We start from the raw sequence: 223489 nt of genomic DNA, 5'->3' as shown, positions 1-223489 counted from the left end.
GGCTCCTCAGGATGAGCGAGAAGAATGCGGGACCGATCGCATCGAATCGCATAAAAGCAAGGGCCGGCCGCCCGAAAGGCGACCGGCCCGTCCTCGACACTCCTTCGAGGCGTTCGGGATTTAGTAGCGGCAGTTGTAGCCGTTGCCGCTGCTGCGATCGATCTCGCGGCCGGCGAGGGCGCCGGCGGCGCCGCCGACGATCGCGCCGATCGCGCGGTCGCCGCGGCCGGCGACCTGGCTGCCGAGCAGACCGCCGGCGATGGCGCCGATGATCGTTCCGGTCGAGCCGTTGTTGCAGCGATAGCCGTAATTGTAGTTGTAGCGGCCCTGGTAGTAGGTCCGGCCGTTATAGGAATTGTAGGGGTTGTAGCCGTTGTAATAACGCTGGTTGTAGCGCTGGGCGTAGCGCGGATCGACGTAGCGCCCATTGTAGCCATAGCCCTGGTTGTAATAGCCGTAGCTCTGGGCTTCGGCAGCGGCGGGCATCACCGTCAGGGCCGAGGCGGCGACGGCGGCGGAAATGGCGATCTTCTTGAACATGGTTCCAACTCCTCTGTCTTTGCGGCCGGCAGGCAGAAAAAAACCAATCCGGCCAGCGACATGACGCTCTTATGCAGCGATTCGCTTGAGCCTCGACTGAATGCGCCCGTCAGGAATCGTTCATGATTCTTCGGAGTTTTCCTGAACAGATCTGGCTGTCGCGGCCGAAGCGGATCGCGTTCGTGCTCGCCGCCTTCCTGATGCTCGCGACGTTCATCGCCCGGCCGCCTCCCGCACCTCCGCCCGGCCCGGCGCTCGCCGAGCTCACGGCCATGCCCGTCCCGCTCGACGCCGGCGATCCCGCCCGCCGCCGCGTCGGGGCGCTCGACTATCTGGGGGGGTGGGCGCTGACCAGCGATTCGCCGCGCTTCGGCTCGATCTCGGCGATGCAGGTGTCGAGCGGGCGAGTGACCGCGCTCGGCGACGCCGGGACGATCATGCTGTTCGCAGTGCCCAGCGGCGCCGTCCGCGAGCCCGTCCGCCTGCTTCCGCTTCCAAGCGGCCCGGGGCCCGCGACGCGCAAATCCAACCGCGACACCGAATCGCTGGTCCTCCATGGACCCTGGCTGTGGGTTGGGTTCGAGAAGCACAACATGATCTGGCGCTACCGGCGATCGGACCTTCGGGCAGCGAGCGCGGCGCGCCCGCCACCGATGCGCCGCTGGCTGGCCAATGCCGGCCCTGAGGCGATGGTGCGCCTCGCCGGCGGGCGATTCCTCGTCTTCGCGGAAGGATCCAGCGGAGCGGAGAGGACCAGCGAGGCGGTGCTGTTCGAGGGCGATCCGTCCGACCCCGCGACCCGCTCAGCCCGGCTCCGCTACGTCCGCGTGCCCGGCTACCGGATCACCGACGCCGCCCTGCTGCCCGACGGGCGCCTGCTGCTGCTCAACCGGCGATTCGCCTTGTTCGAGGGCGTTTCGGCGGTGCTCAGCGTTGCCGACCTGACGGGCCTTCGCGCCGGAGGGACCATAGAGGGGCGCGAGATCGCGACGCTTCGCCCGCCCTTGACGGTCGACAATATGGAGGCGCTCAGCGTGACGGTCGAGAACGGCCGGACGATCCTGTGGATCGCCTCCGACGACAATTTCTTCCCGCTGCAGCAGACGCTGCTGCTGAAGTTCGCCCTAGTCGAATGAGCGCAATGAGGAGTCATCCCCGACTTTCGTCGGGATGACTCGGGAAGTGTTAGGCCGCCGCGGCTTCCGACTGCTTCTTGACGATCTCGCGCTTCAGACGGCGGACGTTCAGGCTGAGCTTGTCGTCGTTCGTCTTGAGCAGCCAATTGTCGAGGCCGCCGACATGCTCGACCGAGCGGAGGCCGCTCATCGAGACGCGCAGCTTGACGCCGCGCTCGAGCGTGTCGGAGATCAACGTCACGTTCTGCAGATTGGGCAGGAACGTGCGCTTGGTCTTGTTGTTGGCGTGGGAAACGTTGTTACCCACCAGCCGGCCCTTGCCGGTCAGTTCGCAAATACGCGACATTTCAATCTCTTCCTGGAATGGGCGGCCTTCGAGGCCAACCGGAAACCGGGCGCGGATAGCCGCACCGGGGCCGTTCGTCAACCGCGAGCGCCCCCGCCGGGCTCCGGGGATCGTTGCGGGAAGGCAACCAATCTGCCATCCCCTCGTTCACCTGGAAACGTCGAACCCCGCGAGGTCCCCTATGCTGCGCACGCTCCTTCTGCTCATCGCCTTCGTCGTCGTGCTCGTCATGGCGCTGATCTGGACCGGCTATATCAATCTCAATCGCCACGCGGACGGCTCCGTGTCGATCGACGCCAAGTCGGTCGCGGTCGGAACGACCACCACCAACGTGCAGGTTCCTGTGGTCCGCACCGAGACGCGCCAGGTCGAAGTGCCGAACGTCGCCGTGACCAACGGACAGGAAAACGCGCAATAACGGCCTTCCCACTGCCCGATGGAATGCGCCTCGCGCTCGGCGAGGCGAGGGCGGCGGCCCAGGACGGCGAGGTTCCGGTCGGCGCGGTGGTGATTCGCGCCGGCGAAGTGCTCGCCGTCGGCCGCAACCGAATGCGCGATTCGAACGACCCCACGGCTCATGCCGAGATCGTCGCGATCCGCGCGGCGGCGCAGGCGATCGGCGACTGCCGGCTCGACGGCTGCGACCTGTGGGTAACACTGGAGCCCTGCGCGATGTGCGCGGGGGCGATCGCTTTGGCGCGAATCTCGCGCCTCTATTTCGGCGCCGCCGATCCCAAGGGCGGCGGCGTGCTCCACGGAGCCCGGTTCTTTTCCCAGCCGACCTGTCACCATGTTCCGGAAGTCTATCCCGGCATCGGCGAAGACGAGGCCGCCGGCCTGTTGCGCGATTTCTTCAAGGGCCGGCGATGACGCGGTCCGCGCCGCCGAACTTGTCGGGACCGGAGCTTCGCGGCTAGGAGGGCCGCAACGCCATGCCGCCTTCCCCTCCGCTCGCACCCTATCCCTGGCTGGACGTGGTCATCATCCTCGTCCTGGTGGCTCTCAACGGCGTCTTCGCCATGTCCGAGCTGGCGATCGTTTCGTCGCGCAAGACACGGCTGAAGGCGATGGCGCGCGCGGGACGGCGCGGCGCGCAGACCGCGCTCGATCTCGCCGCCGACCCGGGACGCTTCCTGTCCACCGTCCAGATCGGAATCACCCTGATCGGGATCCTCGCCGGCGCTTATTCGGGCGCCAGCCTCGGCGGGCCCACGGGCGATCGCCTGGCCATGCTCGGGATCAGGCCCGACACGGCTCAGACGCTGGGTTTCGCGCTGGTCATCTTCGTCACCACCTACGCTTCGCTGGTGATCGGAGAGTTGGTGCCCAAGCAATTCGCCCTTCGCTCGCCCGAGCCGATCGCCGTCACCGTCGCACTTCCGATGCGCTGGCTGAGCCGTGCGACCGCGCCCTTCGTGTGGCTGCTCGACAAGACCAGCAGCCTGATCTTCCGCCTCCTTCGGATGAACCGCGAATCGGAGGATCACGTCACCGCCGAGGACCTCCAGCTGGTCGTGGCCGAGGCGGCGACGGCGGGCGTGCTCGAGGAAAGCGAGCGGGCCTTGATCTCGAGCGTCGTGCGCCTCGCCGACCGGCCGACTCGCGAGGTGATGACCCCGCGCACCGAAGTCTCATGGATCGACGCCGACGCGGGGCAGGAGACCATCCGGCAGAAGCTGATCGAGGCGCCGCACAACCGAATCCCGGTGGCCGAGGGGTCGGTCGACCGGCTGATCGGAGTCGTCCAGGCGCGCGACGTCGTGTCGTGCCTGCTCAAGGACCAGGCGATCGACCTTCGCGCGCTGATGAAGACGGCGCCGATCGTTCCCGACCAGATCGACGCGATGGACGCGATGACCGTGCTTCGCGACAGCGAGGTGCCGATGGCCTTCGTCCATGACGAATACGGCCATTTCGAAGGGATCGTGACTCCGGGCAACCTGCTCAACGCGCTCGCCGGCAAGTTCCTTTCGGCGACCGACTTCGACACCGATCCGCCGCTCGTCGAGCGCGAGGACGGCAGCTGGTGGGTGTCGGGCTCGGTCTCGGCCGATGCGATGGCCGACGCCTTGTGCCTCAACCTGCCCGACGACCGCGACTATGCCACCGCCGCGGGCTTTGCTCTGTCGGTGCTCAAGCACCTGCCCGAGGTGGGCGAGCGCTTCACCTACCGCGGCTGGCAGTTCGAGATATCGGACATGGACGGGCGCAAGATCGACAAATTGCTGGCGAGCGAGGCGAAACGGGGGCGGCGGGGGTAGGGTGCAATGGAACCGGCCTTACACGCTCATCCTGAGGAAGGACCGAACTCGGCGATGAGGGCTCACTTTGAGATTACAGCGGTCTAGCCGCCCAGCTTGCCGAACCTCTCCTCGAAGCGGTCCGTGTCGCCGCGCGCAAGCAGATCGGCCTGCTCGATCACGCGGTCGCGCGCGAGGCGGCCCTGGAACGGTCCGAGCCGCTCTTCCAGATGCGCGGCCTCGTTGGCGTTCAGGCCGGCGAGCTGGTCGTAACGGGTGATTCCGAGTTCACCCAAGCGCGCGACGAACTTGGGGCCGACGCCCTTGAGGCGGGTGAGATCGTCGGCCGGACCGTCGTTCTGCGGGCGGGTGTGGACTCCGAGCACCTCGTCGGCGACGTCGGTGGCGGCGGCGGCGACCTCGTCGGCGACCCCGGCGCCCTCCTTCGCGGGCGGCTTCATATAGGGCCGCTCCGTGCTTGCGACATAAGGCTCGCCTTCGCGCTTGCGCTCGATCTTCGGCGCGCGGCGCGGGCGCATGACCAGAAAGGAGAGGATCAGCACCGCCAGGATTGCGACGGCGACGATGATCGTGGTGTTTGAGGTCATGACGGGTTCGAATCCTCAGGTCTGGCTTCGGGGGCGGCGCGGCGCGCGAACATCCAGCGGCCGGTGGCGATTCCGATCACCAGCGCGACGGCAAGGGTGACGAGGTTGAACTGGGCGAGAGCGAGCATGAGCCTAGTCTCCCAGGAACGAATTTTTCTTGGCCCGGCCGAACAGCAGCCGGCCGATGCCGACGCCGATCAGATAGGCGATCGCCACGAGGATCAGGGTTTCAGCGAGCAACGGCATTGGCGGCCTCCGGATTCGCGCAACAGTCGCTTTCGTCCCAATGCACTCCGGACACGCCGGGGATCGCTCGAATGCGGTCGTTGAGGCCGGGGAACTGGCCTTGCCCCTCGCGCTGAAATTCGTTCGCCTCGCCGCTCAGGATTGCCTGGCGGGTAAGCGGATCGTGCGGGAATCGGGCCCGAACGTTGGGCAGCTCCGCCTGACGGATGACCTGCTGGGCTTGCGCGTCCAGGGCGCCGACGAAGGCTTCGCCCTGGCCGAGCGGGCCGTGGCCGATCCATCCGGCGAGCAGGGCGGCGGCGAGGCCGATCAGGAATTTGGCGTAGCGCGGCATGTCGGCCGTCAATAGCCCGCCGTCCCGCCCGCGTCAGCCCTTGTTGCGCGCGATTTCGCGCCAGCCGATGTCGCGGCGGCAAAAGCCGGTGGGAAAATCGATTCCGTCCACCGCTTCATAGGCGGCGCGCTGCGCCTCGGCGACCGTCGGCCCCCGCGCTGCGACGCCGAGCACGCGTCCGCCAGCGGCGACCAGCTTGCCCTTGTCGAGCGCCGTTCCGGCATGGAAGATCCTGGCCGCCGGCTGATCGAGCCCGGCGATCCTTCCGCCGGTGCGCGGCGCTTCGGGATAGCCCTTGGCGGCCATCACCACGACCAGCGCGGCGTCATCCGAGAAACGTGGCGGCTCGGCCCCGGCCAGCTCGCCCTTCGCGCAGGCGAGCATCAATTCGAGCAGGTCGTTTTCGAGCCTGAGCATCAGCGCCTGGCATTCCGGATCGCCGAAGCGGACATTGTATTCGACCAGCTTCGGCCCTCCTTCGGTCAGCATCAGCCCGGCGTAAAGGATTCCCGAGAAGGGCGTGCCGGCCTCGGCCAGCGCTCGGATGGTCGGGCGGACGATCTCCTCCATCACTTGCCGCTCGAGCGCCGGCGTGAGGATCGAGGCCGGGCTGTAGGCGCCCATGCCGCCCGTATTGGGGCCGGTGTCGCCGTCGCCGACGCGCTTGTGGTCCTGGGCCGATCCGAACGGAAGCACGGTCTCGCCGTCGACCAGCGCGAAGAAGCTCGCCTCCTCGCCGGTCATGAACTCTTCGACCACCACCGCTTCGCCGGCGCCGCCGAAGCCGCCTTCGAACATCGTCGAGAGCGCGGCAAGCGCCTCGTCAGCGCTTTCGGCGATGATCACGCCCTTGCCCGCGGCGAGGCCGTCGGCCTTGATCACCACCGGCATTCCGAAATCCTCGAGCGCCGCCTCCGCGGCCAGCCGGTCGGACGCGCGGGCATAGCGGGCGGTCGGGATATGGTGCTTCGCGCAAAGATCCTTGGTGAAGCCCTTGGAGCCTTCGAGCTGGGCCGGGATCCTGTTCGGGCCGAAGACCGGGACGCCCATCGCGCGCAGATTGTCGGCGAGCCCGTCGACCAATGGCGCCTCGGGTCCGATCACCGCGAGGCCGATCGCATGGCGGCGGCAGAAATCGACCACCGCCCGGTGATCGGCGGCATCGAGCGCGACGAGCTCGGCGACTTCCGCGATTCCGGGATTGCCGGGGGCCGCGTAGAGCGTTCCCATCAGCGGCGATTGCGCGAGCTTCCACGCCAAGGCATGCTCGCGCCCGCCCGAACCGATGATGAGCACATTCATGAGCGACGATCCCTTCACCGACGCGGCGCTCCTAGCAACCGAGGCGCCCGGCGACAACGCGCCGGCCCAGTCGGTCTCCGAGCTGTCGGCCTCGCTCAAGCGCACCGTCGAAGGGGCGTTCGACCATGTCCGGGTGCGCGGAGAGATTTCGGGGTTCAAGCGGGTCGCTTCGGGCCATTGCTATTTCACCCTGAAGGACGATTCGGCTTGCATGGACGCAGTGATCTGGCGCGGCCAGGCGGGCGCTCTTCGCTTCCAGCCGGAGGACGGGATCGAGGTCGTCGCGACCGGAAAGCTCACCACCTATCCGGCGCGCTCGCGCTACCAGATCGTCGTCGAGCGGCTCGAGCTGGCCGGGCAGGGCGCCCTGATGGCTTTGCTCGACAAGCGCCGCCGAGCGCTCGCCGCCGAGGGGCTGTTCGACGAGGCGCGCAAGAAGAAGCTTCCCTTCGCTCCGCGCCTGATCGGCGTGGTCAGCTCGCCGACCGGGGCGGTGATCCGCGACATTCTCCACCGGCTCGAGGACCGTTTCCCGACCCATGTCGTGCTCTGGCCGGTGCCGGTCCAGGGCGACGGCGCGGCGGAGAAGGTCGCAGCGGCGATCGCCGGGTTCAACGCGCTTCCCGAGCGGCCGGACCTGCTCATCGTCGCCCGCGGCGGCGGCTCGATCGAGGACCTCTGGGCATTCAACGAGGAGGTCGTCGTCCGCGCGGTCGCCGGCTCCGAAATCCCGGTCATCTCGGCCGTGGGGCACGAGACCGACACCACCTTGTGCGACTTCGCCGCCGACCGGCGGGCGCCGACCCCCACCGCCGCGGCGGAGATGGCGGTGCCGGTGCGCGCCGAATTGCTCGCTTCGGTGCGCGAACTCGGCGCCCGCAGCGAGCGCTGCGCGCGGCGGACGGTGGAGCGGGGCGGCGAGCAGCTCCAGGCGCTCCTGCGTCACTGGCCAGAGCGCTCGGGCCTGCTCGCGCCGCAGCAGCAGCGGCTCGACGAGCTGGCCGAGCGGCTTCCGCGCGGCCTTCAGGGACGGATCGACCGCGCGCGCGGCGAGCTCGGCCGCGCCGGCGGGGCGCTTCGGCCAGCCTTGCTCGAGGCCGCCCATCGCCGCGCCCGGGAAAGGCTCGCCTCGCTTTGGCGGGTGGCCCAGCTCGCCCATCCCGAAAAGCCGCTCGAGCGCGGCTACGCGCGGGTCACCGACCGCTCCGGGCACACCCTCGTCAATGCAGCGGCTGCACGCGAGGCGAGGGCGCTGAAGCTTCACTTCAAGGACGGCGCGGTGGAGGTGGAGACCGGGACGGTTGAGCGGCCGAGGCGCGCGCCTTATCTAAAGGGCAAGGCCGACCAGCCCAAGCTGCTGTAACGGAACGCAAGCCATGTTGATGCAAAACGCCCGCCTCGCCCGGCTCCACTATCTTTCCGGCACCTTCCGGGTGCTGAGCCCTGGCGATCACGTGCTCTGCGCGGTCACGCGCCAGCCGATCCCGCTCGCCGACCTCAAATATTGGAGCGTCGAGCGGCAGGAGGCCTATGCCTCGGCCCAGGCCTCGCTCGAGGCGGAAGGCAAGAGGTGAGAGCGGGGCGGCGCTTCGTGCGGCCGCTGATCGCCCTCCTCGCCGCGCTTGCGCTATCCGCTCAGGCCGCCCCCCAACAGCTGCGGATCGACGGGGCGCCCGTCCAGGGCGGCTTGCTTCACGGCGTGGCGCCCCAGGGCGCGGCGTCGCTCACGCTCGACGGACGCGATGTGCCGCTCGCCCCGGATGGCCGCTTCCTGCTCGGCTTCGACCGCGACGCGCCGCCCTCCGCGCTGCTTGAGGCGCGCCTTGCCAATGGCCAGCGGATCGAGCGGCGGCTTGCGGTCGCGCCGCGGGCATGGCCGATCCAGCATGTCGCCATGGCCCGGCCGGCCGGCGGTCCGACTCCGGAATTTCAGCGCATGAGGGAAGGAGAGCTGCGGCGGATCGGCGCGGCGCGCGAGCGCCGCTCGGCGAGCATGGGCTGGTCCCAGGCGTTCGTCTGGCCCGCGCGCGGGCGCCTCAGCGGGCGCTTCGGGTCGCAGCGAATCTATTCGGGCGGGGTTCCGGCGGCCTATCATAGCGGCGCCGACATCGCAGCGGGCGCGGGAGCCGAGGTGGTGGCGCCGGCGGACGGGATCGTCACCCTTGCCCCGCCGCCGGGCTTCAGCCTCGAAGGCAATCTGGTAATCGTCGATCACGGAATGGGGCTGAGCAGCGCCTTTCTCCATCTGTCCAGCGCGAGCGTGCGCGTCGGCCAGGCGGTTCGGCGGGGCGAGCGGATCGGCACGGTCGGGGCGACCGGCCGGGCGACGGGGCCGCACCTCCACTGGAGCCTGGTCTGGAACGGGGCCCGGATCGATCCGGCCGCAGCGGTCGGGGGAGCACCGCGCTAGGGCCGGATCCGCTTAATCGCCCTCAGCGTTCCCCGGCGAAGGCCGGGGCCCAGGCCCGGCGATCGCCGGGTTTCGGACGAAGGCCTTGCGGAAAGCCTCCGGCTCCTGGACCCCGGCCTTCGCCGGGGAACAGGTGCAGGCCCGCTCGAATTCCGCGCTAGAGCTGGCGGCGCACCCTGACGCCCGGCTGGTTGTTGACCCGCATCATGTAGGAGCCGAGCGCGGCGCGGTTGATCACCACGGGCTGGCCGTTTCGCGGGCGAAGCGCAAGCTGGCGGTTGTCGGTCTGCACCCACAGGCTGCCGTCGGCGAGGCGGACCATCCAGTGGCCGAGGCTGTCCTGGCTGGCCGAGGCCACGGTCCCCTCGAGCGAGGTCACCTCGTCCTCCGCCGCCTGGCTGTCGTCGCCGCCGCCGAAGATCGGCAGGCTCGGCAAAGCGAGGCCGAACAGCCGGCGCCGGCTTTCGCGGACCTGGGCGCGATCGACGACGACCAGCTCGCGCCGTTCCGCCGCCTGCTCGAGCGCTGCGGAGGCCGTGTCGAAGCAGCGCAGCCGCTCGGCGTCCCCGGAAATCGCACGGCATCGGACGAGCGCCTCGAACAGCTCGGGCCGCGCCTGATTCTGCTTAGCCTGCGGCGCGGGATCGCCGCCCTGCGCGTAAGCGGCGGATACGAGGCCGAGCATGACGGCGGCGAGCAAGAGCGGCTTGCGTGACATGATGGCGGTCCCATTCCCAGGTCTGTTAGGCTGTCGAAAGCAGGGTATGGCGGACGGCGCCGGGGTTGCGCAAGCCTCGCGGAGCCGCGTTTCGCATTGTGGCAATTTTGCCACGCCGGGCAAAAATGGCGGGACGCCGAGCCCGTCCCGATTGCGTCGGATTCGTTTCATCCCCTAAACGCAGTCTGCACCACCGGATTCTGTCCGGTGCACGAATCACGGCCGCGGCCGATCTAAGGGGACCGACATGAGGTACAAGAATCAGTTTCTGAGCAACCTGCTCGCCACGACGATCATCTGTGGCACGGCGGGCGTTGCAACGCCCGCGTTCGCGCAGAACGATCAGCAGCCCCAGGCCGGCCCCGTCGAAGCCGTGGCTCAGGAAGAGCCGGCGATCACCATCACCGGTTCGCGCATCCGCCAGCCGAACCTCACCTCGGTCAGCCCCGTCACCGCCGTCAACAGCGAAGAGGTCCGCGCGACCGGCACGGTCCGCGCCGAGGATCTCGTCAACTCGCTGCCGCAGGTCTTCGCCGGCCAGAGCAGCACCGTTTCGAACGGCGCTTCGGGCACCGCGACCCTCGATCTTCGCAACCTCGGCCCGGCCCGCACCCTCGTCCTGATCAACGGCCGCCGCCTCGTCCCGGGCGATCCGTCGGTTCCGTTCGCGGACATCAACTTCATCCCCGCGATGATGATCCAGCGCGTCGACGTGCTGACCGGCGGCGCCTCCTCGGTCTACGGCTCGGACGCCGTCTCCGGCGTCGTCAACTTCGTCATGGACACCGATTTCACCGGCGTCCGCGTCGATTCGCAGTACAGCTTCTTCCAGCATGAGAACAGCGCGCGGACTTCGGTCCTCGCCGCTCTCGACGCTCCGAACAGGCGGTTCGGCTATCCGACGGGCAACGTCGCCGACGGCGGCACCTGGGATGCCAATCTCGCGATCGGCGCGGCCTTCGACGACGGCCGCGGCCACGTCCTCGCTTATGCCGGCTACCGTCACACCGACCAGATCACCCAGGGCCGGCGCGACTACAGCTCCTGCGCCCTCACGTCGCGCACGGCCGGCCAGATCGCCGCCGGCGTCGGCACCGGCGGCGCAGCGGGCACCACGGACTTCACCTGCGGCGGCTCCGGCACCTCGGCGAACGGCACGTTCTTCACGAACACCGGAACGTTCCAGGTCGGGCCGAACCGGACCTTCATCCCCGGCTCGACGCCCTACAACTTCGCGCCGACCAACTTTTATCAGCGCCCCGACGAGCGCTACGTGCTCGGCGCCTTCGCCAGCTATGAGATCAGCGAAGCGCTGAAGCCCTACATGGAAGTGATGTTCATGGACGACCGCACGGTCGCCCAGATCGCTCCGTCGGGCAACTTCGGCAACACGCTGAACATCAACTGCGACAACCCGCTGATGTCCGCTCAGGAGCGCGCCATCGTCTGCGCTCCGGGCAACCTGCTCGCCGCCGACGGCCTGTCGGTCAATGCCAACCGCGGCCCGGGCGCGCCCGTGCCGCCTCCGGCCGTGTTCATCGATCCGACCACCGGCACGCCCTATAACCGCGCTGTGCTCCAGCCGCTGCGCCGCAACGTCGAAGGCGGCGGCCGCCGCGACGACCTGCAGCACACCAGCTACCGCATCGTCGCCGGCATGCGCGGCGATCTGGACGATGTCTGGTCGTACGACATGTACTACCAGTTCGGTCAAACGAACTTCGCCGAGACCTACTCGAACGACTTCTCGGTCCGCCGTCTCGGCCTCGCGCTCGACGTCATCGACGATCCGCGCGTGGCCGGCGTCCAGCCGATCTGCCGCGCGGTCCTGGACGGATCGGATCCGAGCTGCGTTCCCTGGGACATTTTCGCTCTCAACGCCGTCAATCCCGCGGCTCTCACCTACCTGCAGACCCCGGGCCTGCAGCGCGGCGTGAACCAGGAGACCGTCGCCAACGCGTCGATCACGGGCAACCTCGGCGGCTGGGGCATCCAGCTTCCCTGGGCGCAGTCCGGCGTCGGCGTCGCCTTCGGCCTCGAGTATCGCAAGGAATCGCTGGAGCTTCTCGTCGACCAGGCCTTCTCGACGCTTCCGTCGAGCGACCTCGCCGGCCAGGGCGCCCCGACGCTTCCGGTCAACGGCAGCTTCGACGTCAAGGAAGCCTTCGCCGAGGTCCGCATCCCGATCGTCGAGGAGGGGTTCCTGTACAACTTCTCGCTCGAGGCCGGCTATCGCTACTCTGATTACGGCCTTGGTGCCCGCAGCGTGAGCACGGATGCCTACAAGATCGGCCTCGACCTGGCGCCGATCCGCGACATCCGTTTCCGCGCCGCCTACAACCGCGCCGTTCGCGCTCCGAACATCCAGGAGCTGTTCGCTCCCCAGCGCGTCGTTCTCGACGGCAGCACCGATCCCTGCGCGGGCATCGGCGTAGTCGGCGGCGTGGTGGCCGGCGGTGCCAACCTGGCCGCCTGCCAGGCGATGGGCGTCACCGCGGCCCAGTTCGGCGCCATCCAGCCGAACCAGGCGTCGCAGTATAACGGCCTGATCGGCGGCAACCCGAACCTCGATCCGGAAGTCGCGGATACCTGGACCGTCGGATTCGTGTTCCAGCCGACCTTCCTGCCGCGCTTCGCTCTGTCGGTCGACTGGTTCGACATTCAGGTCGACTCGTTCATCCAGGGCGTCGGCGCCGACACGATCCTCGCGACCTGCGCCGCCACACTCGATCCGACCTTCTGCGGCCTCGTTCACCGCGACCAGTTCGGCTCGCTGTGGAGGACGTCGAATGGCTATGTCAGCGATCTTTCGATCAACATCGGTGAGAAGAAGACCCGCGGCATCGACATCCAGGCGAGCTACAGCATGGAGATCAGCGAAGGATGGGGCGGTCTCGGCTTCAACTTCGTCGGCACCTGGCTGGATCGCCTGATCACCGACAACGGCGTGTCGACTCCCTACGACTGCACGGGCTATTTCGGCACGCAGTGCGGCACTCCGAGCCCCGAGTGGAGGCACCAGTTCCGCGTGACCTGGAACCTGCCTGACGGCATCGGGCTGAGCGCCCGCTGGCGGTATTTCTCGGGGGTCGATCTGGACCTGCTGAGCCCGAACGACTCGCTGAACTTCGCCGGCGGCGCCACGCCGACCACGGCGCAGCTCAACGGTCTCCGTCCGGCCGATGCCAGGATCCCGTCGCAGTCCTACATCGATCTGACCCTGACGGCCCGGATCGGCGACCACTACAACTTCCGCCTGGGCGTCAATAACCTGTTCGACCGCGATCCGCCGCTCGTCGGCAGCAACGCCTGCCCGGCGGGCATCTGTAACGGCAACGCCTACACCCAGGTGTACGACGCGCTCGGCCGCTACATCTTCGCCGGCGTGTCTCTCGACTTCTAAGGCGAGACACTTCCAAAAACTCGACGGCGGGCTTCGGCCCGCCGTTTTCTTTTGCGGGCCAGCCGCGCTAGAAAGCGCCCCGTGAACCAAGGCCTGAATTCACAAGCATCCGCCGCCGCTCTCGAGGCGCAGGCCGATCGCGCCGCCCAGGGGGGCGATGCGCCCGGCGCCCGGCGCCTGCTCGAGCAAGCGGTCACGGTCGAGGCCGGCCGGATCGACCTTTGGATGAAGCTCGCCGCGATGTGCCGCGCGACACAGGATCTGGGGGGAGCGTTGGACGCGGTGTCGGGCGCCCTACGCGTCGATCCGCTCGGTTTCATGCCGTTGCTGCTCAAGGCGAATCTGCTGGATCGAATGGGCCGGAGCGGCGCGGCCGGAGAGACGTACGGCCATGCGCTGGCCCAGGCCCCCGATCCGGTGCCCGCGCCGCTTGCGGCCCTGACGGCCGAAGCGCGGCGGCGGCACGAGGAATATCTCGCCGAAACCGCCGGGCGCTTTCGCGCCGCGAGCGCGGGTGCCGAGGCGGCGCTGGACGAGGACGAGCGGGCGCGGTTCGAGCGCTTTCAAACCAACGTGCTGCGAAAGACCCGCCCGTTTCACAGCGAGCCCAGCCATTTTCACTATCCGGGCCTTCGGGAGCGCGAATTTCATGAAAGACGGCTCTTCCCGTGGCTCCGCCAGCTCGAGGAGGCGACCCAGTCCATTCGAGGCGATTTCGAACGGGTGATGGCCGCCGAGCTCGCTGAGCTGGTCCCCTATGTTCAATATCCGGACGATGTCCCGCTAAGACAGTGGGCGGAACTCAACCGCAACCGGGCCTGGACCGCGATCCACCTCGTCCAGAACGGCGTGACGATCGAAGCGAACGCGCGCCATTGCCCGGCGACGATGGCGCTGCTCGGCGGTCTCGCCCAGCCGAACGTAGCGCGGCGCGGCCCGAATGCGATGTTCTCCCTGCTGGCGCCAGGGGCGCATATCCCGCCCCACACGGGAGTCGCCAATACCAGGCTCGTCTGCCACCTGCCGCTCATCGTCCCGGCGGGGTGCTGGTTCAGGGTCGGGGCGGAGACGCGCGAGTGGGAAGCCGGAAAGGCATGGGTGTTCGACGACACGATCGAGCATGAAGCGATGAACCCGAGCAATTCCCTTAGAGTGATCCTCATCGTCGACACGTGGCACCCGGATCTTTCGTCGGCCGAGCGCGAGGCGGTTGCAACGATCCTCGCCGAGTCGGATCCCGCCGATGCGCTGGAGGGCCTGTGAAAAGGACCTGCACTCATGCCCGGAGGCGGTCGTGACGGGCGGGCCCGGCCTTCACCGCCCTCCTTGCCAGCCGGCTTCTCCGGCCGATCACGGCCACCTCCGGGCATGAGTGCAGGTCCCGGCCAGGTGGTGGCGATGCTGAGCCGCGTCAGTCCAGAAGATGCCGACGCCGTTTTCGCCGTCGGGGCCAAGGCGGTGAAATCGGGCCTGGAGGCAAAGGCGCTGCCGCTGCTCGAACTGGCGCGGGAGCGTCATCCCGGCGACGCACGAATCTGGCAGGTGCTCGGCCTCGCCCATCGCAAACTCGAGGACATGGGACCGGCCGTCGCGGCGTTCGAAAGGGCAGCGGCGCTCGCGCCTGCGGACGCGCTGATAGCCCACAGCCTGGCGCGCTGCACGCTCGAAGCCGGCCTGCCGTCGCGGATGCTGTTCGATCGCGCTCTCGCGCTCGCCCCCAATGACGGCTCGGTGATGCTCGGCCGCGCCGCGGCCCAGCTCGCCGAAGGGGAAATCGACCCAGCGATAGGCGATCTGGACGCACAGCTAAGGCTTCATCCAGGATGGTTGCCCGGCCATCAGACCCTCTGCCGACTGCGCTGGCTGCGAGGCGAAGCGGAGGCCTTCACGGCGAGCTTCGCGACCGCCGTGGCAAAGGCGCCGCGGGAGGTTGCCATCTGGCGCGAGTGGGTCGAGACGCTCATGCAGCAGGGCGATTACGACGCGGCGCGCGCCCTGGTCGTCCGCGCCCGGACGGCAGCCGGCTCCGATCCGGCGTTCGATGCGCTGGAGACGGTCATCGCGTCCGAAACCGGGGACATCGAGCAGGCCGATGTCCTGTTCGCAGCTCTGGGCCCGATCCAGCACGTGGCCATGGCAACGCGTTACGCGCGGCATCTGCTTCGGGCGGGCCGCCCGGAACAGGTGGCCGATTTCGCCCGGCCCTGGCTCGGGGTTCCCGAGGCGGATTTCCTCTGGCCCTATGTCGCAGCTGCCTGGCGGCTCACCGGCGATCCGCGCTGGCAATGGCTGGAAGGGGACGAGCGCCTGGTCGGCGTCTACGATCTCGCCGATCGGATTCCGTCGCTCGATGCGCTGGCCGAGAGGCTGCGTGGCCTTCACCACAATCTGCACCAGCCGCTCGAGCAATCGGTGCGCGGCGGCACCCAGACCGACGGCCCTCTTTTCGCCCGGATCGAGCCCGAGATACGCGCGCTGCGCGCGGTGATCGTTTCGGCGGTGGAGCGGCACGTCGCCCAGTTGCCCGCCCCGATCGGGGGGCACCCGACCCTGATCGCCAGGCGGGCGCCGGTTCGCTTCTCCGGCTCCTGGTCGGTGCGGCTGCCGGGCGCCGGCTTTCATTCCAACCACATCCACCCGGCCGGTTGGCTTAGCTCGGCCTTCTACGTCGCCCTGCCGCCCACCGGCGACGGCCATGCCGGCTGGCTGAAGCTCGGCGAGCCTCAAGCCGAGCTCGGGCTGGGCCTCGAGCCGTTCCGTTACGTGGAGCCGAAGCCGGGGCGGCTGGTCCTCTTTCCATCGACCATGTGGCACGGGACGGTGCCGTTCGAGGCCGGCGAGCGGATGACGGTGGCGTTCGACGTCGCGAGGCCGGCATGAGCCCGCCACCGCCAAGCCTCGCCCCGGCGCTCGAGCGCTACCGCCGCGGCGACCTCGCAGGGGCGCGCGCGGCGGCAGAGGCCGCGCTCGCCGTCGATCCGGGCAATGTCGAGCTCAGCGCCTTCGCCGGCCTCGCCGCCGCCCAGGCAGGAGATCCGAAAGGCGCAATCCCGCATTTCCGCCGCGCCCTGGACGCTCGGCCCGGGGATTCCGCCGCGCGCTGCAATCTCGCGGCGGCCGTGCTCGATTCGGGCGATGCGCCGGAGGCGGCGCGGATCTGCGAGGCGGGCGGGGCGGACCCGCGCCTTCGCCGGATCGCCGCTTATGCCTGGCAGCAGCAGGGCCGGCACGCCGAAGCCGCCGCCGCCTACGAGGATGTGGTCCGCGCCACGCCCGGCGATTGGGAGAGCTGGAACAACCTCGGCAATGTTCGCTCGGCGCTCGGCGACACGGGGCGCGCGGCCGCGGCGCTGAGGCAAGCGATCCGGCTTCGGCCCGACATGATCGAGATGGTGCTCAATCTTTCGGGCGTGCTCGACCGCGGCGAGCGCGTCGACGAGCGGCGGGCGCTGATGCGCGAAGCGGCGCGCCTTTCCCCCGAAATCCCCCGCGTGCAGAGCGAGCTCGGCCTCGCCGAAGCGGCGGCGGGCGATTTCGCGGCGGCGGAAGCCGCTTTCCGCCAGGCGATCCGCCTCGATCCCAAAGACATCGGCCCCTATCTCGAGCTCGGCATCCTCCTCGAAAGCCTCAACCGCACGGACGATCTGGCCGCGCTCGCCGATCTCGCCGGGAAGCAGGGGCCGGGAGGCGCGGAGGCCGGGTTCCTTCGCGCCTGGGCGCTGCGCCGGCAAGGCCGCTTCGCCGAGGCGCTGCCGCTGGCCGAGGCGACCCCCCTTTCGATCGATCCGATGCGCAAGGCGCAGCTGATTGGCGAGATCGCCGACCGGCTGGGAGACAGCGCGCGCGCCTTCGAGTCCTTCGCGGAGATGAACCGGGCTGCGCTCGCCGCCAAGGCCGGGATGGATTTCGGCCCCGATTATGCCGCCGAAGTGGGCGCCAACGCCGCTCTGCTGACGCCCGAGTGGGTCGCCTCCTGGCCGGCGCTGGCGCTGGACCGCGATCCGCCGCCGCCGATCTTCGTCCTGGGCTTCCCGCGCTCGGGAACGACCCTTCTCGACACGCTGCTGATGAACCTCCCCCAGCTGCACGTGCTGGAAGAGATGCCGCCGCTCGCCGAGGTCGAGGCGGCGCTTGGCGGGCACGCGCGGCTCGCCTCGCTCACCGACGCCGAGGCGAACGGCCTCCGCTCGCTCTACTTCCAGCGCCTGCGCGCCCTTTCCCCTCCGGCCCCGGGCCAGACGATCGTCGACAAATTCCCGCTTCACATGGCGCGCGTGGCGCTGATCCACCGCCTGTTCCCCGAGGCCAGGATCGTCTTCGTCGAGCGCCATCCGTGCGACGCGGTGCTGAGCTGCTTCACGTCCAATTTCACCCTCAACCGGGCGATGCGCTGCTTCACCACGCTGGAAGGGGCGGCCCGGCTCTACGACATCGTCCTCGACTCCTGGACCCGGGCGAGCAGCCTGCTTCCGATCCACGTCCATAGCCTGCGCTACGAAAGGCTGATCGCCGATCCGGAAACGGAGATGCGTGCGCTGCTCGATTTCCTCGGCCTTCCCTGGGACGAACGCGTGCTAGACAACCAGGCCGCCGCCGCCAAGCGGACGCATATCGCCACCGCCAGCTACAAGCAGGTGACCGAGCCGCTCTACGCCCGCTCGGTCGGTCGCTGGGAGCGCTACCGCGCGCAGATGGCCCCGGTGCTGCCGATCCTCGCCCCCTGGGCCGAGCGGCTCGGCTATAGGCTGTGACGGACATCGGTCGGTTGCGCGCCGAGGGCTATCGGCTGCAGGCGCTCGGCCGCCATGCCGAGGCGGCGGAGCGCTACGAGGCGGTGGTCGCGGCGGCGCCGGACGACTGGGAAATCTGGAACAATCTCGGCAATGCGCGCCGTTCCGCCGGGGATGTCGAAGGAGCGCTGGCGGCGCTGTCCAGGGCGGCGGCTCTGAGGCCCGGCGAGATCGGCGTTCGATTCAACTTCGCCGGGGCGCTGGCCCAGGTTGGACGCGCCGACGAAGCGGCGGCCGCCTTGCTGTCCGCGGCCGGCCATCTTCCGGGCGATTCGCCGGTCCTGCTCGATCTCGCACGGGCCCTTTCCGCTCTGGTGCGCTACGACGAGGCGGAAAGCCTCTATCGCCGGGCGCCCTCGCACGAAGCCTCCTGGCTGGAGCGCGGGCAGATGCTCGAGCGCGGCAACCGGCTCGATCGCCTGCCCGCATTGATCGCCGAGGCGACGGAGAGGGGGCTGGACCTGCCCTATCTCAACGCCCTTGCGCTCGACCGCGAGGGCCGCGCGGGCGAAGCGCTGGCGGCGGCGCTGGCGATTCCGACGGACGAGGTTCCGGCGCGGCGCTTGGCGTTGATCGGGCGGCTGGCCGACAAGGCGGGCGATCCAGCACGCGCCTTCGCGGCCTATGCCGAGATGAACGCGCTTGCGGGCGCGGCCGATCCGGCGGTGCGGAGCCAGGCGGCCGCCTATCGCGCCCATGTCGCGGCGCTGGCCGAGATGATGACGCCGGATTACGCCGCGCGCTGGACTCCCGTCGCGCCGGGGGAGCGGCCGGCGCCGGTCTTTCTCGTCGGCTTTCCGCGCTCCGGAACGACCTTGCTCGACACGCTGCTGATGGGCCATCCGGCGCTGAACGTGCTCGAGGAGGTGCCGCTTCTGGAGCGTTCGGCAGCGGCGCTCGGCGACTTCGCCCGCTTGCCCGGGCTGGACGAGGCCGAGACTCGGCGGCTGCGCGACCTTTATTTCGAGGCGCTGGGCCCCGCGGACGGGCGGACGGTGGTCGACAAGCTGCCGCTCAACCTGCTCGGCGCGCCGCTCATCCACCGCCTCTTTCCCGACGCGAAGTTCATCTTCGCCGCGCGACACCCCTGCGACGTCGTTCTTTCGTGCTTCATGCAGCCCTTCGACCTCAATCCGGCGATGGCCAACTTCCTCGACCTCGCCGATTCGGCGCGGCTCTACGCGCTCGCCCTCGCCTTCTGGGAACGCGCCTGCGAAATCCTGCCGCTCGACGTTCACACGCTCCGCTACGAGAATCTGGTCGAGGACAAGGGGGCGGAAATGCGCTCGCTCCTCGGGTTCCTCGGCCTGCCCTGGAACGACCGGGTGCTTGACAACGAAGCGACCGCGGCCGAGCGCGGGCCGATCGTCACGCCGAGCTACGCGCAGGTCGCGCAGCCGATCTACAAACGGGCGCGCGGGCGCTGGGAACGGTATCGGGCGCAGATGGCGCCGGTGCTTCCGATCCTGGCGTTCTGGGCCGAGAAAATGGGTTATTCCACATGATCGTCGATCCGGCCGATGCCGATGCCGCCTACCAGGCCGGGATGGCCGCGCTCGGCACCGGGCGGGAGGGCTCGGCGCTCGAAGCGCTCGACGCGGCGCGCGCCCTCAACCCGGGCGACCCGCGCCTCTGGCACGTCAGCGGGCTGCTCCAGCGCGCCGAGGGCGATCTGGCGAGCGCCGTCGCGTCGTGCCGCCAGGCCGCTTCGCTCTGGCCCGACGATTTCGGAGTCGCCCATCTTTACGCCCGGGTGGCGCTGGAGGCCGGGCTTCCCGCGCTCGCGCTTTACGAGGGGGCTGTCGCTATCGAGCCGCGCGATACGGCGCGGCTGGGGATGATCGAGGCGCTCCAGCAGGAGCAGGGGCCGGCGGCGGCGGCGGTCCGGCTCGATTCCATGCTGGCGGCCGATCCGGGCTGGCTCGAGGGTCATGCCTATCGCGTGCAACTGGTCTGCACCGCCGGCGAGACCAAGCGGATCACCGAATCGTTCGATCGCGCCCTTCGGCTTCGTCCGCGCGACGTCTTCCTTTGGCGCGAGCTGATCATCAGCCTGATCCGGGCTCTGCGCTTCGGCGATGCGCTCGAAGCGATCGCCCGCGCCCGCGCGGCGGCCGGCGCCCATCCGACCTTCGACGCCAACGAGGCGATCTGCATCGACGAGCTCGGCGATCACGCGCGGGCCGAGCTATTGTTCGCGCCGCTCGCCCATTTCGACGAGGTCGACCTGATCGTCCGCCGCGCCCGCAACGCGCTTCGGCGAGGGCGGCCGGAGCAGGCCGCGGCCTTGCTCGAGCCGAAGCTGGCGACCGACGCGCCCGAGGTGACGCCCTATCTGTCCGCGGCCTGGCGCCTCAGCGATCCCGCGCGCGCCGCCTGGCTCGAAGGCGACGACCGGCTCGTCTCGGTCCTCGATCTGGAGCTTCCGGACGGTCTCGCGCAACGCGCCCGAGCGCTCCACACGGCGGTCGCCGAGCCCCTTCACCAGTCGGTCCGCGGCGGCACCCAGACCGAGGGTCACTTGCTGAACCGCATCGAGCCGGAGCTGGAGGCGGCCCGGCGCCTGCTCAAAGGCGCCGTCGAGCGCCATATCGCGCAGCTCCCGCCGGTCGATCCCGATCATCCGACGCTCAAGGCGCGCCGCGACCGGCCGGTGCGCTTCTCCGGCTCGTGGTCGGTGCGGCTGACGGACGCCGGCCACCACGATCCGCATTTCCACCCGGAAGGCTGGCTGAGCTCGGCCTTCTACCTCGCGGTGCCGGAAAAGGCGCAGGGGCAGGAGGGCTGGCTGACGCTCGGCCAGCCGCACCACGATCTCGGCCTCGATCTGCCGCCGCTTCGGTCGGTCGAGCCGAAGCCCGGACGGCTGGTGCTGTTCCCCTCGACCATGTGGCACGCGACCTTGCCGTTCCCGGCGGGCGAGCGGCTGAGCATCGCCTTCGACGTGGCGCAGCCGCGCTAGCTATGTTCCCCGGCGAAGGCCGGGGCCCAGGAGCCGAAGGCTTTTCTGAAGGTGGGCTGACCGGCTTGCCGGCCTGGGCCCCGGCCTTCGCCGGGGAACGCAGGCGGCCTATGTCAGCTTCAGAGCCCCGTCGCCCTCGTCAACGCGTACGATCTGTCCGTCCTTGACCTCGCCGCGCAGGATCGCGTCGGCGAGTGGGTCCTGCAGGTATTTCTGGACCGCGCGCTTCAGCGGGCGGGCGCCGTAGACCGGATCGTAGCCGACCCGGCCGAGCCAGGCGCGGGCGCCGTCGGTGAGGTCGAGGACGATCTTGCGGTCCTTCAGCAATTGCTGGACCCGGGCCACCTGGATGTCGACGATCGGCCCCATATGGTCCGCCGCGAGCCGGTGGAAGAGGATGATCTCGTCGAGCCGGTTGAGGAATTCCGGGCGGAAATGGGCGCGGACCACCTCCATCACCTGCGGCTCGACCTCCTCGACACCTTGCCCGTCGGCGAGACTGGTGAGGAACTGGCTGCCGAGGTTCGACGTCAGGATGATGATCGTGTTGGTGAAATCGACCGTTCGGCCCTGGCCGTCGGTCAGCCGCCCGTCGTCGAGCACTTGGAGCAGGATGTTGAAAACGTCGCCATGCGCTTTTTCGACCTCGTCGAACAGAACGACCTGATAGGGCCGCCGCCGAACCGCCTCGGTCAGGACGCCGCCTTCCTCATAGCCGACATAGCCCGGAGGGGCCCCGATCAGCCGGGCGACGCTGTGCTTCTCCATGAACTCTGACATATCGATCCGGACCATCGCGTGGGCGTCGTCGAACAGGAATTCGGCGAGCGCTCGGGTGAGCTCGGTCTTGCCGACGCCGGTGGGGCCGAGGAACAGGAATGAGCCGAGCGGCCGGTTGGGATCCTGGAGCCCCGCGCGGGCGCGGCGGACGGCGCGGCTGACCGCGGCGACCGCCTCGGCCTGGCCGATCACCCGCTTGCCGATCTGCTCTTCCATCGCCAGCAATTTCGAGCGCTCGCCCTCGAGCATCCGCTCCATCGGGATTCCGGTCCAGCGGGCGACGACCGCGGCGATGTCCTCGCTCGTCACCTCCTCGCGAAGCATGGCGCTGCCCGAGGCGACGGCGGCTTCGGAAAGCTGCTTCTCGAGCGCCGGGATTCGGCCGTATTGGAGCTCGCCGGCCTTGGCGAGGTCGCCGGATCGCTGCGCCTGCTCGAGCTCGAGCCGGGCCGCGTCGAGCTGCTCCTTGATCTTGGCCTCGCCGGCGATCTTGTCCTTCTCGGCCTGCCAGCGCTGGGTCAGCTCGGACGACTGCTGCTCGAGATTTGCGAGCTCCTCCTCGAGCGCCTTGAGCCGCTCCTTGGACGCCGAGTCCTTCTCCTTCTTCAGCGCCTCGCGCTCGATCTTGAGCTGGATGATGCGCCGGTCGAGAGTCTCGATCTCCTCCGGCTTGGATTCGACCTCCATCCGGATACGCGACGCCGCCTCGTCCATCAGGTCGATCGCCTTGTCGGGCAGGAAGCGGTCGGTGATGTAGCGGTTGGAGAGCGTGGCCGCGGAAACGAGGGCCGCGTCGGTGATCCGGACGCCGTGGTGAAGCTCGTACTTCTCCTTGAGGCCCCTCAGGATCGAGATCGTGTCCTCGACCGTCGGCTCGCCGATGAACACCGGCTGGAAGCGCCGCTGAAGCGCGGGGTCCTTCTCGACATGCTTGCGATATTCGTCGAGCGTCGTCGCCCCGATGCAGTGAAGCTCGCCGCGGGCCAAAGCGGGCTTGAGCAGGTTCGAGGCGTCCATCGAGCCTTCGCTGGCGCCGGCGCCGATCAATGTGTGCATCTCGTCGATGAACAGGATGACGTCGCCCTCGGCGCCCTTCACCTCGTCGAGCACCCCCTTCAGCCGCTCCTCGAACTCGCCGCGATATTTGGCGCCGGCGATGAGTGAGCCCATGTCGAGCGCCATCAGGCGCCGGTCCTTCAAGGAGTCGGGCACGTCGCCATTGGCGATTCGAAGCGCCAGCCCCTCGGCGATCGCCGTCTTGCCGACCCCCGGATCGCCGATCAGCACCGGATTGTTCTTGGTCCGGCGGGCGAGGATCTGGACGGTTCGGCGGATCTCCTCGTCGCGGCCGATCACCGGATCGAGCTTGCCGTCGCGCGCGGCCTGGGTGAGGTCGCGGGCGAACTTCTTCAGCGCGTCGTAGCGGTCCTCGGCGCCGGCCGTGTCGGCGGCCCGCCCGCCGCGAAGCTCGTTGATCGCGGCGTTCAGAGCTTCGGGCTTTAATCCCGCGTCGCGCAGCGCCTTGCCGGCGTCGGTCTGTGATAAAGCGAGCGCGGTCAGCAGCCGCTCGACCGCGACGTAGGAATCGCCGGCCTTCTGCGCGATTTCCTGCGCCTGGTCGAGCAGCCGCATCGTATCCCCGTCGAGCGCCGGGGCCGCGCTCGCGCCGCTGCCGGAGACGACCGGTACCTTCGCCAGCGCCTCGTCGGTCTCGCGCCGCGCCGCCTCGGCGCTTCCGCCGGCCTTGGCGATCAGCCCCGCGGCCATGCCCTGCTCGTCCTCCAGCAGCGCCTTAAGCACGTGGATCGGGCTGATCCGCTGATGGTTCATCCGCGTCGCCACGGTCTGCGCCGATTGCAGGAAGCCGCGCGCGCGGTCGGTGAATTTCTCGAGGTTCATGGCAGCTGCCCCGTTTCGGTTTCGCAGAAGATGTAGTGCGGGCCTCCTCTCGCACAATGAGGCAGCGAATTCTTGGCCTTGCTCTTCGAAGCGTATTGCCTAAACGGCACACCGCGCTAGTGTCCGCCCCCTGCACATCACGGGGATTCTCATGCGCAAGATTCTTACCGCGTTCGCTATTGCGGCCACCCTCACCGTCGCCGGCTCGGCCGCCACCGCCCAGCGCCGCTCGCCCGCCGCGAGCGCCGGGGCCAGCCCGGCCGCCCTCCTTGCCCGGGTCAACATCCCCTACCAGACCTTCACGCTCGCCAACGGGCTTCGAGTCATCGTCCACGAGGACCACAAGGCCCCGGTGGTCGCGGTCAGCGTCTGGTACAATGTCGGATCGAAGGACGAGCCCGCCGGCCGCACCGGCTTCGCCCACCTGTTCGAGCACATCATGTTCAACGGCTCCGAGAACGCTCCGGGCGATTACTTCACCTACACCCGCGCGATGGGCGCGACCGATCTCAACGGCACGACCTGGTTCGACCGCACCAATTATTTCGAGACCGTGCCGAAGGCGGCGCTCGAGCAGACGCTCTATCTTGAGAGCGACCGGATGGGCCACCTGCTCGGCGCACTGACGATGGAAACGCTGAACAACCAGCGCGGAGTCGTCCAGAACGAGAAGCGCCAGGGCGACAACGAGCCCTACGGAATGGTCGAATATGCCCAGCTCGAGGGCCTTTTCCCCGAAGGCCATCCCTACCGGCACTCGACGATCGGCTCGATGCGCGATCTTGACGCCGCCTCGCTGGAGACGGTGCAGGGCTGGTTCCGCGAGCGCTACGGCCCCAACAACGCGATCCTGGTCCTCGCCGGCGACATCAACGTCGCCGAGGCCCGTCCGCTGGTCGAGCGCTATTTCGGCGATATCCCGCGCGGACCGGTCAACACCCCGGCCTCGGCCCCGGTGCCCACGCTTCCCGCCCGGGTCGACCGGGTCATGCACGACCGCGTCGCCAACACGCGCCTCTATCGCGACTGGGCGGTGCCGGGGCTGACCGAGGCGGACATCGTTCCCCTCTCCGTCGGAGCGACCATCCTCGGCGGCCTGTCGAGCTCGCGGCTCGACAACGCGCTGGTGCGCGGCGAGCAGAGCGCGGTGCGGGTCACCGGCGGAGTCCAGCCGTTCCACCGGATCAGCATGTTCGAGCTGACCGTCGACGTTAAGCCGGGCCAGGACGCCGACGCCGTTTCGCGCCGGCTCGACGCTCTCGTCGCCGACTTCATCCGCACCGGGCCGACCGCCGACGAAGTCCGCCGAGCGGTCATGACCGCCATGTCGTCGCGCGTTCAGGGCCTGGAGCAGGTCGGCGGCTTCGGCGGCAAGGCCGTCGCTCTGGCCGAGGGCATGCTCTACGCCAACGATCCCAATTTCTACCGCACCCGGCTCGAGCGGCTCGCCCGAGTCACTCCGGAGCAGGTCCGCGCGGCGATGCAGCGCTGGCTAACCCGTCCGGTGCTCGCCATCCGGGTCGATCCGGGCGCGCGCGAGGCCTATGAGGAGTCCACGGGCGTCTCCGGCCAGCGCAACGCCGCGGGCGGCACCGGCGCCAACACGCCGAACCAGCGTCCGCGCTACTACACGCCGCCGCAGCCGGGCGACCGGCCGCTCGCGCCGTCGCGCTTCGACGGGTCCGAGCAGGCCGCCGGCGCGGCCTCGGCTCCGGCCCCGGCCCGCACCCGCGCTCCGATGCCGCCGGTCGGCGCCGACGTCCGGCTCGATTTCCCGGCGACCGAGCGGGCCCGCCTCTCGAACGGCATCCAGGTGGTCTATGTCCGCCGCAACGTCGTTCCGGTGACCCGAATCGCGGTCGAGTTCAACGCCGGCATCGCCGCCGATCCGGCCAGCCGGCTCGGCACTCAGGCGATGATGCTGAACCTGCTCGAGGAAGGCACCACCCATCTCAATTCGATCCAGCTCGCCGAGGCGCAGGAGCGGCTCGGAGCGACCATCACGACCGGCGCCAGCCTGGACCGGACGACGGTCTCGCTGACCGCCCTCACGCCCAATCTCGGGCCGTCGCTGGACCTGTTCGCGGACATCATCCGCAACCCGGCCTTCGCTCCGGCCGAGGTCGAGCGGATCCGCGCGCAGCAACTCGCCGGAATCGCCGCCGAGATGACCCAGCCGCAGGGCCTCGCGGGCCGGGCGCTTCCCGGGCTGCTCTACGGGGCCGGCCATCCTTACGCGAAGCCCTCGTCGGGCAGCGGGGATCCCGCCGCGGTGAGGACTCTGACTCGCGATGAGCTGATCGCCTTCCACCAGAGCTGGATCCGTCCGGACAATGCGACGATCTTCGCGGTCGGCGATCTTCCGCTGAACCAGTTCGTCGGCCAGCTCGAGCGGCGCTTCGGAAACTGGGCTCCGCCGGCCGCGCCGCGCGGGACCAAGGCCTTCCCGGCCCACCTGCCCGCTTCGGGGCCGCGGATCGTCCTCATCGACCGTCCGCAATCGCCGCAGAGCTTCATCCTCGCCGGCCAGCTGCTGGGCGCCAACGGCACCGAGGATCTGCTCCACCTGCAGGCCGCGAACGAGGTGCTCGGCGGAAACTTCCTCTCGCGCCTAAACATGGACCTTCGCGAGCGCCGCGGCTGGTCCTACGGCGTCGGCGGCGGCCCGAGCCTTCGCGAGCATCAGGTGCCCTACGTCATCCAGATGCCGGTCCAGGCGGACCGGACCGGGGACTCGATCGCCGCGGCGATGGAGGACGTCCAGGGCTTCCTGACCCGCAACGGCGTAACGGCTGAGGAGATGCAGCGGGTGATCAACGGCAACACCCGCCAGCTTCCGGGGCAGTACGAGACGTCGCCGGCGGTGCTCGGCGCGCTGCGCAGCAACGCGCTCTACCACCGGCCCGACGATTACCAGGTCAAGCTGGCGGACCGCTATCGCGGGATGACCTCGCAGGTGCTCGACACGACGGCGCGGCGCTATATCGATCCGCGCAACTTCGTCTGGGTCGTGGTCGGCGACGCGAGCCGGGTGCGCCCGCAGCTCGAGCAGCTCCACCTGCCGGTCGAGGTGATTCCCGCACCGGCCCCGGCGGCGCCCGCCGCGCACTAACGCTGCAATTGGGGACAGTTACTAGTAACTGTCCCCGGCATCCGAATTGGGCCCTCCGCCGCGCCAGCGGCGGGGGGCTCAGTCGTTCAGGAGCCGGGTGACGTGACCCATCTTGCGGCCGGGGCGCGCCTCGCCCTTGCCGTAGAGGTGTAGGTGCGCGGCGGGATCGGCGAGAATCTCGCTCCACTCGTCCGCCTGTTCCCCGACGAGATTGGCCATCTCCACCCGCGGCGCGGCAAGGTCGGTCGCGCCCAGCGGAAGACCGCAGATCGCCCGGATGTGGTTTTCGAACTGGGAGGTGCGCGCGCCCTCGATCGTCCAGTGGCCGCTATTGTGGACCCGCGGCGCCATCTCGTTGAAGATCGCCTCGCCTCGACAAGCGAAAAACTCGACCGCCATCACCCCGGCATAATCCAGCCCCTCGGCGATCCTTGCGGCCAGCGAGCGCCCCGCGGCGATCGCGCCGGCCAGCTCCGCCCCGGCGGGCACGCTCGAGGACACCAGGATGCCGCCCTCGTGGCGATTGCGCGGGCAGTCCCAAAGCATGGTTTCGCCGCCGGTCCCGCGGCAGAGCAGGACCGAGAATTCGGCATCGAAGGCGACGAAACCTTCGAGGATCGAGGGCGCGCCGCCCAGGGCCTCCCAGGCGCGCGCGGCGTCGGCCCGGCCGTCGATCCGCGCCTGGCCCTTGCCGTCATAGCCGAAGCGCCGAGTCTTGAGGATCGCCGGCGCGCCGATCTCGGCCAGCGCGCGCTCCAGTCCCGGCAGGTCGTCCACCGCGGCGAACGGCGCCGGCCGGCCGCCCAGCGAGACGACGAAATTCTTCTCGGCCAGCCGGTCCTGCGACGTCTCCAGCGCGCGGATCGGCGGGCGGACGCAGGGCAGCGCGGCGAGCGGCCGGGTCGGGATGTTCTCGAACTCGTACGTCACCACGTCGACGTCGGCGGCGAAGCGGGCGAGCGCTGCCTCGTCGTCGAAGGCGGCCCGCGTGAAGCGGCCCGAAACTTCGGCCGCGACGCTGTCCGCGTCGGGCGCGTAGACATGGCATTTGTAGCCGAGCTGCGCGGCCGCCATCGCCAGCATCCGCCCGAGCTGTCCGCCGCCGACGATTCCGATGGTCGAGCCGGGCGCCAATATCATTCGGCCGCCGTCATTCGGGCCGTTCGGCGACGCCGTCGGTCTGCGCCTTGCGCCAGGCGTCGATTCGGGCCGCCAAAGCCTCGTCCGAGGTGGCGAGGATCGCGGCTGCGAGGAGGCCCGCATTGGTCGCGCCCGGCCGGCCGATCGCCAGCGTTCCGACGGGGATCCCGGCCGGCATCTGGACGATCGACAGCAGGCTGTCCATGCCCTTCAGCGCTTTGGATTCGACCGGCACGCCGAGCACCGGAAGGCGGGTCATCGAGGCGGCCATGCCGGGCAGATGCGCCGCCCCGCCGGCGCCGGCGACGATCACCTTGAGCCCGCGCTCCGCAGCGCTCCGCGCATAGTCGTAGAGCCGTTCCGGCGTCCGGTGCGCGGAAACCACGCGTGTCTCGTAGGCGATGCCGAGCGAGTCCAAAGTCTCGGCCGCGTGGCGCATCGTCTCCCAATCGGAGCGGCTGCCCATGATGATCCCGACGAGAGGCGCGTCTGCCATGAGCCCCTCTAGATTGCACGCGGCGGCACCGCAATCGGCGCGCGCTAAGCGATGCGTTAACCTTCACGGCCTAATTTGCGACTCATGGCACGGCGAAAGGCCAATGTCGCAACCGTGAACGCGCCCGATCCCGAAGCGCGCGCGGAACTGGCGCGTCTCAACGACGAGAATGCGTTGCTTCGCGCCGCGCTCGCCGAGGCGCGCGCCCGGCTGGGCGAGGCGGAAGAGGCCTCGGGCCGCGATCCGCTGACGGCCCTGCTCGATCCCCGCCAGTTCCGCATCGAGCTCGAGCGCGTGCTCAGCCAGTCCTCGCGCCACGGCACGCCGGCCGCGCTGATCTCGGTCGACGTCAGCGATCTCAAGGCGATCAACGACGGCCACGGCCGGGTCGCCGGAGACGCCGCGCTTCGCCAGATCGCCCGCCAGCTCAAGAGCCTCATTCGCGCGAGCGACGTTGCCGCCAGGGGCGGCGGCGGCGCCTTCTCGCTGCTGCTCGATCATCTCGACGCCGATTCCGCGCTCGACACGGCGGAGCGTATCGCCCGCTGCGTGGCCGCCCACCCGCTCGACATCGGCCACGCCGTCGTTCCGCTCGACGTTACCGTCAGCGTGGCGACGATCATGCCCGGCGACACGGTCGAGGAGGTTCTCCGCCGCTCGGCGCGTAACCGCGAGCGCGTCAAGGAGTTCTGACGAAAGCCCCTCTCCCTGGGGGGAGGGTTTCAGGCTCGCGCGACGAAAGAGGGCTCAGCGGTCCTTCAAATAGTAGCGGTCGGTCGGGGCCAATGCGTCGTCGAGCGCATAGACGATCGGCTGGCCGGTCGGGATTTCGAGCGCGGTGATCTCGTCGTCGGGGATTTGCGAGAGGTGCTTCACCAGCGCCCTCAGCGAATTGCCGTGGGCGGAGATCAGCACCCGCTGCCCGTCGCGCAGCGCCGGCGCGATCCGCTCCTCCCAATAAGGCAGGACCCGCGCGATCGTGTCCTTGAGGCTCTCCGTCGCCGGCACCTCGACGCCGGCGTAGCGCCGGTCGCCGCTGAGGTCGTAGGGACTCCCCGCCTCCAGCGGCGGCGGCGGAACGTCGAACGAGCGCCGCCAGACGTGCACCTGCTCCGCGCCGTGCTTGGCCGCCGTCTCCGCCTTGTCCAGGCCGGTGAGGCCGCCATAATGCCGCTCGTTCAGCCGCCAGTTCTTCTCCACCGGCAGCCACAGCCGCCCCATCGCCTCCAACGCGATGTTCAGAGTCTTGATCGCCCGCGTCTGAAGGCTGGTGAAGCACAGGTCGAAATCGAGCGCCCGCGCGGCCATCAACTCGCCCGCCGCCTTGGCCTCGGCCTCGCCTTGGGGCGTCAGGCCGACGTCCCACCAGCCGGTGAAGCGGTTTTCGAGGTTCCAGGCCGACTGGCCGTGCCGAATCAGAACGAGCTTGGGCATCAGCCCTTCCGGTAGTCCCCGATCCGGTCGATCACCGCGTGCAGCGAATCGAGGCAGGCGCGGGCGAGCAGCCGGCAGCGGTCGGGGGACCAGCCGTAGACCGGATCGGGAAGGTCGGCATTGTCCTTGAACGGCATCTCCAGCGTCATCGACACCGCGCCGAAGCGCTCGGCGAGCTGGGCGGTGGACATCGAAAGGTTCGCCTGGCCCGGGGCGGGGATCTCATAGCCCCGGTCGGTCTGGAAATCGGGCGTCGTCGCGACCAGCGCCTGGCTGAAGGCGTCGAACAGATCCTGCTGCGCCTGCTTCCACGAAGGGATGCCTTCGAATCCCGCGAGGAAATTGGCGGCGATCGCCTCGTCGCCGTGAACGTCCATGGCGAAGTCGACTCCGGTCCTGTCCATCTCCTCGCGGACGTAGAGCACTTCCGGGCTCTTCTCGGCGCTCGGCGCGTGCCATTCGCGGTTGAGGTTCACCCCGGCCGCGTTGGTGCGCAGATGGCCGCGGAAGGAGCCGTCCGGATTCATGTTCGGAACGACGTGGAAGGTGGCCTTGTCGCGCAGCCGGCGGATCACCGGGTCGGAATCGTCGAGCAGCCGCTCGAGCGCGCCCTCCATCCACCATTCGGCCATCGTCTCGCCCGGATGCTGGCGGGCGTAGAGCCAAACCTGCAACGAGCCGCCGTCTAACCTGAAATAATCGAGCTCGCGCCCGTCGAGGGTCTGGCCGAGCGAGCGATAATGCACGCCCGGAACCGCCGCGACGGACGCGACGAGATCGTGGTGCCGCTCCATCGTATAAGGCGCGAAATAGGCGACCCACAGGCTGTCGGTGGACGGTGTCAAGGCGATCGTCAGAACGCCGTCGCGATAGGTCGACGGCGTGCGGCGCCAATCCTCGCGGTCCTCGGAAATGCAGGCATTGTAGCCGTCCCAGCCCATTGGGTAGGCGGCGCCGGCGCAATTGGTGATTCGCAGCGTCAGCGAGCGCCCGGCGCCGCCGGTCAGCCGGAAGTAGAACCACTGGTAGAAATCGGACTGGTGGTCCTTGACGATTTCGAGGTCGATGCGGTCGCCCTCGATGGCGACCAGGCGAATGTTGCCGCCGTCGAAGGCGCTGGAAACTGAGAGAGTCATCTTATCCTTGGGAAAAGCTACGGGGCGTCAGCGGACCCTGATAGTGCGACCAGACTCTCCGGGGAAGTCCTGAAACAGAGCCGCCGCGAGCCGGTCCGCGGCGCCTGCCCGGCTGGCCAGCGGAGTGCCGCCGAGGGCCTCCATTTCGGCATGGCCTTCCCAGGCCACGGTCGCGTCGGAGCGGCGCTGGATTCGCACCGCGAGCTGCGTCGCGACGACTTGGTTGGGCTGGCCGGTGATCGGGATCGTCGCGCCTACGCCGCCGGCGACTCCGCCCCCGTGGCCGTAGCGGCCGTAATCGGCCCCGCCGACTCCGACGCCGATGCTGAAGCCCGATCCCTGGACGAGGTGCGCGGACTGGTCGACGCGAATCACCGCGACCTGCTCGGAACGCGCATTGCCGTGGACGACGTTCCAGCCGAGCCGGGCCAGCTCGCGCTCGACCGAGGCGGCGATCTGGCCGAATTCGAGGCTTCCCGAATCGCCGGCTGCGGCCGGCTCGATCGCGATCTCTCCGCGCGCGATCAGCTGGCCGAGGTGGAAGCTGGTCGCCGTCGCATAGCGCTGGACGCCCTGATCGGCGGCGCAGCCCCCAAGGGCGGCAAGGGCAAGCAACGCGGCACAGCGGGATGCGAATTTGCTCATATGTCCACCTCGTTCTTAACCAGCGAGACTGTATGGAGGTGTAACGAGTTTAGCCCGATTTTGCTGCATCGGACAAACAGGGACGCGAATGGCTGAAGGAAAGACGGCGGTGCTGGTGACCGGGGGCGCCGGCTATATCGGCAGCCATGCCGTTCTGGCGCTGCTCGACGCCGGCTGGCCGGTGGTCGTGCTCGACGATCTTTCGACCGGCTTCGCCTGGGCCGTTCCCGAGGGCGCGGCCTTCGCCAAGGGCGACATCGCCGACCGCGCGCTGGTCGCGCGCCTGATCGAGGAGCACCGGATCGGTGCGATCATGCACTTCGCGGGGTCGGTCGTGGTCCCCGAATCCGTCGCCGACCCGCTCAAATATTACGAGAACAACACGGTGAAGAGCCGCGCCTTGATCGCCGGGGCCATCGAAGGCGGGGTCCGCCGCTTCATCTTCTCCTCGACCGCCGCGGTCTACGGCATCCCCAACACGATGCCGGTGGCCGAGGACTCGCCCACGGCGCCGATCAACCCCTATGGCGCCTCGAAGCTGATGACCGAGCGTATGCTTGCCGACGCGGCCGCGGCCCATCCCTTGAGCGTCGGCATCCTGCGCTATTTCAACGTCGCCGGCGCCGACCCGCGCGGCCGCGCCGGGCTCTCCACCGAGGGCGCGACCCATCTGGTCAAGGTCGCGGTCGAGGCGGCGGCCGGCAAGCGCGGACACGTCGACATTTACGGCACCGATTTCGATACGCCCGACGGCACCGGCGTACGCGACTATATCCACGTGACCGACCTCGCGGAGGCCCATGTGCGCACGCTCGAGCGGCTGATCGCCAGGCCGGACGAGAATCTGCTGCTCAACTGCGGCTATGGCCACGGTTTTTCGGTGCTGGAGGTGTTCGAGAGCGTCGACCGGGTCGCCGGTCGGGCGATCGAACGCCGAGCCGCGCCGCGCCGGGCGGGCGATCCGCCCTCGGTCGTCGCCGACAATCGCCGAATCCTTGAAACGCTCGATTGGCGCCCCGAGCGCGACGATCTCGACACCATCGTCGCCGACGCTTTGGCCTGGGAGCGCAAGCTGGCCTCGCGCTTGACTTGAAACGCCTCCGCCACTAGGTGGGCGCCTCGCAATTCTCCGCACAACAGCATCGATAGAAGACAGGCAGGCGTTCCAGGCCATGAAGATCCGCAACTCCTTGAAGTCCCTCAAGTCGCGCCACCGCGACTGCCGCGTGATCCGCCGCCGGGGCCGCACCTACGTCATCAACAAGACCAACCGCCGTTTCAAGGCGCGCCAGGGCTAAGCCTCAGGTGGCTATTTCCGCCGTCGTCTTCGACGTCGGCAACGTCCTCTACGGCTGGGATCCCGATTCCTTCCTCGTCCGCCAGATCGCGGACGACGAGGCGCGGCTGCGGTTCATCGAGGACACGGCGCTCTTCGCCTGGCACGAGACGCTCGATGGCGGCCGGCCCTATACCGAGGCCGCGGCCGAGCTCAACGAGCGCTTCCCCGAATATGCCCACTTGATCGCCGCCTGGAGCGAGCGCTTCGGCGAGACGATCACCGGCCCGGTGCCGGGCACGCACGAGATCGTCGAGGCGCTCGACGCCAGGGGCGTGCCGCTCTTCGCGATCACCAATTTCTCGGCCGATTTCTGGCCGCCTTTCCACGCGCGCGAGCAGGCCTTCTTCGCGCGCTTCCGCGACATCCTCGTCTCCGGCGAGGTCAAGCTGCTCAAGCCCGATCCCGCCATCTACTGGCTGGCGCTCGACCGCTTCCGGCTGAGGCCCGCCGAGGCGCTGCTGGTCGACGACCGTGCGGTCAACGTCGAGGGCGCGCTGGCGATCGGCATGCAGGCCCACCTCTTCACCGGCGCGGACGACCTGCGCGCGAGGCTCGAGGCCGAAGGCCTGCTCTGAACCTTTGCCCGCCGGGCGCATTATCCGGCGTGTGAGACAAAGGTGGCCCGAGAAACTGTGGATCGTCCGCCACGGGCAGAGCGCCGGCAACGTCGCGAGCGAGGCGGCGCAGGCTGCCAATCTCGGAATGATCGACATCGATACGCGCGACGTCGACGTTCCGCTCTCCGAGCTCGGCCACGAGCAGGCCCGGGCGCTGGGCCGCTGGTTCGCCGCTTTGCCGGAAGAGCAGAAGCCCGAGATCGTCCTCTCCTCGCCTTATGTGCGGGCCCGCCAGACGGCGCGGGCGATCTGCGAGGCGGGCGGGGTGGGCGAGAGCGGCCGCCAGCCGATCGTCGACGAGCGCCTGCGCGAGCGCGAGTTCGGCGTCCTCGACCGGCTGACCACGAGCGGCATCCGCCAGCGCCATCCCGACCTCGCCGATCATCGCGCGCGCCTCGGCAAATTCTATTTCCGAGCGCCCGGCGGCGAGAGCTGGGCCGACGTCATCCTGCGCCTCAGGAGCGCGCTCGACACGGTCAGCCTTCATCATGCCGACCGCCGCGTCCTGATCGTCTGCCACCAGGTCGTCGTCCTGTGCCTTCGCTACATCCTCGAGGAGCTCGACGAGGCGCAGATCCTGGCGATCGACAGCCAGGGCGACGTCGTCAATTGCGGCGTATGCGAATATGATTTCGAGCCCGACGACGCCAAGGCCTGCGTGCCAAGGCTCGCCCGCTACAATTTCGCCGCGCCCTTGATCGAGGAGGCGGCCCCGGTCACCTCCGAGCCCGATGCGATGGTGGCGACGCGGTGAGCGATTCATGAGTCATCCCGGCGGAAGCCGGGACCCATGAACGTCGATGGTGCCGAAGAAAGCGACGACGCTTTCGCTTCTCACGGATATCTCGGTGTTCATGGGTCCCGGCTTTCGCCGGGATGACTCAAGGGTTACCCCGCCCGGTGCTTCTCCAGCTCGTCCCCGATCAGCCGGGCGACGTGAACGACATTGGTCGACCCCGGGACGCCGAAGGGCACTCCGGCGGTGACGATGATCCGGTCGCCGCCCTTGGCGAGGCCGTGGCGGATCGCCATGCGCTTCGACTTGCCGACCATTTCTTCGAAGCTGTGGACGTCGCGGGTGCGCACCGCATGAGCCCCCCACAACAGCCCGAGGTGCCGGGCGGTCCTGAGCGAGGGCGTCAGCACCAGCAGCGGCACGGTCGGCCGCTCGCGCGCCACCCGCCGCGCGGTCGAGCCCGAGCTGGTGAAGCAGACGATGGCGTTGGCGGTGACGGTGCGGACGATATCGCTCGCGGCGCGCGCGATGGCGTCGTTGGTGGTCGCGTCGGGCAGGGTCTCGGTGAAGTGGACCCGGGCATAGTGCGTCGGGTCCTGCTCGACGCTGGTCGCGATCTTGTTCATCATCTCGACCGCCTCGCACGGAAACTGGCCGGAGGCGCTCTCCGCCGAAAGCATGATCGCGTCGGCGCCGTCATAGACCGCGGTGGCGACGTCGGAGACCTCGGCCCGGGTCGGCGAGGGCGAGGAGATCATCGATTCGAGCATCTGGGTCGCGACGACCACCGGCCGCCCCATCCGCCGCGCCGCCTCGACGATGCGCTTCTGAAGCGGCGGCACCTCCTCGGGCGGCATCTCGACGCCGAGGTCGCCGCGAGCGACCATCACCGCGTCGGCGAGCTCCAATATGCCCTCCAGCCGCTCGATCGCCGCCGGCTTCTCGATCTTGGCGAGCAGATTGGCCTTGCCGCCGATCAGCCGCCGCGCCTCGGCCACATCCTCGGGCCGCTGGACGAAGGAGAGCGCGATCCAGTCGACATGCTGCTCGAGCGCGAAGGCGAGGTCGGCGCGGTCCTTCTCGGTCAGCGCCGCCAGCGGAAGCACCACGTCGGGCACGTTGAGGCCCTTGTTGTTGGAGATCGTGCCGCCGACCTCGACCCTGGTCTCGATCCTGTCGGCGCCCGCCTCGATCACCCGGAAGACCAGCTTGCCGTCGTCGACCAGCAGCCGGGTCCCGGGTTCGACCGCGGCGAAAATTTCGGGATGGGGCAGGGTGGCGCGCTTGCTATCGCCCGGCGTCTTGTCGCGGTCGAAGGTGAAGAGCTGCCCGTTCTTCAGCACCGCCTTGTCGCCCGCGAACCTGCCGACGCGAAGCTTCGGCCCCTGCAGGTCGGCGACGATCGTCGTCGGCCGGTCGAGCTCGTGCTCGATCTCCCGGATCGCCGCGATCCGCCGGGCGTGATCCGCGTGGGTGCCGTGGCTCATGTTGATTCGAAAGGCGTCGGCGCCGGCCTCGGCGAGCCGGCGGATCATCGCCGGCGTGTCGGAAGCAGGCCCCAAGGTGGCAAGAATGCGCACCTTGCGGCTGCGCGGCACGAAGCGGCTCTGGCTGTTCTGTTTGGTCGGCATCGGACCAAGGGCAATAAAGGGTAGAGGGGCGAGCGCAAGGCGCTTGAGCGCCGCGAGGGGAGCCCGTAGAGCCGCTCCTCAACCCGAATCCGATGGAGCGTGAATTGGCGGAAGGAAGCATCGCGGCTGACGAACTCAGGCTGCTGATCGAGCGGATCGAGCGGCTCGAGGAGGAGAAGAAGGCGATGGCGGACGATATCCGCGACGTCTACGCTGAGGCCAAGGCCCGCGGCTACGATCCAAAGACGATGCGCACCGTGGTGCGCCTGCGCAAGATGGAGAGCCACGTCCGCCAGGAGGCCGAGGCTTTGCTCGACACCTACAAGGCAGCGCTGGGACTCGGCTGATCCGTCAAGGTATCGGGTACGTCTCGCTCACCGAGGGTCTCTGGCGGGCGGTCCGCCGGCTTTGCGCTTAGGCGCGGCGGCTCCACGCCATCGCTCTAATCAGGCTTGGCGCACCGCGGCACAGGGGCTGCTCGCGCCCCGGCCATCCGGCCCCCATTTGCGATACCCGTTCGAATCGACATGAAATCGCCGGCCCGAATAGAAGCCGAGCCCGGCGTCGTAGCTGCGCCCGTCGTGGGCGTGGGCGCGGCAGACGCTTTGGATCATGGCCGATCGGGTCACGGCGGCGTTCACCGGGGTCAGATCGAGCGCGAAGAACTGCCGGTGGGCGCTTCGCGGCGCTCCGGCCGAGCAGGCGTTGAGATGCTCGTTGCGATAGGCGCTGAGCGCCTCGACCTCGCCGACCGCGGGCTTCACCTTGTCGCGCACGAACCGAAGCGTCTCGACGATATGGTCCCACTTATCGGCCGGCGCGACCTCGAACGGCTCCGCCCCGCATTCGCGCCACGACGAGGAGGTGCGCACCAGCTGCCACAGCGGAACGACGCCGGCCACGCCCTCGGCGGTCAGCCGAGCCTGAAAGGCATCGATCGCCGCCCGGTTGGCGCTGGAGCGGCCCAGCCAGGCGCGGAACTGCGCCGCATCCTGTCCCGGCGCGAGGCCGGATTCATGGTCGTGATCGTGGCCGGCGGGAAGCCCGTAAGCCGCGGCCGGCGACACCTCCGGCGTGGGCGCCTGCGCCTGCACGGTTGCGGTCTGCACGGGCTGATCCTGGGTCACACCCAAGGACGCGCCGGGCGCGAGAAAGAGCGTTGCCGCTAGCGCGGCCGCCGTGATAAATTGTCGCATTTCAACAAGATAGGGAGAATATCGCGGTCTTCAAGGCGCTGCGGCCGTGCAGAGGCGACGAGTCGTTCAAACCGCGGGACGGGCTGCGGAACCATGCGGGCGGGCGCCGCGCGTCGCTAGTTGCGAGGCAGGTCGCGGCAATCCAGAAAACCTCGGAGTCAGCTCCTGAACCGTTCCCCGGCGAAGGCCGGGGCCCAGGAGCCGAAGGCTTCTGGAAGGCTGGCAGCGGACTCGCCGCGCTGGGGATTTGCGCGGTGGAGCTTCGTTAGTCCATTCGAACCCGGCTCGCGCCGGCCTGGACCCCGGCCTTCGCCGGGGAACGATCCACTCCATCCCCCTTCCCTGAAGGAAGGGGAGCTAGCGCGGCGGCACCGGCGCCGGGGGCGGGCTGGTCACGTTGGGCTGGAACGGCATCACCGGCGGCTGAGCCACCGGGACGGTCGACGGCCGGACCGGCACCGCCTCCGGGTCGCCGCCGCGCTCGAGTACCGCGCAGGGGCTTTCGTTGCCCGCCGGACCGGCGCTGCCCCAGCGGCGGAAGCTTCGCGTGTCGATGTGGAATCGGGTGAACGTGTAGAAGCCGAGGCCGACGCCGGCCGCCGCTCCGTAGCGCGCGTGGACCGGGCAGATCTCCTCGAACAATTGCCGCCGCGTGGTCGGCCGCTTGGGCACCAGGTCGAGCGCGAAGAAATCGAGGTGGGCGCTTCGCTCGGAGCCGCGGGCGCAATTGTTGAGCGCGGGGTTGCGGTAGCCGGAGACCGCCTCGACCTCGCCGACCGCGGGCTTCACATGGTCGCGGATGAAGCGGAGCGTGTCGACCATTCCGGGCCAGAGCGTGAAGGGCGGCACCTCGAACGGCTGGCCGCCGCATTCGCGCCACATGCTCGCGGTCCGGATCACCTGCCATGTCGGAAGAACGCCGCGAACGCCGGCCACGTCCTGCCAGGATTCGAACGACAGCACCTGGCCCTGACGGCCCGGGCCGCCGGCGGCGAGCCAGGCCTGATACTCGGCCTCGCCCTGACCGACGGGCAGTTCCTGCGCGCGCGCGGGCGTGGGCGCGGCGGTCAGGAAGAGGAGGGCGAAGGCGAGCGTAAGGAGGGTCCGCATCGGCTTTCGATAGCAGCGCGAATGCGCCCGGCATAGCTAATGGGACGGTAACCAGACCCTTTGAGCGGCGATTAGCTTTAATCGGGCAAAAGCACCCTCGCGAAGAGCCCGACAGGGCCTTGGAGGGATAAAGATGCACCAATCCGACGGGCGCGCCCCGGACGCGTCTCCTGCACATGGCAAGGGGTTCCTGACGCGGCTGCGCAGCGATTCGCGCGGCAACACGCTTGCGATTCTGGGCGCCGCTCTGGTGCCGCTGGCGGCGATGATCGGCTCGGGAGTCGACATGAGCCGCGCCTACATGGCCAAGACCCGCCTGCAGAGCGCCTGCGACGCCGCCGCCCTCGCCGGCCGCCGGGTGATGGTCAACGACACGCTCGACACCAACGTGCGCACCGAGGCCACCCGCTTCTTCAACTTCAACTTCCAGCAGGGCCTCTACCAAACTCGCCCGTTCACGCCCAGCATCACCCGGCCGACGTCAGGAACGATCCGAGTGAGCGCCTCGACGCGCATACCGACCTCCATCATGCGCATCCTCGGCTTCGATTCGATGCCGCTCAACGTCACCTGCGACGCATCGTTGAACTTCGTGAATACGGACGTGATGCTGGTCCTCGACGTCACCGGATCGATGGCCGATCCGCTCAACGGCACCAACAAGATCGTTTCGCTGCGCGACGCGGTGATGGCGCTCTACGACGAGCTCGCGCCGATCCAGACTCAGCTCGAAGCGAACGGCATGCGGCTGCGCTACGGAGTCGTGCCTTATTCGAGCACGGTCAACGTCGGGACGCTGATCCGCGGCGTGAATCCCGATTATCTGGTCAACAGCTCGGCCGTGCAGTCGCGCGTCGCCCGCTACGACCAGCTGACCTATGTCGGCGATCCCGATCCGCCCCAGGCGCCGGTGACGCAGGTCTACGGCAGTTCGATTTCGCAGACCGATTGCGACAAATACGGCCGCAACGTCGCGTTCAGCGGCTTCACCCCGAGCGCCAATCAGGGCGGCGGCCCGGCTCCGCAGCCGAGCTGGACGCGCACCTTCTCGAACGACGAAACCAGCGGCGTCGACTGGGGATGGCCCGGCGCGCCGGACACCTCCTCCAACAGCCGTTCCTGCCGTCGCCACTATGTCCAGGTCAACACGCCGACCTACGAGACGCGCTATCGCTGGAGCGCCACCTTGTGGCAGCAGGAGCCGATCGACGTCAGCCAGTACAAGCTCGGCACTCCGATCCAGATCGCGACAGCCGCCACCACCATATCAAACGACAACGACGTCACGAATGACGGCTACGTCACGACGCCCGGAATCTATGACGGAGAAGAGCTCGGTGTCGCCGGCGCTCAGATAACGAAGACGAATATCACCTGGGCCGGCTGCATCGAGGAGAGGCAGACCGCCGCACCGAATCTGATCACGTCGACCACGCCGGCGAACCTGGCGATTCCGGCGACCGCTTACGATCTGGACATCAACCTCATCCCGACCAACGACGCCACGCGCTGGCACCCGGCGCTGCCGCAGCTCGCCTATAGCCGCACCTCTTCGACCAGCGGCGTAAACTCGCCGGTCGGCTCGGCTTGCCCCGCGGCGGCGGTGCGCCTCACCGCGTTCACCCGCAGCGCAATGCAGTCCTATGTCAACGCGCTCACGCCGACCGGAAGTACCTATCACGACATCGGCATGCTGTGGGGCGCTCGGATGCTCTCGAGCGGCGGCATCTTCCACGACAGCCCGGACACGTACAATTCGATGCCCGTCGCGCGGCACATCATCTTCATGACCGACGGCCAGATGGATACCGATCCCGGCATCTACACCTTCATGGGCATCGAAAAGAACGACCAGCGCGTGAGCGGCCAGGCCGCTCCGACCGAAGCCGAGCTCAACGGCCGCCACATGCAGCGGTTCAAGATGATCTGCAACGCGGCCAAGAGCCTGAACATCTCGATCTGGGTGATCGCCTTCGGGACGACTCTGACCAGCGAGATGCAGGGCTGCGCGAGCAATGCCAACCAGGCGTCGACCATCTCGGACCGCAACGCCCTCATCGCCCGCTTCCGCCAGATCGGCAGCAACATCGGCGCTCTGAGGCTGACGCAGTGAGCCGCCGTTCCTTCCTCCGCGCGCTGCGGCGCGACGCCGGCGGAGCGACGATCGTCGAGTTCGCTTTGATCCTGCCGGTGATGTGCGGCCTGCTGGTCGGCGTGGTCGACCTCGGCTACCGCAGCTACGTCTCGTCGATCGTGCAGGGGGCGCTTCACGAGGCGGCGCGGATGGGCACCGTCGGCGGTATTTCGACCGACACGATCGCGGCCCAGGTCCGAACCAGGCTTCGGGACTTCTCGCGCGACGCGACGGTGACCGTCACGACCCGCTCCTATGCGGACTTCACCGGGGTCAGGACGCCCGAGACGATCACCCAGGATACGGTGCCGCTCGGCCAGTATAATGCCGGGGATTGCTACCAGGATTTCAACGGCAACGGCCAATTTGATCTCGATCGGGGCCGCACCGGCATGGGCAATGCCGAGGACGTCGTCTATTTCGAGGTGCGGATGGTCTATCCGCGAATCGTCCCGGTCGGGAATCTCTTCGGCTGGAGCGACAACGTCACGATCAACCAGAATACCGTGCTGCGCAACCAGCCCTTCGCGGCCCGCAACACCGGGGTGTCGATCCGATGCAACTGACCCTTCCCGCCCCGCTGCGGCGCGGCGCGCGCTTCGCTCGGCGCCTGCGCGCTTGCGAAGGCGGCCTCGCCTTCATCGAATTCGCCATGGCTTTGCCGGTGCTCGTCACGCTCGGCCTGGTCGGGCTCGAAACCGCCAACCTCGCCATGGCGCACCTTCGAGTCAGCAACATCGCCATGCTCGCCGCCGACAATGCGGCGCGGGTTCGCGACAGCATCGACGAAGCCAACGTCATCGAGCTTCTGACCGGCGCGAAGATGACCGGCGACAGCATCCGCTTCCGCCAGAACGGGCGGATCATCCTTTCCAGCGTCGAGCCGAACGCGGCCGGCCTGAACGGCGCCAGCACCGGCCAGTGGATCCGATGGCAGCGCTGCGACGGAGCGCGCAACGTCGCCTCCAGTTACGGCCCCCAGGGCACCGGCCAGAACAACGCCAATCTGCAGGCGGTGGGCCCTCCCGGAAACCGGATCGCGGCGACGACGGGGACCGCGATCATGCTCGTCGAGGTGGTCTACAACTACCAGCCGCTCGTCTCGGATACGATCTTCGGGACTCGAATCATCCGCTACGAAAGCGCCTTCAACGTGCGCCAGCGGACCAATCAGGTGATCACCAACGTCGGCAACGCGACGCCGAAGAACTGCAACGTTTTCAACGCCTGAGGGGGGCGTTGCGGCTCGCGCGCCGCGTCCCTAGACTGGGCGCATGAGCGCACCCATCAGCGTCGACCTCCCCCACCGCCTCGGAGCCGAGGAGGCCAAGAGGCGCATCGCCAGCAACGTCGGCGGGCTCACCGCCCATCTGCCCTCGGGCGCGCAGGTGCGCTCGCAATGGGAGGGCGATCTCATGAGGCTCGGCGTCGCCGTCATGGGGCAGGAGATCGACGCCTCGCTCGACGTGCGCGAGAGCCTGGTGCGGGTGACCGTGGTTCTCCCGCCCGCGCTCGCCTTCTTCGGCAAGGCGATCGAGGCGGGCCTCAGGCGCTCCGCCCCCGAGCTGCTCGAGGACCGCACGAAGAAGGCCTAGCGCGCCCCGTCCCCGGCGCGCTACACCCGCCGGGCAAAGCGAACGGGAGGCGGGATGCGGCATGTAGCGGTGATCGGGTCGGGCCCCGCCGGCTATTATTGCGCGGAGGCGCTGCAGAAGAATTTCGGCGACGGCGTCCGGGTCGACATGATCGACCGAATGCCGGTCCCCTACGGCCTGATCCGCTTCGGAGTCGCGCCCGATCACCAGTCGATCAAGGCCGTCGCCAAGCGCTACGAAAAGGTCGCTCTGAGCGAAAATGTGCGCTTCGTCGGCAACGTGCTGGTCGGGCGCGACGTTTCGATCCCCGAATTGCTCGAGCTCTACGATGCGGTCATCCTCGCCACCGGCGCGCCTGACGACCGGACCCTTGAGATACCGGGCGGCGACCTCCCCGGCGTGGTCGGATCGGCGGCGTTCGTCGGCTGGTATAACGGCCATCCCGAATTCGCCGATCTCGATCCGCCGCTGGACGTCGAGGCCGCCGCGGTGATCGGCAACGGCAACGTCGCTCTCGACGTCGCTCGGATCCTTTCCAAGACTCCGGCCGAGTTCGCCGGATCGGACATCGTCGCCCACGCTTTCTCGAAGCTCGGCAATTCGGCGATCCGAAGGATCGACGTGCTCGGCCGGCGCGGGCCTCACCAGATCGCGATGACTCCCAAGGAGCTCGGCGAACTCGGTCATCTGGAGGAAGCCGTCCCGATCGTCGACCTCGCCGATTTTCCGCCTGCGCTCGACGACGCCCTGCTCGAGCCCGGCCAGCGCAAATCGGTGACCCATTTGCGCGACTTCGCGGGGCTCGCGGCGGACAAGCCCAAGCGCATCGTATTCGACTTCTTCGCCAAGCCGGTGGCCGTAGAGGGCGAGGGCAAGGTGGAGCGGCTGATCGTCGAAAGGACTCGGCTCGACGAGAGGGGCGCCGCGGTCGGCACCGGGGAGACGTACGAAATTCCCTGCGGGCTGGTGGTCACCTGCATCGGCTACAAGACGCCGCCGATACCGGGAGTCGCCTATGAGGAGGATCGCGGCCGCTTCGCCAATGCCGACGGAGTGATCGGCGGCGGGCTCTACTGCGTCGGCTGGGCGCGGCGGGGCCCGACGGGCACGATCGGCACCAACCGTCCGGACGGCTACGAGGTGGCCGAGCGAATCGCGGCCGATGTCGGGCAGGGCGGCGGACGCAAGGAAGGGCGGCCCGGGCTCGACCGGCTGCTGGAGAGCCGCGGGGTCGAGATCGTGACCTTTCGCGACTGGCAACGGATCGAGGCGGCGGAGGCGGCCCGCGCGCGCGAAGGGTCCCCACGCGAAAAATTCGTGGCGATCGCCGAGATGCTCGGCGCCCGGGGCGGCTGAGGATCGCGCTAGGGCGAGCGGTTATCGGAAATGCGGCGGGGAGGGGGAGATGGCAGCGAAGGGGAACGAGGCGCTTTCGAACGAGGAGCGGCTGCGCGCCGCGATCGGCCCTCGGGCCGATTATTATCTGCGCCGCTGGCGGGAGATGGACGAGAGGCGCTGCGTGACCAGCTGGAATTGGGCGGCCTGCTTCGCCGGCGCCTATTGGCTGGTCTTCCGCAAGATGTGGCTTGCCCTCGCCTTGTTCATCCTCGCCAATATCGCGGTCAGCGCGCTCGGCGCGGCGGTCCCGGGCCTCGGCCGGTACACGCCGGCGCTGCTGGTCCTGCTCACCTTCTTGACCGGGGGCTACGGAAATTATTTCTACCGGCGGCGGATCGAGAAGCTGGTGGCGAGCGGCGCTGAGCCAGAGCAATTGGCGAAGCGCGGCGGGACGTCTCCGCTCGCGCTGATCGTCGCTCTGGCGCTTAGCGGCGCGCTGGCCGCTGTGGCGGCGAAGCCTCTCCTGCGGCAAATCGAGGCGGAGCGCGCCGCCCGCTTGCACTCGGCATGACCCCTCCCTATAGACGCCCGGCCCCGCCGGCCGCGGAGTTCAATCTCCGGGGCCGAGCGCATCGGTCGGGGAGTAGCTCAGCCTGGTAGAGCACTGTCTTCGGGAGGCAGGGGCCGGAGGTTCGAATCCTCTCTCCCCGACCATGACGCTGTTGCGCGGTGCCCCCGCACTGCGCAGCCCCGTCCGGGGGGACGGGGCGTGCAGCGTCATCGTGACGCCAAAACGGCGAGAATCCGCGCCGCGAGAGTCGCGGAGAGCTTGGTTCAACTCCTGAAGCAGGGTCTTTTACCGTATTGGGTGCATATTGACTCGCGCCGTCGAAGGGCGCCTCTTCATGATCTCTTCAACAAGAGGAGGGACTCATGAAGAAGCTATTGATAGCATTCGGCCTGTCCACGGCCGCGTTGATCGGCGTCTATGCTTTCCCGGCGGAAGCTCAGGTCCAGTGCCAGCCCGGCTATGATCGGATCGTTTATTACATGCCCTACCCCAACGGTCCGGTTTCGGGCACCGAAGTCTTCTACTGCGACGGCCACAGCACGCTGATCGGCCGCCTGGACGCCTATGAGGACATTACGTACTGCAATTGGTGCTGAACGACGGGCGCGGCTTCCTCGTCTTCCGGGAGGGAGCCGGCAGCCCCCTACAGGCCCTGGGCCAGCAGATGCTTTTGAATCTTCCCCGCCGAGGTGCGCGGGAATTCGGCGACGAAATCGAAGCGGCGCGGCACCTTGTAGGGGGCCAGCCGCGCTCGGCAGAAGTCCTGGAGCTCCCCGGGCGCCGGGCGCGAGCCGCCTTGCGCGAGCTGGACGAAAGCGCGGCCGACCTCCCCCCATTTGGGATCCGTCTCCGCCAGAACGGCGGCGTCGACGACCCCCGGATGGGCGGCCAGGACATTCTCCACCTCGGCGGGATAGACGTTCTCGCCGCCCGAGATGAACATCTCCTTGTGCCGGCCGGCGATCCAGAAAACGCCGTCGCCGTCGCACCGGGCGAGGTCGCCGGAAATCAGCCAGCCGTCCGCAGTGAACGCGGCGGCGGTCGCCTCCGGGTTTCGCCAATAGCCGGGCGTGATTGCGGGGCCGGCGAACTGCAGCTCGCCGACCTCTCCGGCTTTCGCCTCCAGCCCGTCCTTGCCCACGATCCTTGCAGAGCAAAGCAGTTGCGGGCGGCCGACCGAACCGATCCGCGTCCAGGCCTCGGCCGGATCGACGAGAAAGGCGGTCGGACCCGTTTCGGTCATCCCCATGCCCGCGCAGAGGCGGATTCCGAGATCGGGGCAGGCGAGCGCGACGGCGTCCGGCAGGGGCGCACCGCCGCAGCCCCAGTGGCGGACATGCTCGAGCGGCGCGGCGGCGAAACGGGGGTGTTCGAGCAGGCCCTGATAGACGGTCGGCACGCCGAAGACCGTATCGAGCCGCCGCCCCTCCAGAAGGGCGACGATGCGGTCCCTATCGAACCCGTCCATCACGATCACCCGGCCGCCGGCGATCAGCGTCGGAAGGGCGTGCAGGTTGATTCCCGCGGTGTGGAAGACGGGCAGGAAGGCGAGAGTCGTGTCCGTGCCGGTCAGGCGAATCGCGCCGCCGATATTGACGTAGTTCGCCAGCGCCATGCGGAAGGTGTAGATCACCCCTTTGGGCTGGCCGGTCGTTCCCGACGTGTAGATCAGGTACCAGATTCCGTCCGCGGGCCAGCGTGCGCGCCAGCGCCGGACCGGAGCCGCGGCGAGCCGCTCCTCATAGTCTCCGTCCAGGTCGACTTTCGCGGGCAGCGCCAGCGCGTCTGCCGCCGCGGCTTCTTCGGCCCCGTGAAAAATCAGGCTCGGCGCTGCGTCGGCGACGAGGCCGTTCAGCTCGGCCGCCGGCATGCGCCAGTTGAGCGGCACGAGGATCGCTCCGAGCTTGGCGCAGGCGAACAGGATCTCGAAGAATTCGGTTCGGTTGCGGCTGAGGATCGCGACCCGGTCGCCTTCGCCGACGCCGAGCGACTCCATCATCCCCGCCGCCCGCCCGGCACGCGAATCGAGCTCCGCATAGGTCAGCGTGCGCCCCGTGGCCGAATCCTCGAGCGCGACCCGGCCGCCCTGAAGCATGGCCCGCTTGGCGATCAGATCGGGCGGGTCGCCGATCATCTTTTGCGCAAGCCCTCGGAAACGAGATCGATGGCGCGGTCGGCGACTTCGGCGGGCTCCATGTCCTGGCGCCAGAGGCCGTAGCGCATGCCGAGGAAGACGCTCATCCCGATCAGCGCCCAGGCGCGCAGCTCGTCGGGGCCTTCGGCGATCTCGCCGCGCCTCCGCGCGGCCCCGAGCCCCTCGCGATAGCCTTCGACGAAGGTCAGGTAATGCTCGCGATAGGCGTCCTCGGCGACGAACTGCGCCTCCTCGATGATCCGGTAGAGCTCCGGATGCCTGCGGGTGAAGGCGATGAAGGCGGCAAGCCCGATGCGCTCGGCCGCGAGCCGGTCCGGCGCCCCGCGCACCGCTTCGGCGACATGGGCGCGGGTGGCGCGGCTCATGTCGCGGACGAGGGCGCGGAACAGCTCCTCCTTGCTCTCGAAATAGGTGTAGAACGTGCCGAGCGCCACACCGGCGCGCGCCGTGATCCCGGTGATCGCCGCCTCATGATAGCCGCGTTCGCCGAACTCCTGGGCGGCGGCCTCCAGCAGCTTGCGCACGGTCTTGCGGCCGCGCTCCGTGCGCGGCGCCTTGTCGGCCGAAACGGCGGTCTGGCCAAGCTCGCTCATGAAATCCTCTCCCCGAACGGAACTTGAACCGCCTTTCATCTTTTCGCAAGCGGCGGGCCCTTCGCCTTCGTCGCGGAAACTGCGGCTTAACAAATGTGTGTTAGGGTCGGACGCTCGTTGGGGAGAATACGTGGCCAAATTTGTCGTGCTCAGAAAGGGCGGCGGGGGGAAGGTCGCCATCAATCCGGACCAGGTCGCCTTCGTGCGCTCCGCGGCCGGAGCCTTTACCGATGTCTTCTTCAACGGCCAGCAAGTCGCGGTGGAAGGGAGCTTCGACGAGATCGTCAAGCTGCTCGGGCTTCCGGACGCGGCCTCCAACGGCGGCGGGGAACAGCCCCGATCCGCCTTTGGCCCTTTCGGCAGATAGGGCCCGCTGCGGGAACCGCTTCTTAACCCAGACACGGTAACCGAACGGATGTTGGGGGGTGGCTCGGCGTAAGGAGTCACGAGTGAAGCGTTTGTCGTTCCGTTTGTCGCAAGCCGTCGCCGGCGGCCGAGCCGCCAAGGCGGCGCCCGAATCGCGCGGGGTGGTCCTCGAGCGGCTGCTGCGCAAGCGTGCGGCCGCCTATCAGGCCGGCCTCGACGACCAGGAGCAGATGCTGCGCGACCAGATCAGATGGTCGCTGCCGATCGAGCGCGATCCGGAGGCGACGCCGGACGATCCCGCCTGAACTTGAATATTGACTCAACTTTCATTTTAGGCCACTGACCGCCCCGGCGGACGCTCCCTTCAGAGGGCGCGCCGGGGAGGGAATGCTGCAGCTTTTCACCGCTTCGGACGGGGCGACGATCGCTTATCGCGACGAGGGCGCGGGCGTTCCGCTCGTGCTGCTCCACGGGCTGATGGCGCATGGCGGCTTCTTTCGCGAGCAGCAGGCGCTGGCCGCCGATTTCCGCCTCATCACGATCGACCTTCGCGGCCACGGCGAATCGCACGGCGCTCCGGCGCCCACGGTCGAGCGAATCGCCGCCGATGTCGCGGGCCTGGCCGAGGCGCTCGACCTGGAGGGCGCGATCGGCATCGGCTGGTCGCTCGGCGCGACCGTCCTCTGGCATGTGCTGAGCGGCCCCGCCGCCGCTCGCTTCGCGGGCGCCGTGGTGATCGACATGACCGCCCGGGTGCGCAACGATTCGCGCTGGGATCTCGGCCTTTCCCCCGAAGCCTGCGACGCGCGCAGCCTCGCCATTCGCGACGATTACGAAAGCTTCGCCTTTTCTGCCGGCCAGGCGATTTTCGCCCAGCCCGTCGCCGCCGGGCGGAGGCAGCTTGCCACCTGGGTATCGGAGGAATTCGCCCGCAACGACGCGGGAGCCATGGCCGCCGTCTGGGAATCGCTCGTCGTCCAGGACGTGCGCGCCCTGCTCGCCTCGATCCGCCACCCGACCCTGATCGTCCACGGCGCTCACAGCTCGCTCTACGGCGACGGGACCGCCGATCATCTCGTGGCCGCGCTGCCTCAGGCACGCGCCGTCCGCTTCGAGCGCTCGGGGCACGCCCCGCATCTCGAAGAGCCGGATTTGTTCAACGACACGCTCAAGGAATTCGCGGGCCGCCTGTCGCGCGCCCGTGCTGCACAAACCACCGAATGACGAGGAGAAGCCCGATGTCCAGCACCACCAGCCTCAAGACCGGCCTCAAGATGGGCGCCGCGTTGATCGCGCTCACCGCCTTCGCCGGCCCCGCCTTCGCTCAGGAGCCGCCGGCCGCGACTACGGCGGAGCCGGTCACCACGCCGGGACCGGATGAGCTGATCACCGTAACGGCGCGCCGCCGCGCGGAACGCCTGATCGACGTCCCGATCGCGATCAGCGCCTATTCGGGCGAGCAGCTGGAAAATGAGGGCGCGCTCGACCTCACCGACATTGCCGACACCACCCCGAACGTGACCATCGAGGCCTCGCGCGGCACCAATTCGACGCTTTCCGTGTTCATCCGCGGCGTCGGCCAGCAGGATCCGGTCGCCGGCTTCGAAGCGGGCGTCGGCCTCTATATCGACGACGTCTATCTCAACCGCCCGCAGGCGGCGCTGCTCGACATCTACGACGTCGAGCGGATCGAGGTTCTGCGCGGGCCGCAGGGCACGCTCTACGGCCGCAACACGATCGGCGGCGCGATCAAATATGTCACTCGCCGTCTGCCCGCCGATGCGGAGCTGCGGATCCGCGGCAATGTCGGCACCGACGAGCAGGCCGATCTGGTGCTCACGGGCTCGACCCCGGTCACCCAGGATCGCCGCCTGCGCGTCGGCGCGTCGATCGCCCGGCTGTCGCGCGGCGGCTTCGGCGACAACCTCACCACCGGCCTCGAAAACTACAACAAGGACGTTTGGGCCGGCCGCCTTTCCGCCGAATATAACAATTCGGGCACCGCCTTCGTTCGTCTCCAGGGCGATTACACCGCCGACGACAGCAACCCGCGCGGCGGCCACCGGCTGATTCCGGGAATCGCCAGCGGCACGCCCGTTCTCGGCAACGTCTTCGACAGCCAGGGCGGCCTGCTCGATCCGACCCAGCGGGTCCGCGCCTGGGGAGTCAGCCTCTACGGCGAGGTTCAGCCGTGGGACGGCTGGACGCTTCGCAGCATCACCGCCTACCGCAAGGACAATTCCAACACCCCGATCGATTTCGACGCCTTGCCCTCGGTCAACGTCGACGTTCCGGCGGTGTACCGCAACGAGCAGACCTCGCAGGAGGTGCAGGTTCTCTACAATCGCGGCGGCTTCAATGCCCTGGTCGGCGGCTATTATCTCGACGCCACCGGCGTGACCATCTTCGACGTGCGCCTGCCCGGCGGAGTCACCGCGCTCACCTTCGGCGACGTCGGCACCGAGACCTACGCTTTGTTCGGCGACTTCAGCTACGATTTCTCGCCGATGTTCAGCGTCTCCCTCGGCGGCCGCTATACCTGGGACCAGCGGACCTCCAACGTCCTTCGGCGGACCTACCTGGGCGGCGGCTCGCCCTTCTTCGGCGGCAACGGCACCCTGTTCCTGACCACGTCGAGCTTCATCGGCACGGCCGATTTCCAGAAGTTCACGCCGCGCGCCTCGGTCAGCTTCCACCCGGCCGAGAACCAGACGCTCTATGCGAGCTGGTCCGAAGGCTTCAAGGGCGGCGGCTTCGATCCGCGCGGGGTCACCACCGCCTGCCGAACGCCGGCCGGCGCGGTCTGCAACGCGCAGGAAATCTACGACTTCATGTCGTTCGAGCCGGAGACGGTGAGGAGCTACGAGCTCGGCTATCGCGCCGAGCTGTTCGACCGGCGCCTGAACATCAGCCTCAACGCCTTCCGCGCCGATTATCACGACGTCCAGGTCCCGGGCTCCGTCGGCGCGGTGGTGGGCGGCACGCAGACCTTCATCGGAATCACCACCAATGCCGGCCGGGCGCGCTTCCAGGGCCTGGAGTTCGAAGGCAATGCGATCCTCCCCGTCAATTTCTCGGGCGAGGACCGGCTGACCTTCTCCTGGGCGCTCGGCTATCTCGACGCCAAATATCTGGAGTTCATCGACGCCCGCGGAATCGACGTCGCCGACCGCCGCGACATCCAGAACACGCCGGAATGGACGGCCAGCGGCACGCTCGGCTACGAAACGCCGGTCGCCGGAGGGAGGCTCAACTGGAGCAGCACCATTTCCTATCGCAGCGGCAGCCAGCAATTCGAGCTGCGCACGCCGATGCTGGACCAGGGCGGCTTCGCCCTGTGGGACATGAACATCGTGTGGCGCTCGGGCGACGACCGCTGGATGGTGGGCCTCCACGGGCGTAACCTGACCAACAAGGAATATATCGTGTCGGGCTACAACTTCCTGTCGCAGAATCCGGATACCGGCGTGTTCAACCGCAACCCGGTGACCGGCAACTACATCCCGACGCTCGGCAACGAAGGCGTTCTGACCGCCTATTACGGGAATCCGCGGCAGGTGTTCCTGTCGGTCGGGTTCAACTTCCGTTGATTCAGGTCGGGAGCAGGATCGAGGGGGCGGCCGTGAGCGGCCGAGTCCTCCTCATCCTGCTCCTCGCCTACATCTTCAACTTCATCGACCGCCAGATCATCGGAGTCCTGGCGGTACCGATCAAGGCGGAGTTTGGGCTCAGCGACAGCGCGCTCGGCAACCTCGGAATTGCCTTCGGAATCTTCTACGCGGCGATCGCTCTGCCGATCGCCTGGCTCGCCGATCGCAAGAGCCGGGTCAACATCATCGCCGCCGCGGTCGCGGTCTGGAGCCTGTTCACCGCCGCCTGCGGCCTCGTCCAGACCTACGGCCAACTCGTCGTCGCCCGAATGGGCGTCGCGGTCGGCGAGGCCGGGGGAATCGCCCCCGCTTATTCGCTCGTCGCCGATTATTATCCGAAGGAAAAGCGCGCCCGGGCGCTCGCTTTCTATTCGCTCGGGATCCCGATCGGATCGGCTTTGGGCGTGTTCTTCGGCGGGTGGCTCTCGTCCCACCTTTCCTGGCGAATGGCCTTCCTGATCGTCGGCCTCGCCGGCCTTCCGGCCGCTTTGCTGATCAAGCTGCTGGTCCCAGAGCCGGCCCGCGGCCGCTTCGATCCGGCGCCGGCCGATGCGTCGTCCTCGGAGGCCCCGCCGGCATCCGCGGTGGCGCGCGTCCTTCTCTTCAATCCCAGCTTCTGGCTGCTCTCCTTCGGCGCCGCCTTCGGCTCGATCCTCGGCTACGGGCTGATCTTCTGGTTGCCGAGCTTCTTCCACCGCAGCTTCGGCCTCTCGCAGGCAGACGTCGGCTGGTATTACGGCTCGATCGTGCTGGTCGGCGGCGTCGCGGGCACCTGGCTCGGCGGCTGGATCGGAGACCGGGTCGGCCCGAGCCGTCCGGGGCGCTATGCGCTGATCCCGGCCATCTGCTTCGTGATCACCGCCCCGACCTTCGCCGCGGGCGCCTTCGCCCCCAACCTCTATGTCGCCTGGCTGCTCTTCACCATCGGCCAAATGCTCGCTCTGGCGTGGCTTGGCCCCGTCATCTCGGCGATCCAGCATATCGTCGCCCCGGCCATGCGCGCGACCGCCTCGGCGAGCTTCCTGTTCGTCAACAATCTGATCGGCATCGCCTTCGGCATCAAGTTCCTCGGCTGGATGTCGACCCGGCTCGGGGCCGCCTATGGCGAGGACTCGCTGCGTTACTCGATCCTGTTCGGGCTCGGCTTCTACCTGCTCAGCGCGGCGATCTACTTCGTCGCCGCGCGCCGGCTCGAGAAGGACTGGATCGGCTAGGTCGCGAAGCTCGGATCGAGCCTGTAGGCCTTCCTCAGCAGCGCCGGCCAGGCGAGCATATTGGCGCTCATCTTGAGCCCGACCTTGCCCATTTCAGCGCTCAGCTCCGGAGTCCCCTGCGGCGGATTGGAGACGTTCTCGTGGCCGGCCGACAGCGCCTTGATCTGCGCCTCGCAGGCGCGCTCGAGGAAGTAGATGCGGATGAAGGCCTCGCCGACATTCTCGCCCACGGCCAGCGTTCCGTGGTTCCTGAGGATCATCGCATTCTTGTCGCCGATATCGGCGATCAGCCGCTCGCGCTCGTCGAGATCGACCGCCACGCCTTCATAGTCGTGATAGGCGATATCGCCCCGGATCAGCATCGCCGTCTGGGTCAGCGGCATCAGCCCGTCGCCATGGGCGGAGACCGCCTGGCCGTTGGGCGTGTGGAGGTGGATCACCGCATGGGCGTCCTCGCGCGCCATGTGCAGCGCGCTGTGGATGGTGAAGCCCGCCGCGTTGGTGATGAACGGAGTCGGCTCGACCGGATTGCCGCTCATGTCGACCTTGACCAGGGACGAGGCCGTGACCTCCTCGAACATCAGATTGTAGGGGTTGAGCAGGAAGTGATGCTCGGGCCCCGGCACGCGCGCCGAAAGGTGGGTGAAGATCAGGTCGTCCCAGCCGTAATAGGCGACCAGCCGGTAGGCGGCGGCGAGCTCGACTCGGACCTTCCACTCTTCCGCGCCGACCCGGTCCTGCATCGGCGGGATCTCCACCGTGGAAAGAACATGGGCCCCGGCCATGCTTTGGGCGATTGCGTCGACGCGTCCCATCAGTCGCTCCCTGGTTCGCGCTCGCTATAACCCGGCGCGGCGCGCTCCGCCATGCTCCGGAGGGCGGCTGCAAAAGGATCGGTTTTCGACAGGATCGCAAAGTCGCGCATCGAATCGCCGCAAAGCGTGCTAAAAACAGGCAAGGACTCGACCGGGGGGGACAGGATTTGGACGAAGAATTCGCGATCAGCTCCGACGTCGTCAATCGGATCCTTTACGGTAATGGCGACCGCCAGCGCTTCACCCAGGACACGCCGATCCTGCCCGACGTATGGCAGCGTTATGCGGCGCGGCCGGGCGAGCGGCAGGATCTACTGATCACCCCGCTCGAATCCACCTCGGCGGTGGCCCTGCTTCGCAACCTGCTCGCGGCCGAGGGCGCCGACAAGCCGGCGTTGCGCCGGAGCGCCAGGTTCGCCCCGCTTCAGACCTTCCTCGCCGCGCAGCTGACGTTCGACGAGGTGATTCATTATCTGCTGCCGCGGACCCAATGGGCGCAGACCGCGTGGAAGGTCTTCACCGAAAATGCGGAGAAGACGGCGTCGGGCTTCGCCGAAACCGCCTTCCGTCAGGCTTTCCAATCCGCCCTGACCCCGGAGGGGCTGAGGGAGGTGCTTGGGGAGCCGGAGGACAAGGCCAAGGCCCGCAAGGACAAGTCGCTGTCCGGCCCGCTGCTCGACATCGCCCGAATCATCACTCTGACGGCGATCATCAGAATCGCCCGGGACAGGGGGCTGCGGAATATCACCCAGGCGCGCAAGCTCGCCGAATATCATGCCGAGATCGTCGCCTGCATCGACGAGCTGCTCGGCATGCTGCCCGCAATGGCCAGGCCCGCGGAAGCGAAGCCGGGGCAGGAGGAGCCGAGAATCTGGCGGATCGCCAGCAACCGGGCGATCCGCCTCGCCGACGAACATGCGCGCTCGACGGTCAAGGCGGACGCCGCCTACCGGTTGTTCGACGTCAAGTGCGAGACGATCACCTGGGCGGTCATCGATTCCGGGGTGGACAAGGATCATCGCGGCTTTTTGCGCGATCCCCGAGACCCGGAATCCAAAAGCCGGGTGATCAAGACCTACGACCTGTCCATCCTGCGCGACCTGCTCGACGCGGCCTATGACGAAAACGACAATCCCGTGCTGGAAACGGCGGCGCAGCGCGCCGGGCTCGGGATCGAAGAGGCCCGCAAATATCTTCGCAACGTCTACCAGAGCATCAGCGACACGGAGACGCTCGATTGGTCGTCGATCGAGCGCCTGATCGCGGTCGAAAATCCGTCGACGCCGACCGACGGCCACGGCACCCATGTCGCCGGCATCATCGGCGCCGACCTGCGCGAGGAGGGCGACCCCGAAAAGGTCGTGCTCCAGGGCATGTGCCCGGACATCCGGATCATGGACCTGCGGATCATTTCGGACACGATCGAGGACACCGAGTTCGCGGTGATCGGCGCGCTTCAGCTGGTCCGCTACCTCAACAGCCACAACCAGTATATCGTCGTCCACGGAGTCAATCTCAGCCTTTCGATCCCGCACGTCGTGGAAAGCTTCGCCTGCGGGCGAACGCCGGTCTGCGACGAATGCGAACGGCTGGTGGGCGCCGGAGTCACCGTCGTCGCCGCCGCCGGCAACAATGGCTATCACAAATACCAGACCGAACGTGGCCTCTTCCCCGGCTACGCCACGCTCAGCATCACCGACCCCGGCAATGCCGACGCGGTGATCACCGTCGGCGCAACCCACCGGCGGGATCCGCACGCCTACGGCATCTCCTATTTCTCCAGCCGCGGCCCGACCGGGGACGGGCGGATGAAGCCGGACCTGGTGGCGCCGGGCGAGCGGATCGAGAGCCTGTTGCCGAACAACGAGACCGGGACGCTCGACGGCACCAGCCAGGCCGCGCCGCATGTCAGCGCCGCCGCCGCGATGCTGATGGCGCGCTATCCCGAGCTCAACCGCAACCCCCGGCGGATCAAGCGCATATTGTGCGAAAACGCGACCGATCTCGGCCGCGAGCGCGCGTTCCAGGGCCATGGCCTGCTCGACATCCTGCGGGCGCTGCAATCGTTCTGAAGGAGGGGAAGATGGCGACGGATTTCTTCACGCTCGAGGCGCTGCCGGCGCGCTACGGCGATTGCCTGCTGCTCCATTACGGCACCGCCGCCGATCCCGGCCTGGTGCTGATCGACGGCGGGCCGTCGCAGGTCTGGAAGCCCTTTCTGGAGCCGCGGCTGAAGGCGCTGCAGGCCAAGCGGGGGGCGGCCTTCCACATCGACATGCTGATGGTCAGCCACATCGACGACGACCATGTGCTCGGAATCACCGATTTCACCAAGGCCTGGCGCGCGGCCAAGACCGCCGGCCAGCAATGGCCCTATCCGGTGCGCACGGCTTGGTTCAACAGCTTCGAGCGCATCTCCAACGCCACCAATATCGGCGCGGTGACCGCCTCGGTTACGGCCTCGGCCGGCGCCACTACGCTCACCGACGTGGATCTCGACAGCCCTGAGATCACCAATCCCAACAAGGACGAGGCGCGCGCCGGCCTGAAGGTGCTGGCCAGCGTCAACAACGGCAGCATCCTGCGCAAGGATCTGGAGGCGCTCGCCATTCCGATCAACAAGGGCTTCGACGGCAAGCTGGTGCGCCCCGGCAAGGGGCCGGCCGTGCCCTTCCAGCTCGGCCCGGAGCTGAGCCTGCGCGTCGCCTCTCCGCTCGCCAAGCAGCTCGACAAGCTGCAGGAGATGTTCGCCAAGCAGCTCAAGCCCGAAGACGCGCTCGCCGCTTACACCGACGGCTCAGTGCCGAACCTGTCGAGCATCGCCGCGGTCGCGACCTACAAGGGCAAGACCGTCCTGCTCACCGGCGACGCGCGCGGCGATTACCTGATCGAGGGGCTGAAGGGGGAGGGGCTGCTCGACGCCGCCGGCAAGCTCCATGTCGACATCCTCAAGATGCCGCATCACGGATCGGACCGGAACGTCGATCCGTCCTTCTTCACCACGATCACCGCCGACCATTATGTCGCGTCCGCGGACGGCACCTTCGGCAATCCCGACCGGCCGACGCTGGAAATGCTGATCGATCAGCGCGGCAAGGCGGCGCAATATGTGATCCACCTGACCTATCCGGTCGCCGACATCGATGCCCGGCGCAAGGGCGAATGGGACAAGGACCGGCAAAGCGAGATCGACAAGGGCAAGGCCCCGCGGAGAGCCTGGGACCCCGACAAGGACGACCTCGGCAAGCTGTTCGCGCAGAAGCAAAGCGAAGGCTATGCCTTCCAGTTTGCGGCGCCCGCCGCCGCCGGCCAGTCGGCCAAGGTCGAGCTGCTGGGCCCGATTCCCTTCTAGGGCGCCACCCTGTCGGGGTGAGCGGCGGCGAAGGGTTCGAGCGCGCAGGCCGCCGCGTCGGCGGCGACCAGCGTCGGAAAAGCGTCGAGCGGCACGTCGAAGCGCCGGGCGTTGAACATCTGCGGCACCAGGCAGGCGTCGGCCAGAGTGACGGCGTCTCCGGCCAGGAAGCGCCCTGCGCGCGCCGCCGCCAGCGCCTCAAGCGCGGCAAAGCCTTCGCTGACCCAGTGCCGATACCAATCGTCGCGCGCCGGCTGGTCGACGCCCAGCCCGGCGAGGTGCTTCAGCACGCGCAGGTTGTTGAGCGGGTGGATGTCGGCGGCGATCGCCAGCGCCAGCGCCAGGACGTGGGGATCGCCCGACCGCAGCGGCGGGTCCGGAAATCGCGCGTCGAGCCAGGCGATGATCGCCAGGCTCTGAGTGAGCCGCTCGCCATCCGCCTCAAGCATCGGCACGAAGCCCTGCGGATTGCGCGCGCGATAGGCTTCGTCCTTCTGCTCGCCCTCCAGCAGGTTGACCGGCACACGCTCGTATTCGAGACCCTTCAGATTGAGCGCGATCCGAACCCGGTAGCTGGCCGAGGAACGGTAGTAATCGTAGAGCGTGAGCGTCATGGCCGCACCATAGCGGCGGGGGAAGGGCAGGCAAATGGCGGGGGCGGGTCTCTGGGCGAAGGTTCACAAATGGCTGGCGTTGCTGATGGCGGTGCAGATCCTGTTCTGGTTCGCCAGCGGCCTGTTCTTCGCCGCCTTTCCGATCGAGCGGGTGCGCAGCGAGCATATGATCGCCGTCCAGCCGGCCGCCCCCCTCGATCTCCAAGCCGCGGCGGCCGGCCTCGCGCGCCTCGGCGGCGAGCCGAGGGCGGAGAAGGTGGAATTGCGCAATCTTTTCGGCCGGCCCGTCGCGCTTCTTTCCGGGCGCGAGGGGCGGCCTCGGCTTTACGACCTCGCCAGCGGCCGCAGGCTCTCGCCCATCCCGATGATTCTGGCCACGCGAATCGCCGAGGCCGATCATGCCGGCGGAGGCCGAGCGGTTCGGGTCGATCGGATCACCGCCAACGATTCCGAATATCGCGGCGCGCTTCCCGCCTGGAGGGTCCGGTTCCCCGAGGACGGCCGGGCGCTCTACGTCGCCGCGGATACCGGAATGGTCACGGCGCGGCGCTCAACCTTGTGGCGGGTCTACGATTTCCTGTGGGGACTGCACATTATGGACTGGCGCGGCCACGAGGATTTCAACACGCCGCTTCTGTTCGTCGCCACCGCTCTGGCCCTCGCCATGTCGATCGCCGGCATCGTCCTGCTCCCGAGCCGGCTCGGCTTCACCGCCTGGCTTCGTCGTCGCCGGCGCGCTCAGGAACGGGCCAGCTGACCGGCGGCGGCGCGCAGACCAGCCTGACTCTGCGCAAGCGCGTCGCTGCGCCCGGCTGTCCAGGCGCCGAGGAAGAGGCAGGTGAAGGCGGCGTAGAGGACCAGGTTGGCGCGCATGTTGCGGTAGAGGTGCGGCAGGATCAGAAGCAGCAGCACGCCGAGCGGCGCGACCAGCATCGCGGTGAGGCAGAGGAGCGCGGTATCGACGCCCGCCGCCGCCCCGATGGTCGCGCGCAGCACGGCGAACGTGACGAGGCCCGCCAGCGCGAGAATTACCCCGAGGCGAATGTAAGGCGCGTCCATGTCGGTCTCCGGGGCATCTGATCTAGGCTGTACCAACATTCAGCAGGGTACTGAAACTCCCTCTCCCATGGGGAGAGGGTTGGGGTGAGGGTTACGGCGTCGGAGGATAACCACGAACGCCGTAAACCCCCACCCTACCCTCCCCCTCAGGGGGAGGGGATCAGAAAGCTGAATGTCGATACAGCTAGTCGATCCTCAGCCGAATGAACGCCATCGCGCCATCGGGGTTGCCCCGGTAAGCGGCCTCGAGCGGCCCCGGGACGAAGTTGACGGCGTAGAGCGCGCCGAAGCCGAGCCGGACGTTCGGCGCGACTCGGAAATCCCGGATAGCGCCCGCCGAGACCTTGCCGACGTCGAACGCCGGGCCGTGATGGCCGAGCGCGGGAAGCAGCTCGTCGGTCTCGATCGTCTCGCCGCGCGCGAACAGGGTCCACGAACCGATTCCCGCCGCGCTTTCGAGAACGAGGGCGTCGAACTGCGAATGCGCGCCCGATCGCCGACCCCAGGCCAAAGTCGTCGACCACCAGCCCTCGGAGCCGAAGCGGCGCGTGTAGATCGCGCTCGCCGACCAGCGGGTCGAATTCTCGCCCGGCTCGAGCTGCTCGGGGCTCACCAGGTGCGCCCAACTCGCCTGCAGCGAGAGGTTGGCCGTCGGGCTCCAGGACAGGCGAAGCGCGGTCGAATCGAGCGGGCCCGTCTCGATGTCCCAGCGCCGCTCGTCGGGCTCGCGGCCGTTGAAGCGCGAGCCTTCGATCTTCACCCCGCCGACGATCAGCCCTGCGGTGACCACGCCGAAGGTGATGTGGGTCGAATCGAGCCAGTGGTGGCTGATCGGCGCCTCGGGCGAATCCATGATCGACATTCGGTGCATGAAGGCCGGCGGTCCGAAGGCCGGCTCGCCGGGCAGGCCGGCGTAGAGGAACAGGCTCGTATCCCCGCCGATCCGGTGGCTGTAGCTCGCCGACAGCTCCATGAAGAAGTCGTGCGGGTGCTGGCGGTCGACCAGCGGCGTGATCCCGTCCGCCGTCTCGCCCGAGGCGAGGTGGAGCGGATAGCCGCGCCGGCCCATCAACGGGTCGGGACTCAGCATCGCCCGCAATTGCAACGTGCCGGCCCCCAAGTCGCGCCGTGCGGAGCCCATCGCCATGCCCGAGACGAACGCCATCTCGTCCCCGCGCGGCCCGCTCTGCCGGTCGTAGACCGCGTTCAGAGAGAGGTGGCCCATCAGCATCCAGTCGCCCGACATGGCATGAAGCCCCCCGTGGATCGACGAATCGGGCTGCCAGGCGGTGCCGGACGCCTCCCGGCTCATCCCGTAGGGGCCGAGCGCGCCGGTCATCCGGTGCTCGGTCTCGCCGGGATGGGCTTCGGGCATCTGATGAGCCGAATGGTCCATCGCCGGCGCCTGCGGTGCTTCGGCAGGGGGTGGCGGCGCGGGCTCATGCCCGGCATGCCCTTGATGCTGCGCCAATGCGGGGCCGGCGAAAAGGACTGCGGACGCGAGCAGCATGGCCCTCATCGCGTGCGCTCCATCAGCTGGATCAGCTCGGCCGCCTTCCGCCGCTGCTCCGCCCTATCGCCGCCGACGATCGCCGCTTCGATGCAGTGGCCGAGATGGCCCTTCAGCATCTCCGTCTCGACCTTGGCCAGGGCGGCGCGCGCGGCCTGCAGCTGGGTGAGCACGTCGATGCAATAACGGTCCTCCTCGACCATCCGCGCGACTCCTCGCACCTGCCCTTCGATCCGGCTGAGCCGGTTGAGCAGCCTCGCCCTATTTTCGCGTTCCATCCTGCAATTCCTCGATCTCGTAACCTTGAACTATGCCCCACCGGGGTATATGTCAACATACCCCATCTGGGTATGGGGGAATATCGTGACGTCTCACGCGCATCATCACCATCATCAGGCACAGGGCGGTGGCCCGTGGCGACTCGCCGCGCAGGCGACGCTTCATTGCCTCACCGGTTGCGTGATCGGCGAGGTCGCCGGTCTCGCGATCGGCGTCACCATCGGCCTCCCGGCCTGGCAGACGATCGTCCTCGCGACCCTTCTATCCTACGCCTCCGGAATCATTCTCGGCCTCCTGCCGGTCATGGGGGACCGCGCGATCGGCGCGCTCGCGGCGCTTCGCATCATCTGGGTGGGCGAGGTCGTTTCGATCGGCGTGATGGAGCTCGCCATGAATTTCGCGGACTATCAGCTGGGCGGGATGGGGGCGCCTTCGATCCTGTCGTGGATGTTCTGGCGCGGGCTCCTGGCCGCGGTTCCTGCGGGCTTCCTCGCCGCCTGGCCGGTCAATTCCTGGCTTCTGCGCCGCGATCTGAAGAGCTGCCATTGAGCTCAGAAATAGGAGCGGATCCCGAACACGATGTTGGTCGCTTCGGTGCCGTCTCCCGCTGCCCGCGCGAGATCGGCGGTTCGGCCGATCAGGCGGGTGTGGCTGATCCCGACATAGGGAGCGAAGGGCTCGGCGATGCGGTAGCGCAGCCGTGCGCTGAGCTCGAAATCCGTGGCGCCGCGGCCGAGGCCGAGCGCAGGCATGTCCTCCGCCGCGAAGCCTAAGCCGGCATAGGGCTGGAAAACCAGGTTCCGCACCGGCTCCCAGTCGTAATAAGCGTAGAGGCTGCCGGTCAGCTCGCTCCTGGTCGAATAATAAGCGAAGGCGCCGACATAGAGCGGCGTGCTGACATTGCCCTGCATTCCGACCACCGCCCAGGTCCGCCGAGGCGCGAGGAAATCGCGCTGGACGCCGGCCTGGAGGGCAAGGCCGGCTGCGGCTATGGGGTGGCTGTAGAGCGCCTGCGCCTCGACATAGCCAAGGCCGCCGCGGAAATCCCCCTCGCCGGCGCTCGCGAGCCAGAGGCGGTGGTTGCCCCTGCCGAGCTCCGCCGACACGTCCCAGGCGAATCCGTTGCCTTCCGGGCTGGCCTCGATGCGGTCGCCGTAGAAGGCGTGGACCGCCTCGCCGTCGACGGGCACGCCGGCATAGGCAAGCGGCGCGGGCGCCGCCGGTCGGTCGGGCGCGGCCGGGAGCAGCACCTCTTCATAGCCGAGCCGCTGCGCCGCCGCGGGCGCAGGCGCGAGCAGGCCCAGGATAAGGAAGGCTGACCGCATCGGGCCGGGCTAAGGAAGCGAGGCGCGCCCCGCCAGCGCGGAATCGGGCCTGCCCCCTATTGGGACATCAGGGGCCGACGTCGCCGTGGCGCGCCGCCGCCGCCCGGCGCGGCCGCGCCGGGAGGCCGAGCGCCTGCGCGACGTCCTCGTCCCAGCCATAGACGTCGGGAGCGAAGACGATCCGGCCGCCGTCGACGAAGGCCGTCTGGTAGAGCAGCCGTACGGGGATCGGATGCGGCAGGGTCACGAACGATTCCTCGTCCTTCTCCCGCGCCTCCTCCCACGCATCGAGCACGCCCTGATCGGCGGCGATCAGCCTGGCGAAGCCGAGCGCGTCCTGGACCCGGACGCAGCCGTGGCTCTCGTGCCGCTCGGCGCGCGAGAAGAGCGCCTTGGCGGGCGTGTCGTGGAGATAGATCTGCTCGTCGTTGCGAAGGTCGAACTTGACCAGGCCGAGCGAATTTTTCGGCCCCGATTTCTGGACGATCTGGCCGTTGCGCCATTCCATGTTGTTGCGCCGCATATAGGCCTCGCCCTTGGGCACGATCTCGGCCTGCTCGATCGAATGCGGCACCGTCCAGGTCGGGTTGGCCGCGAGCCGGAAGAGCGGCGAGCCGAGCTGCGGCGTCTGGTGCTCTGGATCGCCGACCACGGCTCGGCGGACGTCGGCCACCTGCCCGTCGCGCAGATAGGCGAGCGTCGCCGCCGCGGTGTTGACGTCGATCCGCGTCGCCGGCGGAGTCCGCTCGAGCCAGCGCCGCCGCTCGAGATTGACCGCGAGCGCGCGCGCCCGGTCGATCGCCGGCGTCGCGGCGCGCCTTTGCGGCGATCCCTCCGGATGCTGGGTCGCCGCCGTGATCTCGCGGTTCGCGGCCAGATAGGCTTCCGAAAGCGCGCGATATTCGGAGTCCTGCGGGGCGAGGCCGCGCAACCAGTCGCCGACATTGCCGGCCCGAAGCGCTCCGGCGAGGCCTGCGGCGAGGTTCGGATTGGGCCGCGGCACGGTATAGACCTCCTGGAGCCGCGTAGGATCGGTCTTCCCGCGCGCCAGCGCCTCGGCATAGGAAATGGCCGCGAGGCTGAGCGCGGCGTCGTGCGCGGCGCCGCGCGGCGCCTGCTGGATCGGGCGAAGGAAGGCGTCCTTGTCGAGCGCGTGGTGGTCGGCCTCTCCGATCGCCGCGAGCAGCGCCTGCTCGCTCTCGCGGGACCAGGCGCTCTGCCACCCGCGCCCCTCGTAGAAGCGCGCGACTCGCGGATCGGAGACCGCGTGGCGCAGATCGGCGTTCGCCTCGGCCGCCGCCGGGGCGCCCCGCTGGCCCGCCGGCTGTCCGCACCCCGCGAGCGCGATCAGCGCGCCCGCAACCCAGATTTTTGCCTGCACAACGGCTCCACAACAACGCCACATGAGCCCCCACAACGCCGCGCGCGCCCGATACGATCCCTCGGCACGGTAGCGCGGCTTAAGCCTTGCTTAGCCTTATGCCCTTATTCGGGCCGAACCCCATAGGAGTGCAGCCTTTGAGCCGTGGACAATTGGCCATTCTACCGACGCCGGAAGGACGCACGGCGGAGCGCCGGATCGTCAACCTCGCCGCGCGCCTGCGCGAGCCGGGCGCCTCGATCTTCGATGCCGAGGTGATGAACCTTTCGACCGACGGCTTCATGGCCACCGTGCCCAACGCGCTGGAAGCGGGCACGATCGTATGGCTTCGACTGCCCGGCCTCGAGCCGCAGAACAGCCGGGTCGTCTGGTGCGAGGACGGCAAGGCCGGCTTCCAGTTCACCAACCCGATCCACCCGGCGACGATCGACCTGCTCGTCCAGACCAACCGCAAGGCCCCGCCCAAGCGCCATTTCGGCCCACAGGGCTGAGGCGTAGGTTTTCGTCATTGCGAGGAGCGCAGCGACGAAGCAATCCAGGCCGCGCCGGACGCCGCACTGGATTGCCGCGCTTCGCTCGCAATGACGGATGGGCCGCGCTGGAAGCCAACCGGCAACGCGCGGTCCCGCGTTAGCGCCAGGCTGCGCCCGCGCGCCGAATCGAATGGAACGGGGAAAAAGGGGTGGTGCCGCTTAACGGACTCGAACCGTTGACCCCATCATTACGAATGATGTGCTCTACCAGCTGAGCTAAAGCGGCCTGCCCGGGAGCGGGGCCATTATCAGCGCCCCCCCGGCATGGCAAGCGCGGCGCGGGCGGCGCGGAAACCCCGCGAACAAGCTTAACCATATATCAACCACGCCGGGTGCACCTTCCGTGCTCAGTCGTAAGGGCGGCAAGGGACGCGCCGAACATATGGACAATTACCGGGAGTTCGGGGACCAGCCCACCTGCGTCGCGGGCGACGATGAGCCGGCGATGGAGCGGCCGCCCGAAATCGGCGTCGACGAGCGCCGGATGCACGTTCGCGCCTACAATTACTGGGTCTCGCTCCTCTCGGGCCGAGCCTATCCCTCGATCCAGGATCTCGATCCCGCGAATATCGAGGATTTCGGGCCGCACAGCGTGCTGCTCGATTTTTCGCGCGACGCCGAGGATCCGGAGATCGCCTATCTCGGCGGCGCGCTGCGCACCGAATGCGGCCTCGACGCCGGAGTCCGGCGGATCAGCGAGGTGCCAAGCCGCTCCCTCCTGTCCCGGCTCACCGACCACTACCTGCAGATCATCGCCAATTCGGCGCCGATCGGCTTCGAGGCCGAGTTCGTCGGCCAGCGCGGCTATCACACCATGTACCGCGGAATCCTCATGCCGCTGTCGACCGACGGCGAGACGATCGACTTCATCTACGGGGTGATCAACTGGAAGGAGGTCGCCGACGAGGCGACCGCTTCCGCGCTCGCCGGCCAGGTGCGTGGCGCCATCGCCGCCGCGCCGGCCCCGCAGGCGGCCGAATCGCTCGTCTGGGCCGACGGCCCGCACGCCGATTTCGACGCTCCCGAGCCGGCTTCGGCCGAGCCGGACTCCAATCTCAGCCTGTGGCCCGAAAATCCCGGCCTCGGCGATCGCCTCGGCCTCGCCCGAGCCTCCGCGGAGGAAGCGCGCGACAGCGATCGGCGCAGCCGGACGGCGCTCTACCGGGCGATCGGCCTGGCCCACGATTTCGCGCTCGCCGCCGCCGCCGAGCCGGATGATTATGCCGAGCTGCTGGAAGATTCCGGGATCAAGGCCCAGGCGCGGGCTCCGATGACCGCGATCGCCAAGCTCGTCTTCGGCCTCGATTACGACAAGACCCGCTTGACCGAATTCGCCGCCTGCCTTTCCTGGGCGAGCCGCGAAAGTGTCGCCGAAGGATCGCTCGCGGGGCGGATCGAGGCGCACGAAGGTGGCCTCAAGGGCATCGTCGCCGCCGAGCGCGCGCTTCGCCGGCCCGCGCCCAAGCCCGACCGCTGGACCGAGATCCGCGCCGAGCTCCAGGCGGCGCGCCCTCTGGCCCGCGTCGACATTGCCGTGGAGGGCGACGGCGAATTCGTCCTGCTCGTCGCCCGGCGAGAGAGCGACGGGCTGGCGATAGTCGCCCCCGTCTCGGACGCCCGGCTGGTCGACCAGGCGATCCGCAAGAGCGCGGCCTAGGGTACGGGCTCAATCAGAAGTTCACCCTGGAAGGGGAATCAAAGGAGTCATCCCGGCGAAGGCCGGGACCTATGGACACTTTGGGTCCAGAAGAAGCGCAGACCTGCGTCTTTCCACCGAACACCGAGTTCATGGGTCCCGGCCTTCGGGGGCCCCGCAAAGTAGTACTTTGCGGGGTGCCCCTTCGCCGGGATGACTCTGAAATTTCTCGCCAATTCAGGGAAACCAATGGAGCGCCGCCTAGATCTCGGCGGCCGTGTCGCTCAGCCACCACGGCTGCGCGCAGCCCCACCTGAATGTTCCCCGGCGAAGGCCGGGGCCCAGGAGCCGAAGGCTTCTGGGGGCAGGGCCGGCATCCGCATTCGGCGCCGATCTTCGCTGAGACCCTTTCGAACCCGGGCTCGCGCCCGCCTGGGCTCCGGCCTTCGCCGGGGAACGGGCCTTCGCCGGGGAACGATTGAACTCCTTTTCGCACTGGTGGTATGATCCGCCGGCAGGGGCCGCCGGGAGACTCGTCATGCGCAACCTCGTCCTCGCCTCGCTCCTCGCCGCGCCGGCCGCGGCCCAAGCCCAGCAGTCGCCGCGCGTCGTCGAGGTCCGGCTGTCGAGCTTCGCCTACGCGCCCGAGGAGATTCACCTCGCCGCCGGCCAGCCGGTCACCCTGCATCTGGTCAACACGGGCAGCGGCGGCCACAATTTCGCGGCGCCGGAATTCTTCGCCGCCGCCGGCGCCGCCAGCGGCCCGGTCGCCAACGGCAAGGTCGAGGTCGGCTCGCACGGCGCGGTCGACGTCACGCTGACGCCCGCGGCCGGCCGTTACCGCCTGCGCTGCACGCACATGATGCACTCGGCCATGGGCATGTCGGGCGAAATCGTCGTCGAGTGAGGTTGCCGCCAGCGTAAGCCCGGGTCTATAGGCCGCCCCGGGCGCGCGCTCGCGCCGCGGACCGATCCCGGGAGACCTTATGAAAGCGGACAGCATGGTAGCGGGCAATGCCGCTCACCAGGGCTTGATCGGCAACCTCGCCGACGCGTTGTGCGGCGGAGCGCTCCCCGGGGAGCTCAAGGATTTCGGCAAGGAGGATTGCCAGGCCGCCGCCGCCTTCGTCGCGGCCTCGATCGGCCGCCGCCCGCCCGGCACCGCCATCGTCAAGCTCGAATCGACCGGCACCCGGCTCGGCCAGCGGCGCATGCGGATCTGCATCGGCAATGACGACATGCCGTTCCTGGTCGATTCCATTGCCGGCGCGATCGCCGCCCGGGGCCTCATCATCCACCGACTGCTCCACCCGGTGGTCTGCGTCGATCGCGACTCCAAGGGCGCCCTGAAGGGGCTCGAGCCGCTCTGCGACGACCGCTCCCGGCGCGAATCTTTGATGTATATCGAGGTCGACCGGGCCGACGCCAAGGGCCGCTCGGAGCTGGTCGCCGAATTGCAGCGCGTTCTCGCCAACGTGCGCGAGGCGGTCGGCGACTGGCGGGCGATGCAGGAGAATATGCGCGCCCAGGCCGATTCACTCGCCGACGGCGAGGGCAAGGCGCTGCTTCACTGGCTCGCCGACGGCGCGATGACCCTGCTCGGCTACGAGGTCGAGCGGCCGGGCAAGAAGCCGTCGGACCGGCTCGGAATCATGAAGCTCTCCGACGACCCTACGGACGAGGGCGGAAGCGAGGGCGCGATCCGCTATTTCGAGCAGGGCGGGCAGGTGCCGCTGATCGCCAAGGCCGATCTTCGCTCTCCGGTCCACCGCCGGGTGCCGCTCGACCTGATCGTCGTTCCGCTCAAGGGCAAGGGCGGCAAGATCGGCGGCATCGGAGTCCATGCGGGCCTGTGGACCAGCGAGGCGCTGACCCTGCCGATCGAGGAAGTCCCCGTTCTCCGGCGGGTGCTGATCGACCTCGAAAAGGATTTCGGCTTCGAGCCCAGCGGCCACAGCGGAAAGGCGCTTCGCCACGCCATCGCCTGGCTTCCGCGCGACCTGCTCGTCAACCTTCGCTACGCGGAGGTGAAGGAGCTCGCCGCCACCGCCATCTCGCTCGCCGACCGGCCGCGCCCGACCCTCATCCTGGTCCGCTCGATCCTCAAGGGCCACATGTTCGCCTTCGTCTGGCTGCCGCGCGACGAGCTCACCACGCGCCGCCGGATCGCCATCGGCGAGATGATCGAGCAGGCCGCCAAGGGCGAGATCACCAACTGGTCGGTCGATCTCGGCGACGGCGACCTGGCTCTCGTCCGCTACACGCTGAACGTCGATGCCAAGGCGCCGACGCCCGACGTCGCCGCGCTCGACCGCCGGCTCGACGCGATGGTCCGCGGCTGGGTGCCGAGCGTGGAGGAGGCGCTCGGAGGCTTGGTCGGCGAAGCGCGCGCCACCCGGCTGGCGATCACCTTTCTCGACCAGTTTCCCGAAGGCTACCGGATCCGCACCGGCTCCGAGGACGCCGCGCACGACGTCGTCTGCCTCGCCCGCCTCGAAGGTCCGGCCGAGCGCGCCGTCCGCCTGTTCGCCCGCGACGGCGAGAGCGGCGACCGCCTCCACCTGAAGACTTACCGGCTCGCGGAGATCATTCCGCTGTCCGAGGCCGTGCCGGTGTTCGAGAATTTCGGCTTCCGCGTGCTCGACGAGGTGCCGACGCCCGTGGGGCGCGGCGGATCGACCGGCTTCGTCCACGATTTCGACCTCCAGATGCCGCGCGGGGGCAACGCGGCCACGGTGCTCAAGCGCGCCGACCTCGTCGAGCGCGCCGTCGCCGACGTGCTCGAAGGCAAGGCCGAGAACGACCCGTTCAACCAGTTGATCGTCGCCGCCAGCCTCGAGCCGCGCGAGGTCGCCTTGTTCCGCGCCTGGTTCCGCTATCTGCGTCAGACCGGCCTTTCCTATTCGCAGATCACCGTGGTCGACGCCCTTCGCCACGCGCCCGACGTCACCCGCGGCCTGATCTCGCTGTTCGACGCGATGCACGATCCCAGGCAGCGCGGCCGGACCGAGGCGACCGAGGCGGCCGAGCGCAAGATCGAGCGCGGCCTCGCGGGCGTCGCGGCGATCGACGAGGACCGGATCCTGCGCCTGATCCGCGGAGTCATCCGCGCCACCTTGCGCACCAACGCCTTCTCCCCCGCCGGCGCGGAGGCGCTCGCCTTCAAGCTCGATTCCGCGCAGGTGCCGGGCCTTCCGGCGCCGGTGCCGTGGCGCGAGATCTGGGTCTACTCACCCCGGGTCGAGGGCATCCACCTGCGTGGCGGGCCGGTCGCCCGCGGCGGCCTTCGCTGGTCGGACCGGCGCGACGATTTCCGCACCGAGGTGCTCGGGCTGATGAAGGCCCAGGTGGTCAAGAACGCGGTGATCGTTCCGACCGGAGCCAAGGGCGGCTTCTATCCCAAGCAGCTTCCCCCCGCGTCGGACCGCGACTCCTGGCTCGCGGAAGGAACGGAAAGCTACCGCATCTTCATCCGCTCCCTGCTCTCGGTCACCGACAATCTGGTCAAGGACAAGGTGGTCCATCCGGCCAAGGTCGTCATCCGCGACGGCGTCGATCCCTATTTCGTGGTCGCCGCCGACAAGGGCACCGCCAGCTTCTCGGACGTCGCCAACGCGATCGCCATCGATCACGGCTTCTGGCTCGGCGACGCCTTCGCCTCCGGGGGCTCCAACGGCTACGACCACAAGGCGATGGGGATCACCGCCAAGGGCGCCTGGGTCTCGGTCCAGCGCCACTTCCGCGAGCTGGGGATAGACGTCCAGAAGGATCCGATCCGGGTCGCCGGAGTGGGCGACATGTCGGGCGACGTGTTCGGCAACGGCATGCTGCTGTCGAAGGCGATCAAGCTCGTCGCCGCCTTCGATCACCGCCACATCTTCCTCGATCCCGATCCCGATCCGGCGAAGAGCTGGAAGGAGCGCAAGCGGATGTTCAATCTGCCCCGCTCCTCCTGGGCCGATTACGACAAGGCGCTGATCTCCAAGGGCGGCGGAATCTTCCCGCGAAGCCAGAAGTCGATCCCGCTGTCGAAGGAGGTCCGCGCCATGCTCGGCCTCGCCGCCGACAAGGTCGATCCGGCGACTTTGATCAACGCGATCCTCAAGATCGAGGCCGACCTGCTCTGGTTCGGCGGCATCGGCACCTACATCAAGGCCCGCGGCGAAAGCCATTCCGAGGTCGGCGATCCCGGCAACGACGGGGTCCGGGTCAACGCGGCCGAGCTCCGCGTCAAGGCGATCGGCGAGGGCGCGAACCTCGCCATCACCCAGGCCGGCCGGATCGAGTTCAGCCAGTCGGGCGGGCGGATCAACACCGACTTCATCGACAATTCGGCCGGAGTCGATTGCTCGGACAACGAGGTCAACATCAAGATCCCGCTCAACCGCGAGATGGCGGAGGGGCGGCTCGGGCTCGATGAGCGCAACCTGTTGCTAGCGGAGATGACCGACGAGGTCGCCGCGATCGTGCTCGAGGACAACCGCCTTCAGACCCTGGCGCTGTCGATCGCCGAGCAGGGCGGCGCGCGCGATCTCCCGCTGCTGGTCCGGGCGATCGAGATTCTCGAGGAGAGCGGGAAGCTCAACCGCGCCGTCGAGGGGCTCGCCTCGAACGAGGACCTGCTTCGCCGCGCCCAGCAGAATCTCGGCCTCACCCGGCCCGAGCTGGCGGTGCTCCTGTCGACCTCCAAGATGCGGCTCCAGGCCGCGATCGAGGGCGGCACCTTCACCAGCGACCCGACGCTCGAGGCCGAGCTCCTCGCCGCCTTCCCGCCGCAGATGCAAAAAGCGCACAAGCCGGCGATTCTCAACCACCGGCTGAAGAAGGAGATCATCGCCACCAAGGTCGCCAACCGCTTCGTCAACCGGCTCGGAATCATCGCCCCTTTCTCGCTGACCGAGGAGGAGGGCGCCTCGTTCAACCAGGCCGCGGCCGCCTTCCTCGCCGCCGAGCGCCTGTTCGACATGGACAAGCTCTGGGCCGAGCTCGACCAGGCCGCGGTGCCGGAGGATGTGCGCCTCGCTCTGTTCGCCCGCGCGGCCTCGGCGCTTCAGATGCACATCGCGGACCTTCTGCGCGTGACCTCGCCCGACATGACTCCGGGGCAGCTGGTCGAGATGCTGAGGCCCGGCCTCCAGAAGCTCGGCGCGATGGTCGAGGATCTGCTGCGGCCCGAAGCCAAGGCCGAGGCGGGGACGCTCCGCGCCGAGCTCGACGAGATCGGCGCCCCGCGGGGCATCGCCGACCGCATCGTTCGCCTGCTCGAGCTCAACGCGGCGATCGGCCTCGCCATGCTCGGGCGCAAGCTCGGCATCGACGAGGTCCAGCTGACCCGCGCCTACACCAAGCTCGGCGAGGCGCTCGGGCTCGATTGGGCGCAGAACGCGGCCAACCATTTCGAGGCGCGCGACCAGTGGGAGCGGCTGCTGACCGCCGGCCTCGCCCGCGATTTCGAGCAGCTCCGGCTCGAATTCCTCGAGCGGCGCAAGTCGGACGATCCCAAGGGTGTGGTCGACAAATGGGTCGCCAGCCAGGGCCCGCGAATCGAGCAGTTCCGCCGCACCGTCGAGCGCGCGCGCACCGCCTCGGTCACCACCGCCCCGATGCTCGCCCAGATCGCCACCCAGGCGCGGGTGCTGCTGGGGCGCTGAGTCCTTAGGGGGAAACCCTCGCCGCTTACATGCGTTAATACCCTTCTTGAGAGCTCGTGGGGCGCGTGATGAGGAGAGTACCCATGAGGAAGATGCTTTTGTTGGCCGCCGCCGCTTCGGCGCTCGGCGCGGCCGCCCCGGCGGCCGCCCAATATTATTCCGCCCCCTACCGCACCGTCCCCAGCCAATATGGCGTGGACAATTCCTACGACGTCCGCATCAGCCAGCTTCATCAGCGGCTCGACGCCGGAATCCGCGCCGGGACGATCGATTCCCGCGAAGCCTATCGCCTCCGCCGCGAGCTCGACGACCTCGCCCGCGTGGAGCAGCGCCTGTCCTATAACGGCCTGACCGAAAGCGAGCGCTTCGATCTGCAGCGGCGAATCCGGTCGGTCCGGCAGGACATGCGCTACGCCGATGGCGGCGCCTGGGACCGCAACGAGCGCTATGGCTATGACGACCGCGCCTACGGCGCCTATGGCGCCGGCGTGGCCCCCTATGGCGCGGCCCCCGGCTATTACGGCCAGGGCGGACCTTATGAGGAGGTCGTCTGCGAAAGCCGCAGCGGCGTCGGCGCGCTGATCGACAGCGTGTTCGGCCGCGATTGCTTCCGCGTCGGCCAGCGCGTGCCGAGCAACCTCTACGCGGTGCCGAGCGAATATCGCTCCATGTATCGCGACGGCTACGGCACCTATTACCGCTCCGACGGCCGGGCGATCTACGAGATCGACGCCCGCACCAACACGGTGCTCAGCGTCCATCCGCTGAACCGGTAGTCAGGAGCCGCCCGGGCATAGCGCTCTGCGCTATGCCCGGAGACGGCGAACGCCGGCCGACAGGTCCGCGCAGCGGAGCCTGATCGACGTCACGGTACAATGGTACCGTGACGTCGCCACCCAGAGCGGCCGAAGCGCCGCCTCCTTCTCCTCCCCTCCCTGGAAGGGAGGGGTTGGGGGTGGGTGCCGCCGAGGCACTCGGCGGCCTTGAGCAAAATAGCCTCCGCCACGCCCTCCGGATTTTCGTTCACCGCGCTGTTCCAGAAGCGGATCACGGTCCAGCCGGCCGGGGCGCTACTCTCGATTGGGCAGTCTTCCTCCCTCTCCCATAGGGAGAGGGTCGGGGTGAGGGGTTTCGGCGTTCGCGGAAAACTCCGGAGCGGCCTCAATCCGCCTCTTAGCTTTCGCCTCCGCCCGCACCCGCTCCCGGAACGCGGCGAGCCGCCCGGCCAGCGCCTCGCGCACCTCCGCGTTGGTCGCCACCCGCGGCGATTTCGCCGGCTTCACAGCCCCGGCGCCTCCCGTCCGCCCGTATTTCTTCGGATTGGCGCCCTGCAGCAGAAGCCTCAGGATCGCGTCCGAAGGCTTGATCTTGATCCACGCGACCTTGCCGTCGCGGATCACCACCTCCGGCACGCCCTCGACCGCGCGCTTCCAGGCGATGGTCTCGAGCTCGGTCGCCGCCATCGCCAGCGCCGCCTGGACCTTGGCCTCGAAGTCCGGCCATTTAATCCGATGCCGCCGCACCGTGTTGCGCGATATCCCCGCCTTTCGCGCCGCATCGCTGAGGCAGCCCGTCCTGCCCAGCGCCTTGAAGAATCTGCGCTGCTTCTTCGGCGTGAAACCGTCGTGCCGCTGCCGGTGCGGCTTCACCCCCGGAACGCCCTTCTCGTCCATCCCGCTTCTCCGAATCCCATTTGCCCGAGTCGCCAATAGTAACCCATACGGCACCTTGTAGTAAATAGAATTTTCGCTTTTTGTTCTTTGCGACGCGGGCGTCCCTACGCAGCCAGTCGTTTTTCGGCTATGACGAAGCAGGGGAGCGACCCATGCCCGATCCGCAGAAGAAGGACGACACGTCCGCCTCGACCCGCGCGCTGGCGGTCGCCGATTTCACCGTTCCGGTCACGATCGCCTGGCTGCTCGCCGTCGGCGGCATTCTCAGCTGGAACAGGCCCGCTCAGGCGCTGCTCGACAATGCTGGCCAGATCGTCGCTGCGCTAGGCGTCGGCATCGCCTTCGTTACCGTCATTCTCTCGGCTGTTCAGGACGTGATTCCGCTTCAGTTGAAACAGTGGTTGCTGTTTCCCTTCGGGTGGCCGGAAAATGCCCTTCCGAGCCATTGGGCCTTCTCGGATGGGCTGATGAAGAAGGCAAATCTCGACGACTTTGACGGGGTGGCGGTCCTGCGAAAGAATCCGAAGGCCCAGCACAAGCGCTGGAGCGCAAACTATCACGTCTATCGGGATCGGCCGGGCCTCGTCCATTTCAGCACGCGCCATCTCGCCTGGACCGAGATGGTCCCGGTCCTGTTCCTGTTGCTCACGCTGAGCCTGATACTTCTGTGGAACCTGGGCCGGCCCGAGACGATCGGGCTTTGGCATTGCCTGGCTGGAGCTTGCGCCATGATCCTTGTGCTGAGCTGGGTCGCCGGCCGGCACAGCAGCACCGCGCTGATCGTCGCCGTGCTGGAGCAAATCCGTTACGATGGGGACAAGTCGTTGGCCGCTGCGGACGCGCCGGCCCCTGCAATTGCCTAGCGGGCGCTTACCGGCGCCCCCCTCACTGATCGCTGTCGGTGGCGGCGGCCTCCTTGCCTGCCGGGGCGGCAAGGTCGTGATCGTTCTCGATCGAAGGCGGCCCCTTGCCCGCCTGGCCGCCGAAGCCTGTGCGATTGCCGCCGGACACCCGGCTCATGAACGATCCCCGATTGAGCTTGCGGCTTGGCTTCACGAACGGCGCTCCTTGTGGGTTGAGCGCTCAGCCTCACTTCCAGGAGCGCCGGTTGCAAGAGGGAATCTCCCAACGTGTCCGGTGCGCCGTGTGACAGATATCGGCTCTGCTTCTTTTCACTCAGCGGTCGGGGGGCTACGGTCGGCAAATCGTGATCCTCGGGAGGAAAAATGGTGGCGCCGAACATTCTCGTCCTTGGCGCCGCCCTGCTGGCCCAGGCGGCCGACCTTCCGCCGCAGCGCGCTCATGCTCTCGCCAACCTAGCATCCTATGTGAGGAGCGGCGACATGCCGGTGGAGCTCGTCGCGGGCGGGCCTCTGAACGTCAGGGTCCATTTCGAGCTCAGCGTGACTCCGGAGGGAAGGGTTTCCGCCTGCCGGGTAACGCAATCCAGCGGCGTGTCCCAGCTGGACGCCATCACCTGCCGCATCATGCGGTCGCGCGCGCGCTTCGAACCGGCGCGAGACAGCGAGGGCCGCCCCGTGCCGGATATCGTAACGAGCGTCATCGCATGGGTGGCTTCCTGAACTCCATCGAGCGGAGGCGATTCAGGCAATTCGATCAAGCCTGAGGCTCCCCCCACGTGCTGCCCAGAAAGAGCCAAGACCCTGGAGCTTACGGATTCCAGCGAGCGCTAGCCGCTTTCCTTACTGACTTGGCGTCTTGCTCCCGCGCCTCGTTCGATCCGGTGCGATCCCTATCGCAAGGTGATGAAGCGCGCGCCCGCGTCCAATCGTCGCTCGACGGAGACCCACTCCAGTTCGAGCCACGCCGCCAGGCCGCGATTGCTGATGTTGCCGCATCGCAGCCACAGAAAAGCAAAGCGGTCGGGCAGGCGGAGCGTGACGAAATCCTCGTCCTTGCTGAGGAGTATGCTCTGCTCCGCTTCAAGGATTTGCGCGATACGAATGTCGGTGAAGACCTGTTCCCCAAGGTCTCGTACGTGGATCGCTTCGTGGCCCTTCTCCCGCAGCCAGTCGCACAAGCCTGGCGGCAGTTGGGCATCGACGAGGAATTTCATCCGGCGGCGAAGCGGGTCGGCTCTTCGGCTATCGACGCCGCGTAGGCGAGGCAGGCGCGGATGTCTTCGAGCTTCACGTAGGGGAAGTCCTGGACGATCTCCTTCTCGCTCACGCCGGACGCCAGCGCCTCGAGAATGTCCGTTACGCGCATCCGGGTGCCGGCGATCGTTGGGCGGCCGCCGCAGATGGCGGGATCGATGGCGATACGCGGATGGCCGTTGACCGTCATGGCGCTACGGAATGTAGCGTTTCGCGAAGTCTCTCGCTAGGGGAGCGTCAGTTTTTCGCGCGGCTCGCGAACCGTCCACTTAGGGATATGTTAAATGACAGCCACCGGCCACGACACACTCGGAACACGCAGCAGCTTCGACGTCGGCGGCAAATCCTATACCTATTTCTCGCTGGCCAAGGCCGCCGCCACGCTCGGCAATGTCGACAAGCTGCCCTTCTCGATGAAGGTGCTGCTCGAGAACCTGCTTCGCTTCGAGGATGGTAAGACAGTCACCGTCGACGACATCCAAGCGCTTGTGGACTGGCAGAAGACGCGCAGCTCCGAGCGCGAGATCCAGTACCGCCCGGCGCGCGTGCTGATGCAGGATTTCACGGGAGTTCCCGCGGTCGTGGATCTCGCCGCGATGCGCGACGCGATGGCGCGCCTGGGCGGCGATCCGCAGAAGATCAACCCGCTCGTTCCAGTCCACCTGGTCATCGATCACAGCGTGATGGTCGACGAATTCGGCACGCCCAAAGCGTTCGAGGCGAACGTCGCCCTCGAATATCAGCGCAACATCGAGCGCTACGAATTCCTCAAATGGGGCCAGCGGGCGTTCAACAATTTCGAGGTCGTCCCGCCCGGCACCGGCATCTGCCACCAGGTGAATTTGGAATATATCGCCCGCGGAATATGGTCGTCGAAGGGGACGGACGGCGCGGAGATTGCCTATCCCGACACGCTCGTCGGCACCGACAGCCACACGACGATGGTCAACGGCCTCGGCGTGCTCGGCTGGGGAGTCGGCGGGATCGAGGCCGAGGCGGCGATGCTCGGCCAGCCCGTGTCGATGATTATCCCCGAGGTCGTCGGCTTCCACCTCACCGGAGCGCTCAAGGAGGGGATCACCGCCACCGATCTCGTGCTGACCGTGACCCAGATGCTTCGCGCCAAGGGCGTCGTCGGCCGCTTCGTCGAATTCTTCGGCCCGGGAGTCTCCGAGCTTTCGGTCGCCGACCGGGCGACGATCGCCAACATGGCGCCCGAATATGGCGCGACCTGCGGCTTCTTCCCGATCGATTCGAAGACGCTCGACTATATGCGCCTCACCGGCCGGCCCGAGGAGACGATCGCTCTGACCGAAGCCTATGCCAAGGCGCAGGGCATGTGGCTCGAGCCCGAGGCCGACGATCCGGTGTTTACCGAGACCCTGAGGCTCGACATGTCGAGCGTCGAGCCGAGCCTCGCCGGCCCCAAGAGGCCCCAGGACAAGGTGCTGCTCTCGCAGGTCGACGAGGAGTTCCGCGCCAGCTTCACCAGCGAATACGGCCATCCGGAGACCGAGCTGCCCGAGCGGTTCGCCGTCGCCGAGCCCAATGCCGAGGGCACCGCCCACGATATCGGCCACGGCGACGTGGTCATCGCCGCGATCACCTCGTGCACCAACACCTCCAACCCTTCCGTGCTGGTCGCCGCCGGCCTCGTCGCCCGCAAGGCGCGCGCTCTGGGGCTCGATAGCAAGCCCTGGGTCAAGACCAGCCTCGCGCCCGGATCGAAGGTGGTCACCGACTATCTCGACCGCGCCGGGCTTTCGGAGGACCTGAACGCGATCGGCTTCGACCTCGTCGGCTACGGCTGCACCACCTGCATCGGCAATTCGGGGCCGCTCCCTGAGGCGATCAGCGCCTCGATCCACAAGAACGACGTGGTCGCGGCCTCCGTCCTTTCCGGCAACCGCAATTTCGAGGGCCGGGTGTCGCCCGATGTGCGCGCCAACTATCTCGCCTCGCCGCCGCTGGTGGTCGCCTATGCGCTGAAGGGCACGGTCATCCAGGACATGGTCGACACGCCGATCGGCCAGGATCAGAACGGCAAGGACGTGTTCCTCAAGGACATCTGGCCGAGCAACGACGAGGTCCGCTCGCTGATCGACCGGTTCGTCGACGGCGACATGTTCCGCGCCCGCTACGCCGACGTCTACAAAGGCGACGAGCGCTGGCAGGGAATCGCGGTCGCCGGGGGCGACACCTACAGCTGGCCCGCGGGCTCCACCTACATCGCCAATCCGCCCTATTTCGAGGGCATGTCGATGACTCCGGTGCCGCCATCCGACATCATCGGCGCCCGCCCGCTCGCCATATTGGGCGATTCGATCACCACCGACCACATCAGCCCTGCCGGCGCGATCAAGCTCGACAGCCCCGCCGGCGCCTACCTCTCCGAGCACCAGGTCGCCCGCGCCGACTTCAACTCCTACGGCGCCCGCCGCGGCAACCACCAGGTCATGATGCGCGGCACCTTCGCCAACATCCGCATCAAGAACCGGATGGCCCCCGGCACCGAGGGCGGGGTCACCACCTACGTGCCCACCGGCGAGGTCATGCCGATCTACGACGCGGCGATGCGCTACAAGGCGGAAGGCACCCCGCTCGTCATCGTCGCCGGCAAGGAATACGGCACCGGCTCGTCGCGCGACTGGGCGGCCAAGGGCACCAACCTGCTCGGCGTCCGCGCCGTGATCGCCGAGACCTACGAGCGAATCCACCGCTCGAACCTCGTCGGCATGGGCGTGATCCCGCTCCAGTTCGTCGAGGCCCCGCCCGCTTTCGACGGCACGGAGACCTTCGACATTCTGGGCGTCGGCGACCTCGCCCCCCGCAAGGAGATCGCGGTCAAGGTGACAAAGGCGGACGGAACGACTGCCAGCTTCGCGGCGCGGGTGCGAATCGATACCGCCAACGAGCTCGAATATTTCAAGGCCGGGGGCATTCTCCATTACGTCTTGCGGCATCTGGCGCGCGGAGCGGCGGCCTGACTCCGCTAGAGATCGCGATCGAGATCGTGGGCTGGGCCGGCGCCGTACTGATCCTGGTCGCCTACCTGTTGCTCTCGATGGAGCGGCTGACCGGCCAGTCGGCCCTCTACCAGTGGATGAACGTGGTCGGGGCATCGGGGTTCGTGGTCAACGGCTGGTGGCACGGCGCCCTGCCGTCGACGAGCCTCAACGTGGTCTGGCTGTTGATTGGAGCGCTGGCCTTATGGCGAATCCGGATTCGAAGAGGCTCGTCGACCTCAGCCATGTGATCGAGCATGGCATGGTCACCTACAAGGGCCTGCCGGCCCCGCACATCTGCGACTATTGGACGCGCGAGCATAGTGCCGCCTTCTATGACGACGGCTCCACCTTCCAGATCGGGCGGATCGACATGGTCGCCAATACCGGCACCTATCTCGACTCGCCCTTCCACCGCTTCGCGGACGGACAGGACCTGGCCGCGCTCGATCTGGGCCGGCTCGCCGGGTTGCCGGGAATCGTCGTGCGGAGCGACGAGATGGCCGTCGATGCCCGTGCCTTCGAAGGCCGCGATCTTTCGGGCAAGGCGGTGCTGGTCAACACCGGCTGGGACCGACATTGGCGCGCCGACGCTTATTATCACGACCATCCCTTCCTGACCCGGGACGCCGCCCGCCTGCTGGTCGAGAGCGGCGCTGCGCTGGTCGGCATCGACAGCCACAATATCGACGACACGCGCGCGAAGAGCCGTCCGGTCCACACGCTCCTGCTCGGCGCGGGCGTACTGATCTGCGAGCATATGGCCAACCTCGCCGCGCTTCCGGACGAGGGCTTCGCCTTTACCGCGGTACCGCCCAAAATCGCCGGCATGGGCACTTTTCCGGTGCGGGCGTTCGCCGAGGTTGGCGGCCAGACTCAAACTCAATCAGCTTGAATCGTTCCCCGGCGAAGGCCGGGGTCCAGGCCGGCGCTCGCCGGCCTCGACACGACAGCCTTGCGAAAGCCTCCGGCTCCTGGACCCCGGCCTTCGCCGGGGAGCGGCATGTGCAGACCCGGTCGAATTCCCACTCTGGCCGACTTTACTTCCGGCTTTTGCGCGCGGCGTAGCGGGCGTCGCGCATCGCCTTGCGCTCCGCTTCGGTGGCGATTCGCCCGCCTTCATTCTCTTCGGCGCGGACCGCCGCCTCGTCGGCTCTTCTCGCCCCGTGCGCCGCGGCCTCCTCGCGCTCGGCCAGCCGCGCCGCGCGCTTCGCGGCCTGCGCGGCTTGGCGGGCGGACGCGGCCTCGCGGCGGGCGGCGAGCGTCGCTTCGTCCAAGGCAGGCCTCGCCTTGAGCAGGTCCAGCGCCTTCTGCTTCGCTTCGGCCGCGCGCCCGATCCGGTCCTGGTAGGATCCTCCTTGATAGGCTTTCATCGTCGCCAAGCTCCTTCCAGCGCGCGATGGGCGTCCTCGCGCCAGGTTGCAAGCCACGTTCAGCACGACGTAACGTCCCCGGAGCTCTACGACGTGACGGACGCGCTGGGTGAGGGAAGCGGCGGCAGGCTGATCTCGTTGAGCCTGGGCCAGTTCTTGCCGGTGACGAACAGGCGTTCCGCTTTCTCGTCCCAGGCGACCCCGTTCAGCACGTCGCGGATATCGCGCCGGCCCCAGTCCCGGGCGAGGTGCGCGAGGCTTAGCCGTGCCCGGACGATACCCGCCTCGGGGTCGATCCGTGCGATCGTGTCGGTCATGAAGATGTTGGCCAACAGCTCGCCCTTCACGAAGGCGAGGTCGTTGATCAGGCCGAGCGGCCGGCCTCCTTCCGACACTGCCAGGGTACGACGCAAGGCCATGGTCTCGGGATCGAGAATGCGAAGCGTGGGCGTGCCGTCGCTCAGCACGAGTTCGCCCCCCATCCGCGCGAGTCCCCAGCCGGGGGCCGCGCAGGGCAGGGTGCCGCGGGACTCGAGATCCTCGATCCCCCAGCGATGGGCGAGACCGCAATCGAGCGTCAGCCCGATTATCTCGTCGCCCCAATCGGCGATCCCTTCGCCCCACGCCTCCTTGGGGAAGGGCACGCTGCGCAGCACGGCGCCGTCTTCGAGCCGAACCTCGCGCAACTCGGAAGCGCCCTTGAGGCCGGTGCTCTCGAACAGCCGCCCGTCCCGCCAGAGCAGCCCTTGGGTGAAGGCGCCGGGATCGTGCGGATAGCTGGCGACGATTTCGGCGCGCTGTACGGGGATGCTGGGCGCGATCGGGGGCGGCGGGAAGGCGAAGCGGATCGTGTAGCCGGTCACGCCAGTGCCGCCGCCAGCCACTCCGGGACAAGCGCGCCGTCGAGATCGTCGGTCCGCCGATGCTCCACCGCCAGGCCAAGCTCCGGATAGTGGACCCGCGTTCTGGGTCCCGGCGCCTCAGCGGGGACGACGACCAAGCGGCGATTGACCTTTTGCCGCCAGTTCATCCGGGCGGTATTCTCCTGCCCGACATAGCAGCCCTTGCCGAAGCTCACGCCGTTCAGCTCGGCCGCGTTGCATTCGAGCCAGAGAATCTTGTCGGAGCCCAGCTCGGCCGCGCCCTCGGCGACGCCAAGCGTGAGACGGTGTGCCAGCCACCCGGTTGCGGCCTCGCCCGCCGGGGCGAGCCAGCGCCGGCCGAGGGCGGGAAGGCGGGGATCGTCTGATCCGTCCGGGGACCAGTGGACCGCCCGCGACTCGTCACGCGCGATCGTGATCTGTCGTCTCAGACGATACAGCGTCAGCCGCCGGGCGAGCGCTTCGGCCTGCTCCGCCTCGCAGTCGATCAGCACGTCCTCGCCATCGTCCCACAGGATGAAGTCGAACAGGGCCTTGCCCTGTGCGGTCAGCAGCCCGGCCCAGAGCGGGCGATGGGGGGCGAGCAGAGAGACATCGTTGGTCACCAGTCCCTGGAGGAACTCGCGCACGTCCTCGCCGGACAGGCGGAGCAAGGCGCGATCGGTGAGGGTGGTTCCGCTCATCCCGCTTTGATAGGGGGTGGGCGTGCCCGATCCAACCCACCTGACGATCCGCCGCCCCGACGATTGGCACGTGCACCTGCGCGACGGCGAGATGCTCGAGGCGGTTGCCGGCTTCACGGCGCGGCAGTTCTCCCGGGCGATCGTCATGCCGAACCTCGCCGAGCCGGTGATCAGCGTGGCCTGCGCGGAGGCCTATCGCACGCGCATCCTCTCGGCCTTGCCGGACGGGCTCGATTTCACGCCGCTGATGACCTGCTACCTGGTCGACCGCGCCGAGCCGGCCGAACTGGTTCGGGGCTTCGAGGAGGGAGTCTGGGTCGCGGCCAAGCTCTATCCGGCCCACGCCACCACCAACGCGGCCCACGGCGTCACCGACCTCGCCACGCTCCGCCCCGCGCTCGAGGCGATGCAGCGGATCGGCATGCCGCTGTTGGTTCACGGAGAGGTCACCGATCCGGGAGTGGACATCTTCGACCGCGAAGCGGCGTTCATCGATCGGGTCCTCGCCGGACTTATTCGTGATTTTCCGTCGCTGAAGGTCGTGCTCGAGCACATCACCACCGCCGAGGCCGCTGCGTTCGTCGAGCAAGCGGGGCCGACTCTCGCGGCGACGATCACGCCGCACCATCTGGTCATCAACCGCAACGCCATGTTCCAGGGCGGTTTTAGGCCCCATACCTATTGCCTGCCCGTGGCCAAGCGCGAGCGGCACCGGCTGGCGGTGCGGCGGGCGGCCTGCTCGGGCTCATCCAAATTCTTCCTGGGCACCGACAGCGCGCCCCATGCCGTGGCGGCAAAAGAGTCCGCCTGCGGTTGCGCCGGCATCTTCAACGCGCCCTTCGCGCTGGAGACCTATGCGACGGTGTTCGAGGAGGAGGGCGCGCTTGATCGGTTCGAGGCCTTCGCTTCGGAAAACGGACCCCGTTTCTACAACCTGCCGCTCAACGAAGGATCGGTCACGCTCCAGCGCACCCCTGTTGAAGTGCCGTCGGAGGTGGGCCGAATCGTCCCGTTCCTCGCAGGGCAGACGCTCCCCTGGCGGCTCCCGTCAGAACGGTAGCCAGCGGTTGCGCTCCGAGAAGCGCATGTATCCCGCATTCACGCCGAGCCGCATGCCGACGCCGAGACGGATCGGGATCAGCACGATGTCGCCGCGCCGCATATACTGGGCGTTGAAGCCGCCGATGAAGTAGGCGTGGCCTTCGGCGTGCGGATAACGCCGGAACAGATCCTGGCTGTCGTTGAGGTTGTAGACGAGCACGAACACCTTGTTGGCGTCGGCGCCGGCGTCGAAGCCCAGCGAAGGGCCGGTCCAGTAGACTGTGCGGTCGCCCTCGATCTGGTGGTGCATGACGCCCGATCCGTAGCGGACGCCGAAGATGAACGCCCCGCCCGCCTCGGAGCCCGCGATATAGGCGACCGGCTCGCCCTGGTCGCGAAGGATGTTCTCGAGGATATGGGCGAGGCCCTGCGCGCCGCGGCCGAACACGCCTTCGGCCGCGCTGAACACGTCGTCGCGCGCGACGGTGCTCGCGCGCTCCGTTGTCGCGGTGCGGGTCTCGGCCTGCGCCGCCATCGACTGGTCCTGCTCGGGAACCGGCGCGGTCACTGGAGCTACGGCATCCTGCTCGGCGGGCGTCCACTCCGGCGCCTCGGCCGGCGCGGGCTCCGTAGATTGCGGCGCGGGCGCGGTCTGCCAGGCGTCGGGCTGGTTCGGGTCGACCGTCTGGACCTGCGCAAGGACCGGCGTCGCGGCCACCAGGAAGGCCGCCGCAGCGGCGAGATTCATGAACCTTTTCAGCATCGCACTTCCCCCACACCCTCTCGCGGGCAAATCTAGCGCCTCGAAAGCTTGCCCGTCCATGAACCGGCGGCGAGGCGAGTCGATATCGCGCCCAAGCGAGTCGATTTCAGCCGGTTGAACCTTTGAAATCCCGCCTCTATAGGCGCAGCGGGCACTTCCGGAGACGTGGGTGAGTGGCTGAAACCAGCGGTTTGCTAAACCGCCGTAGGGGGATTACTCCTACCGAGGGTTCGAATCCCTCCGTCTCCGCCAGCTTGAGGCTCGTCGGGCAAAAGCCAATGCCCCGCCGCTTCGTTGATCATCCTTCCCTCACAATCACCGCGCCAATGGCGGCGATCCGTTCGACGTCTCGATAGATGTCCCGGTCCAGTTCCTCACCGAAGATATCCGGATCGATCTCGTCGTAACGGAGGGTGAAGTCCCGACGCCGAAGCGAGTCCGCCAACCGGTCGCGGAGCGTGTCGCGCCCGCCCGAAATGGCGCTTCCGGAATAAAGGATCATCCGTCCACCTGGCGCGAGCCGCCCCGCCGCTTCCATCGCCCAATCGAACCCCGCTTCCGCGCCGAGCATGCCGCCGCCATGGCGATAGGAGCGCCGGGCTTCATCGACCAGGAAGGGCGGATTGGCGATGACCAGATCGAAGACGCCATCCACCGCGGCCAGCTTGTCGGCAAGGATCGTCTCCACCGCCACGCCGGCGGCGGCCGCGTTGATCCGCGCGAGGCGCAAGGCCTCGGCGTTGGAGTCGACCAGGACGATGGCAGTGCCGGCAAGTTGTGCGGCTGCGCAAATACCGCCGGCGCCGCAGCCCGCGCCCATGTCGACAAGCCGGGTCGCCGTCGGCGGCAGCTCGGAGCGGACGAGGGCGATGAAGCGGTAGGTGTCCGGCCCGAAGAACACCGAATCGGCCGCCGCTGTCGGATAGGCCGAGTGGAGGAACAGCGTTCCCGCGGCCTTCGATACCCGATAACGAGAGCGGAATCCCGCCTGCGCGGTCACCAGGGCATCGGCCTTCTCCAGCAGGCGCAGGAGCGACGGATCCAGCGCTTCGGACGCGAAGGGGAGGCTCCAGCCGAATATGTCGCGCAAGGTCTGCGCCGGCCGGCCTTCGCGGTTGCGAAGCACGCGCTCGTGGGTGAGCGGGGTAGGCGTGACGAAATCGTAGTCGAGCGCCTCGAGCCGGCGGAGCAGCTCGATCAGCGGTTCGTCTTCTACCACAAATGCCGCCGGTAGCGCTCGAAGCAGCGCGCGCCGCAGCCGAGGCGGATCAGCGCGCCTTCCGCGATCGCCGCGGCGCGGCGCGGATCCTCGGCCACCAGCGGGGCGATCGCCTCGCGGTTCCACGCCGCGCTGTGCTTTACGTCGAGCGTCGCGTGGAGGTCGAAATAGCGCCGCTGCTTCGCGTCGAGGCCCAGCCGGCGAAGGCCGCGCGCGGTCGCTGCGGAGCGACCCGGGGCGGTCAGCTCGATCGCGCCCAGCGCGCCGACCGCGTGCCAGGCGTAGAAGCGGGTCGTCGCCATCGCGGTCATCGCATTGGCGAGCGCGAGGCTCTCCCAGACGGTCGTCTCGATCTGAGGCTCGAGCGCGAGCGAGCGCACCAGATGCTCCAGCATCGGCCCGTGCATTCCCTTGGCGTTGCCGCGGCCCATCTCGTCCCAGTAGTTGCGCGCGAGCTCGAGCTTGGCGCGGGTCGGAAGCTTGACCTGGGTATAGGCGACGAGATCGTCGAAGCCGGCCTCGCCCGCCGCCTCCTGCGTCAGGAACCAGCGCATTTCATCGAGGCTGGCGGCCTCGGCGAGCCAGGGGAAGAGGGGATCATCCTGCCCCGGGCCGGTCTCTTTCAGTCGCTCGAACCAGGCGACGAACCCGTCGGGGTCGGTCGGCGCGGCGGCTGCCTCGGCCTGGATCTGGGCGCGCAGCTCTTCGAGGAAAGCCGTCTGCAAGCGCGCCATCTTGGCGTCGCCGTCGAGGATTAGCGCCCAATCCTCGCCGGGAAGATCGGGCGCCAGCCGCTGCCGGTTCCAGTGCCCCAGCGCGCTCTGGAAATCGTGGCAAAGGAACTGGGACTTCGAATTGTCGTCGGACAAATAAGGGAGGGTGGCCATGGGTTTCCGCTGTAAGAGGATTCAGTATTGGCAAAGGTCGCGCCGCTTATTTGTTCCGGCCGCGACCGGCCAAGTTGCCGTAGGTTAAGTCCTTTTTCCGAGCGCTTGCCCTCCGCCTCCCCTAAGCGCGCACGATGCGCTTCCTGGGCGTCACGGAAACCTGCGATCTCGGCGCCGTCTATCTGCGGCTGGCCGCCGCGGGGCACGAGGTGAAGGTCTTCATCGGCGACGAGAAGGCGCGGGGGACTCTGCAGGGGCTGGTGCCGCGAAGCGATGACTGGCGGCGGGATCTGGATTGGGTCCGCGCGGTCGGCGCCGAGGGCGTGATCCTCTTCGAGGCGGTCTCCGAAGGCTTCGGCGCCTTGCAGGATTCTCTCCGCGGCGACGGTTTCCAGGTAATCGGGGGAAGCGCTTTCGGCGACCGTCTGGAGAACGACCGCGCCTACGCCCAGGCCTTGCTCGAAAGCCTCGGGTTGCAGACCGCCGCCACCCGCGAATTCACCGATGCGCGCGAGGCCGAGGCCTTCATCGCCGCTCGGCCGCGCCGCTACGTTCTCAAGTTCAGCGGACCGGACCACGCCTCGCACGACAATTATGTCGGCCACAGCGCCGATGGCAGCGACGTGCGCGCGATGCTGCGGCTGCGCGGCGAGGGGGCCGGGGCCGCGCGCTTCGTGCTCATGGACCATGTCGAGGGTATCGAAATGGGCGTCGGCGCCTATTTCAACGGCGAGAATTTCCTCACCCCGGCCTGCCTCGATTGGGAGCATAAGCGCTTCTTCGCCGGGGACATGGGCGAGCTGACGGGAGAGATGGGGACGGTCGCGACCTTCGCCCGAAGCGAGGCCTTCTTCGAGCGAACGCTCGCCCGGGTGGCGCCGATGCTCCGCGAGCACGGCCATGTCGGCTATGTGAACCTCAACACGATCGTCAACCGCGACGGGATCTGGCCGCTCGAATTCACCTGCCGCTTCGGCTATCCCGGCTTCGCCATCCTCGATCCGCTGCAGCAGACTTCGTGGGCCGATCTATTCGCGCTGATGCTGTCGCGCCGCTCGGCCCGCTTCGCGGCGCGTGCGGGCTTTTCCGTGGGGGTGGTGATGACCACGCCGCCCTTCCCCTATTCGCGCAAGGAGGTCGACGCCCCGGTCGGCCTTCCCGTGCTTCTGCCGGGTTCGTTCACGCCCGAAGATCTGGCCAATATTCACTATGGAGAGGTCGGCCTCGAGGGGAGCCAATTGGTCACCAGCGGCCTCTACGGCTGGTCGATGGTCGTGACCGGGACCGGGCCGACGATCGCTGCGGCGCAGCGGGCCGCTTACGGCCGCGCCGGGCAAATCCTGATTCCGAACGTCCGCTACCGCCTCGACATCGGCGAACGCCTCATCGCCTCGGACTATGCAGCGCTCGAAGCCATGTCGATCTTCTCCGCGGCCTGAAGCGCCCCGCGATCGAACTCGAACCCCTCGAGCCGGATCGAGTCGCAGATCGTCCGGTAATCTGAGGTGAGCTCGGTGCCGGCGGCCAGGTCGCGGGCGGCGATGTCGTCGCCGAAGGCGATTCCGCGCGAGATCGTGTTGGGCGAGTCCGAATGGTTGAAATGGCGGCCGTTGTCGCCGCACAGGATCCAGACCTTCATCCCCTCGTGGCGGGTGGAATAGGTGCGCAGGAAGCGCCGCATCAGAGGGGGCAGGCTGGCGATCTCGGAGTCGGTGTAGACCCGATCCACGCGCGAATCGAAGCGCCAGATGACGTCGCCCGCCTTGACCGGCTCGAGCAGGAAGACTCCGATTCCGTGGATCGGGCTGGGTCGCAATTCGGTCTCGAACAGCAGCATCGGTCTCTCTTCATCTGGTCATGGTGAGCGGGACGGCCGCAGCGGCGGCGCCCGGAAGCTGGCGCCGCTCCCAGGCGAGAGCGTCGGCGACGATTCCGTCGAGATCGTCGAACCGCGGCGTCCAGCCAAGCTCCGCGAGGATCCTGCGATTGTCGGCGACGAGGATCGGAGGATCGCCGGCGCGGCGTGGCCCGGGCCGGCGCGCGACCGGCCGGCCGGCGACCCGGTCGACCGAATCCAGCACCTCGCGCACCGAATAGCCGCGTCCGTATCCGCAATTGAGAACCCGGCTCGTCCCGGGATCGGCGACCAGCTTTTCCAGCGCCCTCACGTGCGCCGCGGCGAGATCGGCCACATGGATATAGTCCCGGACGGCGGTCCCGTCGGGCGTGGGGTAATCCTCGCCGTAGATTTCGACATGCGCCCGGCGCCCGACCGCCGCCTCGGCCGCGATCTTGATCAGGTGGGTCGCCGAGTCGGTGAGTTGCCCGGACCGCCCTTGCGGATCGGCGCCGGCGACGTTGAAATAGCGAAGCGCGCAATAGTTGAATCCGTGGGCCTTCGCCGCGTCTGCCAGCATCGTCTCGATCATCAGCTTCGATTGCCCGTAGGGATTGATCGGGCTGGTCGGATCCGTCTCCGAGATCGGCACGCGCTCGGGGCTGCCGTAGACCGCAGCGGTCGAGGAGAAGAGGAAATGCGCCATTCCGCTCTCGACCGCCGCCTCGATCAGCGCGCAGCTCCTGGCGGTGTTGTTCTCGTAATAGCGCAATGGGTGCGCGACGGATTCCGAGACCACGATCGAACCGGCGAGGTGAACGATGGCCTCTATCCCATGGTCGCGGAACATGTGGCCGACGAGCTGCCGGTCCCCCACGTCTCCCCTGACGAAGGTCGCCTGCGAAGGAACGAGCGTCTCGAACCCGGTCGAAAGATCGTCCAGAACGACCACCGGCCAGCCGGCATCGAGCAAGGCGAGGGCGACGTGGCTCCCGATATAGCCCGCTCCCGCGGTGACCAGCACGGGCGATTTTTTCTGCATTTGCGCTCCCGAAAAGACTTCCGGCCGGAATGGCCTGAGGCCTGTGCAAACCCGATGCGCACGGCCCTGTTCCAAGACGAAGCGTCACGGTTAATTTGAGTTAGTAAGAAATACCCCCCTGCGTCGGGAACTCCGGCCCGGGCTCGGCCTTTCTCGATTAGTCCTTTTAATACAGGGGTTTCATTTCTTGATCCTATCAGCCGACGTCACCGCGCCGGGCGAGAGCGCCCACGCTCTTTCCACCTCCCCGACCCTCATCTGCTTTTCCCACCTGCGCTGGAATTTCGTGTTTCAGCGGCCGCAGCACTTGATGAGCCGGTTCGCTCGGACCCGGCGCGTCGTCTATTGGGAAGAGCCGGAGCTTGCTTCCGGCGAATACGAGCCCTCGCTCGGCGTCCGGACCTGCGCGGAAACCGGCGTGATCGTGGTCACCCCCTCCTTACCGGAATCGCTGGCCCCGGCGGATCGCAACGGCGTTCTGAGATGCTTGCTGGACGGCTTCCTCGCCGGGGAGCGCGGCCCGTTCATTCGCTGGTACTACACCCCGATGATGCTGCCCATTTCGAGGCAGGTCGAGGCCGCCTGCACCGTCTACGACTGCATGGACGAGCTGGCCAACTTCCGCTTCGCCCCGCCCGAGCTGACCACGCTCGAGGCTGAGCTGTTCGAGGCTGCCGACGTGGTCTTCACCGGGGGCTACAGCCTCTACGAGGCCAAGAAGGACCGCCACGCCAACATCCACCCCTTCCCCTCCAGCGTCGACCGCCCCCATTTCAACCAGGCGAGATCGATCGCCGAACGGCCCGCCGACCAGGCCGGCATCGGCGGGCCGCGGCTCGGCTTCTACGGAGTCGTCGACGAGCGCATGGATCTGGACCTCATCGCGGCTCTCGCGGATGCGAAGCCCGATTGGTCGATCGTCATCCTCGGGCCGGTCGTGAAGATCGATCCGGCCGATCTGCCGCAGCGCCCCAACCTCCATTATCCCGGCGGCCGCGATTACGATTCGCTTCCCGCCTATCTGGCGGATTGGGACGTCGCGCTGATGCCCTTCTCGATCAACGAATCGACGCGCTTCATTTCACCCACCAAGACGCCTGAATATCTCGCCGGCGGCCGCCCGGTGGTCTCGACCCGGATCACCGACGTCGTCCGCCACTATGGCGATCTGGAAGGCGTGTTCATCGCCGACACGCCCGGAGAGTTCGTCGCCGCCTGCGAGCGCGCGCTGGAGCTCAAGCGCGGGCCCGGCGACTGGCTGAGCGCGGTCGATCTCAAGCTCGCCCACTTGAGCTGGGACACGACCGCCGCCCGGATGGCGGGGCTGATCGACGCCGCCGCGGCAAAACACGCCGCCCCCGCGATCGTCGGGAAGCGTGCGCGCAAATATGATTATCTGATCGTCGGCGCGGGCTTCGCCGGCTCGGTTCTCGCCGAGCGGCTGGCGAGCCAGCACGACGCCCACGTCCTGCTGATCGACCGGCGCCCGCACGTCGGCGGCAACGCCTATGACCGCCTCGACGATGCCGGAATCCTCATCCACCAATATGGGCCGCATATCTTCCACACCAACTCGGACGAGATTTTCGCCTATCTTTCCAGGTTCACCCAGTGGCGTCCGTACGAGCATCGGGTGCTCGGCAGCGTCCGGGACCAGCTCGTGCCGATCCCGATCAACCGAACGACGCTCAACCGCCTCTACGGCCTGTCGCTGGAGACGGACGAGCAGGCCGCCGCCTTCCTCGCCTCGCGCGCGGAGCCGGTGGAGACGGTCCGGACTTCGGAGGACGTGGTGGTTTCGGCGGTGGGGCGCGAGCTCTACGAGCTCTTCTTCCGCGGCTATACGCTGAAGCAGTGGGGGATCGATCCGAGCGCTCTCGACAAGAGTGTGACGGCGCGCGTTCCCACCCGCACAAATGTCGACGACCGCTACTTCACCGACACCCATCAGGCGATGCCGCGCGACGGTTACACGGCGATGTTCAACCGGATGCTCGATCATCCGCGGATCGACGTCCTGCTCTCGACCGACTATCGCGACATCGTCGGCGAAGCGGCGGCGGACCATCTGATCTACACCGGCCCGATCGACGAATTTTTCGATCACCGCTACGGCAAGCTGCCGTACCGCAGCCTGCGCTTCGAGCACCGCATCGTGGAGCAGGAGCGGTTCCAGCCGGTGGCGACGGTGAATTATCCGTCCCCCGACGTTCCCTATACTCGGATCACCGAATACAAGCATTTGACCGGCCAGCAGCATCCGCGGACCAGCGTCACCTATGAATATCCGAGCGCGGAGGGCGATCCTTATTATCCGATTCCGCGGGCCGAGAATCAGGCGCTGTTCAAGAAATACGAGGCGCTCGCGCTCGCTCAGCCCGGCGTGACCTTCGTCGGCCGCCTCGCCACCTACCGCTATTACAATATGGATCAGGTGGTCGGCCAGGCGCTGGCGACGTTCAGGCGGATCGACGCCCGCCGGCGCAGCTATTTCGAGGCGCCGACCACGCTCGAAGCCGCCGAATAGGCGGCGGCTTCACGGGGCGGCGGAGCCGTGCGGAGGGGCGCGACGTCGCGAAGATAGTCTTCAACCGCTTCTTCGAGCGGCCTCAGCAAGGCGCCGCGCTCGCTCGCGAGCGCGGTCCGGCGCGGCCGCTCCCCGCTCCGCGCGAAGACCAGATCGGGATCGAAGCCGGCCTTTTGCGCAATATTGCGGGCGAAGGAGCACCAATCGGTTTCCCCCTGGTTGGCGAGGTGCCAGATGCCGGTCTCGCCGTCGATCAGCAGGTCGAGCGCCGCGTGGCAGAGATCCGGAACGAAGGTCGGGCTGACGATGTCGCTGTCCGAAGCGCTGAACGGCTCCCCGCGAGCGAGATGGTCGAGCACGCCCCAGGCGAAATTGTACCGGTCCCACGGCCCGAAGAAGGCGCTGGTGCGGACGATCAGCGCCCGGGCGCCGGCCGCAAGGACCAGCTTTTCGGCCCATTGCTTGCTCTCCCCGTAGACGCAAAGGGCGGAAGGCTCGTCGCACTCGACATAGGCGCGGCCCAGGCGGCCGTCGAAGACGAGGTCGGACGAAAAGGTCACGAACGGAATGTCGAGACCGGCGCAGGCGCGGGCAAGGTTCCCGGCGCCGGCCGCGTTCGCGGCCATGCAAGCCTCCGGCTCGCGCTCGGCGTCGGCGACGCGAACGAAGCCCGCGGCGTTGACGACCGCCCAGGGCTTTACGGTTCGCAGCGCCGCTGCGACCGACTGGGGATCGGCGATGTCCAGCTCCGCCCGGCTCGTGAGGCGCACGGAGAGGCCGCGGTGGCCGGCGATGCGCGCGAGCGCCTGTCCGAGCGTGCCGGTCGCCCCGGTGATGAGCAGCGGCCGGCCTTCGGCATCCCGGCAAGGGGACTCGCTGCACCAGCCGTAAAGCCGCTCCGGGCGCCGCCACCACCCTTTTTCCTTCAGCACGGGATGGTCGAACCGTTCCCCGCGCGCGTAGCTTCGGGCCGCCGCCGCGATCGCCGTCGGCCTCGGCGAAAGCCCGCGCCGATCGTAGGCCCCGACGTCGTAGCGTCCCTCGGCGCGGGTGAGCAGCGAGCGCCAGTCCACCGATCCGAACAGCGACCACAAGGTCACCGCCTCGATCGAGACTCCGTCCGCCCGGAGCGCGCGCGCGGCGGTCCAGACTTCGTCGAGCCAGCGCAGCTGCTCGTCACGCGTGCAGCCGTGATGCACTTCGGTCACCGCGAGCGGGCGCCGGTAACGCTCCCACGCTTCGCCGAGGCGCGGACCGATGCCCGTGGCCAGGCCCGCCACGCGCACGGCTTCGGCATCGACATAGATCTCGCGCCCGTTCCCGCCCGGGTCGAGCGAGGGATAGAGCTGGATGCGGTGATCGAGGAAGCGATCGCTGGTGAGATAGTGGTTGATGCCGAGCAGGTCGGGCGCCGCGATCCCGTCCGCGAACGACTCCAGCTCTTCCTCCCCGATACCCGCATCGAACAGGAACGGGAGGAAGGGGTGGGCGCCGTCGACCCGCCCGAACAAAAGGTCGAGGCTAAGCCATCGCCGCTCGTTTTCGTGGGCGGCCTGGGCGGCGAGCGCGGGAGTCGAAAAGATCTTTCCCAGATCCTCGGTCTGGACCAGCTCCGCCGCGGGATTGACGCTTCGGATCGCTCGCATCGCCTCTCGGATGCCCCGGCACTGGTTGACCACGGCGCGAAGGAAGGAGGGATAGTCCCGCCGGTGCGGATACCAATGGCCGTAGAGACAGGCGAAACGGGCCGTGGTCAGCGGCTCGTTGACCGGCGTCCAGCGCCGGACCTGCGGATAGCGCTCGGCGACCCGCAGCGCATAGTCGCCGAGTTTGGCCGGGAAATCGGGATCGAGAAGGTCGGTGTAGGCCGGTCCCGAACCGTGATGGAGAAGGCCGATGATCGGCTCGATCCCGTGCGCCGCGAGCCCCTCGATCCGCGAATCGGCCCAGGCGAAGTTGCACCTGTCGGGCCGCTTGGGGGCGGTCCGCTCCCACAGGACTGGATAGCGGACGCACGTGATTCCGAGCTCCGCCATGAGGCGGATATCGTCGAAGCGGCGGGCGTGGCCGGTCTCCTCGAGCTGATCGCGCCAGCGCCCGCCGACGCGCGCGACCGTGCATTCAGGTCCGCCCCAAAGCGCGGGCCCGCCCGGGAGCGCGCGGCTAATGGTGGCGGCCGTGATCGGCCTTCTCCCGCTGCCGCGCCTCTGCCCGGTCTTGTTGCTCGCCGGCTTTCTCCGCCGGGCCGCTGACGATGCTGCTCGCGCCGCCGGTGGCGCCGCTTCGCGCATCCGCCCGTTCGCCGGCGTCCTCATGGGGGCCGTCGCACGCGTGAAGCGCGACGGCCGCCAGCAAGATTGCGCTTGTCCGAAGGAGCCTGAACATAGCGTCTCTACTTGTCTGCGGCCGGTGCAGTTCCTGCAATTGTCCTGTTTTTAACGGGGATTAGGACGATTTTTCGAAATCGCGGCCGGTCTTCCCGGCTGCGAAACCGGGTCCGCATACCGTTCGTTGTTCAGGTGCAATCGAGGAATTTCCGATGATGGTAGAGGTGGACTGGTGACGGCGCGCTGGGAGCCCTGGGTGGCGCTTTTCGTGGCCGTCGGTTCGGCGGTCACGATCGCCTGGGCCGTGATCGAGACCTATTGGGGCTAGTCGTCGTCCAGCCGCGGCGCCTGCGCCAGGGTTGGCACATGGTATGCGGCGAGCAGGCGGCTGATCTCCTCCCGGTGGCGATCGAGCGAACTCTCCAGCTCGGCCTTGAGCTGCGGCTCCCGCCGGCGCAATCCCATTGAGACCGCGAACGCCATCGGCTGGTCGCTTCTCTCATCCAGCGGTGCGACGGGCGTGAGGCGGAGCGGAACGGGCTGGCGCTGGGCGAAATATCCGGCGACCGGGCCCCACACGAAGGCGATGTCGATTTCCCCTCTAGCGACGGCACGCACGATGTCGGCCTGGGGCGCGGGCTGGGCGTAGTTGCCGTAGACCATGTAGCCACGCACGTTGCCGACGATTCCGCGCCGGGCGAGCGCGTGGGCCGGCGGCGTGTTGGAAAAGTCGTCGCCGATCATCTGGACGCCGATCCGCAAGGTCCTGAGGCGCGGATCGTCGAATGAACGGATCGCGAGATCGCGGTCGGCGCGGGTCACCGCGACATAGGCCGACCGATAATAAGGCCGGGTGGTGGCGAGCATGTCGACTTCGCTGCCGACCCCGGGGATGACGTCGCAAAGGCCCGCCTTCAGGGTCTCGCGCACGTTGCCGCGGCGTTGCGCCCACCAGGTGTAGCGCACCTCCGCCTTGAGGTCGGCGGCGACGAGCGAAACCAGCCGGTTCTCGAACCCCTGGCCGGCGGCGTTGGAGAAGGGGAGGTTGTTGGGATCGGCGCACACCCGAAGCTCGCGAGGCGCGGCGCCGCAGCCTGCGAGGAGCAACAGGAGCGCTAGGCTAGCGCGGCAGCGCATGGCCGGCCTCCATCCGGTTGAGCCCGCGCATGAGGAACCACAAGGCCGCGGCGAGGTGCCAGGCGCCGCCCGGCACCCACATAATCAGGCCGGCGAGCTGCTGGTCCTCGGCCGGGGTCAGGCCGGCGGGAGTCATTCCGAGCGCCGCGTAGGCCGAATACCAGGGGCTGCTCGCCAGCGCCATCAGAGCGCCGAGCCCGCCGCCGATCATCGAGGTCGCGAACAGGCAAAGCGCGGCGACGAAGGGCCCCGCGCGGCCCTGAAGCATCGCCCACCAGAAGAGGAGCGCGCTGGCGATGAAGCTCAGATGCTGCGCGGCGTGCCAGCCCTCGCCGGTCAGCGCGAGATCGAACAGCCACGGCATGTGCCAGGCGATGATGGCGACCGCCTGGATCGCCGTCGCGACGAACGGGTCGGCAAGGGCGCGCCACAGGCGCCAATGCCCCGCCGGGGCGAGGACGGCCCGGACCGGCTGGGGAAAGGCCCATAGCAAGGCCGCGCCCGGCCGTGCGGCGACCAGCAGCAAGGCGGCGAGGAGCATGAGGATCTCATGCTCGATCATGTGCATGGTGAAGCTCTTTTCCCCCGCTTCGTGCAGCGGCGACACCAAAGCCCCGGCCAGCGCCAGCCAGCCGGCCGCATAGCAAAGAGCGCGGCGAAGGAGCGCCGGCCGGCCGCGGTCGGCTCGGCGCCATAGCCGCGCGAGTCCCAGCGCGTAGAGCAGGGCCGCCAGCACCAGCGGGAGGGTGACCGCGGGCGCCAGCGTCCAGTGGTTCTCGCCGCCATGCGCCAGCGCCGGCGCGGGAAGCAGAAGAAGCGAAAGGGCAAGCGCCCGCTTCATGCCGCGCAGGAGGGGAGGATCAGCGCCGACGCGCTCTGCAGGACGATCGCGAAGGCAGCCAGCGCCGCCAGCATCGCCCCGACGAGGCCGATGAAGCGCCGCCCCTCGCTCTCGTCGCGCCGCCAGACGTCGAGCGAGAACAGGCCCCCGGCGACAACCAGCGCCAGGCAAAGCAGGCCGACGACGACGACGAAGCCCGCTCCGCGGCTGGTGCAATCGTCGAACACCGAGTTGCTGCCGATCTGGTGCGCGAGGCCCCAGCCGAACGCGGCGGCGACGATGCCGAGCCACGGGGTGAGATGCTCGATGCCGGAGCGTCCCGAACTCATGGCCCGAGCCTCGGCAGCCAGTAGATCAGGACATAGATCGGCAGCCAGGCGAGCCAGACGAACCGCCAGTACATCGCATTTTCGGAGCAATCGACGAAGCGGCGCCCCTCGACGCCGTGCGGGCCGTGCATCAGGAACGCCAGCACCAGCGTGTCGACCCAGTCGGTCGCGATATGGGTGGCGTGGAGGAGGAGCAGCATCCAGATCACCGAGCCGTAGGCGTTGTCCGTCCAGCTGACGTTCAACGAGCCGAACTCGAAGCCGCGGATGACGAGCAGCACGGCGCCGATCGCCGCCGCGACGATCAGCATCCAGCGCAGCTTGCGCAGCTCGCCATGCTCGGCGGCGTGCTTGGCGATCGAATTCGGGATCTCGCTCAGCAGCAGGAGGATGGTGAACAGGGTTCCGGCGAGGAGATCGGGCGGCCGGATCGGCGGCGGGGGCCAGGCCTGCTCCTGGTTCATCAGGAAGAAATAGGCGGCGATGGCCAGGACGAAGGCCGTGCCCTCGATCAGGAAGAAGGCGACCACGCCCCACCAGGTCACCGAACGGTTGCCGAAGCCGTGGGTGTGAAGGCCGGAAAGATCGGCGGTGAAGTTGGGCGAGTCCGTCATTCGATCGTCGGCTCCGGGGAGACTTTGGGATTCTTGGGCCAGAACCAGGCGATCAGCGCGGCGGCGATCGGCGGGGTGCCGACGGCGACGGCCCAGGGCGTGAAGATCGACGAGACGAACATCGCGGTCATCGCCAGCGCCGAGATGAGCGGCCAGAGGGTCGGCTCGGCCGAGGGCTCGCGCAAATCGGGCCTGCCCTCGAGCACGGTGGTGAGGACGAGCTCTTTTTCGTCGACCCGAAGGCCGTAGACGACCGGCGGCGGATCGCTCTCCCACAGCGGCGTCCGGCTCGTGGAAACCGGGATGTGAGGGAAATTGTAGGGCGGGGGCGGCGAGGCGGCGGCCCATTCGAGCCCCGGCGCGTCCCACGGATTGGCTCCGGCCACGGCGCCCCGCCGTAGCGACAGCACGGCGTTCAGGACGAAGATCAGCAAAGCCAGCGCGAAGGCGGCGGCCCCGATCGACGAAACCAGGTTGAGAGTCTCCCAGCCGAGCCCGGCGGGATAGGTGTAGACCCGGCGCGGCATGCCGAGGATGCCGAGGAAGTGCATCGGGAAAAAGGCGACCTGGAAGCCGACGAAGGCGAGCCAGAAGCTCAGCTTGCCCCAGCCTTCGGACATCATCCGACCGGTGAACTTGGGGAACCAGTAGGCGATCGCCCCGAGCAGCGGGAAGACCGCGCCGCCGATCAGCACGTAGTGGAAATGGGCGACGACGAAATAGGTGTCGTGGAGCTGGAGGTCGATCGGCACGCTCGCGAGCATCACCCCGGTCAGCCCGCCGATGACGAAGGTGATTATGAAGCCGATCACCCACAGGAGCGGAGTGGCGAAGCGCGGCCGCCCGTCCCAGATCGTCGCGATCCAGCAGAAGATCTGGATTCCGGCCGGGATCGACACCGCCATGCTGGCGGCGGTGTAGAAGGCGTAGCCGAGCCGCGGCAGGCCGGTCGCGAACATGTGGTGCACCCACAGGCCGAAGGCGAGCAGGCCGGTGCCGACGAGGGCGAGGACGATCGCGCTGTAGCCGAAGGTCGGCCGGCGGCTGAACGTCTGGACGATCTCGCTGACGAACCCCGCGGCGGGCAGGAAGATGATGTAGACCTCGGGATGGCCGAAGAACCAGAACAGGTGCTGCCAGAGCAAAGAATCGCCATATTCGAAGCTGTTGAAGAACTGGGTTCCGACGGTCCGGTCGGCGAGCAGCATGCCCGAGGTGAGCGCGACCGAGGGCATCGAGAAGATGACCATCAGCGAGACGACCAGCATCGCCCAGACGAACAGCGGGACCCGGGCGAGGCTCATTCCCGGCGCGCGCTGCTTGAGGATCGTCGCGGTGATCTCGACGGCGACCGCGAGCGCCGCGATCTCGGTGAAGGTCACCATCTGCGCCCAGATGTCGATCCGCTTGCCGGGCGAGAATTCGGGGCCCGCGAGCGGCACGTAGGAGAACCATCCGGCGTCCGGCCCGACGTTGAGCGCGAAGGCGATCCACAGCAGCACGCCTCCTGCGAGATAGGTGAAGTAGGAGAAGGCGTTGAGCCGCGGGAAGGAGATGTTGCGCGTGCCCACCATCAGCGGGACGAGATAGACGGCCATCGCGTCCATCACGGGGACGGCGAAGAGGAACATCATCGTCGTGCCGTGCATGGTGAAGATCTGGTTGTAGCGGTCGGGATCGATGAGGCCGCTGTCGGGCCGGGCGAGCTGGGCGCGCATCAGCAGCGCGAGGATTCCGCCGAGGATCAGGAAGACGAAGGCCGTGACAATGTAGCGGCGGCCGATCTCCTTGTGATCGGTGGACGAGAGCCAGCCGACGAAGCCGGGCTTGCGGCGCCAGGTCTCGTCGAGCCGCGCGTGGAGCGCCTCCCCGGTCAGGCCCGGCCCGTCGCGATCGTGGTCGCGAGGCGACATGCACGCGCTCATCTGAGGGTCTCCAGATAAGCGGTCACCGCCGCCAGCTCTTCGGGGCTAAGGGGCACGTTGGGCATGTTGTTGCCTGGCTTCAGGCGCTGCGGATCGGCGATCCACGCGGCGATGTTGGCGCGGCTCATCGGGAGAGTCCCGGCGGCGATCGACCGGCGGCTGGCGAAATGGCTGAGGTCCGGCGCGACCTGCCCCGACGCGGGCGTCCCGGCGATCGTGTGGCACGAGGCGCATTCGCGGGTCGTGACATAGGCGAAGCCGGCTTGGGCGAGGGCGGCGGCCGGCGCCGGCGGCGGGGCGAGCTGGGCGTTCCACCAGGCGGTGAAGGCGGCGACCGGCTCGACCGTCACGTCGAGCGCCATGTGCGCGTGCTGGATTCCGCAGAATTCGGCGCACTGCCCGCGATAGAAACCGGTACCGATCGGCCGCAGCGAAATGTCGTTGGTCCGGCCCGGGATCAAATCCTGCTTGCCGGCGAGATTGGGGACCCAGAAGCTGTGGATGACGTCGTCCGAGCGAAGCACGATGTGGGCGGTGACTCCCGCCGGCAGGTGAAGCTCGTTCGCCGTGCGCAGGACACGGCTCGGATTCACGTTCAAATAGCGCACGTCCCACCAGAATTGGTGGGCAGTGATCTCGATCTCCAGCGCCTTCGGCTCGGCCGCGCGCGCGAGATCGCGGTCGGTGAACCAGGTGGCGAGAGTCAGCCCGGCGAGGATCGCCGCGGTGCCGCCGATCCAGCCGCCGAGCGCTACCCGCAACGGCCTGTCGCGCGCCCCGTCCCCGCGGCGAAGCAGCGCCCAGCCGAGGAAGAGGAGCACGACGACGTAGACGATCGCCGCGACGGCAAGGAAGGTGGTGAACAAGTTCCACTGCAACAGGCTTTGAGCGGCGTTGACGCCGGCCGCGGACTGGATGGTGTCGAGCAGGTTCGTCATTCCTCGCTCGCATCGTCCTGCTTGGGCGTCGCCCGGTTGACCGGCTTGCGCTCGTCGAGCGTCAGCGGCTCGGTGTTGCTCGGCTCGTCGGCGCGCGAGGGGAGCGCGTCCTGGCGCGGCTGGGCCGAAAGCGCGCGGACGAAGGCGGCGAGCTGCCAGGCCTGGTCCTCCGTGATCCGCCCGCGGAAGGACGGCATCCCGTTCGGCCGCCCATCGAGGATGGTCGCGGCGATCTCGTCCATCGACCCGCCGTAGCGCCACTCGTCGTCCATCAGCGGCGGGCCCATGCCGCCCCCGCCATGGGCGTGGCAGCCGGCGCAGTTCATCCAGGCGTAGAGCCTTTGCCCCTGCGCAATGTGGTAAGCGTTGCCTTCGAAGGCGGCGCCGCGCGGGTTTTCCGCCATCGCGTTGCCGCGATTGTCGCGAGTCTCGCGCGAGCAGCCCGCGAGCGCGAGCAGGGCCATCAGGGCCGCCTCAACGCGGAAGCGCGAAGACATAGAGCCTCCCTCCCGCATCGGTGCGCGCGGGAAGGTCGCGCACCGCGTTGACGAAGCCGAGCGCCGAGGTCGGATCGCCCTTGTCGAGCGCGCCCGAGACGATCGCTCCGGACCAGCCGCCGACTCCGGCGAGAATCGCGATATATTGGCGGCCGTCGGGACCGCGAAAGCTGACCGGCTGGCCGATCGTCCCCGAATTCATCCGGAATTGCCAGAGCAGCCGGCCGCTCCGCGCGTCGACGGCTTTGAACAATCCGTCCATCGTCCCGTAGAAGACGAGGTCCCCGCCGGTCGCCAGAGCACCGCTCCACACCGGCAGATCCTCGCGAATTCGCCAAACCGGTCGGCGGGCGACAGGATCCCAGGCCGTCAGCATGCCGCGATTGCCGCCCGGCCCCGCATACATGCGCGCGTCGGCGCCGAGATAGGGCGTTCCGGCGATGTAATTGGCCTCGCTGTGGCCCTCGTCCATGCACAGGTTGAGATGGGGCACGTAGAGCAGGCCGGTTCGCGGCGAGAAGGTGGAAGGGTTCCAGTCCTTGCCGCCGGGCGCGGCGGGACAGATGTTGCGGGTGACCCGGCCCTGCTGCGGCATCTTGTCGGCGGCGAAGCTGGGCCTTCCCGTGGCGAGGTCGATGCCGCTGATCGAATTGACGAAGGCGTAGGGGTCGGCCGACAGCAGTTCGCCGCTCTCGCGGTCCATCACGTACATGAATCCGGTGCGCCCCGCCCGGACCAGCACGTGCCGAATCCGGCCGCGGACCGGCATGTCGAGCAGCACGCTCTCGTTGACGTCGTCATGGTCGAACAGATCGTGCGGACTCGATTGGTAGAACCAGCGCGCCTCGCCGGTGCGGATGTCGCGGGCGAAGACTCCGGCGGTCCACAGATTGTCGCCGGGCCGCTGGTCGGGATTCCAGGGTCCCGGATTGCCGGTGCCGTAGAAGACCAAATGGGTCTGCGGATCGTAGCTGATCCAGCCCCACGGATTGCCGCCGCCGATCCGCCAGCCTTCCGGCTGCCAGGAGGTGACTCCGAGGTTCCGCCCCCGCGCGGAGGCGTAGAAAGGATGGAAATTGGGGCCGATCAGAACGTCCGTGTCGGGACCGGTGCTCCACGCCTTCCACACCAGGGCGCCGCTTCCCGCGTCGAGCGCGGCCAGCCAGCCGCGTACGCCGAATTCGCCGCCCGAGCTTCCGACCAGGACCCGGCCGTCCGCGACCAGCGGGGCCATGGTGATCGTCTCGCCGATATTGATGTTCGCGAGCCGCGTGCGCCAGATTTCGCGCCCGGTTTCGGCGTCGAGCGCGATGGTCTGCCCGTCGAGCGTGTTGAAGAACAGCCGGCCGCCGGAGAAGACGGCGCCGCGATTGACGACGTCGCAGCAGGCGACGCCCTGGGCGCGCTGGAGCGGCCGCGGGCGGAAGGCCCATTTCACCGGATGATCGGGGCGGGTGAGATCGAGCGCGTAGACGATGTTGGGGAAGGGCGTGACGACGTACATCGTGGTGCCGACGACGATCGGCGCCGCCTCCTGGCCGCGATTGACTCCCGTGTCGAAGGTGAAGACCGGCCGAAGCCGCCCGACATTGGCGACGTTGATCTGATCGAGGGCGCTGAAGCGGGTGGCGGCATAGTCGCCCGGCGGCATCGTCCACTGGCCGTCCTCGGCGCGGCCGGAAGCCGGCGCGACGAGCGCCCGGGCCTGGGGTGCGGGAAGCGGCGCGAGCGTCTCCAGGACGGCCGGGCGCGGCTCGGCCGCGCGGGGCTGGAGCACCCACCAGACGACCAGTGCAACGACGAGGGCCGCGAGCAGGATCGCGACGATCCCCCACGCGCCGATTCGCCTTCCACTGGCTCCTGTCGGGTCGCTCATTCGAGCCGCAAAACCGGGCGTCCGAAACGAAGTTCCGTCGTTTCGCCGGTGTTTTAATCTGAATTAGTGCATTGGCACGACGGCGAGGCCCCAGGGTCGGTCGCCGGCCCGGAAACGGGCCAAGACGCGCAGGCTCGCGGCGTCGACCATGGCGACGTCGTTGGAGGGTCCGTTGGCGGTGAAGACGAAGCGGCCGTCGCCGCTCAGCGCGAGGCCCCAGGGCCGATCGCCGACCTCGACGCTCCCCGTCAGGCGCAGACTCGCCGGGTCGATCCGGAGCAGCCGTCGTCCGCGGCCGGTCGTGACGAACAGCGCTCTTCCGTCGCGGCTCAACGCAACGCCCATCGGACGGACGTTTCCGCCCTCGAGCCGGGCGAGACCGATGCGGCGGTCCGACGCCACGTCGATCGCGGCGATCGTCCCATCGCTCTCGCCGGGGACGAAGGCGCGGCGGCCGTCGGGGGTAAAGACCGCGTTGCGCGGCCGCTCGCCCACTGGAATATGCGCCCGGACGCGCAGCGTCCCGGCATCGACGACCGCGACCTGATTATCCTCCTCCGAGGTGGCGTAGATCAGGCGCCCGTCGGGAGAGACAGCTACTCCTTCGGGCTCGCCGCCGACCGGGATGGCGCCGCGCCGTCCGCCGCTCGCCGCGTCGAAGACGATCAGCTGGCCGCTGTCCTCGCTGGCGACGTAGAGCGTTCGGCCGTCCGGGCTGACCGCGACCGTCTCCGGATCGGAGACTCCGCGGATGATCCGCAAGACTCGCCCTTCCGCGACGTCGAACACGGCGATTCCGTCGGCGGCTCGGTCGGCCGGCGGCAGCGTCGATTCGTCGACTCCCGGCCCGCCGACCGGCGATCCGCTGAGCGCGATGTAGAGCAGCCGGCCGTCCGGGCTGGCGACGATTCCGCGCGGCCTTTTGCCGAGCGCCACCCGGCCGATCACCCTTCGCGCCTCGGGATCGACGATCGTCAGATCGCCGGACATCTCGTTGGTGACGTAAAGCCGCGCACCAAGCGGGGAGGGTGGCTGAGCGCAGCCGAACATCAGCAAAAGGCAAAGGACGATCCCGCTGCGCATCACGAACCGAACGATACCCGAAAGGGCCGGTTCCGGGTCAAGCGGCTCGGCACGGAGGGTCGATATGAGGCGGGAATGAGGAAACGAACCCCGGATCGAGATCGAGCGACCACGGCGGATTCAGCGCCATTCGCTTCGCGTCCCCTTCAGCTAGCTCGCGGAGGGCCGTATCTGGGCGGGACGGGGAACCGTGGCGGTAAGGCTGGTGCCTCGGCCGCTCCCGCCTATCTGGACCGAGCCGCCCAGGCGGGTCATTCGCTCGCGCATGCCTGCCAGGCCGATTCCGGACTGGGCGGCGGCGCTCAGCGTCGACTGGTCGAAGCCGATGCCATTGTCGCGCACGCAGAGGCTGATGGTCGATTGTTCGATCTCCAGCGCGACGGTTACCTGGGTCGCGCGCGCGTGACGGTGAACGTTGGCGAGCGCCTCCTGACAGACCCGGAACAGGGCGATCGAGACGTCGTCGTCGATCAGCTCCGTCCCCTCGCCGATGCGGACCTCGACCTCGAGGCCGGCCCGGTCGCCGAAGCCCAAAGCGAAATTCCGAACGGCCTCCCTCAGCCCGTGGCTTTCGATCACCGGCGGGTGGAGGAGGTAGGAAAGGACCCGGATCTCCTGCTTGGCCTCATGCAGCGAAGCCTCGATGTCCGCGCGCGCCTGGCCGAGCTGCGCGGCTTGCTCGCTACCCGGGTCCATTTCGGGCAGGTTGACCACCAGGCGTGCAAGCGCCAGGCCGGCGGCCGTCAAATGCTGGGCGGTGCTATCGTGCAATTCCTGGGCGATCCGCCGCCGCTCCTCGATCTGCAGGGTGAGCAGCCGCTCGGAAAGCGCGCGGACCTCCTCCTCCATCCGGTCCTGGTCGGTGCTGTCCTCGGCCACTCCGAGCACCAGCTCGGCGTCGCCGGCGGAGTCGCGGCTGAAGACGATGTTTCGGCTCAAATGATGGCGGTAGCGCCCGTTGCGGTGGAGCACGCGGTAGCCGACCGTCGCGATCTCGCCGTCAGGCAGGTTGGCCAGGCCGGCGACATGCTCCTGGACCGTCGCCACGTCGTCGGGATGAATCAGCCGCGGGATCATCTGGTCGCCCATTTCGGCGATTTCCGCCGGATCGTAGCCGAGCGGCATGTTGTGTTGGCCGGTCGAGAAGCGGATTCCCCGGCTCTTGAGGTCGAACAAGTAGATGACGTTGGAGGTGGCGTCGCCGAGGCTCCGGATCAGCGCCTGGCTGTTGTCCGCGATTCCCGCGAGAGTGCGCTCGAACGTGACGTCTCGGGTCACCCCGACGACATGGCGCAGGGGGCCGCCGCCCTCGCTCGCCGGGAGAAGGTTGGTCTTCCACGACAGCCGGCCGTCCGGCATGTCGATGCTCCGCTCGTACACCCGCGGCTCGCCGGTCTCGACGCAAAGGGCGAGGTTCGCCTCGAGGCATTCGGCGATCTCCGGCACCAGGCAATCGCCCGGGCGCGCTCCGATCACCTCGTCGAGCGGCCGGTTGGCGAGCTCGGCGACGGGCTGATTGGCGTCCTCGAACAGGAACGAGCCGTCGGGCAGCACCCGGATGACGTAGACCAGGAAATTGGGATGGCCGAACAGCGCCCTGTAGAAGGCGTCGAGGCTCAGCGCCGTCTCGGCTTGCCTCTTTCCCGCCCCGTTCGACAGATCGTTCATGCCCCACCCTCGCTAACGATAGTCTCGCGTTCCCCCCATTTCGGTCGGTGCGCGGCGATCTTAGCATAAATTAGGTCGTTAAAGCGAATTCGCCCCGGGATCGGTTCCCCATGCACTGCGGAATCCGCCTTTGACAGAGGGAGCGTCGCCCCGGCATTAGGCCACCATGCTCAGCCTTCATTACATTCGCGAGAATCCGGCCGTGGTCGCCAGGGCGATCGCCGACAAGAACGTTGCGCTCGACCTCGATACGCTGCTCGCGCTCGACGGCGAGGTGCGCACGCTGAAGACCCGGGCCGACACCCTCAGGGCCGAGCGCAACGCGATCAGCGACGGCTTCAAGAGCGCCGCGCCCGAGGAGCGCCCCGCGCTCGGCGCCAAGGCCAAGGCGATCGGCGCGGAAATAGCGGAAATCGAAGGCGCGCTCGGCGAGAAGCAGGCCGCGCTCGACGCCTTGCTGCTGCGCGTGCCCAACATCCCCTGGGAGGGCGCCCCGGTCGGGCCCGACGAGAGCTTCAACATCGTCGTCCGCCAGGAGGGGACGATCCCCGCCTTCGATTTCGAGCCGCTCGACCATGTCGCCCTGATCGAAAAGAACGACTGGGCCGATCTCGCGCGGATCACCCAGGTGGCGGGATCGCGCACCTATTGCCTCAAGGGGCGCCTCGCGATGCTCGAGCAGGCGCTGATGCTCTGGGCCCAGCAGCGCCTCGCCGCGGACGGCTTCACCCTGATGACCGTCCCCGCGCTGGCCCGGCCGCAGGCCTTCGTCGCCACCGGCCATTTCCCGGGGCACGAGGAAGAAGCCTATCACATGCCCGCCGACGATCTCTATCTCGCCGGAACGGGGGAGATCGCGCTCACCTCCCTGCACAGCGGCGAGGTGATCGAGGCGGACAAGCTTCCGATCCTCTACGCCGGCTATTCCCCCTGCTTCCGCCGCGAGGCGGGGAGCGCCGGCCGCGACGTTCGCGGCCTGCTTCGGGTCCACCAATTCTACAAGCTGGAGCAATATATCATCTGCCGCGACGACGCGGAGGAGAGCGCGCGCTGGCACCAGCGCCTGCTCGCCAATGCCGAGGGCATGCTGAAGGCGCTCGAAATCCCCTACCAGGTGATCGAGGCCTCGACCGGGGACATGGGCAACGGCAAGTTCCGGATGAACGACATCGAGAGCTGGGTGCCCTCTTTGGGCAAGTATCGCGAGACCCACAGCTGCTCGACGCTTCACGACTGGCAGGCGCGCCGCGCCAACCTTCGCTGGCGCGACGAGGAGCGCAAGGTCCGCTTCTGCCACACGCTCAACAACACCGCGCTCGCCTCCCCGCGGATCCTCGTCCCCCTGCTCGAGAACCACCAGAAAGCCGACGGCCGGGTCAAGCTGCCCGAGCCGCTGAGGGCGCTGATGGGCGGCGATTATCTCTAGGCGCCGCGACGACAAGGCGCCTCCCGGCTGGATGCGTATGCGCGAGGCGGCGGCGCTCGCCGCGCGGATGTACCGCGCCTTCGGGGCGCTGGGCGAGCGCGGCCCCGCCGATGGGCCGAGGGTGATGGTGATCCCCGGCTTCCTCGCCGCCGACCGGACGACGCTCGGGCTCCAGCGCGCGCTTGGGCAGGCGGGCTTCAGGGTCACGGGATGGGGAATGGGGCTCAACCGCGGGGTGACCGAGACCATCGTCGATCGCATCGCGGAGGGGGTCGAGCGGTTCGGCGAAGGCCGAAAGGTGATCCTGGTCGGCTGGAGCCTCGGAGGAATCTACGCCCGGGTCGTCGCCCAGGAGCGGCCGGAGCTGGTCGAGAAGGTGATCACGCTCGGCTCGCCTTTCTCCGGCGACCGGCGCAGGAACAACAATGTCTGGCGGCTCTACGAATGGGTGGCCGGCCATCCGGTCAACCGCCCGCCGATCGACAAGGACCCGGAGACGAAGCCGCCGGTGCCGACTCTCGCCATCTGGTCCCGCCGCGACGGAATCGTCGCCCCGGCGGGAGCGCGCGGCACGCCCGAACAGCGGGACGCCGAGCTCGAGCTGGACTGCAGCCACATGGGCTTCGCCGTCAGCGCAAAGGCCTATCCCGGGATCGTCGCCGCGGTCCGCGATTTCAGCTGAGGAACGGCCTCGATTGGAAGTTCCCCTTTGGAGTGGGAATCCCAATGAGTCATCCCGGCGAAGGCCGGGACCCATGAACACCTTGGATCCAGGAGAAGCGCAAACCTAGGTCTTTTCACCGAACACCGCGTTCATGGGTCCCGGCCTTCGCCGGGATGACTCTGAAATTTCTCGCATGATCGCCTTTGACTGCCCGGCTCCGCAGCATGGCCGATCATGCTCCCAGGAACGGCGCCGCCACCTCGCCCGGCACCCTCAACGGACGCCCGGTCGCCCTGTCGAGCATCGCCCAGGTCGTCCGCGCGCGCACCCGCGGCTTGCCGTCCTCCCCGACGAATTCGACGTGCCGGTCGAAGCGCGCGCCCTTCGGCGCTTCGCCCACCCAGGTGCGCGCCGTCACCGTCTCGCCGGGAAGCACGGCGCGGAGATAATCGATCTCGTGCCGGATCACGACCCAGACATAGGCCTCGACATGGGCCGGGTCCGACACCGCCCGCCAATGGGCGGTCGCCACGTCCTGGATCCAGCGCACCCAGGCGGCATTGTTGACGTGGCCGAGCTCGTCGATGTCCGCTTGCCCCGCGGTGATCCGAAGCTCGAACGGAGTCACCTCACTCCCCCGAGCCCATCTGAGTCAGCATAAAGGCATATTCCTCTGCCGTCTCCTCGAGCGCGGTCCAGCGCCCGGTGCGCCCGCCATGGCCCGCGCCCATGTTGATCTTGAGCAGCTGGAGATTGTCGTCGGTGCGCATGGCCCTCAGGCGCGCCGCCCATTTGGCCGGCTCCCAATAGGTCACGCGCGGATCGTTGAGCCCGCCCGAGATGAGCATCGGCGGATAGGCCTGGGGCCGCACGTTGTCGTAGGGGCTGTAGCTCTGCATGTAGCGGAACACGCCCGCGTCGGCGATCGGATTGCCCCATTCGTTCCACTCGCCCGGGGTCAGCGGAAGGCTTTCGTCCTGCATCGTGTTGAGAACGTCGACGAAGGGCACGTCGGCGATCACAGCCCCCCACAATCCGGGATTGGAATTGACCACCGCGCCCATCAGCTCGCCCCCGGCCGAACGCCCCGCGATGGCGATCCGCCCGGCCCGCGTGTAGCGCTCCGCGATCAGGCCCCGGGCGGCGTCGACGAAATCGTTGAACGTGTTGGTCCGCCGGTCGAGCTTGCCCTGCAAATACCAGTCGTAGCCGAGCTCGTCGCCGCCGCGGATATGGGCGATGGCATAGGCGTAGCCGCGGTCGAGCAGGCTGATCCGGTTGGCGCTGAAGGAGGGCGGAGTGGCATAGCCGTAGGAGCCGTAGGAATAGAGGAAGAGACGGCCCTCGCCGTTCCGCTCGAAGCCGCGGCGATAGACGATCGAGACCGGGATGCGCCGGCCGTCGCGCGACGGGACCATGATACGCTCGGTGACGTACTGGCTGGGATCGTAGCCCGAAGGGATCGCCTGGACCTTCAGCGTCTCCAGCCGGTTCTGGGCCGGATGATAGTCGTAGACGGTCGGCGGCGTGACCATCGAGCTGTAGGACAGGCGATAGGCGCTCGGCGCATATTCCGGATTGCCGGAGAGGCCGGCGCTGTAGGCGGCCTCCGTGAAGGGAATGCGCCGCTCGCTCCCGTCATAGCCGCGCAGGCGAACCTGATCGAGGCCGTCGACCCGCTCGCTGACCACGAGATGGTCGCGGAACGCTGTGAGGCCACGCAGATAGACTCGGTCGGAGCCCGCGATCACCGTCCGCCATTCGCCCGGATTCCCCGGATCGGCCTCGGCGATTCGGAAGTTCACATGGTCGTCGTTGGTCAGGATCCACAGCTTGTCGTGGCTGGAATCGACCGAATATTGGATCAGCGGCCGGCGCGCCGCGATCAGCACCGGCGGCGCCTCGGGATTGTCGGCGGGGACGAAGCGCACCTCGTTCGAGCTGTTCTCCCCGGTGGAAATGAGGATGTAGCGCCGGTCCTGCGTCCGGCCGACGTCCACGGTGAAGGCGACGTTCTGCGTCTCCTCATAGAGCGTCCGGTCTTGCGACGCGGGAGTGCCGAGCCGGTGGAGGCGCGCGCGGTAGGATCGCCACTGGTCGTTGACCTCGGTGAAGACGAGGGCGCGGCTGTCGGCGGTCCAGACCGGCTGGCCGATGCCGACCTCGCTGACCGTCTCGACGTCGCGGCCGGTGGCGATCTCGCGGATGCTCAAGCGGAAGCGCTCGGAGCCGTTGTCGTCGACCAAAGTCGCGGCGTAGCGCCCGTCGGGGCTGACCGAGAGGGCGCCGAGGCGGAAATATTGCTTGCCCGCGGCTTCCGCGACCTCGTCGAACACCACCTGCTCGGCGCCGCCGGCGACAGGCCGGCGATGCCAGGTGCGGTATTGCGCGCTGGGCCGGAAGGCCCACCAGTAGAGCCAGTCGCCGTCGCGCTGCGGCACCGAGCTGTCGTCCTCGGGAATCCGTCCGCGCATCTCGCGAACGAGCGTGTCGATCAGCGGCCGGTGCGGCGCCATCGCCGCCTCGAAATAGGAATTCTCGGCGCGCAGGTAAGCGAGGACGTCCGGATCGTCGACGACCGGATAGGATTCGTCCTTGAGCCAGTGATACGGATCCTCGACGCGGATTCCGTGCCGCTCGTAGCTATAGGGGCGCTGCTCGGCGATCGGCGGCGGCGGAAGCGTGTTCGTCCTGGTCATATCATCCCTTGGCGCGTGGCTTTGCGCGGCGAGCGGCGCGGCGATCAACATCAGGCAGACGGCGATAAGGCGCATCGGTGATCCCCCTCCCGCCGCGGGAAAGCAGGAACGCGGCGGGGCGTCCAGAGGCAAATGCGCCGGACAGCGATCGTGTTGCGCTCCCCGGCGAAGGCCGGGGCCCAGGCCGGCGCCAGCCGGGCTCGATACGGCGCGGGCCGAAAGCCTTCGGCTCCTGGGCCGGGGACCGGCCGCGCCCGAACTCGGCGCGCATTCACCTGGGGGAGAGCGGAACGGTCGGGCTGCCTCGTTCCCCGGCGAAGGCCGGGGTCCAGGCCGGCGCGAGCCGGGTTCAAGGGACGTGGACCCAAAGCCTTCGGCTCCTGGGCCCCGGCCTTCGCCGGGGAACGGCATCGTGCAGACCCCCCTCTGCATTTTCCTACACCCCCGCATTCATGCCATAATCGGCGCATGTCCGATGCCCGATTCGCCGCCGCCTCTTGTTTCCGCCTTCCGCGGGCGAAATCGGCCTCGGAAGGCTCCGCTTTTTCTCTTCCATGGAAGCGGAAACTTCGGAAACTTCCGTTCATGTTCGCCGCGGGCCCGCCATCTTGCTGGCGTCCGCAGCCAAGCTTAGAGGCGCCCCATGTCCAGCTATGAATCCCGCCTCGCCGCCTTGCGCGAGCAATTGAAGGCCGACCGGCTCGACGGCTTCGTCGTCCCGCTGACCGACGAGCATATGAGCGAATATGTCGGCAGCTACGCCCAGCGCCTCGCCTGGCTGACAGGCTTCCAGGGCTCGGCCGGCTCGGCCGTGGTCCTGCCGGAGGAGGCGGCGATCTTCACCGACGGGCGCTACACGCTTCAGGTCCGCGACCAGGTCGACGGCGCTCACTGGTCCTACCAGTCCGTGCCCGAAACCAGCATCGCCGATTGGCTGAAGGCGCACGCGCCGCAGGGCGGGCGGATCGGCTACGATCCCTGGCTTCACACCAAGGATTGGGTGAAGAAGGCGCGCGAGGCGCTTGCCGATACCGGCGCTGAGCTGGTCGCGGTGCGCAAGAACCCGATCGACGCGGTCTGGAACGACCAGCCCGAGCCCTCGCCGGCGCGCCTCATCGTCCATCCGGATTCCCATGCCGGCAAGAATTCGGCGGCGAAGCGGCAGGAAATGGCCGATTGGCTGAAGGAGCAGAAGGCGGACGCCGCCGTCCTCGCCGCTCTGGATTCGATCGCCTGGACGTTCAACGTGCGCGGCAAGGACGTCGATCATACCCCGGTCGCCTTGTCCTTCGCCCTGGTCAACGACGACGGCACGGCCGACCTGTTCGTCGCCTCGGAAAAGCTCGGCGACGACGTTCGCCAGCATCTCGGCAACGGCGTCCGGGTGCACGAGCGGAGCGATTTCGAGCCGATGCTGAAGAGGCTCGCCGGCAAGACCGTGGCCGTCGATCCCGAGCGCTCGGTCGCCGCGATCTTCGAGGCGCTGGAGGAGGCCGGGGCGAAGATCGTCTCGAAGCGCGATCCCTCGATCCTGCCCAAGGCGATCAAGAACGAGACCGAGATCGCCGGCCACCACGCGGCCCAGACGCGCGACGGCGCGGCGCTGTCGCGTTTCTTGCACTGGCTTTCGATCGAAGCGCCGAAGGGCGTCGTCGACGAGCTTTCGGCGGCCGCGAAGCTCCACGACTTCCGCCAGCAGGGCGGCGACCTCAGGGACTTGAGCTTCGATACCATCTCCGGCGCGGGGCCGAACGGGGCCATCGTCCATTACCGGGTCACCGAGGCGACCAACCGGCCGCTGGAGATGGATTCGATCTATCTGGTCGATTCGGGCGGCCAATATCCGGACGGCACGACCGACGTGACCCGAACCGTCGTGATCGGCACGCCGACGGCCGAGATGAAGGACCGCTTCACCCGGGTTCTCCAGGGCCATATCGCGGTCGCGCGAGCGCTCTTCCCCGACGGAACGCGCGGCAGCCAGCTCGACAGCTTCGCCCGCCAGTATCTCTGGCGCGCGGGAGTCGATTACGCCCACGGCACCGGCCACGGCGTCGGCAGCTTCCTGTCGGTCCACGAAGGCCCGCAGCGAATCTCGCCCGCGGGCAGCGCCCAGGCCGGCGGCGACGAGCCGATCCGGGCGGGAATGATCCTTTCCAACGAGCCCGGCTATTACAAGACCGGCGCATACGGAATCCGCATCGAGAACCTCGTTCTGGTCGTGGCCAAAGAGCCGGAAGGCGGCTTCGAGGGCGAGAAGAAGCTGCTCGGCTTCGAAACGCTGACCTTCGCCCCGATCGACCGCAATTTGATCGAGCCGGCGATGCTCAGCGGCGACGAACGGCGCTGGGTGGACGATTATCACGCCGAGGTGCTGCGCGTGGTCGGCCCGCAGCTGGAGGGGGAAGCGAGGGCCTGGCTCGACGCGCAATGCGCGCCTCTGCAATAGGAGACGACATCCCTCCCCGCTCATCCTGAGTAGCCGTTGAGCTTGTCGAAACGGCGTATCGAAGGACCGTCCTTCGATACGGGCCTTCGCCAAGCTCAGTCCCTACTCAGGATGAGCGGGGGGTGGAGGATCCCTCTCCGCTTGGTCCTCAGTCCCCCGCGCCTGGGCCTTGCGCCGCTTGAGGTTCTCGCGAAGCGCGGCGGCGAGGCGCTTCTCCCGTTCTTCGTCCCTGGTGGGCATGGCGCGCCTTGACATCATCCGAAGGGACCGGCCATAGGCCCGCTTCCCCGGAAAGCGATAGGCTGCCGTAGCTCAGTGGTAGAGCGCATCCTTGGTAAGGCTGAGGTCGTGAGTTCAATCCTCACCGGCAGCACCATCGCCCCGGCGCAGGAAGATCACTCGGCCCTGAGCCGGGCGACCGCTTCGTGGCGAATGTGCTCGGCGGCCTTGCCGGCGAACAGGGAAGCGAGCTCGCTGTGGCGTTCGCGGGCTTCCTGCGTGACCGCATAGCTCGCCCTTCGCCGCTCCTCGGCCGCACGTCGCGAATAATATCGGTAATCCGATTCCATGCCGCCGCCTCCCCCTCGACTCGGGTGGCTTAACACAAGAATTTCCAGATTCCGAATCACCCGCCCGAGGAGGGAAACCGGGGTATTCTCCTAGGGTACGGACCGGGGGTCAGCGCCTGCCCGACCGGCGCAGGATCATGTCGAGCACCGCCGGGTGAAGCGGCCGTTCGAAGGCGCAGCCGATGAGGTTTCCCTTCGCCCAGGCGACCTTCGCGTGGCAGGCTTCGAGCCCCGGAAGCCGGAGCCACACGTCGGCGCCCTTCTCAAGCTCGAGATGGGTGCTGGCGCGAAAGCCGTGGGTTGAAAGATCGGTGACCTCGACCGAGACGCCGGAAGCGCCGCGTTGCCGCAGGCCCGCGCCGATCTCGGTCTGGATGCGCTTCGAAACGCGGCTGTTGACCGCCTCTTCGGACCTGTCCCGGCCGAGCGAAATCTCCCCCGAAAGGAAGGCCCCGCCGAACGAGCCGGGGGAAGCTGACTGGCTGCTGCTGCGCCACGCGTCCATCGCCGCCGCCTCTAGCTCTTGTCCTCGGGGAGGGTGAGGCCGACGGCGATGCTCCAGGCTTGGGCGACCTTGCGGTCCTCGACCGACATCCTGCCGATTCCGGGGCGGCGAAAGCTTTGCGGATAGGGCGTCTGGACGCTCGTCTTGGGCGGCTTGCCGATGTGGATCAGAAGCTCGTGCTCGTCGATCATCCGGTCGAACTCGATGCCCACGCGGTTGCCGGCGGCCCAGGCGACGCGGGCATTGACGACGGTCTCGCCCCGGATGAAGACAACGGCGCTGCCGACATTGGGGACCTGCGGGCATTCGAGCAGGGCGCCCTTGCGCGACAGATCGCGAAGCCGCGCCTCGACATCGCCGAACGAGGTCTGCAGCTTCGCCGCGAGCAAAACCCTCGCACGCTTCGCGCCGCGATTGCCGGCGGCCGTCTTCTGGAAATTCTCTGCGCCCATTTCTGTGTCCCGTGAACCTTGCTGTCGCGCATAGCGGGCAGGGGGCTAAATTGTAGTAAACGAGGGCGGCGGAATCTGCGGGCTTGGGGAAAAGGGGCGTTGACGCCGCCAGGCGGGCCTTTCATGGCTTTTGGCATGCGCTTCTTCTCGGACAATGCCGCCGCCGCCTGTCCCGAGGCGCTGGCCGCGATCGGCGAGGCCAATTGGCTGGACACGGCCTATGACGGCGACTCCTGGAGCCGCCGTCTGAACGAAGCATTTTCAGAGCTGTTCGAGCGCGAGGTGGAGGCCTTGTGGGTAGCGACCGGCACCGCTGCCAACGCCCTCGCGCTGGCCGCCCTGTGCCCGCCTTACGGCCGGATCATCTGCCACCGTCACGCCCATATCGAGGTCGACGAGTGCGGCGCGCCGGAATTCTACACGGCCGGGGCTAAGCTCCTTCTGGGGGAAGGGGAGGGAGCCAAGCTCGCGCCCGATACCGTCGCGGCGCTCGCCGAAGGGATCGCCGCCGGCGACGTCCACCGCTCTCAGCCGGCGGCGCTCTCGATCACCAACGCCACCGAATATGGCCTGGTCTACACCCCCGAAGAGACCGCGGCCCTAGGCGAATTGTGCACCGCGCGGGGCCTCAACTTCCATGTCGACGGCGCGCGCTTCGCGAATGCCGTCGCCCGGCTCGGCTGCGTCCCGGCCGATCTCACCTGGCGGGCGGGGGTGGACGCGCTGTCGTTCGGCTTCACCAAGAATGGCGGGCTCTGCGCCGATGCATTGATCCTGTTCGATCCCGCGCTCGCCGAGGCCACCAGCTACCGGCGCAAGCGGGCCGGCCACCTGCTGTCCAAGGGCCGCTATCTCGCCGCCCAGATGCTGGCGATGATCGAAGGCGACGTCTGGTTGCGCAATGCCCGCGCCGCCAATGAAGCGGCGGACCGCCTTGCCGCGGCGGCCGGACCCGACCGGGTGATCCATCCGGCGGAAGCCAACGAGGTGTTCATCCGCCTGTCGGCCGAGGAGGATGAAGCGCTGCGGTCCCAAGGCTTCGACTTCTATCAATGGGGGCCGGGCGAGGCGCGGCTGGTGACGAGTTGGGATAGCGATCCCGCCCATGTCGACGCGCTCGCCGCCGCGATCCGCGCCCTGTGAGCGAAGCGGGCGGCTTTCGCGATCCGAAGATCCTCCTGCCTTTCCTCCTCATCACCCTGATCTGGAGCTCGACCTGGATCGTCATCAAGGGCCAGCTTGGGATCGTCCCGCCGGTCTGGTCGGTCAGCTACCGCTTCTTCATCGCCGGGGCGGTGATGCTGCTGCTCGGAAGGCTGGCCGGCGCGAGCCTTCGGCTCGGGCGCGGCGGCTATGTGCTTGCGGTGCTTCTCGGCACCTTCCAGTTCGTGGTCAATTACAGCTTCGTTTACGCTTCGGAAATCTACATCACCTCGGGCCTTGCCGCTGTCGTCTTCGCATTGCTGGTTGCGCCCAATGCGGCGCTCGCCTGGGCGTTCTTCGGCCAGCGCGTGAGCGGCCGGTTCGTGCTCGGCTCGGCGGTGGCGATGGCCGGAGTCGGGCTTCTGTTCCTCCAGGAGATCCGCGCAGCCGGCACGCCAAGCGCCGACATATTGCGCGGCCTCGCCTTCGTGCTGTGCGCGGTGCTCGCTGCCTCCTTCGCCAACGTCATGCAGCTGATGCCGGCCATGCGCGCACGGCCGGTGACGATCATGCTCGGCTGGGCGATGCTCTACGGCGCCTCGGCCGACGCGCTCTATGCCCTGCTGTTCATCGGCCCGCCGGTCTTCGACGCACGCCCGTCTTACTGGCTGGGGCTCGTCTATCTCAGCATCGTCGCCTCGGCGCTCGCCTTCTGGCTCTATTATCGGATTATCCGCGCCATCGGCCCGGCGCGCGCGGCCTATTCGAGCGTGCTGATCCCGGTCGTGGCGATGGCGCTCTCGACGGCGTTCGAAAACTATCGCTGGTCGCCGCTGGCTACCGCCGGCGGGCTGCTGACCATCGCCGGCCTGCTGCTCGCGCTGCGCCAGGGCCGCCCGGCGGGGCCGGCGCTGGCGGAATAGCCGGGCGCGCTGGCGCTCCGGCGGCGCGGCTCCTAAGGCTCGCTCGCGCGTTTGGCGCGCACAAGGGAGGTTTGCGGGTGCGGCTCAATGTCAACGTAGAGCTCGACTATTATTTTCCGGAAGCCGCCGACGTGCTGCTGGCGATCGAGGTCGCCCAGCTGCCCGACCAGCGCCTGATCGAGGACCTGCTGACCGTCGACGGGGCCGAGCCCTTGCGCCCGGTCGCCGGCGAGGACGGGATCGGCCGGCGCACTTGGATGCGCGGCGAGGGAACGACCCGGGTCCGCTATCGAGCGACGGTCGACGTCGAGCGGCCTTCGATGGCACTGGAGAGCCTGCCGGCGGCACCGCTGCCCAGCCTTCCCCCCGAGGTCGTGCCCTACATCTGGCCCAGCCGCTACTGCGAATCCGATCGGTTCGAGGCCTTCGTCCAAAAGACCTTCGGCAGCCTCGAAGGAGGAGCCAAGCTCGCCGCCATGGCCGACTGGATCAAGGGCAAGATGGATTATGCCGCCGGGTCGAGCGACTCCACGACCACAGCCGTGGATGCCTTCGTTTCCCGCCGCGGCGTCTGCCGGGATTTCGCCCATCTGACGGCCAGCTTCGCGCGCGCGGCAGGCATTCCGGCGCGGCTGGTCTCCGCTTACGCCCTGGACCTCGAGCCGGCCGATTTCCACGCCGTGGTCGAGGCCTGGCTCGACGGCGGCTGGCGGCTGGTCGACGCGACCTGCCTCGCCCCGGTCGAGGGGATGGTCCGCATCGGAGTCGGCCGCGACGCCACCGACATCGCCTTCATGACGATCTTCGGCAGCGCCGAGATGCGGAGCCAGCGCGTCACGGTGACGCGCGCCGGCGAATGAGATAGAGGCCCGCCATGCTTGACGCCCAGAATGCGGTCGCCGCGCCGGCCGCGATCCGCCGCGAAGATTACCGCCCGCCCGAGTGGCTGGTGCCCGAGATCAGCCTGGATTTCGAGCTTGGGGCGGAGCGGACGATCGTGCACGCGATTCTCGAGGTCGAGCGCAATGGAAATCACGCCGCGCCGCTTCGCCTGGAAACCGGGGACGGAACTTTGAGCAGCCTCACGGTCGACGGCAATGAGCGAAGCTGGCGCAGCGAGGATGGCGCGCTGCTCGTCGATCTGGACGGCGATCGTCACACCGTCGAGACGGTCAGCGAAATCAACCCCAGGGCCAACACCAAGTTGATGGGCCTCTACGAATCGGGGGGAATCCTCTGCACGCAGTGCGAGGCCGAGGGTTTCCGGCGGATCACGCCCTTCCCCGACCGGCCCGACGTGCTGACCCGCTACCGGGTGCGGATGACCGCCGACAAGGCACGCTTTCCGATCCTGCTTTCGAACGGCAATCACGAGGGCGGCGGCGATCTTCCCGATGAGCGGCACTTCGCCGAATGGCACGACCCGTTCCCCAAGCCCTCCTACCTGTTCGCGCTCGTCGCCGGCGATCTCGCCTGCAACCGCGACAGCTTCGTCACCCGCTCCGGCCGGACGGTCCAGCTCGGCATCTGGGTGCGCGAGGGCGACGTTGCGCGCACCGGCCACGCCATGGAATCGCTCAAGGCGGCGATGAAGTGGGACGAGGAGGTCTACGGCCGCGAATATGACCTCGACACGTTCAACATCGTCGCCGTCGCCGATTTCAACTTCGGCGCGATGGAGAACAAGGGCCTCAACATCTTCAACTCGCGCTACATCCTGGTCGATCCGGAGACCGCGACCGACATGGATTACGACGCGGTCGCGGCCGTCGTCGCGCATGAATATTTCCACAATTGGTCCGGCGACCGGGTGACCTGCCGCGACTGGTTCCAGCTCTCGCTGAAGGAAGGCTTCACCGTCTTTCGCGACCAGAGCTTTTCGGCGGCCATGGGCTCGCCGGCGGTCAAGAGGATCGAGGACGTGCGCGCGCTGAGGGCCGCGCAATTCCCCGAGGACGCCGGGCCGCTCGCCCACCCGGTGCGGCCGGAATCCTATATCGAGATTTCTAATTTCTACACGGCGACGATCTACACCAAGGGCGCCGAGCTGATCCGAATGATGCACACCCTGCTCGGCCCGGAGAAGTTCCGCGCCGGAAGCGACCTCTATTTCGAGCGCCACGACGGCGAGGCGGCGACCTGCGAGGATTTCGTCCGGGCGATGGAGGATTCGAGCGGGGTCGACCTTTCCCACTTCCGCGCCTGGTACAGCCAGGCGGGAACGCCGCGGGTGAAGGCGAGCATCGCGCACGAGGGCGGGAAAGCGCGAATCCGCCTCGAGCAGAGCACGCCGCCGACGCCGGGCCAGCCGGTCAAGCAGCCGCTGCCGATCCCCCTGCGGCTCGCCTTGTTCGGGGCGGAAAGCGGGACCAAGCATGCCGACCGGCTCGTCCTGCTCGACCAGCCGGCGCAGGAGATCGTCGTCGAGGATGGCGGCGAACGGCCGGTCCTGTCGATCAACCGCGGCTTTTCCGCCCCGATCGTCGTCGAAAGCGACCGCGGGCCGGCAGACCTCGCCTTCCTCTCCGCCCACGACGACGATCCGTTCGCGCGCTACGAGGCGATGCAGCAGCTGATGCTGTGCACGATGCTCGCCTCGATCGGCGGCGAGGCCGAGGATTTCGATCCGGTCGTCGAGGCGGTGCGCGATACGCTCGCCGATCCGGGCCTCGACCAGGCGTTCGTCGCCGAGGCCGTGCTCGCGCCGACCGAAAGCTTCATCGGCGACCAGATGAAGGTCGTCGAGCCGGACGCGATCCACGAAGTTCGCGAACGCTTGCGCGAGCGGCTCAGCCGCGAGCTGGAGCCGCAATGGCGCTCCGCTTATGCCGCGACCGCCGCCAACCGCTTCGAGCTGTCCCCGGCCGCCAAAGGCGCTCGGCGCCTCAAGACCGTCGCGCTCGGGTTCCTGATGGCCTCCGGAGCCTCCGACGCTCCCGCGCTGGCGCTTCGCCAGTTCGAGAGCGCCGACAACATGACCGACCGCCAGGGCGCGCTGACCGTGCTCGCCAACAGCGAGGCGTCCCAGCGCGAGACGGCGCTTCGCGATTTCTACGATCGCTACCGCGGCGACGCGCTGGTGATCGACAAATGGTTCACCGCGCAGGCGCTATCCAGCCGCGACGACACGCTCCGAGCGGTCCAGCGGTTGCTCGCCCACCCGGATTTCAGCCTGGTCAACCCGAACCGGCTGCGGTCCCTGATCGGCGCGTTCGGGGCCAACCAGCGCGCGCTCCACCACGGCTCCGGCGAAGGCTATCGCTTCCTCGCCAATTCGATCCTCGCCGTCGACAAGCTCAACCCGCAGAACGCGGCCAAGCTGGTGCCGCCGCTCGGCCGCTGGCGCAGGTTCGGCGAGGACCGCGCGGCGAGGATGCGCGCCGAGCTCGAGCGGTTGCTGGCCGAGCCCGCCCTGTCGAAGGACGTGTTCGAGCAGGTGAGCAAGAGCCTGGCCTAGAGCTGCTTCATTCCCGCTCATCCTGAGTAGGGACTGAGCTCGGCGAAGGCCCGTATCGAAGGGCCGATCCATAGCGTCCTTCGATACGCCGTTTCGACTTCGCTCAACGGCTACTCAGGACGAGCGAAAATGGAGGGTATTCTCTTTCATCAGCCGCCGATCCACGCGGCCACTTGGTCGGCGACCTGGTTTGCCGCCTGGTTGAGCGCCGGGGCCACCGCCGCCGGCGTGTCCGCGGCCACGGCGACACGGGCCTCGAACCTGTTGGTCGTCACGCCGCCGGCCGCGCGCTGCATCGCGGCGTCGTAGACGACGACCACCTCCATCGCATTCGGATCGAGCCCGAAGCGCTGAAGCTGGCCGGTGATCCGGGTACCCGGATCGTGGCTGTACTGGCTGGGATCGAGCACGACTCGTCCGGTCCTGGCGGAAATCGTTTCCCCGAGCAGGCGGCCGAACAACGGCCCGGGGTTCTCCACCCACACCGCGTCCTTGAGATACTGGACCCGGGTCTCGCTGACATAGACTGGCACCCGGGTCGTGCGCAGCGCCTGGGGCACGGTCGGCACCACGACGGTCACCGCCTCTCCGGGAGCGGCGCTTCGCGGTTGGGCGACCGGGCGGGTCTCCGACGGCGTCAGGGTCAGCAGCGCCTCGGGAGCCCCGCCGCCGAAGCAGGCGGACAAAGCGAGGGTCGCAAAAGCGGCGGCGATGAGCCTTGCGCGCATGGTCAGTTCCTTCTTCCGCCGTGATAATCGGGCAGCTGCTGCCCGCCGATGATTCCACCGACTCCGCGCTGATTCATCCGGTCGGTGATCTCGCGCAGCGATTCGGACGTCGCTCGAAGATCGCGGATGAGCTGCCCGACCTCGGGCAGTGTCTGGTTGGAGAAGGCCTGGATCCCGGGCCTCGCGTCGTGAACCGCGCCCTGCAGCTCCCCGATGCTCTCGTCCGCGGCGCGCAGTGTTCGCCTGAGGTCCGCGATCAGCGGGCGGCCGTCGCGATCGACGAGCGTGTTGGTCGAGGCAGCGAGCTCGCCGATCCGGTCGGCGGCGTTGCCCGCCTGGCGGATGGCGATCCGCGCCTCGGCGATGGTCGCGGCGATCTCCGGGCTGCGCTCGGCGAGCGAGTGGCTCACCTGCTCGAGATTGTCGAGGATTCCGGCGATCGATTCCTGGTTGCGGTCGGAGAGAAGCTCGGTCAGCCGCTCGGTCAGGGTCGAGACGCGCTCGAGCAGCTCCGGCGCGGTGTTGAGCAGCTGGCCGAGAGCGCCCGGCTTGGTCGGAATCACCGGCACGCCATAGGGACATTCGGCCTGCGGATTGGCCTCGGGGCACTGGATCTCGCGGTGCCGGCGGCGCGGCTGGCCCGGCGCGGGATTTTCCGGCGGATCGATCTGGATCTGCGAAACGCCAGTGAAGCCCACGCCGCGGATGGTCGCGGTCGAGCCTTCGAGCACCGGAGTCCGGTCCTTGACCTTGATCCTGACGCGGATGAAGTTCGGGCTTTGCGGCTCCAGGTTGATCGACTGGATCTGGCCGACGGGGACGCCCGAGAAGGTGACCTGGGAGCCCTCGGCGAGGCCCTCCACCGACTGCTGGAAGAAGACGTCGTAGACCTTCTCTCCGCCGTTCGAGAGCTGGCTGAGCCAGACGATGAAGATGACCAGGGCGGCGAGCAGGCCCAAAGTGATGCTGCCGACCAGGATCTGGTTCGATCGAGTCTCCATCAGCCTTTCGCCCCTTCGACGTCATTGTGCAGCGCGGCGGCACGTCCGCGCGGTCCCCTGAAATAATCCTGAATCCATTCGTGATCCAAGGCCAGCAGCTCCGGTATCGTTCCCACCGCGACGACCTTCCGGTCCGCGAGCACCGCGATGCGGTCGCAGATCGCGTAGAGGGTGTCCAGATCGTGGGTGATCAGAAAGACGGTGAGGCCGAGCGCGTCGCGAAGCTCGAGGATCAGCTGATCGAACGCAGCCGCGCCGATCGGATCGAGGCCGGCGGTCGGCTCGTCGAGAAACAACAGCTCCGGGTCGAGCGCGAGCGCGCGGGCGATGCCGGCGCGCTTCTTCATGCCGCCCGAAAGCTCCGAGGGATATTTGGCTCCCGCTTCGCCGGGCAGCCCGCTCATCGCCGTCTTGTAGGCGGAGATTTCGTCGAGCAGATCCTGGTCGAGGCCGGGATAGAATTCCTTGATCGGCACCTGGATGTTCTCGGCGACGGTCAGCGTCGAGAAGAGCGCTCCGCCCTGGAACAGCACGCCCCAGCGGCGGCGGACGTGCTTGGCCTCCTCCTCGTCGCGGCCGACCATCGGCTCGCCGAACACCTCGACCTCGCCCGCCTGTGGCGTCTGCAGCCCGATGATCGAGCGCATCAGCACCGACTTGCCGGTGCCCGAGCCTCCGACCACGCCCATGATCTCGCCGCGGCGCACGTTGAGGCAGAGGTCTTCGTGGATGACCTGCTCGCCGAAGCTGTTGCTGAGGCCCTTGACCTCGATCACCGGTTCGTCGCTTCGCGCCATCTAGAGCCACCCGATCTCGGTGAAAAAGACGGCGAAGAAGGCGTCGAGGACGATCACGAGGAAGATGCCCTGGACGACGGCGCTGGTCGTGCGCTTGCCGACTTCCTCGGCATTTCCCTCGACCTGCAGACCCTGATAGCAGCCGGCCATGGCGATGATCATTCCGAACACCGGCGCCTTGACCATCGTCTGCCACAGGTCGGTCATCGGCACGACCTCCTGGATTCTCTGGACGAAGGTGATCGGCGGGATTCCCAGGCTGATCCAGCAGAAGATGCCGCCGCCGATAATCGCCAGGATCGCGGCATAGAAGCCCAGCAGCGGCATCAGCAGAACGGTCGCCAGCACGCGGGGGAAGATCAACGCCTCCATCGGCGAGACTCCGATCGTGCGCATCGCATCGATCTCTTCGCTGAGCTTCATCGATCCGATCTGCGCGGCGAAGGCCGATCCGGACCGGCCCGCGACCATGATCGCGGTCATCAACACGCCAAGCTCCTTCAGGGCCGATCGGCCGATCAGGTTGATCGTGTAGATTTCGGCGCCGAACTGGCGAAGCTGGACCGCGCCTTGCTGGGCGATGACGATGCCGACGAGGAAGCTCATCAGGCCGATGATCGCCAGCGCGCGCACCCCGACCTGCTCGAATTGTTGCGTGACGGCGTTGAAGCGGAAGCGGCGCGGGTGGCGGATGATGTTGCCGATGGTGAGCACGAGCGATCCGAAGAAGCCGAGCAGGCCGAACAGGGTCCGTCCCGCCATCTGCGTCGACTCGCCCACTTCGGCGAGCATCCGGCTCGGCGTCGATTCGTAGTCGCGCTTGACCTTCACCGGCATGTCCGCGCGGGCGACATGGTCGATCAGCAGCTGCTGGTCCTCGGTCGCGCCGACGATTGTCGCGCCGCGGTCCCGCTCGAGCTTGTGCACCAGCCAGGCGCCGACCGTATCCATCCGCTCGACGTCGCTGAGGTCGACCGTCAGCTGCTCGGCCTCTATCTCGTCGAGCTGTTCGGAGAGCTTGCGCACGCGGAGCAAGGTGAGCGAGCCGCTCAGGCGAAGCACGCAGCGGCCGTCCTCGAGATTGGAGCTGAGGTCGGTCGTTACGCTCATGCCCATGGCAATGCTTCAAAATCCTGCGCGCGGCAAGGAGCGGATGGACACAGGCCGCGTTTCCATGCTTGGCAACGCCAGCCATGACCACCGCGCTCGCCATTTACGACATGGACAAGACGGTCACCCGCCGGCCGACCTACGGCGCGTTCATGGCCTTCGCCGTTTCCCGCCTCGCGCCCTGGCGCGCGCTGCTCGCGCCGGCCGTGGCGGGGACGAGCCTCGCCTATCTCGCGCGGCTGATCGACCGCGGCCGGCTCAAGGAGCTCAACTTCCGGCTGCTGATCGGCCGCGTCGCTCCGGAGCGGCTCGAGCGGGTCGTCGAGGCCTTCGCCGACCGGCAGCTCGAGACCAACATCATGCCCGGCGCTCGGGCGCGTATCGCCGAGGATAAGGCGGCGGGGCGCCGGCTGGTGCTGGCGACGGCTTCATACCGTCTCTATGCTGCGGCGATCGCCCGGCGGCTCGGTTTCGACGACGTCATCGCCACCGATGTGGAATATGACGTCCACGGCCGCACCGTGGCGCGGATCGACGGCGTAAATTGCTACGGGCTCGGCAAGCTCGACATGATCGAGGCCTGGCTCCAGCAGCAGGGGCTGGAGCGCGAGGCGCTCCACATCCGCTTCTATTCCGATCACGTGTCGGACGCGCCGGTCCACCACTGGTCGGACGAGGCCTTCGCCACCAACGCCCACGCGCGGCTCATCAAGCTCGCGAAGGACGAAGGGTGGGAAGTGCTCGACTGGCGGGACCGCCGACGGGCGTGAAGCCGGTCAGCTGTCATTGCGAGGAGCGTAGCGACGCGGCAATCCAGTGTGGCCTGGATTGCTTCGTTTCGCTCGCAATGACGACCCGGGCTTCCTAAACCGCCCCCAGCGCCTGATCGAAATCGGCGATCAGGTCGTCAGGATCCTCCACCCCGATCGACACCCGCACCAGATTGTCGGTGATTCCCAGCGCCTGCTTGCGCTCGGGCGGGACCGAGAGGTGGGTCATCGCCGCCGGGCAGCTCGCCAGCGTCTCGGTGCCGCCGAGGCTGACCGCGAGATGGGCGATCTTGAGCGCGTCGAGAAAGGCGAAGCTCTCCCGCTCGCCGCCTTTCAGATAGAGCGAGAAGGTCGAGCCCGCGCCGGTGCAGTGCCGGCGGTAGATATCCGCCTGCCGCGCGTCGCCGCCATCTTCGAGGAAGCCGAGATAGCCGACGCTCTCGACCTTTGGGTGATCGCGAAGGAAGGCGCAGACCTTCGCCGCGTTCTCTCCTGCGCGGGTCATGCGCAGCTCCAGCGTTTCGAGGCTTCGAAGAAGCATCCAGGCGGTGTTGGGATCGGTGATCGTGCCGATCGTGTTGCGCAGCATCCGGATCGTGTTGATCAGCTCCCTGGAGCCGGTGATCCCGCCCGCGACGAGATCCGAATGGCCGCCGGCATATTTGGTCAGGCTGTAGACCGAGAGATCCGCGCCATGGCGGAGCGGCTGCGCCCAGAGCGGGCCGAGGAAGGTGTTGTCGATCGCGATCGGCGGGCGTTCCCCTTGCGCGAACAGCGAATCGCGGACTCGCGCCACCGCCTCGACGTCGACCAGCGCATTGGTCGGGTTGGCGGGGCTTTCGAGATAGATGAGCGGCACGCGGCCCTTGGCCTTGGCCTGGTCGATCACCGCAGCGATCTCGTCCTCGGTCGCGCCCGCCGGAAAATCGAGCCAGGTGATGCCGAAGCGGCCCAGGATTCGGCCGATCAGGGTCTCGGTCGCGGCGTAGAGCGGTCCCGAATGGACGACCACGTCGCCCGGCTGAACGAAAGCGAGCAGCAAGGTGGCGATCGCCGACATGCCGGAGGAGAAGCTGAGCGCGTCCTCGGCGTCCTCCCACAGGCCCAGCCGGTCCTCGAGGATCTCCTGGTTTGGGCCGTTGAAACGCGAATAGATCAGCCCCTCGGCGCCGCCCGGCCGCTTGCCGGTGACTCCTTCGAAGAAGCGCTTGCCGGCCGCCGCGCTGTCGAAGACGAAGGTCGAGGTGAGGAAGATCGGCGGCTTGAGCGAGCCTTCCGAAAGGGCCGGATCGAAGCCGTGACCCATCATCAGCGTCGACGGCCTGAGCTTGCGCCCGCCGATTTCGAGCACGGCCGACTTGGGCCTGCGGCGCGGGGTCGCGCCGGTGAGATCGGATTCGTCTTCCATGGATTGTCTCCTTTCAGCCTGTCGCAATCGCTGCGTGGAGACCGAGCCCGCGCCGTTCGGCGGGCTCAAGGCCGCTCGCGTGGAGCGGCCCAGGGGTGAGGTCCGTCGCCCGCGGGGGCTTTAGCGTGGCAAGGCGATCAAGGAAAGCTGACGGCCATAGTCCGCTTCACCGCGGTGGGTGGCGCGGCGGAAGCTGAAGAAGCGGTCGGCATCGGCATAGGTATCGAGCCCAAGCGCCTCGGCGCGGGTCACGCGGGCCTGCGCCAGGCGCGACAGCACATAGGCTTCGAGGTCGAACTGGTGATGGCCGTCGCGGCCCGGCGAGAAGAAGCGCTCGGTCTCCGGGTCGGCCTCGGCGAAGCGGCGGAGGAAGGCTTCGTCGACCTCGTAGGACTTGCGGGCGATGGCCGGGCCGACCGCCGCGGCGATGCGCTCGCGCCGGGCGCCGCGCGCTTCCATCAGCGCGACGGTGGCTTCGATCACGCCGGCGAAAGCCCCCTTCCAGCCCGAATGGGCCGCGCCGATCACGCCGGCCTCGCGGTCGGCCAGAAGCACCGGCGCGCAGTCGGCGGTGAGGATTCCGAGCGCGAGGCCCGGCCGGTCGGTGACGATCGCGTCCGCTTGCGGCCGCGCGTCGTCGGGCCAAGGCGCTTCGGCGTAGACGGCTTCGGCCGAATGGACCTGGTGAAGGGTTACCAGCCGCGCGCCCGGCGCTGCGGCCTCGACGGCAAGGCGCCGATTCTCGTTGATTGCCTCACGGCTATCGTCCGAGCCGAGGCCGACGTTGAGCCCTTCGCAGACCCCCGTCGAGACTCCCCCGCGGCGGCCGAGGAAGCCGTGCGGGATATCGCCGAGCGAAGCGGCGCGGCTGACCTCGACCTTCACAGGCGTGCGCGCATCAGGATGTCATGGTCGGCCTGGCGCCCGACCATGAAGTCATAGCGGCCGATCTCCTCGAAGCCGTAGCGGGCATAGAAGCTCCGCGCGCGGTGGTTGTCGATGAACACCGAGAGGTAGAGCTCCTCGGCGCCGCGCCCGCGCGCCTCGGCGAGCACCCAATCCATGAGCTCGCGGGCGATCCCCCCGCCGTGCCACGGCGGCAACACGTAGAGCTGGCGAAGCTCCGCCGCCGGGCGGCCGGTCTCCGCCGGCAGCGCCAGCGGAGCCACCTTGGCATAGCCGGCGAGCGCCCCATCGTCCTCGGCCAGGCGGAACGCGAAGCCGGGATCGGCGATCTCGCGGCGCCAGCCTTCCTCGGTGAAGCCGGCGAGGAAGGCGGCGAGGTCTTCGGGATCGTAGAGATGGCCGAAGGTCCCGGTGAAGGTGTCGCGGAACACCGCATCGATTGCGGCGGCGTCGCCGGGCGAAGCGGAGCGATAGGCGATCATCGTCAGAAGCCCGCCGGCTGCGGCCAGCCCGGGGCGACCAGCGCCATCGCCTTGAACAGGCGGCCCATCTGGTCGGGCGCGGTCAGCCGCTCGCGGGCGGCGGCAATCTCGGCCGAGCGCTCCGGCGCCGCCTTGGCGAGCGCGGCGGCGCGCATCTTGATTCCCATCGCGTTGAGCCAGACGCCCTGCGGGGCCGGCCCGAATATGCGTACGCCCTCCGCCCGCGCTGCGGCGGCGAGCGCGTGGAAATCGACATGGGCGGTGAGGTCGCGGCTGCCCGGGGCCTCGAACGGATCGGCGAAGGCATGGCCGGACACCGCCTGAAGCGTGTCGCCGGTGCCCGGCCGATCGTGGCCGTAATCGAGGATCAGCATCGCGCCTCCTTGCGTGGCAAGCCGCCGGGCGAGCTCCGCCACCATCGCCAGCGACGGCGGCGACGTTTCGGTCTCGACCGCTCCGTCGCGGACGAAGCGGCCCGCTTCGACTCCGACGCGAAGCTCGCGCGCGCCCTCGAACTGGCTGACCGGAAGGGCGTCGAAAAATTCGTTGGCGACGATCAGCAGCGGGCCGCCGAGCGGCAAAGTTGATAGATCGTCGTGCCACCGCGCCGGAAGCTGCTCGGCCTGGAGCGCGCGAAGCACGGGGCTGGTCTCGACCAACTCGACGGGTGGGGCGAGCCCCGCGCCGCGCATCGCCCGCAGCGCATCAGTCGCCAAGGTGCCGCGGCCGGGACCGAGCTCGACGTAACGCGCGGCTGCGGGGCGCCCGGCGCGCTGCCACAAGTCGCCGAGCCAGACGCCGATCAGCTCGCCGAACATCTGGCTGATCTCCGGCGCGGTGACGAAGTCGCCCTCCGCGCCGAGAGGGTCGCGGGTGGCGTAATAATGGGCGTTCGCCTCGGCCATATAGTCGGCGACGCTGACCGGTCCCTCGGCCGCGATCCTGGCGCGAAGCCGCTCCTCAGGCGGGAGCGGGTTCATCGGCGGGGACGGGGCTCACGCGATCGGCGCGGCGGTTCGCGGTGAGGACGAGATAGACTCCGCCGAGGATCATCGGCAACGAGAGCCACTGGCCCATGTGGAGGTGGGTCTGCTGGGCGAAGGCGACCAAATGCTGATCGGGCTCGCGAACGAACTCGATCAGGAAGCGGCTGACTCCGTAGACGAGGATGAAGGCGCCGACGAGCTTGCCCGGCTGGTAGCGCGCCCTAGTCTTCCAGAACATGAAGCAGAGGATCAGGAACAGGAGCAGCCCCTCGAGCGCAGCCTCGTAGAGCTGGCTCGGATGGCGCGGCATCGGGCCGGCATAAGGGAAGATGATTCCCCAGGGCAGGCTGGTCGGCGCGCCCCAAAGCTCGCCGTTCACGAAATTGGCGAGGCGACCGAAGAACAGGCCGGGAGGGACGGCGCAGGCGACGTAATCGTGGAGACGCAGCCAATCGAGCTTGTTGCGCCACGCCAGATAGAAGATGCCGAGGCTGACTCCGATCACTCCGCCGTGGAACGACATGCCGCCATCCCACAGGCGGACGATCTCCATCGGGTTCTGGAAATAGTCGTACGGCTTGTAGAACAGGACGTAGCCGAGCCGGCCCCCCAGGATCACTCCCAAGGTGGCATAGAACACCAGATCGTCGGCGTGGCGACGGGCCATCGGGGCGCCGGGCGCGCGCAGCATCCGAAGCAGATACCACCAGCCGACGACGATGCCCGTCAGATATGCGAGGCTGTACCAGCGGATCGGCAACGGGCCGATGTTGAAGGCGATCGGGTGAAGGCCGAGATCGCTGTAGCTGATCGCGTTGGTCGTCGTGGCCAGCAGGCTGGTAAAGGCGTCGATCAAGGCTTCCCCCATTGCGCTCGCGTCTTCATAGTGGGGGGAGAAAAAAAGGCAAAGCGAGGAGAGACGGCCCGGCATGCGTAGCGATCTCGACCGCAAATATGACGAGGTCCTGGCCGAGGTCACCGCGCCGGACGGGCGAATCCAGATCGGCAGGGACGAGGCCGGCCGCGCGATCATCACCAACCTGCCGCCGACCCTGCCGATGCTGTTCGACGCCTTTTCGATGCTCAACGGCGCGGTCGAGGCGGTCGTCGCGGGCGAGGAGCGGATCACCTTCGCGGAGCTGAATGCGCAGGCGACCGCGCTTGCCAGGGTGCTGGCCGGGAGCTGGAACGTCGCCAAGGGGGACCGCGTGGCCATCGCCATGCGCAACTGCCCGGCATGGATCGCGGCCTATATGGCGGTGCTCAAGGCGGGCGGAATCGCGACCCTGATCAACGGCTGGTGGCAGGGCGACGAGATGCGCCATGCCCTGGAGCTTTCAGAGCCGGAGCTGATCATCGCCGACGAGCCGCGGGCCAAGCGGCTCGCGGCCGGAGGGTGCACGATCCCGACGATCGCCCTTCCCGTCGAACGGCCGCTCGGCGACGCGCTCGCGCCGCTCCTCGTTCGGGCCATGGAAGCGGATCTGCCCGAGGTTTCGGAGGGCGACGACGCGACGATCCTGTTCACCTCGGGCTCGACCGGCCTCGCCAAGGGCGCCGTCTCGACTCACCGCGCCGTGACAACCGCTGTCTATACCTATGCGATCGGCCTCGCGACCCTGCTGGGGATCAAGGAACGCGAAGGAGAGACGCCCGCATATCCGCCCAAGACCCTGGTCAACGTGCCGCTGTTCCACGTCACCGGCGAGGTGCCGGTGCTGCTCAACAGCTTCGTCATCGGCCGGACGATGGTGCTGATGCCCAAGTGGGATGCGGGCGAGGCGCTGCGGCTGATCGAGAAGGAGAAGGTCACCTATTTCGTCGGCGTGCCGACGATGAGCCTGGAGCTGATGCAGCATCCGGACCGGGGCAGATACGATCTGTCGTCGCTGACCGACATCGCCGCCGGCGGGGCGCCGCGACCGGTGGCGCACGTCAAGCGGCTCGAGGAAAGCTTCGCCACGGCCCAGCCGGCGCTCGGCTACGGCCTCACCGAGACCAACGCGATCGGCTGCAGCAACTTCTGGTCCAACTATCACGAAAAGCCGGCCTCGACCGGGCGGCCGCATCAGCCGACCATCGAGATGGCGATATTGGGCGACGGGGATCGCCATCTGCCGCCCGGCGAGCGCGGCGAGATCGCGATCCGATCGGCGGCGAACATCCGCGGCTATTGGCGCGACGAGGCGGCGACCCGCGCCGCCTTCACCGCGGACGGCTATCTGAGGACCGGCGATATCGGCTATCTCGACGAGGACAATTACCTGTTCATCGTCGACCGCAAGAAGGACATCATCATCCGCGGCGGCGAGAATATCAGCGCGGCGGAGGTCGAAGCGGCCATTTACGCGAGTCCCGAGGTCGGCGAGGCGGCGGTGTTCGGAGTCGCCGACGATCGGCTGGGGGAAGTGCCCGTTGCGATCGTCTACGGCGAGAAGCACGATATCGACGCCGATGCGCTGCTCGGTCACTTGAGCGCCCATCTCGCCCAGTTCAAACTGCCGGCCGCGATCCACGTTTCGCGCGAGCCCCTGCCCAAGCTCGGCACCGGCAAGATCGACAAGGTTTCGCTGCGCCGGCGATTCGCCGCAGCGCTTGAAGGAGAAGCCCGATGAAGCGCATCGCCGCGTCCCTGTTGGCGCTCGCCCTCGCCGCCTGCGGCAGCGGCAGCGACGCTCCGCAGAACGTGACCAAGATCCGGGTCGCCAATCCGGATAGCGAGCGGCTGAAGGCTTTGTCGCCCCTGATGCAGCGGCTGGCCCTGATGCGCGCGATCCGCCAGACTCGCCACCGCTGCCGCCGAGTCCAGGCGGGCGCCTATCAGCAATATTATCGCGACATGGAGATGTGGGTCGCTCTGTGCGACGACGGCAAGCACTGGTCGATCTTCATCGCCGGCAACAGCGACGTGCAGGTTCGCGACTGCGCGCAGCACACCCAGCTCGGGCTACCGGCCTGCCGCCCCGTCGCCCCGCTACCGCCCGATCCGCTGGACCCGGTCGACAATCCGCAGGCCAACGCTTCGGCAAACGCATTCTAGAGTACGGGCGCCTCGAGTCACTCACCCCGCTCATCCTGAGGAGGGACTGAGCCTGGCGAAGGCCTGTCTCGAAGGACAGCTCGTTGGTCGGTCCTTCGAGACGCCGTTTCGACAAACCCAACGGCTCCTCAGGATGAGCGGTTAGTCTAAGCCGATCGGGCTAGCAATTCTCGTATTTCCAGTTGCGGCGCTTGCCCTCGGCGAGCCACTCGACGGTCTGGGCGAGGCGCTTCGCCCTGGTTTCGTCGCGCTTGGCCTCGGTCACCCATTCGACATATTCGCGCTGGCAGCTCGGCGGAAAGCCATCGAATGTCGCTTTCGCCGCTGGCACGGCGTCGATCGCCGCGCGCAGGTCCTGGGGCACCGTGAAAGGCGCCTTCACGCTCTTGCTTCGCGCCGGCTTCACGCCCTCGTCGATCAGCCTCATCGCCTTGCGGGTGAGCTCGATCAGCGTCGCGCGCGGCGGCAAATCGTCCAGCGAGGTCAGCCGTCCGAACTGACCCATGGCGGTCGGCTCCTTGCCGCTCATCTCGACGACTTGCGTGCCAGACCAATAACCGAACGTCGCATGCGCCTTGAACGCGGCGAAGCCGGCGAGGATCTTGCCCTTGTAGATGAACGAGGGCGAGCTCCATTTGAGCGTCTCCTCGCACTCCGGGCAGGCCTCGTGAACGACGGCACGGAGATGCTCGAGGATCGGCCGGGCGAACTCGGCCCGGCTTGCGATATAGGCGTCGATGCGCGGATCGGTCTTCATCTCGCTGCTCCTCGCTTCCGATCATCGCGCCGAAGCGCCTCAGGCGCAACTAGGGGCAGGGCTCGAGACATTCCTCGGGAGCGATCTTGCGCGCCCGCGCGCGGCCGAGCCTCACGCCTTCCCAGGCGAAAACGGCAAGCGCAGTCCAGATCGCGCCGAAGCAGAGCGCGTGCGCGCTGGTGAAGGCTTCGCCGAACACCGCGACCGCCAGCAGCAGCTGAAGCGACGGGGCGAGATATTGGAGGAAGCCGAGCGTCGAATAAGGCAGCCGCTTGGCCGCGGCGTTGAACATCAGCAGGGGAGCGGCGGTCACTGCGCCGCCGATCACCAACAGCGCCTTGAGGCCGGCGGAATAGGCGCCGAAGCCGCCGCCGCCCTGGCCTTCCAGCCACAGGATCCAGGCGAGCGAGACGGGTGCGAGGATCGCGGTCTCGATCGCCAGCCCCTCGAGGGCGTCGACCGGGGCGACCTTGCGCACGAAGCCGTAGAGGCCGAAGCTCAAGGCCAGCGAAAGGCTGATCCACAGCCCGTCGCCGGCGCGCCAGGCGAGCACCGCGACCCCCGCCGCCGCCAGCAGCACCGCGCCGAGCTGGGCGCGGCTCAGCCGCTCCTTGAGAATGGCGACTCCGAGCAGGACGTTGACCAGCGGGTTCAGATAATAACCGAGGCTGCCGGCGAGGACGTGGCCGTTGATCACTGCAAAGATGTAGATCAACCAGTTCATCGCGATCAGCGTCGCGGTCAGCGCCAGAGCGGCCATGACCCGGCGGGTCCGCAAGGCGGCGCGAATTCCGTTCCAGCGTCGCCAGAACGTGGCGAGGGCGGCTAGGAAGAGGAGCGACCAGACGATCCGGTGGGCGACGATCTCGGTCGCCGAAACGCCTGCCATCAGCTTGAAATAGAGCGGCAGGACCCCCCAGATCGCATAGGCGCCGAGGCCGTAGAGCAGGCCTGCCCGAACATTGTCCCGGTTCTCGATCATCGGCGCGGCCTTAGGTTGGCTAAGCGGAACAAGCCATCTAGAAAGAACGACTTGCCGAGGGACAATATGATGATGACGCCGCTGAGATTCGTTGCCTTTGCCTCCATCGCGCTCGCCGGGTGCGACGCGCGGTTCGGCAACGACGTCGCCCCAAGCGGCAACGGCTCGGCCGAGAACAAGGCCGAGGAAGGCCAGCTTTCGATCTCCGCTCCGGGCGTGGAGATGAAGATCAACATCCCCGAAGGAATCCGCCGCGAGACGAACATCCGCGACGACAGCGGCCTCGTCTATCCGGGCAGCCGGATGAGCGGAGTCCATATCGAAGGCGGCCGCGACGACCAGCGGTCCGACGGCGAGGTCGAGATGCGCTTCGTCAGCGCCGATCCGCCCGCCACCGTGGCCCGCTGGTACCAGGATCCGGCGCGAATCAGCACCTTCACGCTCGATTCGGCGACTCGCGAAGGCGAGGCTTACGTTTTCGCCGGTACGAAGAAGGAAGGAAACGGCCGCTTCCGCCTGCGCCTCGCGGCGGGCGCCGGGGGAGGCACCGACGGGCGCCTGCTGCTCACCGACTCGGAGTGATGGCCGAGCCGCTGGCCGACCGCGAAGAAGTCCGCGCGCACCTGATCGCCGCCGCACGGGCCGGCGTCGCGCTTTCCTACGGCGAGCTGCTCGAGCATCTCGGCTACCGATTCACCCGGCCGAAGATGCGCGCTCTGTGCGCGATGCTTGGAGAAATCGACCGGGAGTCGGCGGCGCGCGGCGAGCCCGAGCTCGCCGTGCTGGTCGTCCGCCAGAGCGACGGCCTGCCGGGACAAGGCTGGTGGGTCGGCGCCGACCTGGGGGAGCGCGGCTACCAGGGCCCATGGGAGGGACCGGACGCGGCGCGTTTCATCGCCGCCATCCAGCGGGAAACCTTCGCCTTCTGGCAGTCCGAATATGGGACAGTGGCCCAAAAGGCTCCTCGTTAACCATCTCCGATCACCCCTTTCCCGCTCTTTTGCGTCATAAGCGCCGCGGGAGAGACGCTGCATGACCAAAGCCGCTCATATCGTCGCGCGAAGCGCCGCCATCGCCGCCCTGCTCGCGCTGGCCGCCTGCAATCGGGGCGGCGACAACAATCTTGCCGAAGTGGACAACAGCCTGATCGGCAACGGCGCCGATCCCGCGCTGACCAGCGCTCTCGAAGACCAGATCCTGGTCGATCCCAACCTCGTCCAGCAGGCGCGGCCGAACACGGCGCGGCCGCCCGAGACTCCGGTCCAGGCGCAATATCCGGCGGGCTCCGCCGGCCCGAGCGGCGGCCAGGCCAATTCGGACATGCAGAGCGCCTGCGGAATTCCATTCACCACCGGCAATTCCTACGCCCAGCGGCTTCCGGCCCAATTCCCGATCTATCCCGGCGGCCGGCTGACCGAGGCGGCCGGCGCGGACCGCGGCGATTGCCACATCCGGGTCGTCACCTTCACCACGCCGGACCCCGCCGAGCGCGTGCTCGGCCATTATCGGGGCCTCGCGACGCGCGGCGGCTTCTCGGTCGAGCAGCAAACCCGCGGCGCCGACCAAGTCCTCGGCGGAGTCAATGGCGACGCAGCTTACTACCTGATCGTCAGCCCGCAGGGCACCGGCTCGGACGTCTCGCTGATCGTCAACAACGGCCGCTGAGCGCGCGCACTGGCGGAGCGGGGGCGGGGCGTCTACAGCCGCGCCCATGCCAGGCCTCATCCTCGTCATGCTCGGCGGCGCGATCGGCGCCGGGGCGCGCCACCTGGTCGGCGCGGCCTTCCTCGCGCGCCTGGGGCCCGGCTTTCCCTGGAGCACGCTGACCGTCAACCTCGCCGGCGGCCTCGCCATGGGGCTGCTCGCCGGCTGGCTCGGCCGGGCGGGTGGCGCCGAGCAGGCGCGGCTGTTCCTCGGCGTCGGCATCCTCGGCGGCTTCACCACCTTCTCCGCCTTCAGCCTCGAAACCTGGCTGCTGATCGAGCGCGGCCAGGTCTGGCCCGCTGCGGGCTACGTGCTCGCCTCGGTCCTCGGCTCGGTCGCCTTGCTCTTCGCCGGCCTGCTCGCCATGCGGGCCGCGGCATGAACGCCGCCGACCAGGTCCGCCAGCTTCGCGTTTCGAGCGAGGACGACGGCATTCGCCTCGACCGCTGGTTCAAGCGCAACCTGCCCGACGTCACGTTCGGCCAGATCTCGCGCTGGGCGCGCACCGGGCAGCTGCGCGTCGACGGCAAGCGCGCCGCGCCGGGCGACCGGATCGAGGCCGGCCAGACCGTTCGAATCCCGCCACGCGGCGAGGAGGCTCCGGCGGCGAAGAAGGAGCGCGCCGGCGAAATTCTGAGCGACGACGAGGTCGACTATGTCCGCTCGATGGTGATCGAGGAGGATCCGGCGGCGATCGTTCTCAACAAGCCGCCCGGGCTCGCCACCCAGGGCGGGACCAAGACAAAGGACCATCTCGACCGCTTGCTGGGGGGCCTTGTCGCCGAGGGCGCGGCGCGGCCGAAGCTCGTCCATCGGCTCGACAAGGACACGTCGGGAGTCCTGCTCGTCGCCCGAACCCCGCGCGCCGCGGCCTTTTTCTCCAAGGCCTTTTCCGGGCGGACGGCGCGCAAGGTCTATTGGGCGGTCGTCGTCGGCGTGCCGAAGATCGACGATGGAATGATCGACCTGCCGATCGCCAAGCAGCCGGGCACCGGCGGCGAGAAGATGCACCTGGACGAAGAGGAGGGGATGAAAGCGAAGACCCGCTATCGGGTGATCGAGCGGGCCGGCAACCGCGCCGCCTTCGTCGCGCTCGAGCCCCATACCGGCCGCACCCACCAGCTTCGGGTCCACATGGCGGCGATCGGCCACCCGATCGTCGGCGACGGCAAATATGGCGGGCAGGACGCGTTTCTGACCGGCGCCATCAGCCGCAAGCTCCATCTTCACGCCCGGCGGCTCAGGATCGATCACCCGGACGGCGGGCGGATCGACGCGACCGCCGAAGCGCCGGAGCATCTCGCCGCGACGCTCGCAGCGCTCGGCTTCGAGGCGCAAGCCGGCGACATCGAGCTCGACGAGGTCAAATTTTCCGAGACCGCCGAGGGCAAGCGCAAGGCGGTCTCGGCCGCGGCCAAGTCGCGGCGCAAGGAGCGGCGGGGTGAACGGCGCGGGCGGGGCAGGCGGGAGTGAACCGGCTCGCTCTGTTCGATTGCGACGGGACCCTGGTCGACAGCCAGCACAATATCTGCGCGGCGATGGACGCCTGCTTCGCCGCGCTCGACCTGCCGGCGCCCGGGCCGGCGCGGACCCGGCGGGTGGTCGGCCTCAGCCTGGTCGAGGCGATGCGCGAGATCGCGCCGGACGCGGGCGGCGCGCTTCATGAGGCGCTGGCCGAGGAATATAAGAGCGCCTTCCATCGCCTGCGTGCCGAAGGGCTGGCGAACGAACCGCTTTACGACGGCATCGCCGCCCTGATCGACCGGCTCGAAGCCGAAGGCTGGCTGCTCGGCGTGGCGACCGGCAAATCGGACCGCGGGCTGAAGCTCTGTCTCGAAGCGCACGGCCTCGCCGACCGGTTCGTCACCTTGCAGACCGCGGACCGGCACCCGTCCAAGCCCCACCCGTCGATGATCGAGCAGGCGATGGCCGAGGCGGGCGCGGCGCCGGAGACGACGATGATGATCGGCGACACGATCTGGGACATAGCGATGGCGCGGGCGGCCGGCACGCTCGCGATTGGCGTCGCCTGGGGCTATCACGATGCGGACGAGTTGCTCCGCGCCGGCGCGCACCGAGTCGCCGAGACCCCCGCCAGCGTCCTCGAATTCGCCCGCGCCGCGGCCTGACCGGATCGGACGCGTCTCCGCTCACGGTGCAGCCGTCACCATGATAAGCCTGTCGAGAAGACGCGAAGCCCCGGGGGGATTCGATGCCTTGGTGGAAGGACGTGGCCGACGCGGCCAAGAAGGCGGCCCAAGCCGTTGCGGACGCTGCCGCAAAGGCCGCTCAAGCCATTGCCGACGCGGCCGCGAAGGCGGCTGAAGCCGCGGCCGCTGCAGCAGAGGCGGCGGCGCAGGCCGTTGCGGATGCCGCGAACGCCGCCGCGAACGCCGTGGGTGACGCCATCGAATCGGCAGGAAATGCAATCGGCGACGCGGCTGATGCGATAGCGAACATACCTTTCATCGGGCCCGCTTTCGGCGCGTTCGCCGGCGCCGTTTCCGCGGTATTCACGTTCGTGGCGACCGTAGTGAAGTCGACGATCAATATCGTCGGTGGCATTGTCGCCGGGGCGATCCGGATCGTGGGCGGCCTCCTCACCGGGCGTTGGGGAATGATCCGCGAAGGGATCGGCAACATCGTCAATGGAATTCTGGGCGGCGTCGTGGCCGTCCTCGGCACGTTCGTCGCCGTCGTCCAGACCGGCTTCCGCCTGCAACGGCGCGACCGGGCGCTTACCGGAGACGAGCGGGACTATCTATGGCGTGTCTATCGCGGGTCGATATCGTTCGCCCTGGTGCGGATCATCGAAGGAAAAGCAGGGTTGTTCAGCCTCAGCGACCGGCCATTCACCCTGGGCAACCGAATATATACAAAGGACAGCGATCTGGCGCCGCAATGGGGCGTGCTGGTGCACGAATGCTGCCACGTCTGGCAGAACCAGCACGAAGGCACGGCCTATATCGGCGCCGCTCTGCTCGTACCGACGCTGAGCTACGATGCCTATAGTTGGTGGATCGAGCAGCCGGACAGGGCCTGGCGGGATTTCAACAAAGAGGCGCAGGCGCAATTCATCGAAGATGTCTTCAGGAAGGACAAGGATGCCCTCGGCAACAACCTTCCCGTCGGGGCCTTCTTCGCCGACGACCCTCTTGGCTCCCAGATCCAGTTCCATTGGGACAAGCTCGGCGACCTCACGGACTATGCGCGGACAAGTGTCGCCTATATGCGCGCCGCCTGAACGGCCGGGACGAGCCGGACGTTTTGCTTAAGGCCGCCTGCCGTGCCAAGGCAGCGCCATGACCGACCCCGATCAAGAAGCGCTGTGGCGCAACCGGTTCATCCTCATCAACTTGGTGCGGATCGGCGGCACGGTGATCACACTGGCCGCCATCCTGCTGTGGCAGAGCGACATCTTCGTCGAGGGCGGATCGATCGTCGGCTTTCCCATCGCCTTTGCCGGCCTGATCGTCAGCTTCTTCGGGCCCAAATATCTCGCCGGCCGCTGGCGCACTCCGCCGGACGCATGAGGCGCTTCTACAGGCTGGCCGAGGCCGGCGCGGGCCGCGATATCCTGCTCGACGGGCGGCCGGTGCGCACGCCGGGACGGGCGCCGCTCGCGGTGCCGACCCAGGCTCTGGCCGAGGCGATCGCCGACGAATGGAATGCGCAAGGGGACAGGATCGACCCGCGCGCGATGCCGCTGACCGGCCTCGCAAACGCGGCGATCGACCGGGTCGCGCCCGATCCGCAAGCCTTCGCCGACGGCCTCTCCGCTTATGGCGAGAGCGACCTGCTCTGCTACCGCGCCGAGGGACCGGATAAGCTGGCCGCGCGCCAATCGGAAAGCTGGGACCCGATCCTCGCCTGGGCGCAGCAGCGCTACGATCTGGTGTTCGAGCTGGCGATGGGCGTGATCCACATGCCGCAGCCGCCGGAGACGATCGCGCGCCTGCGCGCGGCGGTGGCCGCGCGCGATCCGTTCCAGCTTGCCGGATTGTCACCGCTGGTCACCATCTCCGGCTCGCTGATCGTCGCGCTGGCGCTGGCGGAAGGGGCGATCTCGCTCGATATCGCCTGGGCGGCGGCTTCGCTCGACGAGCAATGGCAGGCCGAGCAATGGGGGGAGGACGCGGAAGCCGCCGCCGCGCTCGCCAACCGCCGCCGCGATTTCGCCGCCGCGGCGCGGTTCCTGGCGTTGCTTTAGGCGTATCTGGAGCCTCATCGTCTTATGCTGAACCGCTCATCCTGAGGAGGGACTGAGCCTGGGAGGGTTCCCATGAAAGTATTACTTTCATGGGGCCCGCGAAGGCCCGTATCGAAGGACCGTCCTTCGAGACGCCGTTTCGACAGGCTCAACGGCTCCTCAGGATGAGCGGGGAGAGGCAGCCAAAGACGATGAGGCTCTAGTCGGCCGCCGCCGCCTCGGCGACGTGGGCTTCGGCCGGGCCCCTGGGCAGGAACCATTTGGCGATCACCAGCCCGGCGAGGATCATCGATGTGGATTCGGCGACGAAGGCGTAGATCCAGTAGCGCCAGCCGAAATGGTTGAAGACGGGCGTCGCGAGATATTCCCAGACGCAAAAGCCCAGCGAGAAGAGAACGACCAGCCGCGCCGTCGCCGAGAAGCTTCGTCCGCCGCCGCCCACCGCGGCCAGGCCGAACGCCATCAGCAGCCCCGAGATCAGGGCCATGACCAGGCCGGGCGCGAGCATCGACATATCCTCGGGCGGATAGCCGGTCGTGTTGAAATAGACGGTGGCGATCGGCCCCCGCGCATAGGCGATCGAGCCCTCGGCGGTCCTGTGGCTGGGGATGATGTAGGCGCCGGTGCCGGTGGCTGTGAGGTTCTGGTTCAGCGCGAGCTGGATCGCGGCGCTCTGCGCGTCGTCGGCGCGGTGGAACGGAAGCTCGCCGAGCGGAGTCGCCCAGAAGATGAAGCCGGCGACGAACAATATGAGCCCGCCAATGAGGCCGCCGATAAAGGTCCGGACCATGATCCCCTCCGTCGTTTTGACGGAGAATAAACCCTATCCGATCAGTTCGCGAACGAAATCGTGGAGGAAGACCCGCCTGGTCGCCTTCAGCCGCTCGGCCTTCAGGATATTGTGGACCAGCTCGCGGCATTTCTCGGCATTGTTGTTGATCAGCACATAATCATATTCGGCCCAGTGGCTGATCTCCGCCGCCGCCCGGTCCATCCGGCGGCGGACCACCTCGTCGCTGTCCGTCTTGCGGTTGCGCAGCCTTCGCTCGAGCTCCTCCATCGACGGGGGCAGGATGAACACCCGGACGATGTCGGGATCGACCTGCTTGAGCTGCTGGGTGCCTTGCCAGTCGATGTCGAGCAGCACGTCGCGGCCGCCCTCGATCACCTTCATCACCTCGCTCTTCAGGGTCCCGTAGCGGTGGCCGAAGACGTGCGCCCATTCGAGGAAGGCGCCGCTCGACACCAGTTCGTCGAACCTGTCGTCGCTGACGAAATGATAGTCCTTGCCGTCCGTCTCGCCCGGGCGGATCGGGCGCGTGGTGGCGGAAACCGACATGGCGACGCCCTCGTCCGCCTCCATCAGCATCCGCGCGATGGTCGATTTGCCCGCCCCCGAGGGGCTGGACAGGACGTAGAGGAGGCCCCGGCGCTGAAATGCGGCTGCGATTTCCATGGGCGCACCTGCCTTGGCGGAAGCGCGCGCGTCAAGGGCAGACGAAGGCAAATTCTATGTTAAGGATCGGAAATGGGGCGGATGGTCGCGTTGCTGCGGGCTGTGAATGTGGGAGGACGCAAACTGCCCATGGCCGAGTTGCGCGTGCTGTGCGCCGAGCTCGGCTGGAGTGACGTTGCCACCTATATCCAAAGCGGCAACCTGATCTTCTCCGCCCCCGGCAAGCCCGAAGCGATCGAAGAGACGCTCGAGCGGGCGATCGAGGACCGCTTCGGCCTCCAAGTTCCGGTAATCGTCCGGACCGCCGCCGAATGGCGCAAGCTGGCGGCCGGCAATCCTTTCCCGGGCGAACCGCCGAACCGCGTCATGCTGCTCCTTTCGAAAGCGCCGCCCGCGGCCGGGGCGGAAGCGGCGATCGAGGCGCGCGGCCGCGACGGCGAGCGGGTCCGCCGCGCCGGCGATGCGCTCTGGTTCCACTATCCGAACGGCGCCGGGGCTTCGAAGCTGACCCCGTCGCTGATCGACCGCGCCGTCGGCTCTCCGGCCACTGCGCGCAATTTCAATACCGTGCTGAAGCTCAAGGAGATGATCGAGGCATGACCGCGGCGCCCCTGATCCCCCGCCGCTACTGGGCGATCGCCTTCGCGCTCGTCGCCGTCATGGCCGCGATCCTGCTGTGGATGGGGCGGACTCCGATCTGCACCTGCGGCACGGTCAAGCTGTGGGTCTCGACGGTCCAGGGCCCGGACAACAGCCAGCACATCGCCGACTGGTACACGCCCAGCCACGTCATCCACGGTTTCCTTTTCTACCTGCTCGGCTGGCTGTGCCTCAGGCGCAACCCGCCGGGGGACCGGCTGATCGCCGCGGTCGTGATCGAGGCCGGTTGGGAGATTCTCGAGAACAGCCCGATGATCATCGACCGCTACCGCGAGGCGACGATCGCTCTCGGCTATAGCGGCGACAGCGTGATCAACTCGGTGTTCGACGTCGTGTGGATGATGCTCGGCTTCGGCATCGCGCGGCGGCTGCCGGTCTGGACGACGATCGCGCTGGCGCTCGCCTTCGAGCTGCTGACTTTGCTCGTCATCCGCGACAACCTGTTTCTGAACGTGTTGATGCTGGTGGCGCCAAACGACTCGATTCGCGCCTGGCAAGGGGCGCTGTAGGCGGCGCATCGCAAGCAATGCCTCCCCGCCGCCGTTGACGGCGGGGAGCAGGATTTATTTCAGCGCTCGCCGCGATAGGTGCCCGCGAAGCTTCGGTTGAGCACGTGCGGGCCGCGCTCGCCGCCGCGCTCGCGCTCGAATAGGGCGCGGCTGCGATGATCTTCTTCCCAGCGCCGCCGCGCTTCCTTGGCGTCGAGGTTGAGGATCACCTTGTCCTCGACCCGGTCGATCCAGCCGCAGGGTATCATGTGGTGGATTCCGCCGGCGCTGTCGTCGTTCCGGGTCAGCACCAGGCGGTCCCCGCGGGTGCAGTCGACGGTTCCGACATGCTCGCCGTCGGCGCCGACCACCTCCATATGCCCGGTGACCCGGCCGACGGCGGCGCGCTGCTCCTGGCGGCGGCCCCGCCACTCGCCGAACTCCCGGTCGAAGCGCGACTGGTGCTCGCGGCGATAATCTTCATAGTCGCGGTCGAACTCGGCCATCTGGCGGTGGCGCCACTCGGTATAATGCGGATCGTGGGCCAGCATATATTCGCGCGCGGAGCTTCCGAACCCGCCGCCCGCGCCCGGCCCGTAACCGAGGTTGGAGGACGAGGCGACCGGATAGGCGCCGTGGCCCCCGGCGCGGCCGACGTCGACCTGGTCGAAGCGCGGACCGTTGCTGAACTCGGTGTCGAGGCCAGGCCCGCCATAGCGATAGTCGGTGGAGGTCGTCGCCGGGCCGTACCAGCCCCCGCCGCCGCCATAGCCGTGTCCCTCGCCGGGGCCGTAGCGTTGGGAATCGCCATAGGGATCGTCGGACTGCCCGCGCCAGTTGCGGTCGCCGAGCCGGTGCGGGCGCGGCACCTGATTGCCCCAGCCGCCGCCGAAGCCCTCGTCGCCGCGCCATTCGGGGCCGCGCTCGTCCTGCCGCCCGCGGCCGCCGCGCCTGCCATTGTCCTGTGCCATGATCTGCTCCTTCGCTCGAGGGGATGGAAACGCATCGGCAAAACGAAGGGCCCGGTGCCGCCGTTCCGGAAGCGGTCGCCGGATTGGAGCGGTTCAGCGGCGCGGCGGGGCGGGCGCGAACCGCCAGCGCGCCCCGCCGACGCATTTCGTCCCGGAAAGCGTCGCCGTGCCGCCGGCCTCGAGCGTGGCGATCAGCCGCGCGACCTCGTCGCCGCGCGGCGCCGGGCCGCCGATCGCCGCAAGCACGCCAAGCACCAGCCGCCGCCTGAGCTCGGCAGGGAGGCCGATCGGGTCGAGGCTGAAGCCGTCGCCGGCGGCGGCGACGCGCTCCTGCCAAAGCATGTGCTCGACCCAGCCGAGCGCTTCCTCGGCCTCGGCCAGAACGGCGGCGCTTCGCGCGAGCGGGGCCGGATCGATCCAGCCGGTCTCGGCAAGGCGCTTGCGAAGGCGGGCGCGGTCGTACCTGTCGTCCGCGTTGCTCGGATCGCGGACCGGCTCGATGCCGGCCGCCAGGACGATCACTTCAAGCTCGGCGCGCCGCCAGCCGAGCAACGGGCGAAGCACGGGGACGGGCCGGTCTTGCCTGGCGCGGATGCCGGCCAGCCCGGCGAGGCCGGAGCCGCGAAGCAGCCGCATCAGCAGGGTCTCGGCCTGGTCGTCGAGATGATGGGCGGTGAGGATGCAGGCGAGACCGTTCTCTTCGGCCCACCAGGCCAGCAGGTCGTAGCGCCTCGCGCGCGCCGCGGCCTGGACGTTGGACGTCGCGACCATCCCCGCCGACAGGATCGCGTGCGGGACGCCCATGCGCGCGCAGATGGCGGCGACGGTCTCCGCCTCGTCCGCGCTCTCGGCCCTTAGCCCGTGATCGACCGTGGCGGCATGGATCAGCCCGGGAAAGGCGGCGTTGGCGAGCAGAAGCAGGGCGAGGCTGTCCGGCCCGCCTGATACCGCCACGCCGAAAGGCCGCGCCGCGCCGAGGCCGAGGCGATCGAGATCGGCGCGGAAGCGGGCAGTCGCGGCGGCGTCGGGATCGGCCATGCCCGCTTGATAGAGGATGCCGCGGGCGCCGTCATTCGCGCAAGACATCCGCGCTTTGTCGCCGCAAAAGTTCATGTTATGCCGATTCGGGCGCAGGCTAAAAAGGCCGCGCACCGAATAAGGGGAGATTTCTCGATGAAGGCGTCGCGCAAGCTCAACCGCCGCTCGTTTCTGACCCAGGTCGCCGGCGGAGCCGTCATCGGCGGCGCTCTGCTGACCGTCAGCGGAGAGGCGCAGGCCTTCCAGTGCAGCGACTCCGACAGCGGTCCCAATTCCGATCCCAGCGGGCGCGGGCGCAGTTGCGGCAGCACCGCCGGCTGCAGCGATTCCGACAGCGGCCCCAATTCCGATCCCGGCGGCCGCGGCCGCAGCTGCGGCGGCTGCACCGATTCTGACACCGGCCCGAATTCGGACGGCGTCGGCCACGGCCGCAGCTGCCGCGGTGGACGCAGCGGCCTCACCGACAGCGATCGCGCGCCATATGCCGATCCTCCGGGCAACGGGCGCGGCACGCGCCGCTGCAGCGATTCCGACAGCGGCCCCAATGCCGATCCGGGCGGGCAAGGCCGCAGCTGCTCCGGCCGCGTTCGGACCGGAGTCACGGACAGCGATTCCGGCCGCTTCGCCGATGCGTCCGGCTACGGCCGGGGCAACCCGCGCTGCAGCGATTCGGACAGCGGCACCTATGGCGATCCGGCCGGACGCGGCCATCGCTGCCGTTAAACTGCATCCGCATTCAGCCTTTTATCCTTCCCCCTGAGGGGGAGGGTAGGTTCGGTTTACGGAGTTCGTGTTTGTTCGCCGACGTCCGAACCCCTCACCCCAGCCCTCTCCCCATGGGAGAGGGAGCAATATCGTGCTGAAGGTCGATAAGCTTATCTCATTGCGCCGATCTCACCTGGGTTAGAGCGAATTGCGGGCGCGGTTTCGCGCCCGCAACCATTTTCGCTTTGCATGCCCGGGAAATCTGGTAACCCTTGGGGGTCTTCGGGTCGCGCGAGCGGCCTCCACATTGGGCGAAGGGGATGCATCGCACGATGAAACCGACACGCAAACTGAACCGCCGTTCCTTCCTTGCCACCGTCGCCGGGGGCGTCGCCGCCGCGGGGGCGATCGGCGTCATCGCCACCGACGAGGCGCAGGCGGCCCAATCGGGCTGCAGCGATTCCGACAGCGGCCCCAATTCCGATCCCGGCGGCAACGGCCGCAGCTGCGGCGGGCGTCGCGGTAGCTGCAGCGATTCCGACAGCGGCCCCAATTCCGATCGGGCCGGCGCCGGCCGCAGCTGCGGCGGCGGCCGCCGGACCACCGGCTGCACCGATTCCGATACCGGCCGCAACTCGGATCCGGCGGGCAACGGCCGCTGCCGCCGCCGCCGTACCGGCTGCACCGATTCGGACACCGGGCGCAATTCGGATCCTGCCGGCAACGGACGCTGCGTGCGCCGCCGGTCCTGTTCCGATTCGGACAGCGGGCGCTACGCCGATCCGGCGAGCCGCGGCCGCCACTGCTAAGCAGCCTGAATCGATAGAAAATACCGGCCGGCGGTCCCTCGGGGCCGCCGGCCGCTTATTGGAGGCGCGCGATCAGTTCCTGGTCGGCGCAGCGCAGCGCGCGGCGGTGCGCGCTTCGGGCAGGCGCGATCGGATCGTGTCGCGCATGTCGGGATAGACCGAGGCCAGCTCGTCATAGACCCGGCAGGCCTCGGCGCGCCGGTCGAGCCGTGTCAGCGCCTGGCCGAGATAATAGAGGCTGTCGGGCGCCCGCTCGCCGCGCGGATTGTCCTGGTAATTGGCGAGCAGGATTCGCGCCGCCGTGGCCGGCTTGTTGTCGTCGAGATAGGAGCGGCCCTGAAGGTTGCGCGCCCAGCTCGCCCAGCGGCTGTTGGGGAAGCGGGTGGCGGCGTCGCCGAGCGCTCCGGCCGCTTCGGCGTAGCGATGTGCGCTCCACAGCCGGTAGCCGACATTATAGGCTTCCTCGGCGTCGTCGGCGGTCCTTGCCGGCGCCGGAGCGGGAGGCGCTTCCGCCTCGGCCGGGGCGGCCGGCTGCTCTCGCACCCGCGGCGGCGGCGCCGGCTCGGCGGCGGCGCGCGGTGCGCTTTCGAGCCGCTCGATCCGCCCGTTCAGGTCGGTCCTCAGCCGCGCGATCTGGTCCTCGAACTGGCGCGTGCGATAATTGGACTCCTCCACTTGGCTGGTCAGCGAGCGAAGCTGCGCCTCGAGCGCGTCGACCCGGGCGCTAAGGCTCGAAAGCGCGTCGCCCGAGGCGCCGAAGCCGGAGCCCTGCACCGAGCCCGGGGCGATTTCCGGCTCGACGTTCCCGCTTGGGAAGACTCGCCGCTGAACTGCCCGCAATTGCTGTTCCAGCCGCTCGACGCGGCGATCGATCGGCTCCGCCCGCTGGGCGATGGCGGGCATTGCGACCGAGGCCATCAGGGCCAGCCCGAGAAGATGGAAACGCATTGAAACCCCCGCATCCTGCCAACGCCGGGCATGATATGGGAGCGTCGCGGCCGCCGCCAGCCTTTAAGCGACGAAATTACTGAGCCGGAGGCGTCGCGGGGGCCGGGCCTCCGACGCGCGGCCGGGCGGCGAGGTCCTCGGCGCGCAGGCTGACATTGTCGACCGTATGCTCACTCGCCTCGAGCGGACCCAGGTCCTGCGCGCCGACATTGGCGTGGAGGTTCTGCGGCCGGCCGGTGCGCAGCGTCGGCCGCTGCGCCGTCGGCGGGATCTGGTAGCGATTGCCGGCGGCGAGCGATCCGGAATAGATCACCGCGCCTCCGGGGCCTTCGGTGATCCGAAGCCAGACCTCGCCGGTCGCGACGAGGCTCACGGGCTGGCCCGCGAGCGCTTGGGGCGAGGCTGGCGCCGGCGCGGCCGGGGCGGCGGGCGCCGGGGCCTCTGGCGGCGCTTCCGCCACGGTTATGGCCTCCGGCCCGCTGTCGAGGCTGCTGCGCCACATCAGGTAGCCGCCGATCAGGACGACGGCGAGGACTACAGCGATCAGCGCGAGCCAGCGCGGCGGCACCCGGGCCGGATCGGCCGCTTCGTAATAGACCGGCGCCGCGGCGCGGTGGGTCGGCGTTCCGATCCGGTCGCGAAGCTCGCGCGCCAGCGCCGCGCCGTCGAGACCGATCGCATTGGCGTAATTGCGGGTGAAGCCGACCGCATAGGTGGCCGCGGGCAGCGCGTCCCAATCCTCGCGCTCGATATTCTGCAGGTGACGGATCGGGATCCGCGTGCGGCTGGCGACGTCGTCGAGGCTCATCCCTTTCGCTTCGCGCGCGAGCCTCAACCGCTCGCCGAGGGTGACGAACTCGTTCGCCTGATTGTCGTCCTGGTCGCTCATCCCGCCCTGTCTCATCGCAGCCGCCCGCACTGTCAACCGGCCCCGTAGACCTACGGCATCGTTCTAGCCAATCGACACGCCGTGCTTTTCCGCCCATTCGCCGAGCGCCGCGCGCATGTTGGGAGGCGGAGTCTTCAGCAGGCGATCGAGCTGGGCGCGGGCAGCCCTGGCGTCGAGCGAGCGGATCATCGCCTTGATCGGACCGACCGCGACGGGGGTGATCGACAGGCGCGACACTCCGATTCCGATCAACGCCAGCGCTTCGAGCGGGCGCCCGCCCATCTCGCCGCAGACGCCGAGCGGCACGCCGGCCTTGTCCGCGATCTTCACCACGCGCTTGAGGAAGCGCAGGATCGCCGGCGAAAGCCAATCGTAGCGCTCGGCGAGGCGCGGGTTGGAGCGGTCGGCGGCGAACAGGAACTGGGTGAGGTCGTTGGTGCCGACCGAGAGGAAATCGAGCCTCGGCAGCAGCAGGTCGAGCACCTCGGCGAGCGAGGGCACTTCGAGCATCGCGCCGTAGAGGATCTTCTTCGGCAGCGCCTTCCTGCGCGCCGCGAGCCAGGCCTTCTGCTCCTCGACGATCGCCTTGGCCGCGTCGAACTCCCAGGGCTCGGAGACCATCGGGAACATGACCCGGAGCTCACGCCCGGCGGCCGCCTCCAGAAGGGCGCGGGCCTGGGCCTTCATCAAAGTGTCGCGGTCGAGCGCCAGGCGCAGCGCCCGCCAGCCCATCGCCGGATTTTCCTCATTTTCGGGATTGGTGTCGAGATAGGGCAGGCTCTTGTCGCCGCCGACGTCGACCGTCCTGAAGACGACCGGCTTGCCCCCCGCGGCGTCGAGCACGGCCTTGTAAAGCCGCTGCTGCGCTTCGCGCTTGGGCAAGGTGGCGGAAACGAGGAACTGGAATTCGGTGCGGAACAGGCCGATCCCATCGGCGCCGGTCGCGCCGAGATGGGCGACGTCGTCGCGAAGGCCGGCATTGACCATCACCTGGATTCGCTCGCCGTCGCGGGTCACCGGCGGCTTGTCCTTGACCGCGAAGAATTCGGCGCTTCGCTTCTTCGAGGCGGCGAGCTTGGTGTCGAACGCCTCCTGGATCGCCGGCGTAGGCCGGGCGAAGGCGATCGCCTCGCCGCCGTCGAGCAGGACGAAATCGCCTTCCGCGATCTGCTGGCGAACGCCGCGCACGCGCCCGATCATCGGCACGCCCATCGCACGGGCGACGATCGTCACATGCGCCGTCAGCGATCCTTCCTCGAGGATCACGCCCTTCAGCTTGCGCCGGTCATATTCGAGCAACTCCGCGGGCCCCAGATTGCGGGCGATCAGGATCGCGTCCTGCGGCATTCCGGCCTTGGCGGCGGTGCCGAGCTGGCCGGAGACGATGCGCAGGAGCCGGTTGGCGAGATCGTCGAGGTCGTGCATCCGGTCCTGGAGCAGGGGATCGTCGATCTGGCGCATGCGCTGGGCCGTGCGCTGGCGTACGCGCTCGATCGCCGCCTCGGCCGTAAGCCCGGAATCGATCGCCTCGTTGATCCGCCGCGACCAGCCCTCGTCATAGGCGAACATCTTGTAGGTCGCGAGCACCTCCTGATGCTCGCCGACGGTGCCGAACTCGGCCTGGCCCATCATCGCGTCGATCTGCTCGCGCATCTTGGCGAAGGCCGAATAGACCCGCCTCCGCTCGGCCTCGATATCCTCGGCGACCGTATGCTCGATCAGGATTCGCGGCTGGTGATAGACGGCCACCCCCTCGCCCATTCCGGTCACCAGCTTGAGCCCGTCGAGGCGGGCCATGCCGTCGTCGCGGGCCTGGTCGGCGGCCGACGTGGCCTTGTCGGCGAGGCCGGCGTTGGAGATCAGCTCCGAAAGGACCATCGCCACCGTCTGCAGCGCCTCGATCTCGAGTTCGTCATAAGCGCGCGGCTCGGCATGCTGGACCGCGAGAACCCCGATCGCCCGCTCCTTGCGGATGATCGGAACGCCGGCGAAGCTGTGGAACAGCTCCTCGCCGGTCTCGGGCCGGTAGGCGAATTCGGGGTGGCTCGCGGCCTCGTCGAGGTTGAGGATCTCGACCTCGCGGGCGATGGTTCCGACCAGCCCCTCGCCGGGCGCGAGCCGGGTGACGTGGACCGCCTCCTGGTTGAGGCCGACCGTGGCGAACAATTCGAGCAGCCCGTCGCGCAGCAGGTAGATCGAGCAGACCTCGCTGGCCATGGCCTCGGCGATGATCCGGACGACCTTGTTCAGCTTGCCCTGAGCGCCGAGCTTCGACGCCATAACGTCGTGCAGCCCGGTCAGAATCTCGCGGGCGGAGGCGGCGGAGGTGGCGGTGGCCATAGCTCGTCCGCTATCAGATATGGCCGCGCCGTCCAACGGCCAGGCCGCGATTATCCGGCGCTGAAGACGTGCGCCGACATCGGCGCTTCCCCGCCGTCCAGGTGGACGAGGCTGGCGGCGGCGGCATCGATCGCCTCCTCGAGCCGGGCGGGGTCGCGCTCCTCGATCTCGGCGCGGAGCGGGGAGCCCGCGCACAGGCCGATGGCGGCGGCCCGGGCGTTCACCACGCTCGTCTTCTCGACGGTCTCTGCGGAAACGTCGTCGTAGCCAGCGCTGCGCAGATCGGCCTCGATCGCCGCCTTGTCGTGATAGCCGAAAGGCACGCGGCGGAGGAAGCTTGGCGGGTCGCTTGGAAACAGAGCGGCGACGGCGGCGGAGACGGCGGAGCTGACCGGGTTGCGGTCGATCCGGTCCCAGACGTTGAACAGAAAGCGGCCGCCGGGCTTCAGCACCCTTTTCGCCTCGCGATAGGCGGCGATCCGGTCCGGGAAGAACATCGCGCCGAACTGGCAGACCACGGCGTCGAAGCTCTCATCCTCGAAGGGTAAGGCCTGGGCGTCGGCGGCCCGGAAGGTGACCCGCCACGACATCAGCCGCCCGGCGGCGACGTCGATCATCGCCTGGTTGAGATCGGTGGCGACGATCTCGGCCTTGCCCGCCTCGCGCATCAGCGCCCCGGTGACGATGCCGGTCCCGGCGGCGGTTTCGAGGATCCGCGCCGGTTCAAGAGTGGCGACGCGCCTGGCCATATCCCAGGCATAGGGCTCGAACAGCAGCGGCCCGAGGCGCTCGTGATAGAGAGCGGGAATCGAGCCGGAAAAGGCGCTGTCGGCGGCGGTCATCGCATCCTCCTTAGGCCGAGCGTCGCTCCAGCGCGTGGGCGGCTTCGTCCATCAGCTGGGCGAGGATGGCGGCGACGCTCGCCTCCTCCTTCACCATGCCGACGGACTGGCCGGCCATGACCGATCCTGTCTCCACGTCGCCCTCGATCACCGCGCGGCGCAGGGCGCCGGCCCAATAATGCTCGATCTGGAGCTGGGCCTCCATCATCTCCACCTTCTGCTCATCGAGCAATTGCGCGACCTCGCGCTGCTTGGCGGCGAAGCTTTCCATCTCCCGGTTCTTGAGCGCCCGGACCGGAATCACCGGCAGGCGCGGATCGATCTGGACGGAGGTGATCGCGTCGCGCGCCGAGGCGCGGATGAAGGCCTTCTTGAAGTTCGGATGGGCGATGCACTCGGTGGCGCAGACGAAGCGCGTGCCGAGCTGAACGCCGGCCGCGCCCATCTCGAGATAGCCGGCGATCAGCCCGCCATGGCCGATCCCGCCGGCGACGAAGATCGGCACCTCCGCGCTGAGCGGCGGCAGGATCTCCTGGGCGAGCACCGAGGTCGAGACCGGGCCGATATGGCCGCCCGCCTCCATCCCCTCGATCACCAGCGCGTCGACGCCCGAGCGGATCAGCTTTTTCGCGAGCGCGAGCGCGGGCGCGAAGCAGATCAGCTTGGCGCCATTGCCCTTGATCCGGTCGATCGCGCCTGGCGGCGGCAAGCCGCCGGCTAGGACGACGTGAGTAACCTCGTGCCTCGCGCAGACGTCGATCAGCTCGGAAATCATGGGGTGCATGGTAATGAGATTGACGCCGAACGGGCGGTCGGTGCGCTTCTTCGTCTCTGCGATCTCGGTGTCGAGCAGGTCCGGCGTCATCGCCCCGCAGGCGATCACCCCGAACGCGCCGGCGTTGCTGAGCGCGGAGACGAGGTTGCGCTCCGAAATCCAGCTCATCGCCCCGCCGAGCACCGCATAATCGCAGCCGAGGAAATCGGCGCCGCGCTTCATGTGGCGCTTCAGCCGGTCGTGGCCGATGTCGGGATTCGTGTCGCTCACGCCGCATCCTCCGCGTCGAGCCCGAAGGCGGTGTGGAGCACGCGCACGGCGAGCTCGGTATAATCCTCGGGGATCAGCACCGAGACCTTGATCTCCGAGGTGGTGATGGCGAGGATGTTGATTCCGCGATTCCCCAGCGTCTCGAACATCTTCGCCGCGATCCCCGCGTTGGAGCGCATGCCGACGCCGACCGCGCTGACCTTCACCACGTCGGTATCGGTGATGAGCTCGGAAAAGCCGATCCCCGCCTTCGCCTCGTCGAGCGCGGCCACCGCATGAGCCAGCGACGCGTTCGGGACCGTAAAGGTCAAGGTGCTCGGCTCGCCCTTGCGCGGCACGCTCTGGACGATCATGTCGACGTTGATGTTCGCGTCCGCCAGCGGAGCGAAGATCGCGGCGACCGTCCCCGCCTTGTCCGGCAGGCCGGTCAGGGTGACCATCGCCTCGTTCTTGTCGTGGGCGATGCCGGTGATGACGTTGCGTTCCATAAGGCCGTCCTCGATCTCGTCGTCGCCGACGATCATGGTGCCGGGCAGGTCCTCGAACGAGGAGAGGACCTGGAGCGGCATGTTGTAGCGCATGGCGAGCCCGACCGAGCGCGTCTGAAGCACCTTGGCGCCGACCGAGGCGAGCTCGAGCATCTCCTCGTAGGTGACCATATCGAGCTTGCGGGCGCGCGGCACGATCCGCGGATCGGTGGTATAGACGCCGTCGACGTCGGTGTAGATGTCGCAGCGGTCGGCCTTCATCGCCGCGGCCAGAGCGACCGCCGAAGTGTCCGATCCGCCTCGACCGAGCGTGGCGAGGTCGCCCTCGGCGGTGACTCCCTGAAAGCCGGGAATGACTGCGATCCCGCCCTGCGCGAACACGCTTTCGAGGATCTCCGCGTCGATATGGTCGATCAAGGCGGCGGCGTGGCCGCTGGCCCGGATCGGAAGCTGCCAGCCCATATAGGATTTCGCGTTGAGCCCCATGCCCTGTAGGGTGATGGCGAGCAGGCCGCTCGTCACCTGCTCGCCCGACGCGACGACGACGTCATATTCGCGCGGATCGTAGAGCGAGGCCGCCTCGCGGCACAGCTGGACCAGCCGGTCGGTCTCGCCGGCCATCGCCGAGACCACGACGGCGGCCTGGTTGCCGGACTCCACCTCCCGCTTCACCAGCCCCGCGACGTGGCGGATCCGCTCGATGCCCGCCATCGAGGTGCCGCCGAACTTCATCACGATGCGAGGCATGGGGCTCCCGAAAGGCGGTGGGAAAAGATCGGGCGCACTGTTAGGGAGCGGCCATGGCCCATGCAAGCAGCTCCATCGACCCCAGGGAGGCCGCCCATTTCGGCGCGCTCGCCGCCGATTGGTGGGATCCGCGCGGAAGCTCGGCGATGCTGCACAAGCTGGGTCCGGTGCGGCTCAAATATATCCGCGAGCAGATCGATCATCACTGGCAGACCGACGAGCACGACCTCAAGCCGCTCGCCGGCAAGCGCGCGGCGGACATCGGCTGCGGCGCCGGCCTTCTTGCCGAGCCGCTGGCAAGGCTGGGGGCGCAGGTCACCGGGATCGACGCGGCGCCCGAGAACATCGCGGTCGCACGGGAACATGCGCTCGGGCAGGGGCTGGAGATCGACTATCGCGCCGGGGGCGTGGAGGCGCTGGACGGGCGGTTCGATCTCGTCACGTCGCTCGAAGTGATCGAGCATGTCGCCGATCCGGCGGCGTTCGTCGGCCGGCTGGCGGCGGCGGTGGCGGAGGGCGGCCTGCTGATCCTCTCGACTCCGAACCGCACCCGCTGGTCGCGCCTGCTGCTGGTGGGCGTCGCCGAGGCCACCGGGCGGATCCCGCGGGGCACGCACGATTGGGACAAGTTCATCACGCCCGAGGAGCTGAAGGCCATGGTCGCCGGAGCCGGGCTGGAGGTGGCCGACGTCACCGGCCTCGGCTTCAGCCTCACGCGCGGCTTCACCCTCGGCGAGGATTGCTCGCTCAACTACCTGCTGACGGCGAAGCGCCCCTGAAATCCTCCCCGCGATTTCGCGGGGAGGGGGACCATGCGGAGCATGGTGGAGGGGGTTCTTTGTCACGAAAGAAAGCCCCTCCACCGCACTTCGTGCGGTCCCCCTTCCCTGCAAATGCAGGGGAGGATTATTCTTCAGCGTTCCCGGGTCAGCCGGGTGATCAGCAGGGCCGAGCGTTTGGCTTGGCGGATCAGGCCGTCGAGCGCGATCGATTCTCCTTCCGCATGAGCCCTGTCGCCCTCCGCGCCGAGCCCGGCCAGAGTATCGGCGTCTCCCGCGACGAAGCTTGAATCGGCCGCTCCCCGGCGGGCCGGATCGTATTCGGCCATCTCCGGGAGGCCGAGATCGCGGTTGACCGCGTTGAGGCGGGTCAGGATGGCGCGGTTGCCTGCGGTCGGCGCCATCGGCGGATAGCCGTCCTCGGCGAAGACCAGCTCGGCCGAGGTGGCGGGCAGGTGGCGGGCGACGATCGCCTGCATCGCCGCGCGCACCCGCGCGTCCTGCTCGGGCGTCAGCGCGCGTATGTCTCCCCGCGCGATCGCCGTCTCCGCGATGATGTTGGTCTTGCCCGAGGCGGTGACTCGAAAGCCGTCGGTATCGATCGCGGCCGGCGTGCCGCCGCCGATCACCCCGACATTGTAGGTGAGGTTGGGCTCGGCCAGCTCGCGGCGGAAGGAATCGAGGATTCGCGCAATCTCGTAGATCGCGCCGCAGCCGAGATCGGCGCTGCAGACACCGGAGCTGTGGCCGGTGCGTCCATGCGCGGTGAGCGTCCAGCTGGTCGAGCTGCGGCGCGCCACCGTCCCGAAATCGCGGCCCTCCTCGGTGGCCAGATTCTCATATTCCAGGGCGAAGTCCGCGACCCGCCCGGCGGCGATCAGGTCGCGCCGGGCGACCGCGATAGGCGATCCCGGCCGCTCCTCGTCGCCGGTCAGAACGATCGTGACGTTGGCATCGCGCAGCGTCCCCGCCGCGTGCATCGCGCGAAGCGCGGCGACGATCACCGCGAGCCCGCCTTTGTCGTCGCCGACTCCCGGGCCGGTGGCGCGATTGCCCTCGCGGGTGAAATGCTGGAACGGGCTCTCCGGTTCGAATACGGTGTCGAGATGGCCGATCAGAAGCACGTTGCGCCCGCGCCCGGCATGGGTCGCCACGATATGCCCGGCGCGGCCGGTTTCGCGCATGTCGACCCAGCGGACCGTAAAGCCGAGCGGCTCCAGCTCTCCGCGCATCATCTCGCCGACCGCGGCGACACCTTCCAGGTTCAGACTCCCGCTGTTGCGGTTCACCAGCCGCTCGAGCAGCGCGATGGTGCGGTCCGCGTCGCGGTCGACGGCGGCGGCCATCGCCTGCTCCTCGGGGGAGAGGCGGGCCTGGGCGGGGACGGCGAAGGCGAGCAGTATGAAAATGAGAGAGCGCATGACCTCCACCTTCCGCCCGATCCTGCTCGGGTCAAGTGCGAACAGGCGCCTCGCTCCGCCTCAAATCGGAGCGCCGTTCATGCGCCGTTGCTTTGCGGGCGCCTAGAATCGCTGTAGAAGCCGCGCAAAGACCCTCACGTCAGGACATATGATGGCCAACACTTTCGTCCGCTCGCTGGCTCTGGTCGGCGCCGTCGCCTTCATTCCCGCGACCGCCGCCTCGCTCGCCCAGACCGACGTCAATTCCTACCGCGAGCTCGACCAGTTCATGTCGGTGCTCGAGCGGGTGAAGGCCGAATATGTGGATCAGGTCGACGACGCGACCCTGATCCGCGGCGCGATCGACGGCATGCTCAACAGCCTCGATCCGCACTCCTCTTATATGGACGAGCGCGGCTATCGTGCGCTGATGACCACCACCGACGGCAATTACGGCGGGCTCGGCCTGACCGTGACGATGGAGGACGGCGCGGTGAAGGTGATGGCCGCGACCCGCGGCACGCCGGCCGACCGCGCGGGCCTCAAGTCGGGCGACTTCATCACCCACATCAATGGGCAGCTGTTCTACGGCGGTACGCTCGACGAGGCGGTCGAGCGGATGCGCGGCAATCCGGGAACCAGCGTGAGGCTGACGATCGTGCGGCCCGGGCGCGACCGGCCCTTCGACGTGAACATCACCCGGGCGATCATCGATATCCCGGCGGTCACCTCCGAAGTCCGCGACGGCGTCGGAATCCTCACCGTAACCACGTTCAGCCGGGTGACGACCGAGGCGACCCAGCGCGCCATCGCCGACATCGAGCGCCAGCTCGGCCACCCGCCGCTCGGCTACGTGCTCGACCTTCGCTCCAATCCGGGCGGCCTGCTCGACCAGGCGGTCGGGCTCTCCGATCTGTTCCTCGAGCGCGGCGAGGTGGTGTCGCAGCGCGGCCGCCGCCGCACCGACATCGAGCGCTATTATGCCCGCCCGGGCGACGCCGCCCACGGCCTGCCCATCGTCGTCCTGGTCGATGCCGGCACCGCCTCGGCCTCGGAAATCGTCGCCGGCGCTCTGCAGGACCATCGCCGCGCGATCGTCATGGGCGAGCGCAGCTTCGGCAAGGGCTCGGTCCAGACCCTGCTCCCGCTCGGCAACGGCACCACCGCTCTGCGCCTCACCACCGCGCGCTACTACACGCCGTCCGGCCGCTCGGTGCAGGAGGGCGGAATCACGCCCGACATCATCGTTCCGCAGATTTCCGATCCCGACTATCGCTCGCGCAGCAGGGTCCGCGAATCGGACCTGCGCCGCCACCTCGTCAACGAGATCGGCGTCCAGGAGGACCTGATCCAGGACGACGGCCGGCCCGATCCGCGCTTTACCCTGACGTCCGAGCAGCTCACCCAGCGCGGGATCACCGATTTCCAGCTCCATTATGCGCTGCAGACGATCTCGCGGCTCGCGCGGGTCCAGCCCGCCCCGCAGATCGCGGCGTCCGGCGCGCGGCGCAGCGGCAGCCGCTAGGAGTGAACAGTCGCCTTGGACTAGCCAGGCTTGTCGCGCTGCTGGTCCCGCTGGGGCTGCTGGCCGGCGCGTTCGGCTCGCAATATTGGGGCGGCCTTTATCCCTGCGAGATGTGCTGGTGGCAGCGCTACGCGCATATCGCGGCGCTTCCCTTTGCCGCCTTGGCGTTTATGGCGGGGCCTGAGCGCGAGCGGGCACTGGTGCTCGCGGCTTTGGCCATCGCAACCAGCGGGGCGATCGCCTTCTACCATGCCGGCGTCGAGCTGGGGTATTTCGAAGGCTTCACCCAGTGCACGTCGACCGGCGCGGGCGGCTCGGCGGAGGATTTGCTGAAGGCGGTGTTCGCCGCGCCGATGATCCGCTGCGACGAAATCCAATGGTCCTTCCTCGGCATCTCGATGGCCGGATGGAATGCGATCCTTTCGCTGTCTTCCGCGTTGTTGATCCTATGGCTGACACTCGCCAGGCCCCGCAAAGCCTAGCGCCCGCCTGGCGCCCCGGCGACGCGCGCGCCGACGTGCCGTCGATGCTTCGCGTCGACCAGGCCGGCGAATATGGCGCGACCCGCATCTATGCCGGCCAGCTCGCGGTGCTCGGGGGGCGGCACAAATGCTCGCCCGCCATCGCCGGCATGGCGGCGCAGGAGCAGCAGCACCTCAGCCATTTCGACGACCTCCTCGCGGCGCGCGGTGTGCGCCCGACCCTGCTCCAGCCCTTATGGTCCGCCACCGGCCACGCGCTGGGCGCGGCGACCGCCTTGATCAGCCCGGCGGCGGCGATGGCCTGCACCGCCGCGATCGAGGACGAGATCGACGCTCATTATACCGAGCAGCTGGCCGCGCTCGGCGAGGACGATCCGCCGCTCGCCGCGACGATCGAGCGCTTCCGTGCCGACGAGCGCGAGCATCGCGACACCGCGATCGCCGCCGGCGCGGAAACCAGCCTGGGTTATCCCTTATTGTATTCGGCGATCAGGGCGGGATGTCGTATGGCGATCGAACTTTCGAAGAGGATTTGAAGATGCGCGTCACCTTGTTTGCTCTCGCCCTCGCCGCGGCTCCGGGTTCCGCCCTGGCGCAGCAGCCCGGCGTGGCCGTGCCGGGCGCCGAAGCCGCCGCCCCGTCAGCCGATCCTCGCGTGAACCAGGTGATCGTCTATGGCGACGATCCCTGCCCGGCGAGCACCAACGAAGAGATCACCGTCTGCGCGCGCCTGCCGGATTCGGATCGCTACCGGATCCCGCCGAACCTGCGCGACAATCCCAACGAGCCCGCGAGCCGGTCCTGGGCCGGGCGCGCCATGGAGCTGCAATATGTCGGCCGCAGCGGCACGGACAGCTGCTCCACCGCCGGCGCGGGCGGTTTCACCGGCTGCCTCAGCCAGATGATCAACCTCGCCCGGGCCGAGCGCAGGGCGACCGGCACCGACGTCAACTGGACCCGGATGGTCGAGGAGGCCCGCGCCGAGCGCGAGGCCCGCCTGCGCGCCGCCACCCAGGAAGAAGAAGAAGACGAGCGCGGCCAGACGCCGCCGCCCAATTAGGGTCCGGACTTAATCTCAAGTCCACCGTTGGAGGGGGGAATTCAAAGGAATCATCCCGGCGAAGGCCGGGACCTATGAACACTTTGGGTCCCGAAGAGGCGCAGACTTGCGTGTTTCCACCGAACGCCGAGTTCATGGGTCCCGGCCTTCGGGGTCCCCGCAAAGAAGTACTGTGCGGGGTGCCCCTTCGCCGGGATGATCTTTGCTCGCTCAGTCAGCAAGCCAATTGAATCCGGAACCTAGGCGAGCTCCAGCTGCGCCGGAACCGTCTCGTCGATCCAGCCGCCGCCGAGCAGCCGGTCTCCCTCATAGAGAACCGCCGCCTGGCCCGGCGCGACACCATATTCGGGTTGATCGAAGCGCACCGATTCGCCGTCGAAGCGCGCCGCGACCGGCCGGGCCAGCGAGCGCACCTTTGCGGTGAGGCCGCCCCCTTGCCGCTCGCCCAGCCAGTTGACCGCGCCGAGCCGCGCCGCGCTGACCGCCAGCGCGCGCTTGGGGCCGACCACCACCCGGCCGCTCTCGGGCTCGAGCCGCAAGACGTAGAGCGGCTCGGCCTGCCCGCCGATCTCCAGGCCGCGGCGCTGGCCGACGGTGAAATGGATGAGGCCCTGGTGGAGTCCCAATGTCCGTCCGTCGCGGTCGACGATCTCTCCGGGAACCGCGGCCTCGGGACGGACCTTCTTCACCACCCGCGCATAATCGCCGTCCGGCACAAAGCAGATGTCCTGGCTGTCGGGCTTGTCGGCCACCACGAGGGCAAGCTCGCGCGCGATTTCCCGCACCGCGCTCTTCGGCATGTCCCCGAGCGGGAAGCGAAGGAATTCGAGCTGCTCGCGGGTGGTGGCGAACAGGAAATAGCTCTGGTCGCGCGCTGGATCGGCGGCGCGGTGAAGCTCGGCACCGTTCGGCCCAACGCAGCGGCGGACATAATGGCCGGTGGCGAGGCAGTCCGCGTCGAGATCGCGGGCCAAGGCGAGCAGATCGGTGAACTTCACCCCCTGGTTGCAGGCGATGCACGGGATCGGCGTTCGCCCGCGCGCATATTCGTCGGCGAAGCGCTCGATCACGCTCTCCCTGAAGCGGCTCTCATAGTCGAACACGTAATGGGCGATGCCGAGCCGGTCGGCGACCGTCTTGGCGTCGTAGATGTCCTGCCCGGCGCAGCAGGTCCTCGATCGCCCCACCGCCTGGCCATGATCGTAGAGCTGGAGCGTCACCCCGATCACCTCGGCCCCGCTACGCGACGCGAGCGCCGCCACGACCGAGGAGTCGACCCCGCCCGACATGGCGACGACGATCCGGGCGCCCTTCGCGGGCCGGGCCAGCTGGAAATCCGCATTCATGACGCGCGCTAGATAGGCGTTTCGGGCCGGATCGCCCAGCCCGGGCCACGTTTTACCGGGGATTCAGATTCTTCGCCTAGAGACTCGGCCATGGACGAATCCTTTCAGCTGCGCGCACGGCGCCTGCTCGGCCGGCAACAGGCCGCGCGGCTGGACTATTCGATGCTTACCGCAAGCCTCGCCGCCGAGGCCGCCGCATCCGCTGCCGCGCAGGCGCAGGCGCGGGCGGCGGCGCATTCCGAAGGACCGGCCGAGCCGCTCGGCGAAATCGTTCTCGCAGGCGAGCAATGGCGCGAGGCGGCGGACGCCCAGCGCGGCTGTTTCAACCGTACCGCGGTGAGACGGCGTCTCAATCTCCCGTAAAGAAAGGTCACGGGGAAATTTACCTTGGCGTTTTAGCCTTCCTTCAACGCTCTTGCTGTAGATCAAGTTATGCGGACGGCACCGACCCAGCCCGAAGCGCGTGCAGTCCTGAGGTAGGAATGATCGAGAACCAGAAAATCCGCCCCGCTCAGGTGATCGGCCCGCTCGGCGAGCCGCTGACCATCGAATCGCTGCCGGATCCGACGACCACCCGCTGGGTGGTGCGCCGCAAGGCCGAGGTCGTGTCCGCGGTCAACGGCGGCCTGCTCAGCGTCGACGAGGCGTGCGAGCGCTACGGTCTCAGCCTCGAGGAGTTCGCCGGCTGGCAGCGCGCGGTCGACCGCTCGGGAATGCCCGGCCTCAGGGTCACCCGAATCCAGCACTACAAGACGCTCTACGAGCGCCAGCAAAGCTATTGAGGGGAGCCGGGCCACGCCCGGCTTCGTTCTGCCTCCGAAATCGTCTATGCTTTGCCGCCGCGATGACCGCGGCAGGAACAAGCGCGCCGGTGGCGCGTCTTAGGTTCGGATCGCTGCTGTAACGTCGGCGGCTGTTTCGAAGCAGGAGGGAGACACTCATGGGTATCATTATCTGGTTGGTCATTGGCGGCATCGTGGGCTGGCTCGCCAGCCTCATCATGCGCACCGACGCTCAGCAGGGGCTCCTGCTCAACATCGTGGTCGGAATCGTCGGCGCCTTCATCGGCGGCCTGATCTTCTCCGGCGGCACGATCAACACCGACGGCGGGATGCCGTCGGTCACCTCGTTCCTGGTCTCGCTGGTCGGAGCCGTGGTTCTCCTGGCGATCGTGAACCTGTTCCGCCGCGGCAGCCTGCGCTGATCCGCATCGGCGGTTGCGAGGGAAGGGCCGTCCCAGCCGGGGCGGCCCTTTCCTCGTGCAGCGATCAGCGCCGCCCGGCGAACAGCCGGTAGACGAACAGAAGGACCAGCGCGCCGACGATGGCGGCGATGAACCCGGCGCCCTCGCCCGGGCGATACCAGCCGAGCTGCTGCCCGAGGAAACCGGCGAGCAGCGCGCCGCCGATGCCGAGCGCGATCGTCACCAGACACCCGGCCGGATCCCTCCCCGGCATGATCGCCTTGGCGATGAGCCCGGCAATGAGGCCGATCAGGATCCATCCCAGCCACCCGTGGTCGGCAAGATATTGAGACATCGCGCTCTCCCTTTTACTTCGCCGGACGCGGGGAAATCGCGCCCGAAACCTGCATTGGTCTACCAATCTGCGTTGGTAAAGCCGTAAAAACCGTAGTAAGGCCCGCGCTTGCGGGGGCCGGGCGCGGGGGACGCTAAGGCACTTGCTTATTAAGGCTTGTTCCAGGTGATCTATTCGGCTAATACAGCCGCTGCGATGAGCGGCTGCGGGCCGTGCTGCCTGAGTTGGGGACGATGGAAGCGATGAACTACGAATCGACGAAGTGGAGCCGCGACGCGATCGACGAGGTCGTCGTCGACGAGGAGACGCTGGCCCGCCGGCGCCGCCGCAAGCGGATCATCATTGCGATCGTGGCAGTCGCTTTGGTGCTCCTTGTCGCTCTCTTCATGTTCGCCCGCGGCGGCGAGCAGGCCGAGGCGCCCAAGGGCAAGCAGGGCGAGCAGCTTCCGGCGGTGACGGTGATCGTCCCCGGCCGGCAGGACATCCCCGCGCTCATCTCGGCCACCGGCACGCTCGCAGCGCGCCGCGACATGCCCGTCGGAGTCCCCGGCCAGGGCGGCCAGGTGCGCAGCGTGCTGGTCGAGCCGGGCCAGTGGGTCCGCGCCGGCCAGACGCTCGCCGTGATCGACCGCTCCGTCCAGTCGCAGCAGGCGGCGCAGCTCGCCGCCTCGATCGAGGTCGCCCGCGCCGATTTGAGGCTCGCCGAGAACCAACTCACCCGCGCCCAGTCGCTCGTCGGCCGCGGCTTCGTCAGCCAGGCGGACCTCGACCAGAAGCGCGCCACGCGCGACGCGGCAGCCGCGCGCGTGCGCGTCGCCCAGGCGCAGCTCGGCGCCACCCGCGCCCAGATCGGCCAGCTCGACGTTCGAGCGCCGACCTCCGGCCTGGTGCTCAGCCGATCGGTCGAGGTCGGCCAGGTCGTCGGCGCCGGCTCGCCGGCCCTGTTCCGGATCGCCGAGGGCGGCCAGATGGAGTTGTTCGCCCGCTTGCCGCAGACCGATCTCGCTCTGCTTTCGCCCGGCGTTCCGGTGACGGTGACCCCGGTCGGCTCGCCCACCTCCTATCAGGGGCAGGTCCGCCTGATCGAGCCGATCATCGATCCGCAGACCCGCCAGGGCATCGTCCGAATCCTCGTCCCCTACAGCCGCGACGTCCGTCCGGGCGGCTTCGCCCAGGCCGAGATCCGCGCCGGATCGGTCAGCGCGCCGCTGCTTCCCGAATCCGCGGTGCTGACCGACGATGCCGGCACCTTCGTGATGGTCGTCGGTCCGGACAACAAAGTGCAGCGCCGCGCGGTCCGCATCGGCTCGGTCACCGATCGCGGAGTGGCGGTGGCCCAGGGGCTGAACGGCAATGAGCGCGTGGTCGCTTCCGCGGGCGCTTTCCTCAATCCGGGCGAGCGAGTCCGCCCGGAGCGGGCGCGCGTCGCGGCGCGATAATATCGGGATGCGGAACGCCGCTCTGAGAGGTTAAGTCATGGGTTTTCGCAACATCTCCGCCTGGGCGATCCGCAACCCGGTCATCCCGCTCGTCCTGTTCAGCTTCCTGCTGGCGATGGGCTTGCTGGCGTTCAGCAGGATGGAGGTGAACCTCAACCCGAACATCGAATCCCCGGCGGTGTCCGTGTTCATCAGCCAGCCGGGCGCGGCGCCGTCCGAGCTGGAAATCCAGATTACCCGCCGGGTCGAAGCGGCGGTGCGCGGAATCAATGGCGTTACCGAGATCCAATCCTCGATCCGCGAAGGAAACAGCGCGACCGGGATTCAGTTCGAGATCGGAACCCCGATCGACCGCGCCGTCTCCGACGTGCGCGACGCTATCGCGCGAATCCGCAGCGACCTGCCGGACGGCATTCTCGAGCCCCAGGTGGCGCGCGAGGATTTCACCGCCGAGCCGATCGGCTATTTCTCGGCCGAGAGCACGGCGATGACCGTCGAGCAGCTCTCCTGGTATATCGACGACACGCTCAACCGCCGCCTGATGAGCATCGAGGGCGTCTCGATCGTCAGCCGCAACGGCGGCGTCAACCGCGAGGTCCGGGTCGAGCTCGATCCGGTGCGGATGCAGGCGCAGGGCGTCACCGCCTCGCAGATCAACCAGCAGCTTCGCGCGATCAACATGAACGCGCCGGGCGGGCGCGCGGAGATCGCCGGCACCGAGCAGTCGGTCCGAGTGATGGGCAATGCGATCACTGCCCACCAGCTCGGCGAAACCCAGATCTCCGTCGGCGGGGGACGGACGATCCGCCTCAACTCGATCGCCAACGTCCGCGATCAATGGGCCGAGCAGACCTCCTACGGAATCCAGAACGGCCGCCAGGTGGTCAGCTTCCAGATCCAGAAGGCCAAGGGCTATTCGGACGTCACCGTCTATCACGCCGTCCGGGACGAGATGGACAAGATGCAGCGCGAGGATCCGCGAGTCCGCTACAGCCTGCTCTTCACCCCGGTGAAGTATATCGAGATGCAGTATCACAGCTCGATGCGGGCGCTCGTCGAAGGCGCGTTTCTGGCGGTCGTCGTCGTCTTTCTCTTCCTTCGCGACTGGCGCGCCACCCTGATCTCGGCGATCGCCATCCCGCTCTCGGCGATCCCGGCCTTCTGGTTCATGGGCCTGCTCGGTTTCTCGCTCAACATGGTCACCCTGCTCTCGCTGAGCCTGGTGGCGGGCGTGCTGGTCGACGATGCGATCGTGGAGATCGAAAATATCGTCCGGCACATGCGCATGGGGAAATCGGCCTATCAGGCGTCGATCGACGCGGCCGACGAGATCGGCCTGCCGGTGGTTGCGACCACCTTTTCCATCGTCGCCGTGTTCCTGCCCGTCTCGATGATGAGCGGGATCATCGGCCAGTTCTTCATCAGCTTCGGGCTGACCATCGTCGTCACCGTTCTGATCAGCCTCGCCGTCGCCCGCATGATCACACCGATGATCGCCGCCTATTTCCTGAAGGCCAAGGGCCACGCCAAGCATGGCGAGGGCTGGCTGATGGACCGCTATATCGGCCTTCTGCGCTGGACGCTCCGGAACCGCTGGAAGACGGTGCTCGTCGGCGTCGTCTGCTTCGCCCTTCAGATCGGCTGCTTCATGATATTGCCCAAGGCCTTCCAGCCCGACACGGACGATGACGGAGTCCAGGTCGTCGTCGAGATGCCGCCGGGGGTCACTCTCGACCAGACCCGCGCCATCGCCGACCAGGCCGCCGCCGTGATGCACCGCCAACCCGACGTCGCTTCGGTCTTCGAATCGGTGCGCGCGGGCAACTCGACTCTCTTCGTCTCGCTGAAGGACCGGGGCGAAGGACGCGACCGCACCAGCACCGAATTCCAGCGCCAGGTCGGGCCGCAGCTCCAGCACATCGCCGACGCGCGAGTCTATTTCCGCAACCAGAACCAGGCCGGCGGCCGCGACTATTCGATCCTGCTCGCCAGCGCCGACCCCGAGAAGTTGCAGCGCGCCGCTTTGACCCTCGTCGAGCAGATGCGCCACCGGCCAGAGCTTCGCGCTCCGCGAATCGCCGGCGATCTGAGGCGGCCCGAAATCACCATCCGCCCGCGCCTCGCGTTGATGGCCGACATGGGGGTGACCACCCAGGCGATGAGCCAAGCGATCCGCGTCGCCACCCAGGGCGAGATCGACCAGTCGAGCGCGCGCTTCTCGCTCAGCGACCGTCAGGTACCGATCCGGGTCGTGCTCAACGAAAGCGCCCGGCGCAACCTCTCGACGATCGAAAACATGCCGGTGCCGACGACGGCCGGCGGCTCCGTCCCGCTGAAGGTGGTCGCCGACATCAGCTTCGGGGCCGGGCCATCGGTGATCCAGCGCATCAACCAGCAGCGCCGAATCATGGTCGGCGCCGACCTCGCCGAAGGCGTCGTCGACAGGGATGCGATCACCGCTCAGCTTCCGATCATGCAGAACCTGCCCGAAGGGGTGGAGCGCGCGCGCTCGGGCCAGCAGCGCGAGGAGGCGCAGTTGCTCACCGAATTCATGGGCGCGCTGATCTCCGGCATCTTCCTGGTCTTCGCGGTGCTGGTGCTGCTCTACAAGAAGCTGATGGCCCCGTTCGTGAACATGGGCTCGCTTCTGCTCGCCCCGCTGGGCGGGCTGATCGGCTTGCTGATCGCCGGCCATGCCGTGTCGATGCCGGTGTTCATCGGAATCCTGATGCTGTTCGGGATCGTCGCCAAGAACTCGATCCTGCTGCTCGATTTCACCATCGAGGAGATGGAGAAGGGCGTTCCGAAGGAGGAGGCGATCATCGACGCCGGCCACAAGCGCGCCCAGCCGATCGTGATGACGACGATGGCGATGGTCGCCGGCATGGTGCCGACCGCGCTGAGCCTGGAGGGCGACGCCAGCTGGCGCGCGCCGATGGCGGTGGTGGTGATCGGCGGCCTGCTGCTCTCGACGCTGCTGACGCTGGTGCTGGTGCCGCCCGCCTTCAGCCTCGCCGACGGTTTCGAGAAGTGGCTGGTGCCGAAGTTCCGCCGGATCATCACCTATCGCGGCGATTCCGATCACGGCCCCGATCGCGCCCCGCAGGCGGCGGAGTGAACGGATCACCGCGAACGAAGAGGCGGTCGGCGGGAGGTCAGTGCCGAGCGAATTGCTCGGCACTGTGTCGCTCACCTAATCTTCGTGCTTGACGGCAGGCGCTGATGTTGAACCCGAGAATCCGTCAGGAATCTTGGGTGGACAGAACAGATTCTGATACGCCCTGCAAAAGGGGTCGGCAGGATGGCACTCCTGATCGCAGGAGTAGCCCGTTGGCCGCATTGCGGTCGGTTCAGTATTGGCTCCGCTGACGGCAGCGGCCACCGCAAACGCAACTGCGAGTTCATGGATTACCATATTCCCCTCCTGATAGACGCGATAGGCGCCTCGTCGTGGTGTATGATTTTTGACATATGAACAAGTCTGATCTCCATCCTGAATTCCTTTGACGTCGCGCACGAGACGTTCCCGAGCGAAGCCGGCTGGATCACGGTTGGACCTTGATCCATCAAGCGCTATTGAGTCAGGCATGAGCCTGTATCCGCGCTCCCGCCGCGCTCCCGCCCAACAGAGCGCGCGCGGAATGCGGGCGCTGGCGACGGGCATGCTCGCCGGAATGGCCGCGATCTTCATCGCCGCCACCCGGCTCGATCACCTCCACCCCGTCTGGGGCTTCGTCCGCGCCTTCGCCGAGGCCGGGCTGGTCGGCGGAATCGCCGACTGGTTCGCGGTCACGGCCCTGTTTCGCCACCCGCTCGGCCTGCCCATCCCGCACACGGCGATCGTGCCCCGCAACAAGGACCGCATCGGCGATACGCTGGCCCAGTTCCTCAAGGACAATTTCCTCACCCCCTCGGTCGTCGCCCGGCGTATGCAGCGGCTGGACCTGGCCGGGGCCGCCGGCCGATTCCTCGCCGAGCCGCCGCAGCAGGGGCGCCTGTGGCGCGGCGCCGCGCGAATGCTCGAGCGGATGTTCGAGGCGCTCGATCCGGAGCGCTTCGGGACGATGGTCAAGGGCGCGCTCGCCGATCGGCTGCGCGCCTACGACGCCGCCCCGTTGATCGGCGAAGCGCTCGACGCGGCGATCGCCGAGGACCGCCACATCCCCCTGCTCGACGAGGCGGTGGTCTTCGTCGCCCGGCTGGTCGATTCGAACGAGGATATCGTCCGGCGCATGGTTCACGAACGCTCGGGATCGATCCTTCGCTGGACCGGGCTCGACGCCACCATCTCCGACAAGATCATCGACGCGATCAACCGGCTCTTGAGCGAGCTCGCCATGGATCCGCGCCACCCGCTTCGCGTGAAGATCGAGGACTCGATGCGCGACCTCGCCGATCGGCTTCGCCACGATCCGGCCATGCGCGAGCGGATCCACGCGCTAAAATCCGGAATCCTCGACAATCCGGCGGTCGAGCAATGGTGGCTCGGCGTGTGGGAGCGGCTTCGCGGCCGGGTCATCGCCCGCTTGCGCGATCCCCAGGGCGCGCTCGAGGGCCAGGTCGGCGATCTGCTCCGCCAGCTCGGCGCGACGCTCGAGAACGACCCGCGCGTGCGCCACGGCCTCAACCGCTTCGCCCGCCGCGCAGCGGTCGGAATCGCCGCCGATTATGGCGACGGAATCGTGCGGCTGGTCTCGGACACCGTCCGCCGCTGGGACGCGCGAACGATCTCGGACCGGCTCGAAGGCGCGGTCGGGCGCGACCTGCAATATATCCGGATCAACGGCACGTTGGTCGGCGGTCTCGTCGGCCTCGCCATCCACACGATCGAGGTGCTGACGTGAGCCTCGGCGCGGACAAGCTGCGCGAGATCGCCGCGCGCCACGGCTATCTGCTGGTCAAGGGGCAGGGCCGCGTTGTCGGCAAGAGCGATTACGGCAAATATGGGCTCTAGCACGCCAGGACCGGCGCTGAGGCCTTCGGCTTCGGCAATCGCGGCGTGACCGCCACTTTGGCCGAGGTCGAGCACTTCCTCGGCCGGAAGGAAAAATGAACGAGAGCGACGAAGCCCTGAGCGAACTGGCCGCCAATCGCGGCTGCAAGCTGGTCAAATCGCGCCTGCGGACGCCCGGGAAGGGCGATTACGGGCGCTTCGGCCTCAAGGACTCGAAGAGCGGGCGCGAGATATTCGGGTTCGGCAAGAAGGGGCTGACCGCCACGCCGGAGGAGATCGCCGCCTTCCTGCGCGGCAACGCGGCGGCGACCTGGAAGAGCTCGGTCGGAACGGCGAAGAGCGCGCCGAGGCCCAAGGCCGAGCCAAAGCCCAGGCCCGAGCCGAAGCTGGTCCTGCGCGACGCGAAGCCCGGGGACGCCGAGGCGCTGGCCGCGCTGATCGCCGCTCTGGGCTACGAGGTGACGGCGGCCGAGGTGCGCAAGCGCCTGCGCAGCGTCGAGGCGCTCGTCGCCGACAAAGGCGGAATCGTCGGAATCCTCAGCATCAGCGTGATGAACGTGCTCCACCGGCCGAAGCCGGTCGGGCGGATCTCGATGATGGTCGTGGCCGAGGCCGAGCGGGGTCGGGGGATCGGCGCGGCTTTGGTCGCCGAAGCCGAAAGGCGGCTCGGCGCCAGGGGCTGCGGCCTGGTCGAGGTGACCTCCAACCAGAAGCGCCTGCGCGCCCACGCCTTCTACGAAAAGCTCGGCTACGAGCGCACGTCCTACCGCTTCTTCAAGCCGCTCTGAATTGCTGCCCTTTGCCCAACGAAGTCATCCCGGCGAAAGCCGGGATCCATGAACTCTGACGGGGAGTTAGGGGCCGGCCCGCATCGCCTCTCCTCGACGATCGGCGTTCATGGGTCCCGGCTTTCGCCGGGATGGCTCTCGAATTTTCAGCCGTCGCTGGCGCGCTCGATCTCGGCGCCGACCGCCTGGAGCTTCTCCTCGAGCCGCTCGTAGCCGCGGTCGAGATGGTAGACCCGGTTGACCTCGGTCTCGCCTTCGGCGGCGAGGCCGGCGAGGACCAGGCTCATCGAGGCGCGAAGGTCGGTGGCCATCACCGGCGCTCCGGTCAGGCCGCCGACGCCGCGCACCACCGCCGATCGCCCGCGCACCTCGATGTCCGCGCCCATCCGCACCAGCTCGGGCACGTGCATGTAGCGGTTCTCGAAGATCGTCTCGGTGAGCAGGCTGGTGCCGTTGGCGAGCGCCAGCATCGACATGAATTGCGCCTGCATGTCGGTCGGGAAGGCCGGGAAGGGGGCGGTCGAGAGCGAGAGCGGCCTCAGGCCGCGGTCGGCGGTGACCTTGATCCCGTTTTTCGTGAACTCGATCATCGCCCCGCAATCGGCGAGGCCGGAGATGATCGCGTGCATCGTGTCCTCGCGCGCTCCGGCCAGCTCGATCGAGCCGCCGGTGATCATCGCCGCGCAGGCATAGCTTCCGGCCTCGATCCGGTCGGGCATCACCGCGTAGGTCGCGCCGTGCAGCCGGTCCTTGCCGTGGACGGTGAGCGTGTCGCTCTTCAGCCCCTCGATCTCCGCCCCCATCGCGATCAGGCACTGGGCGAGATCGGTGATCTCGGGCTCGCGCGCGGCATTTTCGATCACCGTCGTGCCGCTGGCGAGCACCGCCGCCATCAGCGCATTCTCGGTCGCCCCGACAGAGACGGAGGGGAAGGAGATGGTCCCGCCGGCAAGGCCGCCCTTCGGCGCGACCGCCTTCACATAGCCGGCGGCGACCTCGATCTCGGCGCCGAGCGCCTGCAGCGCCTTGAGGTGCAGGTCGATCGGGCGGGTGCCGATCGCGCAGCCGCCGGGGAGCGAGACCGTCGCCTCGCCGGTGCGCGCGAGCAGCGGGCCGAGCACGAGGATCGAGGCGCGCATCTTGCGCACGATGTCGTAGGGCGCGACCGTCGACGTGACGTTGGCGGCGCGGAAGGTCATCACCCGGCCGATGTCGCCCTTGCGCGACCCCTCGACCGCGGTCGAGACTCCGAGCTCGTTGAGCAGGTGGCCGAAGCTGTCGACGTCGGCGAGGCGCGGCAGGTTCCTCAGCGTCAGCGGCTCGTCGGTCAGCAGCGCGCAGGGCATCAGGGTCAGGGCCGCGTTCTTTGCACCCGAAATCGGGATTCGGCCGTTGAGCGGCCTGCCGCCCCTGATGATGATCTTGTCCATGGCGCGCCGGTTTAAGCTTTATGCGTCCCCGCGCAAGCGGACGGCCGCGCTGGTTCAAATTGGAAGGTCTTGATTTCGATCAGCACATTGCGGAATTTTTCCCTCTAAACTCGGGTAGTTGAGAATGGATTGCATCGTCCGGGGGGGACAAGAGAAGTTGGGAGGATCCTGCCTCGCCGAGCGGCTCGGCCATTACGTGCAGCTGTCGGAAGGCGAGCGCGAAGCGCTCGGCGGGCTGGAGGAGCAGGATCGCTTCTTCCGCCGCGGCAGCGTCGTCATCGCCGAGAACGAGAAGCCGCGCGAGATGTTCGTCGTCCGCAAGGGCTGGCTGCACAGCTCGGCGCTGCTCGGCAACGGCAGCCGCCAGATCATGCGCTTCCACTTCCACGGCGATCTGATCGGCCTTGCCTTGCTCGCCTTCGCCGATTCCCCGGAGACGGTGACGGCGGTGACCGACGTCACGCTCTGCCCGTTTAGCCGCGAGAAGCTCGCGGCGCTGATCGGCGATCACCCGCGCATCGGCGCTCTGCTGCTCGGCCTCACCGCCGCCGACCGGGTGTCGATGGCCGACCGGATGGCCTCGATCGGCCGCACCTCCGCGCGCGCCAGGGTGGGCTCGCTGATCTGCGAATTGTTCGCCCGCATGCGGCGCATCGGCGCGCTCGACGGCGACGGAATCCTGATTCCGCTGACCCAGGAGGAAATCGGCGACGCCACCGGCCTCACCAGCGTCCACGTCAACCGGATGATGCGCGCGCTCGTCCAGGACGGGATCATCGAGCGCAGCGGCGCCAGCATCCGCCTGCTCGACGAGAAGCGCCTGGCCGCGGAGGCGAACTTCACCGACCGCACGGGGATCGAGACCGGCTGGCTGCCGGCGGCGCGTTAGAGACCGCTCCGTCATTGCGAGGAGCGAAGCGACGAAGCAATCCAGCGGCCTCGGAAGCCGCACTGGATTGCTTCGCTACGCTCGCAATGACGGCCTGAGCTAAGCCTTCTCCAGCGTACACTGAAGCGGGTGCTGGTTCTGGCGGGCGAAGTCGATCACCTGGGAGACCTTGGTCTCCGCCACCTCGTAGGGGAAGATCCCGCACACGCCGACCCCGCGCTGGTGGACGTGGAGCATCACCCGGGTCGCGTCCTCGATCCCCATCTTGAAGAAGCTCTGCAGGACGAGGACGACGAACTCCATCGGCGTGTAATCGTCGTTGAGCATCAGCACCTTGTAGGGCGAGGGCGTCTTGGTGCGCGTGCGCGTCTTGGTCGCGACGCCGGTGCCGGTGCCCTCGTCGATGCCCTGGTCGTCGTCGCCAGCCGAAAAGATGTCGCGGTGCATAGCCATGTTCAACGCCATAAATATGGCAACGTGCCATTCAGCCGCAAGGCCTCCGGCGTCCCATTCGGGCGCAAAAAAGGGCGGCCGCCCCAACGGGGAGCGGCCGCCCTCCTTCATCGCTTGAAGTCTCAGCAGTTACGCGGCGAGGGTCTTCACGCGCTCAGCCGCCACGGCGTAGCGGCTGTTGATCGGCTCGGCGACGTCGCCGGCGAGCTTCAGGACGGTCTCCGACAGGCGGGCGCTCTCGGCGACCGCGGAGTCGAACGCGTTGCGCGCGAACTCGCCCTGCAGGCGGAAGAAGTCGGTGGCCGACTTCACCTCGGCGAAGCTCTTCAGGGCCGCCGAAGCGTCCTCGAAGCTCTTGCGGCCATATTCGGCGGCGCCCTGGCTCAGATTCTCGACGCCCTTGGCGGCGATCTTCGAGGAGGCGACGAGCGCCTCGACGTTGCCGCGGCCCAGATCGGCGAATTCCTCGACGATCTTGGCGGTCTTCTCGGCGGCGACCTTGGCACGGGCGTTGACGTCGCCGATGACGGCGGTGAACTGCTCGGCGGCGATCTTGCCGGTCTCGGCGGCCTTCTTGGTCTGGGTGTTCATGACTTTCGCTCCTGTCTTGACGGTCTTCGCGGCGGCGCGGGCCGGCGCTTTGGTGATGGTGGTTTTGGCAATCGGGGCCGCGCGCTTGGCGGCGGCCTGCTTGGCCGGCTTGCGGGCCGGCGACTTCTTCGCCTTGGTCGCCTTGCGGGCAACGGGCTTGGCCGGAGCGGCCTTGGCCGGCGCCTTGGCGGCGGGGGCGGCCTCGGCCTTGACCGGCGCGACGACGGCTTCGCTCGCCTGAGCGAAGGCGGCCTCGGCGCTCTTCAGAGCGGCGGCTTCGGTCTTCGCAACCGCAACAGCGGCGTCGGTCAGGTTCTTTTCAACGGTGTCGGCCACGGTAAACTCCTAATGGTGCGGTGCAGCAAATAGGGGTTGCGGAAATGGATTTCAAGCACTTTTTGTGCGGTGCAACATTGCATCGGAGAAGGCGTTTAGGTGAGCCGTCGTTGCGAGGAGCGTAGCGACGCGGCAATCCAGCGGGCCTCATTGGCCGCGCTGGATTGCTTCGCTACGCTCGCAATGACGACGTGGTTTTTCGACCGGGGGGGCAGGATGACTCTACCGCGCCTTCACATAGCTCCCCGGCGCGTCCTCGATCGCCTTGAGCTTGCCCTTGCCCGGAACGCGCGCGCCGGTCGCCGGGACTTCCTCCCCCGATTGCTCGCGGATCCACCCGATCCAATCGGGCCACCAGCTGCCCTTGGTCTCGGTCGCGCCGGCGATGAAGTCGGCGAGGCTGTCGGCCTTCTTCTCGTTGGTCCAATATTGGTATTTCTGCGCCTCGGGCGGGTTGACCACGCCGGCGATGTGGCCCGAGCCCGCAAGCACGAAGCGCAGCGGCCCGGAGAAGTGATGGGTGATCTTCCACACGCTCTGCGGCGGCGCGATATGGTCCTCGCGGCCGGTCTGGACGTAGGTCGGAGTCTCCACCTTCCTCAGGTCGATCGCCGTGCCGTCGATGGTGATCCCGCCGGGCTGGACGAGCCGGTTCTCGCGGTAGAATTGCGTCAGATAGGCCTGGTGCCACTTGGCCGGCAAATTGGTCGTGTCGCCGTTCCAGAAGAGCAAATCGAACTGCGGATAATCCTCGCCGAGCAGGTAATTCGAGGTGACGTAGTTCCAGATCAGGTCGCGGCCCCTCAACAGGTTGAAGGTCGCCGCCATGTAGCGCCCGTCGAGATAGCCCTTGTCGGCGGCGAGCTGGCGCATCAGCTCCATCTGCTCGTCGCCGGTGAACAATTTGAGGTCGCCCGCTTCCGTGAAATCGACCTGGGCGGTGAAGAAGGTGGCGCTGGCGACCTTGTCCGCCTCGCCCCGCGCCGCGAGCAGCGCCAGCGCCGCGGCGAGCATCGTCCCCGCCACGCAATAGCCGATCGCGTGCACCGCCTCGACGCCCAGGGTCTCGCGAACGGCGTCGATCGCCTCGAGCTCCGCAAGCACGTAATCGTCGACCGTCACGTCCTTCAGGCTCTCGTCGGCCGACTTCCACGAGACGACGAACACCGTCAGCCCCTGCTCGACCGCCCAGCGGATGAAGCTCTTCTTGGGGTTCAAATCGAGGATGTAGAAGCGGTTGATCCAGGGGGGGAAGATGACCAGCGGGACGGCAAGCACCTTCTCGGTGGTCGGCGCGTACTGGATCAGCTGGAACATCTTCGTCTGGAGCACGACCTTGCCCGGAGTCGCAGCGATGTTCCGCCCGACCTCGAACGCGCCCGCGTCGACATGGCTGAGCTGGCCCTTGCCCAAATCGCTGAGCATATGTTCGAGCCCCTTGAGCAGGCTCTCGCCCCGGGTCTCCATCGCCCGCTCGATCACCTGCGGGTTGGTCAGAGCGAAGTTGCTCGGGCTCATCGCGTCGACGAAGGCGCGGGTCGAAAAGCGCAGCTTGTCGCGGGTGTCGTCGTCGACCCCCTCGATCGCGTCGACCGAGCCCAGCAGCCGGTCGGAGATCAGCAAATAGGTCTGGCGGATCGTGTCGTAGAGCGGGTTGTCGCGCCATTCGGGGGCGGCGAAGCGGTGGTCCTTGTCGGCTTTCTCCTCGAGCGCGCTCTTCTCGTGCGGCCCGCCCAGAGCGCGCTGCCAGATCGAAAGCCCCTCGCTCCACAGGTCCGCCTGCATCTGCATGATCTTGCCAGGATCGCCGAACGCGCTCCACGCGCCCATGCCCGGCCAGGACGCGGCGATCTTCTCGGGATCCGGCGCCGCCTTCGCCGCTTCGCCCATCTGCCCGGCGAGATGCTCCATCATCAGCTGCTGGGCGCGGCCCATCACCCAGGTCCAGTGCTGGATGTCCTCCAGGCTGGGGGTCGGGAAGGGGGCGGCGGGGGCTTCGTCGCTCGTCTGGTCGGCCATGCTGTCCTCGCTTGCGGCTGTCCCTTTAGAGAACGCTTGGCCCGCGTGGAAGGGCGACGCTCTCGCGCCCCATTGCGCACCTTCGAAAAGCCATGTTAGCTCCTTGCCGGTGAGTGCCTTGGCGGGAGAAGCGAGATGATCGAGTGGAGGGCGGCCGCGATCGCGGTCCTGGCGGCGGCCTCGGCGCCGGCGATCGCCCAGTCCGGCTGGGCGCAGGTCGGCTCCTCGACCGCCGAGGCGGGCGCGGGCACGGCGAGCATGACGCCCACCCTCGACCCGCGCTACCGCGAGATCATGTTCTGCGTCGACGGCCACCTGATCAGGCTCAACGACGCGACCATTCATTTCGAGGGCGGCACTCAGCAGACCCTTCGCGTGCGCGAGCGCGTCGCCGACGGCGGCTGCAGCCGGATGAGCACGATCGGCTCGCGCCGCCGGATCGAGCGCGTCGAGATCGCCTACGATCCCGCGACGCTCGCCGGCGCCAGCGCCCACGTCCAGCTCTACGCGCGGTAGGGCTGTAGCAACAGTCAATCTCGGTCGTCATTCCCGCGAAAGCGGGAATCCATCTTCTTCAATCACTTATGAAATGAAGGAAGGTGGACCCCCGCTTTCGCGGGGGTGACGAAAAGGGGGAAGGCTCCTTTCGCACAGAGGGGCATCGGTGGAAATCTCGATAGCCGGGGCCGGCCTCAATAGGGGTGAAGCAGCCGGTCCAGGCCCCGCCCAAGCGTCCGGCCGATGGCGATGACGTCCAGGCCCCCGCCGCCGCCGCAGCACCCGGCGGCGCCGAGGGCGTCGCGCGACGACGGCGCCTCGCCGGCGACCAGCCGGACCCGCGCTCCGGGCTCGGGCTCGTAGGGGACGCGCATGTTGGAATTGTCGCTTCGGGCGCAGACGACGATGTCCTCGCCGCCCGGGTTGCGCGGGCAGCGCCTGGCGCTGTCGGCGCTGCGCATCACCGCGTCGACCTCAGCCTGATAGGCGCTCAGTACCTCCTCGGCGGTCGCTGCCGGCGGCTCGGCGAACGAGGGCGCTGACCATCCCGCGAGCAAGGCTGCAAAAGCGGGCAGGGCCGTTCTCGACTTTGTCATGGCGCTTCTCTATCCGCCCATCGAACGCCCCCGTTGGGCCCGAGAGGATGACACGCAATATGGTCAATGCAAGCCAGGTTCTCGATCGCGTGCTGGTGCTCGAAATGGTCCGGGTCACCGAGGCGGCGGCGGTCGCCGCGTCGAAGCTGATCGGGCGCGGCGACGAGAAAGCCGCCGACGCCGCCGCCGTCGAGGCGATGCGCGACGCTCTGAACCAGCTCGAATTCGACGGCACCGTGGTGATCGGCGAGGGCGAGCGCGACGAGGCGCCGATGCTGTTCATCGGCGAGAAGGTGGGGGCGGCCCAGGGCTCGGGCCCACGCATCGACATCGCGCTCGATCCGCTCGAGGGAACGACGATCACCGCCAAGGCCGGCGCCAACGCCCTGGCCGTCCTGGCCATCGCCGAGCAGGGCTGCCTCCTGAACGCGCCCGACGTCTACATGGACAAGATCGCCGTTGGGCCGGGCTATCCGGACGGCGTGATCGACCTCGCGAAGAGCCCGACCGAGAATGTCCGCGCGGTGGCCGCCGCCAAGGGCGTCGAACCGGCCGAGCTCATCATCTGCGTGCTCGATCGCCCGCGCCACGAGAAATTGATCGCCGAGCTTCGCGCGCTCGGCTGCGGAATCCAGCTGATCCCGGACGGCGACGTCGCCGGGGTTATCGCCGTCACCGATCCCGACACCGGCATCGACCTCTACATGGGCTCGGGCGGCGCGCCCGAGGGCGTGCTCGCCGCCGCCGCCCTGCGCTGCGTCGGCGGCCAGTTCCAGGGCCGGCTGCTGTTCCGCAACGACGACGAGCGCGGCCGGGCGGCCAAATGGGGCGTCGAGGATCTCAACCGGATCTACCACCTCAACGACCTCGCCAAGGGCGACGTCATCTTCGCCGCCACCGGAGTCACCAACGGCAGCCTTCTCGAAGGCGTCCAGCGGCGGAAGGACAAGGTGACGACAGAGAGCGTGGTGATGCGCGCCTCGACCGGCACCGTGCGCTGGGTGAGGGGCGAGCACCGCCCGGACCACGAGCCCGGCGGGCGCTAGGGGCGCATCATTTGGCGGGAGGCGCCGGTCTCTGCTGAGCGACGTACTGGTGCGCGAAGCGGACCTCGATCGCCGTGCTGCCGCGGGCGCGCAGGGCGTCCGAAGCGCGGGTGATCGCGACCAGCAGGGATTCGCTGCTGACGCCGTCCGGGGCGTCCAGCCGTTCGCCGCCGCCGATGACGTGAATGTTGCCGGGAATGTCCCGGTCCATCGGGGTGATGCGCTGGAAGTTCCTGTCCCGCTCGTATTCCTGCGCCAGCCTTTGGTAGGGGCCGAGGTCGGCGAAGCCGGCGGCGGTCATCGTCCGTATTGCGCAGGTGTGATAAGGCGGCGATTGCTCGATCGTCACGTCGAAGCGCCCAGTCCGCCCGCTGATCGCCCAGCCGAATCCGGGGTCGTCGTGGAGGAAACGGTGCACCTCCTCGGCTGACAATGGCCGCGGATTGTGCCGGGCCGCGGCGCGCGTCGCCGCGGCGTCGTCGGGGAATGCCCTCAGGCAGATCTCGTCGTAAAGCGCGATCATCTCGTCGCGCTGCGCGGCCGGATCGGGCGGATTGGTCAGCGCCTCGTACTGCGCCGCCGAGGCGGGAGCGGCGAGCACCGCGGCGCCCGCCAGGAGATGCCAAGCCCGCATGATCGCTCCCTTTATTTCCCCGAACCGCAAAAAGCCTAACCGATCCGCCGCGCCCGGTCACCCCTTGCCTCGGCCGCGCCATGCCACCACATCGGCCGAGCCGCGTTGACGTGTCGCGCGTCCCTCTTTAACGACAAGAACAAATCTGGAACGGCTATCCGATGCTGACTCACCTTTCCGTCCGCGGCGCTCGCGAGCACAATCTCAAGGATATCGACGTCGATATCCCGCGCGAGACTCTGACGGTGATCACCGGCCTCAGCGGCTCGGGCAAGAGCTCGCTGGCCTTCGACACCATCTATGCCGAGGGGCAGCGGCGCTACGTCGAGAGCCTGAGCGCCTATGCGCGCCAGTTCCTCGAGATGATGCAAAAGCCCGACGTCGATCATATCGAGGGGCTCTCCCCGGCGATCTCGATCGAGCAGAAGACGACGTCCCGGAATCCGCGATCGACGGTCGCCACGGTCACCGAGATCTACGATTACATGCGGCTCTTATGGGCCCGCGTCGGAATTCCCTATTCGCCCGCCACCGGCCTTCCCATCGCCGCCCAAACGGTCAGCCAGATGGTCGACCGGGTGATGGCGCTGCCCGAGGGCACGCGGCTCTTCCTGCTCGCCCCGGTCGTCCGCGGCCGCAAGGGCGAGTATCGCAAGGAGCTTGCCGAGTGGCAGAAGGCCGGCTTCACCCGCGTGCGCATCGACGGCCAATTCTATGAGATCGAGGAAGCCCCCACGCTCGACAAGAAATACAAGCACGACATCGAGGTGGTGGTCGACCGGCTGGTCGTCCGCGAAGGGATCGAGACCCGGCTCGCCGACAGCCTCGAGCAGGCCCTGAAGCTCGCCGACGGCCTCGTCTATCTCGACCCGGCGGACGGCCCCACCACCACCGGCTCCGCCGGCGGTCCCCCTCCCCGTTCCGGGGAGGAATATGGAATTCGCGGCGCCGCAAATCCTCCCCGGAACGGGGAGGGGGACCATGCGCAGCATGGTGGAGGGGTCGGGGCGGAAGGGCCGAACGCGAGCGCCATCGAATCGGCAGACACCGACATCTCCACCGCCCGCACCGGCGTCGCCGCCGCCCTGCAGGAGGCGCACGAGCGCGCCGTCCTCCAGGACAACGCCCCCCCCGGCCGGATCACCTTCTCGGAAAAATTCGCCTGCCCGGTCTCCGGCTTCACCATCGCCGAGATCGAGCCGCGCCTGTTCAGCTTCAACGCCCCGCAGGGCGCCTGCCCGGGCTGCGACGGCCTCGGCGAGAAGCAATTGTTCGATCCCGAGCTGATCGTCCCCAACGAGGCGCTGAGCATCAAGAAGGGCGCGATCGTCCCGTGGGCGAAGTCCAACCCGCCCAGCCCCTATTACATGCAGGTGCTGGGCAGCCTCGCCCGCGAATTCGGCTTCGAGCTGGAAACGCCGTGGCAGGACCTCGGCCCCGAGATCCACGACATCATCCTGAACGGCACCAAGGGCCGCCCGGTCACCTTGCGCTTCGTCGACGGCCGCAAGTCCTACGAGGTCAGGAAGGCCTTCGACGGCGTCATCGGCAATCTCAACCGCCGGATGCTCCAGACCGAGAGCGCGTGGATGCGCGAGGAGCTCAGCAAATACCAGTCCGCCGCCCCGTGCGAAATCTGCCACGGCGCGCGCCTGCGTCCCGAGCCGCTGGCGGTGAAGATCGCCGGCGAGCATATTTCGCAAGCCACCGCCCGCTCCGTCCGCCACGCCCTCGCCTGGTTCGAAACCCTTCACGAAAAGCTCACGCCGACCCAGAACGAGATCGCCCGCGCCATCCTCAAGGAGATCAACGAGCGGCTCGGCTTCCTCAACAATGTCGGCCTCGACTATCTCGATCTCAACCGCACCTCGGGCACGCTCTCCGGCGGCGAGAGCCAGCGAATCCGCCTCGCCAGCCAGATCGGCTCCGGCCTGTCGGGCGTGCTCTACGTGCTCGACGAGCCCTCGATCGGCCTCCACCAGCGCGACAACGACCGCCTGCTCGTCACCCTCCGGCGCCTGCGCGACCTCGGCAACACGGTGATCGTCGTCGAGCATGACGAGGACGCGATCCGAACCGCCGATTACGTCATCGACATGGGCCCCGGCGCCGGAGTCCATGGCGGCGACGTCGTCTGCCACGGCACCTACGAAGAGATCCTGAGGTGCGAGACGAGCCTTACCGCCGATTATCTCAGCGGCCGCCGCTCGGTCCCGATTCCCGCCAGGCGCCGCAAGGGCACCGGCAGGAAGCTGACGCTCAAGGGCGCCACCGCCAACAATCTCAAGAACGTCACCGCGTCGATCCCGCTCGGCACGTTCACCTGCGTCACCGGGGTCTCCGGCTCGGGCAAGTCGAGCTTCACCATCGACACGCTCTACGCCGCCGCGGCCCGACACCTGAACGGCGCCCGCATCGCCGCCGGCCGGCACGAAAAGATCGCCGGGCTCGAATATCTCGACAAGGTGATCGACATCGATCAGTCGCCGATCGGCCGCACGCCGCGCTCGAACCCCGCGACCTATACCGGCGCCTTCACCCAGATCCGCGACTGGTTCGCCGGGCTCCCCGAGAGCCAGGCGCGCGGGTATAAACCGGGGCGCTTCAGCTTCAACGTCAAGGGCGGCCGCTGCGAGGCCTGCTCGGGCGACGGCCTGATCAAGATCGAGATGCACTTCCTGCCCGACGTCTACGTCACCTGCGACGTCTGCCACGGCGCGCGCTACAATCGCGAGACCCTGGAGGTGAAGTTCAAGGGCCACAGCATCGCCGACGTGCTCGACATGACGGTCGAAAGCGCTGCCGAATTGTTCAAGGCCGTCCCCCCGATACGCGACAAGATGCGCATGCTGGAGGAGGTCGGCTTGGGCTACATCAAGGTCGGCCAGCAGGCGACGACCCTGAGCGGCGGCGAAGCCCAGCGCGTGAAGCTCGCCAAGGAGCTGAGCCGGCGCGCGACTGGGCAGACGCTCTACATCCTCGACGAGCCGACCACCGGGTTGCACTTCGAGGACGTGAGGAAATTGCTGGAGGTGCTCCATGCGCTGGTCGAGCAGGGCAACAGCGTCGTCGTCATCGAGCACAACCTCGAGGTCATCAAGACGGCGGACTGGATCATCGACCTCGGCCCCGAGGGCGGCGACAAGGGCGGCGAGATCGTCGCGGAGGGGACGCCGGAGGACGTGGCGAAGGAGCCGCGGTCCTACACCGGCCAGTATCTCAAGGAGACGCTGGCCAAATCCAAAATCGCTCACCCTGAGCAAGGGCTGAGCCTGCCGAAGCCCGCGTCGAAGGGCCGCAGGGTCCGCGAGCGAGAGCCGGCGGAATGAGCGCCTATCGCCCGGAATTCGAAGAGGCGTTGCGCCTGTTCGGCCGGGCGAGCGAGGCGATGAAGGCGCGGGGCTTTCTCGCCCCGGTGCTGGTCGGCGGCGCGGCGGTGGAAATCTATTCGAACAGCGCCATCGCCACCGGTGATTTCGACATCGTCACCGGCCGGCAGGAGGAGTTCGAGGAGGAGCTGCGCCGCCTCGGCTTCATCAAGCCGTCGGGCCCGGGCGCGGCGACGCGCGGCTGGATTCACCGCGATCTGAAGCTCGGCTTCGAGGTGGTCTCAGGCTCGCTGCTGGACGGCATGGCCGAGCGCGATCGGGTCCGCCTGATCGACCTCGGCGAAGACGGCGAGGCGGCGGTGATCTCGGTCGAGGACATGATCGCCGACCGAATGGGCCAATACGCGTCCGGCACCGCGCCGGACATGCTCGAACAGGCCCGCCGCCTCTTCATCCTTCATGCCGAAGCCGATCTCGGCTATATGGAAGCACGGATCAGGCATGAAAGCGCAGGCGACTATGGCGTCTCAGACCTCCAGGGCTAAGCCCAAGGCCGTCCCGCTGGCGGAGTTCGTCGCGGACATCGACCGCCGCCGCGCCGAGACCGGAATCACCGAACTCCCCCGCAACAGCGGCAAGCGCCGAACGGCGAGCAAGCGCGCGCTGTTGAAGGCGATCGAGGATGCGGGCGGGAAGTGGTAAGAGTGCCCTTGTTCTGCCGACCATCCTGAGCCTGACGAAGCCCGCGTCGAAGGGCCGCAGGGTCCGCGCGCGCGGCGACGACCGCACATCATTTCCATGAGGAAGGCGAATGGAAAAGAGCAAGGGCGATACGGAAAGGAAATGGGTGGATCCGGATGACGCGCCGGAGATGGACGACGATTGGTTCGAGCGCGCCGAAATCCGCCTCGGCGACAAGATCATCCGCCGCGGCCGCCCGCCCGGCTCCGCCAAGCGCCTCGTCTCGCTCCGCCTCGACCAGGCCGTAATCGACCATTTCCGCGCCGGCGGCCCGGGCTGGCAATCGCGGCTCAACGAGGCGCTGAGGAAGGCGGCGGGACTGTGAGCGAAATTGTTACTTCCGACCATCCAGAGCCTGCCTGCCGCGGCGCAGGCCGGGGTTGAAGCCTGCCCTGAGCGTCGTCGAAGGGGACGCCGAGGGACGCCGAGGGGACGCCGGGGGACGTGGCGAAGGAGCCGCGCAATTACACCGGGCAGTATCTCAAGGAGACGCTCGCCAAGTCAGAGCGGGTGAAGTCAGGGCCGGCGATGAATTTCGCCAAGGCCAAGGCGCGAGCCTCAAAGCGGGAGCGCGAGGCGGCGGAGTAGGGCGAGAGACCGTTCGTCGTCAGGGGAGCATTTTTAACTCGTTAGCGCCGGGAAATGCATCTGAGTCGATGCAATCCTTACGAATAGAAAGACCAACGGCTTCGCCGGGGCGCCCTCAATTCGGCTGACCCACGCGTGTACGGAAGCATTCTTGAGCCACGTGTTGAAAAGCGGCGCTTGCGATCGAGGAATGTAACCGATCTTCACTCCCTCAACAAAAATTTGGATCGCATTTGGGTCCTTCGGATTTGACGGTTCAGGCAACAGAAAAACTGACTGGGCACGGAGACCTTCCATGTCCATTTGCATTCCCTGGTAGTACCTGAAGCCAGAAATCTCACAGAAATATTGGAACGGCGGACGCTCCAAAGCGAAATCTATTTCCAAGCAAAAACCGTCGCCTGGTAGACGTGCACCTGAATAACCAAGCAGAGAGAAGTCTGAAATCGCCGCATTTCCTGTAAGCCCGTTCTTTTCTAGAAAAAGCCAGAAATCAGATCGATTCCTCGGTGGTAGCCTCTTCATAAAAATTTCGAGGACATTGTGATGGTGAACAGCTGTCCGAACGTCGAATGCCGGGTGGCCGCGGAATCCCGCTCGTAAGGCGTCAACAAAATCCGGACTCATGGTCCTGTAATAGAGTGCGTACGAGAATCCGGCTCGGACCAGGTCGGCGACATGATACTTCGTTCGGTCAGCCTCGCTTCCTGACTGCCAAATCAGCCGTAAGCGACTAGGCTCAATTATGTTTTCAATTCGAAACATCAGACAATTATCTCTCTGAAAATCTGCACTCGCCTTGAAATCATCTTGCAAATTACGTCCGCTCGCTCCTCTCGGAGTGCCACCGGTGCATTGACGCCTGATAATCGCATGATCTCATCAAAAAGCGGGTCAAAATCTAGTTCAAGCGAGCTACGAATGTGATCGGCCAGTCTCGATCTTAACGTTATCATCTTCTGCACCAGCTCAAAGTGAAGCATTTGGCGTGTATCGTTGCTATGCCACTTCATATGATGTCGCCCCTTCTGGACGTACCTATCAATTTGATCTGGATCAGAGAATTTCGATAAGTTTTTTTCCATGATTTCATGTGCCAATGAGGTTCCATTGTCGAAGGCGGGTGCAAATCGCGGGACAGGGTTGCCCTCATCGTCCGATCGCCAAAGAACCCCCCAATTATCTTGATGGCGATCCGTATTTCCGATCAGCGCATCAAAAAGTATCATCTTTGCCCAGTAGGGCCAGAAATCTTGACCGCTAAGCTTCCCTAGAACTTGTATCCAAGTCCCCACGGTGGACATGTTATGCTGTGTACCAGCTTTCAGATCGTATTCCGGGATGACGCGAGTCATGTAGTTGCTGCCCGGAACGTAAAGGCTGTGCGTCTTTGGGACCTCCTCCTCTTCCGATGGCCCAAAAATTCCGCGAAAAGCCCCCGCAAAGCTAAAACCCGGCCGTTTCTTCTGCCCTTGCTGCGCCTCCAGCCGTGGACCATAGAACCATTCGATAAGCGAGCCCGGTTGTTCAGAATCTGCATCGACCGCAATGAATGCTGGAGGAGTCGGAACGCCGATGTGTTGGCCGACCCTCGTTGCGATCAGTTCAGACCAAAACTGCACTGGATATCGCTGATTGGAAAATTTCATCAGATAGCGATGACCGGGAATGATCTCCGGAGGACAGCCAGTCTCCGGTGCGATGAGCGCATATTTGTCGCGTGAACCCTCAGGATAGGGCGAAAACAGCTCGTCTGTTGTCCATCCCTTGATGTCCACGAGATCCATGATGCGGCCTTAGCAGACTCGCGGCCTTCGCAAAGAAGTTATGAGCGCTACTCTCCCTGCAACAGAAGTCCGACAGCTCCGGGGACGCGACACCCAGTTTTGTCACGGTGACAGTTTGCCAAATCCCAAATCAAACGCGCCGCCTCCGGATCCTCGTCCTCGATCCTGATCCTCAGCGCGCCGCCCGCCGCACCAGAAAGGCGATGCAGGAGGTGGTTCTCGGCGCCTCGCCGGCGGCGCGGGTCCCAAAAGGAGTTTTCAGCCCGCCGCCTCGCGACAAACCGGGTACTCCGCTTTCGCGGCATACGGTCGGCAAGCGGGCCTACTTCCTGACTGTCGCTCCCAGGGGTCATCCATGTGGACGCCGGCCGATCCGGCTTCAAGCTCTTCGCGCCTTCGCGCCTTCGCGCCTTCAAGCTCTTCGCGCCTTTGCGCCTTGGCCGCAGGCCGAGTTTATCCTGAGCGCCTGCAAGGCAGTCGAAGGGCGTGAACCCGATCTGCCTGCTGCCCAAATCCCGCTCCCGCCCCGCTCCGCAGGGGCAACCATAACCCCCTTCAAACATTTATCCTCCCGCCCCCCTTGGAAGGAAGGAACCCCTCATGCGCATCATCCCCATGGCCGCGCTCGCCGCCGCCGCTTCGCTCTCGGCCGGCTGCGCCACCTATGCCGGCGCCGGCGACCCCTGGGGCCGCTACGACGGCTATTATGACCGCTACTATACCGCCGGCCAGTACGAGCCCTATGCGCTCAGCCGCGACGACTACATCTACCGCGGCTCGAACGGGACCTATTATTGCCGCCGCCGCGACGGCACGGTCGGCCTGGTCGTCGGCGCCGGGGTCGGCGCACTGCTCGGCAACGCCATTGCGCCGCGCGGCTCGAACACGATCGGCACCCTGCTCGGCGCCGCCGCCGGCGCCGCGATCGGCTCGGCGATCGAGCGCGGCGAGGTTCGCTGCCAGTAACGGCGCGACGTCGCGCTGCGACTTCCGGGGGGGGCAACCGGGATTTCCGGGACACGGAAATGCCGGCGACGCGCCCCCTCGCCGTAGGGACACAATATCCTGGTCCTCAGCGCCGCGCCGGCGGCGCGGCCCGCAGGAAGATGCTCGCTCATCCTGAGCCTGCCTGCCCCCGCGCAGGCCGGGGCCGAAGGACCACCGCCACCCGGTCCCGCCCGCCAGAGCTCGCGATCAATTGGAAATCCACACCTCCAGCGTGCCGGGGCGAATGCTCGGGTTCGGCCTGGCCTGGACGGGGGAGGCGGTGACGCGCGCCTCGTTGATGGTGCTTGCAAGCGCCTCCGCCGCCACGCGGTCTCCGGGGCTCGCATAGCGGACTTCGTTCAGGCCCTGCGCCGCCGCGATTCTCTCTCCGCTTGCGCTCTGCATGTCCCATCCCCGGGCTCGCAGGCCGCTGTTAAGCTGGGTGATCGTTTCCCGTGTCAGCAGGCCGGCGAACTGGATGACGACGTCATAGGCGCTGATGTCGAACGTGAACGCGTTTTGCACGTCCCCGGGGGCCTGCACCGGCGGCGGGGGCGGTAGGACTGGGCCCGACCCCCGCTCCTGGACCAGGCTGGTCTCGATCGCCTCCGCGTTGCGGCGGACGACCCCCGCTTCCGCGTCGGGGCAGGGCTCCCAGAAGCGCACGAGGCAGTACGTTGGATTGATGACACCTTGCCGGCGGAAGACGGCCGAGACGAAGAAGCAACTGACGATGGCCATGATCAACACCGTGACGAACCAGCCCAGCGCCTTTCCCATCCTCGGGTCCCGCACCGCATTGGCGACGACGATCAGGATCACGCCAAGCGCGGCCAGATAGAGGCCCATGAGGCCCATCGTCGGAAGGTCGACGCCCCAAGTCGTCGCGATCGCGGCGGTCGCCAGGACGGCCAGCCCCGCGACCAGCGGAAGCGCGACCTTGCGATCCATGTCCAGCAGATTGTTGAATGCGGTGACTGGTGAAAGCACCAAGGTCATGGCTGCCCCTCCGATCGCTCGAAGCGCATCTTCGCCAATATTTGAAGCCGAGTCCATCGGCCAACTAGAGGGTGTGGATTTAGCGCTCTCCGGCGGCTCTTGTTCTCCACTCTTCGTATTGCTGCCACAATTTTTCCCAGGTGAAGAAGTCCGGCTCATTTGCTGCAGAGCGCGAACCAAAAAAGAACAAAAAGGGCTTGCAGTGTAGGAAATCCTTTGTTCTACCCTCATAAATGAGCACCCAGCGCACCGACTCGCCCCGACGCCTCATCCGCCGATGCGGCCGACTTCCCGCCCAACGCTACTCCCGATTCCGCTCATCCTGAGGAGCGGCTGAGCGCAGCCGAAGCCGCGTCTCGAAGGACCGTTCCCGATTTCACCCCCGTCCCCCTCCGCTACCGCAGCGACGGCTGGACTCCCGAGCGGCAGCGTCGTTACGTCGCCGCGCTCGCGGAGACCGGGCATGCCGGAAAGGCCGCCCGCGCCGTCGGCATGACCGTGCAGGGCGCGGCCAAGCTTCGCCGCCGGCCTGACGCCGCCTCGTTCGACGCCGCCTGCACCGCCGCCTATCTCGGCGCCCGCCGCCGCTGGAGGATGGTCCGCCTCCTCGCGACGAACCCGCGCCTTGCCGAAAGGTTCGGCTTTTCTTTGCCCCAGGGAAGCGGAAACTTGGAACCTTTCGAAACTTCCGGCGGGGATCGCGCTCGAACAGCGCGCAGCGCAGTGAGTGCAGACGGCACCCGCTCGGCCGACCGGTCCGCACCGCGGAGCCCGATCGACGGCGCGCGACAATGGTCGCGTGGCGTAGCCCCTTCACGGCGAGAGACGGCACACCTCCGCCGTCACCCGCCCTCGCCTGAGGGACCGGAAAGCCGCGCCGGCGGCGGGGCCGAGGCCGGGGAGGGCTCTTGGCAAGCCTCAACTTCCTCAACTTATTTTGCCGGTCGGGACGGATCGCGCTGATGGATCATCGGCGCGCCCCTCGCTCCTCTTCCGTCAGGGCGGCCTCCGCTCAGCAGCGGGTCTCGTTCAGCTCCTTCACCGGAAAATCCCCCCGCGCCGCACGCGCATCCAGTTCGATCAGCATGTCGTGGACGCACTCCCCGCGCCTCAGGCTCAGCGCCCCATCGCGCCCGACTTCCTCGGTCCAGCAGGGCTCGGCGGGGCCGGTATCGAGCAATTGGCGGCCCGGCTCGGCCGGCGCGGGCTCAAGCCTCATCCACATCAGCCCGAGGCCGAGCGGAAAGACGGCCACGCCGGCAAGGATCGCGAGCAGCTCCAGCACGCCCTCATCCTACCATTCCGGCTGGCACGAAAGCTACAGGCGACAGGCGCCCCGCGGCCGTTCGCGCTCGCGCAACCTATCGGCCCACCGTCCATTCTTCCCGCACCCCCTTTCAGCAGGAGCAAGTGGATGAGCATTTTCAGCGCGATCAAGAACGCGATCTTCGGCCGTGCGGCGCAGGTCCAGCAGAGCGTGGCGCAGGGCCAGGCCCTGCCGCAAATGGGCCAGCCGGCCGCGGCGCCCGTGCCCGGACCCGGGCTAGGCGCCGCCGCGGCCCAAGCCCAGCCGGTCGACGTCGAGGCGGTGCTACGAGACATCGAACAATCCAAGGGCGGCCCCGATCTCAACTGGCGAAGCTCGATCGTCGATCTGATGAAGCTGCTCGATCTCGATTCGAGCCTCGACAACCGCAAGGCGCTGGCCACCGAGCTCGGCTATTCCGGCGAGAAGAACGGCAGCGCGGAGATGAACATCTGGCTCCACCGCCGGGTGATGGAGGAGCTGGAAAAGAATGGCGGACGCGTCCCCGCCACGATGAAGGACTGACCTTGGCGGGGCGCGGCCCTCAGCCGGCGGCCGCGCCGCCGTCGATCAGCGCGCCGAGCTGCGGGACCAGCCAGTAATAGGAGACCATCGCGCAGAGCAAAACGAGGCTGAGGCGCTTGCTCCGGGTGAGGATCAGCAGCAGCGCGGTCGCGGTGAACAAGGCGTAGCCCGCCCAGCGCCCGGCGGTCATCGCCGCGCCGCCGTGGAGAAGGACGATGCCGGCGATGACCAGCAGGTTGCAGCCCATCACCGCGATCACGACGATCTTCTTCTGGGCCATGAAATAGTCGTCGAGATCGGGCCATTCGTCGTGGTCCGAAGGGAAGACCAGGCTCGCCGCGACATAATAGATGCCGGCGATCAGGGTCGCGAACAGCAATGGATCGAGCGCGATCCTCAGCGCGTCGCGCTCGCGCCACGCGCCGGTCCAGAAGGAGACGAGGTCGATGATCAGAAGCAGGCCGAGCAGCGGAGTCAGCCAGCCCATCCGGATCCTCGCCCGCGCCTGCACAGTCCGGGCGAAGCCGGCGAGCACCTCGGCGAGGCTGAGGCCCAGCACCAGCCCGAACAGCGAGAAGACGAACTCGAAGATGCTCATGGTCGCCCTCCCTCGCCACGGCATAGGCGCGCCGCGCGACGCCTGGCAAGGAAGGGCGGCCGGAGGTCAGCCTCCGGAGGCCGGCGGATGGACCGTCAGATAGGGCTGCGGCGCATTCTCGACCCTGCTCGGCCCGGGCACCCTGTGGTCCGACGGCGGCAGCGACTTGAGGTAGGCGGCGATCGCCGTCGCGTCGGCATCGTCGAGGATGCGGTAGTTGTTCCACGGCATGATCGGGGCGAGCACGCGGCCGTCGGGCCGGCGTCCGGTGCGAAGCGCCGTGACGATCTCGGCCTCGCTCCAGCGGCCGATCCCCGCCTCCGGATGCGGCGTGAGGTTGGGCGGATAGAAGACGCCCATGCCCGGCATCTCGAAGCCGATCGTCCCGCCCTGCAGGTGCCCCTGTTCCGGGTGCGGCCCGAACGAGCCTGTGTTGTGACAGTCGACGCAGCCCATCACCGTCGTGAGGTATCGTCCCCTGGCGACGGGATCCGCCGCCGCCGTGGCGACGGGCGCGGCGGCGTTCGCGGCGGCGGAGCGGTTCTCCGCCTCGCCCCTTTGGCAGCCGCCAAGGCCTGCGGCGGCGAGCGCGAGCAAGGTCAATGATCGTGTGTGGAAGCCCATGAGAAATACCCCCATTCCCATCGAAACCCGGACCATATTATCCGCGTTCCGGCGGGGATCAACAGGGTGCGATCAGGGCGCTTCCTCGTCCCGCTCGCCGCGCGTGGCGTCGCCGACCTTTGCGTCGTGGCCGCTCTTGTCGCTGAAGAAAGCGGCTGCGAACAGGCCGCAGCCGAGCAGCACCGAGAAGAACACGCCGAGCACGGTCGCCACGACCATGTGCAGCCTGAGCGGCTCGTAGAGCGAAAGATACCACAGCGCCCCGGCGACCATCAGGATCGCGGCCAGCGCGATCCAGCCGATCATCCGCCGGAACTCCCTCATCGCGCGCTTGCGGTCGTCCATCGCTCTTCAACCTTCCCCGGTCGTTGCCGTTCCGGCGCGGACGACGGTCAAGCCTTCGTCCTCCTCCGGCGGCTGGAAATAGGCGGTGATCCGGTCGAACTGCGCGTCGCTCGCCGCGAATTCGTGCCCGCCCTCGGCGTTGCGCCGCCGCAGCCGATCGCGGCAGACGTCATCGGGAAGGTCGATGAAATGGAGCAGCACGCGCGCGCCCGCCGACTCCCCGGCGTCCCGCCAGAAGGCGCGCGTCGCCCTGGTGTTGGCCGGGAAATCAAGCACGACGTCGAGGCCGGCCTTGAGCAGCTCGGTCACGTGGGGGCCCAGCGCCGCGTTGAGCCTGGGCGCGATCCGGACATAGTCGGCGACCTCCTTCAGCTCGTCGCCGAACAGGGTCTTGAGCCAGCGGTCCTGGCCGATCGCCACCGTCCCGGGCGCGACGGCCAGCCGGGCGCAAAGCGTCGACTTGCCCGCCGCGATCTTCCCGCACAGCAGATGGAGCGTGCCCGCCATGTCCCGCCCTTATCCGCGTGGGCAGAGACGAACAATGGCGCCCCGCCCCGCCGCTTGCTAGGCTGCGCGGATGATGGCTCGATCCGCCTTCGCAATTTCGGTCGCATTGATGGCCGCTGCGCCGGCGCTTGCCCAGAAGCCGGCGCCCGAGGACCTCGATCCCCGGCGGGCGCAATATCGGGACCGGGCGCTGGCCGCATGCGTCGCCGAATTGGGCGGTGCCGAGGGCATTTCGGCCGAGGCAAGCGAATCGACCTGCGGCTGCGCGGCCGGCCGCTTCATGCCGCGCTGGCCGACCGGCGCCTTGCCTCCCCTCGAGAGCGGCCGCCCGCCTTCGGCGATGCTTTCCGATATCGTCGGCTGCGCCGGGGATTCGGATGCGGCGCTGGCCGCCGCAGTCGCGCAACGGCTCGCGCAAAGAGCGGTGGCCTCGGCGCAGTCCGTGATCCCGGTCCCGCCGGACAAGCCCCGTGCGACGCCCGAGCCGGCTCGGGCGCCGAGCTTCGATCCGGGCGCATGGCTGGAAGACTTGTCGCTGCCGGGCTGGCTGAGCGACTCCGGCCTGCCGATCTGGGTGCTCGTGCCGATGGGGCTACTGGTCCTGCTGTTCCTCCGCGGCCTCTTCCGCCGGAGCGAAGACAAGGACCTCCTCGGCCCTCCGCGAGGCTCCGGCCCGCCGCGCCGGCCCTAGGTACGGACCCTAAAGGTTCAGCACCGGCCCGAGCGCCGCGAACAGGGGATAGAGCGAGAGGAACAGCAGCAGGATCGCGAGGTTGAGCCGCCTGCCTTTAGCGAACATCAGGGCGATGGCGAGGACGACGAAGGCCGCGAAGGCCGGGAAGTAGATCCATCCCGCGGAGCCGAGCCCGAACTGGGCCGCGCGCGCCAGCATTCGCGAGGCCAGCATGCCGCCCAGCACCTGCCTTTTGTGCTCGAAATAATAATCGTCGAGGTCGGCCCATTTCGAGGCGTCGTCGGGAAAGACCAGGGTCGCGGCGAGGAAGTAGAGCCCGGTGACGAACAGGCCGATCACCAGCGTCAGGAAATTGGCCGGGACCGCGTCCCTCAGCGGATAGGCCAGCGCCCATGAGGAAGTCAGGTCGAGCATGACCAGCAGCCCAAGCAGCGGCGTCAGCCAGCCGAGCCGCACCAGCCGCCTTTGCTTCAGAGTCCGCGCCAGCCCTCCCAGCACCTCGGCGAGGCTGAGCCCGAGCAACAGGCCGAACAGCGAGAAGACGAATTCGAACGCAGTCATCTGCGCCTCCGCACGACAGCTTATTCACTCGCGCCGGTCTGACAAGCGGGCTTTATCCTGCGCCTCGCTGGCGGTGGCGCCGATCCATCGAGGCCGTTCGTCGAAGCGTCTCCCGCCTTCGCCGATTCGCTCCATGACGGGCGGCGAAATCCGCGCTAATGTTGTTTCGCGATAACGGGGGGAACCGGTCGATGCGACACGTCGTGCTTGCAGTCACCATGGCCGGCCTGGCGACGATGTCGTCCGCACAGCCGGTCGAGCGGCGAGGGGCGGCCGACGCTCCGATCTCCTCTTCGGTCGCAGTGCCCGTGCCGACGCGACTCGTCTACGTCAGCGGCACCGTTCCGGACGCGGTCGATCCCGCCGCACCCGCCGGCTCGGTGCAGCGCTTTGGCGACACCGCCACGCAGACCCGCTCGATCCTGCGCAAGATCGAGGCGGAGCTTGCCGCCCACCATCTCGGCCTCGGCGACGTGGTGATGATGCGCGTCTTCCTCGTCGCGCCTCCGGGCCAGGCGCGGATGGACTTCGCCGGCATGATGAGCGCCTATCGCGAATTTTTCGGAACCGCCGCCCAGCCCAACCGGCCCGCCCGTTCGACCATGCAGGTCGGCGCCCTGGTCGATCCCGGCTGGCTGGTAGAGATCGAAGCCACCGCGGCGGAGGCGGGCCGATGACGTTCACCCGGCGAATGTTCCTCGAGCGGCTCGGCGCGGTCGGCGGCTATTCCGCGGCCTATCTGGGAATGGAGGCGCTGGGCCTGCTCAACGCGCCTCCCGCCTCGGCCGAGCCGTTCGGGCTGCCGCCCGGCAGCGGACGCGGCCGCAAGGTGGTGATTCTCGGGGCCGGGATATCCGGCCTGGTCTCGGCCTACGAGCTGCGCGAGGCGGGCTGGGACGTGACGGTGCTTGAGGCGCGCGACCGGATCGGCGGCCGCGTCTGGAGCGTCCGCGGCGGCGATCGCGTCGTCCAGACCGGACGGGCCGACCAGATTTGCGAGTTTTCCGACGGGCTCTATCTCAACGCCGGAGCGGCGCGGCTGCCGTCGCAGCATCACACGATCCTCGGCTATGCCCGGCGCCTCAATGTCCCGCTCGAGGTGATGGTCAACTCCAACCGTTCGGCAAAGTGGGATTTCGGCGGGAGGGTGTTCAGCGACCGCCAGATGATCAACGATACGCGCGGACGCATATCGGAGCTGCTCGCCAAGGCGATCGACCGCGGCGCGCTCGACGGGGAGCTGCGCGGCGGCGAGAAGGAGGCGATGCGCCAGTTCCTCGGCTTCTACGGAGAGCTTGCGCGGAGCGGCGCCTACGAGCCGCAAGGCCGGTCGGGCTGGGCCGAGGAGCCCGGCGCCTACGGCCAGACCGGCCGTCCGCTCCCGCCTCTCACGCTGACGGAATTGATGGGCAACCGTGCCGCGGGCCTTCCGCTCGTCTTCGAGGAGCTTTTCGACCAGCAGACCCCGATGCTCCAGCCTGTGGGCGGCATGGACCGGATCGCTTACGCGCTTTACGAGCAGGTGCGGCCCGCCGTGCGCCTCAACACGCCGGTCACGGCCATCCGCCGCCGCGGCGAAGGGGTGCGGATCGAGCATCGCGCCGGAGCGACCGACGCCGATTATTGCATCTGCACGCTCGGCCTGAACCTGCTCGAGCGGATCCCGAACGATTTCTCAGTGGCCAAGAAAGCCGCGATCCGCGCCGTGCCCTATCTGCCCAGCGTCAAGGTCGGGTTCGAAAGCCCGCGCTTCTGGGAAGAGGAAGGGATTTACGGCGGCATCGGCTGGACCGACCAGCCGAACGAAAATCTGCTTTACCCATCGAGCCGTTTCCATTCGGAAAAGGGGGTGCTGGTCGCGGCCTATTGCGCGGGCTGGACCGGCGATCACCTCCCCGCCTTCAACGCGATGAGTCACGAGGAAAGGTTCGCCGTCTGCCGCTCGGTGGTCGAGCGGATGCATCCCGGCAAGTCGGGCCTGCTGACTCGGGGCGTCACCGTCGCCTGGGGCCTCACGCCCTGGTCCGAAGGGGTCGGGCCGAGCGACCCGGCCTGGAACGGCGGCCCGCGCGACTCGCGCTATGCGGAGATGCTTCGCCCGGAAGGGCCGATCGTCTTCGCCGGCGAGCATTTGAGCTATGTGCCTTTCTGGCAGGAAGGCGCGGCGCTTTCGGCGCACGCCGCCATGCGGGTGCTGACGGAGCAGGCCGCGGCCCGCGCCGCCTGAGGAGCGATTTGAAAGGGGAAGAGAGATGCTGAAGCGCTGCCTGATTGCCGCCGCCCTTGCCGCCATGCCGCTGGCCGCCCACGCGGCGCCGGCCGACGTCACCGCCGCCGTTGCCGCCCCCGACCGGCCCGCCGAGGCGCGCGCTCTCGACGAAGGCCGCCGCCCCGCCGAGGTGCTGCGCTTCGGCGGCTTGAAGCGCGGCGACCGAGCGCTCGATCTGTTCACCGGGAGCGGCTATTTCGCCGAGATCATGGGCGGGGCGATCGGGCCGGCGGGCAGCGTGCTCGCCTGGGAGCCCGCCAATTTCCTCAACGATCAGTCGCGGGCCGCGCTCGGCGCGATCCACCAGCGCGCGCCGAACGTCAGCTGGTTCGCCGCCCCCGCCGACGCGCTCGGCCTGCCGGAGCGCGCGTTCGATTTCGTGATGATCAACCTCAATTATCACGACACTTATTGGCAGAGCGACCGCTTCCATTTCCCGCGGATGGATCCGCCGGGCTTCCTGCGCACCGTCTTCAACTCGCTCAAGCCGGGCGGGACGATGCTGGTCATCGACCATGTCGCCAATCCCGGCCGCGACACGCGCGAGGAGGTCAACGCCACCCACCGAATCGATCCCGCGACGATCCGCGCCGATTTCGAGCGCGCGGGCTTTGTCTTCGACGGCGAATCGAACGTGCTTCGCAACCCGCAGGACGATCACACCAAGCTCGTCTTCGATCCTTCGATCCGCGGCCATACCGACCGAATCGTCTATCGCTTCCGGCGGCCGGCGCGGTAGCGCCCGCCAAGTCGCCGTGGATCGATCCCGCATGTTTTGTTAGTCTCGCCGCGACAGCGGGGGGGAACAGTCTATGCCGGGCCGTGACGCGGAATTCTGGAGGCGGCATCTCTACTTCGTTCTGGCCGTCATATTATTCGTCGCTTTGTGCATCGCCATCGCGCCCGACGCCACGGCTTCGGTCATGCTGCGCTGGTTCTTCGCCGCGGCGTTCATGACTGCCGTGCTGCTGTGGGCGGGAATGGCCCTCGATCCGAAGAATCAGGGCCTGTCGAGCGTCGCCCAGGGCATCGCCGGAGTGGCCACCGTGATGGCGTTGTTCATCGCCGTCGGAGTCTACTTTCTCGAGCGGAAGGACAAGCCGAGCATCACGTTCACGGTCGATGCCGCGCGCGCGCTCCTGTCGCGGCCCGGCGGTGCGCGGGCCGGGCCGGGGCGAAACGTCCTTCTCGGCATCCGGGTGCTGGTGACGAACAACGGCGCCAGGCGGGTCGAGATGAAATGCATCGCGCTCGCCTTGTTCCGGCCGGCGCGGCCAGACCGCGTGGCGCGAAATCCGGGCGCGCCGGAGGAGATGCTGCTCGAGCCGGTGGTCACCCGAATTCCCTATGACCGGCGCAACGGGCTCGGGGGAGCGCACGATCGGGACGTCGCCCAGATCGACGCGTGCATCGATCGCGACCTCGCCCGTATCAGGGGCCGGACGGGCGATCAGAACATCCCGCGGAGCGCGGTGAGGCCGCTCTTCATGTGGTCGCCGCTCCGGCTCGAGCCGCACGACGTGGACGATCGCTATTTCGAGATCCAGGCCAGCTGCGCCGATCCCTTCGTTCGGGTGCTCGTCAAGATGCGCGTCGACCCGGAAAGCGAGGTCTACGAGACCAAGGCGATCATCCCGCTCGCCGAAATCTGCAGCGGCGCGGAAAGCGGGGTGGCGATCCCGATGGCGAGCGGCGTGGAGCCAAGCCAGTAGAGGGGCGAGCACGTGGCGGAGATAAAAACGAAGGCCACCGGGGTGAGCGTCGACTCGTTCCTCGACGCCGTTCCCGATCCCGTGCGCCGCGAGGACGGCAAGAAGGTCCGCGCGCTGATGGAGCGGCTGTCGGGCGAGCCCGCGGCGATGTGGGGGCCGAGTATCGTAGGCTTCGGCCGCTATCATTACAGATATGACAGCGGCCATGAGGGGACGATGTGCCGGATCGGCTTCTCGCCGCGCAAGGCCGAACTGGTGCTCTACGTGCTGGGCGGCAGGGAAAGGGAGGCCGGGCTTCTCGCGCGCCTCGGCAAGCACAGGAGAGGCAAGGCCTGCCTCTATATCAAGAAGCTGGCGGATGTGGACATGGCCGTCCTCGAAGCGCTCGTGTGCGGGGCGCTGGCCCGAATGGACTCCCGCTATCCGCGATAGGGCAGTTCACCCGCGCTTCATCTTGCGGAGACGAAACGAAGAAGGCGCGGGACGAAACGCACTTGCATCATGCTACAATTGTGGCATGCTACACCGGTAGCAGGTGAAAAAGCATGATGATCGATTCTCTTCCCCGGCGTGAACGCGAGCTGTTCGAGCTACTGTGCAGCGCCGGCCAGGCGACCGCCGCCGAGCTTCGCGCGGCAATGAAGGACCCGCCTTCCTATTCGGCGGTGCGCACGCTGCTCGCCCGGCTCGAGGGCCGCGGGCTGGTGCGCCATAGCGTCGCCGACCAGACCTATGTCTATTCGAGCGTGCCGCAGCCCTCGAAGGTGCGCGAGTCGGCGCTCAAGCAGATGGTGAGGACCTTTTTCGACGGCTCGGCCGCGAACGCCGCGACGGCGTTGCTCGGCCTGACCAAGAGCCTGTCGGCGGACGAAGCGGAAGCGCTTGTGCAGGCGATCCGCGATGCAGAGGAGCGTGGGTGATGGACGTATCCTTCTTCGGCGAAATGGCGTGGAAATCGGCGCTGATCAGCGGCGCCGCGCTCTCCCTCGCTTATGTGCTTCGCTCCCGCGCCGCGTCCGATCGGGCGCTGGTCCTGAGGCTCGGCGTCGGAATGCTGCTGCTGCTCCCGTTCATCGCTCTGGCCTTGCCGTCGCTCCAGATCGTCGCCTGGGCCGCGCCCCAGCCGGCGATGCCCGCTTACGCGCTTGCCACGCCGGATCTGCATTATGCGATCCCCGCAAACTCGACCCTCGCCCCCGCGCCGCCGACCATCTGGGACGATCCCACGCCGCTCGTCTTCCTCGCCTATCTGGGCGGGCTGCTGATGGCCGGCGCGCGGCTGGGCGCGGGCCTGTTCATGCTCGGCCGCTGGACCCGCGCGGGCCGCGCCGTCGACTGCCCCGAATGGCAGGCAGCGTTCGATCGCGCGCGCTGGTCGGCATCCGATCCTGAAACGATCCGCCTGCTGGTCTCGGACACGGTCCCCTCGCCGTTGAGCTGGGGCTGGCGCCGCCCGGTGATCCTGATCGATCCCGACACGCTCGATCAGCCCGAGGAGGCCGACGCGATCCTGGCCCATGAAATGGCGCACATCGCCCGGCGGGACTGGCCGGCGCTGATGCTGACCCGGCTCGCGGCCACCCTGTTCTGGTTCAACCCGCTTGTGTGGCTGCTCGAGCGCGAGGTCGTGCAGCAGGCGGAGGAAGCCGCCGATTGCGCCGCCGCCGAGTGCGTCGAGCCGACGGCCTACGCCCGCACCCTGCTGAGCTGGGCGCAGGCCAACGGCGGCATGATCCCCGCCAACAGCATCGCACCTTCGGGCAGCGCGCTCGCCCGCCGGGTCCAGGCGATCCTCGACCGGCGGCTGCGCGAGCGTCCCGCCGGTTCGCCCTGGACGGCGATCGCAGCGGTCATGTGCATCGGAATCGCGGCGCCCGTGGCCGCGATGCAGCTGGTCCAGGCCGCGCAGCCCCCGGCCGCGCCTCAGCCGCCGGCGGCCCCCGCGGCCGTGCCGGATGTCCCGCCGCCTCCCGCCGCGCCGGGAGCGCCTGCGGCGCCCGAGGCTCCACAGGCGCCCACGCCTCCGATGCCGCTCGTCGAGGTGCCGGACGTCGGGCCGATCGTTCGGCAGGCCCTGGCCGAGGTGCTTCCCCAGATCCCGGCGATCGTCGCCGAGGCGACCTCCGCGGCCGGAGCGATCGATCCGGAAGAGGTCGAGGAAGCCGTCCAAGATGCGATGCGCGACGCGCAGGCGGAGCTGCACAACATGTCCCGCGAGGACAGCGAGCGGCTGTCCCGCGAGGTGCGCAGAGCGGTCGCCCAGGCTCACGCCCAGGCCGCACGCGTCAACCGCGTCGAGATCGCCGCGGCGATGCGCGAGGCGCAGGCCGCGGTCGCGGCCGTCCCGCACACGATCGCTCTTTCCATGGCGCGCGGCGCGGCCGGGGTGGAGAGCGGCGCGGCCGGGATGGAATCGGGCGCCCGGCGGATGGAGCAGGAGGCGGCGCGCTTTCGCGACCGCTCCTATCGCGAGCAGGTCATCGCCCGCGAGGCCCGGCGCGGCCATCATGTCACCCATGAGGAATTGATCGACGCGGCCGAAGGCATGGAGGAGGGCGCGCGCGGCATGCGCGACGGCGCACGCGAGATGCGCGAGTCCGCCGAGCGCATGCGCCGGGGCGACAATACGGACTGAGCCGCCGGCTCGATCCAGCGGTTGAACGGCGACGCCGCGCCGTTCGACTTTGCGGGCGGCATCGGCCGCCCGCTTTTTTCTTGCCATCATCGTCAACCCGTAATGTCCTGTATTGCCAGGATGACGGGGCGGGGCTAGCCCTTGGGGATAGCCGGGGGCGCTGGCTGGAAAGGAAGCCGTGTGGATTCGAGGCGCGCCTATGTGAACGCCGTTGCCGGCGTCGTCCCGGAGTACGACGTGCACAAGCTGTTCATCGACTGGGCCCAGGGCCAGGTCGAGGATCCGCGGCTGCGCAAGCTGTTCCTGCGCATGGCCGAGCGATCGGGGATCGAGCATCGCTGGTCGGTGCTGGAGCCGGCGCCGGGCGGCCTTCCGCACGACCAGCCGGGCGGCTTCTACCATGGTGCTATGCCTGCCACGTCGACGCGGATGCAGTGTTACGCCAGGGAGGCGCCGGAGCTGGCGCTGCGGGCGATCGAGCAGCTGCGCGAGAAGGTCGCGCTCGAAGGTATCACCCATCTCGTCGTCGCCAGCTGCACGGGCTTCGTCGCGCCCGGCATCGACCAGATCATCGCGCGCCGCCTTGGCCTCGAAAACGTCGAGCGCACCCTGGTCGGCTTCATGGGCTGCTACGCCGCCGTTTGCGCGTTGCGCACCGCGTTCCACATCGTCCGTTCCGATCCCGCTGCTCGGGTGCTGACGGTCACCGTCGAGCTCTGCTCGCTCCATCTGCAGCAGACCCAGCAGCTCGAGCAATTGCTCGCCATGCTCCAGTTCAGCGACGGCGCGGCGGCCGCGCTGGTGACCTCCGATCCCGCCGGGTTCGAGATGAGCCATCTCTTCTCGATGCAGCTCGAGGATTCCGCCGAGCTGATCCAGTGGCATATCGGCGACACCGGGTTCGAGATGACCTTGTCGGGCGAGGTGCCCGCCAGGATCCAGCACGCGCTCGACCGCGAGGACGTCCGAGCCACCCTGTTCAACGGCTGGGGGGCGGACGAGATCGACAGCTGGGCGGTCCATGCCGGCGGCCGTTCGATCCTCGACGCCGTCGAGAAGGGGCTCGAGCTGCCGCAGGGCGCGCTGTTCGCCTCGCGCGACATTCTCGCCCGCTACGGCAACATGTCCTCCTCGACCCTGATGTTCGTCCTGTCCGAGCTCGCCGGGCGGCCGGACGTGCGCAAGGGCGTCGCTCTCGCCTTCGGGCCCGGCCTTGCCGCGGAGGGCTTCCATTTCGAACGCGCCGCCTGATCCTCCGCCGGTGCGGCACGCTTCCGCGCTGATCGTCGGCGGAGGACCGGCGGGCGCGGCCGCCGCGATCACTTTGGCTCGGGCCGGAGCGACGCCGGTGCTGATCGAGCGCTCCTCCGGCCCGCGCGACATCGTCTGCGGAGGCTTCCTCGGCTGGGACGCGCTTGCGGGCCTGAAGCGCCTCGGGCTCGACGCGGAAAGGCTGGGGGCTCGCCCGATCCATCGCCTGCGGCTGGTGGCGGGCAGGCGCACGGTCGAGGCGGCGTTGCCGAGGGCGGCCGCGGGGCTGTCCCGCAAATGCCTGGACGAAGCGATGCTGAGGCTCGCGGGAGAGGCGGGCGCGACGGTGCTTCGCGGCCGGACCGCCCGCCTTGTCGAGCGCCGCAGGGTGCGCCTCGACGGCGGAGAGACGATCGCGGCCGAGGCGATCTTCCTCGCCACCGGAAAGCACGATCTACGCGGCGCCGCCCGGGGAATCGGCGACAGGCCAGTTTCGGTCGGTCTGCGCGCCGCCTTCGCCCCGTCGCTCGCGGCCGAAGCGGCGCTGGCCGGGACGATCGAGCTGCACCTTTACGACACGGGCTATGCCGGGCTGCTGCTACAGGAGGACGGGATGGTGAACCTGTGCCTCACCGTGGTCCGGGAGCGAATGGCGGGGCGCCCGGAGGAACGCGTCGCCGCCTTGATCTCGGATTGCCCCTTGCTCGGCGAAAGACTGGGCGGCGCGATTCCCGGGCAATGGGAGGCGATCGCCGGCGTGCCCTATGGCTGGCGCGCCTTCGACACCTTTTCGGATTGCTATCGGCTGGGGGACCAGGCGGCGGTGATCGCCAGTCTTGCCGGGGACGGAATCGCCATCGCGCTGGCGAGCGGGGTCGCCGCCGCCCGCGCCCGCCTGGAGGCAATCGGCGCGGAAGATTTCCAGCGCGACTTCGCGCGCCGCGCGGCCCGGCCGGTCGGCGTCGCGGAGGCTCTGCGCAAGATGGCCGCACGCCCGCCCGGACGGGCGGCGATGATCGGGCTGGCGGGCCTGCCGGGCCTCGCCCGGGCAGCGGCGCGATTGACCAGGATCGGCGTCTAGCGGCCGGTGATCGCGGCCGGCGCGTCGTCGCGCCACTGGCCGGATTGGGCATGCTCCTCGCGCACCGTCGACGAAGGGAGGTTGCTCGGCGCCCAGCGCGGATCCGGGGCGATGTCCGAGACCGGCGCCGCCGGCGCGGCCGGAACGATCGCCGCCGCCGCGAAACTCGGCGCCGCGGCCGTCGCGGGGCGAGCGAACAGGGTCATTGACGGGCGGGGGAGGGGCTCGTTGCCGGCATAGGCTTCGGCGAAGGCGCCCGGCGCTCCGGCGAGCCCGGGCAGGCGATAGAAATTGTGCGCGCCGATCGCGGCGATCTTCACCAGCCGCGGCGCCCAGGCCGGGAAGACGGCGCTGGTGTGGTAATGGGTGGCGAGGCCGACCGGATCGAAGGTGCGGCCGCCGAGCGCCTCGGCCGCGATCCGCCGCGCTTCGTCCCACCCCGGGCCGTAGGGGCGCACGGCGAGCGAGCCGTCGCAGGTGAAGGTGAACTGGCAGCCACCGCCGGTCCGCATCGGCCCCTGATAGACGACTCCGCAGACGCTGTCCGGCCAAGCAGGGTGGCGGACACGGTTGAGCACCACCTGGGCGACCGCGCGCTCTCCGGCCTCGCCCTCGGAACGCGCCTCGTAATAGACCGCCTGGGCGAGGCAATCGAGCGAACGCATCCGGTCGAGCGGCGTGCGGGCGGCGAAGACATAGGCGCCCGCGGCGGGATTTGGTCCGCTGAAGACGGGGATGGCGGCGTTGGCGGCGAAGGCAAGATTGCCGACCAGGAAGGTGAGGCCTGGAGTCGCGGCCGGCACCGCGACGGTGGCGGCCGGGGGCGGCGGGGTGAAGGCGGCGATCTCGGACGGGCTGAGCTCGGGAAGCGGCGCGGAGGCGATGCCGACGGGCACGCAGGAGGCGGCGGGAATCAACAGCGCCAGCGGCGCCCACGCTGCGAGCCCCTGCCTCCTCAACCTGCGTAGAAACTCGAAAACGCCAGACACCATGCCCGCTTTCCCTGCCCGGAACGAGGCTCGTGGCGAAGTCCGATAGTCCATTCGCGCGAGCCGCGCCGCCACGGATTTCCGCTCGTCCCAATAGGGGACACAGGTGGAAGAAGGGTTACTTGCACCCTGCTCGGCACCCGCCGGCGAGGCTTGGTCGAGCGGTGCGTGCGTTTCGTCGAACAATGCGGGAATTTGCCGAAGGAGCGTGCATCGTCGTCGAAAGGGAAGAGCGATCGGGCCCCGGTTGCGCGAAATGGGGCTCAGCGGCCCGTACGGACATGGTCCCCCGCCAGCCGGACGGGCCGCAACACTCAGCCCGGACCGGCGCGCCGCCGGTCAACAAGAGACTCGAAAGATACTGAACGTGAGCCGCGCCGCCAACTGAGCCCACCAAGGCGGCAACGCTCACCAGGGAGGCGGCGATGACCCCATCGCCGCCTCCCTCTATTTCGGCCTCACCTCTCGTTTACCCGCCTCATGCTATGCGGGGCCGGTCAGAGGCGGGAGCGGGGGCCATGAATTTCAAGACCATATTCCTTTTGGCGGTCGGGTTCGGCCTGATGTCTCTCAGCCATTCGCTGGAGCTGCGCGGCGATCTGGCGCCCTTCGTCAAAGACGGCGTTTCGGCGGAACGCGCCCAATATCATCTCATGGCTCTGGCCGCGCTGCTCGGCGCGATGGGATGCTTCGTCTATTCGGGCGTCCGGATCTTCCGCCGGATCCGCGACGGCTACTGAAGGCGGGCCTCAGCGGCCCGCGAACTTCTTCACGTCGTCGACATAGGAGCGGCCGATGCGCTGCTCGCCTCCGTCCGAGAGACGGGCGGTCCAGTGGCCGGCATCGTCGCGGTAGAGGCCGGTGATCGTGTCGCGCCTGAGGATCACCGAGCGGTGGACGCGGATGAACATGGCCGGATCGAGATCCTGCTCGAGCTTGGCGATGGTCCGGTGGATGAGCCAGGAGCGCGATCCGACGTGGAGGCGCATGTAGTCGCGTTCGGCGGTGACCCGGTGAATATCCGACGCGGAGATTCGCACCAGGCCCGTATGATCGGGAACCCAGAATTCCTCGACATGGGCGGAGCCGGGTTTGCCCCCGCGCTCGCGGCCGCCGGCGAGGTGCCCGCGGACCCGCTCGATCGCGCGTTCCAGCCGCTCGGGATCGACCGGCTTCATCAGATAGTCGATCGCCGCGACGTCGAACGCCGCGACCGCGAAATTGTCGAAGGCGGTGACGAAGACGACCGCCGGATCGACGTCCGATTCGGAAAGCGCCCGGGCGACGTCGATGCCGTCCATGCCGGGCATGGCGATGTCGAGCAGGACGACGTCGGGCGTGACCGCCTCGGCGATCCTCAGCGCGCCCTCGCCGTCATTGGCCGTGCCTACCAGCGAAACGCCTTCGCAGCGGGCAAGCAGCAGTTGGAGCCGCTCGACCGCCAGCGGCTCGTCGTCGACCACCATCACTCGAAGCGGCGCCGGCTCAGTCATCCTTCACCGCGGGCATGTAGAGGTGGACCGTATAGCCGCCGTCCGGGTCGGGTCCGGCAAGGCAGCCCGAGCGCGGGCCGTAGCGGGTGGTCAGCCGGTCGCAGACGTTCCTGAGGCCGACTCCGGTCGAGCCGTTGTCCTCGCCCGCGGTGGCGGCATCGCCATCGTCCTTGACCTTGATGTGGAGGCGCCCCGCCTCCTCATAGGCGGCGATCCGGACGGTCACCGGCTTCCTCGATTTCGCGACTCCATATTTGACTGCATTCTCCACCACCGGCTGCAGGATCAGCACGGGCACGCGGGCGGTCAAGAGGGCATCGGGCACGTCGACCTCGACGCTCAGCCGGTCCGGAAAGCGGATCTGCTCGATGTCCAGATAGAGCCGCTGAAGCCTGATCTCCTCGTCGAGGCTGACGTCGGCGGTGGGATCGGCGGAGAGCGTGGCGCGGAAGAAGGTGGAAAGGTTCATCAGCATCCGCTCCGCGGTGTCGGTGCGCTTGGAGAGGATGAGGGAGGAGAGGGAATTGAGGGTGTTGAACAGGAAGTGCGGATTGATCTGATAGCGCAGCGCGCGGAGCTGGGCCTCCTGCGCCTCGCGGGCGAGGATGGCCGAATGTCGGTCCGCCGCCCGCAGCTGCTTGGCCTGGCTCATCGCGACGTAGAAGGCGGCCCAGGCGGCGAAGATGAAATACCAGCTCAGCGCCCCTTCGGCGACCGATCGCCAGAGCATCTCCCAGGCCGACATTCCCTGCATCGACGAATCGCTCTTCGCCGCATCGAGCGGGGCGTAGACGTAGAAGATGTAATAGTTGAACGCCGAGAACAGCATCGAGGCCGGCAGGCAGAGGATCGCGGCGAGAATCGCCTTGGCGTTGAGGCTCCTGTGCGCGACGGGCCGCATCGCCAGATAGACGAGGAAGGTCAGCACCACGCCGACCAAGGCGGCGATCGTCCTGCGCGCCATCATCTCCCAGAAATCGGGATATTGAAGCACGATCGCGCGCGCCGTGATCAGGCCGACATAAAGCAGCCAGAAAGCGGCGATCGATTTCAGCGCGATGCCGAGGTCGGGCAGCCGGCGCGTCTCGCCGTTGGTCAGTGAACGGTCCATATCCCCTGTTAACGCAGCCGCGCCCCAAAAGCGTTCGTCCGCGCTGTCGTTCGCAGAAGCGCCGGGCGCGTTGGTCGAAAAATGGGGAAGCGGACGGCGATAGCCCGAGGAATCGGGCTCGCCCAAAAGCGCTTGCGAATCCTGCGGCTCGGGCCCCAGCGTCCTGTCCCCGGTCATGATCTTTTGCCCACGATCCGCCCCTTAGGGCCCGCACCCGGTACCCGCAACGGCCGCGACGGAGCGGATTTTGGGTCAGGGCAAGGAGCGAGGAGGGAGCGATGCTAAACGCATCGTGACCGACGCTGCGACGTAGCCCTGGCCCAAAAGCCGCCCGCCCCTTTGGGGTCGCCCGGAGAAGGCCGCCGGCTGCGTTGGACGGCTCGTCCGGGCAACCAGCCCGGCCCGCGCCATCCGCCTTGCCGGCGGCCTTCTCCGGGCGATCACGACCATTGCGGGTACCGGGTGCGGGCCCTGGCACGCGCAAATCGCCCGCGTCATCGCTTCGCTTTTGGCTTGGGGCGATCGTTGCGAAGACGGAAGAATGGCGCTTTTGGGCCAAAGGGGGATGCCGCCTGTTGCCCTTTGGCGACACTCGGGGTGCCCAAATGGGCGCATGCCGTTTTGCCATTGCCGCCGGAATCGAACTCTGATTCAATTCTGAACGGGGGACGGAAGATTGGTTAACGGCTTGGAAAGTCGTTGTGGTGCATGATCTTCCGCGAGGTGAAAGGAGTGGGGTCATGAGTACGAGGACTCGGCCCGCCAACGGAGCGGCGGCGCTGGCAGAGATGAAAGAGTTCGCTGGCTTCAGCAAGGGCACCCAGCGCTACGTCCGCCGTTCGCTCGATGTCGGCCTCGGCCGCCGCGACGCGGTGAAGCGCTGGTCGCGCGATCCCGCCGAAGCCGCCGGAATCCGCGCCCAGGAGCGAATCTACGCCCGCCTCGATCATATCCGCTCCTACGTTCCCGACGACAGCGGCCTCGACGCGATGGAGCCCCTGATGGCCCCGCTGGTCACCATGGCCGCCTTCGATCTCGGCCAGGACAGGCTGCCCTGTTTCGCTTCCTTCCGTTTCCTCTACGAGCGGCTGATCGGCGCCAACGTGCGCCCCTGGCTGCCCGGCGCCTTCTGCGCCGCCGCCGCGCTCCCGCACCTCCATCCCGACCGGCGCCGGACCCTGCTTCAGTCGATCAGCGAGGCCGCAGCGACCGCTCCGGGCTGGTCGAACCGCGAGCCCGTCTTCTTCCCCGAATGGGTCGAGAAGGTCGATCTCACCGTCGCCCAATAAGGCGATTCCCTCCAAGAAAAGCGCGGCGGGCCTTCGGGTCCGCCGTTTCTCTTTCGGCGGCCCGCTCGTCCGGCTAACAGAGGCCGATGAACGAGCCTTCCGCCCCTCGCTGGAGATCGATCGCGGCCGCCTTCGGGATCGCAATGCTGCTCGCATTGCTCGGATGGGCGCTCCTGGTGCGGGACCGGGGCCAGCCCACCGCCCAGGCCGTTCCCGCCAATGCCCCGGCTCCGCCGGAACGGACAGCCGACAATGCCTCGGTCCCGGCGCGCGAACCGCCGCCGGACCTCGCTGGCGAGGTGATCCTGGCCGGCTGCCGCCAGGGCGAATGCGCCTGGGTGCGGATCGTGCGGCTGGAGAGCGTCTCGACTTCGCCGCATGGCGAGCTCCGGCGGCTGACTCTGCGCAACGGCTCGTCGAGCGGCGACGCCGGTGCGCCCGCGCCGACGGACGTCCGGTGGGAGGCGCGGGATCGTGCCGACTATATCTTCTGCTCGACCGAGCGGCCGGCCTACGCCTTTCCCGGCGACGACGGCGGCTACATCGTCCACTATCTCGATCTGTTCGATCTTGCCGGCTATCAAATGTCCTCGGTCGGCCTCTATCTGCGTGTCTGCCACGATCAGCCATTCGATCCCGAGGACGACGGCGCCATCCGAGCGCTCGGCTACCGGCCCGGCACCCGCAACGAGCAGGTCGAGCACGCCCGCCCGGAGGACATGGCGGCATTCTAGGACGGATCGACATTCAATTTTCATCGTCATCCCGCGAAAGCGGGAATCCAGCTTCTTCAATCGCCGAGGAGAAGAAACAAGCTGGACCCCCGCTTTCGCGGGGGTGACGGGCAAGGGAACATCCGAAGCGAAACAAGCGAATTACGCTGAATTTCGATACGGCCTAGGCTCCCGACACGCGCGCCAGAACGCCCTCCGCGAAGGCCGTCAGCGTGTCGTCTCTCGCACCCATGACGACGATCCGGTCGCCCGGCTCGGCGAGCGCGGCGAGGCGGTCGGCGCATTGCTCCCGGTCGGGAATATGCTCGGCGCGCGGCCCGAGGCCGTCAGTGATCGCGGCGCTGCCGATGCTCCTGTCGGTGGTCCCGCCATAATAAACGGGATCGCACATGATCAGCCGGTCCTCGGGGCCCAGCTCGCGCGAGAAGGTCGCGATGAGCTCGTCCTTCATCGTTCTCAGGGGGCCATGGCCGTGCGGCTGGAAGAAGATCAGCAGCCGCCCGGGAAAGGCGTGGAGCGTGCGCAAGGTCGCGGCGATCTTGTCCGGGTTGTGGCCGAAATCGTCGATCACCGTGATCCCGCGCGCCTCGCCGACAAGCTCGAAGCGGCGGCGCAGGCCCTTGAACCCTGCCAGCGCCTCGGCCGCCTCCCCGATGGGCACGCCCAATGCCTGCGCGCCGGCGAGCGCGGCGAGCGCGTTCTCGGCATTGTGGCGCCCGGGGACCTGGAGCCGAACGGAAACGCCCTTCGCATCGAAGGAAATCGCGAACGGCTCCTCCACGACGTTCGATCCGAACAGGTCGGCGGCTTCGTCGCGGAAGGAATAAGTGGTGAGCCGCTCGGGCGGCAGCGTCGCGGCGAGAAAGCGGGTCTCGTCGTCGTCGAGATTGACCACGACCGTTTCCGCCTTCGCCGCGAAGTCGCGGAACAGGTGGCGCAGCTCGTCGAGGCTCTTGTGGTCGAGCGTGATGTTGTTCAGCACCGCGACCTTGGGGTGATAGAGCGCGATGGAGCCGTCGCTCTCGTCGACCTCGCTGACGAATATTCCACCGCCGCCCACCAGCGCGCTTGCGAACGGCGTGTCGGCGGAGACGAAATTCTTCATCACCGCCCCGTTCATCACCGTCGGATCGCGGCCGGTGGCGTGAAGGATCCAGCCGATCATCCCGGTGACCGTCGATTTGCCGCTGGTTCCGCCGACGGCGATGCCGGCCTCGGCGGCGTTGAACAATTCGGCGAGTAGTTGCGGCCGGGTGATGCGCTCGGCGCCGACCGCGTTCGCCCTGACAACGTCCGGCACCGTCTCCTCTATCGCCGCCGAGGTGACGAGGATCTGGTCGGCGTCGGTGATGCCGCTGCCGTCCTGGTCGAACAGCGCGATCCCGCGCGCGCGCAGGAAATCGAACTTGGCGGCGAGCCGCCCCTGGTCGAGCGTTCGGTCGGAGCCGGCGACCCGGTCGCCCCGGCCCTGGACGATCAGCGCCAGCGGAAGCATGCCGCTGCCGCCGACGCCGCAGAAGAAATAGGATTTGGCCTCGTTCATCGCCTCGCCCTATTGGGGACAGAAGGAAGGAGCAACCATGCGGATCGGGGTGGTCGCGCCGAGCTCCCGCTTCGGCGCGGAGACGGCCGCAAGGGTGAAGGCCGTCGCCGCCCGCGCGGCGCCCGGCGTGGAGCTGGTCTTTCATCCGAGCTCTTTTCTGATCCACAATCATTTTGCCGGCACCGATGCGGAGCGCGAGCAGGCGCTCGTCGAGTTCGCCAACGATCCCGAGCTCGACGCGATCTGGCTCGCGCGTGGCGGCTACGGCTCGTGCCGGGTCGCCGAGGCGGCGATCGCCCGCATGGGCGAGGCGGCGCGGGCGAAGGCCTGGCTCGGCTATAGCGACGCCGGCTTCCTGCTCGCCGGCCTCTATCGCGCGGGCTTTCCGAGCCTGGCCCACGGACCGATGCCGCAGGACGTGCTGCGCGAGGGTGGCGAGACGGCGATCGAGCGCGCGTTGACCTGGCTGGTCGATCGCTCGGCCGGCGCGCTGGAGCCCGGCCTGGAACGGGGCGCGCGCCACGCGGCGTTCAACGTCACCGTCCTTTCCATGCTGCTCGGCACGCCGCTCGAGCCGGACCTGTCCGGCCATATCCTCCTGCTCGAGGAGGTGTCAGAGCACATGTACGCGGTCGACCGCGCGCTCTTTCACATCACCGCCAGCCCCAATGTCCGCAGCGCCGCGGGCATTCGGCTGGGGCGGGTCAGCGACGTGCTGCCGAACGATCCGGACTTCGGAGACGACGAGGAGGCGGTGGCCCGTTTCTGGTGCGCGAAGGCCGGAATTCCCTATCTCGGCCGCGCCGACATCGGCCACGACTCGGCCAACCGGATCGTCCCCTTCGGGCCTCTCTGAGGCCACAAGGGCCCAAACCCAGTCCCCGCAATGGCCGTGATCGCCCGGAGAAGGCCGCCGGCAAGGCGGGCGGTGAAGGCCGGGCTGGTTGCCCGGACGAGCCGTCCAACGCAGCCGGCGGCCTTCTCCGGGCGACCCCTTCGGAGCGGGCGGCTTTGCGCCAGGGCTGCGTCGCAGCGTCGGTCACGATGCGTCAGCATCGCTCCCTCCTCGCTCCTTGCCCTGACGCAAATCCGCTCCGTCACGGCCGTTGCGGGGACTGGGTTTGGACCCTTGAGAAAGGTCTATCCACAGAAAACCCGCCGAACCGAGGCAAAAGAAGGCATTTCCACCCCGCCGGCCATTGCCAAGCGCCATGAATTGCGCTCTCTATTCCCAGCACTATCTCAAGAGGGAGGGAATAATGGCACAAAGTGGTTTGCAGCGTCCGGTGAAGCCGTCGGCTGATCTCGCCGCGATCACCGGCCCCGATCCGCTGCCGCGCAGCCAGGTCGTCAGCAAGGTGTGGGATCACATCCGCAAGAACAACCTGCAGAATCCGCAGAACAAGCGCGAGATCGTCGCCGACGACAAGCTGAAGAAAATCTTCGGCAAGGATCGCTGCTCGATGTTCGAGATGAACAAGCATCTCTCCAAGCATCTGAGCTAGTTTGCACGTCTCCGGCGCGAGCCGGGGACGAGGCCGAGGGAGCCGCCCGCGGAGCGATCCGCCGGGCGGCTTTCTTTTGGATCGGGTCAGTCGCGCCAGCGCAAACCGATCCACAAAGTGCGCGGAGTCCCCCGCTCGATTATGCCGCTGCCCGAAATGCCGGCGACCACCCGCTCTCCGCTGAGATTCTCGCCGCGCGCCTGAAGCGAGAGACGCGACGTCAGCGGAAGCTCGGCCAGCGCATCGAAGGTCAGCGCGCCGGGGACGAGTTGGCGGTTGAGGTCGTCCTCATATTGGCTCGAGACATAGCGCGCGCCCGCGGTCGCATAGGCGCCGCGCGCACCCTGCCAGGCAATCCGCGCCGTGAAGCTGTGGCGCGGCGTCTGGGCGGGGCGCAGCCCATCGAGCGGCAGCGCCGCCCCGCCGGCGTTCACCTCGGCCTCGGCGAAGCTGTAGCCGGCGGCGAGGTGCAGCCTTCCCAGATCGGCGATGGCGTCGATCTCCACCCCTTTGCTCTCGATCGCTTCCAGATTCTCGCGCATCCGAAACTGGCCGCCGGCGCCAACGAAGCCGACTCCGGGGAAGGTCCCGGGCCCGGCACCGAGCGTCACATTGGCGATCGAGTCGGTCAGCCGGTTGGCGAACAGGGTGACGGACAGGCGCGCGGTCTCCGACGGCCGGACCTCCACGCCCGCCTCCACGCCTTGCAGCCGCTCCGGGGCCAGAGCCGCATTGGCGGCCGTCGCGTCCGGGCCGAGCCGGAACGGCCGGTAAAGCTCGTTCAGCGTCGGCAGCCGCCAACCCATATAAGCGGCGGCGCGAAGCGTCACCGGGGCCCCCACCCGCCAAGACGCGCCGGCACGCCCGGTCGGCTCCCAGCCGCTGCGATCGGAGAAGGTGACGTTGGTGAGTTGCGCGCCGGTCGCCAGCACATGCTCATCGAGGGCGCCGCCGCTCAGCCGCCAGCGATCGAGCCGGACCCCGCCGGTGAGCGCCACCGGCCCCTGAGCCCAGCCCGCCTCGGCGAAGGCTCCGAACGTGTCCGTCCTTCCCCCCGCCGCGCGGCCGCGGGTGGGCGCTCCGGCGACGAACTGGAACAGCTCGTTCGTGGTTCCCGAGGTCTCCCTCCAGTCGGCGCCGAGCCTGAGCTCGACCGCTCCGGCGCGGGGCCGGATCTCGCCGCGAGCGCCGAGGCCGGTCGACGGTACCGAATATTGGTCGAGAGTCTCGCTGGCCGCCGTCCGGGCGGCGTTGACCGCCGCGAAGGCGTTCGAGAAATTGCGGGCCTGGACGTAAGCGAGCACCGAATAAGGCAGTCGGCCACGCCCGACGAGGCGGAGCGATGCGTCGGCGCCTCTGGTTTCTATGGCGCTGAACGCCGTGCCGCGCTCGCGCCGGTCGGCGAAGCCCGAGAGGTTCGCCTGCAACTCGCTCGCGCCGCCGACGGGCGCGACGCCGCGAAGCGAGACGCTGGCCTGCTCGTAAGGCGCGGGACGGTCCGCCAGTCCCCGCTGCTCCGCGACCACCGGAATGAAGCCGTCGCCGCGCGAATAAGCGGCGGAGAAAGTGGCGAAGCCGGCGCCGAGCCGCGTCCGGCCGCCCGCAAAGGCCTCCACCGAGTCGCGACTGCCATAAGCGAGGTCGGCGTCGATTCCCCCGGCGCCCGCGCTCTCCAGGCTTTCCAGCTCGATCGTCCCGCTGAGCGCCCCGGGGCCGGCGACTCCGCTCCCCCCGCCGCGAGTCACCCGGATTCGGGCGAGCCGGCGCGGATCGTAGGCCGGCCAGGCGATCCAGCCCCCGAACGGATCACTCTGCGGCACGCCGTCGAGGATCAGCAACGCCCGGCTCGACGCATTGCCGCCGAGCGCGCGAAGCGTGACGCCCTGGCTGGTCGGGTTGGCGCTGCGCGCGTCGGAGCGGCGGAATTGCTGGAAGCCCGGCACGTCGCGAAGCACGTCCTCGAGCCGGTTCGACGGCGCATGAAGGAGCCGCTCGCGTCCGATGAGGCTGATATCGTAGCTGTCCTCGCCGAGCCCGGACTCGAGGCCGCGGCCGGTCACGACGATGTCCGGCTGCTGCGCTTGGGCGGCGGTCGTGAGGAGGAAGGCGACAGCGGGCGTGAGTCGAATCACGCCTCCCCCTTAACGCAAAAAGCCGCGCCGGGGAGGGGGCCGGCGCGGCCTGCGCGATCGCGTCAGACGCGATCTAGCTGGTCGGCTGAGGCGAAGCCTGGCGCGCCGCCGCCTCGAGCTGGTCCTTGGTCATCGAGATGACGAGGCCCTGATTGTTGCGGCCGAAGCTGCTGATCGGCAGCTTCGCGCGCACGGCGCCGGTGGAGACCACGCCGCCGCTCGCATCGGCCGATTCGATCGTTCCGACGAGCCCGCCGGACTGGTCGCGGACCTGGACTCCGGCATGGACGTCGGCGGCGGTCGCAGCGGCGGTCGCTCCGGTCGCGGTCGCCGCCTGGGCGGTCGCCTGACCCTGGGCCGCGGCCGGGTTGGTCGTCGCGGGCAGGGGCGGCTGGGCCTCGCCTTGGGTCGCCGCTTGGGCGGTCGCCTGACCCTGGGCCGCGGCCGGGTTGGCCGTGGCGGGCAGAGGCGGCTGTGCCTGGGCCTGTGTCGTCGAATCGGTCGCGGCGGCCTGGGTCGTCGCGTCGGTCGTCGTCTGCGCCTGCGCCTGCGTGCCGGCCGGGACGGCCTGCGGCTCGGGCGGCGTGGCTTGGGCGTCGGCGTCGCTCTGCGTCTGGGTCGTCACCTCGGCCTGGGTGCCCGGCTCGGCGTTGGCGTCGACCGGATCGTTCGCCTGCTCGGTCGTGTCGGTGGTGGCCGTTCTGGTCCGCGTGTCCTCCGTGGCGTTGTTGGTCGTCGGAGTCGCCGGCTGATGCGCCGGCCGATGAGTCGTCCGGCGGGGCTGGCTGGATTGGGTGGCGGTGAGCGGCGATTGGGCCGCGGCGATGGCCGCCGGCATGGCGATCGCGGCGACGGCCGTAAGCAGCTTCATGCGGTTGTTCATCTCGTCCTCCTGTTGGGGGTCGAGCGATCAACCGACGCGCGCGTCGCAAGGTTCATGCCGGAGGGACGGGCCGTTGCGGGGCAGGGACGAAACGCGTCGGACTCTGGAGGGCCCAGACAGCGCTTGAACTGAAGCAGCGCGGCGATGTCCGCCCTCCGGGGGCTTTGGCCGGCGATCTGATCTGAGGGGCCGCGAGGTGGTAAGTGCGGGTTGACGGATGATATGTAAGGCAGTAGCTTACAAACATGATCCGCTCGATTCGGAGCAAGGCGTTGAAGCGCTATGCAGAGACTGGTGATCGAGCGAAGCTGAGCATCCAGAACCTGCGCCGGCTCGACGCCATTCTGGAGCGGCTCGAAACCGCGGTGGTCGCCGAGGACATGAATATTCCGGGCTGGCGATTTCACGCGCTCAAGGGGAAGCTGGCGGGCCGCTACGCCGTCGATGCAAGCGGCAACTGGCGAGTCACGTTCGGCTGGGACGGCGCGGACGCCGTGGACGTCGATCTGGAGGATTATCACTGATGACCAATCCGTTGCTCAAGGGCATTCGTCCGGTCCACCCTGCGGAAATCCTGCGCGAGGACGTGCTTCCCGCGCTGGGGCGTCCCAAGGCGGAGATTGCCCGTCTGATGGGCATTTCGCGTCAGACGCTCTACGACCTCTTGAACGAGCGCCAGCCGGTCACCGCGCAGATGGCCCTGCGCATCGGCAAGCTCACGGGCACGACGGCCGAGAGTTGGCTTCGGATGCAGGGCCGATACGACATGAAGGTCGCCGAGCGGGCGATGGCGGACGAGATTGCGAAGATTCCTACGCTGGGCGAGGCGGCCTGATTCATCCCCCCGTTCAGAGCACGTACTTGCTCAAATCGGTGTCGCGGGCGATCTCGGCGAGTTGGCGCTCGACATAGGCGGCGTCGACCCTGACCGTCTCGCCGCGGCGCTGCTCGGCCTCGAAGCTGACGTCCTCGAGCAATTTTTCGAGCACCGTCTGGAGGCGCCGGGCGCCGATATTCTCGACCTGCGCATTGACCTCGGCGGCGATCTTGGCGAGCGCGCGGATGCCGTCGTCGGCGAATTCGATCGTCACGCCTTCGGTCGCCAGGAGCGCGCGATATTGCTCGGTGAGGCTGGCCCGGGTGTCCGAAAGGATGCGGACGAAATCCTCCTCGGTCAGCGCCTTCAGCTCGACCCGGATCGGCAGCCGGCCCTGAAGCTCGGGCAGCAGGTCCGAGGGCTTGGCGACGTGGAAGGCGCCGGAGGCAATGAACAATATGTGGTCGGTCTTCATCGGCCCGTATTTGGTGGCGACCGTCGTGCCCTCGATCAGCGGCAGCAAGTCGCGCTGGACGCCCTCCCTGGAGACCGATCCGCCGCGAACGTCGCTCACCGCGATCTTGTCGATCTCGTCGAGGAATACGATGCCGTTGGCCTCTGCGTCCCGGAGCGCCGCCCGGTTGACGTCGTCGGGATCGAGGCGCTTGTCGGATTCCTCCTCGATCAGCTTGGCCAGCGCCTCCTTGACGGCGAGCTTGCGCTTCTTGCGCGGCTGCTGGCCCATCGCCTTGCCCATCATCTCGGACAGGTTGATCATCCCCACCTGGCCGCCCATGCCGGGGATCTCGAACGGCGTGTTCGGCTGGTCGACCAGGTCGATCTCGACCTCCTTGTCGTCGAGGTGGCCCTCGCCGAGCATCTTCCTGAAGCTCTCGCGGGTGGCGGCGCTGGCATCCTTGCCGGTGAGCGCGTCGAGCATCCGCTCGGTCGCAGCCTCGGTCGCCGCTTCCTTCACCGCCTCGCGCCGCCGCTCCCGCTCGAGCCGCACCGCCTCCTCGACCAGGTCGCGGGCGATCTGCTCGACGTCGCGGCCGACATAGCCGACCTCGGTGAATTTGGTCGCCTCGACCTTGACGAACGGCGCGTCGGCGAGCTTGGCGAGGCGCCGGCTGATCTCGGTCTTGCCGCAGCCGGTGGGCCCGATCATCAGGATGTTCTTGGGCGTTACCTCCTCGCGCAGATCCTCCGGCAGCTGCTGGCGGCGCCAGCGGTTGCGCAGCGCCACCGCGACGGCGCGCTTCGCGTCGTCCTGGCCGATGATGTGCGCGTCGAGCGCGGCGACGACGGCCTTCGGGGTCAGCTTCTCGTTCATCGATCCCGCTGCTCTCGACTGTGGGTGGCCCCGGTCCGCCGCCGGGAAGGAGGTCTGGTAGTTCATCGCTCTCTAGATTGGAGCCGGCGCGATCCACTTCAAGCGGGCGGTCGCGCGAGCGCCGCGCGGGTCCAGCCGATGAGGTCGCCCTCGAGTGTCGGCGCGGGCGCAAGGCTGTGATTCGCGCCGGGATAGCGGCGTACGGTGACGGCTCGGCCCAAAGCGGCGGCGATCCGGCGCGCGCTTTCTCCGGCCGGGACGTTCTCGTCGGCGTCGCCATAAGCGATGAACACGGGCAGCCTTAGGCGCCGCCAATAGGGGAGGGGATCGAGGTCGAGATCGATCCAGCGCAGGTAGCGCGCCCGCTCCGCCGCCGAGGGCGCGTGGGCCGGCAGGGTCGTCATCCCCCACCAGGGCGTGCGTCGCGCTTCGTCGAGCATCGCCTGAATCGCGGCCCCTCCGCGGCCGCCGCGGCGCACGAAGGCGTCGAGCTGGCGCTCGGCCTCCATCGCCTCGGCGATCTCCGCCTCTGGCCGGCGGTGCGCGCGCATCCGCGCCGCATCGGCGTAGAGCGTCACCTCCGCATAGGAAACGCCGGGCGCCGAGAGCACGGCGATGAAGGCGAAGCGGTGGCGCCCGGCGGCGATCGGCGCCACCCAGCCGCCCTGGCTGAAGCCGAACAGCCCGATCCGGCGGCGATCGATATCGGGGCGCGCCTCCAGCATCGCCGCCGCGGCAAGGACGTCGCCGGCGAGGGTTTCCAGGCTGGCCGTGCCGCCGTTGGTCTCGGCGCCGGTCGGCCGCTTGTCGTAGATCAGGGCCGCGATTCCGGCGCGCGCGTAAAGATCCGCATAATAGCGGAAATCGTTGCGGTCCGGAGTGCTCGATCCGTGGATCAGTATCACCGCCGGGAAGGGACCGCGCCCCGGCGGCAGGAGCAGGGAGCCGCCGAGCGGGACATCGCCGCCGGAGAACGCCACTTGCTGCTCGCGATAGGGCGGCGGCGTCGCCCGGGTGCGCTCAAGCCAGAGCGGATAGCCGCGGCCGATTCCGGCCACGTTGCCTTGCAGCGCGTCGCCGTCCAGCCGGCCCTCGAAGCGCAGCAGGCGATCGTGGGCCGGAAGGGTGAAGGCGACCCGGTCGCCGTCGATGCGCACGTCGCTCAGCGCCTTGCCGAGCAGGCGGCGGCCCGGAAGGCTCATCGTCCCGGCGGGCCCGCCGGGGCCGGAAGCGAAATCGAAGGCGATCCCGGTCTCGCCTTGCTCGTCGCCCACCCGCCCGGTCCAATGTCCTTCGAGCCGGGGCGGCGGCTGGGCGCAGCCGAGCAGCCAGAGCAAGGCGATGAGGGCAATTGCGCGCATCAGGCGGTGCAGCGAAAGCCCCCGAACAGGCGCCGGTGCGAGGCAAGGATCGCGGCGATGTCCCCGGGCTGCGGCGTCGAATCCCATTCGCCGCGCTCGAACGTGCCGCCCAGAAGGATTCCGTCGGCGCGCGGGAACATGTAGCCGGCCTCACCGGTGAAGGCGTAGCGTATCTCCGGCTGGGGAAGCAGGATGGCGAGCTGGCCGCGGACCGGGATCAATTCCTCGTCGCCGAACAAAGCCCGGGCGCCGAGGCCGGTGCAGTTGAACGCGAGCCGTTCGGGCAAGGCGGCGATTTCGGCGGGCGTGGCGAAGTCGCGGATGCGGATCGCGCCGCCCGCCGCCTGCACGTCGCGGGTGAGTTGGCGCAGGTAGCGCCCGGTCTCGACGTACATCGTGTCGTAGCGGGCCAGCGAGCGGACCGGAAAGGGGTGCTCTTCGGGCCGAAGCAGGCGGTTGTTGGGCGGGAAGGTCGCCAGCAGCTGCCGCTCGGGCGTGTCCCGCTCGGCATAGGTTGGCAGCCACCTGATTCCGTAATCGTCGCCGACCATGATCTGGAAGCGGCGCCAGCCATAATCCAGAGCGGCGGCGAATTGCGCCCGCCATTCGGGCGTGACCCGATCCTGATCGTAATGGCCGTAGGGATGGAACTGGCCGCCGGCGATGTTGGAGGTCGTGTCGGGCGGCAGCGCCTTGGCGTAGATAGTGACGGCAAACCCCGCCTCCTGCACCAGCCGCGCGGTCGAAAGGCCCAACACTCCGGCGCCGATCACCGCCACCGGCCCCTCATGCCCCTGGAGCCCGAGCTCCGCGGCAAGCTTCGACGTGCCCCAGGATAAGGTGATCCCGGCGCCGCCATGGCCGTAATTGTGGACCAGGCGCTTGTCGCCCAAGGCCTCGGCGCGGACGACGAAGCCCGAGGGGCGGTAGGGGCGCAGGCCGGCCACGGTGCGGATGACTCGCCCCGGGGAGACGTCGACCGGCGGAAGGCAGCCGGTGCGCGCGGCGCTGCGCGCCATGGTCGTCGCGCACCCGGGCAGGGCCAGCGTCGCAGCGGCGGAACCGAGGAACAGGCGGCGGTCCATCAGCCCATCCTAGCTCCCCTCGTCATTCCCGCGAAAGCGGGAATCCAGCTTTCTTCTTCGCGCTCTTCGCGCCTTCGCGTGAAATCATGCTGTTGTTGGGTCGCGCGAGACGCGAAGACGCGAAGGACGCGAAGAAAGGTAGACAAGGAAGCTGGATTCCCGCTTTCGCGGGAATGACGGCAAAAAAGTGTTCTATGCGGCCCCCTCGATCGCCTCCACCGTCAGCTGGTCGTTCGTGTAGACGCAGATTTCCGCCGCGATCTTCATCGCCTTGCGGGCGATCGTCTCGGCATCCTCCTCGTAATCGTAGAGCGCGCTCGCTGCGGCGAGGGCGAAATTGCCGCCCGATCCGATCGCCGCCACGCCCGAGGCGGGCTCCAGAACGTCGCCGTTTCCGGTGAGGATCAGGCTGACCTCTTTGTCGGCGACGATCATCATCGCCTCCAAATTGCGCAGATATTTGTCGGTCCGCCAGTCCTTGGCGAGCTCGACCGCCGCCCGCAGCAGCTGGCCGTGATGGCTCTCTAGCTTGCGCTCCAGCCGTTCGAACAAGGTGAAGGCGTCGGCGGTCGCGCCGGCGAAGCCGCCGATCACGCTTCCGTCGCCCAGCCGCCGCACCTTCTTCGCGTTGGGCTTGATCACCGTCGATTGCAGCGAGACCTGCCCGTCGCCGGCGACGACCACCTTGCCGTTCTTGCGCACGCCGATAATCGTCGTGCCGTGCCACACTTCCATGGGTTTCGCTCCCGCTCGTTCCGACCGGCTATTTGGGTAGGCGTTCCGGCGGGCGCAATGATAGGGGTTGGGGGAAAGGGAGATGGGAATGCCGATCCGGAAGGCCGTGTTGCTCGCGGCGGCGTTGGGAGCGACTGCGCTTTCCGCAGCGGGCAGTGAGGACGCGACGCTGCGCGCGCCCGACCTCGATGCGGGATCCTGTCTCGAACCCGTCGACGCTTCCAAGCGCCCCGAGGGCGGCCCGCCGCCTGTTCTGCTCGATGGCCTCGGCTATGCCGGGATCGAGGCCGACAGCCGCGACCTCAGCGTCCGCGCCTGGTTCGCCCAGGGCGTTCGGTTGATCTACGCGTTCGACGAGGTCGAGGCGGTGCGCTCGTTCCGCAAGGCGCAGGAGCTCGATCCCGATTGCGCGCTCTGCTTCTTCGGCGAGGCCTGGGCGCGCGGGCCGACGATCAACCTCCAGCCGCGCACCGAGGAGCTCACTGCCGCCCGCGCCGCGGCCCGCCGCGCCGTAGCGCTCGCCGGGCGCCTCGGCCAGCGCGACAAGGCGCTGGTCGATGCGATGGCCGTCCGCACCCGCGACGGGCCGGCCTTCGCCAACGCCCCCTATGCCGAATTCCTCGAGGAGGCGGCGCGCCGCCTGCCGGCTGACGATACCATCGCCGTGATGGCCGCCGACGCCCGGATGGTCCTGTCCGGGGGCCGGATGCGCGAGGGGACGTTAAGCCAGCGGCTGCTCGAGCGCGTGCTCGCCCGCAATCCCGATCATGGCGGGGCGATCCACTATTACATCCATCTCACCGACTGGATCGACCGTCAGGACCTCGCCGAGCCCTATGCCGACCGGCTCGGGCGGATCGCTCCGGCGGCGAGCCATCTCGTCCACATGCCGTCGCACACCTTCTTCGGAATCGGCCGCTACCGCGACGCGGCCCAGGTCAACGTCGCCGCGATCGCCGCCGACGGCCGCTACGAGCACCGCGTCCGTCCGCCCGCTTCGGACTACCGCACCGGCCTGCTCGCCCACGACATGCACTTCGCGATCGAGAGCGCGCTCGCCCATGGCGACGGCGCCACCGCGCTGTCGGTTTCGGACGAGTATCGCGAGACGTTCCTGTCGCGAGGCGGGAGCGGCCGGTTTCGGATGCTCGGCTCGGCCACCTGGTATGCCAGGGGGCTGCATGGGGATCCGGCCCAGGTCCTGGCCATCGCCGCGCCCTCCAACGCTGTGGAAAAGGCGTTTCGCCACTACGCCCGGGGCGAGGCGCTGGCCCGCAATGGGGCTGCGCCGGCGGTTCGCGCCGAGGCGGCGGCGATCGCCGCCTTACGTGTGGGCACGGACTCGCCGGCGCTGGGCCAAGGCGGCACCGCCCTGGCGACGGTGATGCAGCATGTGCTCGAGGGCCGCGCGGCGATGCTGGAGCGCGATTTCCGCGCAGCCGAGGCCGCCTATCGCCGGGCGATGGACGCGCAGCTCGCCGCGCGCTTCGGCATGGATCCGCCGCTTTTCTGGTATCCGGTGCGGCGAAGCCTCGCCGCCGCCCGCCTCGCCAGGGGAGACGCCCGCGGCGCCCGCGCCCAGCTGACCGCCTCGCTTGAGCATTGGCCGAACGACCCGCTCGCGCTCTACGCGCTGTCGCTCGCCGAGCGCCGGCTCGGTCGGGCGCGGGAGGCGGACGCAGCGCTCCAGCGCGCCCGCGCGGGCTGGGCGGGCGACGTCACGGCAATTCCCCTGACGCGCATTTGATTCTAAGCCTTGGCGGATGGAATTGCTCGTCCTCCTGCTCTCGGTGGCGGTGTTCGTCCTGTTCCTCCAGCTGAACGGCTTGAAAACGCGCATCCGCGCGCTCGAAAACGCGGGCGAGGCGGGGCTGATCGTCGAGCCGGCGCTGGCGGCCGTCGCGGAGGAAATCGAGGCCGCGCGGCTGTACGGCGTGGCCGGTTCAACGGAAGCGGAGAGTGTTGCGGAAGCCGAGCCCGAGTCGGAACCCGAGCCCGCGCGGGACGAGGGTCTGGGCGGCCTGTTCGAGCGCTGGGTCGCCGGCCGCCTGCTGATCTGGATCGGCGGCGCGGCCCTGTTCGTCGCCGGAATCCTCCTCATCCGCTATTCGATCGAGGTCGGGCTGGTCACTCCGGCGGCGCGGATGATCGGCGCCGCGGTCTTCGGCCTGCTGCTGGTCGCCCTGAGCGAATATGCGCGCGCCTCGCGCTTCGCGGACGAGCCGCGCATCGCCCAGGTGCTGGCGGGCGCGGGCCTCGCCATCCTCTACGCGACGCCCTACGCCGCTTATGTCCTCTACCAGCTGATCGGCACCGGCACCGCCTCGGCGGCGATGGTCGCGGTGACCGTGGCCGCGCTCGTCATGTCGCTTCGCCACGGCGCGCCGACCGCGATCATGGGCCTGATCGGCGGCTTCCTCACGCCTGCACTGGTCGGCGACAGCAATGAAGGCGCGCTGCCGCTGCTCGCTTACCTCGCGCTGCTCGACATCGCGCTGTTCGCCATCGCCTGGCGGCGCGGCTGGACCTGGCTCGCCGCCACGGCGGTGCTGCTGAGCTTCCTTTGGACCGGCTTCCTGCTCGTCCGCCCGGCCGAGGACGCGCTCGCGGCCGGCGCCTTCGCGCTCCTGCTCGGCCTTGCCGCATGCCTCGTCCGGCCGGGCGAGGGCCGCCAGCTCGGCCTGATCCAGCCGCTGGCCATCGCCGCCGTTCAGCTCGCCTTCCTCGTCGCCCGCGCAGACCTTGGGATCGAGGCCTGGGCGCTCTACGGCGCGCTTTCGGCGGCGGCGCTGGTGCTTGCCTTCCTGCGCGACGAGTTCCGCCTCGCCCCTGCCGTGGGCCTCGCGCTCGCGCTGCTGCTGCTCCTCGCCAAGGCGCAGAGCCGGCTCGACCCCTTCGTCGTCGAGGCGGCGGCCGGAATCACCTTGCTCTACGGAATCGGGGCTGCCGTCGCGACGCTTCGCCGCGGCGGGCTAATCTGGACCGCGACGGCTTCCCTGGGCCTCGCCGCCCCGGCCCTGATCGTCCGCGCGATCCGCCCCGAGCTCGCCGAGCGTCCGCTTTGGGGCCTGTTGCTGGCGGCGCTTGCGATTGGGCCGGCCTTCCTCGTCTGGGCCAACCGCCGCACGGCGAGCGCCGAACCGCCCGCCAGCCTGACCCTGCTCGTGCCGGGCGCCGCCGCTTCGTGGCTCGCCGCCGCCGCGGTCTGGGACTTCGTGCCGCCGGACCTCGTCGCCGCCGGCTGGCTTGCGGTCGCGATCGCCGCCGCTCTGGCCTCGCGCCGCCTCGGCGACCTCGCTCTGGCGACGGTGACCCTGGTCCTCGCGGTGGCCGGAGTCGCGCGCGCCTTGTGGATGGTCCCCGATCTCTCGCTGGCCCTGCTCACCAGCCTCTTCGGCGAGCCCGTCGTCGCCGCCGATCTGCCAGGCTCGATGGCCGCGCTGTGGGCGCTCGCGCTTCCGGCGCTGCTCCTCGCCGCCTTGCGCCTCGTTTTGCCGCCGCTGGGCGGCCGCCGGGTGCTGGCCCCGGTCGCCGGATTGCTCGGCGCCGCAGCGCTCTACGTCTGGTTCAAGCAGGCCTTCGGCCTCGGCTACGGTGACGATTTCGTGGCCCGGGCGATGATCGAGCGGACGATCGTCACCCAGGCTTTGTTCGCCGCCGGCTGGCTTCTCGGCTCCGGCGCGGTTCGCATCCCGCGGGTCGAGCGCGATATGGTCCGGATCGCCGGAACGATGCTCACCGCTTTGGCCGCCGGGCGCCTGATCTGGTTCGACATCGTCTGGTTCAACCCGGCCTTCACCGCGCAGTGGGTCGGCACGCTCCCGGTCTTGAACCTGATCCTCCCCGCCTATCTGCTCAGTGCCGTCTGGCTCTACGCGGCGCGGCGCCGGGCCGAGGCGGCGACGCGCTCGGGCTTCTGGCTGATCGCCTTCCTCGCGGCGCTGATCGCCGGAGTAGCGCTCGAGGTGCGCCAGGGCTTCCAGGGGCCGTTGCTCGACGGCGCACACACGCCGATCGCCGAATTCTACTCTTATTCGCTCGCCGGCCTGGTCCACGCCGCCGGATTGATCGCCGCGGGCATGCAGCTGCCGGACAAGGCGCTGCGCCTCGCCGGCCTCGTCCTGCTCACCGCGACGATCCTCAAGGTCTTCCTGGTCGACGCCTCGGAGCTTGAGGGCGTGCTTCGCATTCTCTCCTTCCTCGGCCTCGGCATCGCGCTTATCGGCATCGGCCGGGTCTATGGGCCCGTGCTGCGCGCGGAGAGGGAGGGGGCATGAGCGACGACAGGGCCGGGATCGGCGCCGTGGTGGACGAGATGTACGCGATGATCTCTGGACCCAAAGGGCCGCGCGACTGGTCCCGCCAGGCCCATTGCTTCCACCCGGAGGCGCGGCAGATCCGCACTTTCGTCGATGAGGCGGGCCGCGGGGTGATGAAGATGATGGGCCTCGAAGATTATTCCCGCGACACCGCGCCCTTCTTCATGGCCAACGACTTCTTCGAGGTGGAGATCGCGCGGAGGATCGATCTGTTCGGCAACATCGCCCACGTCTGGAGCGCGTACGAGGCGCGCACGGCTGTGGATGACGAGCAGCCCGAGCGGTGCGGAATCAACTCGATCCAGCTGTTCAAGGATCCGGAGCGCGGCTGGCGGATAATCAACATGATCTGGGACAATGAGCGCGACGGCGTGAAGCTTCACGACTGATTCGGGCTTGCGAAGCGACTTGCGGCGCGGCACTGTCCGGCCTTCCTTACCGTGGGGGCGCGGGCAGGCCCTTCGCAACCCCTCGGGAGATTCCCCATGAAGACCAGTGCTTTCCTCGCCGCGGCCGTCGCCGTCTTCGCCGCCCCCGCTGTCGCCCAGCCGGCTCCCGCCCCGGCGCCCGGGGCTTCGCCCTTCCCGATGAGCCGCGCCTCCGTCCAGCAGCAGATCCAGGGCCGCTTCGGCACCCGCGATGCGAACCATGACGGATTCCTGGACACCGCCGAGCTCGGCAACGGCGCGTCGATTGCGCTGGAACGGCTTGACGGCGATCATGACGGCAAGGTTTCGCTCGCCGAGGCGACGGCCCGCACGATGGCCGATTTCGACCGCGCCGACGCCAATCACGACGGCTCGGTATCCGAACCGGAGGCCGAAGCGATGATGGCCGCCGCCCCGCCGCCGCCCCGGCCGCAGGGGAATTGAGGCGGGGGGAAGCGCACCGCCAGCCATTGACCATGTCGTCATGCCGGACTTGATCCGGCATCCACCTTCTTCTTGCTTCTTGCACTGGAAAATAAGGTGGACCCCGGATCAAGTCCGGGGTGACGAGCCTGGCCGATGCGATGGAGGCTCGCGGACCCGCGTGGCCGGCTTCAGGAAAATCAGGAAAATGGTCGGGGCGACTGGATTCGAACCAGCGACCCCCACACCCCCAGTGTGATGCGCTACCAGGCTGCGCTACGCCCCGACCAGGGGTCCCATCGAAGCAAGGCTTGGAATGGGGCCCGGATGGCGCCCCGAAGGGCTCCAAGGCCCGGCCATGTAGGCGGGAGCCCCAGCGAAGGCAAGCGGGCACGGCGCACCCCGTCGCCTTGCCTTGGCAAGTGGGCGCGCCCATGTTAGGCGCACCGCGCTTTCAAGGGACGAGCGCCTTCGCGCCGCGCCTTTTTCCCAGGTAGGAAAATATGTTCGAATCTCCAGCCTTCGCACAGGCCACGAGCGGCGGGACCGCAGCCGGAGGGGCCGCGGCCTTCTTCAACATGGTCTTCCCGCTCGTCCTCATCTTCATCATCTTCTATTTCCTCCTGATCCGGCCGCAGCAGCGGCGGATGAAGCAGCACCAGCAGATGCTCGGCGCGGTCAAGCCGCGCGACACGGCGGTCACCAGCGGCGGGCTGGTCGGAAAGGTGACCAAGGTCGACGAGAGCGAGATCGAGCTAGAGATCGCCCAGGGCGTCCGCGTCCGCGTGGTGAAGTCGATGCTCAGCGACGTGCGTCCGCACGGCGCCAAGGCGGCGAACGACTAGGATGCTGAATTTTCCCCGTTGGAAGGTGTGGGGCATCGTCTTCATCTGCGCCGTCGGCGTGCTCCTCGCCGTTCCCAGCCTGATCGCGCCGAGCGCCTATGCGAACCTGCCCGGCTGGGCGCAGCAGCTTCGAGAGAAGATCCACATCAATCTCGGCCTCGACCTCGCCGGCGGCAGCCAGCTGCTGCTCGAAGCGGATACCTCCGATCTTTCACGCCAGCGGCTCGAGGCGATGGAGGACGTCATCCGCGGCGAAATGCGCACCGCCGGCATCCAGATCGCGGAGGTCTCGACCAGCGGCGGCCAGCTCGCCTTTCTGGTCCGCGATCCCGCCCAGCGCGACGCGGCCGTCCGGAAGGCGGGCGAACAGAGCAGCAGCAGCGGCCAACGCGACTGGGACGTCAGCGTCCAGGGCAACCGCATCACGATGCGCCAGACGGCGGGTGGGCTCGACCGCGCCATCAGCCAGGCGATGATCGTGGCCCGCGACGTCATCGATCGCCGCATCAATGCGCTCGGCACGCTCGAGCCGACGATCATTCGCCAGGGATCGAACCGCATCCTCGTCCAGGTTCCCGGCCTCCAGGACCCGGCAGCGCTCACGGCCCTGATCGGCCGCACCGCGCGGCTCGAGTTCAAGCTGGTCGACAGCAGCGTCCGGGCGGAGCAGCTCCAATCCGGGCGGGCGCCGATCGGCAGCCAGATCCTGCCCTATGCCGAAGGCGGGCCGAACGCCCGAATCGCGGTCAAGCGCCGCGCGATCATTACCGGCGACATGATCGCCGACGCCTCGCAGGGGTTCGATGAAGACGGAAGACCCGACGTCAACATCCGTTTCGACGGCAATGGCAGCCGCCGCTTTGCGCGGGTGACCCAGGAGAACGTCAACAAGCCGTTCGCGATCATCCTCGACAACGTCGCCATCTCGGCCCCGAACATCACCGAGCCGATCCTCGGCGGCACCGCCAGGATCAGCGGCAGCTTCACCGTCGACAGCGCCAACCAGCTCGCCATCTCGCTCCGCTCGGGCCGCCTGCCGGTCGAGCTGCATGTCGTCGACGAACGCAGCGTCAGCCCCGAGCTCGGCCGGGATTCGATTCAGAAGGGGGTCATCGCTTCGGTGGCTTCCGTCCTCGCGGTGATCGTCTTCATGCTCATCACCTATGGCCGCTTCGGCGTCTACACGACCGTCGCGCTGATTTTGAACGGCTTGATGATCCTCGGCATCATGGCGGTGTTCAAGGCGACACTGACGCTGCCGGGCATCGCCGGCTTCGTGCTGACGATCGGCGCCGCGGTCGATGCCAACGTGCTGATCAATGAGCGTATCCGTGAGGAGCAGCGCCGGGGAAGGCGGCTGCACGACGCGCTCGAAACCGGCTACAGGGAAGCGCAAACCGCGATCTTCGACGCCAACATCACCAATGTGATCGCCGCCATCCTCATGTTCTACTTCGGCTCCGGGCCGGTCCGCGGCTTCGCGGTCGTGCTGATGATCGGCATCGTCACCTCGGTGTTCACCGCGGTCAACGTGACTCGCATGCTCGTCGCCCTCTGGGTCCGCCGCGCGCGGCCCAAAGAATTGCATATTTGAGGAGCGCCAGATGCGCCTGCTTAAGCTCGTTCCGGACAACACCAACATCGATTTCATGCGGTGGCGGAACATCGCGCTTATCCTCTCGATCGTCGTCACCGCCGCGTCGATCGCGCTTGTCTTCACCCGCGGCCTCAATTGGGGCGTCGATTTCGCCGGCGGCCAGAGCCTTCGCGTCGCCTTCGTCTCGCCGCCGCCGATCGCGCAGCTGCGCGACCAGATCGAGCGGCTCGACGTCGGCAGCGCGACGATCCAGGAGACCCGGCAGAACGAGGCCCAGCATGCCGCGACGGATTCGGGCCGCGCCAACCTCTCCGAATATCTGGTCCGCCTGCCGCCGCCGCCCGGCGGCGACGCGGCCTCGGCCACGGCGGCCGGCCGCGTGCGGGCGATGATCGAGCGCGACTATCCGGGAAATGCGACGATCCGTTCGGTCGACACCGTCTCGCCCAAAGTATCGGGCGAGCTGCTCCGATCGGGGGCTTGGGCGATCGGCCTCGCCATGCTCGGCATCGCGATCTACATCTGGCTGCGCTTCGAATGGCAGTTCGGCGTCGGCGCGCTGGTCACGCTGTTCCACGACGTGTGGATGACCTTGGGCTTCTTCTCGCTCACCCGTCTCGAATTCGATCTCAACGTCGTCGCTGCGATCCTGACCATCGTCGGCTATTCTCTGAACGACACGGTCGTCATCTACGACCGGATCCGCGAGGATTTGCGCAAATACCGCAAGATGGCGATCGTGCCGCTGATCAACACCTCGCTCAACGAGACGTTGTCGCGCACCATGGTCACCAGCGTCTCGATCCTGCTCGCGCTTCTGGCGCTGCTGCTGCTCGGGCCGGACGTGATCTTCGGGCTGACGATCGCCATCTTCATCGGCATCTTCGTCGGCACTTACTCGTCGATCTACATCTCCTCGCCGATCCTGGTCTGGCTCAGGGTCAACACGGCGAGCTTCCTCCCGAAGGATCCGGTCAGCCGCGCCGACCGCGGCCCGCGCAACGAAAGCATCGATGGCGCCCGCGTTTGAACGGACTCCGGCGGCTTCCGGGCCGCTCGTCCAGGGGTTCGCCGGAAACGGCTTCCGCATCGGCGGCATTGCTTATCAAGGCGTGCTGCTGACGCCCGAGCGGGCCATGGCCTGGGATCCGCCAGCGCCCGGCGCGCTGGCGCCGGCCGACGTCGAACCGGCGCTTGCCGCCGATCCCGAATTCCTTCTGCTCGGCACCGGCGCGGCTCAGGCCTTTCCGCCGCGGGCTTTCGTCGCCGCGCTGGAAGCGCGCGGCGTCGGCGTCGAGGCGATGGACAGCCGCGCCGCCGCCCGCGCCTGGGGCCTGCTTCGCGGCGAGGGCCGCTGGATCGCCGCCGCGCTGATGCCGCTCTAGCGGAGGATTGCCGCCAGGTGATCGCGCAGCTCGGCCGCGTTGCGGTCCCAGCTGAAGCGTTCCGCCGCCTTTCTCACCATAGCCGGATCGGGGGGCTCGGCGAGCAGGGCCTGGACCGCTTCCGCGATCGCCGCGGGCTCGCGCGGGACGAGGCGCCCCGCCTCCGGCCGGTCGATCGCCTCGCGCGCGCCTCCGACGTCGCTGGTCACCACCGGCGTGCCGCAGGCCAGCGATTCGACCCAGACATTGGCGAGCCCTTCGGAAGCGGTCGGAAGGACCATCACGTCCGCCGCCGCGAGCAGGCCGGGGAGCGCCTCGTGCGGCTGCACGCCGAGGAAGCGGACCCGGCCCGCGACGCCCTGCTCCCCCGCCAGCCGCTCGAGACGCGCCCGATCTGGACCGCCGCCGATGAGCAGCAAGGTCGCGTCCGGAATCCGGGCCAATGCCGCCAAAGCGAGGTCCTGGCCCTTGCGCGGGACCAAGGCTCCCGCAGCGGCCAGCAGCGGGCCGGAGACGCCGAGCCTCGCCTTGGCCGCCGCCCGATCCAGCGGACGGAAGCGGTCGAGATCGATGCCCGTCCGATGCACGCGCACCTTGCCGGCATCCATGCCCAGCGCCGCCATGTCGCCGCGCAGCGCGGCGCTGACGGCGATCAGCCCGCCCGCTTCCTTGCTTGCCTCCAGAATCTCGGCGGCGATGCGCCGGCGCTTTCCCCACAGGTGGATATCGCTGCCGCGCGCCTTGACCGAGAAAGGCACGCCGAGGGCGCGCGCAAGGCGCATCGCGACCGGTCCGTCGGGCCAGAAATACTCCGCATCGATCACATCGAACGGAAAGCGCCCGCGAAGCCGGCGGACCATCGGCAGCAGCGCGTCGGCAATGACTTTCGCGGTGCGGGCCCGGCCGAGCCACGGCGCCACGCGGTAGCGCGGCCTGTGCACCTTGAGCCCGCCGCGAATCTCCTCGATCGGAAGGCCCCGCAGGTCGGCATAATGCGGATGGAGCGAAAGCGGCCATGCCGGCAGCCCGACCGGCGCCACGACCTCGACCTCCACGCCCTCCAGCGCGGCCAGGCCCTGCGTCTGCCGCTCGACGAACACGCCCAGCGTCGGGCGCGCGCCGTTCGGGAAGAGCGTGGCGAGGGTCAGGACGCGCAGCATCGCCGGCGTCATAGCAAATCCAGGGTTAAGGACGCCTCCCATTAAACGCGGGTTCATCGCCCCGGCGTTCAGATGGCCTCAAGGCCGCTTGGCCTCTGCCCGACCCTCCGCTAAGAAGCCCGCCATGCAGATCAAAACCCGTGCCGCGATGTTCGTCGCGATCGCCGCAAGCCTCGTTCCTCTCAGCGCTTGCGCCTCCATGGGCGGAGGCGGGCGGACCAAGGCCGATACCCGTTACGTCGCGCGCGACGTCAACACGCTCTACAACGCGGCGTGGGAGCGGATGCGCCAGGGCAATTACGCCCAGGCCGCGATCATCTTCGACGAGGTCGAGCGCCAGCATCCCTATTCGATCTGGGCCCGCCGAGCGCAGCTGATGAGCGCGTTCAACTATTACGCCGCCGCCGATCACACCAAGTCGATCGAATCCGCTCGCCGCTTCCTTTCGATCCATCCGGGCAACCGCGACGCGCCCTACGCGCTCTACCTGATCTCGCTCAACTATTACGAGCAGATCAGCGACGTGACCCGCGATCAGGCCGTGACCCGCCAGGCGCTCGATTCGCTTGGCGAGGTCGTCCGCCGCTATCCCGACACGCCTTATGCCGCCGACGCCCGGCTGAAGGTCGATCTGGTCCGCGATCACCTCGCCGGCAAGGAGATGGAGATCGGCCGCTTCTACCAGCGCCGCCGGCAGTGGCTGGCGGCGACGATCCGGTTCCGCGCGGTGGTCGACGAATATCAGACCACCAGCCACGCCCCGGAAGCCTTGATGCGCCTTACCGAATCCTATCTCGCGCTCGGCATTCCCGAGGAAGCGCGGCGCTCGGCGGCGGTGCTCGGCGCCAATTTCCCGACCACGCCCTGGTATCAGCGCGCCTACGATCTGATCCAGCGCCACGCGCCCCAGCAGGCCGCCGCGGCGCAGACTCCCGCGACTTGATCCGCTGAGCCCGGCGGTGGCAGAGACTGGTCCATGCTGACCGGCCTCTCGATCCGCGACGTCGTCCTGATCGACACGCTCGA

At 68.2% G+C, this 223489-nt stretch carries 220 protein-coding genes and 5 tRNA genes; 122 read left to right on the top strand and 103 right to left on the bottom strand.

The window, feature by feature from the left end; all coding sequences use genetic code 11:
• Positions 1–120 precede the first annotated feature (120 nt).
• A complete protein-coding gene (locus E6G92_14260; protein ID TMJ17474.1) occupies positions 121–540 on the bottom strand; it encodes a glycine zipper 2TM domain-containing protein in 420 nt (139 codons plus the stop codon).
• Between the two features lie 122 nt (positions 541–662).
• Between E6G92_14260 and E6G92_14255 the strand changes: the two genes are divergently transcribed.
• Entirely contained in the window at positions 663–1676 is a 1014-nt protein-coding gene (locus E6G92_14255) for an esterase-like activity of phytase family protein (protein ID TMJ17473.1), read from the top strand.
• 49 nt (positions 1677–1725) lie between these two features.
• Here the strand turns inward: E6G92_14255 and E6G92_14250 are convergent, their stop codons facing one another.
• On the bottom strand, positions 1726–2022 hold the full coding sequence (locus tag E6G92_14250; GenBank protein TMJ17472.1) for a 50S ribosomal protein L28: 297 nt from the start codon (positions 2020–2022) through the stop codon (positions 1726–1728).
• Between the two features lie 181 nt (positions 2023–2203).
• Between E6G92_14250 and E6G92_14245 the strand changes: the two genes are divergently transcribed.
• From E6G92_14245 to E6G92_14235, 3 genes are all read left to right on the top strand, one after another.
• Positions 2204–2440, top strand: a complete 237-nt coding sequence (locus E6G92_14245) for a hypothetical protein (protein ID TMJ17471.1) — start codon at positions 2204–2206, stop codon at positions 2438–2440.
• 23 nt (positions 2441–2463) lie between these two features.
• Positions 2464–2892, top strand: coding sequence for a nucleoside deaminase (locus tag E6G92_14240; GenBank protein ID TMJ17470.1), 429 nt, complete (start codon positions 2464–2466; stop codon positions 2890–2892).
• A gap of 62 nt (positions 2893–2954) precedes the next feature.
• A complete protein-coding gene (locus E6G92_14235) occupies positions 2955–4283 on the top strand; it encodes an HlyC/CorC family transporter (protein ID TMJ17469.1) in 1329 nt (442 codons plus the stop codon).
• Between the two features lie 83 nt (positions 4284–4366).
• Here E6G92_14235 and E6G92_14230 read toward each other — a convergent pair whose 3' ends face one another.
• From E6G92_14230 to purD, 3 genes are all read right to left on the bottom strand, one after another.
• Positions 4367–4870, bottom strand: a complete 504-nt coding sequence (locus E6G92_14230; protein TMJ17468.1) for a hypothetical protein — start codon at positions 4868–4870, stop codon at positions 4367–4369.
• Between the two features lie 229 nt (positions 4871–5099).
• Positions 5100–5450, bottom strand: a complete 351-nt coding sequence (locus E6G92_14225) for a hypothetical protein (GenBank protein ID TMJ17467.1) — start codon at positions 5448–5450, stop codon at positions 5100–5102.
• Between the two features lie 33 nt (positions 5451–5483).
• A complete protein-coding gene (gene purD, locus E6G92_14220; protein ID TMJ17466.1) occupies positions 5484–6752 on the bottom strand; it encodes a phosphoribosylamine--glycine ligase in 1269 nt (422 codons plus the stop codon).
• Between purD and E6G92_14215 the strand changes: the two genes are divergently transcribed.
• The 3 genes from E6G92_14215 to E6G92_14205 are packed head-to-tail and all read left to right on the top strand — an operon-like array spanning position 6751 to position 9162.
• Positions 6751–8115 carry an exodeoxyribonuclease VII large subunit gene (locus E6G92_14215; protein ID TMJ17465.1) on the top strand — a complete coding sequence of 455 codons (1365 nt, stop codon included), beginning with the start codon at positions 6751–6753 and terminating at the stop codon, positions 8113–8115. The genes purD and E6G92_14215 overlap by 2 nt on opposite strands.
• Before the next feature lie 13 nt (positions 8116–8128).
• Positions 8129–8326, top strand: coding sequence for a DUF2093 domain-containing protein (locus E6G92_14210; protein TMJ17464.1), 198 nt, complete (start codon positions 8129–8131; stop codon positions 8324–8326).
• A gap of 17 nt (positions 8327–8343) precedes the next feature.
• A complete protein-coding gene (locus tag E6G92_14205; GenBank protein TMJ17463.1) occupies positions 8344–9162 on the top strand; it encodes a M23 family metallopeptidase in 819 nt (272 codons plus the stop codon).
• Between the two features lie 157 nt (positions 9163–9319).
• Here E6G92_14205 and E6G92_14200 read toward each other — a convergent pair whose 3' ends face one another.
• A complete protein-coding gene (locus E6G92_14200) occupies positions 9320–9880 on the bottom strand; it encodes a hypothetical protein (protein ID TMJ17462.1) in 561 nt (186 codons plus the stop codon).
• 247 nt (positions 9881–10127) lie between these two features.
• On the opposite strand from E6G92_14200, the gene E6G92_14195 reads away from it, so the two are divergent.
• From E6G92_14195 to E6G92_14170, 6 genes are all read left to right on the top strand, one after another.
• Positions 10128–13283 carry a TonB-dependent receptor gene (locus E6G92_14195; protein ID TMJ17461.1) on the top strand — a complete coding sequence of 1052 codons (3156 nt, stop codon included), beginning with the start codon at positions 10128–10130 and terminating at the stop codon, positions 13281–13283.
• Positions 13284–13376: 93 nt separating this feature from the next.
• Complete coding sequence (locus E6G92_14190) at positions 13377–14546, top strand: aspartyl/asparaginyl beta-hydroxylase domain-containing protein (protein ID TMJ17625.1); 1170 nt, start codon at positions 13377–13379, stop codon at positions 14544–14546.
• A 135-nt stretch (positions 14547–14681) separates the two neighbouring features.
• A complete protein-coding gene (locus E6G92_14185) occupies positions 14682–16163 on the top strand; it encodes a tetratricopeptide repeat protein (protein TMJ17624.1) in 1482 nt (493 codons plus the stop codon).
• A complete protein-coding gene (locus tag E6G92_14180) occupies positions 16160–18034 on the top strand; it encodes a tetratricopeptide repeat protein (protein TMJ17460.1) in 1875 nt (624 codons plus the stop codon). Before E6G92_14185 ends, E6G92_14180 begins: the two co-directional genes overlap by 4 nt.
• Complete coding sequence (locus tag E6G92_14175; GenBank protein TMJ17459.1) at positions 18031–19578, top strand: tetratricopeptide repeat protein; 1548 nt, start codon at positions 18031–18033, stop codon at positions 19576–19578. The genes E6G92_14180 and E6G92_14175 overlap by 4 nt, the downstream gene beginning before the upstream one ends.
• Positions 19575–21035, top strand: coding sequence for a hypothetical protein (locus E6G92_14170; GenBank protein TMJ17458.1), 1461 nt, complete (start codon positions 19575–19577; stop codon positions 21033–21035). Before E6G92_14175 ends, E6G92_14170 begins: the two co-directional genes overlap by 4 nt.
• Before the next feature lie 108 nt (positions 21036–21143).
• Here the strand turns inward: E6G92_14170 and clpB are convergent, their stop codons facing one another.
• The gene (gene clpB, locus E6G92_14165) at positions 21144–23714 is read right to left on the bottom strand and encodes an ATP-dependent chaperone ClpB (protein TMJ17457.1); all 2571 of its coding nucleotides are present in this window, start codon (positions 23712–23714) and stop codon (positions 21144–21146) included.
• Between the two features lie 151 nt (positions 23715–23865).
• Between clpB and E6G92_14160 the strand changes: the two genes are divergently transcribed.
• Positions 23866–26826: an insulinase family protein gene (locus E6G92_14160; GenBank protein TMJ17456.1), complete on the top strand. Its 2961-nt coding sequence runs from the start codon at positions 23866–23868 to the stop codon at positions 26824–26826.
• A gap of 78 nt (positions 26827–26904) precedes the next feature.
• Here E6G92_14160 and E6G92_14155 read toward each other — a convergent pair whose 3' ends face one another.
• Positions 26905–27966, bottom strand: a complete 1062-nt coding sequence (locus E6G92_14155; GenBank protein ID TMJ17455.1) for a 5-(carboxyamino)imidazole ribonucleotide synthase — start codon at positions 27964–27966, stop codon at positions 26905–26907.
• A 10-nt stretch (positions 27967–27976) separates the two neighbouring features.
• Positions 27977–28462 (bottom strand): 5-(carboxyamino)imidazole ribonucleotide mutase, encoded by a 486-nt coding sequence (gene purE, locus E6G92_14150; protein ID TMJ17454.1) that lies wholly within the window; start codon positions 28460–28462, stop codon positions 27977–27979.
• Positions 28463–28546: 84 nt separating this feature from the next.
• Between purE and E6G92_14145 the strand changes: the two genes are divergently transcribed.
• Complete coding sequence (locus E6G92_14145) at positions 28547–29155, top strand: GGDEF domain-containing protein (protein TMJ17453.1); 609 nt, start codon at positions 28547–28549, stop codon at positions 29153–29155.
• A gap of 54 nt (positions 29156–29209) precedes the next feature.
• Here the strand turns inward: E6G92_14145 and gpmA are convergent, their stop codons facing one another.
• The 3 genes from gpmA to E6G92_14130 are packed head-to-tail and all read right to left on the bottom strand — an operon-like array spanning position 29210 to position 31677.
• Positions 29210–29896 carry a 2,3-diphosphoglycerate-dependent phosphoglycerate mutase gene (gene gpmA, locus E6G92_14140; protein TMJ17452.1) on the bottom strand — a complete coding sequence of 229 codons (687 nt, stop codon included), beginning with the start codon at positions 29894–29896 and terminating at the stop codon, positions 29210–29212.
• Positions 29896–31032, bottom strand: a complete 1137-nt coding sequence (locus E6G92_14135; protein TMJ17451.1) for a carboxypeptidase family protein — start codon at positions 31030–31032, stop codon at positions 29896–29898. Before E6G92_14135 ends, gpmA begins: the two co-directional genes overlap by 1 nt.
• Before the next feature lie 27 nt (positions 31033–31059).
• Positions 31060–31677, bottom strand: coding sequence for a DUF4136 domain-containing protein (locus tag E6G92_14130; GenBank protein TMJ17450.1), 618 nt, complete (start codon positions 31675–31677; stop codon positions 31060–31062).
• Positions 31678–31765: 88 nt separating this feature from the next.
• Between E6G92_14130 and galE (E6G92_14125) the strand changes: the two genes are divergently transcribed.
• The 4 genes from galE (E6G92_14125) (at position 31766) to E6G92_14110 (ending at position 34387) form a co-directional block, all read left to right on the top strand.
• Complete coding sequence (gene galE / locus E6G92_14125) at positions 31766–32770, top strand: UDP-glucose 4-epimerase GalE (GenBank protein TMJ17449.1); 1005 nt, start codon at positions 31766–31768, stop codon at positions 32768–32770.
• 79 nt (positions 32771–32849) lie between these two features.
• Positions 32850–32975 (top strand): 50S ribosomal protein L36, encoded by a 126-nt coding sequence (locus tag E6G92_14120; protein ID TMJ17448.1) that lies wholly within the window; start codon positions 32850–32852, stop codon positions 32973–32975.
• Positions 32976–32982: 7 nt separating this feature from the next.
• A complete protein-coding gene (locus E6G92_14115; GenBank protein TMJ17447.1) occupies positions 32983–33591 on the top strand; it encodes an HAD family phosphatase in 609 nt (202 codons plus the stop codon).
• A 31-nt stretch (positions 33592–33622) separates the two neighbouring features.
• Positions 33623–34387, top strand: a complete 765-nt coding sequence (locus tag E6G92_14110) for a histidine phosphatase family protein (protein TMJ17446.1) — start codon at positions 33623–33625, stop codon at positions 34385–34387.
• Between the two features lie 134 nt (positions 34388–34521).
• Here the strand turns inward: E6G92_14110 and pyk are convergent, their stop codons facing one another.
• On the bottom strand, positions 34522–36000 hold the full coding sequence (gene pyk, locus E6G92_14105; GenBank protein ID TMJ17445.1) for a pyruvate kinase: 1479 nt from the start codon (positions 35998–36000) through the stop codon (positions 34522–34524).
• A 92-nt stretch (positions 36001–36092) separates the two neighbouring features.
• Between pyk and E6G92_14100 the strand changes: the two genes are divergently transcribed.
• Positions 36093–36347 (top strand): DUF2312 domain-containing protein, encoded by a 255-nt coding sequence (locus tag E6G92_14100; GenBank protein TMJ17444.1) that lies wholly within the window; start codon positions 36093–36095, stop codon positions 36345–36347.
• 99 nt (positions 36348–36446) lie between these two features.
• On the opposite strand, the gene E6G92_14095 is transcribed toward E6G92_14100, so the two are convergent.
• Together E6G92_14095 and E6G92_14090 are read right to left on the bottom strand one after the other, a co-directional pair.
• Positions 36447–37196 carry a hypothetical protein gene (locus E6G92_14095; GenBank protein TMJ17443.1) on the bottom strand — a complete coding sequence of 250 codons (750 nt, stop codon included), beginning with the start codon at positions 37194–37196 and terminating at the stop codon, positions 36447–36449.
• 357 nt (positions 37197–37553) lie between these two features.
• Positions 37554–38306, bottom strand: coding sequence for a hypothetical protein (locus tag E6G92_14090; protein TMJ17442.1), 753 nt, complete (start codon positions 38304–38306; stop codon positions 37554–37556).
• Positions 38307–38439: 133 nt separating this feature from the next.
• Between E6G92_14090 and E6G92_14085 the strand changes: the two genes are divergently transcribed.
• From E6G92_14085 to E6G92_14050, 8 genes are all read left to right on the top strand, one after another.
• Positions 38440–40419 (top strand): hypothetical protein, encoded by a 1980-nt coding sequence (locus tag E6G92_14085; protein TMJ17441.1) that lies wholly within the window; start codon positions 38440–38442, stop codon positions 40417–40419.
• Complete coding sequence (locus tag E6G92_14080; protein TMJ17440.1) at positions 40416–41006, top strand: pilus assembly protein; 591 nt, start codon at positions 40416–40418, stop codon at positions 41004–41006. Before E6G92_14085 ends, E6G92_14080 begins: the two co-directional genes overlap by 4 nt.
• Entirely contained in the window at positions 40997–41671 is a 675-nt protein-coding gene (locus E6G92_14075) for a pilus assembly protein (GenBank protein ID TMJ17439.1), read from the top strand. The genes E6G92_14080 and E6G92_14075 overlap by 10 nt, the downstream gene beginning before the upstream one ends.
• Positions 41672–41714: 43 nt before the next feature.
• Entirely contained in the window at positions 41715–42035 is a 321-nt protein-coding gene (locus E6G92_14070; GenBank protein TMJ17438.1) for a hypothetical protein, read from the top strand.
• A 54-nt stretch (positions 42036–42089) separates the two neighbouring features.
• On the top strand, positions 42090–43391 hold the full coding sequence (locus tag E6G92_14065) for a pyridine nucleotide-disulfide oxidoreductase (protein ID TMJ17437.1): 1302 nt from the start codon (positions 42090–42092) through the stop codon (positions 43389–43391).
• 49 nt (positions 43392–43440) lie between these two features.
• Entirely contained in the window at positions 43441–43944 is a 504-nt protein-coding gene (locus tag E6G92_14060; GenBank protein TMJ17436.1) for a DUF2628 domain-containing protein, read from the top strand.
• Positions 43945–44010: 66 nt separating this feature from the next.
• A tRNA-Pro gene (locus tag E6G92_14055) sits at positions 44011–44087 on the top strand.
• Between the two features lie 219 nt (positions 44088–44306).
• Positions 44307–44540, top strand: coding sequence for a hypothetical protein (locus tag E6G92_14050; protein ID TMJ17435.1), 234 nt, complete (start codon positions 44307–44309; stop codon positions 44538–44540).
• Between the two features lie 47 nt (positions 44541–44587).
• Here E6G92_14050 and E6G92_14045 read toward each other — a convergent pair whose 3' ends face one another.
• Together E6G92_14045 and E6G92_14040 are read right to left on the bottom strand one after the other, a co-directional pair.
• Complete coding sequence (locus E6G92_14045; protein ID TMJ17434.1) at positions 44588–46078, bottom strand: long-chain fatty acid--CoA ligase; 1491 nt, start codon at positions 46076–46078, stop codon at positions 44588–44590.
• Positions 46075–46692: a TetR/AcrR family transcriptional regulator gene (locus tag E6G92_14040; GenBank protein TMJ17433.1), complete on the bottom strand. Its 618-nt coding sequence runs from the start codon at positions 46690–46692 to the stop codon at positions 46075–46077. Before E6G92_14040 ends, E6G92_14045 begins: the two co-directional genes overlap by 4 nt.
• Before the next feature lie 130 nt (positions 46693–46822).
• Between E6G92_14040 and E6G92_14035 the strand changes: the two genes are divergently transcribed.
• From E6G92_14035 to E6G92_14015, 5 genes are all read left to right on the top strand, one after another.
• Positions 46823–47059 (top strand): hypothetical protein, encoded by a 237-nt coding sequence (locus E6G92_14035; protein ID TMJ17432.1) that lies wholly within the window; start codon positions 46823–46825, stop codon positions 47057–47059.
• 82 nt (positions 47060–47141) lie between these two features.
• A complete protein-coding gene (locus tag E6G92_14030; protein TMJ17431.1) occupies positions 47142–47363 on the top strand; it encodes a hypothetical protein in 222 nt (73 codons plus the stop codon).
• An 82-nt stretch (positions 47364–47445) separates the two neighbouring features.
• A complete protein-coding gene (locus tag E6G92_14025; GenBank protein ID TMJ17430.1) occupies positions 47446–48282 on the top strand; it encodes an alpha/beta hydrolase in 837 nt (278 codons plus the stop codon).
• A gap of 14 nt (positions 48283–48296) precedes the next feature.
• Positions 48297–50648, top strand: coding sequence for a TonB-dependent receptor (locus E6G92_14020; GenBank protein ID TMJ17429.1), 2352 nt, complete (start codon positions 48297–48299; stop codon positions 50646–50648).
• A complete protein-coding gene (locus E6G92_14015) occupies positions 50648–51922 on the top strand; it encodes an MFS transporter (protein TMJ17623.1) in 1275 nt (424 codons plus the stop codon). The genes E6G92_14020 and E6G92_14015 overlap by 1 nt, the downstream gene beginning before the upstream one ends.
• On the opposite strand, the gene E6G92_14010 is transcribed toward E6G92_14015, so the two are convergent.
• Positions 51919–52665 (bottom strand): class II aldolase/adducin family protein, encoded by a 747-nt coding sequence (locus E6G92_14010; protein ID TMJ17622.1) that lies wholly within the window; start codon positions 52663–52665, stop codon positions 51919–51921. The two genes, E6G92_14015 and E6G92_14010, sit on opposite strands and share 4 nt — an antisense overlap.
• 239 nt (positions 52666–52904) lie before the next feature.
• On the opposite strand from E6G92_14010, the gene E6G92_14005 reads away from it, so the two are divergent.
• Complete coding sequence (locus E6G92_14005) at positions 52905–54809, top strand: hypothetical protein (GenBank protein TMJ17428.1); 1905 nt, start codon at positions 52905–52907, stop codon at positions 54807–54809.
• Between the two features lie 11 nt (positions 54810–54820).
• Positions 54821–56089 (top strand): MBL fold metallo-hydrolase, encoded by a 1269-nt coding sequence (locus E6G92_14000; GenBank protein ID TMJ17427.1) that lies wholly within the window; start codon positions 54821–54823, stop codon positions 56087–56089.
• Here the strand turns inward: E6G92_14000 and maiA are convergent.
• The gene (maiA, locus tag E6G92_13995) at positions 56086–56703 is read right to left on the bottom strand and encodes a maleylacetoacetate isomerase (GenBank protein ID TMJ17426.1); all 618 of its coding nucleotides are present in this window, start codon (positions 56701–56703) and stop codon (positions 56086–56088) included. The genes E6G92_14000 and maiA overlap by 4 nt on opposite strands.
• Before the next feature lie 34 nt (positions 56704–56737).
• On the opposite strand from maiA, the gene E6G92_13990 reads away from it, so the two are divergent.
• Positions 56738–57460: a hypothetical protein gene (locus E6G92_13990; protein ID TMJ17425.1), complete on the top strand. Its 723-nt coding sequence runs from the start codon at positions 56738–56740 to the stop codon at positions 57458–57460.
• Here the strand turns inward: E6G92_13990 and E6G92_13985 are convergent.
• The 3 genes from E6G92_13985 to E6G92_13975 all read right to left on the bottom strand — a co-directional run bounded on the left by E6G92_13985 (position 57442) and on the right by E6G92_13975 (position 59550).
• Positions 57442–57762 carry a hypothetical protein gene (locus E6G92_13985; protein ID TMJ17424.1) on the bottom strand — a complete coding sequence of 107 codons (321 nt, stop codon included), beginning with the start codon at positions 57760–57762 and terminating at the stop codon, positions 57442–57444. The genes E6G92_13990 and E6G92_13985 overlap by 19 nt on opposite strands.
• Before the next feature lie 184 nt (positions 57763–57946).
• Positions 57947–59281, bottom strand: a complete 1335-nt coding sequence (locus E6G92_13980) for a hypothetical protein (GenBank protein TMJ17423.1) — start codon at positions 59279–59281, stop codon at positions 57947–57949.
• Entirely contained in the window at positions 59278–59550 is a 273-nt protein-coding gene (locus E6G92_13975) for a metal-sensitive transcriptional regulator (GenBank protein ID TMJ17422.1), read from the bottom strand. Before E6G92_13975 ends, E6G92_13980 begins: the two co-directional genes overlap by 4 nt.
• 49 nt (positions 59551–59599) lie before the next feature.
• Here E6G92_13975 and E6G92_13970 point away from each other — a divergent pair, with 49 nt between their 5' ends.
• Positions 59600–60100 (top strand): DUF4396 domain-containing protein, encoded by a 501-nt coding sequence (locus E6G92_13970; protein TMJ17421.1) that lies wholly within the window; start codon positions 59600–59602, stop codon positions 60098–60100.
• A gap of 2 nt (positions 60101–60102) precedes the next feature.
• Here the strand turns inward: E6G92_13970 and E6G92_13965 are convergent, their stop codons facing one another.
• Together E6G92_13965 and E6G92_13960 are read right to left on the bottom strand one after the other, a co-directional pair.
• Positions 60103–60876, bottom strand: coding sequence for a copper resistance protein B (locus E6G92_13965; protein TMJ17420.1), 774 nt, complete (start codon positions 60874–60876; stop codon positions 60103–60105).
• Between the two features lie 67 nt (positions 60877–60943).
• Positions 60944–62281: a murein L,D-transpeptidase gene (locus E6G92_13960; protein ID TMJ17419.1), complete on the bottom strand. Its 1338-nt coding sequence runs from the start codon at positions 62279–62281 to the stop codon at positions 60944–60946.
• A gap of 128 nt (positions 62282–62409) precedes the next feature.
• On the opposite strand from E6G92_13960, the gene E6G92_13955 reads away from it, so the two are divergent.
• A complete protein-coding gene (locus tag E6G92_13955) occupies positions 62410–62748 on the top strand; it encodes a hypothetical protein (protein ID TMJ17418.1) in 339 nt (112 codons plus the stop codon).
• A 192-nt stretch (positions 62749–62940) separates the two neighbouring features.
• Here E6G92_13955 and E6G92_13950 read toward each other — a convergent pair.
• Positions 62941–63016: transfer RNA gene (locus E6G92_13950), tRNA-Thr, on the bottom strand.
• Positions 63017–63172: 156 nt separating this feature from the next.
• Here E6G92_13950 and E6G92_13945 point away from each other — a divergent pair.
• The 4 genes from E6G92_13945 (at position 63173) to E6G92_13930 (ending at position 70853) form a co-directional block, all read left to right on the top strand.
• On the top strand, positions 63173–64447 hold the full coding sequence (locus E6G92_13945) for a hypothetical protein (GenBank protein TMJ17621.1): 1275 nt from the start codon (positions 63173–63175) through the stop codon (positions 64445–64447).
• 517 nt (positions 64448–64964) lie between these two features.
• Positions 64965–65333, top strand: a complete 369-nt coding sequence (locus E6G92_13940) for a copper-binding protein (protein TMJ17417.1) — start codon at positions 64965–64967, stop codon at positions 65331–65333.
• Between the two features lie 94 nt (positions 65334–65427).
• Positions 65428–70077, top strand: coding sequence for an NAD-glutamate dehydrogenase (locus E6G92_13935; protein ID TMJ17620.1), 4650 nt, complete (start codon positions 65428–65430; stop codon positions 70075–70077).
• Between the two features lie 83 nt (positions 70078–70160).
• Positions 70161–70853, top strand: a complete 693-nt coding sequence (locus E6G92_13930) for a hypothetical protein (protein TMJ17416.1) — start codon at positions 70161–70163, stop codon at positions 70851–70853.
• Between the two features lie 89 nt (positions 70854–70942).
• On the opposite strand, the gene E6G92_13925 is transcribed toward E6G92_13930, so the two are convergent.
• Together E6G92_13925 and E6G92_13920 are read right to left on the bottom strand one after the other, a co-directional pair.
• Complete coding sequence (locus tag E6G92_13925) at positions 70943–71242, bottom strand: DUF559 domain-containing protein (protein TMJ17415.1); 300 nt, start codon at positions 71240–71242, stop codon at positions 70943–70945.
• A complete protein-coding gene (locus tag E6G92_13920) occupies positions 71148–71750 on the bottom strand; it encodes a hypothetical protein (protein ID TMJ17414.1) in 603 nt (200 codons plus the stop codon). The genes E6G92_13925 and E6G92_13920 overlap by 95 nt, the downstream gene beginning before the upstream one ends.
• A gap of 152 nt (positions 71751–71902) precedes the next feature.
• Here E6G92_13920 and E6G92_13915 point away from each other — a divergent pair, with 152 nt between their 5' ends.
• Both E6G92_13915 and E6G92_13910 read left to right on the top strand, forming a co-directional pair.
• Positions 71903–72613 (top strand): hypothetical protein, encoded by a 711-nt coding sequence (locus E6G92_13915; protein TMJ17413.1) that lies wholly within the window; start codon positions 71903–71905, stop codon positions 72611–72613.
• Positions 72614–72976: 363 nt separating this feature from the next.
• Positions 72977–73333, top strand: a complete 357-nt coding sequence (locus E6G92_13910; protein ID TMJ17412.1) for a TonB family protein — start codon at positions 72977–72979, stop codon at positions 73331–73333.
• Between the two features lie 170 nt (positions 73334–73503).
• Here E6G92_13910 and E6G92_13905 read toward each other — a convergent pair whose 3' ends face one another.
• Positions 73504–73827, bottom strand: a complete 324-nt coding sequence (locus tag E6G92_13905) for a hypothetical protein (protein ID TMJ17411.1) — start codon at positions 73825–73827, stop codon at positions 73504–73506.
• The gene (locus E6G92_13900) at positions 73824–74057 is read right to left on the bottom strand and encodes a DUF433 domain-containing protein (GenBank protein ID TMJ17410.1); all 234 of its coding nucleotides are present in this window, start codon (positions 74055–74057) and stop codon (positions 73824–73826) included. Before E6G92_13900 ends, E6G92_13905 begins: the two co-directional genes overlap by 4 nt.
• 94 nt (positions 74058–74151) lie before the next feature.
• Between E6G92_13900 and acnA the strand changes: the two genes are divergently transcribed.
• The 3 genes from acnA to E6G92_13885 are packed head-to-tail and all read left to right on the top strand — an operon-like array spanning position 74152 to position 77767.
• Positions 74152–76854, top strand: coding sequence for an aconitate hydratase AcnA (gene acnA, locus E6G92_13895; protein TMJ17409.1), 2703 nt, complete (start codon positions 74152–74154; stop codon positions 76852–76854).
• Positions 76851–77123 carry a hypothetical protein gene (locus E6G92_13890; GenBank protein ID TMJ17408.1) on the top strand — a complete coding sequence of 91 codons (273 nt, stop codon included), beginning with the start codon at positions 76851–76853 and terminating at the stop codon, positions 77121–77123. The genes acnA and E6G92_13890 overlap by 4 nt, the downstream gene beginning before the upstream one ends.
• A complete protein-coding gene (locus E6G92_13885) occupies positions 77078–77767 on the top strand; it encodes a cyclase family protein (protein ID TMJ17407.1) in 690 nt (229 codons plus the stop codon). The genes E6G92_13890 and E6G92_13885 overlap by 46 nt, the downstream gene beginning before the upstream one ends.
• Positions 77768–77912: 145 nt before the next feature.
• On the opposite strand, the gene E6G92_13880 is transcribed toward E6G92_13885, so the two are convergent.
• The 3 genes from E6G92_13880 to E6G92_13870 form a co-directional block, all read right to left on the bottom strand.
• Positions 77913–78245, bottom strand: a complete 333-nt coding sequence (locus E6G92_13880) for a hypothetical protein (protein TMJ17406.1) — start codon at positions 78243–78245, stop codon at positions 77913–77915.
• 86 nt (positions 78246–78331) lie between these two features.
• On the bottom strand, positions 78332–79129 hold the full coding sequence (locus E6G92_13875; protein TMJ17405.1) for a glutaminyl-peptide cyclotransferase: 798 nt from the start codon (positions 79127–79129) through the stop codon (positions 78332–78334).
• Positions 79105–79809, bottom strand: a complete 705-nt coding sequence (locus E6G92_13870; GenBank protein TMJ17404.1) for a folate-binding protein YgfZ — start codon at positions 79807–79809, stop codon at positions 79105–79107. Before E6G92_13870 ends, E6G92_13875 begins: the two co-directional genes overlap by 25 nt.
• Positions 79810–79831: 22 nt before the next feature.
• On the opposite strand from E6G92_13870, the gene pyrC reads away from it, so the two are divergent.
• Positions 79832–80869 (top strand): dihydroorotase, encoded by a 1038-nt coding sequence (gene pyrC / locus E6G92_13865; GenBank protein TMJ17403.1) that lies wholly within the window; start codon positions 79832–79834, stop codon positions 80867–80869.
• On the opposite strand, the gene E6G92_13860 is transcribed toward pyrC, so the two are convergent.
• On the bottom strand, positions 80858–81613 hold the full coding sequence (locus E6G92_13860; GenBank protein ID TMJ17402.1) for a DUF1134 domain-containing protein: 756 nt from the start codon (positions 81611–81613) through the stop codon (positions 80858–80860). The two genes, pyrC and E6G92_13860, sit on opposite strands and share 12 nt — an antisense overlap.
• A 159-nt stretch (positions 81614–81772) precedes the next feature.
• Between E6G92_13860 and E6G92_13855 the strand changes: the two genes are divergently transcribed.
• Positions 81773–81865, top strand: a tRNA-Ser gene (locus tag E6G92_13855).
• Positions 81866–81911: 46 nt separating this feature from the next.
• Here E6G92_13855 and E6G92_13850 read toward each other — a convergent pair.
• On the bottom strand, positions 81912–82859 hold the full coding sequence (locus E6G92_13850; GenBank protein TMJ17619.1) for a methyltransferase: 948 nt from the start codon (positions 82857–82859) through the stop codon (positions 81912–81914).
• On the bottom strand, positions 82826–83719 hold the full coding sequence (locus tag E6G92_13845) for an iron-containing redox enzyme family protein (GenBank protein TMJ17401.1): 894 nt from the start codon (positions 83717–83719) through the stop codon (positions 82826–82828). The genes E6G92_13850 and E6G92_13845 overlap by 34 nt, the downstream gene beginning before the upstream one ends.
• Before the next feature lie 134 nt (positions 83720–83853).
• Between E6G92_13845 and E6G92_13840 the strand changes: the two genes are divergently transcribed.
• The gene (locus E6G92_13840) at positions 83854–85158 is read left to right on the top strand and encodes a phosphoribosylamine--glycine ligase (GenBank protein TMJ17400.1); all 1305 of its coding nucleotides are present in this window, start codon (positions 83854–83856) and stop codon (positions 85156–85158) included.
• Here E6G92_13840 and E6G92_13835 read toward each other — a convergent pair.
• Positions 85116–85556: an SET domain-containing protein gene (locus tag E6G92_13835; GenBank protein TMJ17399.1), complete on the bottom strand. Its 441-nt coding sequence runs from the start codon at positions 85554–85556 to the stop codon at positions 85116–85118. The two genes, E6G92_13840 and E6G92_13835, sit on opposite strands and share 43 nt — an antisense overlap.
• 10 nt (positions 85557–85566) lie before the next feature.
• Positions 85567–86598, bottom strand: coding sequence for a UDP-glucose 4-epimerase GalE (galE, locus tag E6G92_13830; GenBank protein TMJ17398.1), 1032 nt, complete (start codon positions 86596–86598; stop codon positions 85567–85569).
• Between the two features lie 310 nt (positions 86599–86908).
• On the opposite strand from galE (E6G92_13830), the gene glf reads away from it, so the two are divergent.
• Positions 86909–89125 carry a UDP-galactopyranose mutase gene (gene glf / locus E6G92_13825; GenBank protein TMJ17618.1) on the top strand — a complete coding sequence of 739 codons (2217 nt, stop codon included), beginning with the start codon at positions 86909–86911 and terminating at the stop codon, positions 89123–89125.
• Here the strand turns inward: glf and E6G92_13820 are convergent.
• The 11 genes from E6G92_13820 to E6G92_13770 all read right to left on the bottom strand — a co-directional run bounded on the left by E6G92_13820 (position 89086) and on the right by E6G92_13770 (position 102360).
• Complete coding sequence (locus E6G92_13820) at positions 89086–91416, bottom strand: sugar nucleotide-binding protein (protein ID TMJ17617.1); 2331 nt, start codon at positions 91414–91416, stop codon at positions 89086–89088. The two genes, glf and E6G92_13820, sit on opposite strands and share 40 nt — an antisense overlap.
• A 360-nt stretch (positions 91417–91776) precedes the next feature.
• Positions 91777–92589: a quinoprotein dehydrogenase-associated putative ABC transporter substrate-binding protein gene (locus tag E6G92_13815; GenBank protein ID TMJ17397.1), complete on the bottom strand. Its 813-nt coding sequence runs from the start codon at positions 92587–92589 to the stop codon at positions 91777–91779.
• Positions 92573–93430: a cytochrome c oxidase assembly protein gene (locus E6G92_13810; GenBank protein ID TMJ17396.1), complete on the bottom strand. Its 858-nt coding sequence runs from the start codon at positions 93428–93430 to the stop codon at positions 92573–92575. Before E6G92_13810 ends, E6G92_13815 begins: the two co-directional genes overlap by 17 nt.
• Entirely contained in the window at positions 93427–93759 is a 333-nt protein-coding gene (locus E6G92_13805) for a hypothetical protein (GenBank protein ID TMJ17395.1), read from the bottom strand. Before E6G92_13805 ends, E6G92_13810 begins: the two co-directional genes overlap by 4 nt.
• On the bottom strand, positions 93756–94373 hold the full coding sequence (locus tag E6G92_13800; protein TMJ17394.1) for a cytochrome C oxidase subunit III: 618 nt from the start codon (positions 94371–94373) through the stop codon (positions 93756–93758). Before E6G92_13800 ends, E6G92_13805 begins: the two co-directional genes overlap by 4 nt.
• A complete protein-coding gene (gene ctaD, locus E6G92_13795; GenBank protein ID TMJ17393.1) occupies positions 94370–96286 on the bottom strand; it encodes a cytochrome c oxidase subunit I in 1917 nt (638 codons plus the stop codon). The genes E6G92_13800 and ctaD overlap by 4 nt, the downstream gene beginning before the upstream one ends.
• An 8-nt stretch (positions 96287–96294) precedes the next feature.
• Positions 96295–97236, bottom strand: coding sequence for a c-type cytochrome (locus E6G92_13790; GenBank protein ID TMJ17392.1), 942 nt, complete (start codon positions 97234–97236; stop codon positions 96295–96297).
• Entirely contained in the window at positions 97233–97733 is a 501-nt protein-coding gene (locus tag E6G92_13785; protein ID TMJ17391.1) for a c-type cytochrome, read from the bottom strand. The genes E6G92_13790 and E6G92_13785 overlap by 4 nt, the downstream gene beginning before the upstream one ends.
• Positions 97711–99609 (bottom strand): PQQ-dependent dehydrogenase, methanol/ethanol family, encoded by a 1899-nt coding sequence (locus E6G92_13780; protein ID TMJ17390.1) that lies wholly within the window; start codon positions 99607–99609, stop codon positions 97711–97713. Before E6G92_13780 ends, E6G92_13785 begins: the two co-directional genes overlap by 23 nt.
• Before the next feature lie 63 nt (positions 99610–99672).
• Positions 99673–100692, bottom strand: coding sequence for a hypothetical protein (locus E6G92_13775; protein TMJ17389.1), 1020 nt, complete (start codon positions 100690–100692; stop codon positions 99673–99675).
• A gap of 150 nt (positions 100693–100842) precedes the next feature.
• Positions 100843–102360 (bottom strand): hypothetical protein, encoded by a 1518-nt coding sequence (locus E6G92_13770; GenBank protein ID TMJ17388.1) that lies wholly within the window; start codon positions 102358–102360, stop codon positions 100843–100845.
• A 166-nt stretch (positions 102361–102526) separates the two neighbouring features.
• Here E6G92_13770 and serS point away from each other — a divergent pair, with 166 nt between their 5' ends.
• Together serS and E6G92_13760 are read left to right on the top strand one after the other, a co-directional pair.
• Positions 102527–103786, top strand: a complete 1260-nt coding sequence (serS, locus tag E6G92_13765; GenBank protein TMJ17387.1) for a serine--tRNA ligase — start codon at positions 102527–102529, stop codon at positions 103784–103786.
• A gap of 31 nt (positions 103787–103817) precedes the next feature.
• A complete protein-coding gene (locus E6G92_13760) occupies positions 103818–104468 on the top strand; it encodes an alpha/beta hydrolase (GenBank protein TMJ17386.1) in 651 nt (216 codons plus the stop codon).
• Positions 104469–104682: 214 nt separating this feature from the next.
• On the opposite strand, the gene E6G92_13755 is transcribed toward E6G92_13760, so the two are convergent.
• A complete protein-coding gene (locus tag E6G92_13755) occupies positions 104683–105078 on the bottom strand; it encodes an acyl-CoA thioesterase (GenBank protein ID TMJ17385.1) in 396 nt (131 codons plus the stop codon).
• Between the two features lies 1 nt (position 105079).
• The gene (locus tag E6G92_13750; protein TMJ17616.1) at positions 105080–107149 is read right to left on the bottom strand and encodes a S9 family peptidase; all 2070 of its coding nucleotides are present in this window, start codon (positions 107147–107149) and stop codon (positions 105080–105082) included.
• A gap of 643 nt (positions 107150–107792) precedes the next feature.
• On the opposite strand from E6G92_13750, the gene E6G92_13745 reads away from it, so the two are divergent.
• Positions 107793–109598: an aminopeptidase P family protein gene (locus tag E6G92_13745; protein TMJ17384.1), complete on the top strand. Its 1806-nt coding sequence runs from the start codon at positions 107793–107795 to the stop codon at positions 109596–109598.
• Between the two features lie 301 nt (positions 109599–109899).
• A tRNA-Thr gene (locus tag E6G92_13740) sits at positions 109900–109974 on the top strand.
• Between the two features lie 302 nt (positions 109975–110276).
• On the opposite strand, the gene E6G92_13735 is transcribed toward E6G92_13740, so the two are convergent.
• Positions 110277–110672, bottom strand: a complete 396-nt coding sequence (locus E6G92_13735; protein TMJ17383.1) for a pilus assembly protein PilZ — start codon at positions 110670–110672, stop codon at positions 110277–110279.
• 11 nt (positions 110673–110683) lie between these two features.
• Positions 110684–111124, bottom strand: coding sequence for a PilZ domain-containing protein (locus E6G92_13730; protein ID TMJ17382.1), 441 nt, complete (start codon positions 111122–111124; stop codon positions 110684–110686).
• 135 nt (positions 111125–111259) lie between these two features.
• Here E6G92_13730 and E6G92_13725 point away from each other — a divergent pair, with 135 nt between their 5' ends.
• The 4 genes from E6G92_13725 (at position 111260) to pepN (ending at position 116647) form a co-directional block, all read left to right on the top strand.
• Positions 111260–112267, top strand: coding sequence for a low specificity L-threonine aldolase (locus tag E6G92_13725; GenBank protein ID TMJ17615.1), 1008 nt, complete (start codon positions 111260–111262; stop codon positions 112265–112267).
• The gene (locus tag E6G92_13720; GenBank protein TMJ17381.1) at positions 112264–113190 is read left to right on the top strand and encodes a DMT family transporter; all 927 of its coding nucleotides are present in this window, start codon (positions 112264–112266) and stop codon (positions 113188–113190) included. The genes E6G92_13725 and E6G92_13720 overlap by 4 nt, the downstream gene beginning before the upstream one ends.
• 77 nt (positions 113191–113267) lie before the next feature.
• Complete coding sequence (locus E6G92_13715; protein TMJ17380.1) at positions 113268–114050, top strand: transglutaminase family protein; 783 nt, start codon at positions 113268–113270, stop codon at positions 114048–114050.
• 14 nt (positions 114051–114064) lie between these two features.
• Positions 114065–116647, top strand: a complete 2583-nt coding sequence (gene pepN, locus E6G92_13710; protein TMJ17379.1) for an aminopeptidase N — start codon at positions 114065–114067, stop codon at positions 116645–116647.
• A gap of 149 nt (positions 116648–116796) precedes the next feature.
• Here the strand turns inward: pepN and E6G92_13705 are convergent, their stop codons facing one another.
• From E6G92_13705 to E6G92_13690, 4 genes are read right to left on the bottom strand one after another with little or no spacing between them, the layout of a single operon-like run.
• On the bottom strand, positions 116797–117375 hold the full coding sequence (locus tag E6G92_13705; protein TMJ17378.1) for an ABC transporter: 579 nt from the start codon (positions 117373–117375) through the stop codon (positions 116797–116799).
• A gap of 2 nt (positions 117376–117377) precedes the next feature.
• Positions 117378–118376: an MCE family protein gene (locus E6G92_13700; GenBank protein ID TMJ17377.1), complete on the bottom strand. Its 999-nt coding sequence runs from the start codon at positions 118374–118376 to the stop codon at positions 117378–117380.
• On the bottom strand, positions 118376–119173 hold the full coding sequence (locus tag E6G92_13695) for an ABC transporter ATP-binding protein (protein ID TMJ17376.1): 798 nt from the start codon (positions 119171–119173) through the stop codon (positions 118376–118378). The genes E6G92_13700 and E6G92_13695 overlap by 1 nt, the downstream gene beginning before the upstream one ends.
• On the bottom strand, positions 119174–120283 hold the full coding sequence (locus tag E6G92_13690; GenBank protein ID TMJ17375.1) for an MlaE family lipid ABC transporter permease subunit: 1110 nt from the start codon (positions 120281–120283) through the stop codon (positions 119174–119176).
• Positions 120284–120366: 83 nt separating this feature from the next.
• Between E6G92_13690 and E6G92_13685 the strand changes: the two genes are divergently transcribed.
• Complete coding sequence (locus E6G92_13685; protein TMJ17374.1) at positions 120367–121053, top strand: HAD-IB family hydrolase; 687 nt, start codon at positions 120367–120369, stop codon at positions 121051–121053.
• A 94-nt stretch (positions 121054–121147) separates the two neighbouring features.
• Here the strand turns inward: E6G92_13685 and E6G92_13680 are convergent, their stop codons facing one another.
• From E6G92_13680 to E6G92_13660, 5 genes are all read right to left on the bottom strand, one after another.
• Positions 121148–122461, bottom strand: coding sequence for a cystathionine gamma-synthase family protein (locus E6G92_13680; GenBank protein TMJ17373.1), 1314 nt, complete (start codon positions 122459–122461; stop codon positions 121148–121150).
• A 120-nt stretch (positions 122462–122581) separates the two neighbouring features.
• Entirely contained in the window at positions 122582–123346 is a 765-nt protein-coding gene (gene pgeF, locus E6G92_13675) for a peptidoglycan editing factor PgeF (protein ID TMJ17372.1), read from the bottom strand.
• Positions 123343–123849 (bottom strand): GNAT family N-acetyltransferase, encoded by a 507-nt coding sequence (locus E6G92_13670; GenBank protein TMJ17371.1) that lies wholly within the window; start codon positions 123847–123849, stop codon positions 123343–123345. The genes pgeF and E6G92_13670 overlap by 4 nt, the downstream gene beginning before the upstream one ends.
• 2 nt (positions 123850–123851) lie before the next feature.
• Positions 123852–124829 (bottom strand): class I SAM-dependent methyltransferase, encoded by a 978-nt coding sequence (locus E6G92_13665; GenBank protein TMJ17370.1) that lies wholly within the window; start codon positions 124827–124829, stop codon positions 123852–123854.
• Positions 124810–125703, bottom strand: coding sequence for a prolipoprotein diacylglyceryl transferase (locus tag E6G92_13660; protein ID TMJ17369.1), 894 nt, complete (start codon positions 125701–125703; stop codon positions 124810–124812). The genes E6G92_13665 and E6G92_13660 overlap by 20 nt, the downstream gene beginning before the upstream one ends.
• Before the next feature lie 61 nt (positions 125704–125764).
• On the opposite strand from E6G92_13660, the gene E6G92_13655 reads away from it, so the two are divergent.
• The gene (locus tag E6G92_13655) at positions 125765–127450 is read left to right on the top strand and encodes an acyl--CoA ligase (protein TMJ17368.1); all 1686 of its coding nucleotides are present in this window, start codon (positions 125765–125767) and stop codon (positions 127448–127450) included.
• Entirely contained in the window at positions 127447–127875 is a 429-nt protein-coding gene (locus E6G92_13650) for a hypothetical protein (GenBank protein TMJ17367.1), read from the top strand. The genes E6G92_13655 and E6G92_13650 overlap by 4 nt, the downstream gene beginning before the upstream one ends.
• Before the next feature lie 160 nt (positions 127876–128035).
• On the opposite strand, the gene E6G92_13645 is transcribed toward E6G92_13650, so the two are convergent.
• Positions 128036–128632: a hypothetical protein gene (locus E6G92_13645; GenBank protein ID TMJ17366.1), complete on the bottom strand. Its 597-nt coding sequence runs from the start codon at positions 128630–128632 to the stop codon at positions 128036–128038.
• 49 nt (positions 128633–128681) lie between these two features.
• Positions 128682–129614 (bottom strand): EamA family transporter RarD, encoded by a 933-nt coding sequence (rarD, locus tag E6G92_13640; GenBank protein ID TMJ17365.1) that lies wholly within the window; start codon positions 129612–129614, stop codon positions 128682–128684.
• A 51-nt stretch (positions 129615–129665) separates the two neighbouring features.
• Here rarD and E6G92_13635 point away from each other — a divergent pair, with 51 nt between their 5' ends.
• The 9 genes from E6G92_13635 to E6G92_13595 all read left to right on the top strand — a co-directional run bounded on the left by E6G92_13635 (position 129666) and on the right by E6G92_13595 (position 135528).
• Complete coding sequence (locus E6G92_13635; GenBank protein ID TMJ17364.1) at positions 129666–130196, top strand: hypothetical protein; 531 nt, start codon at positions 129666–129668, stop codon at positions 130194–130196.
• Complete coding sequence (locus E6G92_13630) at positions 130196–130585, top strand: ribose-phosphate pyrophosphokinase (GenBank protein ID TMJ17363.1); 390 nt, start codon at positions 130196–130198, stop codon at positions 130583–130585. The genes E6G92_13635 and E6G92_13630 overlap by 1 nt, the downstream gene beginning before the upstream one ends.
• A 61-nt stretch (positions 130586–130646) precedes the next feature.
• Positions 130647–131279, top strand: a complete 633-nt coding sequence (locus E6G92_13625; GenBank protein ID TMJ17362.1) for a hypothetical protein — start codon at positions 130647–130649, stop codon at positions 131277–131279.
• Positions 131280–131325: 46 nt separating this feature from the next.
• Entirely contained in the window at positions 131326–131700 is a 375-nt protein-coding gene (crcB, locus tag E6G92_13620) for a fluoride efflux transporter CrcB (GenBank protein ID TMJ17361.1), read from the top strand.
• Positions 131697–132791, top strand: coding sequence for an RluA family pseudouridine synthase (locus E6G92_13615; protein ID TMJ17360.1), 1095 nt, complete (start codon positions 131697–131699; stop codon positions 132789–132791). Before crcB ends, E6G92_13615 begins: the two co-directional genes overlap by 4 nt.
• Positions 132788–133447 (top strand): HAD family hydrolase, encoded by a 660-nt coding sequence (locus E6G92_13610; protein TMJ17359.1) that lies wholly within the window; start codon positions 132788–132790, stop codon positions 133445–133447. The genes E6G92_13615 and E6G92_13610 overlap by 4 nt, the downstream gene beginning before the upstream one ends.
• A gap of 101 nt (positions 133448–133548) precedes the next feature.
• Entirely contained in the window at positions 133549–134562 is a 1014-nt protein-coding gene (locus E6G92_13605) for a hypothetical protein (GenBank protein ID TMJ17358.1), read from the top strand.
• A 58-nt stretch (positions 134563–134620) separates the two neighbouring features.
• Positions 134621–134851, top strand: a complete 231-nt coding sequence (locus E6G92_13600; GenBank protein TMJ17357.1) for a hypothetical protein — start codon at positions 134621–134623, stop codon at positions 134849–134851.
• Positions 134848–135528, top strand: a complete 681-nt coding sequence (locus E6G92_13595; GenBank protein TMJ17356.1) for an ATPase — start codon at positions 134848–134850, stop codon at positions 135526–135528. Before E6G92_13600 ends, E6G92_13595 begins: the two co-directional genes overlap by 4 nt.
• A 199-nt stretch (positions 135529–135727) precedes the next feature.
• Here E6G92_13595 and E6G92_13590 read toward each other — a convergent pair whose 3' ends face one another.
• Both E6G92_13590 and E6G92_13585 read right to left on the bottom strand, forming a co-directional pair.
• The gene (locus E6G92_13590; protein ID TMJ17355.1) at positions 135728–136318 is read right to left on the bottom strand and encodes a hypothetical protein; all 591 of its coding nucleotides are present in this window, start codon (positions 136316–136318) and stop codon (positions 135728–135730) included.
• Between the two features lie 33 nt (positions 136319–136351).
• Positions 136352–136984: a guanylate kinase gene (locus E6G92_13585; protein ID TMJ17354.1), complete on the bottom strand. Its 633-nt coding sequence runs from the start codon at positions 136982–136984 to the stop codon at positions 136352–136354.
• A gap of 72 nt (positions 136985–137056) precedes the next feature.
• Between E6G92_13585 and E6G92_13580 the strand changes: the two genes are divergently transcribed.
• Both E6G92_13580 and E6G92_13575 read left to right on the top strand, forming a co-directional pair.
• Positions 137057–137584: a DUF1697 domain-containing protein gene (locus E6G92_13580; GenBank protein TMJ17353.1), complete on the top strand. Its 528-nt coding sequence runs from the start codon at positions 137057–137059 to the stop codon at positions 137582–137584.
• Positions 137581–138153: a DUF2585 domain-containing protein gene (locus E6G92_13575; GenBank protein ID TMJ17352.1), complete on the top strand. Its 573-nt coding sequence runs from the start codon at positions 137581–137583 to the stop codon at positions 138151–138153. The genes E6G92_13580 and E6G92_13575 overlap by 4 nt, the downstream gene beginning before the upstream one ends.
• Before the next feature lie 59 nt (positions 138154–138212).
• Here E6G92_13575 and E6G92_13570 read toward each other — a convergent pair whose 3' ends face one another.
• Positions 138213–139103 carry a DUF2171 domain-containing protein gene (locus E6G92_13570; GenBank protein ID TMJ17351.1) on the bottom strand — a complete coding sequence of 297 codons (891 nt, stop codon included), beginning with the start codon at positions 139101–139103 and terminating at the stop codon, positions 138213–138215.
• Positions 139104–139196: 93 nt separating this feature from the next.
• On the bottom strand, positions 139197–140141 hold the full coding sequence (tilS, locus tag E6G92_13565) for a tRNA lysidine(34) synthetase TilS (GenBank protein ID TMJ17350.1): 945 nt from the start codon (positions 140139–140141) through the stop codon (positions 139197–139199).
• Positions 140142–140276: 135 nt separating this feature from the next.
• Between tilS and E6G92_13560 the strand changes: the two genes are divergently transcribed.
• Together E6G92_13560 and E6G92_13555 are read left to right on the top strand one after the other, a co-directional pair.
• Positions 140277–140864: a hypothetical protein gene (locus tag E6G92_13560; GenBank protein TMJ17349.1), complete on the top strand. Its 588-nt coding sequence runs from the start codon at positions 140277–140279 to the stop codon at positions 140862–140864.
• A gap of 314 nt (positions 140865–141178) precedes the next feature.
• Entirely contained in the window at positions 141179–141655 is a 477-nt protein-coding gene (locus E6G92_13555) for a twin-arginine translocation signal domain-containing protein (protein ID TMJ17348.1), read from the top strand.
• A 72-nt stretch (positions 141656–141727) separates the two neighbouring features.
• Here E6G92_13555 and bamD read toward each other — a convergent pair whose 3' ends face one another.
• From bamD to E6G92_13525, 6 genes are all read right to left on the bottom strand, one after another.
• Complete coding sequence (bamD, locus tag E6G92_13550) at positions 141728–142603, bottom strand: outer membrane protein assembly factor BamD (GenBank protein TMJ17347.1); 876 nt, start codon at positions 142601–142603, stop codon at positions 141728–141730.
• Between the two features lie 76 nt (positions 142604–142679).
• Positions 142680–143507, bottom strand: coding sequence for a helix-turn-helix domain-containing protein (locus E6G92_13545; GenBank protein ID TMJ17346.1), 828 nt, complete (start codon positions 143505–143507; stop codon positions 142680–142682).
• Positions 143508–143555: 48 nt separating this feature from the next.
• Positions 143556–145832, bottom strand: a complete 2277-nt coding sequence (gene ptsP, locus E6G92_13540) for a phosphoenolpyruvate--protein phosphotransferase (GenBank protein ID TMJ17345.1) — start codon at positions 145830–145832, stop codon at positions 143556–143558.
• 50 nt (positions 145833–145882) lie between these two features.
• Positions 145883–146674 (bottom strand): methyltransferase domain-containing protein, encoded by a 792-nt coding sequence (locus tag E6G92_13535; protein ID TMJ17344.1) that lies wholly within the window; start codon positions 146672–146674, stop codon positions 145883–145885.
• Between the two features lie 10 nt (positions 146675–146684).
• Positions 146685–147671: a 2-nitropropane dioxygenase gene (locus E6G92_13530; GenBank protein ID TMJ17614.1), complete on the bottom strand. Its 987-nt coding sequence runs from the start codon at positions 147669–147671 to the stop codon at positions 146685–146687.
• Positions 147672–147715: 44 nt separating this feature from the next.
• A complete protein-coding gene (locus E6G92_13525; GenBank protein TMJ17343.1) occupies positions 147716–148954 on the bottom strand; it encodes an aspartate kinase in 1239 nt (412 codons plus the stop codon).
• 53 nt (positions 148955–149007) lie between these two features.
• Here E6G92_13525 and ubiG point away from each other — a divergent pair, with 53 nt between their 5' ends.
• Positions 149008–149733: a bifunctional 2-polyprenyl-6-hydroxyphenol methylase/3-demethylubiquinol 3-O-methyltransferase UbiG gene (gene ubiG / locus E6G92_13520; protein TMJ17342.1), complete on the top strand. Its 726-nt coding sequence runs from the start codon at positions 149008–149010 to the stop codon at positions 149731–149733.
• 134 nt (positions 149734–149867) lie between these two features.
• On the opposite strand, the gene E6G92_13515 is transcribed toward ubiG, so the two are convergent.
• On the bottom strand, positions 149868–151079 hold the full coding sequence (locus E6G92_13515) for a M20 family metallopeptidase (protein ID TMJ17613.1): 1212 nt from the start codon (positions 151077–151079) through the stop codon (positions 149868–149870).
• Between the two features lie 226 nt (positions 151080–151305).
• On the opposite strand from E6G92_13515, the gene E6G92_13510 reads away from it, so the two are divergent.
• From E6G92_13510 to E6G92_13495, 4 genes are read left to right on the top strand one after another with little or no spacing between them, the layout of a single operon-like run.
• Positions 151306–152658: a S41 family peptidase gene (locus E6G92_13510; GenBank protein ID TMJ17612.1), complete on the top strand. Its 1353-nt coding sequence runs from the start codon at positions 151306–151308 to the stop codon at positions 152656–152658.
• Positions 152659–152660: 2 nt separating this feature from the next.
• Entirely contained in the window at positions 152661–153140 is a 480-nt protein-coding gene (locus tag E6G92_13505) for a disulfide bond formation protein B (GenBank protein TMJ17341.1), read from the top strand.
• Positions 153107–153676 (top strand): demethoxyubiquinone hydroxylase family protein, encoded by a 570-nt coding sequence (locus E6G92_13500; GenBank protein TMJ17340.1) that lies wholly within the window; start codon positions 153107–153109, stop codon positions 153674–153676. The genes E6G92_13505 and E6G92_13500 overlap by 34 nt, the downstream gene beginning before the upstream one ends.
• Before the next feature lie 2 nt (positions 153677–153678).
• Positions 153679–154200 (top strand): hypothetical protein, encoded by a 522-nt coding sequence (locus E6G92_13495; protein ID TMJ17339.1) that lies wholly within the window; start codon positions 153679–153681, stop codon positions 154198–154200.
• 239 nt (positions 154201–154439) lie between these two features.
• Here E6G92_13495 and mnmA read toward each other — a convergent pair whose 3' ends face one another.
• Positions 154440–155546 (bottom strand): tRNA 2-thiouridine(34) synthase MnmA, encoded by a 1107-nt coding sequence (mnmA, locus tag E6G92_13490; GenBank protein TMJ17338.1) that lies wholly within the window; start codon positions 155544–155546, stop codon positions 154440–154442.
• 90 nt (positions 155547–155636) lie between these two features.
• Here mnmA and E6G92_13485 point away from each other — a divergent pair, with 90 nt between their 5' ends.
• The 3 genes from E6G92_13485 (at position 155637) to E6G92_13475 (ending at position 156750) form a co-directional block, all read left to right on the top strand.
• Complete coding sequence (locus tag E6G92_13485) at positions 155637–155909, top strand: hypothetical protein (GenBank protein TMJ17337.1); 273 nt, start codon at positions 155637–155639, stop codon at positions 155907–155909.
• Positions 155910–156028: 119 nt separating this feature from the next.
• Positions 156029–156328, top strand: a complete 300-nt coding sequence (locus tag E6G92_13480; protein TMJ17336.1) for a DUF1153 domain-containing protein — start codon at positions 156029–156031, stop codon at positions 156326–156328.
• Positions 156329–156486: 158 nt separating this feature from the next.
• A complete protein-coding gene (locus tag E6G92_13475) occupies positions 156487–156750 on the top strand; it encodes a GlsB/YeaQ/YmgE family stress response membrane protein (protein TMJ17335.1) in 264 nt (87 codons plus the stop codon).
• Between the two features lie 64 nt (positions 156751–156814).
• Here E6G92_13475 and E6G92_13470 read toward each other — a convergent pair whose 3' ends face one another.
• Complete coding sequence (locus E6G92_13470) at positions 156815–157084, bottom strand: GlsB/YeaQ/YmgE family stress response membrane protein (protein ID TMJ17334.1); 270 nt, start codon at positions 157082–157084, stop codon at positions 156815–156817.
• 242 nt (positions 157085–157326) lie between these two features.
• On the opposite strand from E6G92_13470, the gene E6G92_13465 reads away from it, so the two are divergent.
• The 4 genes from E6G92_13465 to E6G92_13450 all read left to right on the top strand — a co-directional run bounded on the left by E6G92_13465 (position 157327) and on the right by E6G92_13450 (position 164265).
• A complete protein-coding gene (locus E6G92_13465; GenBank protein ID TMJ17611.1) occupies positions 157327–158523 on the top strand; it encodes an efflux RND transporter periplasmic adaptor subunit in 1197 nt (398 codons plus the stop codon).
• A gap of 37 nt (positions 158524–158560) precedes the next feature.
• On the top strand, positions 158561–161641 hold the full coding sequence (locus E6G92_13460; protein TMJ17333.1) for an efflux RND transporter permease subunit: 3081 nt from the start codon (positions 158561–158563) through the stop codon (positions 161639–161641).
• 523 nt (positions 161642–162164) lie between these two features.
• Entirely contained in the window at positions 162165–163367 is a 1203-nt protein-coding gene (locus tag E6G92_13455; GenBank protein ID TMJ17610.1) for a DUF445 domain-containing protein, read from the top strand.
• 205 nt (positions 163368–163572) lie between these two features.
• Positions 163573–164265 carry a GNAT family N-acetyltransferase gene (locus tag E6G92_13450; protein ID TMJ17332.1) on the top strand — a complete coding sequence of 231 codons (693 nt, stop codon included), beginning with the start codon at positions 163573–163575 and terminating at the stop codon, positions 164263–164265.
• Between the two features lie 146 nt (positions 164266–164411).
• On the opposite strand, the gene murA is transcribed toward E6G92_13450, so the two are convergent.
• Positions 164412–165695 (bottom strand): UDP-N-acetylglucosamine 1-carboxyvinyltransferase, encoded by a 1284-nt coding sequence (gene murA / locus E6G92_13445; protein ID TMJ17331.1) that lies wholly within the window; start codon positions 165693–165695, stop codon positions 164412–164414.
• Positions 165696–165852: 157 nt separating this feature from the next.
• Here murA and E6G92_13440 point away from each other — a divergent pair, with 157 nt between their 5' ends.
• The gene (locus E6G92_13440) at positions 165853–166584 is read left to right on the top strand and encodes a Crp/Fnr family transcriptional regulator (protein ID TMJ17330.1); all 732 of its coding nucleotides are present in this window, start codon (positions 165853–165855) and stop codon (positions 166582–166584) included.
• A gap of 99 nt (positions 166585–166683) precedes the next feature.
• Here E6G92_13440 and clpS read toward each other — a convergent pair whose 3' ends face one another.
• The 3 genes from clpS to phaC all read right to left on the bottom strand — a co-directional run bounded on the left by clpS (position 166684) and on the right by phaC (position 169983).
• Positions 166684–167037: an ATP-dependent Clp protease adapter ClpS gene (gene clpS, locus E6G92_13435; protein TMJ17329.1), complete on the bottom strand. Its 354-nt coding sequence runs from the start codon at positions 167035–167037 to the stop codon at positions 166684–166686.
• 129 nt (positions 167038–167166) lie between these two features.
• Complete coding sequence (locus tag E6G92_13430; GenBank protein TMJ17328.1) at positions 167167–167964, bottom strand: phasin family protein; 798 nt, start codon at positions 167962–167964, stop codon at positions 167167–167169.
• Between the two features lie 222 nt (positions 167965–168186).
• Positions 168187–169983 carry a class I poly(R)-hydroxyalkanoic acid synthase gene (gene phaC / locus E6G92_13425; GenBank protein ID TMJ17327.1) on the bottom strand — a complete coding sequence of 599 codons (1797 nt, stop codon included), beginning with the start codon at positions 169981–169983 and terminating at the stop codon, positions 168187–168189.
• Positions 169984–170118: 135 nt separating this feature from the next.
• On the opposite strand from phaC, the gene E6G92_13420 reads away from it, so the two are divergent.
• Positions 170119–170499 carry a hypothetical protein gene (locus tag E6G92_13420; protein TMJ17326.1) on the top strand — a complete coding sequence of 127 codons (381 nt, stop codon included), beginning with the start codon at positions 170119–170121 and terminating at the stop codon, positions 170497–170499.
• A 176-nt stretch (positions 170500–170675) separates the two neighbouring features.
• Here E6G92_13420 and E6G92_13415 read toward each other — a convergent pair whose 3' ends face one another.
• A complete protein-coding gene (locus E6G92_13415) occupies positions 170676–171077 on the bottom strand; it encodes a hypothetical protein (GenBank protein TMJ17325.1) in 402 nt (133 codons plus the stop codon).
• A 59-nt stretch (positions 171078–171136) separates the two neighbouring features.
• On the opposite strand from E6G92_13415, the gene glpX reads away from it, so the two are divergent.
• On the top strand, positions 171137–172123 hold the full coding sequence (glpX, locus tag E6G92_13410) for a class II fructose-bisphosphatase (protein TMJ17324.1): 987 nt from the start codon (positions 171137–171139) through the stop codon (positions 172121–172123).
• Positions 172124–172130: 7 nt separating this feature from the next.
• Here the strand turns inward: glpX and E6G92_13405 are convergent, their stop codons facing one another.
• Positions 172131–172757 carry a hypothetical protein gene (locus tag E6G92_13405; protein TMJ17323.1) on the bottom strand — a complete coding sequence of 209 codons (627 nt, stop codon included), beginning with the start codon at positions 172755–172757 and terminating at the stop codon, positions 172131–172133.
• Positions 172758–172918: 161 nt separating this feature from the next.
• On the opposite strand from E6G92_13405, the gene uvrA reads away from it, so the two are divergent.
• From uvrA to E6G92_13385, 4 genes are all read left to right on the top strand, one after another.
• Entirely contained in the window at positions 172919–176086 is a 3168-nt protein-coding gene (gene uvrA, locus E6G92_13400) for an excinuclease ABC subunit UvrA (protein ID TMJ17322.1), read from the top strand.
• Entirely contained in the window at positions 176083–176631 is a 549-nt protein-coding gene (locus E6G92_13395) for a hypothetical protein (GenBank protein TMJ17321.1), read from the top strand. The genes uvrA and E6G92_13395 overlap by 4 nt, the downstream gene beginning before the upstream one ends.
• Positions 176606–176788: a hypothetical protein gene (locus tag E6G92_13390; GenBank protein ID TMJ17320.1), complete on the top strand. Its 183-nt coding sequence runs from the start codon at positions 176606–176608 to the stop codon at positions 176786–176788. The genes E6G92_13395 and E6G92_13390 overlap by 26 nt, the downstream gene beginning before the upstream one ends.
• Before the next feature lie 109 nt (positions 176789–176897).
• Complete coding sequence (locus E6G92_13385; protein ID TMJ17319.1) at positions 176898–177152, top strand: BrnA antitoxin family protein; 255 nt, start codon at positions 176898–176900, stop codon at positions 177150–177152.
• A gap of 296 nt (positions 177153–177448) precedes the next feature.
• On the opposite strand, the gene E6G92_13380 is transcribed toward E6G92_13385, so the two are convergent.
• Together E6G92_13380 and E6G92_13375 are read right to left on the bottom strand one after the other, a co-directional pair.
• Entirely contained in the window at positions 177449–178180 is a 732-nt protein-coding gene (locus E6G92_13380) for a hypothetical protein (protein ID TMJ17318.1), read from the bottom strand.
• Entirely contained in the window at positions 178180–179202 is a 1023-nt protein-coding gene (locus E6G92_13375) for a hypothetical protein (protein ID TMJ17317.1), read from the bottom strand. Before E6G92_13375 ends, E6G92_13380 begins: the two co-directional genes overlap by 1 nt.
• Before the next feature lie 600 nt (positions 179203–179802).
• Between E6G92_13375 and E6G92_13370 the strand changes: the two genes are divergently transcribed.
• Positions 179803–180168 carry a glycine zipper 2TM domain-containing protein gene (locus E6G92_13370; protein ID TMJ17316.1) on the top strand — a complete coding sequence of 122 codons (366 nt, stop codon included), beginning with the start codon at positions 179803–179805 and terminating at the stop codon, positions 180166–180168.
• 228 nt (positions 180169–180396) lie between these two features.
• On the opposite strand, the gene E6G92_13365 is transcribed toward E6G92_13370, so the two are convergent.
• Together E6G92_13365 and E6G92_13360 are read right to left on the bottom strand one after the other, a co-directional pair.
• Positions 180397–181188 carry a hypothetical protein gene (locus tag E6G92_13365; protein TMJ17315.1) on the bottom strand — a complete coding sequence of 264 codons (792 nt, stop codon included), beginning with the start codon at positions 181186–181188 and terminating at the stop codon, positions 180397–180399.
• A 1012-nt stretch (positions 181189–182200) separates the two neighbouring features.
• Entirely contained in the window at positions 182201–182473 is a 273-nt protein-coding gene (locus E6G92_13360; GenBank protein ID TMJ17314.1) for a hypothetical protein, read from the bottom strand.
• 129 nt (positions 182474–182602) lie between these two features.
• Between E6G92_13360 and E6G92_13355 the strand changes: the two genes are divergently transcribed.
• The gene (locus E6G92_13355; GenBank protein ID TMJ17313.1) at positions 182603–183019 is read left to right on the top strand and encodes a DUF3597 domain-containing protein; all 417 of its coding nucleotides are present in this window, start codon (positions 182603–182605) and stop codon (positions 183017–183019) included.
• Between the two features lie 19 nt (positions 183020–183038).
• Here the strand turns inward: E6G92_13355 and E6G92_13350 are convergent, their stop codons facing one another.
• The 4 genes from E6G92_13350 to E6G92_13335 all read right to left on the bottom strand — a co-directional run bounded on the left by E6G92_13350 (position 183039) and on the right by E6G92_13335 (position 185093).
• On the bottom strand, positions 183039–183617 hold the full coding sequence (locus tag E6G92_13350; GenBank protein ID TMJ17312.1) for a hypothetical protein: 579 nt from the start codon (positions 183615–183617) through the stop codon (positions 183039–183041).
• A 66-nt stretch (positions 183618–183683) separates the two neighbouring features.
• Positions 183684–184241, bottom strand: a complete 558-nt coding sequence (locus E6G92_13345) for a c-type cytochrome (GenBank protein ID TMJ17609.1) — start codon at positions 184239–184241, stop codon at positions 183684–183686.
• A gap of 72 nt (positions 184242–184313) precedes the next feature.
• Positions 184314–184547 (bottom strand): hypothetical protein, encoded by a 234-nt coding sequence (locus E6G92_13340; GenBank protein ID TMJ17608.1) that lies wholly within the window; start codon positions 184545–184547, stop codon positions 184314–184316.
• A 45-nt stretch (positions 184548–184592) separates the two neighbouring features.
• Positions 184593–185093 carry an ATP-binding protein gene (locus tag E6G92_13335; GenBank protein ID TMJ17311.1) on the bottom strand — a complete coding sequence of 167 codons (501 nt, stop codon included), beginning with the start codon at positions 185091–185093 and terminating at the stop codon, positions 184593–184595.
• Between the two features lie 109 nt (positions 185094–185202).
• Here E6G92_13335 and E6G92_13330 point away from each other — a divergent pair, with 109 nt between their 5' ends.
• Complete coding sequence (locus tag E6G92_13330) at positions 185203–185784, top strand: hypothetical protein (protein TMJ17310.1); 582 nt, start codon at positions 185203–185205, stop codon at positions 185782–185784.
• A gap of 9 nt (positions 185785–185793) precedes the next feature.
• On the opposite strand, the gene E6G92_13325 is transcribed toward E6G92_13330, so the two are convergent.
• Complete coding sequence (locus E6G92_13325) at positions 185794–186348, bottom strand: hypothetical protein (protein TMJ17309.1); 555 nt, start codon at positions 186346–186348, stop codon at positions 185794–185796.
• A gap of 191 nt (positions 186349–186539) precedes the next feature.
• On the opposite strand from E6G92_13325, the gene E6G92_13320 reads away from it, so the two are divergent.
• The 9 genes from E6G92_13320 (at position 186540) to E6G92_13280 (ending at position 195296) form a co-directional block, all read left to right on the top strand.
• The gene (locus E6G92_13320; GenBank protein ID TMJ17308.1) at positions 186540–187025 is read left to right on the top strand and encodes a hypothetical protein; all 486 of its coding nucleotides are present in this window, start codon (positions 186540–186542) and stop codon (positions 187023–187025) included.
• Complete coding sequence (locus E6G92_13315) at positions 187022–188575, top strand: FAD-dependent oxidoreductase (protein TMJ17307.1); 1554 nt, start codon at positions 187022–187024, stop codon at positions 188573–188575. The genes E6G92_13320 and E6G92_13315 overlap by 4 nt, the downstream gene beginning before the upstream one ends.
• 25 nt (positions 188576–188600) lie before the next feature.
• Positions 188601–189356, top strand: a complete 756-nt coding sequence (locus E6G92_13310) for a class I SAM-dependent methyltransferase (GenBank protein ID TMJ17306.1) — start codon at positions 188601–188603, stop codon at positions 189354–189356.
• Between the two features lie 73 nt (positions 189357–189429).
• Complete coding sequence (locus E6G92_13305) at positions 189430–190329, top strand: hypothetical protein (GenBank protein ID TMJ17305.1); 900 nt, start codon at positions 189430–189432, stop codon at positions 190327–190329.
• A 12-nt stretch (positions 190330–190341) separates the two neighbouring features.
• Entirely contained in the window at positions 190342–190761 is a 420-nt protein-coding gene (locus E6G92_13300; protein TMJ17304.1) for a DUF1801 domain-containing protein, read from the top strand.
• 116 nt (positions 190762–190877) lie between these two features.
• Positions 190878–191249 (top strand): BlaI/MecI/CopY family transcriptional regulator, encoded by a 372-nt coding sequence (locus tag E6G92_13295; protein TMJ17607.1) that lies wholly within the window; start codon positions 190878–190880, stop codon positions 191247–191249.
• Entirely contained in the window at positions 191249–192964 is a 1716-nt protein-coding gene (locus E6G92_13290) for a M56 family metallopeptidase (GenBank protein ID TMJ17303.1), read from the top strand. The genes E6G92_13295 and E6G92_13290 overlap by 1 nt, the downstream gene beginning before the upstream one ends.
• Positions 192965–193144: 180 nt before the next feature.
• A complete protein-coding gene (locus E6G92_13285) occupies positions 193145–194215 on the top strand; it encodes a type III polyketide synthase (protein TMJ17302.1) in 1071 nt (356 codons plus the stop codon).
• A gap of 10 nt (positions 194216–194225) precedes the next feature.
• A complete protein-coding gene (locus tag E6G92_13280) occupies positions 194226–195296 on the top strand; it encodes a hypothetical protein (GenBank protein ID TMJ17301.1) in 1071 nt (356 codons plus the stop codon).
• On the opposite strand, the gene E6G92_13275 is transcribed toward E6G92_13280, so the two are convergent.
• Positions 195293–196339 (bottom strand): cell wall hydrolase, encoded by a 1047-nt coding sequence (locus E6G92_13275; GenBank protein TMJ17300.1) that lies wholly within the window; start codon positions 196337–196339, stop codon positions 195293–195295. The two genes, E6G92_13280 and E6G92_13275, sit on opposite strands and share 4 nt — an antisense overlap.
• Positions 196340–196803: 464 nt before the next feature.
• Here E6G92_13275 and E6G92_13270 point away from each other — a divergent pair, with 464 nt between their 5' ends.
• The gene (locus tag E6G92_13270; GenBank protein TMJ17299.1) at positions 196804–197025 is read left to right on the top strand and encodes a hypothetical protein; all 222 of its coding nucleotides are present in this window, start codon (positions 196804–196806) and stop codon (positions 197023–197025) included.
• A gap of 9 nt (positions 197026–197034) precedes the next feature.
• Here E6G92_13270 and E6G92_13265 read toward each other — a convergent pair whose 3' ends face one another.
• Positions 197035–197778: a response regulator transcription factor gene (locus E6G92_13265; GenBank protein TMJ17298.1), complete on the bottom strand. Its 744-nt coding sequence runs from the start codon at positions 197776–197778 to the stop codon at positions 197035–197037.
• On the bottom strand, positions 197771–199066 hold the full coding sequence (locus E6G92_13260) for a sensor histidine kinase (protein TMJ17297.1): 1296 nt from the start codon (positions 199064–199066) through the stop codon (positions 197771–197773). The genes E6G92_13265 and E6G92_13260 overlap by 8 nt, the downstream gene beginning before the upstream one ends.
• Positions 199067–199629: 563 nt before the next feature.
• On the opposite strand from E6G92_13260, the gene E6G92_13255 reads away from it, so the two are divergent.
• A complete protein-coding gene (locus E6G92_13255; protein ID TMJ17296.1) occupies positions 199630–200178 on the top strand; it encodes a hypothetical protein in 549 nt (182 codons plus the stop codon).
• An 86-nt stretch (positions 200179–200264) separates the two neighbouring features.
• Positions 200265–200912, top strand: a complete 648-nt coding sequence (locus E6G92_13250) for a hypothetical protein (GenBank protein ID TMJ17295.1) — start codon at positions 200265–200267, stop codon at positions 200910–200912.
• A gap of 163 nt (positions 200913–201075) precedes the next feature.
• Here E6G92_13250 and E6G92_13245 read toward each other — a convergent pair whose 3' ends face one another.
• The gene (locus E6G92_13245; GenBank protein ID TMJ17294.1) at positions 201076–202455 is read right to left on the bottom strand and encodes a UDP-N-acetylmuramate--alanine ligase; all 1380 of its coding nucleotides are present in this window, start codon (positions 202453–202455) and stop codon (positions 201076–201078) included.
• A 37-nt stretch (positions 202456–202492) separates the two neighbouring features.
• Here E6G92_13245 and E6G92_13240 point away from each other — a divergent pair, with 37 nt between their 5' ends.
• Both E6G92_13240 and E6G92_13235 read left to right on the top strand, forming a co-directional pair.
• Complete coding sequence (locus E6G92_13240; GenBank protein TMJ17293.1) at positions 202493–203311, top strand: LD-carboxypeptidase; 819 nt, start codon at positions 202493–202495, stop codon at positions 203309–203311.
• Between the two features lie 403 nt (positions 203312–203714).
• Positions 203715–203960 carry a hypothetical protein gene (locus E6G92_13235; GenBank protein ID TMJ17292.1) on the top strand — a complete coding sequence of 82 codons (246 nt, stop codon included), beginning with the start codon at positions 203715–203717 and terminating at the stop codon, positions 203958–203960.
• Positions 203961–204046: 86 nt separating this feature from the next.
• Here the strand turns inward: E6G92_13235 and E6G92_13230 are convergent, their stop codons facing one another.
• On the bottom strand, positions 204047–206092 hold the full coding sequence (locus E6G92_13230) for a TonB-dependent receptor (protein ID TMJ17291.1): 2046 nt from the start codon (positions 206090–206092) through the stop codon (positions 204047–204049).
• 73 nt (positions 206093–206165) lie between these two features.
• Positions 206166–206975 carry a hypothetical protein gene (locus tag E6G92_13225; GenBank protein ID TMJ17290.1) on the bottom strand — a complete coding sequence of 270 codons (810 nt, stop codon included), beginning with the start codon at positions 206973–206975 and terminating at the stop codon, positions 206166–206168.
• 245 nt (positions 206976–207220) lie between these two features.
• Here E6G92_13225 and E6G92_13220 point away from each other — a divergent pair, with 245 nt between their 5' ends.
• On the top strand, positions 207221–207499 hold the full coding sequence (locus E6G92_13220; GenBank protein TMJ17289.1) for a plasmid maintenance system killer protein: 279 nt from the start codon (positions 207221–207223) through the stop codon (positions 207497–207499).
• On the top strand, positions 207499–207810 hold the full coding sequence (locus E6G92_13215) for a HigA family addiction module antidote protein (GenBank protein ID TMJ17288.1): 312 nt from the start codon (positions 207499–207501) through the stop codon (positions 207808–207810). Before E6G92_13220 ends, E6G92_13215 begins: the two co-directional genes overlap by 1 nt.
• A 13-nt stretch (positions 207811–207823) precedes the next feature.
• Here E6G92_13215 and hslU read toward each other — a convergent pair whose 3' ends face one another.
• The 4 genes from hslU to hslV form a co-directional block, all read right to left on the bottom strand.
• Positions 207824–209125, bottom strand: coding sequence for an ATP-dependent protease ATPase subunit HslU (hslU, locus tag E6G92_13210; protein TMJ17606.1), 1302 nt, complete (start codon positions 209123–209125; stop codon positions 207824–207826).
• 98 nt (positions 209126–209223) lie between these two features.
• Complete coding sequence (locus E6G92_13205; GenBank protein ID TMJ17287.1) at positions 209224–210573, bottom strand: alpha/beta hydrolase; 1350 nt, start codon at positions 210571–210573, stop codon at positions 209224–209226.
• Positions 210486–211571, bottom strand: a complete 1086-nt coding sequence (locus E6G92_13200) for an FAD-binding oxidoreductase (GenBank protein TMJ17286.1) — start codon at positions 211569–211571, stop codon at positions 210486–210488. Before E6G92_13200 ends, E6G92_13205 begins: the two co-directional genes overlap by 88 nt.
• A 192-nt stretch (positions 211572–211763) precedes the next feature.
• Positions 211764–212306 carry an ATP-dependent protease subunit HslV gene (hslV, locus tag E6G92_13195; GenBank protein ID TMJ17285.1) on the bottom strand — a complete coding sequence of 181 codons (543 nt, stop codon included), beginning with the start codon at positions 212304–212306 and terminating at the stop codon, positions 211764–211766.
• Between the two features lie 88 nt (positions 212307–212394).
• Between hslV and E6G92_13190 the strand changes: the two genes are divergently transcribed.
• The 4 genes from E6G92_13190 to E6G92_13175 all read left to right on the top strand — a co-directional run bounded on the left by E6G92_13190 (position 212395) and on the right by E6G92_13175 (position 217497).
• On the top strand, positions 212395–214053 hold the full coding sequence (locus tag E6G92_13190; GenBank protein TMJ17284.1) for a hypothetical protein: 1659 nt from the start codon (positions 212395–212397) through the stop codon (positions 214051–214053).
• A gap of 16 nt (positions 214054–214069) precedes the next feature.
• On the top strand, positions 214070–216583 hold the full coding sequence (locus E6G92_13185; protein TMJ17283.1) for a DUF2339 domain-containing protein: 2514 nt from the start codon (positions 214070–214072) through the stop codon (positions 216581–216583).
• On the top strand, positions 216580–217014 hold the full coding sequence (locus tag E6G92_13180; protein TMJ17282.1) for a hypothetical protein: 435 nt from the start codon (positions 216580–216582) through the stop codon (positions 217012–217014). Before E6G92_13185 ends, E6G92_13180 begins: the two co-directional genes overlap by 4 nt.
• 96 nt (positions 217015–217110) lie before the next feature.
• Positions 217111–217497 (top strand): EF-hand domain-containing protein, encoded by a 387-nt coding sequence (locus tag E6G92_13175; protein TMJ17605.1) that lies wholly within the window; start codon positions 217111–217113, stop codon positions 217495–217497.
• A gap of 188 nt (positions 217498–217685) precedes the next feature.
• On the opposite strand, the gene E6G92_13170 is transcribed toward E6G92_13175, so the two are convergent.
• A tRNA-Pro gene (locus tag E6G92_13170) sits at positions 217686–217762 on the bottom strand.
• 217 nt (positions 217763–217979) lie between these two features.
• On the opposite strand from E6G92_13170, the gene yajC reads away from it, so the two are divergent.
• From yajC to E6G92_13150, 4 genes are read left to right on the top strand one after another with little or no spacing between them, the layout of a single operon-like run.
• Positions 217980–218321 (top strand): preprotein translocase subunit YajC, encoded by a 342-nt coding sequence (yajC, locus tag E6G92_13165; protein ID TMJ17281.1) that lies wholly within the window; start codon positions 217980–217982, stop codon positions 218319–218321.
• A 1-nt stretch (position 218322) separates the two neighbouring features.
• Positions 218323–219915: a protein translocase subunit SecD gene (secD, locus tag E6G92_13160; GenBank protein ID TMJ17280.1), complete on the top strand. Its 1593-nt coding sequence runs from the start codon at positions 218323–218325 to the stop codon at positions 219913–219915.
• Between the two features lie 10 nt (positions 219916–219925).
• A complete protein-coding gene (gene secF, locus E6G92_13155) occupies positions 219926–220948 on the top strand; it encodes a protein translocase subunit SecF (protein ID TMJ17279.1) in 1023 nt (340 codons plus the stop codon).
• Positions 220932–221303 carry a hypothetical protein gene (locus E6G92_13150; GenBank protein ID TMJ17278.1) on the top strand — a complete coding sequence of 124 codons (372 nt, stop codon included), beginning with the start codon at positions 220932–220934 and terminating at the stop codon, positions 221301–221303. Before secF ends, E6G92_13150 begins: the two co-directional genes overlap by 17 nt.
• Here the strand turns inward: E6G92_13150 and E6G92_13145 are convergent.
• Positions 221300–222463, bottom strand: a complete 1164-nt coding sequence (locus tag E6G92_13145) for a glycosyltransferase family 4 protein (GenBank protein TMJ17277.1) — start codon at positions 222461–222463, stop codon at positions 221300–221302. The genes E6G92_13150 and E6G92_13145 overlap by 4 nt on opposite strands.
• Before the next feature lie 130 nt (positions 222464–222593).
• Here E6G92_13145 and E6G92_13140 point away from each other — a divergent pair, with 130 nt between their 5' ends.
• The gene (locus E6G92_13140; protein ID TMJ17604.1) at positions 222594–223406 is read left to right on the top strand and encodes an outer membrane protein assembly factor BamD; all 813 of its coding nucleotides are present in this window, start codon (positions 222594–222596) and stop codon (positions 223404–223406) included.
• The last annotated feature ends 83 nt before the right edge of the window (positions 223407–223489 follow it).

This window comes from Alphaproteobacteria bacterium (genome assembly GCA_005883305.1).
Lineage (GTDB): Bacteria > Pseudomonadota > Alphaproteobacteria > Sphingomonadales > Sphingomonadaceae > Allosphingosinicella.
This window is presented reverse-complemented; position numbering and strand designations above follow the sequence as displayed.

Bases quoted from the DNA above. Each gene is read 5' to 3' on its own strand.
- glf (TMJ17618.1), top strand. From the start codon at position 86,909: ATGAGCCGGTTCGCTCGGACCCGGCGCGTCGTCTATTGGGAAGAGCCG.
- E6G92_14230 (TMJ17468.1), bottom strand. From the start codon at position 4,870: ATGACCTCAAACACCACGATCATCGTCGCCGTCGCAATCCTGGCGGTG.
- E6G92_13930 (TMJ17416.1), top strand. From the start codon at position 70,161: ATGAGGAAGATGCTTTTGTTGGCCGCCGCCGCTTCGGCGCTCGGCGCG.
- E6G92_14025 (TMJ17430.1), top strand. From the start codon at position 47,446: ATGCTGCAGCTTTTCACCGCTTCGGACGGGGCGACGATCGCTTATCGC.
- murA (TMJ17331.1), bottom strand. From the start codon at position 165,695: ATGGACAAGATCATCATCAGGGGCGGCAGGCCGCTCAACGGCCGAATC.
- E6G92_13680 (TMJ17373.1), bottom strand. From the start codon at position 122,461: ATGGAAGACGAATCCGATCTCACCGGCGCGACCCCGCGCCGCAGGCCC.
- E6G92_14020 (TMJ17429.1), top strand. From the start codon at position 48,297: ATGTCCAGCACCACCAGCCTCAAGACCGGCCTCAAGATGGGCGCCGCG.
- E6G92_14160 (TMJ17456.1), top strand. From the start codon at position 23,866: ATGCGCAAGATTCTTACCGCGTTCGCTATTGCGGCCACCCTCACCGTC.
- E6G92_13215 (TMJ17288.1), top strand. From the start codon at position 207,499: ATGACCAATCCGTTGCTCAAGGGCATTCGTCCGGTCCACCCTGCGGAA.
- E6G92_13325 (TMJ17309.1), bottom strand. From the start codon at position 186,348: ATGACTGCGTTCGAATTCGTCTTCTCGCTGTTCGGCCTGTTGCTCGGG.
- E6G92_13940 (TMJ17417.1), top strand. From the start codon at position 64,965: ATGCGCAACCTCGTCCTCGCCTCGCTCCTCGCCGCGCCGGCCGCGGCC.
- E6G92_13730 (TMJ17382.1), bottom strand. From the start codon at position 111,124: ATGGGCGCAGAGAATTTCCAGAAGACGGCCGCCGGCAATCGCGGCGCG.
- E6G92_13750 (TMJ17616.1), bottom strand. From the start codon at position 107,149: ATGACCAGGACGAACACGCTTCCGCCGCCGCCGATCGCCGAGCAGCGC.
- E6G92_13235 (TMJ17292.1), top strand. From the start codon at position 203,715: ATGGCACAAAGTGGTTTGCAGCGTCCGGTGAAGCCGTCGGCTGATCTC.
- E6G92_14120 (TMJ17448.1), top strand. From the start codon at position 32,850: ATGAAGATCCGCAACTCCTTGAAGTCCCTCAAGTCGCGCCACCGCGAC.
- E6G92_13810 (TMJ17396.1), bottom strand. From the start codon at position 93,430: ATGAAGCGGGCGCTTGCCCTTTCGCTTCTTCTGCTTCCCGCGCCGGCG.
- E6G92_14240 (TMJ17470.1), top strand. From the start codon at position 2,464: ATGCGCCTCGCGCTCGGCGAGGCGAGGGCGGCGGCCCAGGACGGCGAG.
- E6G92_13935 (TMJ17620.1), top strand. From the start codon at position 65,428: ATGGTAGCGGGCAATGCCGCTCACCAGGGCTTGATCGGCAACCTCGCC.
- E6G92_13970 (TMJ17421.1), top strand. From the start codon at position 59,600: ATGTCAACATACCCCATCTGGGTATGGGGGAATATCGTGACGTCTCAC.
- E6G92_13670 (TMJ17371.1), bottom strand. From the start codon at position 123,849: ATGATCGCCTATCGCTCCGCTTCGCCCGGCGACGCCGCCGCAATCGAT.
- rarD (TMJ17365.1), bottom strand. From the start codon at position 129,614: ATGATCGAGAACCGGGACAATGTTCGGGCAGGCCTGCTCTACGGCCTC.
- E6G92_13390 (TMJ17320.1), top strand. From the start codon at position 176,606: ATGGCGTCTCAGACCTCCAGGGCTAAGCCCAAGGCCGTCCCGCTGGCG.
- E6G92_13290 (TMJ17303.1), top strand. From the start codon at position 191,249: ATGGACGTATCCTTCTTCGGCGAAATGGCGTGGAAATCGGCGCTGATC.
- E6G92_13645 (TMJ17366.1), bottom strand. From the start codon at position 128,632: ATGAAGACCGATCCGCGCATCGACGCCTATATCGCAAGCCGGGCCGAG.
- E6G92_13910 (TMJ17412.1), top strand. From the start codon at position 72,977: ATGGTGGCGCCGAACATTCTCGTCCTTGGCGCCGCCCTGCTGGCCCAG.
- yajC (TMJ17281.1), top strand. From the start codon at position 217,980: ATGTTCGAATCTCCAGCCTTCGCACAGGCCACGAGCGGCGGGACCGCA.
- E6G92_13790 (TMJ17392.1), bottom strand. From the start codon at position 97,236: ATGACGAACCTGCTCGACACCATCCAGTCCGCGGCCGGCGTCAACGCC.
- E6G92_13305 (TMJ17305.1), top strand. From the start codon at position 189,430: ATGCCGGGCCGTGACGCGGAATTCTGGAGGCGGCATCTCTACTTCGTT.
- bamD (TMJ17347.1), bottom strand. From the start codon at position 142,603: ATGCGTTTCCATCTTCTCGGGCTGGCCCTGATGGCCTCGGTCGCAATG.
- E6G92_13355 (TMJ17313.1), top strand. From the start codon at position 182,603: ATGAGCATTTTCAGCGCGATCAAGAACGCGATCTTCGGCCGTGCGGCG.
- E6G92_13600 (TMJ17357.1), top strand. From the start codon at position 134,621: ATGACCGACCCCGATCAAGAAGCGCTGTGGCGCAACCGGTTCATCCTC.
- E6G92_13555 (TMJ17348.1), top strand. From the start codon at position 141,179: ATGAAACCGACACGCAAACTGAACCGCCGTTCCTTCCTTGCCACCGTC.
- E6G92_13395 (TMJ17321.1), top strand. From the start codon at position 176,083: ATGAGCGCCTATCGCCCGGAATTCGAAGAGGCGTTGCGCCTGTTCGGC.
- E6G92_13380 (TMJ17318.1), bottom strand. From the start codon at position 178,180: ATGTTTCGAATTGAAAACATAATTGAGCCTAGTCGCTTACGGCTGATT.
- E6G92_13145 (TMJ17277.1), bottom strand. From the start codon at position 222,463: ATGCTGCGCGTCCTGACCCTCGCCACGCTCTTCCCGAACGGCGCGCGC.
- E6G92_13200 (TMJ17286.1), bottom strand. From the start codon at position 211,571: ATGGACCGCCGCCTGTTCCTCGGTTCCGCCGCTGCGACGCTGGCCCTG.
- E6G92_14075 (TMJ17439.1), top strand. From the start codon at position 40,997: ATGCAACTGACCCTTCCCGCCCCGCTGCGGCGCGGCGCGCGCTTCGCT.
- E6G92_14255 (TMJ17473.1), top strand. From the start codon at position 663: ATGATTCTTCGGAGTTTTCCTGAACAGATCTGGCTGTCGCGGCCGAAG.
- E6G92_13180 (TMJ17282.1), top strand. From the start codon at position 216,580: ATGAGCGACGACAGGGCCGGGATCGGCGCCGTGGTGGACGAGATGTAC.
- E6G92_14010 (TMJ17622.1), bottom strand. From the start codon at position 52,665: ATGCAGGACCGGGTCGGCGCGGAAGAGTGGAAGGTCCGAGTCGAGCTC.
- E6G92_14215 (TMJ17465.1), top strand. From the start codon at position 6,751: ATGAGCGACGATCCCTTCACCGACGCGGCGCTCCTAGCAACCGAGGCG.
- E6G92_14245 (TMJ17471.1), top strand. From the start codon at position 2,204: ATGCTGCGCACGCTCCTTCTGCTCATCGCCTTCGTCGTCGTGCTCGTC.
- E6G92_13570 (TMJ17351.1), bottom strand. From the start codon at position 139,103: ATGGCACAGGACAATGGCAGGCGCGGCGGCCGCGGGCGGCAGGACGAG.
- ubiG (TMJ17342.1), top strand. From the start codon at position 149,008: ATGGCCCATGCAAGCAGCTCCATCGACCCCAGGGAGGCCGCCCATTTC.
- E6G92_13920 (TMJ17414.1), bottom strand. From the start codon at position 71,750: ATGGACGAGAAGGGCGTTCCGGGGGTGAAGCCGCACCGGCAGCGGCAC.
- E6G92_13310 (TMJ17306.1), top strand. From the start codon at position 188,601: ATGCTGAAGCGCTGCCTGATTGCCGCCGCCCTTGCCGCCATGCCGCTG.
- E6G92_13915 (TMJ17413.1), top strand. From the start codon at position 71,903: ATGCCCGATCCGCAGAAGAAGGACGACACGTCCGCCTCGACCCGCGCG.
- E6G92_13385 (TMJ17319.1), top strand. From the start codon at position 176,898: ATGGAAAAGAGCAAGGGCGATACGGAAAGGAAATGGGTGGATCCGGAT.
- E6G92_13780 (TMJ17390.1), bottom strand. From the start codon at position 99,609: ATGAGCGACCCGACAGGAGCCAGTGGAAGGCGAATCGGCGCGTGGGGG.
- E6G92_13415 (TMJ17325.1), bottom strand. From the start codon at position 171,077: ATGACAAAGTCGAGAACGGCCCTGCCCGCTTTTGCAGCCTTGCTCGCG.
- E6G92_13630 (TMJ17363.1), top strand. From the start codon at position 130,196: ATGGCCGAGCCGCTGGCCGACCGCGAAGAAGTCCGCGCGCACCTGATC.
- E6G92_13990 (TMJ17425.1), top strand. From the start codon at position 56,738: ATGGCGGGGGCGGGTCTCTGGGCGAAGGTTCACAAATGGCTGGCGTTG.
- mnmA (TMJ17338.1), bottom strand. From the start codon at position 155,546: ATGAATGCGGATTTCCAGCTGGCCCGGCCCGCGAAGGGCGCCCGGATC.
- serS (TMJ17387.1), top strand. From the start codon at position 102,527: ATGCTCAGCCTTCATTACATTCGCGAGAATCCGGCCGTGGTCGCCAGG.
- E6G92_13820 (TMJ17617.1), bottom strand. From the start codon at position 91,416: ATGCGCGAAGCGGCGCCACCGGCGGCGCGAGCAGCATCGTCAGCGGCC.
- E6G92_14235 (TMJ17469.1), top strand. From the start codon at position 2,955: ATGCCGCCTTCCCCTCCGCTCGCACCCTATCCCTGGCTGGACGTGGTC.
- E6G92_14090 (TMJ17442.1), bottom strand. From the start codon at position 38,306: ATGCGGACCCTCCTTACGCTCGCCTTCGCCCTCCTCTTCCTGACCGCC.
- E6G92_13270 (TMJ17299.1), top strand. From the start codon at position 196,804: ATGAATTTCAAGACCATATTCCTTTTGGCGGTCGGGTTCGGCCTGATG.
- E6G92_13860 (TMJ17402.1), bottom strand. From the start codon at position 81,613: ATGCTGAAAAGGTTCATGAATCTCGCCGCTGCGGCGGCCTTCCTGGTG.
- E6G92_13900 (TMJ17410.1), bottom strand. From the start codon at position 74,057: ATGACGGTCAACGGCCATCCGCGTATCGCCATCGATCCCGCCATCTGC.
- E6G92_13475 (TMJ17335.1), top strand. From the start codon at position 156,487: ATGGGTATCATTATCTGGTTGGTCATTGGCGGCATCGTGGGCTGGCTC.
- E6G92_13735 (TMJ17383.1), bottom strand. From the start codon at position 110,672: ATGGACGCGTGGCGCAGCAGCAGCCAGTCAGCTTCCCCCGGCTCGTTC.
- E6G92_14135 (TMJ17451.1), bottom strand. From the start codon at position 31,032: ATGACTCTCTCAGTTTCCAGCGCCTTCGACGGCGGCAACATTCGCCTG.
- acnA (TMJ17409.1), top strand. From the start codon at position 74,152: ATGACAGCCACCGGCCACGACACACTCGGAACACGCAGCAGCTTCGAC.
- E6G92_13585 (TMJ17354.1), bottom strand. From the start codon at position 136,984: ATGGAAATCGCAGCCGCATTTCAGCGCCGGGGCCTCCTCTACGTCCTG.
- E6G92_13700 (TMJ17377.1), bottom strand. From the start codon at position 118,376: ATGGAGACTCGATCGAACCAGATCCTGGTCGGCAGCATCACTTTGGGC.
- E6G92_14060 (TMJ17436.1), top strand. From the start codon at position 43,441: ATGGCAGCGAAGGGGAACGAGGCGCTTTCGAACGAGGAGCGGCTGCGC.
- E6G92_13770 (TMJ17388.1), bottom strand. From the start codon at position 102,360: ATGAACGATCTGTCGAACGGGGCGGGAAAGAGGCAAGCCGAGACGGCG.
- E6G92_13250 (TMJ17295.1), top strand. From the start codon at position 200,265: ATGAACGAGCCTTCCGCCCCTCGCTGGAGATCGATCGCGGCCGCCTTC.
- glpX (TMJ17324.1), top strand. From the start codon at position 171,137: ATGGTCAATGCAAGCCAGGTTCTCGATCGCGTGCTGGTGCTCGAAATG.
- E6G92_14185 (TMJ17624.1), top strand. From the start codon at position 14,682: ATGCTGAGCCGCGTCAGTCCAGAAGATGCCGACGCCGTTTTCGCCGTC.
- E6G92_13365 (TMJ17315.1), bottom strand. From the start codon at position 181,188: ATGACCTTGGTGCTTTCACCAGTCACCGCATTCAACAATCTGCTGGAC.
- E6G92_13240 (TMJ17293.1), top strand. From the start codon at position 202,493: ATGCGGATCGGGGTGGTCGCGCCGAGCTCCCGCTTCGGCGCGGAGACG.
- E6G92_13470 (TMJ17334.1), bottom strand. From the start codon at position 157,084: ATGTCTCAATATCTTGCCGACCACGGGTGGCTGGGATGGATCCTGATC.
- E6G92_13315 (TMJ17307.1), top strand. From the start codon at position 187,022: ATGACGTTCACCCGGCGAATGTTCCTCGAGCGGCTCGGCGCGGTCGGC.
- E6G92_13885 (TMJ17407.1), top strand. From the start codon at position 77,078: ATGGCGAATCCGGATTCGAAGAGGCTCGTCGACCTCAGCCATGTGATC.
- E6G92_13265 (TMJ17298.1), bottom strand. From the start codon at position 197,778: ATGACTGAGCCGGCGCCGCTTCGAGTGATGGTGGTCGACGACGAGCCG.
- E6G92_13510 (TMJ17612.1), top strand. From the start codon at position 151,306: ATGGCCAACACTTTCGTCCGCTCGCTGGCTCTGGTCGGCGCCGTCGCC.
- E6G92_13905 (TMJ17411.1), bottom strand. From the start codon at position 73,827: ATGAAATTCCTCGTCGATGCCCAACTGCCGCCAGGCTTGTGCGACTGG.
- E6G92_13745 (TMJ17384.1), top strand. From the start codon at position 107,793: ATGTCCAGCTATGAATCCCGCCTCGCCGCCTTGCGCGAGCAATTGAAG.
- E6G92_13370 (TMJ17316.1), top strand. From the start codon at position 179,803: ATGCGCATCATCCCCATGGCCGCGCTCGCCGCCGCCGCTTCGCTCTCG.
- E6G92_14040 (TMJ17433.1), bottom strand. From the start codon at position 46,692: ATGAGCGAGCTTGGCCAGACCGCCGTTTCGGCCGACAAGGCGCCGCGC.
- E6G92_13560 (TMJ17349.1), top strand. From the start codon at position 140,277: ATGAAGGCGTCGCGCAAGCTCAACCGCCGCTCGTTTCTGACCCAGGTC.
- E6G92_13650 (TMJ17367.1), top strand. From the start codon at position 127,447: ATGAAGCGCATCGCCGCGTCCCTGTTGGCGCTCGCCCTCGCCGCCTGC.
- E6G92_14045 (TMJ17434.1), bottom strand. From the start codon at position 46,078: ATGATCGGCGACCCGCCCGATCTGATCGCCAAGCGGGCCATGCTTCAG.
- E6G92_13690 (TMJ17375.1), bottom strand. From the start codon at position 120,283: ATGAGCGTAACGACCGACCTCAGCTCCAATCTCGAGGACGGCCGCTGC.
- E6G92_14260 (TMJ17474.1), bottom strand. From the start codon at position 540: ATGTTCAAGAAGATCGCCATTTCCGCCGCCGTCGCCGCCTCGGCCCTG.
- clpS (TMJ17329.1), bottom strand. From the start codon at position 167,037: ATGGCTATGCACCGCGACATCTTTTCGGCTGGCGACGACGACCAGGGC.
- uvrA (TMJ17322.1), top strand. From the start codon at position 172,919: ATGCTGACTCACCTTTCCGTCCGCGGCGCTCGCGAGCACAATCTCAAG.
- pyk (TMJ17445.1), bottom strand. From the start codon at position 36,000: ATGCCGACCAAACAGAACAGCCAGAGCCGCTTCGTGCCGCGCAGCCGC.
- E6G92_13980 (TMJ17423.1), bottom strand. From the start codon at position 59,281: ATGAGGGCCATGCTGCTCGCGTCCGCAGTCCTTTTCGCCGGCCCCGCA.
- E6G92_13525 (TMJ17343.1), bottom strand. From the start codon at position 148,954: ATGCCTCGCATCGTGATGAAGTTCGGCGGCACCTCGATGGCGGGCATC.
- E6G92_13335 (TMJ17311.1), bottom strand. From the start codon at position 185,093: ATGGCGGGCACGCTCCATCTGCTGTGCGGGAAGATCGCGGCGGGCAAG.
- E6G92_13255 (TMJ17296.1), top strand. From the start codon at position 199,630: ATGAGTACGAGGACTCGGCCCGCCAACGGAGCGGCGGCGCTGGCAGAG.
- E6G92_13405 (TMJ17323.1), bottom strand. From the start codon at position 172,757: ATGCGGGCTTGGCATCTCCTGGCGGGCGCCGCGGTGCTCGCCGCTCCC.
- E6G92_13695 (TMJ17376.1), bottom strand. From the start codon at position 119,173: ATGGCGCGAAGCGACGAACCGGTGATCGAGGTCAAGGGCCTCAGCAAC.
- E6G92_14000 (TMJ17427.1), top strand. From the start codon at position 54,821: ATGGCGACGGATTTCTTCACGCTCGAGGCGCTGCCGGCGCGCTACGGC.
- E6G92_13320 (TMJ17308.1), top strand. From the start codon at position 186,540: ATGCGACACGTCGTGCTTGCAGTCACCATGGCCGGCCTGGCGACGATG.
- E6G92_13590 (TMJ17355.1), bottom strand. From the start codon at position 136,318: ATGGTCCGGACCTTTATCGGCGGCCTCATTGGCGGGCTCATATTGTTC.
- phaC (TMJ17327.1), bottom strand. From the start codon at position 169,983: ATGGCCGACCAGACGAGCGACGAAGCCCCCGCCGCCCCCTTCCCGACC.
- E6G92_13260 (TMJ17297.1), bottom strand. From the start codon at position 199,066: ATGACCGGGGACAGGACGCTGGGGCCCGAGCCGCAGGATTCGCAAGCG.
- E6G92_13185 (TMJ17283.1), top strand. From the start codon at position 214,070: ATGGAATTGCTCGTCCTCCTGCTCTCGGTGGCGGTGTTCGTCCTGTTC.
- E6G92_13960 (TMJ17419.1), bottom strand. From the start codon at position 62,281: ATGTGGCGTTGTTGTGGAGCCGTTGTGCAGGCAAAAATCTGGGTTGCG.
- E6G92_13840 (TMJ17400.1), top strand. From the start codon at position 83,854: ATGCGCTTCCTGGGCGTCACGGAAACCTGCGATCTCGGCGCCGTCTAT.
- E6G92_13495 (TMJ17339.1), top strand. From the start codon at position 153,679: ATGCGCGTCACCTTGTTTGCTCTCGCCCTCGCCGCGGCTCCGGGTTCC.
- galE (TMJ17398.1), bottom strand. From the start codon at position 86,598: ATGCAGAAAAAATCGCCCGTGCTGGTCACCGCGGGAGCGGGCTATATC.
- E6G92_13205 (TMJ17287.1), bottom strand. From the start codon at position 210,573: ATGGGATTCGACGCCGCAGCCCGGGGACATCGCCGCGATCCTTGCCTC.
- E6G92_13530 (TMJ17614.1), bottom strand. From the start codon at position 147,671: ATGAAGCGCGGCGCCGATTTCCTCGGCTGCGATTATGCGGTGCTCGGC.
- hslU (TMJ17606.1), bottom strand. From the start codon at position 209,125: ATGAACGAGAAGCTGACCCCGAAGGCCGTCGTCGCCGCGCTCGACGCG.
- E6G92_13725 (TMJ17615.1), top strand. From the start codon at position 111,260: ATGCGCTTCTTCTCGGACAATGCCGCCGCCGCCTGTCCCGAGGCGCTG.
- secD (TMJ17280.1), top strand. From the start codon at position 218,323: ATGCTGAATTTTCCCCGTTGGAAGGTGTGGGGCATCGTCTTCATCTGC.
- E6G92_13330 (TMJ17310.1), top strand. From the start codon at position 185,203: ATGGCCGCTGCGCCGGCGCTTGCCCAGAAGCCGGCGCCCGAGGACCTC.
- E6G92_14070 (TMJ17438.1), top strand. From the start codon at position 41,715: ATGAGCGCACCCATCAGCGTCGACCTCCCCCACCGCCTCGGAGCCGAG.
- E6G92_14085 (TMJ17441.1), top strand. From the start codon at position 38,440: ATGCACCAATCCGACGGGCGCGCCCCGGACGCGTCTCCTGCACATGGC.
- E6G92_13665 (TMJ17370.1), bottom strand. From the start codon at position 124,829: ATGAACCCGCTCCCGCCTGAGGAGCGGCTTCGCGCCAGGATCGCGGCC.
- E6G92_13460 (TMJ17333.1), top strand. From the start codon at position 158,561: ATGGGTTTTCGCAACATCTCCGCCTGGGCGATCCGCAACCCGGTCATC.
- ptsP (TMJ17345.1), bottom strand. From the start codon at position 145,832: ATGGCCACCGCCACCTCCGCCGCCTCCGCCCGCGAGATTCTGACCGGG.
- E6G92_13660 (TMJ17369.1), bottom strand. From the start codon at position 125,703: ATGGGGGAAGCCTTGATCGACGCCTTTACCAGCCTGCTGGCCACGACG.
- pepN (TMJ17379.1), top strand. From the start codon at position 114,065: ATGCTTGACGCCCAGAATGCGGTCGCCGCGCCGGCCGCGATCCGCCGC.
- E6G92_13785 (TMJ17391.1), bottom strand. From the start codon at position 97,733: ATGTCTTCGCGCTTCCGCGTTGAGGCGGCCCTGATGGCCCTGCTCGCG.
- E6G92_13455 (TMJ17610.1), top strand. From the start codon at position 162,165: ATGCGGGCGCTGGCGACGGGCATGCTCGCCGGAATGGCCGCGATCTTC.
- clpB (TMJ17457.1), bottom strand. From the start codon at position 23,714: ATGAACCTCGAGAAATTCACCGACCGCGCGCGCGGCTTCCTGCAATCG.
- secF (TMJ17279.1), top strand. From the start codon at position 219,926: ATGCGCCTGCTTAAGCTCGTTCCGGACAACACCAACATCGATTTCATG.
- E6G92_14095 (TMJ17443.1), bottom strand. From the start codon at position 37,196: ATGCGACAATTTATCACGGCGGCCGCGCTAGCGGCAACGCTCTTTCTC.
- E6G92_13275 (TMJ17300.1), bottom strand. From the start codon at position 196,339: ATGGACTATCGGACTTCGCCACGAGCCTCGTTCCGGGCAGGGAAAGCG.
- E6G92_14145 (TMJ17453.1), top strand. From the start codon at position 28,547: ATGGCACGGCGAAAGGCCAATGTCGCAACCGTGAACGCGCCCGATCCC.
- E6G92_14155 (TMJ17455.1), bottom strand. From the start codon at position 27,966: ATGATATTGGCGCCCGGCTCGACCATCGGAATCGTCGGCGGCGGACAG.
- E6G92_13815 (TMJ17397.1), bottom strand. From the start codon at position 92,589: ATGCGCTGCCGCGCTAGCCTAGCGCTCCTGTTGCTCCTCGCAGGCTGC.
- E6G92_14170 (TMJ17458.1), top strand. From the start codon at position 19,575: ATGATCGTCGATCCGGCCGATGCCGATGCCGCCTACCAGGCCGGGATG.
- E6G92_13515 (TMJ17613.1), bottom strand. From the start codon at position 151,079: ATGGCCGCCGCCGTCGACCGCGACGCGGACCGCACCATCGCGCTGCTC.
- E6G92_13965 (TMJ17420.1), bottom strand. From the start codon at position 60,876: ATGCGGTCAGCCTTCCTTATCCTGGGCCTGCTCGCGCCTGCGCCCGCG.
- E6G92_14210 (TMJ17464.1), top strand. From the start codon at position 8,129: ATGTTGATGCAAAACGCCCGCCTCGCCCGGCTCCACTATCTTTCCGGC.
- E6G92_13845 (TMJ17401.1), bottom strand. From the start codon at position 83,719: ATGGCCACCCTCCCTTATTTGTCCGACGACAATTCGAAGTCCCAGTTC.
- E6G92_13295 (TMJ17607.1), top strand. From the start codon at position 190,878: ATGATCGATTCTCTTCCCCGGCGTGAACGCGAGCTGTTCGAGCTACTG.
- E6G92_13685 (TMJ17374.1), top strand. From the start codon at position 120,367: ATGACCACCGCGCTCGCCATTTACGACATGGACAAGACGGTCACCCGC.
- E6G92_13375 (TMJ17317.1), bottom strand. From the start codon at position 179,202: ATGGATCTCGTGGACATCAAGGGATGGACAACAGACGAGCTGTTTTCG.
- gpmA (TMJ17452.1), bottom strand. From the start codon at position 29,896: ATGCCCAAGCTCGTTCTGATTCGGCACGGCCAGTCGGCCTGGAACCTC.
- E6G92_14225 (TMJ17467.1), bottom strand. From the start codon at position 5,450: ATGCCGCGCTACGCCAAATTCCTGATCGGCCTCGCCGCCGCCCTGCTC.
- E6G92_13480 (TMJ17336.1), top strand. From the start codon at position 156,029: ATGATCGAGAACCAGAAAATCCGCCCCGCTCAGGTGATCGGCCCGCTC.
- E6G92_14180 (TMJ17460.1), top strand. From the start codon at position 16,160: ATGAGCCCGCCACCGCCAAGCCTCGCCCCGGCGCTCGAGCGCTACCGC.
- E6G92_13775 (TMJ17389.1), bottom strand. From the start codon at position 100,692: ATGCGCAGCGGGATCGTCCTTTGCCTTTTGCTGATGTTCGGCTGCGCT.
- E6G92_13575 (TMJ17352.1), top strand. From the start codon at position 137,581: ATGACCGCGGCGCCCCTGATCCCCCGCCGCTACTGGGCGATCGCCTTC.
- hslV (TMJ17285.1), bottom strand. From the start codon at position 212,306: ATGGAAGTGTGGCACGGCACGACGATTATCGGCGTGCGCAAGAACGGC.
- E6G92_13340 (TMJ17608.1), bottom strand. From the start codon at position 184,547: ATGATCGGCTGGATCGCGCTGGCCGCGATCCTGATGGTCGCCGGGGCG.
- E6G92_13705 (TMJ17378.1), bottom strand. From the start codon at position 117,375: ATGCGCGCAAGGCTCATCGCCGCCGCTTTTGCGACCCTCGCTTTGTCC.
- E6G92_13835 (TMJ17399.1), bottom strand. From the start codon at position 85,556: ATGCTGCTGTTCGAGACCGAATTGCGACCCAGCCCGATCCACGGAATC.
- E6G92_13190 (TMJ17284.1), top strand. From the start codon at position 212,395: ATGCCGATCCGGAAGGCCGTGTTGCTCGCGGCGGCGTTGGGAGCGACT.
- E6G92_14200 (TMJ17462.1), bottom strand. From the start codon at position 9,880: ATGTCACGCAAGCCGCTCTTGCTCGCCGCCGTCATGCTCGGCCTCGTA.
- E6G92_13500 (TMJ17340.1), top strand. From the start codon at position 153,107: ATGGCTGACACTCGCCAGGCCCCGCAAAGCCTAGCGCCCGCCTGGCGC.
- E6G92_14050 (TMJ17435.1), top strand. From the start codon at position 44,307: ATGAAGAAGCTATTGATAGCATTCGGCCTGTCCACGGCCGCGTTGATC.
- E6G92_13220 (TMJ17289.1), top strand. From the start codon at position 207,221: ATGATCCGCTCGATTCGGAGCAAGGCGTTGAAGCGCTATGCAGAGACT.
- E6G92_13350 (TMJ17312.1), bottom strand. From the start codon at position 183,617: ATGAGCATCTTCGAGTTCGTCTTCTCGCTGTTCGGGCTGGTGCTGGGC.
- E6G92_13545 (TMJ17346.1), bottom strand. From the start codon at position 143,507: ATGAGACAGGGCGGGATGAGCGACCAGGACGACAATCAGGCGAACGAG.
- E6G92_14130 (TMJ17450.1), bottom strand. From the start codon at position 31,677: ATGAGCAAATTCGCATCCCGCTGTGCCGCGTTGCTTGCCCTTGCCGCC.
- maiA (TMJ17426.1), bottom strand. From the start codon at position 56,703: ATGACGCTCACGCTCTACGATTACTACCGTTCCTCGGCCAGCTACCGG.
- purE (TMJ17454.1), bottom strand. From the start codon at position 28,462: ATGGCAGACGCGCCTCTCGTCGGGATCATCATGGGCAGCCGCTCCGAT.
- E6G92_13535 (TMJ17344.1), bottom strand. From the start codon at position 146,674: ATGACCGCCGCCGACAGCGCCTTTTCCGGCTCGATTCCCGCTCTCTAT.
- E6G92_13760 (TMJ17386.1), top strand. From the start codon at position 103,818: ATGCGTATGCGCGAGGCGGCGGCGCTCGCCGCGCGGATGTACCGCGCC.
- E6G92_14100 (TMJ17444.1), top strand. From the start codon at position 36,093: ATGGAGCGTGAATTGGCGGAAGGAAGCATCGCGGCTGACGAACTCAGG.
- E6G92_13655 (TMJ17368.1), top strand. From the start codon at position 125,765: ATGCGTAGCGATCTCGACCGCAAATATGACGAGGTCCTGGCCGAGGTC.
- E6G92_13975 (TMJ17422.1), bottom strand. From the start codon at position 59,550: ATGGAACGCGAAAATAGGGCGAGGCTGCTCAACCGGCTCAGCCGGATC.
- E6G92_13805 (TMJ17395.1), bottom strand. From the start codon at position 93,759: ATGAGTTCGGGACGCTCCGGCATCGAGCATCTCACCCCGTGGCTCGGC.
- tilS (TMJ17350.1), bottom strand. From the start codon at position 140,141: ATGGCCGATCCCGACGCCGCCGCGACTGCCCGCTTCCGCGCCGATCTC.
- ctaD (TMJ17393.1), bottom strand. From the start codon at position 96,286: ATGTCGCCTCGCGACCACGATCGCGACGGGCCGGGCCTGACCGGGGAG.
- E6G92_13345 (TMJ17609.1), bottom strand. From the start codon at position 184,241: ATGGGCTTCCACACACGATCATTGACCTTGCTCGCGCTCGCCGCCGCA.
- E6G92_13245 (TMJ17294.1), bottom strand. From the start codon at position 202,455: ATGAACGAGGCCAAATCCTATTTCTTCTGCGGCGTCGGCGGCAGCGGC.
- E6G92_13175 (TMJ17605.1), top strand. From the start codon at position 217,111: ATGAAGACCAGTGCTTTCCTCGCCGCGGCCGTCGCCGTCTTCGCCGCC.
- E6G92_14250 (TMJ17472.1), bottom strand. From the start codon at position 2,022: ATGTCGCGTATTTGCGAACTGACCGGCAAGGGCCGGCTGGTGGGTAAC.
- E6G92_13985 (TMJ17424.1), bottom strand. From the start codon at position 57,762: ATGGACGCGCCTTACATTCGCCTCGGGGTAATTCTCGCGCTGGCGGGC.
- E6G92_13465 (TMJ17611.1), top strand. From the start codon at position 157,327: ATGAACTACGAATCGACGAAGTGGAGCCGCGACGCGATCGACGAGGTC.
- E6G92_14065 (TMJ17437.1), top strand. From the start codon at position 42,090: ATGCGGCATGTAGCGGTGATCGGGTCGGGCCCCGCCGGCTATTATTGC.
- E6G92_13485 (TMJ17337.1), top strand. From the start codon at position 155,637: ATGGACGAATCCTTTCAGCTGCGCGCACGGCGCCTGCTCGGCCGGCAA.
- purD (TMJ17466.1), bottom strand. From the start codon at position 6,752: ATGAATGTGCTCATCATCGGTTCGGGCGGGCGCGAGCATGCCTTGGCG.
- E6G92_13450 (TMJ17332.1), top strand. From the start codon at position 163,573: ATGAACGAGAGCGACGAAGCCCTGAGCGAACTGGCCGCCAATCGCGGC.
- E6G92_13615 (TMJ17360.1), top strand. From the start codon at position 131,697: ATGAACGCCGCCGACCAGGTCCGCCAGCTTCGCGTTTCGAGCGAGGAC.
- E6G92_13945 (TMJ17621.1), top strand. From the start codon at position 63,173: ATGGACAATTACCGGGAGTTCGGGGACCAGCCCACCTGCGTCGCGGGC.
- E6G92_13420 (TMJ17326.1), top strand. From the start codon at position 170,119: ATGATCGAGTGGAGGGCGGCCGCGATCGCGGTCCTGGCGGCGGCCTCG.
- E6G92_13595 (TMJ17356.1), top strand. From the start codon at position 134,848: ATGAGGCGCTTCTACAGGCTGGCCGAGGCCGGCGCGGGCCGCGATATC.
- E6G92_13870 (TMJ17404.1), bottom strand. From the start codon at position 79,809: ATGAGCGGAACCACCCTCACCGATCGCGCCTTGCTCCGCCTGTCCGGC.
- E6G92_13880 (TMJ17406.1), bottom strand. From the start codon at position 78,245: ATGAAAGCCTATCAAGGAGGATCCTACCAGGACCGGATCGGGCGCGCG.
- E6G92_13150 (TMJ17278.1), top strand. From the start codon at position 220,932: ATGGCGCCCGCGTTTGAACGGACTCCGGCGGCTTCCGGGCCGCTCGTC.
- E6G92_13580 (TMJ17353.1), top strand. From the start codon at position 137,057: ATGGGGCGGATGGTCGCGTTGCTGCGGGCTGTGAATGTGGGAGGACGC.
- crcB (TMJ17361.1), top strand. From the start codon at position 131,326: ATGCCAGGCCTCATCCTCGTCATGCTCGGCGGCGCGATCGGCGCCGGG.
- E6G92_13225 (TMJ17290.1), bottom strand. From the start codon at position 206,975: ATGAACAACCGCATGAAGCTGCTTACGGCCGTCGCCGCGATCGCCATG.
- E6G92_13800 (TMJ17394.1), bottom strand. From the start codon at position 94,373: ATGACGGACTCGCCCAACTTCACCGCCGATCTTTCCGGCCTTCACACC.
- galE (TMJ17449.1), top strand. From the start codon at position 31,766: ATGGCTGAAGGAAAGACGGCGGTGCTGGTGACCGGGGGCGCCGGCTAT.
- E6G92_13625 (TMJ17362.1), top strand. From the start codon at position 130,647: ATGACCAAAGCCGCTCATATCGTCGCGCGAAGCGCCGCCATCGCCGCC.
- E6G92_14195 (TMJ17461.1), top strand. From the start codon at position 10,128: ATGAGGTACAAGAATCAGTTTCTGAGCAACCTGCTCGCCACGACGATC.